The organism is Arthrobacter sp. AG1021, from assembly GCF_003633665.1.
Lineage (GTDB): Bacteria > Actinomycetota > Actinomycetes > Actinomycetales > Micrococcaceae > Glutamicibacter > Glutamicibacter soli.
The window spans coordinates 226,457-454,222 of record NZ_RBLB01000009.1 but is presented as its reverse complement, the minus strand read 5'-3'; the positions used below and the strand labels follow the sequence as shown (position 1 = coordinate 454,222).

Sequence of the window (227,766 nt, the reverse complement as noted above, 5' to 3'; positions counted from 1 at the left end):
TATTCCCGCCCCAGGCTGCCACGGCTGCGGTGCTGTGCACTATCCCGCTGGTGATTCTGGCCGCCGAACTGTCCTGGCGGTTCGTCGAGGAGCCGATTCTGCGTTACGGTTTCAAAACCGCCGTGGCTGGCTGGTCCGGGCGCATCGCCGAGCGGGTCAAACGGGTGTGGAACGGAACGACGGGAAGCTTCGCCTCGGTGCTGCCGCTGCTGGCCTTGGTGCTGGTCCCGGCATGCGCTGTGTCCGTGCTCCTTGCGTCTCCGGAGCAAAGCCAGCTGGAACAGCAGCTGGCCCAAGCCCAGGACGTTTTGGCGGAACAGCAAGAATCCGCCCGGGTTCCGGAATCAATCGACGCGACGCCTCCTGGCGCAACTGCCCATGAATCGACGAATGATTCGCGAAAACCTGCGCGCAGCCGACGGAACTTCACTGGACGCGATGTCACGGCGTTGGGGGATTCGGTGATGCTCGCCTCCTCGCAGCAGCTGTTGAAGAGGCTGCCGGGGATTTCCATTGATGCCTCGGTCGGAGCGCAGATCTGGGACGCGCCTGCACAATTGCGGGGGTTGAAAAGCGCTGGTAAGTTGCGCCAAGTGGTGGTGCTTGGCCTTGGAACCAATGGGGACCTGCCGGCGGGAACCCTGGACGAAGTCCGGCGGATCCTCGGACCGAAGCGCGAACTGCTGCTGGTCACGGCGTACGCTCCGCGGCAGTGGATCGGCAGCGTCAACGGCAAACTCCACGCGGCCGCCGAAGCCGATTCCAGAACCCATCTGGTCGACTGGGCCGGAACCGCGGAGGGTATTGACGACATTGCCCGGGACAAAATCCATCCTGGACCGCATGGCAGCGCCGCCTACGGAAAACTGCTTGCTGAGGCGGTAGCGAAGCTCTGAGACCGCGGCGCGCTGGCCTGTTGCGGCGTCATACGCCGCCCGGAACAGGGTGCTCGCGCGTAGGCTGGGAAATGTAGCATTCAACCCCGGAATCTGCCGGGTCACGAAAGGTGAGACATGTCGATTGTTGTCATTAATGCCCTGTCGATTCCCGGCGAAGCAGGACCGGAGCTGGAAAAGCGCTTCGCAGCCCGCAAGCACTCGGTTGACCAGGAGCCTGGCTTCGAAGGTTTCCAGCTGCTGCGTCCGGTGAATGGCGAGGACCGCTACTTCGTCTACACCCAGTGGGCCACCCGCGATGACTTCGAGAACTGGCGCAACAAGCGTTCCGAAGCTGCCCACGCGTCCAACGACGGCAAGAAGCCGGTAGCCAGCGGCGCGGACCTGATGGAGTTCGAGGTCGTGGAACTGTAGGCACGGCATCCCCTGACTGCGCCCCGGCACCTGATGGTGCTGGGGCGTTTGCCGTCTCAAGTACGTAATCCTTGGCGCGGGCTGGGTTGGTTTGCATGGGAGGTGACGTGGGAACGGCCCGTGGATAACCTTGGAGCAACCGCGGGGCCATTGCTGCTCCGCGCAGGGTGGCAGTACGGGTCGTTGGGCAAGGGAGATGCGCGTGAAGCTGATAGTTGTCGGGGCGGGGCTCGCCGGATTGCAGGCAGCCCGTGTGGCGCTCGAGCAGGGGCACAACGTCACCGTGCTTGAAGCGGCTGAGACGGTCGGTGGCCGGGTGGCCACCGACATCATTGACGGATTCCGCTGCGACCGCGGTTTCCAGCTGCTCAACCCCAGCTATCCGGAAGCCAGACGCGCCGCGTCCCTGCGAAGTTTGGATTTGCATCCTTTCGGCAAAGGGGTGGCGGTCCGCGGCGAATCCTCGCTGGAGGTTCTGGCCGATCCCTTGCACCACCCCGTACGCGCCGCGCATCTGTTCGGCGGACCCGTGGGGGCACAGGATCTGGCGGCTGCCTGGCGCTGGGTGCGCCTGGCCGGCAACTCTTCGCTGACGCTGCGCGAATCCATTGAGCGGTCAGGGTTCTCCGCCCAGTTCCGGAAGGTCGTCGAGAAATTCTTCTCCGGGGTCGTTGCCGATTCCCAGTTGCAGGTGCCAGCCGCGCTGGCCCGCACGCTCTCGTGGTACTTCGCCATTGGGCGTCCTGCGCTTCCGGCCCAGGGCATGGCGGCTCTTGCCCACCAGCTCGCCGAACCCCTGCGCGAGCGCATCCAGCTGTCTGCACCCGTGGATTCCGTTGCCGTGGATGCGGCCGGCCAGGTGCAGGTGCGCTGCGAGTCGGGTCGCGACCTCGTGGCGGACCACGTGATCATTGCCGCCGGTCCACGCCACAGCGCCAGGCTCTCCGGGCAACCGGAACCACCCACGAATTCGCTGAGCACCTGGTGGTTTGCCACGCCGCACCGTCCCTCGGAACTTCCGTTCCTGCACGTGGACGTCCGGGAGGGCGCGGCACTCGCGCATGCCGCGGTGATCTCCAATGTTGCGCCCTCCTACGCCCCGGCAGGTTGGCACCTGGTGGAGGCGACGGCCGTGGGGGACCACGGGCTGGATGACGAGGCGGCGCTGGACCAGGCCGCCGACCTGCTCGGCGAGACCCGCAGGGACTGGCGGTTGCTGGTCCGCCACGACATTCCCGACGCACTGCCGTCCCTGGCCCCGGGACAGGAACCGCTGGATACCAAGCTTCCCGGGATCACTTTGGCCGGGGACTTTGCCCAGCCCTCGATCCAGGGCGCCCTGGCCAGCGGCAGACTCGCGGCAGGGATAGCGGTTCGCCGCTAGACCCGGAGCACAGCCTTCACTGCGCCCCGTTGGCGCGTTCCAGCTCCCCGGCAGGGAGCGAAGTTTTGAGATTCCTGTGAGCGGGCAGGGGATCTGGCAAACTCTTCGGAATTCGGTCTTTTCGGGGCCCACAGACCCCGCATAATTAATATTCACATGATGTGGATCGGAGGAAGATACTCCGATCGGAAGGGAACGATGGACGCTTCAGGCGACAGTAGATGTCACAGGCCTAACCCTCTGCCCGGTAGGAATGCCGTTCAGACGCATTGCGGCAGGGGGTGTAAATAATGGAGTGGATATCGTTGCTGCTGGCCATCGTCCTGATCGCGGGATGCGGCCTGTTCGTGGCCGCAGAATTCTCCCTGATCACGGTTAACCGCAATCAGGTCAAGCAGGCCGCGGAATCCGGTGACCGCCGCGCGTCCGGCGTGCTGAAGGGCATGAGCACCCTGTCCACGCAGCTGTCCGGAGCCCAGCTTGGAATTACCCTGACCAATCTGGGTATCGGCTTTTTGGCCGAGCCGGCCATCGCCGCCCTGGTGGTGGGGCCGCTGCAGGACGCCGGGCTGGATCCGACGCTTGCGCGTTCGGTCTCCGTGGCCATCGCCCTGGTGCTGGCCACCATCCTGACCATGGTCTTCGGCGAGCTGGTTCCCAAGAACCTTGCCATCGCCAAGCCTTTCGCTACCGCCAAGGCAGTGGTGGGCTTCCAGCGCGGATTCAGCGCCGTAACCAGGCCGCTACTGGTGTTCTTCAACGGCAACGCCAACTGGATCGTGCGCCGCTTCGGTATCGAACCGCAGGAAGAGCTGGCCTCGACGCGCTCCTCCGAGGAACTGGTGGCGCTCGTGGGCCACTCGGCCCGCGAAGGCGTGCTGCCCTCGCAGACCGCGGAACTGATGCGCCGCACCGTGGCCTTCGGCAACCGCCGCGGCCACGACGCCATGACCCCGCGCTCGCGCATGGTCAGCATCGCCGCCGAGCAGAGCGTGCAGGAAGTGCTTGCGCTGGCCGCCGACACCGGCCACTCGCGATTCCCGATCCTCAGCGACGACGGCCGCCAGGTCGACGGCCTGGTGCGCATCCGCCCACTGCTGGCCGTGCCCTATGAGCAGCGGGAGACCACCGCGGTGGGCACCTTGGCCGAGGAGGCCACGCTGGTTCCCGACACCGTGGAACTGGATGAGCTGATGGACCAGCTGCGCCGCGAGGACCTGCAGATGGCAGTGCTGATCGACGAAACCGGAGACGTGGCCGGGCTGCTGACCCTTGAGGACCTGGTGGAGGAAATCGTCGGCGAAGTGCGCGACGAGCACGACCCGGAAGACGGCACCGTGCAGGTGCTAGGCGAGAACTCGTGGATCCTCGATGCGGCATTGCGGCCGGACGAAGCCAATGAACTGGTCGGCTGCCAGATCCCGCGCGACGCTGACTACGAAACTCTGGCAGGCCTGGTGACCCTGCAGCTGGGCAAGCTCGGCGAAGTCGGAGACCAGGCGACGCTGGTGGTCCCTGGCCTCCCGGGGCAGCCCGAGAAGGAACTGCGTTTCACGGTCATTGAAATGGACGGCTCGCGGATCGCCACGGTGGAACTGACCGCGGTGGAACTGGATGAACAGGAGCAGAACCGATGAGCGATTTAACCGGAATCATCCTGACAGTCCTGCTGCTGGCCGCCAACTTCTACTTCGTCGGCGCGGAGTTCGCGCTGATCTCCGCCCGCCGAAGCATCATCGAGCCCAAGGCGCAGGCCGGCAGCCGCAGCGCCAAGATGACGCTGTGGGCCATCGAGAACGTCTCCCTGGTGATGGCCGGCGCGCAGCTGGGCATCACCGTCTGCTCCCTGGCGCTGGGCTACGTGACCAAGCCCCTGGTGAAGTACGCGGTGGCCGGGCCGTTCGAGGCCATGGGCGTCCCGGTGTCGTGGATCGATCCGCTGTCCTATGCCATCGCCCTGATCTTGGTTACTTACCTGCACGTGGTGCTGGCTGAAATGGTGCCAAAGAACATGGCCCTGGCCGGACCGGAGCGCATGGCGCTGATCCTCGGCCCGAGCATGGTGGTGCTGGTGAAGATCCTGCGCCCGGTGCTGTGGACCATGAACGCGCTGGGCAACCTGTTCCTGCGCCTGATGGGCGTGACCCCGAAGAACGAGGTGGCCAGCGCGTTTACCCGCAACGAGGTGGCGGACATGGTGGCCGAGTCGCGCTCCGGCGGACTGCTTGACCACCATGACGAGCAGCTGCTGATGGGTGCGCTGAACTTCGACGCGCACAGCATCGAGTCGGTGGCCATCGACTTCGGCAAGGTCCGCACCCTGCCACGCAGCAGCACGGTGGCCCAAGTGGAGCAGGCCGCCTCGCAGGGCTTCTCCCGCTTCCCGCTGATCGAGGACGGCAAGCCGGTGGGCTACGTGCACATCAAGGACGTGCTGGGACGCGGGGCCGCCGAGCGCTCCCAGACGCTGGAGCAGGCTGCGGTGCGCGCCTTGCCCGAGTTCACCGCGCAGCAGCCGGTGCGCACCGCCCTGCAGCAGATGCAGAGCAGCGGCGCCCACCTGGCGCTGGTAAAGGACGCCGCCACCGGCAAGGTCACCGGCATCGTGACACTTGAGGACATGCTCGCCGAGCTGGTCGGCCAGATCCGCGACCAGACCACGGTGGCGAGCTGGGAAGCCTAGCGATATGGCCCAGCGTATTCCCATCCGGCGGACTTCCGGTAGTGCGCCCTGTTGATGAAGCAGGTGCCTGCGCTTCGGCCACTGTTGCCGCGCATAACCGGCGCGTCTCCAGCCTGAGCGCACTTGGCCGAGCGCTGGGAAACCATCAAAGTAACTCTTGAACGAGAAATGCCGGGCGTCTGGGAAATACGGCCGCGGGGGAGTGCGCCGGTTGTGATGGGGCTGATTTTGCGGTGTTTGACCCCATTTCGGGCAATAGTGACGAAGGTCATTCTGAAATGGGCTGATTTCCGTGAACTGTAAAAGCGGTGACCTACACATCCCTAGTAGACGAAAATCCTTCCGGTCATCCATGGCCACCACAGGCCACCCCTAGGGAAAGGGCAGATCGTGTTCGCACTCTGCAGCAACTGCAACAGCAAGATCCAGCACGACACCACCGCATTCAACCTCTACGTCCGCACCGGCACCGGGCTCGACAACTGCCGCACAGCCGGCTCTGCACCCGCAATCCTCGGGATTGTCATCAGCGAAACCGACGGAGGCACTATCCGCGCCATCGGAGCCAACTCGACCGAAGAAGCACTGGAAGCATTCGACCGGTACAGGCTCCACGTGTACGGAGACCGCCTCCCCAGCTTTGGGGTCGAGGCCTACACGCTCCGCAAGGACTTCGTGCAGACCAGCCCGGAGGAAACCGCCGAGCAGGTCAAGCTCGTCATTGTTCCGGACGCGATTGACCTCGATGGCTACACGCCGGTAGTCACCTTCGGCGAAATCAACTAGCTCTAGGAACTGCAAGGCCCGGGCGAGGAATCGTAAATTCCTCGCCCGGGCCTTGCTCGTGGATCGCGACGTCGCATAGTCGGCCAGTTTCAATCTTGGCTAGCCTAGACGCAGCGCTCTTCTAAAACGGTGCGGCTGGACTCAGCCTCAGCCTTCGTCATCCAAAGATCGTATTTGTGCTTGACTTCGATCTGACGCGTCACATAGTCGCACCAGAAGCCCTTGTTAGGGGGAAGCCATGTAGCCGCGTCTCCATCTCCCTTGGACCCGTTGGTGGGGCCGTCAACCGCCAGCAAATTGAGGGGGTCGTTCGCGAACTCGAGACGCTGCTCAGCAGAAAGCTTCTGAGCTCCCTTTTGCCATGCATCTGAGAGCGCCACAACATGGTCAATCTGCACATCGTTGCTCGTGCCTTGGCCTCGCTGGAATTCGATGGTCTCCCCGGTGTAAGGATCATCCAGGGAACCAGTCAGCACGACGCAATCCCGGGTGCCGCCCTTGTGCGATGTCACCGTCAAGTCCCGGTTCAGGATGTCATTTCGAGTGTCGCAACCATTGTGGTCGGTGTCGCCCCAACCGCTGCCGAACATGCTGCGCTCGTACCCTGTTTTCGGGGCGCGCCCCTTGATGGGGATTTCTTCGAGCATCGTACTGGCCGTTGTCCCGCCTGTTGAAGGGCTTTTGGATTCTGCGCTTGGTGTCAAAGAAGGCTGTTTGGTCGCCGCTGGCGTGGTGGCCGTAGCCGTCGGCGACTCGGTCGTGATAGTGATCGGCGGAGCTTCCGACCGGATCACGATGGGAGGCGCCGACGGCGTCGCTGTCGCCGAAGGCTCTGCAGCCTGGGTAGTCGCCGGCGTGGCACCGCATCCAGAAAGCAACAGAGCCAGAGCCGCTAGCCAGGCTACCGCGGCGTTGTTTAGTTTTCGCAAGCTACGCCGTCCCCATCACGGTCGAGCTTGCGCGAATAACCCGGGTCACCACTGTAAATCGGTGCGGCACCCGCCGCCTTAACTGCGCTGCAGTTGGCGTAGTATGTGCTGCTTGGAGCCTTGGCCGGTGGGGGAGTGTAGGCCTCACGTTCTGCTTTTTCCTGCGCGGCTTTCTTGTCGGCTGCCTTTTTCTCGGCTTCGGCTTTTTCTGCTGCTTTCTTCTCCGCAGCGGCCTTGGCATCGGCTTCTTTTTTCTCAGCCGCGGCTTTCGCCTCGGCAACCTTCTTTTCTTCGGCCTTCTTGGCGGCAAGGATCGCCTTGTCGTGATCGTCCTGAGTAGTCCAAACGAAGACCTTCGACGCGTTTCCGTCGCAGTAGAGCTTGTCGGCTCCCTGTTCCATGACGAGCTCGTCGCCGTCGCATTCCTCACCAACGAAGTCTGCAATGGCCGTGGGTGAAGGGGACTCTGACTGGGAAGGGGTGGGCGACTCGCTGCTTGTCACAATTGGCGAGGGTGGCTGTGACGCGACCGTGGGCGCGGTCTCTGCCGGGCCCATGATTGCGCCCGTGATGGCCATCAGGACTACCATCGCGGCAGTGAGCCCGCCGGCCTTGCCTTTTCCTTGCATGCCGAGCCAAGGGACGCGTCCCTTTACGAGTCCGATAATTCCTAGAATCAGGCCTACGAAGGCAATGATTGCGAACAGCTCAGGGATTAGGAAAAGCAGTGCGACGAGTACTGCAAAAACCCCTAGAATGATCCACCATACTTTGCGGCCCGGCTTTTTCGGCGGCTCAGAATTGCCGGGTGAAAAGGGTGACCCAAGTTCAGACATACTAAATTCCTCAAACGTGCGAATGAATACCGAAGATAATTCTGTGGTTCCGCACCGATAAAGGCAATTCGCGTCCTTCGTAAGGATGTAACGACTCGAAATTGATACTCAAAAACATGCGATGAGACTATGATCAGTGCCGGGCTAACCGCTCCCCAGGTTTGCATCAGTCCAGAGCGATTGGATGGCTAATTTTCGAACCGATTCGCGGCTGGATGAACGCCGGAACCAAGGCCGCGCGTTTTGCCTGTTCAGGGGGTTTCCGGGTAGGTCCCATCGCCGAGGTCCGGATTGGCCAGAACCTGCAGAGGGTCGTTGAGGAACACCCTGCGTCCATCCAGACGCAGCCGGCGCAGTCCTTCCAAGGCCATCCGGCGGGCCACCGTGGTGAAGGAATAGACCCGGGAGATATCCACCAGCACCGCGGTGCGCGAGGTGGAGGCCGCCATCAAATCCAGCAGTTCGGAGGCGGCGGTGAACTGCACGTTGCCCTGCAGGACAAAGATCTCGCGGGCGGCTTCCTGATGGACGTCCACCACGTCCAGCTGGCCGCTGCTGGGTGCGAACAGGTGCAGGCCCATGTCGGTGGACAGCCGCTCGAAGGCCCGGCCCGCGCGCTGGCTGTTGCCGTGGGCGTCGAGCCTCGGCGAGAACGCTCCGATGCCCACCTGGTCCGGAAGCACCCCGACCAGTCCTCCGGCCACGCCGCTCTTGGCGGGGATTCCCACCCGGGTGAGCCAATCGCCGGCCCCGTCGTACATGCCGGCCACCGCCATGACCGACATGACCTGCTGGGCGATGCCCTCGCTCAGCACCCTTTCGCGGGTGCGTGGTTGCACGCCGCCGTTGGCCAGTGTTGCCGACATGAGCGACAGGTCCTCGACGGTAACCAGGATGGAGCACTGGCGGGTGTATCCCGAGACCACCTCATGCGCGTCGGTGCCGAGAATCCCGTAGCTGCGCAGCATATGGGCCGTGGCGAGGTTGCGGTCAGCCGTCTCCATTTCCGAGGCGTACACGCTCTCGTCGATGCGCAGTTCGCGTCCAGCCAACTGGGAGAACAGTTCCAGCACGCGGGCCACGCGGTCCTCGGTGCTGGCATCCTCGGCGACCAGCAGGCCGTGGGTCATGATGGCTCCGGCATTGATCATCGGGTTCTTCGGCCGGTGGGTCCCTTCTTCCAGTGACAGTTCGTTGAAGGCCTCGCCCGAGGCTTCGACCCCGACGGACCGCAGCACCCTGTCCAGGCCCCGGTCCATGATGGCCGCCGCGTAGGCGAACGGCTTGGAGATGGATTGAATGGTGAATTCTTCGAGGTGGTCCCCGGCGGAATAGGTGCTTCCGGTAGCCGTGGTGACAGAGAGGGCGAAGAGATCCGGGTTGGCCTGCGCCAGTTCGGGAATGTACTGGGCGGTGTTTCCGCTGGTGTCGTTCCGGAGGCTGTCGAGCACCTCGTCGAGGTAGTCAGGAATCGGGGTTTTCATGGATTGTTCCTCGTCGCTGTTGTTCCACGTCACTGGTGCGTTGGCGCCCTGCCGGACGATTATTGGCTCGCACTTCCAACCTAGGCGTTCGCGCGCAGGTCTGTACAGCGGGACATGACGAAGGCGTCCATCCGGCCACAACTCCGGATGGACGCCTTCAGGCATGTTGCTTCGCCTACCCCGCCTGGCGGTGGATCGATTTATAGCTCAAGTACGCAGCCAGGCCTTCCGGCCCGTACTCGGTGCCGAGCCCCGAATCATGGCGTCCGCCGAAGGGGGCTGCATGGTTGGAGGCGAAGAAGTTCACCCCGACGCTGCCGGTGTCCATGCGTTCGGCCACCGACAGGGCACGCTCCTCGTCCGCGCCGAAGACCAGGCCACCCAAGCCGAATTCGGTGTTGTTGGCCAGTGACACCGCCTCGTCCTCGGAGGAGTACTTCAGCACTGTGATGACCGGGCCGAAGATTTCCTCGCGCGAAATGGTCATGTCCGGGGTGACGTCAGCGAAGACCGTGGGCTGGATGAAGAACCCGTCAGCCAGGTCCCCGTCCAGCTGCGCCGTGGCGCCGCCGGTGACCGCGCGGGCACCTTCGGCGTGACCTGCCTCCAAGTAGCCGAGCACCGTCTGGTACTGGCTGCGGTTGGCCGAAGGACCGAAGACCGTGGCGGGATCCAACGGGTCGCCCTGCGGCGCGGAAGCGATGGTCGCGGCCACCACGTCCACCACCTCGTCGTAGCGTTCAGCCGGGGCCAGGATGCGGGTGGAGATGTAGCAGGTCTGTCCGGTGTTGCGCATGCAGGAACGGATCAGCCTCGAACCCAACAGGTCTAGGTCCGCGTCCGGAAGCACCAGCGCGCTGGACTTGCCGCCCAGCTCCAGGGTGACCGGGCGCAGCAGCTCGCCGCAGGCCGCGGCGATCGTGCGGCCCACCGGGGTGGAGCCGGTGAACGCCACCTTGGACACCAGCGGGTGGCGCACCAGTTCGTCGCCCATCCGTCCCGGGCCGGTGACCAGGTTTGCAACGCCCGCCGGGACCCCGGCGGCGTCCAGCGCATCCATGATGATGCGGAAGGACAACGGGGTGGGGGATGCAGGCTTCATGACCACGGTGCAGCCCGCCAGCAGCGCCGGGGCCAGCTTGATGACCATCAGGTTGATCGGGAAGTTCCACGGGGCAATCAGCGCGCAGACACCCACCGGGTCGCGGCGGACCAGCGTTTCGCCGGCGCCGTTGGGGAACGGGCGCAGGTCCTCCTGCTCCAGCAGCGGTGCCAGGGATGCGAAGTAGCGGAAGATGCCGGCGGCGTTGGCGGCGGCCCCGCCGGTCTCGGAGACCGGCGAGCCGTTCTCCAGCGTATTGGTCAACGACAGTTCACCGGCCCGGTTTTCGATCTGATGCGCGATGCGCAGCAGCAATGCCGCCCGCTCGGAGGGTGTGGTGTTCTTCCACGGGGATGAATGCAGCGCGTGGTGGGCCGCGCGGACCGCGGTGTCCACGTCCTGGCTGGTGCCGGCCGGGACCGAACCCCAGACGGCGCCGGTGGCCGGGTCGGTGACCTCGATGCGGCCGGTGCCCTGCGAGGCGGTCCACCCGCCGTCGATGAAGTGCGTGTCCACGTGGCGGTAGGGCAATAGGAGTTCCTGGCGCCGGGCCGCGGCGCCTGCCCGCGTGCTCATCGCAGCACCGCCGTGCGCAGCAGAGCGCGGGAACGGGCCAGATCCGCGGTGGCCATGTCCACGGCGGCCTGCGTGATCAGCTCCGGGATGATCTCGGTTTCCAGCCGGTCGGTGTAGGCGGCCGGGTCCTGCCCGAACCAGCCCGAGGCCAGTGCGATGCCCGCGTGGTCGAAACGCCACAGCCGGTCGGCGTCGCGCATCAGCGCGTCCTCCAAGGTGTAGGCGTGCGGGCGGGTGTCGTGCCCGTCGATGATCTTGCAGACCTCGTCGATGAACTGCGCAGCGTAGCTTAGCGGGGGCAGCACGCGGCGGGCCACCAGGCAGCCCTCGCGCTCGTGCTCGTAGCGGATGTCAGCCTTGCGCCAGTCCCCGCGGAAGCCGTCGGAGATGATCTTCTCCTGGTCCACGTGAGCCCAGCCGGTGTCGTGCAGCAGCGTGGAGACCAGCACCAAGGTGCGGTCGGCCTCCGGGTAGGCGTCGCACAGCCGGCGGGCGAAGGACAGCGAGATGGGCAGGTGGATGTCGTTGCCGCGGGCGCGGGTCTCCGGGACCACCGCCGCCCACAGGGCCTCCAGCTCGCCGTCCGCGTGTACTTCCAGGGAGATGGGGCTGGTGTTGATGGTGCCGGTGGCCGGCAGCGGCCGGGCGTCGTTCAGGGTTGTCATGGTGTCCTCAGGCCTTTGCAATCAATGTCTTAGGAAATCAGTGTCTTGAGCATGGTGTCCGTGTCGGCTGCCGCGGCGGGGTCGATGTTCTTCCCCGCCGCCAGCGCCGACTTGACCGCCATGAAATCCAGCGGCGCGTTTACACAGTCCGCCGCGATGATTTGCCCTGCGCGGTAGTACAGCACGGTGAACTTGCCCTTCTCAGGGACTTCGCGCGTGACGGTTGAGTCGAAGCCCATGGACAGGCCGGCGATCTGCAGCTTCATGTCAGCTTGATTGGACCAGAACCACGGGATGCCGGCATAGGCTTCGCGTTGGCCCATCAGGGCGTAGGCGGCGACCTTCGCGTGTTCCACCGCGTTGTTCACGGATTCCAGGCGGATGCGCTCGCCGTCCGGGGCGCCGGGGACCGGGTTGGGCATGTTCGCCACGTCGCCGACCACCAGGGTGTGGCCGTCCGAGGCGATGGCCGCCTCGTTGACCACGATGCCGTTGTCGACCTCAAGTCCCAGCTGCTCGCCGAGCTGGGTGTTGGGGATGACCCCGATGCCCACCAGCACGATCTGCGCGTCGATGGCCTCCCCGGATTCCAGATGAACGGAGGAGACCGCGCCGTCCCCGGCGATGCGCGAGACCCTGGCATTCAGGTGGATGTCCAGCCCGCGGGCGCGGTGCTGTTCAAGGAAGTAGGCGCTGGTGTCCTCGCCGACCGCGCGGCCCACCAGACGCGGGCCGTATTCGATGACGGTGACCTTCTTGCCCATGGCCTGCAGCGAGCTGGCCGCCTCCAGGCCGATGAACCCGCCGCCGATCACCACCACGTCGGTGGCTTCCGGGGCGATGGCCTTGAGCTTGAGCGCGTCGTCGGCGTTGCGCAGGTAGACGACGCCGTCCAGATCGCTGCCCGGGACCTCGAAACGGCGTGGACGGGCGCCAACGGTCAGCGCCAGCCGGGTGTAGGGGTACCGCGCCCCGCTGCGTCCGGTGGCGATCCCGGAGCCGTCCGGGTTGGAGTCGATGTCCTCGATGCGTTCGCCCTTGACCAGGGTGACGTTGTGCTCGATCCAGTAGTCATTGGAGCGGAAGATCAGCGACTCGCTGCCCACCTTGTCTTGCAGGAATTCCTTGGACAGCGCCGGGCGCTGGTAGGGGCGGTGGTCCTCGTCCCCGAGCAGCGTGATGTGCCCGGTGTAGCCCAGGGCGCGCAGCGAGATGGCCAGCTGTACCCCGGACTGCGAGGCGCCGATGATCAGTAGCCCGGTGGCGGTGCCCGCCGCGGGGGCCGGGGCGCCGCCGGTGGAAGGGAGTGTTGCGGTGTTCATGGCTAGACCTGGGTTTCCGGGGTGGCGACGTTGAGGGTCTGGCCCTCGCACATCTTGATTTGGCAGGAAAGGCGGGAATTCTCCTCGCGGTCCACGGCGGTGCCGTAGAGCATCTCGTCCTCCATCTCGCCCATCGGATCCAGCGACTCGAAGTCCTCCGGGGCCACGAACACGTGGCAGGTGGCGCAGGACAGGGAGCCGCCGCACTCGCCCACGATGCCGGTGACACCGTTGCGGACCGCCGTTTCCATGACGGAGTCGCCGACGGCCGCGTCCACGGTGCGGGTCTGGCCCTCGAAGTCGGTGAAGTTGATAGTCGCCATGATGGTTCCTCCTGAACGGTTAGGCGTAAAGCTGGGTTAGATGAACTGGCGTCCGCCGTCGACGACGAGCGTCTGACCGGTGATGAACGAGGAATCCTCGCCGGCCAGGAACAGCGCGGCGCCCACGATGTCCTCTGGCTGGCTGGCGCGCTTGAGTGCCCCCCGGTCCACCCCGTAGCTGGAGGCGTTCTCCATGAGCCCCAGGCTGGCCTCGGTCAGCGTGAAGCCCGGGGCGATGGTGTTCACGGTGATTTCCCGGCGTCCCAGCTCCTTGGCCATGACGCGGGTCAGCGCAATGACCCCGCCCTTGGAAGCCACGTAGTGGGCCCACTGCTCGGAGCCGGAGTAGACGGTGGCGCTGGCCAGGTTGATGACCCGGGAGCCCGCTCCAAGAAAGGGGGAGACGGCGCGGGAAACCATCCACGGGCCCTTGAGGTTCACATTCATGACCTGGTCCCACTCGTCAGGGTTGATGTTCTCGAACGGGGTGCGGGTGACGGTGGCGTAGATGGCGGCGTTGTTGATCAGCACCGCGATGCTGCCGCCGGCGAACTCCGCCGCGTCCTTGGCCAGCGCGTCGGTGGAAGCGGTGTCGGTGACATCCACCGTGAAGGCCGCCGCCTCGGCTCCGGCCTGGCGCACCAGGCGGACCGTTTCCTGCGTGCCGGCCGCGTCGATGTCCGCGGCGGCGATGGCGTAGCCGCGGGCCGCGAAGCCCAGGGCGAAGGCCCGTCCCAGGCCGCCGGCGGCGCCGGTGATGAGCACCGTAGGAGAGCTGTTCATGGAATGTGCCTTTCAAGTGGTGGAGAACTGTGGTGTTGCGGGTGCCGGCCGGGGATCGGGGGGAAAGGAACCGGCCGGCACCCTTGCGGTTCCGGAAGCTTGGGGGAACCTCCGGAACCGGTCTGCGGCGCCCGGGGATCAGGCGTGCGAGTGGCTGTGGGCTCCCGGCCCGGTCAGGGCCGGCTCGGCGCCCAGGATTTCCACGGTGCCCTTGGTGCCGTCAACCCGCAGCAGGTCTCCGGTCTTGATGGTGGTGGAGGCGCTGCCGGTGCCGGTGACCGCCGGCAGGTCGTATTCGCGGCAGACGATGGCCGCGTGGGACATCATGCCGCCGATATCCGTGACGGTGGCCTTGATCTTGCCGAAGATCGGGCCCCAGCTCGGCGCGGTGACCGGCGCGACCAGGATTTCTCCGGGCTGCACCTGGGTGAGCTCGTCCGCGTGCATGATCACGCGGGCCGGTCCTTCCACCTGGCCCGGGGAGGCCGCCATGCCCTTGAGCGTGCTGCCGTCCTGGGTCTCGTCCGCGCCCAGCCACTGCTGCACCTGCTCGGTGGTGATGCCCCAGAGCATGCGGGTGAACGGTTCGGTGATCGACTCCGGCGGGGTGTTCAGCGCCGGGGCCGGGCGGGCGGTTTGCAGCGCGTCCACGATGCCCTTGCGGTGGGCGATCTTCTCCGGGAGCACCACCGCGCCGATCGGCGCGCCGGAGCCGACGCCCCAGCTGGTGACCAGGTCGAAGAGCACGTCGCGGACCTCGTTGCGGCTCAGGTAGAGCATGTCCTCGGCCTCGGCGAAGAGCCCGGCGTCGGCGAGCATGCGGCCGAGCTCGCGGACCTTGCGCCAGAAGACGCCCATGGTCCAGTGCTCGATGTAGAAGTTGTGGTTCTCCACGTACGGGTAGGCGGTGGCCGCCAGCGTGCGCTTGGCGTCGAAGACCGCGGCGACCTCCGGATCCAGCAGCTCGCGGTATTCCTCCACGATGCGTTCCTTCTCCGCGATGAGCTTTTCGGTGGGGCGCAGGATCTGCGCGCCGCCGCGGGCGCGGCGGATGTAGTCCGCGATGAAGCCCAGCGGGATCTCCTGGTTCACGTTCCAGTACTTGTCGTGGGCGTAGAAGCCGTTGCCGATGGTGAAGTTGAACCACGGGTCCTGGGCCTGCTCCCACTGCGCCATCCAGCGCTCGCCGCCGGCGGCTGCGGCGATGGACGCCAGGGTGGCGGCCGGGTCATCGGTGTTGGCGAAGTGCTCGTCCAAATCCAGCTCGATGGCCAGCAGCGCCAGCGCCTTGAGCTCGTCGTCCGGGCGGAACAGCTCCATGTCCACGCCCTGCACCATGGTGGCGATGGACTGGTCCGGGATGTTCGGGAAGACTTCCTTGCAGAAGTTGAAGAAGTCCAGGTAGGCGATGTAGCCCAGGTTCAGGAACTCGAAGTGGTACTGCCAGTTCTGGTAGGCCAGCTGGATCAGCCGGTCGTAGTTCTCCAGCAGGACTTCCGAGCCGTCCTTGCCCACGCCGTTCTCGATGTCCTCGAAGGGGACCTTCTCGGGCAGCGGCGCGAAGGACAGCGCCTCCATGCCCGCAATGGTGCCCTTGACCTTCACATGCCAGTTGGCCAGCTTGCTCTCCCAGTTGGCGAAGTAGTGGCCGATGCGAGCTTCGAAGTCCGGCACGCGGGCGGCGATCTGCTCCTCGGGGACCGGGATTGGGGACATGTACAGGTAGCCCAGGTGGATGCGGAAGTCGATGCCGTTGGCGTTGGGGATCATCAGGTGCCGGGCGTTGTACTGGCCCAGGCACTTCACGGCGAATTCGCCGCCGATGGTTTCGAAGGGCTTGAAGACGGTGGGCCAGTGCTGCGAATCGCAGAACCAGAACTTGGCGTCTTCCTGCTCCTTCAGTGCGTCCTGGAACACCAGGTAGTAGGGGTAGATCTCTTCCCATCCTTCGGCGCCGGCGGGCACCGGCAGGTCGGATGGCTTGGGGAAGGACTTCATTGTCATGGTCGTGCACCCTTTCTCAGAAGGTTCGGCACTTTGCGAGTGGCCGAGGTGTGGGGTGGAGCGTGGAAACAGCGTGGATACGTGGGTCAGCTGACGATCTTCGACAGGGAGGCGGTGATCGAGGAGACGCCGCCGAATCCCAGCGAGGAGGCGTAGCCTCCGGCGGAGGCCTTGGGCGCCGCGGGCTTGGAGGAATGCACGGTTTCCGGGCGGGCCTGGAGCAGCAGCAGGTTCTCCCCGTCGGGCAGGTCGGCGTCGATGGCCCACTCGATGTCCTGCGGGGACTTGTAATGCTTCTCCGCCCGCTTGGCCAGCTGGGCCACGGCGGACAGCTCGTCGTTGCTCAGGCAGCGCACCGTGCGGCGCTCTTCCGGGACATCCCTTTCCACCAGGGTGTTGGTGGCCGGGTCGGGGATCATTTCGGCATGCTTGTCGCCGATGTGCTCGGTGATTACCGCGAGGGTGACCTTGTCCAGCTGGATGTTGTCCGGCGTGACGGTTCCGGAGACCACCATCTCGCCCACGCCCCAGGAGGCGTCCACGGTGATCTTGGAGCGGTCGCCATTGGTGGGATCCAGGGTCATGGCCACGCCGGCGGTCTTGGCGTTGACCATCTTCTGCACCACCACGGCCATGCACAGCCCGTCATCCGGGATGTTGTTCTTCAGCCGGTAGAGGATGGCGCGGCTGGTGTACAGCGAGGCCCAGCAGGCGCGGATGTGCTCGCCGACCGAATCGAACCCGGTGAGCCACAGGTAGGTGTCCTGCTGTCCGGCGAAGGAAGCATCGGGCAGGTCCTCGGCGGTGGCGGAGGAGCGCACGGCCAGCGGGGCCTCGGAATCGAAGCGGGCCTGCAAGGCGTCGTATGCGGCCCGGGTGACCTCGCGCAGGTCGGCGGGAACGGGGCGGGAAGTGATCAGCTCGCGGATGGCGGCGCTGGCGGCGTCCACCGCGGCGATGTCCTCCGGGTCCAGGCCGTCCAGCTGGGCGTTGATGCTGTCTTCCAATCCGGTGCCCATGAAGGCGCGGAAGGCGGCGGTGTTCACCACGAATCCGGGAGGGACCGGCATGCCGGCGGCGGTCATAGTGACCAGCGAGGCGCCCTTGCCGCCCAGGCTGTCCAAGGTGGGTTCCTTGCCGCCGTCGAAGAATTCAATGAAGTCGTTGTTGCTCATCGTTAAGCCTCAGATCGGGAAGTGGAGTCGGCATTCAGCTCGACGTTGACGAAGTCGGGAACGCGGAAGGACAGGTTCTTCCGGAAGGTGATGGCACCGCCGTCGACCAGTTCAAGGTTCGGCAGCGCGGCGGCCAGTTCCTCCAGCGCGATCTTGGCCTGGAGCTTGGCCAGCATGTTGCCCAGGCAGTAGTGGATGCCGAAGCCGAAGGACAGGTGGTCGCGGGCGTTGGGCCGGGTGATGTCGAAGTCCTCGCCGTTCTCGAAGCGGGATTCGTCGCGGTTGGCCGAGCCCATGAGCAGCAGCAGTTCCGCACCCTGCGGGATCTGCACGCCGCCCACCTCCGTGTCCGCCAGCGCCTTGCGGCGCCATCCCACGATAGATCCCGAGTAGCGCAGCACCTCGTCGATGGCCTTGGGGATCTGCTTGGGATCCGCCACGACGGCTTCCCATGCTTCGCGGTGCTCCAGCAGCACGCGCACGCAGTTGGAGATCAGCGTGGTGGTGGTTTCATGGCCTGCGAAGAGCAGCGAGTAGAGCAGCGAGGCGATCTCGTGGTCGGTGATGTCCGCTCCGTCCTTCTGGGCCTGGACCAGGTCCGCAGTGAGGTTGTCGCCGCCGGAGGCGTGGGCCTCGGCCACCTGGGCCTGGCAACGGTTCCAGTACTCGACCAGGTTGTGCGCGTGGGGGATCTGCTCTTCGTCGCTGAGGTCGCCCCAGGTCATGGCGGCGCGGGAGTCGCTCCAGCGCTTGTAGGTGTCCACCATCTCCACGTCCTCGCCGATCAGGGTGAGGATGGTGATGGTCGGCAGGGAGTAGGCCAGCTCGGCCACGATATCCGCGTGGCTGGTGCCCTTGGTGGTCATGGCGGAAATGGAGTCCTTGACGTTCTGCCGGATCATCGGTTCCAGGGCCTTGAAACGGCGCGGGGTGAAAGCCTTCTGCGCCACGGCGCGGATGCGAGTGTGCTCCGGCGGACGGCGGGCGGACAGGCCCGAATAGGTGGTGAATCCGCCCTCGGTCATGATGGCGGTGGCCTGCGGTCCGCGCTTGCGCACCGGGGCCTGGGCGTTCTCGGAGGAGAAGGTCTCCCAATCTTCGAAAACCGACTTCACGTCGTCATAGCGGGTGATGACATACAGCCCGGTGCGTTCGTCAAACATCACCGGCTGTTCGCTGCGCATCTTTGCGTAAGCGGGGAAAGGGTTCTCCATAGCGAACGGCTCATACCCGTGGTGGTCTGCCGGGGCTTCTGCTCCGAAGCCCATTGGGCATCCGCCGGATACGGCTGGGGTGCTGGTCATGGAATCTGCTCCTTGGGAAGTCGATGAGTCACGGTGTGATCCGTGCAACATTGATCGATCCCTAGTGTTGTCCATGGCACAGCAGGATGGGAAGCTAACGCTTCCATCCAGTGGAAGGCTAATTTTCAGCCGTGATTAGTTCTCCCTCCCGGGCACAATCATGTCAGGCCCGGAAATGATGCCCAGCAGCGTCTCCAGCGGAATATGCGAGGTGGCGGCCTCAATTCGTTTGGAGATTCCATAGAGCACCGGAAGGTGGCGTTCCATGTTCGCTGCATGAGAAGTGGGAATGACCAGGCCGATGGAACAGCCCAAACGGCCGGTGTGATAGACCGGAACGGCAATCGAACAGGTTCCCAGCCGGACTTCTTCCCGGGTGATGGCGTACCCGTTGTGGCGTGCCCGGCTCAGCTCATTGCGCAGCTGCACGGGGTTGCTGCGGGTGTGAGGGGTGAGCGGTTCCAAGGGCTGTTCGAGGTAGGCGTCCATGACCCAGTCTTCCGAGAACGCGAGGATGGCCTTGCCCACGGCGGTGGCATGCAGGGGGAGCCGGCCGCCCACCCGTGAAGCCCGCGCGATCCGCTTGGTGCCATAGACGCGGTCGATGTACAACGCCATGTTGCCGTCGCGGATGGCCAGCTGGCTGGTCTCTCCGGTCAGTGAAAAGAGGTCTTGGACAAAGGGTCGCGCGGTGTCGCGCAGCTGGCGTCCGGTGTTCTGGGCGATGGCCCACAGCCGCAGCCCGAGCTGGATTCCGCCGTTGCCGGTGCGGCTGAGGATCCCTTCATCCACGAGTTCACCGACAAGCCGGTGCGTGGTGGACAGCGGAAGGTCCGCAGCCTTCGAGATCTCGGTGAGGTTCAGCGCCCGGCGCGAGGTTTCGAAGGCGGACAGTATCGCCAGGATCTTGGACGTGACGCTGCGTCCGGGCTGCGAGCTTCCTCCGGCCATGTGTTCTCCCAAGTCTCGGTGTCTTTGCCAGCTGAAGACAAGGGTATCCGGTCCAAGGGCGAACGGTGCGGCGCCGGCATGGCCGGAACTGTGACGCAGCACCTACAACCCTGGGTTGAGGCAGGGTCCAGGTGATTTGCACCGACGGGTCGAGGCCTGGAATTGGGGGAAACAGTAGGCTGGAGGCAACAAGAACGAGGTCACCGCATGACAACAGCTACTTGAGGAGCAACATCTAATGTCGGCAGCAGCAACCGGAATCCGCGCATCTTTTGCCAAGAAAATGATCCTGGGTGGTGCTGCGCTGGCATTGGCCGCAGGGGCAACCGGCTGCAGCGCGGTTGAAGACTTCAACAAGTCAACCTCGAATTCCTGGGCTGTTACCTACGAGGTATCGGTCACCGGTGGGGATACCAGCAAGATCACCGACATCAAGTACCTTGAGTCGGAAAAGCGCGGCGAAGCCGGCACCGAACTGTCGTTGCCTTCGGGAAAGACGACGGCTGAGGGCAAGGACACGGCAGTCTGGAGCCTTGAGAGCATTGTGACCGCCGAAAAGGACGCAGCTATTTCAGCGGTTCCCGGCAAGGGTTCCACCGCCACCTGCCGAATCCTGCTTGACGGCGTCAAGGAAATTGCCGCTGAAACCTCGAAGCCGGGTGAACGTGTGGACTGCGCAGTCACCATCCCGGCCTTCTCCAAGTAGCAGCCGAAGATCAGTCTGAAAGCGCCTGCCTCTGCTCGAAGAGGTTGGCGCTTTCTACTGCAACCAAGGCGCTGGCCATGAACCGCGCGGCGTCGGTGAACAGATGGTTGCTGACCCGAGACTCGACCAGCTGGAAGGCTTCGGCACGGGTGAGGCCGAACCAATCCATCACGGTGTCCACGCCATGCGGGGTCAGGCGCCACAATTTGTCGGAGTCCTTCACTAGTGAATCTTCCAAGCTCGTGGAATCCTTGCGTGAATCATGGCCGTCGATAATGTAAGTGATGCGCTCGCTGCGTTCGTTATCGAATTCCTCTGCCTGCAACAGTTCCCGGGCGAGTTCCGCTCCCAACTTCTCGTGCTGCAGCACCAATTCCTTGTCGCCGGCTCCCGGGGCGATGGCAGAGAGCACCAGCTGCGGATCCACCTGCGACCAGCCGATGTCATGAAGCAGAATGGCCGGCAACACCACCAGCGGATCCGCCTGCGGGTGGTGCTTGAGCAGCGACTGGGCGAGCGAAAGCGAAAACAGGGTGTGGGCATCATTGCTGCGCACCGCAAGATAGGTCTTGGCTTTCTCCCAGAGCCTTGCCAGCACGGGGAATTGTTCAAAGACGCCGGGTTCTGCGGGCGGAATGAATCCGCTGACGTCGTGGCTGTAGTGGTTTGCCAGGGGCTGCAGCTTGGTCATGGGGCTCATCGTGCCAGCAGAAACCGCTAGGGGGAAGAACATCCTTCCATCCAGCGGATGCTCGATGCAAGGCGTTTCAGTCGATCAGGCGGTCTGCCAACAGCCGGTAGGCGTTCAGCCGATCTTTCGGGTCGCTGACGAGCGTGTTGAGCATCAGTTCGTCGGCCCCATGGGTTTCGGCTAAAGCCAGAAGCTGGGCGCAAACCTTGTCCGGGGGGCCGACAATCAGTGCTTGGCTGCGTTCCTTGGCCCGGGCTTGTTCCGGGGCGCTCCACTGGTAGCCCGCCGCGCTGGCGGCCGAAGGGATCGGCCCATCGTGCCCGAAATCCTTGCGCACGCGCCAGAGCAGCAGGGCCTCGGCCAGTTCCTGGGCCCGTTCCTCGGTTTCAGCCGTGACGAAACGGACTGCCAGGACGGTGTGGGCCGCGTGGCCGGATTGCGCGGCTGCTCCCTGGTAGGCGCGGGTCGCAACCTCCCCGCCGGTAGGGCGCAGGAAATGGCCATGGACGTATCCGGCGCCCAGCGTGCCGGGCAGCGGCGCGGAGGAGCCGCCGGCTCCCAGTACCCACACGCCTCCAACAGGTTCACTGTCCGGCTGCGGGTGGTTCGTGCCGAATTCCTGCACCAGCGCAGCGATCTTTGCGGCATAGTTCGGGTCGGACAACGCCGCGCGACCCAATCCGGTGTCAACCCGGTTCGGATGCACTGCCGAGAGCAGTCCCATCGTTTCGGCGACCTTTTGGGCCGGGTAATACGGTAGGAGGATCGCACCTGTACCGACCCGGACCCTGCTGGTGCGTTCAAGTGCCAGAGCAGTCATCATTTCCGGTGCGGCGCTGGCGAATGAGAGGGAATTGTGGTGCTCCGCAAACCAGATGCGGTGGTATCCCAGCGCATCTGCATCTTGGGCCAGAGCTAGGCCGCTGGCCAGCGCGGCAGGGCGGTCAGGGGCATGCTCGGTGAGTGGAACTTGATCAAGGATTGAAAGTCTCATGCCGCGCTCTATGTCCTGCCAATTTCTTCGTTGTGTTCGACAGCCGCAAGATGGTTCATTGCACGGCCGCCCGGTCCGTGGATGAGCATACCTGTGCATCCCGGTTGGCACCGCATCCACGGCATAGACACGACAGTCAGGCACCCGCCACCATGCCATGACAGCACCTGCAGCCCCAGTGATGATAGCTTGAAGATTAATCAAGGATATCCAAGGAACTTGGCCTTCCTCAGCTGCCGGACTATTGGAAGACAGACAGGCTGGACACGATGTCAGAGACGACAGAAATCGATATGAGCGATCTTGCCATCGCCTCACGTGCGGTGCTCAAGCCAATTGCGCAGATTGCCGAAGCCGCAGGGATCCCGGAAGAAGCTGTCGAGTCCTACGGCAGGTACAAGGCCAAGATCGACCCATCCCAAATTCCTGCACGCAATGCCGCGCTCGGCAAAGTGGTCCTGGTCAGCGGAATCTCCCCGACCCCGGCCGGCGAGGGAAAGTCCACCGTGGTGGTGGGACTTGGCGACGCCTTGTCCTTAGCAGGAGCCAAGACGCTTATTGCGTTGCGCGAGCCATCGCTGGGCCCGATCTTCGGCATGAAGGGCGGTGCCACCGGTGGCGGGTATTCGCAGGTGCTGCCGATGGACGAGATCAATATGCACTTCACCGGCGACTTCCATGCGATCACCAGCGCGAATAACCTGCTGATGGCGTTGATCGACAACCACCTGCACCGCGGCAACGCCATGGGAATCGACCCGCGGCGGATCACCTTCAAGCGCGTCATCGACATGAACGACCGTGCCCTGCGCAATATCGTGATCGGACTGGGCGGCCCGACCGAGGGCGTGCCGCGCGAAGCTGGATTCGAGATCACCGTGGCCTCGGAGGTCATGGCGGTGTTCTGCCTGGCCACCGGGCTGGAAGATCTGCGCGACCGGCTGGGACGCATGACCATCGGGTACACCTATGACAAGAAGCCAGTCACCGTTGACGACCTGGGCGCGGCCGGGGCCATGACCATGCTGCTCAAGGACGCCATCAAGCCCAACCTGGTCCAGACCATCGGCGGCACCCCGGCATTCATCCACGGCGGGCCGTTCGCCAACATTGCCCACGGCTGCAATTCGGCCATCGCCACCAACACCGCACGCTCGCTTGCTGATGTCGTGGTCACCGAAGCGGGCTTCGGCGCGGACCTGGGCGCGGAGAAATTCATGGACATCAAGGCACGTTATGCCGGCTGCGACCCTTCCGCCGTGGTCATCGTTGCCACCATCCGTGCCTTGAAAATGCACGGAGGAGTAGCCAAGGACCAGCTCAAGGGCGAGAACGTGCAAGCGGTACACGACGGCATGGTGAATCTGGCCCGGCATGCTTCCAACGTCAGGAAATTCGGGATCCATCCGGTCATCGCCGTCAACAAGTTCGCCACGGACACAGCGGACGAGCTGGCCGTGGTCACGGAATGGGCCGCGGAAAACAACATTGAGTGCGCCGTCGCGGACGTCTGGGGGCAGGGCGGCGCCGGAGCCGGAGACCTGGCAGCAGCGGTGCTGCGGGCCATCGACACGCCGAGCGACTTTGCCCCGCTGTACGAGTTGGAGAAACCGGTAGAGGAGAAGATCCTCACCGTGGTGAAGGAAATCTACGGCGGGGCGGAAGTGGACTACACTCCAGCTGCGAAGCGAGTGCTGGAACAGATCCATGAAAACGGCTGGGACAACCTGCCGGTGTGCATGGCCAAGACGCAGTATTCCTTCTCGGATGACCCCACGTTGCTGGGTGCGCCCGAGGGCTTCACGCTGCTGGTTCGCGCCCTCATTCCGAAGACCGGCGCCGGGTTCATCGTGGCGATCACCGGTGCCATCATGACCATGCCGGGGCTGCCCAAGGTGCCTGCTGCCATGCACATGGACGTGGACGAGAACGGAAACGCGGTCGGCCTGTCCTAAACCGGTGCTGGCAAAGCCCACCCTGTGCAAGGGTGACCACCATCCTGCACCAGCTAGCTGTGCCGGTGAAAGACCTTATAGCCTGTTGCTCGCAGCGCGGAGCGTGAATAACAAGGGTGGCCGATGACCGTCTGCTGTGCCCATCATTGTGGATTGCATGCTTGGTCGAGTGCTGGAGGCTAGGTGACTTCGCGGGGAGACCAAGTCTCCGCTAGGCAGCGCCAGTCATCAACCCATTAGCTACCTGACGGCTCGGCCCTGACTTAGCCTTCCGAAACATCCACTTCAGCACCTCGGTATTCGTGGGGAGCCGTTCATTGAAGATTCCTTGACCCGTGCTTCTGTTACCGCCACGAGCTGGCTAACACGGAGAGATTCGAACGCCATTCTCATCGTTTCCGTTTGCGGATTCCTGGCCCGGCGTGCAGGCATCCAACGCTTCATGGATGGATCACATCTCTGAAGCACCGCGGCGGCGCGTCTGTGCGGGCCGCCGCGGTTTCCACCCGAGCATTCAAAATTCAGCGGGTTGGCCGAAGACTGGTCTACGGGCCGTTCGGATTCCCGCACACCACGCAGAATCTGCGGCAGCCTGCGACGGACTAATCGGTGACGGACTAATCGGTGGAGTCGCGCTCGATAATGCCGGTCCGCGGATTCACCTGAGGCCTCTGGTAGGCCAGTTCTCCGCCATTTCGCCCGCCATAAGGCCGGCCGTGGTCGGCGTACTCTTCCCGATAGAAGACCAGCCGCCAGCCTCCAAGCTCGATTCTCGCCCCGCTTCGCAGAACGTACTCCTGCCCAGCATTCAACCCTGCGCTTCCCCCAACCCTATGGACTGCTTGGAGGACGTATTCGTCGAGGTCGTCCCTGACGATTCGTGCATGGACAGGTTCCAGGCCTTCTAATATCAGTCCGCTATCCTGGGCACTGCCAATGACCACGACGTCGTCAACGAGGTTGAGCACCTTCGGCGCTTTCCCATCCCATGACTCGCTGTCCTTGACGAAGATGAGCCTCGGCCTGCCGCCACGATCGGCATAATGTGTGGTGGTAGGCCGCATGCGCTGGTTCCTGTGGAAGGTGGGGAACAACGGAAATAGGGTGCTCGGAATGCCCAGACTTCCATTCCTTCGATCCTTCTGCAGCAGCCCTTTGACGTTTTTCAAAGAACCAATCCGCACGGCGTTCGATCTCATCGCGAGGCGACCGGTCAAATTGGGTTTGACGTCACCGAGCGTGACGATATTCCCCTTCGGCCCATCAATCACAATCTGGATTCCAGAGCTCTTGAGGCGATGCGCAAGCTGGTCTAGGGCAGGACGGCTGGCACCTCTAGAGACTCGGAATATTGAGTCTGAATCGGCTTTGATATGGATGATCCGGCCTTCGGCCGTGACAGTTCCATGTACTTGTTCCGAGTCATTAGTGCCCTCGAGTGGCTGGTCGACCGTGAAATTCAGGTCAATGTCGAAGCGCATCAGGCTACCCGTTCACTCTCGGTACTGATCTGAACCCAGTGAGTGGTCATCGCTCGTAGTGACCCTCAGGGTGCCGTTGAACTTCCATGTAGCCCTGGGTGCATCTGGACCGATGTCTCTCGGTACTTCAACCATCATGTCCACAAGTGTGTAGTTCACAGCTGCACCACGCCCGGTCAGGTAGGACCACAATTGTTGGCCGAGATCAGACCAATCGGCAATTTGCAGATCCTCCACTGGCAAATCTTTATTCGTATTAAAATTGTCCACTCTACCCACATTCCTCTGCTATCGAGAATGATCATAAAAACTGGATGAAGCTGCGGGATGCAGGCTCAGTGTGAAATAGATTACCCGCTACTTGCGCTCAGGTAAATGATTAATCCAAATTTCAAAGTTGCCAATCTTGCGGGTGATTTTATCGGATGTTGTTCGAGGTCACGCACCTTAGGCTTTGATGTATATTCACAAGTCAAGTTCGGAGTTTTCATGGCTTTGCGTTTTGTCGTCATGTGGGCAGGTAAGGGTGGTGGATGCTTAGTGGAGCGGGGATCCGGTGGTTCTTGAAAAATTATCTAGAAAAGGGAGATTCACGAATTTAGGCGTTTCGTATAACTGAATTCTCGATAATTTAAATATTCTGAATAAGACTATTCGGTTACGAATTCTGAGACGCAAGGATGGTCAACGCGCTTCATGCGAGGATTGGCCGCGATTCTTTGCAAGCCGAGTTATCCTCCATTCCGTAGAACTTACTTACCAGCGAGGCACCGCAACCAAAACACCGTCGGCAAAGTTGCTGTGGGGAGGAAGTATCGGTTGTGGTCGCACCGAAATTTAATAACTAGGGACCGTCGAGGGCCTAGCCATTGTGATGCCTGGCGTGCATACACTGACCGTTGAAACCCGCGTACATGAGCAACCGCAAAACCGTCGACGTCAAGTATCAAGTGTCGGGACTGCGTCTCGGCTCAGGGATCGCTTTGGATCGGTGTCTGGACGTCGTGCTGCTGGAATGTGAGTGAGGGCCGTCTGCAGTTCTTGCAGATCGTCAATAGCGCCAGGAATGGGGCGACTGTTTTCACGAGTGCAGGCGAGCGAAGTCACCGTCGTGAGTTGATCTTGCTTGGTGGCGTCAAGGGACATACCGCCGTAGCCAGGTCCTCCGACGAACGCGCCGCAATAGAACGTTGACACTTCGATGGAAAATTTAAGTCGAGAGTTCTAATCATTGGGCCGGGCTGGCACCTTTGGTCTGGCTTTATCTGGGGTACATGCCGGCGAACGGCGGATTTCTCTTCAACTAGTCAATGACCAAGACACGACCAATCAACGGGAATCCGAAGGTGATCCACCATGTTGAGTTCCGTCTGCCGGTGAGTGTAGAAATGCCGCCCAGCAACACGGGGGCTGTGAAGTTGCCGATGTTGAAGACCTGTTGGATCAATCCCATGGAGCAAGGGGGTGTTCCATGGAGTAACGAGGGCCCCGTCCGTATGTCATTGAACGAGAAATCTCTAGTTGAGCCATAAGAGCAATGATTCTGGGAACCGATGTAAGTGCCGACGATTGTGCACATCCGACATAAGTGGCAAAGGCGCTGGATTATGAACGGCAACGATTGCACGTATACATCGAGTGCTACGTAGGCGGGCACGGAATGACCGAGTGCTCTTTCACCTTTCATGTAACGATCAGTTGGGGTATTGAGTAATTCACCCGGACGAATTCGCGCAAATAAGGGACGGCGGTGACAAATCGGCAAATACCGATGCGCCACCGCCTGATGCCTGACGATACGGGTTAAGATTTATTCATCATTTGCCTTGCCAGGCAGATATTCCTGTTCAGGCAGGGAATCCCAAAATGACGTGTCGGCGGTATCCACCGAGCCATCGGAGATTGCTTTAATGACGCTTTCCAATGTCAGGATGGTTTGCTGGCGGAGATAGCCATTGGATTTCTGTCCTAGGACGGATCCCGGATTAAAGTGATCGCTCATTCCCCGCATTTCAAAGAGCAGGGTTGAGATATCGTACTCAGCAGCGATTCCGTTGCGGGCGATGGTGTTGGCTGTTCCGCCGACGTACTTACCCAAATGGCCCCATCCGGTGGCATCAACATTCTGGTAGACAATGGAGCCCAAACGTTTGGACCCTTCTAGTACCTCCGGCTTCACGTCCGGAGTGGTGGGGTAGAGGATCGACCCGGAAACCAGTTTTCCATCCACTGCCGAGCGAGTGCCCTGGTGATGCAAATCGATCATGTAGTCGATGTCGTAGGTCGAGAGTACGTTGTTGTGTAGGGCATTGATCTCAGGCTGGGTCTTCGCAACGTGGTCGCGGTTGATATCGATATTGTTCGCATTGTAGCGAGTCAAATGACGGCCGCCTGAGGCGATGTAATCGCTGAGATCAAAATTCACGTCACCCATGGCTCCGTCGGGATTGAGCATCGGAACGATGAGGATGTTAATGTTCTTCAGCGTGTTCTTCATCCGACCGGTGCCCAAATGCTTGATGACTTCCAAAGCACCTTCCGTGGTCAGCTGCTCGTTGCCGTGCTGCTGAGTCAGGAACAAAACGGTCGGATTGGCAGGATTGGAGAGGTATTTGGCTACGAACAAATCGCGGCCCTTGACCGATTGGCCGATTACCTCCAACTCCAGGGCCGGTTGTTTGGCATCCTGTTTGCGGAGCTCCGCCACCATCGAGTCATAGGTGTGCAGAATGGAGGTATTGATGGTTTCGTTGCCACCATAGTCCGGTCCGTTGCCTGTGGCTGATGCAGGCGTACCTGAGACTCCGACCAGCAATGCTGCTACTGCGGCACCGCAGGTGAGCTTTTTGAGCAGGGGGTTGGTTGAGCCTGTGTGCTTTGTAGTCATGAAATCGCTTTCTGATTATGGCGCTGCAGGTCCCCATCGCATACGTGATGTAGATCACTCAATCATGACTCCGTGATTGTGGCAACCAATGTCGCGTATGTTTCACGAATCATTCGTCTCTAGAACCCCAGGTGAGGGGCCGCAAGACCTCCTTCTAGCTGCAGAAACCTGACGGCTCGGGGCGCTATTGACTGTTGAACAGATATAGGACCGAAGCGCTCAAACATGACGTATGGTGACTCTGATGCAAAATAGGACTCAAGATCAAAAACAGATCCGCCTGTTAATCGACAATGACACAGGAATCGATGATGCGTTGGCGCTGGCGTACCTTTGCGCCTGTGACCACGTGGACATTGTTACGGTCACCAGCACCCCGGGCAATGTGAACGCTGAGCAAGTAGCTACCAACAACCGCGCACTGCTGACCCTCTGTGGCAAACCGGAAGTGCCGGTGCTGATCGGCGCGCGGAAGCCTTTGGAAATTCCACTAGTCACCACGGAGGAGACCCATGGGCTCCAGGGCGTCGGTTATGCGACGTTGCCAGACGCCGGAGTGAGGGAGGGCGAAGACCGAGACGCTGTGGACTTCTGGATCGACGCTGCCCAGGCGAACCCTGGCGAACTCACGGTGCTGTTGTGCGCACCATTGACCAATTTCGCCTTGGCGCTGCGTCGAGAACCTCGTTTGCCATGGTTGCTACGCAAGGTCGTGATCATGGGTGGGGCGTTCTACTACCAAGGAAATACAACCCCAACCGCGGAATGGAATACGCATGTGGACCCGCATGCCGCGAAGGAAGTCTTTGCAGCCTACACCGCGGCCGCGGAGGCGGGGCTTCCCGAAGGACAGCTGCCGATTGTGTGTGCATTGGAAACAACCGAGCGATTTGAGATGCGACCGGGATTCGTCAACGACCTGGCCTTGAGCGCCGAGCTTGACGAAGAACATGTTCGGGAAACAGATCCAGAGGGTACCCGGAGTAAAGCGGAAAACCCGTTGCTCCGGTATGTCTCCGATGCTTTGCGATTCTATTTTGAGTTCCATAGAAACTACGACCAAGGCTACATCGCCCACGTTCACGATTACTTCGCAGCAGGTGTTGCCGCAGGTACGTTGGAGTATCAAACTAAGCTTGCGACGGTGGATGTGGAAACCGAGTCCACGTTACTTTTTGGAACAACGGTCGCTGACTTCCGCGGACTGTGGGGAAAACCTGCAAACGCGAAGGTGATCACGGAAAATAATCCGGCACGGGGGTTCGACGAGTTGCGCGAGAAGCTGGCTGCATTGGCCGGCCGAATGTAAAGAGAATCTTCGAGAAGACACTTCGTGAGCTAAACTCATGAACCGGGCCAAGGTGACATAGGTCCGGTAATCGGGCGTCCAGCAGTATCTGCGGGACGCGATCCATGCACTGCATCTGAGGATTCTCTTCACCATGTCACCCAATTTGCTCCTTGCCGACGATTCGACCGGCAGCAGGCTCCGTCGTAACCTCTTGGCTATTGCAGGCACGCTCCTGCTCACTACGACCTACACAGTCCTCGTGATTACCCAACCGACAGATCTCACCGGGGGGCTGGGCCAGGGCGTGGCCCTGGCAACGTTCGCCGCGTACCTGCTTTCTGCCTTGCTGCTCTTGGCGGCTGTCCTACGGGACTTGCCTGTATCGACATTGACTTTGATTCCCGTGGCGCTCGCCTTGAATATCCTCTTGGGGCAGTTTGTCGGCTCGGTGATGGTACCCCTGTATCTGGACTCGATCGGCACTGTGCTGGTCGGATTCCTGGCAGGGCGTCGCGCCGGTGCGGCAACAGGAGTTCTGGGAACCTTGATCTGGTCTCTGTTTGCCCCGACAGTACTTCCGTTCGCGGCAGGAGCGGCACTCATTGGCTTCCTTGCAGGCACGGCAGCTCGTTTCGGTGCTGTTCGACGTGTATATCTGGCTCCTATTGCGGGTCTTGTCTCCGGTGTTCTCGTAGGGGCGATCTCTGCACCTGTGGCGGCATTTGTCTTCGGCGGGACCTCGGGTGTGGGCACCGGTGCAGTTGTGACGGTATTCCGTTCCATGGGCGACTCATTGTTGTCAGCGGTCACCAAGCAAGCATTGCTCTCCGACCCTGGGGACAAGGCAATCGTTTTCCTCATTGCCGCGTTGCTCGTTTATGCCCTTCCCAACAGGATGTCCCAGAGCTATGAGTTCGTGCGTCGCTACCGGGTACTTGGACGGCGGGGCGGAGAACGAGGCTAAGGGTATGACCCGGTTTCAACGGCTTCATCCGTTCACAGTTCTGGCGGTGGCTGTTGCCGTGGTGACCACTACGACAGCTGCTGGGCTCTGGTGGCTTAGCTGCACGGTGATTGCCGGCGCGTTGGTTGTGGCCTGGAGCGTTGGCAAGAGCAAGAAACTTATTGGCCTATCGAGCGCGATCGTACTGCCAACTTTTGCCTCGCAGCTGATGATCCACGGGCTCGCCTCCAACGCGAGCTTCGGGCTGACACAAGCTGGCTTGCAGACAGCCGCAGAACTGGGCCTGCGCACGGCTGTGCTGGTCGTGGTCGGGCTGCTGTGCGCCTTCGTCATTGACCGCCATCAATTGGTCGCGGCGATTGACCTATCGAAAGCACCTGCGCAACTTGGATATCTGGTGGCAGCGACACTCTTTCTGCTTCCCCAACTTGCTGAGCGGCAGCGAGTCATCAACGAAGCACAGATGCTGCGACAGGTGAAGTTTCGTCGTGGGCTACGAGGTTGGTTCCAAAAGGTCCGTCTGCAGGCCGTTCCCCTGGTGCTTTCTTCTTTGGAGGAAACGGCCAATCGGGCACCGCATTTGGCCGCCCGGGGCTTCCCTGCAACCCAGAGGATGACTCGTTTGCGGGAAGTCCCAGACTCCAAGGGGCAACGTTGGATCCGCCATGTTTCAGTGCTTTACGTGTTGCTATTGCCAGCTCTGCTGCTTGTTCCAAGCTGGATGGATTTCGCATGACCAGTGAATTGAGCATTGGAAACTTGAAAACGGGGTTAGGCCTCGACATTGATCTTAAGTACTTCAGGTATGCGCATGCTGAGGTCGACGTTCTCCAAGACATCAAGCTGAACATTAGTCCTGGGACCGTCACAGTTATTAGCGGTGGTTCAGGGTCAGGAAAATCTACGTTAGGTGCAATCCTGGCCGGAATATTGCCTAGAACTGGTTTGGACCAGTTTGAAGGCGCAATAACCGTTGGTGGCAGACGCATTGAATTCTCAGAGGACAAAAGGCCTCGAATCGATCCTTCTGGCTGGGCTCAGCACATTTCGTTCCTGCCGCAGGATGTCAATGACTATCTATCAGGAATCAGGGCAACTGTTGCTGAAGAGATGGCGTTCGCGCTGGAGAATCGTGGAGTGTCACGAGAGGAGATGCTGACCCGTATTCGTGCAGTCGCTGACATGCTGGAAATCAAACATCTGCTCGCGCAGGACCCCGGCAAACTGTCTGGTGGGCAAGCACGAATCGTTGCTTTGGGCGCTCTCATGGTCGATAACCCGCCAGTACTCATCTTGGACGAGCCAATTTCAGGATTGGATAAGAACGCCCGAAAAATGGTGTTATCCGCCATCCAGAAATTGAAATTGCTGGGCAAAGCCATTGCCGTCTTGACCCGGAATCACGTACATGGTGCCGATCGTGCCGATAAAGTCCTCCGACTGGAAAGCCACGAACTTTTATTTTTCGAGCGAAACTCTCTCCCACCTAGTCAAGAACCAAATCTGGACAAAAATTCACTTCAACCCGCTGGGAGAGATCGCTCGCGGGTGCTTCTGGAGTTTGCCGGAACAAACCTCGGCTACGGATTGTCAACACCACCGACCATCAGTGGATTCAACCTCAAGCTTCACGCGGGCGAACGCTTGGGACTCTTAGGACCCAACGGAGTAGGCAAAACGACCATCCTTAAAGCTGCGGTCGGATTGCTTAAACCAACAGCCGGAACAGTGCGCACGAGCGCAAAGCAGGGTCTCCTGCTGCAGAACCCGAATGACCAACTTTTCGAACGAACCGTGTTCAAAGAAGTCGGCTACGGACTTCGATCTGACGCTAAATCTCAACAGCAGGTGGCAGCGGTGCTTGAGAGGCTGGATCTGTGGGACAAAGCAGAAACACACCCATACGAACTGTCCATGTCGGAACGCAAGCTAGTGGCTCTTGCTAGCGTTCTTGTGCATGAACCGGAGATCTTGCTGCTGGATGAACCAACAGAGGGGTTGGACGACAACGGAATAATGGTTCTTCGAGAAATACTCGAAGTATGCACGTCAAAGGGCCATGGCATCTTATTCACGAGCCACGACGATTCGTTCGTCGCTCAGGCAGCTAACCGAACAGTGCAACTGAACGCCAGTGAAAATGCGACATAGATCGGTACAACCCTCTCCGCCCCATTCAATATGAAGTCCGGAATCCTGCAGGAAATCTTCTTGGACGGTCTGGCGAGATCTCTTGAAGTTGCAGGTGAGCATTGCTCAGCCTTGGTGGGAGTTCATCGCCGCGAACGGCGAGTTCCAACGCGAAAGGCCGATGGTTAGAAGGATGCCGACTAGGGCGAAACCGCAGGTGATCCACCATGTCGAGTTCCATCCACCGGTGAGCGTTGCAATGCCGGCTAGCAACATGGGGCCGGTGAAGTTGCCGATGTTGAAGATCTGCTGGATCAGGCCCATGGAGGCCGGTGCGGATCCGCCGGCCGGGGCCAGATCGACGGCTACGCGGGTCATGGTGGTTGGAATGGTTGCCCCGCTGATCGAGAACAAGCCGACGGCGATCATCTGGATCCACAAAAGTTGCGGTGGGTAGTCGAAGACGAATGTCAGTGTTGACGTCACGGCCATCAGGATGAAGCCCGTCAAGAGCATGGTTCTGCCGTTGGCACCCCTGTGTAGCAGCGATCCGCTGATAATGGCGCCCACGGCGTTCAGCCCGCCGACCACTGCTGTGACCAGACCACCGGTAACGGGGGAGATACCGAAGCCTTCGTAGATGGTGGGAAGGAACCCAACGACAGCCATCCACTGCACCGTGTAGCAGCCGAAGATTAGGCCGCTGACCCAGACGCGTCCGGATTTGGCGGTGATGCCGATGCGCCGCGCGGCTTCGCGCATTCCGGAGGCACCCGCTGGGGCATCAGGACCTACGAACTTCAGTACCAGTGGAATGGGTAGCAACGTTATTCCTGCCAAGATCCACCACCAGGTGATCCATGAAATGTGCTGCAGGACCAGCGCTGTGCTGACGACTCCAAGGAACGTTGCCATACCCATGTAGGCTGCCCACCAGCCGACCGCCATGTTCAGGTTCTTCAACGGCGCGTGCAAACGAACCAGTCCTGGACCCATCACAGTTGTCATGATGACGCCGGCGCCTTCGATGATGCGGGTTGCCAGAAGTACGTAGGCGTCCTGGGAAGCTCCGCCGAGGGCTGAGCCGAGGGCGAGCAATAGTAGACCAAGCAGCAGGGTCCGCCGTTGCGAAATGACTTCTGAAAGTAGCGATACTGCGAGACCGCCGATCATGCCTGCTACCTGGACCACACCGAGAAGGGTTCCAGCGACGAGCAGGGAGAAGCCTAGCTGTTCCTGGATAACGGGGAGGGCAGGAGCCAGCTTCCAAATGTGAAGGCCAGCTACCACGCCAGAAGCCACTATGATGATCCATGCTGCATTGGTGCGCTGGTGATCCTGCTTTTCCACCGCGTTGCCCTCATTGCGGACAATCTGATACTCAGTCCGTGGACTTTAAACAGGGCCGTGTCGTATCTCCTCTTCAGGGGCATGCGACTTCTCCAGCCCAGGCAACATCTATCTACCTGCGCCAGTTACCTCGGACGCTAGGGTCGGAGCCCAAGGATTATCGGACCATAGTCTTTACTGATAACCGTGATTCTGCAGCCAGAACTTCAGCGTCCCTTGCGACGCGACAATACGGCGATATCCTGGTCCAGATGTTGAGAAAGGGACTGAAAGAAGCATCGGCGACCAGCATTGTGGACATTCTGGAGCGTAGGGCATCAGATCCGCTGTCGCTGTCACCTCAAGGAGCTGCACAGACTGATCACATCCTCACTTCGAATACAGCCTTATTTATGGCAGTTTTGGCGCGAATGAGTGGGGCGGCTACGCCCGAACAAGTAGCTCTTATTGAATCTGCGGAAGCGGGCATAGAAACGGGGATTAGTTGGTCTGATCTGCGTTCCCGTGTTGAATCGGAAATGGTCCGGATTGGTTTGAGTCCTGCCGGCAGTTCCGCAAGCGCCCAATCTTCGTTCGGTGAACCTTGGTACAAGTTCTACGCGCCACCTTCTGCAGGATTGTGGGAGCAGATGGACCCTTCGTCGACAGTTCGTACCCAAAGCCAATTTAGCAAGATGCTTGACAATGAACTTGCTCGGCAGGTCTTCGACGCCGGACGTCGTGATGTTGAATCCACCCATCTTGCTTGGTTCCCTGTTTCTGTACCTGACGATGAAGCTAGCCCATTAGACGGTCAGATTTCTACGGAAGTACTTTCTAGTTGCGTACGCATACTAGGGCTTTCACGGAATTACGAAGGTCACCGGGCAGCTGATACTGCCACGAGTAAAACACCAGTTGCGATCAAGGGGTACCTGACCAAGGTTGCAGCAAAGCATGGAGTTGATGCTGATGTCCTAGAAGCCTGGGTCTATTCAGTTCTGGAGAGATCCGGTGTGACTTTGGGCTGGGTGCTGAAGCTCAACGGGAATTCAGGGAAAGTACGTTTTGCACTGGCTGGGGACAACGTTTGGGTTTGCAGTAAGTGCGCTTTCCAACATTTACATGGTTCAGCGGGAGTATGTGCGAACAAGGGTTGCGAATCAGTTGAGCTTCTTCTGCAGCCTTTGGACACTAGTGCCCAAGATTACTATGGCTGGTTAGCCGACCAAGAGGTGCGTCGCATCGCAGTAGCCGAGCTAACCGCACAAACAAAACCTGCTTCTGAGCAGCGTCGTCGTCAGCGTTGGTTTAAGGGTGTGCAGCTGCCTGCGCCGGACGAGAATTCGTTAACCTGTGAGCTCGGTGTTCTTAGTGTAACCACCACAATGGAGGTCGGTGTGGACATTGGATCACTTAACGCGACATTGATGGCAAATATGCCGCCTCAACGGTTCAACTATCAGCAGCGCGTTGGCCGTGCTGGCCGCTCCGGCCAGGCGTTCTCATTTACAATTACTTCTTGTCGTGACTCCGCGCATGATGAGTACTACTTCAATCATGCCTATAGGATGACCGGGGACCTGCCGCCTCAACCCTTCTTGGATTTGGGCCGAGTACGAATTGTTCAGCGAATTGTTGCCGCCGAGACGCTGAAACGTGCCTTTGCGTCCTTACCTACCCCACCAGAGTGGGGGCCCGAAAGCCTCCATGGAACCTTCGGTACCATTGACGAATGGGCAACCCGAAAAGCCGGAGTTGCTAAATGGCTGGCGTCGGATAACGATGTCGAGAGTATCGTTCATCGTTTGACTTCGTATACACGTCTCAACGACGACGAAGTCAAATCGGTCATTGAATGGGCCCGTCATGACATCGTCAGCGAAATTGACAAGATTATTGCCCAACCTGACATTTCGGAGAATGAACTTAGCAAGGCACTTGCCTTGGGCGGACTTCTGCCTATGTTTGGATTCCCAACTCGGGTGCGTCAACTGTATGGGGATAAGTCTCCAACTGCCAAGTCTCTGGAATCCAAGACTGTTTCTGATCGCCCATTGAGCATGGCAATTACTAACTATGCTCCTGGTGCAGAAGTAGTTAGAGACAGAATGATCCATGTCGCCGCCGGGTTTGTGAACTACGAACACCGAAATGGGAAAGTGTTCTCGAGCGACCCGTTGGGCAAGGAACAAACCGTATCAAGCTGTCCAGAGTGCTCCACTACCGCCATCGATAAGCCCAACGTGACTGTTTGCCCTAGCTGTAACTCGCAGATGAGAGTCTTTAGCCTCTATGAACCGTTGGGGTTCCGCACCACTTACATGCCAAGGCCGTACCGAATCGATCAGGCTCGTTCTCAGACGAAGAGCCTTCCGTCCTTCGTTTCAACTGGGGATGAACCTCAGGGTGAGCCGGTCGGCGCGGTAGACGTGCGACTTTACGAACAAGGAAAGTTGCTTCAATACAACGACAATCGGGGTCGTCTATTCGAATTGGTTAAGACCGATGACGATGACTCAGTCGTTGCGATTAATTCGGAATTGTACCGACGCGGTTGGAAAGGAAAACCAGAGAACGGCAAGGACCTCGGCAAAAGCGCTATTGGCGAAATCCGCACCACGGATGCCATGACGGTGGATTTCTCGCGTCTTGCCACTAGCGGAGGCTTTGTTCCTACGGCGCCACATGTGGTTCCCGCCGGTGAAGCCGCTTTGTGGTCTATGGCAGAAGTGCTGAGGACTGCAGTTAAGCAACAGCTCGATATTGACCCTCAGGAGATGCAGGCGGGACTGCAGCACAGAATGGCTAACGGTGTTTCGTCAGCTCGTGTGTTCCTTGCAGACTCGCTTGAGAATGGCGCTGGATACGCAGCTCAGATCGCGAAGCCAGACGTCTTCGGTAAGCTCATCAAAGAGACTCGTCAAGCTCTTCAAGAAGAATTTGAGGGGAAGAGCCATCGTGCATGTTCAACTTCGTGCCCTGATTGTCTTCGTTCTTGGGATAATCAGCGGCTTCACGGCGTTCTTGATTGGCGCTTAGCTTTGGACGTATTGGATTTATCTTCGGGGCTTGAGCTGAATCTGTCGCGTTGGTTTGACCGTATTGATGAAGTTCGCTCGATCGCGGAAAGCCTGCACTCCGATATTAGAGTGGAGCGTGTGGGCGAGGACGGCACACCGATGATATTGCTGGACGATGCACGCGTTGGCGTTCTCATCGGCCATCCACTGTGGTTCCGCGATCGTGACAACCCGCTTCAGCAGCAACTGGCAACGGAGCAAGCAGCTGTGGCTCACGTTCCAGAGTATCGGGTGTACCCAAGCGACTTTGTTGAGTTTGGACGAAAGGCCTTGCCAATCTTGCAAGCCGCGGTCAACGGGAAGTCTGTGGCACTCAGGCAGACCGTGTGATGCCCTGACGTCTAAAGGGCCACATCATCTAGAGGCATTTTCCATAGATATCGGCGTAGGGGTGTTTGCAAGGAGCTCGTGGGCTCCTTGCAAACACCCATGCCCATTTCGGGGCTCTGGTTGCCTGGATCATAGCTACTGTCGCTGGGCCTGACGGGATCAGGCAGTCTGCTTCTCGATGAACTCTCTATAGGTGACAGCAAGTAGTTCGCGATCAGGACGTTCTTTCATGGCGCTGGGCAGCATCATCAACTTTTGCTTGTGTCGCTGTTTTAATCCGTGCTCAAGCATCGGGCCATCGATTTCTTCGAGAATATCCTGTCGGATCTCAACTGTGTAGTCAGGCGTGATTCCAAGGATCGAGGTGTCATACGCAGCGTGGTGGATCTTGCATAGAGCGAGACCGTTCGTCACTGAAGGGATTCCATTTTCATGCGAGTCAGGAATGATATGTGCAGCATCAAGTAGCTGCTCATGGCCCAGGTTGCATACGGCACATCGAACGTTGTAGGCGCGTATGACTGATGCTCTGAAAACCGGCTGATGCAAACGCACTTTGGTTTCTCGGACTAGATACTTCTTGACGATTGTGTCCGGCCCGCTCGGAGAAGCTAACTCGGCAAGGGTTAGTCCCTTTTCCGAAGCGATGTCTAATACGAATCGCTGATGTTCGAGTTCTTCACCGACGATATTGACAGGGCAAAGAACATGAAACCGCATCGGCGTACCACCGACACCGATGAACCAGATGATAGGGAGTTTGCGTTCTTGGGCAAGTCGGAGCCCAGCATTCGTATTCTTATAGGGATCATTGCCTTCCCACATGTATCGGGGCAGACCGTCGTTTCCAACCTCATCGGCGTATGGCCGTTCTTCGCCAGGCTTTCTGAAGGAGGTCATGATGCTCAAAGCAGTATCTAGTACTTGTGGCTTTCGGATCCCCTTCATTGGATCTATGAGTTTGAAAGGTTCTCCATCGAAAAAGAAGTCGTTGATTTCTTCGCGGGTCAGTGAGTATTTACCATCATCCGTTCGAACCTTAAGCCACGCGATCGCTTCTTGGCGCAGACGCAAGTCATCAAAATGCGACCATTTACGAACCATTGGACTTAGCTCCCCATCAGACGATATGCCTGAACATTATCAGTTTGAGAAGACAAGGTATGTGAACTCGTGAACCGCCAAGAAGTTAGGTGGCGCTTTAACTGCCAAATAGGTTTAGTCGTTACCACGAGTCGGGTTAGTTGGTATGTAATCTCAGCACTTCGTTCGCAATCGAACTCATGAGATTTCACACCAGGTAGTTGGAACCGGGGTACCGTTTCGCGCTATTCGGTAGCTACTGAACATTCGGAGGTTTGCGAGCCACCAAAATTGCCGATTGGGCCCACTTAATATCATCGTTCAGAGCCACCTGCACGATTGCTGCACCGGTAAAGGACTCGGCCTATATCGCTGCAAACGCTGTTCGCATTGATGACTGGGGTATTTCGTCATACCAATTTGGTGCTGTTGGGCGCATTCAATGAATGCACCCAACAGCACCGCTAATCTTTCCCATGTGGGTACTACAACTGCTTCACCGATGCCAATGCATCGTGGTGTCGCTTGGCGCGGGCGCCAGGGTTCCAGATCGCGTAAATCGTGGCGGCTAGGACCGGAGTGATGAAGACACCCAGGTTTGCGCCCCATGCGCTGCCGGATTGGACCATGGCGATGCCCACCGCTGCTGAGATGACCCAAGCACTGACGCCAGCTGCGTTGAATGCCGGGAACGTGCGGTCGGGCAGGTTCGGGCTGTCCGGCTGGAGCGAGAACTTCTTCTCGTAGCGGATGTGCACCAGGGCGATTGCGACCCAGCCGGTGACCAAGGCACCCTGCCAAGACAGCGCCAGCAGCAGGTACTGAACCACTGGCAGCAGCATGAGCAGGTAGATGATGACCGCTCCGATGAATACCCATGCCAGGCTCGGCAGCTTCAGACCCAGTGCCCGGGAACCGAATTCCTTCAAGTTCGAGATGCCCAAGGCGTAGTTCGCGGTGTTGATACGGGTCTGGGAAACGAAGATGACCAGCAGGCCCAGCGGGCCCATGAGCTGCACGAGTGCACCGGCGACGCCGGTCTCGGTGGCCTCGGCACCCGGAATGGTGAAGGTCAGGTAGATGCCGATCAGCGAGTTGGCGCCGAAAGCCAGGGTGTAGAACAGCCAGCCGAAGGTGTAGCGCTGGTGGACCTTGACGTCCTTGGCGCGACCCAGCGAGGCGAAGTCCACGGTGTACATCATCAGGATCCACACGCCCATGAAAGCTGCGCAGGTGGCCAGCCAACCGGGGCCGCCGGCAGTGAAGGGCAGGGGACCGGTGGAGTGAGTCAGCCAGGAGCTTCCGCCAGAGTGGGCGATGGAAGCCCAGATGACCGCGGTGAGCAGGCCACCCCAGTAGATCGGCAACAGCCAGCCGTTGATCTTGTCCAGCCAGCGCTGGATGCCTCCGGCAATCAGCGGCAGGGTGTAGAGCACCACCAGCGCGTACCAGAGCTGGATCGGGCCGCCGAACTGCGCCTGGAAAGCGTAGCCCAGGATGGCTCCTTCGAAGACCGCGTAGTATATGGCGGTGGCTGCGAAAATCAGGGTGGCCAGGACCGCGCCCTTGCGGCCCAGCAGCGTGCGGGAGAACTGGGCGACGGTCAGCCCGCTGCGCAGCGCGTAGCCTGCGAGGATGCGGTTGATGGCGCCGTAGATGACAATCGTGATGGCCAGGCCGATGAGCGTATCGATGGTGCCGTAGGCCTGGGCGAGCGATGCCCCGATGTAAATGAAGAACATGGCCGAAACCAGTCCGTACCAGGCCATGGACAGCGAGCCTGCGCTCATCTTCGCCGAGGCGGATTGCTCCATCTCGGGAAGATCCGTGGACGAGTTTGTTGACATGGAACTTCTCCTTTGAATATGGCGTGAGCCATCACATCCCGTAGCGAGTGCGCGAGTATGGCCTGGGCCTGATGTGGGTGGTGCAAGGAAAAACTGCCGGGGCCGGCGGGGAGCAGAGAATATCCGGGCGGGCTTGCCGGGTGAAGCGTGTCCAACAAAAGCCGCAGGTGGCGGCGGGTGAAACAGGGCGGTGCGGGAAACGATCTTTGTGGGATCTTCCCCGCACCGCCCGGGCTGCACCTCATGGTGCAATGGGTGGTGCAATAGTGCGTGCTCTGCCGGGACTAGGCGTCCCAGTGGGCGGCCGAGCGGCGCTGCATCAGCTGGCGGTACTGGGTGGTGGAGTTCTCCAGCAGTTCGCCGGTGCCCCAGTGCAGGATCACGCCGTGGCGGCGGATGACATCCAGCATGTCCACGGTGCCTTCGCGGTAGCGGGCGGCCACCGCTTCGGCGTCCTCATCCAGCCAGCCGCGGCGGCTGGCGCGGATCTGGGTGCGCAGCGCCTCGGTGTCCTCAGCTAGGATGCGGTAGTCATCCAGTTCGGCGTCCACTTCCTCGATGACCACGCCGTAGTCGGCCGCGGCGCGGTCGATGGAGACATAGCCGTCAATGACGTCCTCCAGCACCTCTTCCGCGGTGCGCTGAAGCGGGTCGCCGAAGCCTCCGCCGCCGGCGGACGGGCGGGTGAACACGTCCCCTGGCTGGATCGGGACCGAGGAGAAGATGGAGCCCAGGAAGCGCTCGTCCTCGGTGCCCTGGTTCAGCCACACGCCGTGCGGGATGGAGGGCAGGCCGCCCTCGATGCCCCAGGTGATGGAACGCGAGCGGTCGCAGCAGTAGCTCATGACGGTGGAGTGCGCATCGGTGAGCATGCCGCCCTTTTCGATGCCCAGGCCGCCGCGGAAGCGTCCCGGTCCTGCCGAGTCGATGGCGATCTCGTGCTTGGTGGTCAGCACGGGGGACAGGCGTTCCTGGCCCTCGACCGGCTGCACCGCCAGGCCCGGACCGAAGACCGGTGCGGTGGCGGACGAGCCGTCCTTGGAGGAGCGTCCGCCCCAGCCGCCGGCCATCCAGTCGTACCACATGAAGTAATTGTCATCACTGGTGCGGGCATCGCGGCCGCCCACCAGCAGGTACTCCAGGTTGAAGGCGCAGGCCATGGCGCGCTCCGGCATGATCTGGCTCCACAGCTCGAAGATGCCGTTCATGATCTTCTCGTAGGGACCGGAGCAGAAGCCGGTCACCGCGTGCGGCCAGCCGGCGTTCACCACCGAGCCCTCCTCGCCGATTTCCGCCTGGACCGCGGCGTAGAAGCCGGAGTTCAGCGGCACCTCGGGGAAGAAGGTCTTGGTGCCCGCGTAGATGGCCGAGTGGCTGGTGCCGTAGCCGGAGTTCAGGAAGGTCGCCACCGCCGGAGCGGATTCGGACAGGTCGTAGTGGATGCCCTCCCCGTCCAAGGTCAGCTTGATCTTGATCGGCACCAGGCCTTCGCCCTTGCCCGGATCCACGTCCAGGTAGTCGGTGGTCTCCCAGGTGCCGCGCGGCAGGTCCTCCAGCTGGCGCAGCACGATGCGCTCCACGTAGTCCTGGGTTTCCTGCATCGCGGTGACCACGGTGTCCTTGCCGTACTTCTCCACCAAGCGCAGGATCTCGCGCTCGCAGACCGCGGTGGCCTCCGACTGCGCGTGCAGGTCTCCCATGGCCTGTTCCGGGGCGCGGGTGTTGGAGACCAGCAGCTGCGCTACGTCGTGCAGGAACACGTGCTTGGAGTAGACGCGCACCGGGGTGATGCGCAGGCCCTCGCCGAAGTGCTCGGAGGCGTTCACGTCGAAGGAACCGGGCACGTTGCCGCCGATATCCGCCCAGTGGCCCTTATTCTGGGCGAAGCCGATGATTTCCCCTTGCGAGAAGATCGGGCGGATGAAGGACACGTCGTTGAAGTGGGTGCCGCCGCGGTACGGGTCGTTGATCGCGAAGACGTCGCCGTCGTGGATGTCGGTGCCGAACTGCTCCAGCACTGCCTTGCACTGGAAGTGCAAGGTGCCCACGTGCACCGCGATGTCGCCCGAACCCTGCATCACCGTGTTGCCCTGCGCGTCGCACAGGGCGGAGGAGAAGTCGCGGGAGTAGATCACGAACGAGTAGCAGGTGCGCAGGATCTGTTCGCTCATCAGGTCCACGGAGGTGGCGAACGCGTTCTTCAGCACCTCGAAGGTGACCGGGTCCAGCGCTGGGCCGGAACTGCGGACAGCTGGGGTCTGGATAATCTGAGTCACTTTAGACCTCCGAAGAATTCTCTAGGTTGTGCAGGTGGATGCGGATGTTGCCCCAGCCGTCGATTTCGGCGGTGGTGTGCGGCGGGACCACGGTGGTGGAGTCCAGCTGGTCGATGATGGCAGGGCCTTCGAAGGTGGCGCCGGCCGGAAGCAGGCTGCGCTCGTAGACCGGGGTGTCCACCCAGCCGTCGGCGCCGAAGTACACCTCGCGGCGGGATGCCGGTGCGCCCGGATCCGCGGTGAGCTCGGTGGCCGGCACGAAGCCCGGCTTCGGGGTCTTGCCGATGGCGCTCAGGCCCAGCTGGTAGATCTCCACCGGCTGGTCTTCCTGGCTGAAAGCGAATTCCTTCTCGTGCTGCTGGTGGAAGGTCTGAACCGCCTGCTGCAGAGCTCCGGGGCCCTGGCCCATCGGCACCGCCAGCGAACGCCACTGGCCGGCGTAGCGCATGGAGATCTCGCGCTGCAGCATGGCGTCCTCGTCAGCCACGCCCTCGTGGCGCAGGCGGGCGGTGGCTTCCTTCTCCAAGGCGGCGAATTCGGCTTCCACGTCCTTCGGGTCGACTTGGTTGGCCGGGGCGTTGTACATCAGCGAGAGGTCGTGGCGGATGTCCACCAGCAGGCAGCCCAGCGCCGAGGTGACACCCGGGTTGGCGGGGACCACCACGGTCGGGATGGACAGCTCGCGGGCCACCTCCGCGCCGTGCAGGGCTCCGGCGCCGCCGAAGGCGATCAGCGCGAAGTCGCGTGGGTCGTAGCCGCGGCGGATGGAGACCAGGCGGACAGCGTCGGCCATGTTGGCGTTGGCGACCTGGACGATTGCGTGCGCCGCCTGCTCGGTGCTCATGCCCAGCGGCTTGCCGATGACCCGGTCGATGGCTTCCAGCGACAGCGAGCGGTCCAGCTCGCGGGCGCCGCCGGCCAGGGTGGTGCCCAGGCGGTTCATCGCGACGTTGGCGTCGCAGTTGGTCGGCGCCTCGCCACCGGTGTTGTAGCAGGCCGGGCCCGGGGCGGCGCCCGCGGACTGGGGTCCGTTGCGCAGCGAGCCGGCGATGTCCAGGTGGGCCAGCGAGCCGCCGCCGGCGCCGATGGTCAGCACCTCGATGGATGGGAAGACGATCGGGTGGCCGTATTCGACCTGCCATTCCTTGGTGATGCGCAGCTCGCCGCCGGAGACCAGGCAGATGTCGGTGGAGGTGCCTCCCATGTCCAGGCCCACCGCGTTCTCGAAGCCGCACTGGGCCGCGACGTGCTTGGCGGCGATGGCGCCGGCCGCGATGCCGGAGGCCGCCAGACGGACCGGGTAGCGCTTGACCATGCGCGGGGTCATGGAGCCGCCGCCGGAGTGCAGCAGCAACAGGTCGCCGGCGTAGCCGCCGGCCTTCAGCTCGGTGGCCAGGCGGTCCACGTAGCCGGTGACCAGCGGGGCGAGCACCGCGTTGGAGACGGTGGTGTTGAAGCGGTCGTGCTCGAAGATCTCCGGAAGGATTTCCGCGGATGCGGAGATCGCAGTGTCCGGCAGCTCCTCCTGGAGGATCTCGCGCATGCGGATCTCGTTGGCCGGGTTGGCGTAGGAGTTCAGGAAGCAGACCGCCACGGTGGTGACCCCGCGCTTGCGCAGCAGGGCGGCGAGCTGGCGGGCTTCGGTCTCATCCAGTTCGGTAATGATATTGCCGGCGTAGTCGGTGCGCTCGGTGACCTCGAAGCGGTCGCGGCGGCGGATGTACGGGCCGGAGACGTCATTGTAGGCGTCCCACAAGTCGTCCTTGGTGCCGTCGCCGATTTCAATGGCGTCGCGGAAGCCGCGGGTGGTGACCATGGCGGCCTTCGGGAAGCGGCGGGTGATCAGCGCGTTGGTGGCAACGGTGGTGCCGTGCGAGAACAGCGAGACATCGGCCAGGTTGACCTCCGCGCGGCGCACGCCGCTCATGACCGCTTCCATCGGATCATGCGGGGTGGAGGGAACCTTGGTGACGCGCATGCTCTGGGTTTCATCATCAAAGATGCAGACGTCGGTGAAGGTTCCTCCAACATCTACGGCGACTCTCAGGTTGGCCATGATCTCTCCTTGTGGTGACGCTTGGAACTTGTGGTATCCACTGTGATGTGTGACGCACATCTCTGTCATTGGTGGAATTCAAAGCTCGGCGCGCGTAGATTGTAGTTTCTACAACGGCCCCGGAGTTCCGCGGGAATCGGGGCCGGCCGGGACAAGAAAGTTGGTGCGGTGGGCGAGCGCGAGCCATTGACGGTGCAGGAATTGCTTCACGTGAGGTCACTGGGATTGCACGCGGAGGTGCTGCCGCACCCCGAAATCGAGGTCAGCGGGGCGCACACCTCCGAGATCCACGACCCCGGGCGCTGGTTCGATCCGGGAAACATCATGCTCACCACCGGGCTGCGCCTGCAGGGCGAGCAGGACCTGGAGGCGGCCGCCGCGGGCCTGGCCGCCGCGCTGCGCCGGGCGCGGGTCTCCGCGTTGTGCTTCGGGCTGGGGATCTACTTCGAGGCGGTTCCCGTGGAACTCATCGAGGCCTGCCAGCGGGCGGACGTGAACCTGCTGACCGTGGCCCGGGACGTGCCGTTCAGCCACGTGGAGAAGTACGTCAATGCGCTGGGCCCGGTGGCCGAGGACTACGGCATGAAGCGCGCCATGTGGTTGACCAACGACCTGCTCGATTCCATCGCCTCCGACCAGCCGATCCCCTCGCTGATCCAGCGCGTGGCGGCCAACTGCCGCGGCGCGGCGATGCTCTACGAGGACACCGGCAAGCTGGTCGAGTCCAGCGGCGACGGCCCGGTGCACCTGGTGCTGCAGGCCATCACCAACCACGGGGTGCACTACGAGAAGATCAGCATCGGCCGCTGGCAGATCATGTACCGCACCATCGTGATGCGCGGGCGCGGCTACCACCTGGCCATTGCCAGCCGGAACGAGCAGGTGCTGGGCGAGGTGGGGGACATCCTGCTGGACACCACGCAGAAAATGCTCGGCGCCATCAAGGGGCTGCAGCACCTGGACGCCTCGCGGCGCCGCCACGAGAATTCGCAGCTGCTCACCAGCCTGCAGGACGGCATCGAGGTCTCCCGCGAACTGCGCTACTGGGAGTTGCTGCAGCCCTTCGGCTTCGAGGCCTACCAGCCGGTGCGCAGCGTCGCGGCGGTGGTGCTGCATGACGGCAGCCTGGGCCCGCGCCGGGTGGAAACCCTGCTCAGCTCCGCGCAGCGCGCCGGGGTGCCGCTGCTGTTCGCGGAAAACGGGCGCAGCAATGACATCCGCGCGGGATTCAACGCGCTGATCCCTGACACCAAGCTGGCGGTCGGGTGGCTGGCTGAGCAGCGGGAGAACCTGGCCATCGGACTGGGCGAGGCCTCCGGGTCGCTCTCGCGGATCCCGGAGCTGCTGCGCGGGGCGGAGCTCGCGGCCAAGGTGGCGCTGCGCGACACCGAGCACGAGCCGGGCACCGAAGGCCTGCTGCTGCGAGCGGATGACCTGGACCCGGCCACCTGGATGCTGGCCCGCGTGGACAGCCCGCTGGATCGGCAGCGGCTGGTGCGTTTCATCGCCCCGCTGCGCGAAGAGCCGGAGCTGGAGGAGACGCTTATCGCCTATCTGGCGCTGGACCAGGACATTTCACGGGCGGCGGCGGCGCTGTTCGTGCACCAGAACACCGTGCGCTACCGGATCAAGAAGGCCGCCGAGCTGCTTGGCGGCAGCATGGCCGAGGTGCGCCTGGTGGCAAGCCTGTACCTGTCCTATGAGCGGCAGATTACCGAGACCCGCAATCGGCAGCGCACGGACAAGTATAAGTAAACCTGCAAGTTGGTTCCTTCCGACCGGCTCCTAATCCTTGGAGGTTATGGGCGGATTCCCTGAAGCAAGGGAAGTAATGAAGGGTTGTGAAGGTACGCCAGCGATCATTGGGCCCCTGCATGCGTAGCTTAGAGACAATTCTGGTACTAGGTCATCTGAGGGTGCGAACCATATTGCTGAAGGTAGATATTCCTGTAGGACTATCCGGCATCGCACAGGGAGCGCTGCCGCCGTGCGAGCCTTGTGGCGATGGGTGAAAGTTCATGCGAACTAAACATCCGCAGGGTCCGTCCAGACCGGGGTGTTGGACAGTTGAAGGATCACGATTAGTGCGCAAGTTAGAAGTGCTCGGAAAGCCATTTGGGTGTGGGTGCATCCCAGGGTGGCCGTCTAGCAGATCCATGCCATGGCCCTCTCCGATTTCGTGGCCAGCTACCGAAATCGGAGTTAGGGATTTCGCAGCGCCAGAAGCAGATCACCTCGGCATGCTGCCAGCTCCAGAAACCTGTTGTTCCCACCAGAGCCCGCAATTCCGCGGCCACTCGCTCGTTTTCTGGATGTCCACATCACGCGTCTACCAAGTACGCGTTGTGTTCGAGGAACTTCTTGATGTCTTTCAAAACCCCAAGGTTGGCAGTGGTCGTGCCGGTTCGAGCACCACGGCCATGGTGCGCTTTCGCCACCGTCCTTTGCCCTCGGGTCGGTGCGTTCATGGTCCTGTTTATGGGGCGGCCACTCGACGCGTTCGGGTGAGCTTGCAGGGTGTTGGCCCACATCTATCCAGTTGTCACAACTTCCAGCGAGCATTGGCAAAGGACGGCTCTACCACGACGCGGATGTGGTGGTGGAGCCGCCCTGATTTTTTGACAGGTCCCGGATTCCCCGTGACTAGGAGGCGGTTGGCACCTGTGCGGCGCGGGCATCGCGCGCACTCATCTTGCGGTGCAGGCCCCAGACGCCGCCAATGGTGACCAGCGCGATGATCGCGTAGAACCCGGCCACACCCCACGGACCCCACGAGCCGAGGACGGCCTGGGCGATCAGAGGGGTGGAACCGCCGATCAGCGAGGCGCACAAACCGTTGGCCAATGCCACGCCGGTGAAGCGCACGTTGACCGGGAAGGCCTGGGAAAGGAACGAGGAAAGCATGGCGTAGTAACCGGTACCACCGAGGATCGAGACACCCAGCACCAAGGAAATGGCTGCGGCGTTGGCGCTCATGATGGCGAGGAACAGCGGCACGATGATCAGCAGGTTCAGGAGCAGGCCCCAGAGCATGACCGGCACACCGCCAATGCGCTCGGCGATTTTCGCGGCGATGGGCTGCCAAATGAACTGCACGATGGCCATGGCCAGCAAAATATTCAGGATGACCTGGCGGTCCATGCCCATGCCGCCGTTTTCCACGGACGTGGTGGTCCAGGACAGCAGGAAGGTGTTGTTGAAGAACGCAATCGCGATGCCCAGCACCGAAGCAGCGACTCCCAGCCAGACATAGGAGGAAGCGGTCCTGAAGACCTCGACCAGCGGCACCTTGACGACTTCGTGGGCGGCGCGGGATTCGGTGAAGTCCGCGGATTCTTCGACCTTTGCACGGATCATGAGGCCCACGATGACCAGCACTGCGGAGAAGAGGAACGGCACACGCCAGCCCCAGGACAGGAAGGCCGCGTCATCCAGCATCCCGACCAGCAGGAACATCAAGGTAGCAAGGATGGCGCCGGCCGGGGACCCCTGTTGTACCCAGGCGCCGGCCATGCCGCGTTTCTTTTCACTGGCGGATTCGGTGGCCATCAGCGTAGCACCGGCCCATTCGCCGCCCACCGCCAGGCCCTGCAAAGCACGAAGGACGACCAGGGCCACTGGGGCGAGGACGCCGATGGTTGCGTAGCCGGGTAGTAACCCGATCAGGGTGGTGGCACCGCCCATGAGGAACAGCGTAGCCACCAGGACGTTCTTGCGCCCGAAACGGTCACCCAAATGCCCGAACAGCACCCCGCCTAAGGGCCGAGCCAGAAAGCCGACCCAGAATGTCGCGAAGGATGCCATGATGCCGGCCCCGGGAGCGATGTCCGGGTAGAACACCTTTCCGAAAACCAAGGCGGCGGCCGTGCCGAAGATGAAGAAGTCGTACCACTCGATGGCGGTGCCCACGAAGGCTCCTGCGGTGGCCCGGGTTTGACGCTGTTGGGGCGTCAGGGAGCGAGATGTTTTCATGCGGTTGTCCTTGGGTGATGCGCGTTCTTGTTCAAGTGAGCCGCGCCATAGGTTTGCGTCACTTTCAGTATTGCCGGGCCGCGCTGTCTGCGTCTAAGACCAGATAGGAAGTGAAATCATGCCGTTTGGTTATGGATTGTCGGATTCTCGATTGCACTGGTCGCCATGTTGCTATCTTCTTAAGCATGAACATTCGCCGACTGCAGTATTTCATCGCCGTTGTCGAGCACGGTACCGTGACGGCCGCCGCGGAGGTCCTCCATATCGCCCAACCGGCCCTGAGCCGACAGCTGAAGACCCTGGAGCGCGAATTGCGCATCGAGCTTTTCCAGTCTGCGGGCAACCGGCTCGTGCTGACCAACAGCGGGAGGGCCTTCGTCCCCATGGCGCGCAAGCTGCTGGCCGAATCCCGTGACTTGGACGCGGCCGTTCAGGTTCTGCGTACGGGCCAGGTTCAGCGTCTCTCTTGCGCGGCAACGACGGCCTCTCTGCGTGGATTCTTGTCGAACTTCATTGCCGAGCTCGGGCCGGACCAGCCGACAATTGTGGCCCGGGAAACGGGGCACTTCGAGCTGGAATCGGCCCTGCTCGATGACCTCGACTTCATCATCACCCCGACTATTCCCACTGGCGATCTGGCAACCGTCATGCTGGGAGATGTGCCGATCCGCGCCCAAGTGCCAGCAGGGCACCGCTGGCTGGGGGAAAGCCGCCGAGGGATCGAACTCTCGGAGCTGGTTGACCAGCCGCTGATCCTCTCTCCGGAACACTCGGTCAGTCGCCGGATTTTTTCTGAAGCGCTCGAACGCCAAGGGCTGCGGATTGAGCGCGCAGAGGTGTGCGACGACGGGTTGGTTTCCCACGCCTTGGTCGCCTCCGGCCGCGGCATCGCGGTCAATACCGAATATCCTGCCTTCGGGGTGCGCGGAATACCCCTTTTCGAGCAACTAGGCGTGCCAGATGCCAGTCCGTTGACGCTTCACATGTACATGGCCTGGCGTCGAGGCCACTACGCGGAAGCGAAGCTTCGCGAACTGGCCTCAGGGCTGATGGAAATGGTGGGAGGGCGGCAGGAGTCCTGGGATGTTCCAGGGCGCGATGCATAACTTTTGAGCATGTTAAATAGATCTTTTATGCATTAGACAGCATGGACTTTGCGTGCGGATACTTGAGGCAGATCACTTCAAGCTCGACGCAGGAGGACCCATGTTCGACGTGCTCTACACCAACGGAACCATCCACACTCAAGACCCGCGACGTCCGATGGCAAAGGCACTGGGGGTGCATCAAGGACGCATCATCTGCCTGGATGACCAAGTGGAGACCCGCCACTTCGCGCAGGTGGTCGACCTCGGCGGCGCGTCAGTCGTTCCCGGCTTCAACGACGCCCACCTGCATCTGACCTTCATCGGGGATGCCCTGCGCCAGGTCGACCTTCGTCCGCAGGCAGTGAAGACCATGGACGAGTTGCTGGCCGCTGTGGATTCCGCGGCTCGTGAGGCCTCCGATGGTGCCTGGGTCATCGGCACTGGCTACGACCAGAACTTCCTTGGCGATGCACACCCCACCGCGCTGGCGCTGGACGCGGTCAGCCACGGCCACCCGGTCTTCCTGTGGCACGTATCACGCCACATGGCCGTGGCCAACACCCACGCCTTCGAGCTCTCCGGCTACCCGGAACGCCGCAACGTGCCGGTGCCCGACGGTGGTGCGGTGCCCAAGGATTCCGCCGGACTGGCTCTGGGCTTGCTGCAGGAAACCGCCCGCGCCTTGGTACTGGATCACATCCCGGCTAAGACAATTGAGGACGTGGCCGAGCTGGTGGCCGCCGGTTCGCAGGAAATGCTCAAGCTGGGCGTTACCTCCATCACCGAGCCCGGCGTCGGCGCCCCGGACCACATCGGGCAGAGCACCGTGGATTTGGCCGGCTACCAGCTGGCCCGCGAGCGCGGCCAGCTGGGCGTGCGCGCCACCCTGATGCCCTACCTGACCACCCTGCACCCGCTGGACACCGACAAGGTTGACGGACACACCCGTTACGGCCTGGATTTGGGCCTGCGCAGTGGCTTGGGCGACGACTTCTTGCGACTGGGCCCCACCAAGGTGCTCTCCGACGGTTCGCTGATCGGGCGCAGCGCATTCATGTGCTGCGACTACGCCATCGACGAAGGCAACCGCGGGCTGCTGCAGTTTCCCGAGGACACGCTGCGCGAAAAGCTGATCGGCGCCCACCTGGCCGGCTGGCAGCTGGCCGTGCACGCCATCGGCGACGCCGCGCTGGACGTGGTGATGGACATTGTCGCCGAGGCGCAGTCGCTGCTTCCGCGCACCGACGCCCGCCACCGCATCGAGCACGCCTCGATGGCCTCCGACGCGCAGATCGCCCGCATGGTCCAGCTGGGACTGGTCCCGGTCCCGCAGGGCCGGTTCATCCACGAGCTGGGCGACGGGGTGGCCACCGCGCTGGGAGCCGAACGCCAGCCGCTGGCCTACCGAGTGAAGTCCTTCCTGGACGCCGGCCTGGTCATCCCCGGCTCCACCGACGCCCCGGTGGTCAGCGCGGATCCGATCCTGAACATCGCCTCGCTGGTGCAGCGCACCACGCAGGGCGGTGCCCCCTTCACCGATTCAGAGAAGCTCACCGTGGCCCAGGCGGTGCATGCCTACACCGTGGGCAGCGCCTACGCGGTGCACGAGGAGTACTACAAGGGCAAGCTGGTCCCCGGACAGCTGGCAGACTTCGTAGTGCTCTCCCAGGACCTCTACGAGATCGACGCCGAGCAGATTGCCGAAACCCGCGTGCAAGCCACCGTGGTGGGCGGGGCGCTGGTTTATGGCGACCTCTAGCTCGGCCGCGGCCGCACCGGCCGCCCCCGCACATCCCACCGATTCCATCCCCGCACACCGCACAGCAGCACACAGGAGCAACCCCATGAGCAACTCCCCGAGCAACCCCACCCACGCCGGACAGGCCATCGTCGACTCGCTGGCCCTCCACGGGGTCGACCGCATCTTCACCGTCCCGGGCGAGTCCTACCTGGCCGTGCTCGACGGCCTGCACGGGGCGAACATCGAGAACGTGATCGCCCGCCAGGAAGGCGGCGCCTCCTACATGGCCGAGGCCTACGGCAAGTTCACCGGACGTCCCGGCGTGGCCATGGTCACCCGCGGCCCCGGCGCCTCCAACGCCTACGTGGGCATCCACACCGCCTGGCAGGACGGCACCCCGATGGTGCTGTTCGTGGGCCTGATCCCGGTGGCGGACCGCATGCGCGAATCCTTCCAGGAATTCGACCCCTACGCCTGGTTCGGCACCCAGACCAAGCGCGTCTTCGTGCTCGACGAGCCGAACCGCGCCTCCGATGTCGTGGCCGAGGCCTTCTTCGCCGCCTCCTCGGGGCGCCCCGGCCCGGTGGTCGTGGGCCTGCCCGAAGACGTAATCACCAAGGAATTCACCGCCGCGCTCACCGCGCCGATCCCGGTTGCCGAGGGCGCAGTGGACGCCGCGCAGCTCGAGGCGATCACCCAGGCGCTGGACGGCGCGCAGCGTCCGCTGCTGATGGTCGGCGGGCAGCGCTGGAGCGCACAGGCCGCCGCCCAGGTCACCGCCTTCGCCGAGAAGAACAACATCCCGGTGGTGCAGGACTGGCACGCCGCGGACCGCATCCCGTTCGGCTCCCCGGTCAACATGGGCTCGCTGGGCTACGGACGCTCGGCCGCCGCGGCCACCATGCTCGCCGACGCCGACGTGCTAGTAAGCATCGGTTGCGTGCTGGGTGATGTCTCCTCCGACGGCTACACCCTGCGCCAGGACCCGGACGCCGTGAACTACGTGATCAGCCCGGACACCACGCTGCGCGGACGCTCGGGCAACCTCAGCGCCCACGTGCTGGCCTCCCCGGTGGCCTTCGCCGCCGCGCTGGAAGGCATCGAGCTGGGCGCCGGTGAACGCTGGGAGGATTGGCGCGCCGCCGGCCGCGAGGCCCAGGTGAAGGTTTCCACCATCCCGGGCGACGAGCAGCTTCCGGCCACCGCCCCGGGCACCGCCCGCATGTCCGTGGTGATGCGCGAACTGATCTCGCGCCTGCCCTATGACGTGGTGAACTCCGTGGGCGCCGGCAACCACACCGCCTGGGCCCAGTGGTACATGCCGACCAACGTCTTCCCTTCGGCGCTGTCCACCCGCAACGGCTCCATGGGCTACTCCATCCCGGCCGCCGTGGTGGCCGCCAAGCAGGCCCCGGCGCGCCTGTCGGTGGCCGTGTGCGGCGACGGCGAGTTCCTGATGAACGGCCAGGAGTTCGCCACCGCGGCGCAGTTCGGCGCCCCGATCCTGGCCGTGGTCATGGACAACCGCCAGTTTGCCACGATCCGCGACCACCAGGAGCACCACTTCCCGGGCCGCGTCTCCGGCACCCAGCTGCAGAACCCTGACTTCGCCGCCTTTGCCCGTGCCTTCGGCGGGCATGGCGAATACGTTGACGACGATGCCCAGGCCGCCGAGGCCGTGCAGCGTGCGCTGGCCGCCGTGGCCGAAGGCCGCCCGGCCCTGATCCACGTGGTCACCGACCAGGCCATCGCCCTGCCCTAGCGCAGTCCGGTCCGCCGAGAACATCCCAACTTTTCCAAGGAGCACGTCAATGAGCACCTATGCAGTCACCAATCCCGCCACCGGGCGCGTGGAGGCCAGCTACGATACGGCCACCGATGCGCAGGTCGCCCAGGCCGTCGCGCAGGCCGATGCGGCCTTCCGCACCTGGTCGAAGTCCGCCATCCAGGACCGCGTGGACCTGCTGAACCGCGTCGCGGACCTGTATGCCGAACGCCGCGAGCAGCTGGCCGCGATCATCACCCGCGAGATGGGCAAGCCGATCTTCCAGTCTGGAATTGAGATCGATATCGTTGTCTCGATCTACCGCTACTACGCGGCGAACGGCCCGAAATTCCTGGAAGACGAGGAACTGGAAGTCGCCGCCGGGGGCAGGGCTGTCATCCGCAAGGAGGCGGTCGGCGCGCTGCTGGGCATCATGCCGTGGAACTTCCCGTACTACCAGGTGGCCCGCTTCGCCGCGCCGAACCTGATGAACGGCAACACCATCGTGCTCAAGCATGCCCCGCAGTGCCCGGAATCCGCGCTGGCCATGGAACAGATCTTCCTGGACGCAGGAGCCCCACAGGGCGCTTACGTCAACATCTTCGCGACCAACGAGCAGGTCGCGGACGTCATAGCCGACGCCCGCATCCAGGGTGTCTCGCTGACCGGCTCGGAGCGTGCCGGTTCCGCGGTGGCGGAGATCGCCGGACGCAACCTGAAGAAGGTGGTGCTGGAACTGGGCGGCTCGGATCCGTTCCTGGTGCTGGATGACGCCGACGTGCCGGCCGCCGCGAAGCAGGGCCTATTCGGCCGCTTCGGCAACACAGGCCAGGCCTGCAACGCGGCCAAGCGCTTCATCGTCGACGAGTCGGTGTACTCCGAGTTCGCCGCGAACTTCGCCGACGCGGTGGCCGGGATCATCGTGGGCGACCCCACCGACCCGAACACCTTCATGGGCCCGCTGTCCTCGATTGCGGCCCGTGACGGCCTGGCCGCGCAGGTGCAGGATGCCATCGACAAAGGCGCTACGGTTCTCGCCGGCGGAGCCAAGATCGAAAGCACAGGCGCATACTACGCTCCGACTATCTTGGCCGACGTCACCCCGGACATGCGTGCGTATTCGGAAGAGCTGTTCGGCCCGGTGGCAGTGCTCTACAAGGTCTCCGGCGACGACGCCGCGGTTCAGTTGGCCAACAGCTCGGACTACGGGCTGGGCGCCTCGGTGCAGACCCAGGATCCTGCGCGTGCGCAGGCCATTGCCGCCCGCCTGGAAACCGGTATGGTTTCCATCAACGAGCCGTCCGGCACCGCCGCGGAGCTGCCCTTCGGCGGCGTGAAGCGTTCGGGCGTGGGTCGTGAGCTGGGCAAGTTCGGGATGGCCGAATTCGTGAACCACAAGCTGGTGAAATTTCCAGGCTAGCGCGCACGATCATGCGCCCGCGGTTGCCTAGAGATAGTTCCGCTCCCGCCTACTTCCCGAATTCCTTGGAAGTAGGCGGGGGTCTGCGGTAGAGAGGCATGTGGCACGTTCCCTTGCTATACATGCTCGTTGGCGTAGGCTCATATATGTCCTTTCTGAACTTGAGGTCTAGCTGGGCAACTCCTAAACTTGGTACTTTCCCGACTGTGCAGTGTTGAACGCTCCAACAGACGTGACTCTTATTGCTTCATGTCGAGGTTGCATTCAATCTCTTGACTAGTTGACTCACGCGTCACTAGTCGGCGCGCGCGAATTTAAAGGTCAACCACCCCAGAATCGCCGGGGTGCGCCTGCTCTCCGGTCAGCTTGTGCTTGACCCAGCTGGCGGCCAGGCTGACCGGCCCTCCCGGATTTTCCCAGTACTCGGCGGATTCGGAACTCACATGCAGCAGCGCGACATTCGGCGATTTGGCTCCGCCGCGGGCGAATGCCTCGACCGCAGGGTTCCAAAGTTCCTCCTTCTTGCCGACATCGCGCACGATCTCAGCGGTGCCGCGGACGGAGACCCAGCTCGTCTTGTCGGAGAACGAGATGTTGATGTTGCGATCCTTCGCCACTTCCTGGGCGATTTCGGATTCTGTCGCGATGAAGAACCAGAGGTCGCCGTCGTCGGTGACTTGAACTGCTGTCAAGGGCCGGCTGAGCAGGTTCTCTCCCGACCGGGTGGTCAGCATGCCCACCTTGATGTCCTCGATGATCTTGACGACTTTTTCTACGTCATTGGTGCTCATGTGTTCCTCCAAAAAGAAGTATTGGATTTGCTTGGGATGTTTTAGTTGGTTGGGATGCGCTTTGAGACGAGATGCCAACTTGTGAGTTTCGGTTAAAACCCTGGCAACCCCCTTGCGGCAGGAGCGGCAGGCGTAAGGTCGAACCCACGTGGAGCCAATGAACCTACAGAAATTGCCGATGAACCGCCGACCTCGCAAGCACCTGCATCTGAATCTCAGCGATGACCAATTCGACGATCTCATCAGCGCCTTGGAGAGCCACCGGGATTGTCTCCGACGCTTGAGCGAGGAAGCGGCGAACGGTTTTGGCCTTGGCATCCCCTATTGGGATGGACGGGTGAATGAGATCCAAGAGCTGATCGACGCGGTCCGGCATTGTGCTCGTGGCGATGGGGCGGAATAACCCGTTGCGGGTGTTCCTCCGTCCCTGCGGGATTCCAGACTCCCGATGACATCACTTGTATGCCTGCCCCACAGAACGTTCTTCGGCCACCCGGCCGCTGGGCGACCGATTACTGGTCTTTGCCCAGCAGCCAAGCGCCGGAATACGTACCGTGCAAAATCCTCGTCAACTATTGAAATGCTGGGCGTAGCTCTTCACTTCGGGTGCACCGTGGAAAACGGGGACTGGGTGCGTGACCGTGCTGCATTCCCAGTACTTCGAGCGAAAAGTCACCAAGCCCTGCAACTCGGCGCGCTCGAAGAGATCCGAAATCGGGGTTGAATCTTTTTCGCATCCCACGGTCTCCAAGGCCGGATTAGGCGTAGCCACATAGAGGAATTTCAGCTCGTCCGTCCGGGGATCGAGCATTGCGACCAGAACTGAGCGGCCATGCATGCTTACTAGTCCCATCACGTCGTTGACGGATTCCGTTGACACCGTCATCACGATTGGCATGCCCTGGGCCCATCCGTACTCGGACAAGTGCTTGCGGCCTTCACGTGACCCGAGAAGTTCCGAGACTCGCTCGGCCGTTTTCGTCCTGACTATACGTCCTGGCATCTGTTTGACCTCCACCTTGTTCGTAACTGTCCGGGTGATCCCGTTGTTCTTGGAACTTCGTGCAGCTCTGGCTTGAGCTTGCGAACTGCACGAAATCCACTGCATTTACGTCACTTAAGGAGTTCTATCTTAATTGGACTTGGTTGTCTCGAAACATGAAGGAAAGTCCAGTTCGCCAGGGAGCGAGCTCAGAAATTTCCATGTCAGATTGCGTTTTAGATGAATTATTATCACCGTGGGTAGTTAAAAACGGCCTAGTCAATTAATGAAATATGGTTATATTTCAGCAAGCGACCACCTGAATTACCAAGTGCCCAGCAAAGCAAGACTTCTCGGGGAACTTTGAGGTTTTGTGTAGCCGGGGTCACTTTAGTTGCACTTGCATGTTTTGCCGCCCGGGGATTCGAGGGCATCGAATCGCGCCGTGTGCGGCTGCCTGACCCGATGTCGCCATGCAGGTCATTCCGGCAGTTGCGGAACTGCCGCGCGCGGCGGTCAATGGGGTTTCGGTGCGGGAAGGCAGTTGGCGGAACTCAGGGGCCACTCAGGAAGCGCTGGCCTGCGGCGGTCTGCGCGCACACTGGTGGCATGGAAAAACCGGAATCCGTATCCACGCAGCAGCTGACGGTCGCGCAATGGACCGAGAAGCTTTCGCAGACCACCGGAGTGCCTGGCGGGGGAGCGGGAAGCGGAGTGATGCTGTCCGTGGCAGCGGCGTTGATCTGCATGGCCGCCGGCTACAGCGAGGATGCCGAGGCTGAGGGAGAAGCGGGGCGCATTAGGCGACGAGGGCAAATCTTGCGCAACGAATCCCTCCAGCTGGCGGATGAGGACGCTGCTTGCTCTGCATCCTTCGGCGCGGCTTTCCATGCTCCGGCAGGCGCCGCCCGGTCGGCGGCGATTTGTGGTGCGGCACTGCAAGCTGCCCGGTCCTCGGCCGCCATCGGGAAGCGGGCCGCGGCGGCGGTTGATGACATCCGATGGCTGGCCGAATATGGAAACCAGGCCCTGGTTGCCGACGTGGTCGTCGCCTTGGGAGCGCTGCGGGCCTCGATCTCCGGGTGCCGTGCCAACGTCTGCTTTGATTTGTCGACGCTGCAAGCGCACCGGGACTCTGGGCGACCCGAGGGTGAAGACGCGCCTCTGCATGGCACCCTTGAACAGTTGGACCGCGCGCTGGCGAGCATCGATAAACTGTCCGCCGACATCGACGCCCGGATCAGGGACCGCCTGTCAGGCGACTAGCCCTTGTGGCGGGCTTTCATATGGTCGTAGGCTTCAAGGGCCTGGGCTCGCGAGGATTTCAGATCCACAATGGGCTCGTGGGCCACCGGGGCGAACCGCGCCACGTAGGATCCCTGCGGATCAAATTTCTTCGCCTGAAGCTCGGGGTTGAACACCCGGAAATATGGGGCAGCATCTGCGCCGCTGCCGGCAACCCACTGCCAATTGGCGCTGTTGCTGGCCAGGTCGGCGTCCACCAGGGTGTCCCAGAACCACTGCTCGCCGACCTTCCAGTGCACTCCTAGATTCTTGACCAGCAGGCTGGCCGTCACCATGCGGACGCGGTTATGCATCCAGCCGGTTTCCCAGAGCTGCCGCATGCCCGCGTCGACCAGGCGGAAGCCTGTCTCGCCGTGCTGCCAGGCGGCAACGTGGGCCGCGGCCTGCGGATCGTCGTCCGGCCACGCCCAGTCGAAGGCGTCGAATTCGCCGCGCAGGTTCTGCGTGGGCAGTGAAGGGTGGTGGTAGAGCAAATGCCAGCAGAAATCGCGCCACGCCAGCTGGCGCCGGACCGCGGCGACGCCCTCGGACGCGCCAGGATTCGACGCTGACTGCCGGCCCAGAGCTTCCCAGGCCTGGTGCGGACTGAGGTGCCCCCAGCGCAGGGCGGGGGACAGCGCGCTGGTCCCGTCCAGGTCCGGCCGGTCATGATGCTGCGGGTAGTCGGCGGCGATGGATTCGGCGACCTCCTCCAATCTTGAGTGCGCCTCGGCTTCTCCAGGGACCCACCTTGCGGCCAGCCCACCGGACCAGTCGGGGTTGGTGGGAAGCAGGTCCCAGCTCTCCAGGTCCTCGCTGTCTGGAAGGCTGTTCACGGTTTCCTGCGGTTCAGGGACTGGCAGGACCGGGCGCAGCTCGGCATCGCGCAGCTTGTTGTAGAACGGGGTGAAGACCTTGTAGGAGTTGCCCTCCTGGGTCTGGAGTTGCCAAGGCTCGTGCAGCAATGAGCCTGCGTAGCTGTGCGCTTCGCGTCCCGCGCCGCGAAGCTTCGCCTTGGCCAGCGCATCGACCTCTCGTTCGGCTTCCGAGTATCGGCGGGTCCAATGGATGCCCTGCGCTCCGCAGTCCTCGGCCAGCGTGTTGATGATTTCCGCTGCCTGTCCGCTACGCAGAACCAGTGGAACACCCAGCTCGGCCAGTGATTCGCGGAGGCTGAGCAAAGCGTGGTGGAGCCACCAGCGCGCGGCGCCGCCAAGCGCCCGCAGTCCGGGGGATTGCTCGTCGAAGACGTAGACGGCGATGGCCGGACCTGCAGCCATGGCGGCGGTCAGCGCCGGATGGTCTGCGGTGCGCAGGTCGTCGCGGAACCAGACAAGCTGGAGCGGGGCGGTTGTGCGGGGCATGCAGTTCCTTTGGCTTGGGAATAATGCTAGCTTAGCTAACTTTTAGCCCGGCAAAAGTCCACTATGGTGCGGAGTATCAGATGGCGACTGTGCGGACGCAAAAGGATGGGTGCGGGAACCTTCGGTTCCTGCGCCCATCCTCGGCCGAATTCAGGAGGGCCGCCTGGGCCCAAGGGCTTTAGATACCCAGCTCATCACGCAGGCGGGCCACGTGGCCCTTGGCATCCACGCTGTACTCCACATGACTGATCTTCCCTTCAGGGTCCACCACTGCCGTTGAGCGCAGCGTGCCCACGAAGGTCTTGTCCCCAAAGGTCTTTTCGCCGAAAGATCCGTAGGCTTTCGCCACGGCATTGTCCGGATCGGAGAGCAGCGGGAAGTTCAAGGACTCATCCGAAGCGAACTGGCTATTGGCTTCCGGCTCGTCGGGAGAGATGCCCAAAACCGAATAACCAGCAGCGTGCAGCGAATTCAGGTTGTCGCGGAAGTCGCAGGCTTCGGTCGTGCAGCCCGGGGTTGCCGCCTTTGGGTAGAAGTAGACGATGACATTCTTGCCAGCGTAGTCGGAAAGCGAAACAACCTCGGATTCGGTGTTGCGCAGGGAGAATGCGGGGGCCTGCTGGCCCACGGCCAGGGGAGCGGAATGTTCAGCCACGATCTCAACTTTCGTATTACGGTAATTTCTTTTCATTCTAGGTGTTTCCGGTCTCCCCTGCTAGGGGGAAGCCCGAAAAGAACTCGAGCGCTTCAGCAATAGTGCACAGCACCTCAAGGGCATGTAGGGACTGCCGCACCGAGTTCGTTTTGTGGAAATTTTCAGATTGCCTGGGGGCTCCATGCCGCTGACTTACACTGAGTGGCAACGACAGAGAGGAGCCCCAGTGGAATCGACACCAGTTATGTTTTCGCGTGGCGATAGGGCTGATGCCGCAGATCAAGAGGGCACATGGTGGGCCAGCGCGCCTCATCTGCTGGATGTGGCCGCCGGGTGCAAAGGCCACGCCACCCCCATCCTGCATGCGCTGAAACAGATCGAAGGAGAGCTGCCGGTGCCGGGCAACGGCTCGACGCGGCAGTTGTGGGAATTTTTCGCCTCGGTCGCGGCCCTGGATCTCGTCGCAGCGCGCACGCTCGAACCGCATTTTGATGCCGCCGCAATACTGCACCAGGCTGACATGCCGTGCCCCCAAGCGACCACTTGGGGTGTTTTTGCCGCGGAGGCACCTGGCCAGCGGCTCGAAGCCAGCCGTTTCTCAGGGCAATGGACGCTGACTGGAATCAAGCCTTGGTGTTCCCTGGCGGGAGAATTGACTCATGCCTTGATCAGCGCGCACACCTCGCAGGGCCGGCAATTGTTCATGATCGAGCTGGGTGGGCCGGAAACGGAACTTGCCGATAGCAGCTGGGTCAGCCGGGGATTGCAAGATGTCCCGAGCGGATCGCTTCGGTGCATGGATACTCCGGCGCAACCGGTGGGGGAAGCCGGCTGGTATCTTGAACGCTCCGGCTTCGCCGTGGGAGGCGTTGGCGTCGCGGCGTGCTGGTTCGGCGGGGCCGTCGGGTTGTTCCGGCACCTGCTGGGCACGGCGCGCACGCGCGAACCAGACCAGCTGGCCTTGGCTTGGCTGGGGGAGGCCGACAGGCTCCTCGCCTCCGGGGCCGCCATGCTCGAACGCGCTGCGGAGCTTGCGGATCGAGAACAGCTCGGCCCGCGTCAAGCCGCGCAGACCAGAGGAGAAATCGCCCGGATCTGTGAACGCATGATCCACATCAGCGGCCATGCCACTGGGCCCGGGCCGTTGGCCTTGGATGAAGAGCATGCCCGCCGGGTTGCAGATCTCTCGATATACATTCGCCAGCACCATGCCACACGCGATGATGCCGCGCTGGGACGGATGCTTCTGGAGGACCGGAGTAAGGAACAAGAACCATGGTGACGTTCAGCCATCTGCAGCAAGGAACCTCTGCCCAAGCTTGGCGTGACTGCGGAATCGAGGATCTGGAGGTTCTGCCGTTGGACCAGGTCTTCGAATCAGCGCAACGGCTGCTGGTTCTCGCAGCCCACCCCGACGACGAAACGCTCGGCGCCAGCGGTTTGATGCAGGAAGCCCTGCGGCGCAACATCACCGTGGAGGTGCTCCTCTGCACCGACGGGGAAGCTTCCCATCCTGGCTCCTCGACCCACTCCGCACAGCAGCTGGCCCGCTTGCGTGCAGGGGAAGTCTCCCAAGCCATGATGCAGCTTGGCCGGGACAGCGGCACCGGCCCCGGGATCACGGTTCGCAGGCTGGGTCTTCCCGACGGACAGCTGGCCGCACATCGCGCAGAACTCCACGAAGCCCTGCTTGACCGTGCACAGGAAGCACCGTGCGTGCTGGCCAGCACCTACCGGGCAGATGCCCATACGGATCATGATGTCCTCGGACTCGTCGCCGCGGGCATCGCGCAGCAACTGTCGCTCTTCCACCTGGAGTTCCCCATTTGGTACTGGCATTGGGCCTCACCGCTCGAGGACGGCCGATGGTGGCATTGGAACAGGCTCGAACTGGATTCGGCAGCGCTGGATGCCAAGCGAAAAGCCTTATCCGCGCACCAGTCGCAAACGCAGCCCCTGTCCGACCAGCCCGGGGACGAGGCAATGCTCAGTGCCGAAGTCATGGAGCACTTCCTGCAGTCCCAGGAGATCTTCCGGCTGACCCGTTCCGGAGAGAAAGATACCGCCATGACCTCTTCGGTTTTCGAAGATCTCTATCTGGATCAACCTGATCCGTGGAACTACAGGGACAGCGGGTACGAGGAAAGGAAACGCGGAATACTGCTCAGCTCCCTGCCCCGGACGCACTACGGCACGGTGCTGGAACTTGGGTGCTCCATTGGAATCCAAACCTCGGCATTGGCTGAACGCTGTACGTCTCTGGTGGCGATTGACTCAAGCCGAACCGCGCTGGAGCAAGCGCAGCGCGAAACCGCGCGCTTCGAGCACGTGCGATTGGAACAGCGTCTGCTTCCCGAGCAATGGCCGGAACTCGCCCATGGCACGGTCGATCTGGTCGTCATCAGCGAGATCGGCTACTTCTTGGCCGCCGACGAGCTTGAAGAACTCCTAGGCCTGTGCGAATCTGTCTTGGCCCCCGGCGGTGAACTGCTGCTCTGCCACTGGCTCCACCCCATCGAGGGATGGCCTCTGGACGGGCAGGCTGTTCACCGGATTGCCCACCGCCGGCGGTGGGACCGTCTGGTGATGCATGAAGAGCGGGACTTCTTGCTGGAAATCCTTCGCAAACCCGGGCAGTTGGATGGCTAGAAGACTGCGGACAATACTGGTTGTCATTCCCGCCCATAACGAAGAGCGGTACATCCTCGACTGCCTGGAAGCCGTGGACCGGTCGAAGTTGAACCTGCAAGCGGTTTGCCCAGGCATCGCCGTGCACACCATGGTGGTGCTGGACACCTGCACGGACAGCACTGCGCAGCGTGCCAGCGACTTCGCGGCCACACACCCGGGCTATTTTGCCCACCACGTGAACTTCGGTAATGTCGGAGCGACCCGCGCCTTCGGTATTGCCCAAGGGCTCAACCGACTGCCGGGGCCGCACGGGACATCAGAAACCTGGATTGCCTGCACCGATGCCGACACGAGGGTTCCAGAGAACTGGCTGAAGGAATTCGCCGTGGCCTATCTCGGGGGAGCTGATGCGGTGACCGGCACTGTGGAACCCGACCGGGTCGAATTGGCCCCGCAACTGTACCGGCAGTGGCGGGAACGCTACGTGCTGGCGCCCCACCATCCGCATATCCACGGGGCAAACCTCGGGGTCAGCGCCACGGCGTACTTGCAGGTCGGGGGTTTCAAGACCTTGGCAGCCCATGAGGACGTTGAGCTCGTGGCCAGACTCAGGCGTCGCGGATACCGCGTGGTCGCCACGGACCAATTGCATGCGGTCACCTCAGGCCGCTTGGAAGGGCGGCTGAAATCCGGTTTCGCGGATTATCTTTCCGCGCTCGCCGGCGAAACTGGAACCTGCGCTGACAACTCCTTGGATACCATCAGAGCCGGTTGAAGCGGCAGCGGGATTTCATTGGCTGCGAACAGAGATGATGATTTGCTTCAAGCGCTGTCTCTTCCTGCCCGAACATGGAACGCTGGATGTGGAACATCGCGCAGAAATCCGAGCGCAGCCGAACGTCAGCAAGGAGCATCATGAGCCAGTACGCAGTGACCAACCCCGCGACCGGAGTTGTCGAGGCAACCTACCCTACTGCCACCGATGAACAGATCCAAGAAGCGCTGGCCACCGCAGATGCCGCCTATGCGGACTGGTCCCGCACCACGCTGGACGAACGCGTGGCGCTGCTGGAGAAAGTCGCGGACATCTACGAGGAGCGCGCCGAGGAGCTGGCCGCCATCATCACCCGTGAAATGGGCAAGCCCATCAGCCAGTCCCTGGGCGAGATCGGGCTGGTCGTTTCCATCTACCGCTATTACGCCAAGAACGGGCCGAAGTTCCTGGAAGACGAGGAACTGGAGGTCGCCAGCGGCGGCACCGCAGTAGTCCGCAAGGAAGCGGTGGGCGTGCTGCTGGGCATCATGCCGTGGAACTTCCCGTACTACCAGGTGGCCCGGCTCGCGGCTCCGAACCTGATGATCGGCAACACGATCCTGCTCAAGCACGCCCCGCAGTGCCCGGAATCGGCCCTGGCCATGGAGCAGATCTTCAAGGACGCAGGTGCCGCCCAGGGGCTGTACGTGAACATTTTCGCCACGAATGACCAGGTTGCAGACGTCATTGCCGACCGCCGCGTCCAGGGCGTCTCGCTGACCGGCTCCGAGCGTGCAGGCTCTGCGGTGGCGGAAATTGCCGGCCGCAACCTGAAGAAAGTCGTGCTGGAGCTCGGCGGCTCCGATCCCTTCGTGGTGCTTCCGGACGCGGACATCAACCGCACCGCGAAGCTCGGGATGCGGGCGCGCTTCGGCAATACCGGCCAAGCCTGCAACGCGGCCAAGCGCTTCATTGTTGATTCCTCGGTCTACGACCAGTTCGCCCAGGCCCTGACCGAGCAGGTCGCCGGCATCAAGTCCGGGGACCCCACGCAGAAGGAAACCTTCCTCGGCCCGCTGTCCTCGGCCTCTGCGCAGTCGGGGCTGGCTTCCCAGGTGGAAGACGCCATTTCCAAGGGTGCGACAGTGCTGGCTGGCGGCAAGCCGGTGGCTGGCGACGGCGCCTACTTCGAACCGACCATCCTTGCCGATGTGACCCCGGATATGCGTGCGTTCTCCGAGGAGCTGTTCGGCCCGGTGGCAGTGCTGTACAAGGTGGACGGGGAAGAAGAAGCCATCGCCTTGGCCAACAACAGCGACTACGGGCTGGGTGCGTCCGTCCACACCCAGGATCTGGAGCGTGCGCACCGCATCGCCGCGCAGCTGCAGGCGGGCATGGTTTCCATCAATGAGCCCTCCGGCTCGGCCGCAGAGCTGCCGTTCGGCGGCGTGAAGCGCTCGGGCATCGGACGCGAGCTAGGCAAGTACGGCATGGAAGAATTCATCAACCGCAAGCTCGTGAAGGTCTCCAGCCGCTGACCCGGACTGTGCATCTTAAGCGCATGGCGGCGCTCCCGGAGGGGAACGCCGCCATGAGTCTGCCGCCGCTAGTGCGAGCGGACCTTGGCTTCCAAGCCGCGCGTCCAGCGCTTGGTGACTGCCTGGATTACCGCAGCGCTGGCTCCGGAGATCACGGCAAAGGAGAGCACCTTGCCCAGCTTTTCCTGTTGTTGCTGCTCGGGGTTGGTCAGCGTGGGAGGGAGGTCGCCGGTAGTTTTCTTCCACACCGTGCTGACCAGCTTGGTTCCGACCCACCCGGCAGCCAGGGAAACCACCGTACCGAAGAGCTTGACCAGAATTTTCATTGTTCATACCTTCCGTTGACGTGCATTGCTCGTTGGATTACTTCATGAGGCTGCCGGGGTGTTCCCAGCGCACCTCAGCGGGCTCCTTGTCATCTCGCCAACCGCGCCAGACCGGATGCCGCAGCCGCCCGTCCTTTGTCAGTTCGCTGTAACGGACCTCCGCCACATATTTCGGGGTTACCCAGTGCGCATCGCGCTGGAACTGCGCCGGGATGTGCTTGACCGGTGGGGTCTTGCGCGCGATCTTCTCCAGACGTTCGCGGATCTCCTTCAACTGCAGATCCGAGAACCCCGTGCCGACCCGACCGATGAACTCCAACTCATCGCCGGCGGGGACGGCCAGCAGCAGCGAGCCGATACTTGACGCGCGGTTTCCCTGTCCCTTGGTCCATCCGATAACCAGGGCCTCCTGATCCAGCAGGTGCTTGATCTTCACCCAGCTGCCGCTGCGCCGGCCCGGTTCATAGTCGCCGGTGCATTCCTTGGCCAGCACCCCTTCCAATCCCAGCTCGAGGCTTGTCTTCAACGCGGCCTTCAAGGTGGGTCCGGTATGAGCAGGAGGTACCTTAATGTACTGTCCGTCGGAGACCGCATGTTCAAGGTATTTGCGGCGATCCACATATTGTTCACCGATCAGGTTCTCGGGCTTTCCGCCCTTGCTCCGGGGAAGCTGCAGGGCATCGAAAAGCATGAAGTTGAGCTTAATGGCCTGCGCTTGCCGGAGCCGGTTCTTGCGCCGATGCGAGATGCGCTGCTGCAACAGGGAAAAGCTCGGGCGCGCTGAACCGTCCAGGGCGACGATTTCGCCGTCCACGATCGCGCCCTCGGGTGCAAGCACCGCAAGTTCCTGTAGCTCGGGAAAATCTTCGGTCATGTCGTTGCCGTTGCGGCTGAGCAGTTTCACCTTCCCGTTCTCGACCTTGGCCAAGGCGCGGTACCCGTCCCATTTCATTTCGAAGCACCAGTCGTCGCCTTCGATGATGTCCTCCGGCACCCCGGAGCTGGCCAGCATGGGTTTGGGAACCTCGTCCAGCAGGCTGGATTCAGGGATGTCTTCCGGAACCGTCGAATCCTCGGAAGGCTGCTCCTTGGTGAGCTGCAGCAGCCAATTGTCCTGGTCTCCCATGCCGCGAGCCTGGATCAGCACGAAGCGGCGCGGAATGCCGCCGAGCCCTCCGTCTTCGCGTCCGGACAGCACCGCGATGATCTCCTTGCCATCCCGCCATTTCTCAATGGTGCATTCACCGGCATCCCAGATCGACACCTCTCCGGCGCCATACTGGCCCTTGGGAATCGTTCCTTCGAAGGTTCCGTAGTCCAAGGGGTGGTCTTCGGTCATTACAGCCAGCCGCTGGATTCCCCTCTGGAGCGGGGGCCCCTTCGGGACGGCCCAGGAGACCAGGACCCCCTCGTGTTCCAGCCTGAAATCCCAGTGCAGCCTGCGGGCATGGTGCTCTTGGATCACGAAAGACACGGGTTTTGCCGAATCCGTAGCCGCAGCCCGCGCGGTTTTCCGGGCCGCGGGCGGTTGTGGCACGGGTTCAGGAGTGAGCTTTGCATCGCGCTTGGAGCGGTAGACCGCGAGCCGGTCTGTTCCCTGTTCCGCCAGAGGCGCCAGGGCCGCCAGGGGATCAAGGCCGTCGGACAGCCGGTCCAATACTTCGTGGAAGTCCAGGTGCTCCAGGCCGGGGGACTCGATTTCTTCCCATGAGCGAGGCGCGGCCACCATGGGACGCGAACGTCCGCGCAGCGAATACGGGCATACCGTGGTTTTCGCGGCGTTATTCTGGCTCCAATCCACCAGCACCTTGTTCTCGCGCAGGGATTTCTTCATATTTGCCACCACAAGCCGGGGGTGCTTGCGTTCTAGCGAGGCGGCGAGTTCCTTGGCCACCTCATTGACCTGGTTGGAGGTTGCCGTGCCGTCCAGACCGGCGTAAAGGTGGATCCCCTTGGATCCGGAGGTCACCGGAAAAGGCCGCAGGTCCATGCCCTCAAGGATTTCGCGGCATAGCAAAGCCACTTCGGCGCACTGGGCCAAGCCTGCGCCGGGACCGGGATCCAGATCCAGCACGAGCCGGTCGGGATGCTGTTGTTCCAGGCTCGCATTGAAACGCCATTGGGGAACGTGGATCTCCAACGCTGCGACTTGCCCGAACCATGCCAGTACTGCCGCATCGTTGGCCAGGGGATATGTATTGGAATGGGTTTTGTGCTCCAGACGGGCTCTGGGAATCCAGCTTGGGGCCGAATCCTCCAGATCCTTGCGGAAGAACACGGTTCCCGGGTTCCGTGCCGTGCCGACCCCGTCCACCCAGCGTTTTCTGGTTGCCGGGCGCCATGCCGCATGCGGCAGCAGCGCCGGGGCCACCCGCTGCAGGTAGTCGATGACTTCGCCCTTGGTCGTCCCGGTTTCCGGGTATAGCACCTTATCCAGATTGCTGACCTTCAGGGTGCGGCCATCAACGGTGACCGTTTGTTCCCTGCGAGCCATATCCACCCCTTTCCGTAGGCTTTGACCACCACTCTCCCTGCCGGTGCCCGGCAAATCCACCTTTCCTAGGGACTTTTGCGATTGGGCTGCAGGGGCACCAGCGATGACCTTGAAACGGGCTGGCAAGCATGGTGTCGCTCTATGCCCGCGGCGGCAGCGGTGCTTCACTGGGCCTATGAGAGCTATATGGACTGGATCAATCGCCTTCGGGCTGGTCAATGTACCGGTGAAAGCCTACGGCGCGACCGAGGATCACGACATTTCGCTGCACCAGGTCCACTCCGCAGACGGCGGCCGGATCAAATACGAACGCCGCTGCGAGATCTGCGGCAAGAAGATCAAATACAAGGACATCGACAAGGCCTACGATGACGGCGAGCGCACCGTGGTGCTGACGGGCGAAGATATGGACGCATTGCCCGCGGAGAGAAGCCGCGAGATCGAGGTAGTGCAGTTCATCCCGGCTGACCAATTGGACCCGCTGATGCTGGAGAAAAGCTACTATCTCCAGCCCGATTCCAAATCGCCCAAAGCCTATGAGCTCCTGCGGCGGACCTTGGAGGATACCGACAAGTTGGCCGTGGTGCGTTTCGCCTTGCGCCAGAAGACCCGGCTGGGCGTGCTGCGGGTGCGGTCGAAGGCCATGGTGCTCCAGTCGATCATGTGGGCCGATGAATTGCGGGATGCCGGGTTTGCCGAACCGGAGAACACCGCCCGGATCAGCGCGCAGGAGTTGAAGATGTCCGCCACGCTGGTGGAATCCTACAGCGGGGACTTCACGCCCGAGGACTTCAGCGACGACTACCAGATCCAGCTGCAGCAGCTGATCGATGCCAAAATCGAGCAGGGTGAAGACCTTGATACCGAAGCGACTTTCGGAGCGGCCTCCTCGCAGGATGGCGAGGAAGGTGTCCTTGATTTGATGGAAGCGCTCAAGCGTAGCATTGCAGGCAGCGGGAAGTCCGCCGGCAAGGGATCTGCGGGCAAGCCATCCGGGCGTGCTTCCAGGACCAGGACACCCAAGAAAGCCACGGGTTCCTCCAGCAAAGCCGGGAAATCCGGGACGGCGAAAAAGAAGAAAGCCTCCTCCTCGGCAAGCAAGAAGAAGGCTTCCTCGGACTCCGAGAAGTCCGCCTGAGTCGGCTTTAGGGCTGCAGGACCACCTTGATGCAGCCGTCCTGCTTCTTCTGGAAGGTGCTGTACATCTCGGGTCCTTCGGACAGGGGCTTGGTATGCGTCACCAAGTCATCCAGTCCGATCGGATCCTTGGAGTCCTCGGTCAGCGGCAGCAGCTCATCAGTCCACGACCTCACGTTGCACTGTCCTTGGCGGATCTGGATCTGCTTGTCGAACAGCTTGACCATCGGCATCGGGGTCGCCGCACCGGCGTAGACGCCGCTGATCGAGATCGTGCCTCCGCGCCGCACCGCGTCCGTGGCGGCGGTCAGCACGATATTGCGATCCATGGAGGCTGTTTGCATGACCTGCTGGGCGGCAGGATCCGGCAGCAGGCCGGTGGCTTGCTGGAGCAAGGCCGCGGTGGGGGAGCCATGCGCTTCCATCCCCACGGCATCGAGCACCGCGTCCGGGCCGCGGGAGGTCAGATCCCGCAGGGCAGTGGCTGTCTCCTTGGTGAAGTCCAGGGTCTCGACGCCATGGCGGGCGGCCATGGCGCGGCGCTCGGGGACCGGATCGATGCCGAAGACGCGATACCCCAGGTGCCTGCCGATGCGTGCCGCGAGCTGGCCTACCGGGCCCAAGCCGAAGACGGCCAACGATCCTTCCTCGGGGACGTCGGCATACCGTACGCCTTGCCATGCGGTAGGCAGGATGTCGGAGAGGAACAGATAGCGGTGGTCCGGCAGGTCCGAACCCACCTTGATCGCACCATAGTCCCCGTGCGGGACCCGGAGGTATTCAGCCTGCCCGCCGGGAACCTGGCCATACAGTTCCGAGTAGCCGAGGAACGCCGCGCCTTTGCCATGGCTGCGCACCTGGGTGGTTTCGCACTGTGATTGCAGCCCGCGCGTGCACATCCAGCAGTGCCCGCAGGAGATGTTGAACGGGATGACAACCCGGTCTCCGGGTTGCACGGAGGTGACTGCGGAGCCGACCTCTTGGACGATGCCCATGGTTTCATGCCCCAGGACGTCGCCTGCGTGCATGAAAGGACCCAAGAGCTCGTACAAATGCAGGTCGGAACCGCAAATCGCGGTTGAGGTGACCTTGATGACGATGTCGGTCGGTTCCTGGATCCGGGGATCCGGGACCTCGCTGACCTCGACTTTCCGCTTGCCCTGCCAAGTGAGTGCCTTCATTTTCCCTCCAGTCTTCGTTGTTTCCGAGTGCGTCCCAATGCTTGGTGCGCTGATGTCAGTCCGTGTTGAACTGGGCGGTCTCTTCCTGGTCCGGATCCTGCTCCTTGGCTTTTTCCTTCCGGGAGCGCTGCTGCGATGCGGACTGCGTATCCTCCTGCTCGGGCAGCTGTTGATCCTGCGATGGTTCGTTGGCATCTTGCGAAGGCTCTGAGTGGTTCATAACTGTATTCCTTACCTGGAAATGGGGCGGGGAGCATTGCGATCCTGACCATTCCACATGCGTTGCGGGTCTTCAAGAGGTTGCGCATAAGCGTTTGCTGGGAATGCAGAACCCCGGAATTCCGCGGATTTGCAGCATTTTTTGGTCCGTGAACCTGCAAGCAAGCTGGACACAGCTTGGAAGGGCTTTCGTGACTGCCTACGGTGATGCGAAAGGCCGGATTCCAAGTGATAGGGAGGGATTTTGCGTGGAAGATCATAGGGAGGCGCAGCCCAGACCTTCCAGGGTGGTTGGACTTATTGCCGACCCGGGGATCGCCCAAGGCATGGCGAACAAGGTCCACCAGAAGCTGGAGAAGAAGCTCAACAGCGACGCGGAGCGGCAGTTCAACTGGGAAATCATGATCGATCCGCTCAGCCTTCCCCTGAGCGAGTCGGGAAGCGTGATCTTGAACGAGAATGTCCCTCGATTGAGGGAGAAATACACGTGGGACTACATCATCTACCTCACCGACGCGCCCCACTACGAACAGGGGCGGCCGGTGCGATCGGTGCTCAGCCCGGAACAGGGCACGGCGACGTTGAGCCTGCCCAGTCTCGGACTGGTAACAGCGGGGAGCGTTGCCCGGGCGCTTGAGGAGGTTCTGGCCGAGCTTGCCACCGGGAATCTGCCGGAGCCGCCCCCGTCTCCCCTCGGTAAAGCGCTGAGCGTGCGCGGCAGCATGCGCAGCGACGAGGACACCCCTTCGCGCATCGACAGCATCGAAGGTTTTCGCGGCCGGGTGCTGCTGACCATGGGGATGATCCGCATCAACCGGCCGTGGCGCCTGGTGCCGCAATTGTCTTCCGCGATGGCCGGCGCGGCGGCGACCGGTGCCTTCGGCGTCTTCTACACGAGCATTTGGTCGATGGCCGACTACCTGGCCAGTTCGAGGCTTGCGTTCATCACGCTGGCCAGCATCCTCATGCTTTCGTTGTGGTTGCTTTTCCATAACCGGCTGTGGGAAAAACCGCGCGGACACCGGCGCAAGGAGCGCTTGCTCATCTACAACGTAGCCACGGTGCTTACGGTGGCCTCGGCCGCAGCCGCGATGTACCTCCTGCTGTTCCTGGCGCTGCTCGTGGCGTCGCTGGTGGTCATCGACCAGGAGTTCCTCGCCTCCCAGCTGGGCCACGAGGTGTCGATGGCCGAATACCTGAACCTTGCCTGGCTCGCGGCGTCGCTCGGCACGTTGGGCGGCGCCATCGGTTCAAGCTTCGATGACGTGCAATCGGTGCAGCGAGCGACGTTCAGCCAACGCGAATACGAGCGTCGCAATCTCAGTTTGGATGACGCGGACGAGCTGTAGGACGCGCAAATAGTGCGGGTGCCGGCTCATTGGCTGGCACCCGCACCTTGTCTTCAGCCGGTATGGGCTACGGCTGGTTCTTGCCGCCGTTGACGTGCACGGTGGACCCGACCACGTAGGAGGCGTCGTCGCTGGCGAGGAAAACGTACGCCGGGGCGACCTCGACCGGCTGGCCGGCGCGCCCCAGCCAGGTGTCGTGCCCGAACTCGGGCAGCGCCTCGATGGGCTGGCCGTCCGAAGGCTGCAAAGGGGTCCAGATGGGCCCGGGAGCCACTGCGTTGACCCTGATGCCGCGCGATGCGGCCTGTTCGGCCAGCGACTTCGTGAAGTTGCTAATGGCCGCCTTGGTGGCCGCGTAGTCCATGAGGTGCGCCGAGGGATCGAACGCCTGGATGGAGGTCGTGTTGATGATCGCGCCTCCCTCGCCGATCACCTGCAGCGCGGCCCGGCTGAGGGCGAACATCGCAAAGATATTCACGTCGAAGGTGGCCTCGACCTGGTCGTCGCTCAATTCCTCCAGCGAGTCCACGCTGATCTGCTTGCCCGCATTGTTCACCAGGATGTCCAGTCCGCCCAACGCGGAAGCGGCTTCGTGGACCAGCTTGTCGCGGTACTCGCGGTCGCGCAGGTCGCCGGGCAGATGATGCACCTGGACCCCGGCGTCCTCCAGAACCGAGGCAATGGTCACGGCATCGCTTTTCTCTGCCGGCAAATAAGCAAGGGCCACATCGGCGCCTTCTCGGGCGAAGGCGATGGCCACGGCGGCGCCGATCCCGGAATCGCCGCCGGTGATCAGCGCGCGCTTGCCCTCCAGCCGGCCGCGACCCTGATAGCTGCGCTCGCCGTGATCGGCCTGCGGCTTCAGCTTGCTGTCCAGCCCCGGCTCGGGCTGGCGCTGCTCGGGAGGACTGATGCGCTCCTTGTTCACGGGTTCAGTGTGTTCTGGCTGAGATTTCTCGGTCATGAAGATTCCTTCCAGAGTTCCAAGACACCCGGACCGGTCCAGGTCGGGCGTCGCGCGGTACAAGCCCAGTGTTCGACCAGGCGCACCGTCGATAAACCTTTGCAGAGGGTTTAGCGGTGGGAACCAGCATTTTCACGGATTCGACTCAGCAATCGCCGATGCTGGCGGGATATGTGCTAGGGGTCGAAGTCTGGGTTTTCCCGCAAAGCGGGAACCAGTTCCTTTCGGTCCTCGGCCCAGGCGGCTAGCGTGGGCTGAACAGCCGGATGCCATCCGCATCGCATCCGGGGATCGAGGCTCGGAAACGGAGGATTTTCATGGCCGAGAAATCTAGCAGTCGTATCAAGGACGAAGAACTGTACGAAGAGCTCCGTGAAGAAGGCAATTCCAAGCAGAAGTCCGCACGGATCGCCAACGCGGCAGCCAGGGATGGACGCAAGGCTGTTGGAAAGCGTGGCGGCAAGTCGGGCAGCTACGAGGACTGGAGCGTCAGCGAACTGATGGAAAAAGCCCGTGAAGTCGGTATCAACGGGCGCTCCAAGATGCGCAAGAGCGAGCTGATCGAAGCCCTGCGCAATTCGTAGTCTCTCAAGGAGATCAAGATGACCCAGAAACGAAGCCGGGACGAATCGGCACGCACTACTCAACCGGACCAGGAAACAGAGCCCCGGGAGCACACCGAGGACGAGCAGGTAGCCCAGCGGGGCCGGATTTCCCAGACCACCTCGACCTCGGAAAGCCACGACGAGGATGACGAACGATTCGACGCAGGGTAACTAGCAGGTATCAAGGATCAACAAGGAGGTCCCCATGTCCTACGGTCAAGCAGCACCACGCAAGAAACGGCCAGGAATCTGGCTGATGCTCATCGGCGGATTGCTAGCGGTGGGATTCGCCATCTTCGCACTTCTCGCCTCTCCCGACAGTTCACCCGGTCCCTTGTGGATCGTTGTGGGCTGGGGTGTCCTGGTTTTCCTTTACGGACTGTACCGGGCCGTGAAGGGACCCAGCAGCCTGGACCACCGGCGCGGTGGAACGGACGCCAACGGGCGCTAGCAAGGTTTTCCGCGCGAAATGCGCAATGGCCGCCTCCGGCAAGGAGGCGGCCATCTGCTGGGTGCACAGCAAGCGGTTAGGGCTCGGAAATTTCCGAGACCATCTCGCCGGGGCGGTGCGGTGCTCGTCGGCGTGCCGAGCGGTGTCGGCCTGCGACAGCATTCCCACGAGCTTGTGGCCGTCGATCACGGGCAGGCGGCGAACCTGATGCCGCTGCATAATTCGGATTGCCTCTTCGAGGGTATCGTCCGCGCCGATGGTGATCGGCTCGCCTTGGGCATGCTCCGCGACCTTGGCCTTGGACGTTTCCACGCCGCTGGCCACCGCGCCCACGACGAATCGGGCCCTTTCCCCGCTGTCTGTATTGCCGCTGGCGCTCAAGTGTTCCCAGCGACCTCAAAGGCCCGGTGGCCAGCATCCTGACAGGTCCCGATTAATCCTGTACTCACGTTGGCGCCAAGTGATAATCGGTAGAACCGAGGACGTTGCCAACTGGCGACGGCAACCGAAAGGAGCAGCACCATGGGTTTTCTGGACAAGGCCAAGGATGCAATCAGCCACGCCGCCGAGCGCATCAAGGACCCGGACAAGGACGTAGTTGAGAACAACTGGCCGGCAGGTGAAACACCCGAGGACCTGGGGATCGGAGAAGAGGCTGTCACTGATCCAGAGCTGGATCTCGATCCCATCCAGGGCACCGATCCGGAACTGGACAACTCAACCGACGACCAGTACGACAAGGACTAGGCAGCACAACTTAGCCCGCAGGCCATCGAGCGGAAGGAAGTTGAACAATGCAGAACTGCAATACTTGCGGAGCACCGGCGCAACGCCCTATCAGCGTGGACTTCGAAGGCAAGTCGGGAGTCTATGACAGCTTTGAGTGCGCCATTCATGATGTGGCCGAGCGTTGCTCGCACTGCGACTCCGTGATCCTGGGCCATGCCGTATATGCGGGAGAAGCGCCGTACTGCTGCGAACACTGCTCGGGACGCAGCTGAGCCATGGACGCGACAGGATCCCTTCAAAGCCCAGCGCTGCTGCTGATCGACATGCAGGAGGGGTTTTTCGAAACCGAGGACTTGGCGCAGCACCGCGCACGGCTGGCATCCGCGTGCAACAAGCTCGCCGTCGCGGCGCGCAAGGCCGAGGTGCCGGTCATTGCGGTGCGCACCGTGCACAAGAAAGACAAGTCCACCTGGACGTTGAAGATGCTGGAGGACGACCAGGGCTACCTTTTCGAGGGGACCGGCCAAGCGCGGATCCTGCCAGAGCTGGATCTGGCGGGAAGCATCGAGCTGATCAAGCGGCGCGACAGCGCCTTCTGGGCCACGGAGCTGCTGACGCTGCTCTTGCAGCACCGGGTTGCCTCCCTCATCCTGGCTGGGGTCTCCTCGGAAACCTGCATTGCCGCCACCGCGACCGACGCCTTCAGCGCCAATTTGCCGGTGTTCCTTGCCCGAGACGCCCTGGCTTCCGCGGACCCGGACTTCGAGGATGTGACCTTGAAGTTTCTGGAGGAGCACTACCGCCAGCGGATCCTCAGCAGTGAACAACTGATAGCACAGCTCCCTGGCGGTGCCGCCGCCACGAAGAATTAAGGAGAAGGACATGACCTTGAATAATGCCGAATTCGACGATGTGCGACGCGACGAGGACGCGGATGAGCCATTCGACGGCCGCGACAGCCAGCCTGCCGCAGGTTCCTCGGACGCCCCGCAGTCGCTGGACGCCGAGGATCCGTTGCGCGGGCCGGACCGGATCCTGGATGAAAGCGACGCTGACCCCTTGCAGCTGAACCCGGAAACGCTGCTTCCCGAGCCGCTGGATGAAGATCGCGCGGTCGAGCCCGACGACGAAGCCGATGACGCAGCGGATATCGGTCTTGACGACGAGCGCCGGGTGAACCTCCCCGACCAGCGTGAGAGTCCCGACCAGCTCTGAACATTGACCTCAAGCGGCCGCGGGCCTTGCGGATGGCAATCCATCCGCAAGGCCCGCGGCTTTCCTCGACGTTCCGCGAGGCCGCCGCCCGTGGCTGCGACGCGGCCTAGGCGGGGCGCTTCGCAGACCGGGAGGTGATCCAGCGGGTTGCGAAATACAGGACCGCACCCAAGGCGAGCAACGCGAGCCCGCGTAGCCAGATCCCGCCATCCTGCTGGACGAGCAGCACAGCGCAGGAAGCCAGCGCGAGATACGGAATGATGATCGGAGCCCGGAAATGCCGGTGCTCCACGCGGTCCCGCCGCAGCACGATGACGGCAAGATTGGTGCTGGTGAACACGAAGAGCAGCAGCAGCACGACGGTCTTGGCCAAGGTCGCCAGATCACCGGTCAGCGTCAATAGCATGGCGATCGCCGTGGTTCCGATGATCGCCACCCACGGGGTGCGGCGATGCGGCAGGACGCGCCCCAGGACAGGCGGCAGCAGCCCCTGCTCCGCCATCCCGAATGCCAGCCGGCTAGACATGATCATGGTCAGCAAAGCGCCATTGGCCACCGCCACCAGCGCTACCAGGCTGAACAGCCAGCTGGGGATCCCGACCCCGGTGGCCTGCACGACATCCAGCAAGGGGCTGGTAGATCCTGCCAGCTCCTTGGGATCCATGGCGATCGAGGTGAGCACGCCAAGCGCCAAGTAGACCACTCCGGCGGTGAGCAGTGCGGCAAACAGCGCCCGGGGGTAGACCCGCGGCACGTCCACGACTTCCTCCGCGACGTTGGCGGAGACCTCGAATCCGACAAAAGAGTAGTAGGCCAACAGCGAGCCCGCGAAGATCGCGGCAACCGGCGTGGTGTCTTCGGGGAACTGGGCCAGACGTGACGCGTCCCCGTTGCCGCCGCCCAGGAATATGGCCGCCACGACGATCACCAGCAGCAATCCCGACAGCTCGATTGCCGTCATCCCGACATTCGCCCGCACCGATTCCTTGATGCCGCGGGCATTCAGCAGCGCGACCAAACCCAGGAAGGCTATTGCAACAGGAATGGTGGGTGCATCGAAGAACACCGAAAGATAATCCCCGGCAAACGCAATGCTCAAACCCGCCGCACTGGTGACGCCGGCCGCCAGCATGGAGAAGCCGACAAGGAAGGACACCACAGGTTTCTTGTAGGCCCGCTCGGCGAAAATGGCCGCACCGCCTGCCTTGGGATATTTCGTGACCAGCTCCGCATAGGAGGTGGCCGTGAGCAGCGCCAGGATCAAGGCGACGAGCAACGGGGCCCAAATGGCTCCGCCTGCTTCCGCGGCCACCTCACCCACCAGCGCGTACACGCCGGCTCCCAGGATGTCGCCGAGGATGAACAGGTACAGCAGGGGGCCGGTGATGCCCTTCTTCAGCTTGCTTTCGGTATTGACGCTCATGGCTTGGCCTCCGCTTCCTTGGTGAAGAAGGAGACCTTTCCGCTGGACTCCAGGATGGCGAGCCTGATCGAGCTGTATTCCTCGATCCCCGCCTGGCGTGCCAGCATGCTCAGCTCGTCGAGGCCGATGCGTTCCCCGCTCAATGCCCGCCGGTCGATCACGCCGTCACGCACGAGCACGATGGGCCGGCCCAGGGTGAGTTTTCCGATCCTGGGCCAGCGCATATTGGCATAGGACAGGACCACTGCCAGGACGATCATGGTGAGGGCGGCCAATAGGCTCCCGGTCAGCGACCGGTCTTCCATGGTGATGCCCTGCTGCACCAGGTCCCCGAGGACGACGAACAGAATCAACTCGAACGAGCTCAGCTCGCCCAGGGTTGAACGGCCCGCGGCGCGGGTCACCAGCCACAGGACCACGAAGGCGATGGCGGCGCGAATGACAATTTCCATTAGGGAACCCTCCAAGTGGTGAACGGTACGTTGACGGTGGAATCGCCGATTTCGACCTCGAGCTTCCCGTCGGTGCGCAAATCCCACTGGTCAGAGGCCCGGCCGGTGATGCGAACCAGCATTCGCGTGGCCCCGGGCTGGGTAGCAACCTCGAATTCCACCGCACCGGTCGCGTCGGAACTTTGCGATTCCGGGTCCGGGAAGACCGCGAAGTCCTCGAAGAACAACAGGTAGTCCTCGGTAAGGCGCACCTTATAGGTATCGGGCAGCGGTTCGTCGGAACTGACAAGTATTTCCAGCTCGACCTCATTGCCTGCCCGCGCCACCAACGGGTGGCGCACGTGGACTTGCACACCATCCTCGGACCGGTCGGTGCTGGACTCCACATCGAACGCTCCAAGCGCCGCGGCCGCTACGATGGCTGCGACGATGAGGATGCTGATCCGGCTCACGATGCGTCGCGTGCGGTGAGCAGTCTCGTCAATGACATCGTCCAACGTTGAATCAGAGACCTTGGCGTTGTGAATATTAGTCATCAAAACTCCTTGTGCCCATATTTGCCGAGATTAGCCGCGGCCGGTGCCGCTCTCCACGGAAGACCGATGTTCACAGCAGTTATCCAGTACGCCGCAACCGTCCGTTGTTTCTGGCAGTCTGCGCAGGTCCATTGAACTTCGCCCCCTCGGGTGGAAAGGTTGCCGGAGAAAGGAGAAACGCATGCCTGCACAGGACGTAATTGCCCAAGACCAGCTCAACGAATACCTCCAGGGGATGCCGCAGTGGCGGGAGATCCCCGGAGCCATTGCCGCGGTCTTCGAGACCAAGACCTCCGCGGCCGCGATCGAGCTTTTCAGCGATATCGCAAGCGCCGCAGAGATGGACAACCACCACCCCGACGTGGACTGGCGCTACAACCGCGTGTTCGTGACAACCACCTCCCATGACGCCGGCGGCCAGGTCACCACCCGCGACATTGCGCTGGCCAGCAAGATCTCCGAGCGGGCCGCGGCCCTCGGGGCCAAACCCCGCGTCGACCTGATCCGCGCAGTGGAGATTGCCATCGACACCGACAAGCCCCAGGAAATCGCGGAGCAATGGGCCGCCGGGCTTGGGTACAAGTCGTTGGACGACGGCAGCATCGCCGATCCCCACGGTCGCGGCCCGGCGATCTGGTTCCAGAAAACCGACACTCCCAATACGAACCGGCTGCACCTGGACGTGTGGGTTCCGTATTCGGAAAGCGGTCCGGTGCTCACGAAGCTGGAAGAAGTTGGCGCCCACTCCGACGCCGATGCCGCGCCGTCCTTCACCGTCATCACCGACGCCCAGGGCAATCGCTTCTGCATCTGCACCGAGGCCGACCGCTAGCACCGAGCGAACTGCAGTCAAAGGTGGACTTGTCCACCAGAATCGATGGCTGATCCGGTGTCCGTACCTGCGAAGGCATGGGCACCGGATCTGCTGTATCCTGCGCTGCGCCCATACTGTCGGTAGCTGCGGGTTAGGCTGGATTCCAAGTTCAAGAGCTGCGACGCAAAGTACCTGGCTGGTCGCACGGCAACCCTCCTCATCGAGCGGGGTGCCCCAGGGGAAGAACCGACCCGGACAAAAATCCCGGGTAAGTCGGTGGGCCAGTCCGGCACAATAGGTGCCCGGCCGGCTCCCTGAGCAGGAGCGAACAAAGATGCAAAACCAAGAATTCTCGATTGACCATCCAGAAGGCACCCTGCAGGAACGGCTGTGGAACAGCGTGGTCATGGACTACCCATTTTTCGGAGGACGTCCGGTCGAGCAGTCGGCTTACCGGCAGGCAACCCGCAGCGGGGAATTCGCCAGCGGCAAGCTCAGCGAGACGCCGGAACACCTGCAGAACTACATCCTCCGCTGGATCGCCGCAGGCTTCACACCTGAACTGTATTGGGCCGTCAGTTCGGGAATCAGGGAAGCAGCAGCGCACGCACGTCGGCGTTGCAAGAGTCCGGAGGACCTGCTTCGCCTCGAAGATCGGATGAGACGGCTGGGCATCTTGGCGCCTAACCCGAGGGCAGGGCAACTCTACAAGGAACTGCAACGCGATGAGCGGGGTGGGGCGGTTCTGGTTGACCGCTGCTACCCGGCGCATGTTGTGCAGCTGGAACCGGAGGAATGGGCGGAGTTTCCGCAACGGTTGCTCTTCGGCCGGCCATCTGCCGCGCTTCAGCAGTTTATTTACGGTGACCCGCTCCATCAAGGGATCACCAACTGAATCGCCCCACGGCAGGAACGCCTTCAGGCGGCAACGATGCGGTGCGCTGGCGCAGCAGGGGGATATTCCTCCCCGGCAAGGAGGAAGGCGCAGCCTACAACCCCCCTGCTGCCGCCGACCTGTTCAGCTTCCGGATCTTGTTCAAATCCGCTGGGCGCTTCGTAGCTTCCCGCCATCCCGGGGAACCATCCGAAGGATGCGTCTTCGCTGAATTCTTCCGCCTCGTCAAGATCCGGGTCGCTGGTTCCCCCGAGGAAGTTTCGCGTGAGAGTGGCCGCATCGCCCATAAGCTCCGGGGCGGCTTCGAGCAGATGGGCGTCACCCGGAGCCTGGCCCGCGACTGCGGCGTTGAGGATGGATCGGCGAACCAATTCCCTGGTGAACGAGGCAGTCGTTCCATCGACCAGGTGCGCAAGCTGTTGCACGGTGTCGGAGCTGGGCTTCAGCTTGGCTGCATATAGTTCGAGCAGGGCAATACGTCCTTCGAGATCCGGGCGTGGAATCTCCACTGCAAGATCGATGCGCCCGGGGCGCTGCACCAAGGCGCGCTCCAGGGAATCCACGCGGTTCGTGGTCAGCAGGAAGGTGACGTCCGCGTCCGGTTCCAGGCCGTCCATGGTGTCGAGGACTTCGAAAAGCAGCGGCTGGGGGCCGTGGCTGAAGCTGCGGTCTTCGGCGATCAGGTCACAATCTTCCAGCACGACGATCGATGGCTGCAGCGCCCGCGCCATCGCGGCGGCTTGGTAGATGTAGGCCAACGAATCGCCGTTGAGCAGGATAACAGTGTGGTCTTCAGCCGCCGAGGCCAGATACCTGACGGTGTGGGTTTTCCCGGTGCCCGGCGAGCCGTAGAGCAGGACACCGCGTTTGAGATGCGCATCGAGCGCAGTTAGAACATCGCGGTGGGTTCCGACGCCGAGGACTTGTTCCTCAATGCGTTCACGCAGGCCGTCGGGCAGCACGAGCTGTTCGCGCGGGAAGGGTTCGCGCCGGTGGAAGGCGACTCCGGCGTTCGATTCCTGGTACTCGTTGCCCTTGAACTAGATGACCTGGCCCTTGAAGATGCTCGAGGTGCGCAACCCGTTGCGAAATTCCTTGAGGAATGCGTCGGTCACCTGTTCGTCGGGGGACAGGATCTCCAATGCAGCTTCGGGCTTCCCGTACTCCGGATTGGCCTTCCGGATCAAAACTGCCAGCGGGCTGGAGTGGTAATGCAAGAGGTGGATTCCCAGTGTCAGGAACCGACGCTACTGGTCCGGGCCCACAGCAAGTGAAGCGTAGGAAGGCTCACCCACAATACCCATGTGGTTCTCCGGCATCAGCAGATCGGCCAAGTCCGAATGGTATCTTTGCTGCCCGGCGATACCGACGATCTTGGCGGAGGGATCGTTGCCGGCAATGCGGTCAAGAATGATATTGGCATCCGCGAGCCGGTGGGAACCGAATGACTCGGTGATCAGCGGAAGCGAGCTAGGCGAAACTTTCAGATGTTTTTCCAGCACGGGTGCCAGCTGCGCTTCATTGGGCTTCTGGCCGAATTCTTCAGCGAGGTCTGCCAGCTTGTTGAAGGACATCATAAAGGCACGTAATTCTGCATCCATGAGCAGAACCTAGCAGTGAAAGTCTCCTAGTGGGTGCAAAAATTACAGGTACTTAGCCGGCTTGCTCGGAGTGCTTGGCCAGAACTGGAGCCTGCGCCTAGTTGTGATACCCACATAGGTTAATAACAAGCGGCGTAGCTCAATGACAAAGAGAAGGCCTCTGATTGAAGCGGTGTTTGCGACAACATTCACGACAACCCAGAGGGCTTCTCCATGTCCAATCCAAACGCCACCCCGCTTCCAAAGCCGCACCCTGCTCGCCCGCAGCATCTTCGAGACTGGCTGGTCCCTGCGCCGCGCTGCCGGCCGCTTCCAAGTCTCCACCGGTACCGCTAACCGCTGGACCACTCACTACCGCGAGCACGTCACAGCAGGCATATACAAGCGCTTCAGCCCGCACCGCACCTGAACCCACACCGACCGACGGATAATCGCCCTGCGCGTGAACCGCTGCGGGGCCCGGCCCACATCGGCTGCCACCTGGGCATCTACACTTCCACCGTGAACATGGTCCTCTCCCGGTGCGGGTGCTCCCGTTTGTACTTCCGGGACCGGGCCGTCAGCCGAGAACCGGAACAAAACCCGAACGGCCGCCAACCGAAGAAGCGACTGGACTCGTGCCAAGGAGTCGTCCCCGCCCAAATTAGAAATCCAGGCGAGGGGCGGACATTCACTCGAATATCTGGAAGGTGGGTCCGGGTGCGTGTTTCTCGACGGCAGCCGCAACGCGGAAAGCCATGGATTCATCAAACGGATGACCAACCACCTGCACTCCAGTTGGAACACCTTCGGACGATAATCCGCTCGGTACCGCCACCACCGGGCTTCGGTTGGCGACGTTGAAGGGGCTGGTCATATGGCCTTCCCAATAATGTCTCAAGTGTTTGCCATCGATGGTCAACCCATCTAGGTAATCCTCAGCGGCATCCAAGGAAGCTACCGCAGAGGTAGGACATAGCAAGGCATCAAGCCCTTCCATCGCGGAGGCCAATTCAGCCTGCAGTTGCCGGTCCATTTCTAGGGAATCAACAAGGGTATGTCTCGTAGCAGCCGCCGTGGCATCCGCAATGAATTGCTCGGTATAGCGGGCCAATTCGGATTCGAATCCCTCGGTTTCCTTCCGCATTGCAGGGCCAAGAATGTGGCCAAAATGCGCAAAGGTTGTCTCGGTGATCCGAGAGGTATTCCATGGAAGTTCCACTGGAACAACCGTTGCTCCCGCAGCTTCCAACGCTTTGGCTACTTGTATCGTGTTGTCCTGAATTTCATTTGAAACAGGATAATCGCCAAGTGTGAGTGAGAGTCCAATACGCAGTCCCGAAACGTCGCCGTCAAGCAGTGGATTCAGTCCGTTCCGGCCCCATGAACGGTGGTCTGCCAAATGGCGGCCTGACATGACGGCGGCCAACAGCGCTGTGTCGGCAACGGTTCGTCCCATCGGCCCGTCTCCGCGGTACCAGTCCGCGGCCAAGGCGCCCAGACCCGGAATGCGCCCATAGGGTGCCTTGTAGCCAACTGTTCCGGTGAAACCGGCCGGGATACGTGTGGACCCGGCAATGTCCGAGGCCGTTGCCAAGGTGGTAAATCCGGCCGCCAGGGCGGCACCCGATCCGCCCGACGATCCGCCGGGAGACGTTTTGGTGTTCCACGGATTTCTGGTGATCCCCCACATGGGTGAGTGCGTCGTCGTGGCACAGCTGAATTCTGGGCTTGTGGTTCTTGCATGAATGATTCCACCAGCCGCGTTGATGCGTTCGACAACCGGGTGGTCATCATCGGCGATGCGACCTCGATGCGCGGCCAGCCCTTGTTCCAGTTTGAGCCCGGCAATTCCGTGCTTTTCCTTCGTTGCCACGGTGAGTCCGAGTAGTGCCGGCGGGGTTTCACAGTCTCGGGCCAGCTGAACATATTGCTCCGTGGCCAGACGGGCTTTTGTACGAGCGGAATCGAAAAGCGTTTCTGTGAATGCGTTGATGCCGGTTTCCCGGTCCCCGTTGCGTTGTTCGATTCGCTGAATCTGCGTTTCAAGAACTTCTATTGGCGAGATTTCCAGTGCTCGGAACTTTGCCAATGTTTCGGTTGCCGAAAGATAAGCCAGTGAGTATTCTTGCTTGCTCGTCGTATCTACTTGGGTCATTTGCGACCGGCCTCAGCGAGTTCGCGTTCCGCTAACTGGTCTTTTGCCAGTGCACCATTCACCATTTCCCAGGCAACCTCTTCCAGTGCCTTAACTCCGGCAACCATGTCTTCATCAGTGGTGAATTCGCGTTCGCAGTGGCTTACGCCGTCAACCGATGGAATAAACATCATTACGGTAGGAACGACCCTATTCATGGCCACGGAATCATGTCCAGCCATGGTGCGGATCCTGCGCACCGAAAGACCCACATTTGCGGCGGCTTTCTCGGCAAGTTCCAATCCAGCTTCCGGGTAGTACTGAATATCACGGATATCAAAGTCGTTTACATTGATGCGGATATCGTGGGCAGCTGCAATTTCGGCGATGTCCTTCAGTAGCGAGGCTCTGGCCTCTGCAACAATCTGCGGGGATGCTGAGCGCAAGTCGGCGACCAGGTGCACCCTCCTGGCCACGACGATGGGCGAGTTTGGCTCCAACGTAAGCTGCCCAACGGAAGATACCAAGGCCTCAGAGGCAAATTTCTTGGTCACCTCATGGACCAATAGAACCACCTTTGATGCCGCGACCAACGCGTCATGCCGGTCAGCCATGGCCGTGGCACCGGTGTGTGACTGCTCGCCGAGCACCTCGATGTCAAGCTTCTGCGTGTACCAAGAGTAATCAACTGCGCCTAAGGTGATTCCTTCGCGTTCCAGGATGCGACCTTGTTCAATGTGGATCTCTGCGTAGCCAGCTACTTTTGGGCGTTCATCGGTTCCTAAGTAGCCAATGCTTTCGAGCGCCTGAGCGACGGTGGTTCCGGTCAGGTCTTTGACAGCAAGCATCTTCTCTTGATCCATAAGTCCAGCAAAGACCGAAGATCCCATAATGGAGGGTGCGAACCGTCCACCTTCTTCGTTGAACCAGTTCACTACAGCTACGTTGAACATTGGCGTCGTTTTCGAGTCGGAGATTCGCCGGACCACGCGTTCAGCCGCATGCAGCCCTGCCAATACCCCGTAGGCGCCGTCGAAGCGGCCGCCCAGCGGCTGAGAGTCCAGATGCGAACCCAGCAGAATATATGGAGCTCCAGGGACGAACTCAACAAGGGCGAACATATTCCCTATGCCGTCGACTCGAACTTCCCAGCTACGTTCGGCGGCAAATGCCGCGAACCAATCACGGGTGGCCTTGTCAGCTTCTGTTGCTGCCTGACGATCAACGCCGTTGTTCTCGGTAGCACCGATGGTAGCTACGTGGTGGAAGTCGCTAAGGAAGGTGGTATCGCTCATGGTATTAGTCCTTTGAAAAATCGCGTGGTGGAAATTGTCTTAGCGGACCCGGAGGGGGTGTGTTTCAGGAACCTTGGTCAACGTCAGCAGCAGGAAGACAATGACCGCTGCTGCCGCCATATAGTAGCCTGGTGCTGCACTCACACCCGTTTGAGATACCAGGAATGTTCCAACAAAAGGTGCCGAGCCGCCAAAGATTGCATAGCCAACGTTGTAGCTGATTGCCGCGGAGGTGAAACGGGTCTTGGTGGTGAAGATTTCCACAAAGAACGTGTAGCAACCACCGCCATAGATGCACATGGGAATCACGAAGAGCAGCTGTCCCATGATAGCCAGGGTGAGGGATCCCGAGGTTACCAACATGAAGCATGGGATGGAGAGCAGTGCCAGTGCAGCTGCGCCGGCAATCAGCATTGGCTTTCGTCCGACTCGATCTCCAATTAGGCCGCCAACTGGAAGCAGCAGCGCATACAGCAGCATGGCTGTTGCGTTGGCCATCAAGGAGTGTTCACGGCTGAGATTCCCAGTTACCTGAACGTATGAAACGAAGTATCCGGAAAGGAAATAGAAGCCCATGGCGGTCAAGCCCATGACAAAGATGACTTGTAGCATGCGTACTTTGTTCTCGGCGAAGGCCTCGCGGATGGGACTGAATTCCTTGCTGCTCTCCTTGGCCAGTACCTTCTTAAAAGCATCGGACTCTTCGGTTTTTGCGCGAATCCACAGGCCAAAGAAAGCCATAGGAAGTGCCAACAGGAACGGAACACGCCAGCCCCAGGACATGAATGCTTCAGAAGACATGCTGCTTGAAAGAACCAGAATCAGGGTGCCACCGAACACGGAGGGCAAAGCAGTTGCGGCCAATGTAATCGTTAGCCAGAATCCTCGGCGATCGACCGGTGCATGCTCAAAAACAAACGCCGGTGCGCCTACGGATTCACCGCCGGCTGAGAAGCCCTGAACCATTCGGCAGAGCACCAGCAGGGCCGGGGCAGCAGCTCCAATGGTTGCGTATGTCGGGAGCAAGCCGATCAACGCCGTGGCCGCACCAATGGAAATAAGCGTGATGAACAAAACTTTGCGTCGTCCGATCTTGTCGCCCAACGCACCGAAGAACATTCCACCCAGTGGGCGGACAAGGAAAGCAACGCCGAACGTTGCAAATGTTGCCAGCAGGCCCGCCAGCGCGCTAGTTCCGGGGAAGAATAGCTGGGATAGAACTACCGCTGACAGACCGTAGAGGGTGAAATCGTAAAACTCGATGAACTGTCCAATGCCGCCACCCGCCAAAACGCGTTTTTGCATTCCGCTAGCGCGTTTGGTGCTTTGAAAGGACCCGCTCGGCAGTTCTTGGGATTCAGTCTCGGTTATCATCGACACTCCTGTTCGTGCCTTTCGTCGGTCCACGGGAAGCAACGAAAGGCTCTTGATACCTGCTCTTGAATCCATTTTCGTGACTGCAGTCACATGCGTCTAACGGATTAATTCGTTTGCCCTATCGAACAAATCGATAGGTAAGCTCTCGGAGCGAAGCCCTTATTTGGTTCCCGCGGAATACATTTCAATGCAGACTTCCTCGAAAGCCAAGGATTTTCGTGTCGCCTTGGCGCCGGCAGGGCGAACAAGCGAGACTTCGATTGGTGCCAGATCTTCAAGAATGTCCAATCCAACAACCGACCCGCCGGCGTAAGTCGAGTCATTCTCCAACCGTTGATTCAATATGGAATATCCATGCCCGCGCGCTACAAATGAACGCACTGTCGCATATCCGGTGACTACGTGGCGAATATGAGGCGTTACACCAATCTTGTTGTACATTTCCAAGTAGTATTCGCGGGTGTGCTTTGCATCCAGCAAGATCAGCGGCTCTTCAGCAAAGTCACGAAGACTCACAGATTCTCGTGGAGTTGCCGCCCGCGGATGATCTGCGGGTACCAATATGTGCGGAGGGATCAGTTCCAGGGCGCGACGAGTAAATTCCTTACCCACGCCTTGGTTGTACATCAAAGCTAATTCGCACATTCCATCCAAAAGCGCTTGGCGCAAGGATTCTTGGTCGCCTTCATGGAAAGTTACTTTTACCTGAGGATATCTGGATTCGAACTCTTGCAAGATCACTGGTGCCTTGAAAGGAGCCATAGGTGTATATATGCCGATAATCAAATTTCCCGTAAGTGAATCCCCTTCATCCTGAACTGCTTGATAGAGCATGTCCGCTTCCTCAAGGAAAGCCTGGGAACCAAGTAGCAAGCGCTTGCCTGCTGGTGTCAGCCGTAGCCCCGTGCTCGAACGCCGGGTAAATAAAGCTGCACCAAATTCTTCCTCGAGCCGGCCAATCGCTGATGACAACGTGGACTGGGTAACATTGAGCTCCGCAGCCGCGGCCGTCATGTTCTCCAAGCGCGCTACCATCCCGAAATAGCGTAGCTGCACCAACGTAAAAGACTTGTTCATATCTAGCAGTATGGCCGCCATCACATTGGTTCACGTCGCTAAGCTGCCAGAAGCACGGAAATATTACTTCTGGCATCATCTTCCAATTCTGAATGGTTCCAGCCAATCAGCTCTACAGCTTACGCGGCTCGCCCACGGCTCGATTCAAATCAGAACTTCCGACCGACCTTACTATCACTTATTCGCTAAGTGATAGTAAGGAAATTCCTTACTATCACTTAGCATCATGCGTTCGCGGCCGCTGGCTACTTCTTCAGCGAGACCTGGTCGATGGACCAGAATGCCGAATTGGTGCCGGTGTAGCGGAAGGAGACCTGTGCTTTCTTCGCTTTCTTCGGAACATCGATGGCGATGCTCTCCACGCCGTTGTAGTTCTTGTCGTAGGACTTCACCAATACCGGCTCGCCGCCGTCGAAGCTGACGAAGACTTCGCCGGACTGCGGGCCGTCGATCCTGTAGTTCGAAGCGAAGCTCAGGGTGGCGCTCTGGCCGCCCTTGACCTTGTACTCCGGACTGATCAGAGTGGAGTCGAACTGGCCGGGATCGTGCGCCTTGTCATCCCACTCGTCCGAGTCGGCAACGGCGAAGACGTTGCGGTTGTGGACGCTGGTTTCGCGACCCTGGTTCAGATCCGTGTTGGTCCAGAACTCGTCGGTGGTGAAGGACCAACCGCGCCACTCGCGCACGCCGCCCTTGGGCATGGCCGAGTTGTCGATGGTCCAACCGCTCGGTGCGGTGGTGGTCCAGCCCTTGGTCTGGGCGCTGAGCTTGGACTCGTCCTTGGCCTTCTTCAGGTGCGGGCGCAGGGTATCGAAGTCGTCGGCGGCGATGGAGTTGATGTTCTTGCCGTCGAGGTTCCACTCGTCCTCGACGCGCACGCCCTGGTGCTTCAGCACGGTAGGGGCGATGTCGGTGATCTTGACGTCGTGGCGCTCGGTGCCGGCCTTGAACTGCTTGCCGTTGGCAATCACGAAGGTCGCGCGCTCGCGGATGCTGCTGCCTCCGTGGCCGCCGCCCGGGGTGTGGCCATGGTCGGAGGTGACCATGACGACCCAGTCTTCCTTGTGGTAGGTCTTGCGCTGCTCGATGGCTTGTAGCATCTGGCCGATCTGCTGGTCGGCGGTCTTGTGGCCGCGGGTGTAGGCGATCGAGTCGCTGCCGTTGCTGTGCCCGGCGCCGTCGATCTCGTCCAGATGCACGAAAGTGCTGTCCGGGTTGCCGTTCAACAGATAGTCCAGGGCCTTGGCGGTGGTGCCTGCATCATTGCCGCCGCGCAGCTTGAGATCCGCTCCCTTGGCGAAGACCTTGTCTGGAATCGGGGACCAGGTGCCGGCCACGAGTGTCGAGCTCTGGGCGCGGGCATTCTCGATGCGGGTCAGGTAATCCGGGTACTGGTCGTAGTTCGGGTTGGAGAAGGAATTGTCCGGCACCTTGTGCTTGTCGGGCCAGACACCGGTGGCGATGCTGGACCAGCCTGCACCCGAGACGGTTGGGGCCATCGGGTTCGCGTACAGGTTCGATTCCGAAACCATGCCTTCGCTGATCAGCTTGGCCATGTTCGGGGTGTTCTTCTTGTTGATCTGCGCCATGGCGGCGCCGTCCAGGCCGATGACGAGAGTCTTCTTCTTGTTGACACCCGACGGCAGACCTTCGTAGACCGGGGTCGACTTCTTTGCCGCCGCCGGGGCAGGCTCCGGTGCAGGCGAAGGCGAGGCAGTGGCCGCGGTGGGAATGACAACTGCCAGGGCAAGTACCGAAGCGGTGATTGCAGCACGGACGCGCGAGGATGACTTCACTGTGATGTTCTCCAGATTTTATGAAAATGGGGGATTTGACCGGCGGCATCCCGGCGAGCCAAAACCATAGTGAAGCCACTTCAAGCTCGGTGACACCGTGAAATGGGGCTTGTTCAAACAAGTTCCGTTTAAGTTAAGACCTTGTCCATCCAAGGCGCTTTGAATCTACCTGCCGTTTCCCGATTGTCCTTGTGAGCGGCGGTTAACCTTATATGAACAGGCTGCCTACCAGCAGCCTTGGAGCAGTGCTTGGAGGTAGGGGGTGCAGATGGCCAGCCATGCGGCGCCGAGCAGCGCGAAGCAGAGCGTCAGTGCGAGCGCGGGCCGGAAATTCGTCTTCCCAGCGTGCGCGCCGACTAGCTGCTGGATGCGTCCGGATCCTGCAGCGTTAAGCACTGCCACGCCTTGCCGTTCAGCTGGCATGGAGGGAGCGGAACCGCCACCCATTTTCAGCAGTGCCGAAGCCAAGGTGGCGGTGTCGACCTCACGCTGGGCGGCGTTGTCAGCGGCGATCTCCTGCAGTTCCGCAATGCTTTGAAGCGTGGCTGAAACCAGTGGGATGCGACGTACCAGCAGCGGCAATGCCTCGAGGATCTGGCTGGTGAGATGGTGCCGCTGGGACAGGTGCGCTTTTTCATGGGCAAGCACCCCGGCAAGTTCGTTCTCGTTGAGCTGATGCAACGTCTGCGTGGAGAGGACTATTCCACCCCTGCGTGCAGGAAAGGTGAAGGCCAGCGGGCGGGAATCCGGGACGACGAGCACCGTGGCTCCGGCAATGGTTCGGGACTCTCCCTGGGCGTGTAGATCCCGAGATAACTGTTCGGTGCTGCGCTCGGTGCGGACCAAGCGCACCAAACCGATGGCGATCAAGCCAGCCAAGGCCAGCAGCGAGAAAGAAATGGTCAGCAACGCCGGCGGGGCCCAAGGCAGCTGGGCGGACGCGAACGGGTTGGTTGCCTGCAGGCAGCTAACGCAGATCTGCGAAGCTCGGTCCGAGAGGATCTGCGGGCCGGTGCCTGCCCAGACCAGCAGCGGCGCCAGTGACAGGGCGGCGGCGATCCAGAGGAATATTCCGGTTCCCAGCAGCCCGACGGCCATCCGGGGTCGGCGCCTGAACGACGGTCCGGCGGCGTGAACGAGCTTCGGTCCCCATGCGCCAAGCGCAATCAGACCGGCGGCCAGGACCAGGGCGGTGACCAGCGCCGTCATGCGTCGGTCCCCGGCTGGGGCGAGTCGAGGAATCCCCGGAGCAGCTCGATTTCCTCGGCGGACATCGACTGAACGAAAAAGCGCATGGAGGCTGCACGATCCCCGCCGGTCTCCAGCGCATGGGACATCACGCTCGCCGCATGCTCTTCACGGCCTACAACGGCCCGGTAGCTCACGGATTTGCCCTGGCCACGCAGCGGCGCGACCAGTTCCTTGCGTTCTAGGTTTCCCAGCACGGTGGCGATCGTGGTGTACGCCAGGTCGCGTTCAAGGTGATTGATGATCTGCCGAATGGTGCACGAGCCTGCCTGCCACAGGACGTCGAGAACCTGGGATTCAAGTGGTCCCAGCCGCTGGGGCTCGCTAGTCATTGCGCTCCAATCCGAGAGAATTTCACGTTGTCCTGAGGGTTGACGATAGCACCCATTGATCGGTGCGACTGGCCGCCGTTTCTTTACTATGACACATAGTCGACTATGCTTCATAGTAAATTATGGCCGACGCAGGCTCCGCGGGACCTGGACATCAAGGAGAGCTCATGGAAAACCAGACTGAGGCAAAGCCGAAACGCCGGTGGGCCGGCCTGGTCCTGGCCTTGGTGGCCATCGCCGCACTGGTCTTCGTGGCCTTGAATCTGGGAAATATCAATTCCGACGGACAAGCCGCACCGAATGACCAGCCGGCCGTCCAGCAGCCGGGGGAGCAGACCGGCGCAACGGAGGAGATGCCGGACCTGACCCAGTTCGAGCTGCGTGCAGCTGACGATTTGCTGGCCGCCGGACCGGTAGACGCGCCGGTGGGGATCGTGGTCTTCTCCGACTACCAGTGCAAGTTCTGCGCCAAGTGGTCGACCGAAACCCTCCCGCAGGTCCTGGACTACGCCAAGGACGGCAAGGTCCGCATCGAATGGCGCGACGTCAACATCTTCGGCGAGGATTCCGAACGGGCATCGCTGGCTTCCTACGCCGCGGCCAAACAGGGCAAGTTCTGGGAATACCACGACGAACTGTTTGCCAGAAGCGCCATCCGCAAGGGCGCGGACCTGAGCGAAAAGTCGCTGACCGGGCTCGCAGCCGAACTCGGCCTGGACACGGAACAATTCGCCAAGGACCTGAAGTCGGAACAAGCCGCAACCGTGATCGAGGGCAATGCGCAGCTCGGGTTGCAGCTGGGCGTCTACTCGACCCCTGCATTCCTGATTGACGGTGAGCCGGTCATGGGTGCCCAGCCCAAGGACGTGTTCATCGACAAGATCGAGTCCGCGCTGGCTGCCCAGGACGCCAACTAATGGATGTCGGCCTGCTCTCGGCGTTCCTCGGGGGGATGCTGGCGCTGCTCAGCCCATGCAGTGCGCTGTTGCTGCCGGCGTTCTTCGCTTCCACCGTCGGCAGCGGGCCGCGCCTGTATATTCACGGGCTTGTTTTCTACCTCGGCCTCGCAGTGGTGCTGGTTCCTGCAGGCCTGGGCATGGGCGCAGTGGGGCTGTTCCTCGCGACCCAACGAGATCTGATTGTCCTCATTGCCTCGCTGATGCTCATCATCATGGGTGTCCTGTACTTTTTCGGCGTTGGTTTCGACCTGGCCCGCTGGATTCCGGGCATGTCCAAGCTCCAGCAGCGGGCCAGCGGGGGCAAGGGCCTGCTGAAGACGTTGGCCTTGGGCGCCGTCGGCGGCGTCTCCGGTTTTTGCGCAGGACCGATCCTCGGGGCAATGCTCACCCTCGCCGCGGTCCAGGGCGATGCGGTTTCCGGTGGCGTGCTGCTGGCCGTTTATGGTGCGGGCATGGTGGTGCCGATGTTCATCCTGGCGCGGATCTGGAACCGGCTCGACGCGAGCGGCCGCAGCAAATTGCGCGGACGCACCGTGAAGATCTTCGGGCGTGAACTGCACGTGATCTCGATGGCCACCGGCATCCTCCTGATTGTGGTCGGGGTGGTCTTCTGGCTGACCAATGGCCTGATATCCGCTCCCCAGCTGGTGCCGCTCGAGGTGCAGGACTGGCTGCAGCAAAACAGCGCCGCGCTGTCGAGCCCGCTGGTGGATGTCGCGGCCTTGGCGGTCCTGGCCGCCGTCGTTTTCTGGCTGTGGTTTCGACGCGGCAGGAGCCCTGAACGGGAGACTGCCGAGCAGGCGGATTCCGCACTCGACGAAGCCGAACGGGAAGGTCGACAGGGGTAATTCCCGTGGCCCAACGCACGGCAAATTCTGGTGTGATTTTTCCCGGAATTCCGCAGGATTTCACTAATTGGTAAAAATCAATCGCAAGGATGACTTCACATGTCGATTGCGGGGGTTAGACTAGCAATCGCTCTTATTTCGCCATGCCCCTAACCCGGAGGGAGATGGCGTCATGGAGTCCGATGCTAGCGAGGACAAACCCGATGCTTCTGAAGCTCATCCTGAAACATTCAAAACCTTATTCGGCATGGATTACAGCGGTCGTAATCCTGCAGTTGGCCACCACCATGGCCACGCTTTACCTTCCAAGCCTTAACGCCAAGATCATCGACGTCGGCGTGGTCAACGCGGATATCGACTACATCTGGCGCACCGGCGGCCTGATGCTGATCGTGGCCTTGGTCCAGGTGGCCACCGCCGTGGCCGCCGTGTACTTCGGCGCCAAGACCTCGATGAGTATCGGACGCGATATCCGCCAAGCGGTGTTCGAGAAGGTCTCCACGTTCTCCGCCCAGGACGTCAACAAGTTCGGTGCGGCAACCCTGATCACGCGCGGCACCAACGACGTGCAGCAGATCCAGATGCTGACCTTGATGGCGTTGAACTTCATGATCAATGCTCCGATCATGTCCGTGGGCGGCGTCATCATGGCGATCCGGGAAGATCCGGGGCTGTCCTGGCTGGTCTGGGTCTCGGTGCCGGTGGTGCTGATTGTCGTCGGCCTGCTGGTCATCAAGCTCATGCCGTTGTTCCGCGACATGCAGGTTCGCATCGACGGGATCAACGGCGTGCTGCGCGAGCAGATCACCGGCATCCGCGTGGTGCGCGCCTTCGTCCGCGAGAAGCATGAAACCGAACGCTACGCCGACGCCAACCAGAAGCTGACCGACCTCGGCGTGAAGGTCGGCAACCTGTTTGTGCTGATGTTCCCGGCGATCACCATGATCCTGCACCTGTCCACGGCGGCGGTGCTGTGGTTCGGCGGACACCGCGTGGACAACGGCGACGTGGAAATCGGCGCGCTGACCGCATTCCTGCAGTACCTGCTCCAGATCCTGATGGCCGTCATGATGGGTACCTTCATGGCCATGATGGTTCCTCGCGCCATGGTTTCGGCAGACCGCATCAGCGAAGTGCTGGATACCGATCCGAGCATGCGCGACGCCCAGGAACACAACACCCTGCTGCCTGAGCCGGGCACCGTCGAGTTCCGCAACGTGACCTTCGGATACCCGGGTGCCGAAGCGCCGGTGCTGTCCAACATCTCCTTCACCGCGAAGCCGGGACAGACCACCGCGATCATCGGATCCACCGGCTCCGGGAAAACCACCTTGCTGAACCTGATTCCGCGGCTCTACGACACCACCGAGGGCGAAATCCTGGTGGGCGGCATGCCGCTGAAGCAGCTGGGACGCGAGACCATCTCGCAGAACATCTCCGCGGTGCCGCAGCGCCCGTACCTGTTCTCCGGAACCATCGCCAGCAACCTGCGCTTCGGCGCGCAGGACGCCAGCGAGGACGACCTGTGGGATGCGCTGCGCGTGGCCCAGGCCGAGGACTTCGTGCTCGAACGCGAAGGCCAGCTGGAATCCGGCGTATCCCAGGGCGGAACCAACGTTTCCGGCGGCCAGCGCCAGCGCCTGTGCATCGCCCGCGCCCTGGCCGCCAAGCCGAAGACCTATCTCTTCGACGACTCGTTCTCCGCGTTGGACGTCAACACCGATGCCAAGCTGCGCGCGGCACTGGTCGAGCCGACCAAGGACGCGGCGGTCATCATCGTCGCCCAGCGCGTCTCCACAATCACCGGCGCGGACCAGATCCTGGTCCTCGACCACGGCGAGATCGTCGCGCGGGGAACCCACGAGGAACTGCTTGAATCCTCGGAAACCTATCAGGAAATCGTGACGTCCCAGCTCAGCGTGGAGGAGGTGGCCTAAATGGCGAAGAAGCAGAACCAGAGCGGATCCGCTGCCAACAGCACCGACACCATGGCGGACCTCGAAGCCGAGCTCGCGGCAGTCGACGAGTTCGACGCCGCAGCCGGCTCGGACGACTGGAGCGGCGGCGCGCCGGTCCGCAAGGCGCAGCACTTTTGGCCGTCGGCCAAGCGCCTGATCGGGCTGATGTCTCCGTACAAGCTCGGCATGGTGGTCGTGTTCGCGCTGATCGCGGTGTACGTCGTGCTCTCCGTGGTTGCCCCGCGAGTACTCGGCAAGGCCATGGACGTGATCTTCGCCGGCATGATCGGCAAGAACATCCCGGCCGGGACTCCAGCTGATGTGATCATCCAGCAGCTGCGCGACTCCGGCCAAGGGACCCAGGCGGACATGCTGTCCAAGGTGGACTTCGTGCCTGGTCAAGGCATCGACTTCACCCAGCTGTCGCAGTACATCCTGATCGTGCTGTCCATGTACTTCATCGCCTCGGTCTTCTCCTGGGCCTCGGGCTGGTTGCTGAACCGCCTGGTGATGCGCGTGGTCTACAAGCTGCGCAAGGACGTGGAGGACAAGCTCAACCGGCTGCCGCTGAACTACTTCGACACCCGCCAGCGCGGCGACCTGCTCTCGCGCGTGACCAACGACGTGGATAACATCCAGAATGCGTTGCAGCAGGCGTTGAGCCAACTGGTGCAGTCGGTCATGACCGTGATCGGCATCGTGATCATGATGTTCGTGGTCTCCTGGCAGATGGCGCTGATCGCCCTGGTGGCGCTGCCGCTGTCCGCCGCGGCCGCCGGCATCATCGGCAGCCGGGCGCAGAAGCTGTTCACCGCGCAGTGGAAGAACACCGGCGCGCTGAATGGCCAGATCGAGGAGTCCTTCTCCGGCCACGAGCTGATGAAGGTCTTCGGCCGCGAGGACGATATGGTCGACCGCTTCACCGCGCGCAACGAGGAGCTGTACAAGGCGAGCTTCGGCGCCCAGTTCGTCTCCGGCATGATCATGCCGGTCATGAACTTCGTGTCCTACCTGGCCTATGTCGGCATCGCCGTGGTCGGCGGCCTGCGTGTGGCTTCGGGCAGCATGAGCCTGGGCGACGCCACCGCGTTCATCCAGTACTCGCGCGAGTTCACCCAGCCGCTGGGCCAGATCGCCGGCGTGGCGAACATGCTGCAGTCCGGCGTGGCTTCGGCCGAGCGTACCTTCGAGCTGCTGGACGCCGAGGAGCAGGAGCCGGACCAGGCGTCCGCCACGCTGCCAGAACGCACCGACGGGCACGTTGCTTTCGAGAACGTGACCTTCTCCTACACTCCGGAGAAGCCGCTGATCGAGAACCTGTCCTTCGAAGCCGACCCGGGGCACACTGTCGCCATCGTGGGGCCGACGGGCGCGGGCAAGACCACGCTGGTGAACCTGGTGATGCGATTCTACGAGCTGAACTCCGGGCGCATCCTCCTGGACGACCGCGACGTGACCGAGCTTTCCCGCGCGGACCTTCGCTCGAAGGTCGGCATGGTGCTCCAGGACGCGTGGCTGTTCGGCGGATCCATCATGGAGAACATCCGCTACGGCCGGCTGGACGCGACGGACGAGGAGGTCATCCAGGCCGCCAAGGCGACCTTCGTGGACCGCTTCGTGCGCGCGTTGCCCGACGGGTACGAGACAGTGATCGACGAGGAAGGCACGAATGTCTCGGCCGGCGAGAAGCAGCTGATCACGATCGCCCGCGCGTTCGTGGCCAACCCGTCGCTGCTGATCCTGGACGAGGCAACCAGCTCCGTGGATACGCGCACCGAGCTGCTGGTGCAGCAGGCCATGGCTGCGCTGCGCAGCGACCGCACCAGCTTCGTGATCGCCCACCGCCTCTCCACGATCCGTGACGCCGACACCATCTTGGTGATGGAAGCCGGCCGCATCGTGGAGCAGGGCAACCACGAGCAACTGTTGGCGGCCAAGGGCGCGTACTACAACCTGTACCAGTCGCAGTTCGCCGGCCCGGCCGGGGACGTCGACGCCAACCCGGACGCGTTGGCGATCCCCGCCACCGGAGGAATTCCAGTGGTCGGCGCGCCGGCTCCGGAAGCCGGCCAAGGCCTGGATTCGTAGCAACCCGGCATAAATGGAAGCCGTGGTTGCGGAGGATTTTCGTCCTCCGCAACCACGGCTTCCGCTGTTCCTCCGGGTGCTTGGGCTCGAATCCCGGCAGGGAAAATGGTTGACATAAAAATTTTTTCGAGGGCGCGCAGTGATCAAAATTTTTGTTCACTTTTCCTCGCTCGGGGTGTTGCCTGACTCACAAACGTAAACTAGAGTCTAGTTTCAGTTATTAGCAATAGGTAATCCCGATCACATTGATTCCGGGGTTATGCAGTTCCCTGATTGGAGCACCGGACATGGCCTTATCGTTGACCGAGGAACAGATTGATCTCGCGTCGGCAGTGGTTGACTTTACCCGCCGCAGCGTAGACACGATGACCACTCGGGACGAGCACGAGAAGCTGGCCACCGGTGCACTTCCAAGCTTCTGGACCGAAATGCTGGAGACCGGGCTGCACGCCCTGCACATCCCTGAGGAGCTCGGCGGCCAGGGCGGAACGCTGGTGGAAACCGCCATCGTCATCGAGGAATTCGGCCACCGCTATGTCTCCGGCCCTTTCCTGCCGACCATGCTGGCCAGCGCCGCCGTCACCCTGGCCGAACCAAACGGCTGCAACCAGCCAATCCTCGCGGACTTCGCCGAAGGCGCCACCGGAACCCTGGTGCTGGCCTCCGAGCAGCTCAAGGTCGTGCAGATCGCCGAAGGCTGGGCCGTTGCCGGCCAACTGCAGGTCATCGGCGCACTTGCCGCGAAGTACCTGGTGCTGGGATTCGCCGTCGCGGACACCGTGCGCTACGCGGTGATCGAAGCGCAGGCCGCCGGGGTCTCCCTGGTCCCGGCCGAAGGCACCGACCTGGGCCGCGACGCAGCCACCCTGGTTCTGGACAACGTGGTCATCCCCGCCGACGCGGTGCTGGGCAACGCCACCGCCAGCAAGATCGCCGCGCTGCACGCAGGCTTCACCGGATCGGAAGCCGCCGGCATCATGCGCTGGGCCAGCGAGGAAAGCACCGAATACGCCAAGATCCGTGAACAGTTCAACACCCCGATCGGATCCTTCCAGGCCATCAAGCACAAGTGCGCCAACCTGGCGATCGCCGCCGAAATGGCCACCTCCGCCGCCTGGTCCGCCGTCGTGTCGGTCGGCCAGGACGAAGCCCAGCAGCACCTGGCCGCCGCCGGCGCGCTGGAAGCAGCGATTGTCCCATCCATTGAAGCAGTTACCGAAGCGATCACCATCCTCGGCGGCATCGGCTTCACCTGGGAGCACGACGCCCACCTGTACTGGCGCCGCGCCATCAGCCTGAACGCGCTGAACGCACCGCTGTCCGGCGAACTGGCGGCGGCCGGCGAAGCCGCGCTGCACACCGAACGCAAGATCGAGCTGGAGCTGGACGAGCCGGACCCCGAATTCCGCACCCGCATCGCCGCCCTGCTGGACACCGCGGCAGGCCTGCGCAACGAGCACGAAGCAGGACGCTGGTACTCCCGCGGCTCGCGCCGCAGCTTCCTGGCAGAGAACGGCCTGGCCGCTCCGCACTGGCCGGCCCCCTACGGACTGGGCGCCAGCCCGGCCGAACAGGTCATCATCTCCCAGGAATACGCCCGCCGCGACATGCTGCAGCCATCCTCGGTCATCGGCGAATGGGCCATGCCCACGATCCTCGGCTACGGCTCCGAAGAGATCAAGGAGAAGTTCGCGCTGCCCACGTTGAAGGGCGAACTGATCTGGTGCCAGCTGTTCTCCGAGCCCGGAGCCGGCAGCGACCTGGCAGGCCTGTCCACCCGCGCCGTCAAGGTCGACGGCGGCTGGAAGCTGACCGGCCAGAAGGTCTGGACCTCCGGAGCCCACGAAGCCCACTGGGGCATCTGCCTGGCCCGCACCGACGCCGAGGTCGCCAAGCACAAGGGCCTGAGCTACTTCTTGGTGGACATGTCAGCTCCCGGCCTGGACGTGCGCCCGCTGCGCCAGTCCAACGGAGAAGCCGAATTCAACGAGGTCTTCCTTGACGACGTGTTCGTCGCGGACGACTACCTGCTGGGGGAGCCTGGCCAGGGCTGGCGCATCACCGCCACCACCTTGCAGAACGAGCGCACCCAGATTTCCTCCGGCGTCTCGGTCGGCACCGAGGACGGGCTGCGCGAACTGATCTCCGGCGACAATTTCGTTGGAACCCGCGAGAACGCGCTGGAGGTGCTGGGCCGCGCCGCCGCGATCAGCACCGCCATCGGCGCGATGAACCTGCGCGAAACCCTGCGCCAGGTCAATGGCCTGCAGCCGGGGGCCGGCTCCTCGCTGGCCAAGGTGGCCCACGGCCGTCTGGCCCGCCAAGCCGCCGGGGACCTGCTGAAGCTTGCCGGCCCCGCGGCGCTCTTCGCCCACGCGCCGGCCGCCGCCGTCAATTCGCAGCTGACCATTCCGGCGGCGCTGATCGGCGGAGGCACCATCGAAATCCAGCTCAACGTGATTGCCGAGCGGATCCTGGGGCTGCCGCGCAGCTAACCCGCCCTTGCAGTACCCAGAGCTCGACCCTCCAGTATTCCTCCGGGCCCCCAGCCCGAAATGCGCCCGCCGCCGATGACGGAGCGCGCCGTGAAAGGACAACTAAGGCATGACCGCTGTGACCAATGAAATCAACACCGCAGGCCCCGTCACCCCGGGCCGTTTGCGGGAACTGCTTGAACCGCGCTCGATTGTGATCATCGGGGCGAACAGCAAGTCGACCTGGTCCCACTTCGCCCACTCGAACCTCCTGGCCGCCGGCTTCACCGGGCAGCTGTACCTGGTCAACCGCCGCGCCGAGGAATGCCACGGCCAGGCCTCCTACGCAAGCATCGCCGAGCTTCCCGAAGCCCCGGAACTTGCCATCGTGCTCACCGGCACCAACTCGCTGCCGGATATCCAGGAGCAGTGCATCGTCCGCGGCATCCGCAACCTGATCGTGCTGGCCTCCGGGCTGGGCGAGGCAGGGGCCGAAGGCCAGGCGCTGCAGCAGCAGCTGGTGGACCGCGCCCGCGAAGCCGACCAGCTGATCCTGGGCCCGAACAACCTGGGATTCATCAACGCGCATGCAAAGGTCGCGTCCTTCGCCCATATGACCGAGCTGCCGCTGGTGGCCGGCGGGGTGGGCGTGGCAAGCCAGTCCGGCGCACTGGCCATCTACCTGCTGCCGTACATGGCAAGCCGCGGGGTGGGCACCTCGATTTCCGTAACCGTGGGCAACGAAGCCATGATCTCCGCCATCGACGTCATGTCGCTGCTGGTGGATGACGAGAACACCAAGGTCATCGCCGCCTACCTGGAACAGGTCACGGACACCGAGCAGTTCCTGGACGTGGCCCGCCGCGCCCGCGAGGCCGGCAAGCCGATCGTGCTATTCAAGGCCGGCGCCTCCGAGGCCTCCGCCAAGGCCGCCGCCGCGCACACCGGCTCGCTGGCCGGGGACGACAAGATCTTCGACGCGGTCTGCAAGCAGTTCGGCGTGATCCGGGTGGCGAACATCGAGGATCTGGTGGCCACCGCAGGCATCCTCGAATCCTACGGCGCGCTGCCCGGCCCGCGCTTCGGCGTGGTCACCGGCTCCGGCGCGATGTGCGCGCTGGTCGCGGACAAGGCCGAGGCCGCCGGCCTGCAGCTGCCCGCCCCCGCAGAGTCCACCGTGCGCCAGCTGCGCGAAGACGGCCTGCCTGAATTCGCCGCAGTGAACAACCCGATGGACACCACCGGCTACATTTCCGTGGACCCATCCATCCTCACCAAGGCCGGGGACGCGTTCATCAACGACGAGAACTTCGACTTCGTGGTGCTGAACACCTCCTGGCCTAACAACCAGTTCATGGTGGACCTGGGCAGGCCGACCCAGGAGGGCCTGCACCGCCAGCTCAAGGGCTCGGCCAAGCCGGTGGTGGCCATGAGCTTCCTGCCCACCGAGGTCAACGAGTTCGCGCGCAGCTTCGCCGCCGAGCACGGTCTGCCGCACGCCTCGGACTCCTTCGACCGCGGCATCGAAGCCGCCGGGCACAGCGTTTGGTGGGGGCAGCGCACCGCGCAGCTGTCCGCCGAGCCGAAGCTGGAGGCTCCGGCCGCCATCGCCAAGCCAGAAGGCGCCGAGCACTGGACCGAAATCGAGACCGGTGACTTCCTGCGCGAACAGGGTGTGCCCTACGTGCCGGGACGTGTTGTCACCTCCGCCGCGGACGCCGTGGCTACCGCACAGGAGATCGGCTACCCGGTGGTGCTGAAGGTCGCCAGCGAGGACATCGCCCACAAGACCGAGGTCGGGGGCGTGCGCCTGATGCTCAAGGACGCCGAAGAGGTGTCCGAGGCCTATGAATTCATCGTGGATTCCGTGGCCAGGCTGGCTCCGGACGCGCAGGTCCAGGGTGTGGCGGTCTCGCCGATGCGCCCTGCCGGCAACGAGCTGCTGGTCGGCATCATCACCGACCCGCAGTGGGGCAAGGTGCTGGCCGTCGGCTTCGGCGGCGTGCTGGTGGAGATCCTGAAGGATTCCGCGCTGCGCCTGCTGCCGGTCAGCCCGGAGGAGATCCGCCGCATGCTCGAATCGCTGCGCGGCATCGACCTGCTCAAGGGCTTCCGCGGCAGCGAGCCCACCGATCTGGACAAGCTCGCGCAGGTGATCTTCCAGATCACCCAGGTCGCCCAGGGGCTGGGTGAGGATCTTGAAGAACTTGAAATCAATCCGCTGCGGGTTGCCGGAAACCAGATTGAGGCGCTGGACGCCCTGATCCGCTGGAAGGACCGGTAAATGAATACCGGTGATAGGCAATTCGCCCAAAACTTGGTGATACCGTGGGAATCCACGGCACACACCACTTACGAGGCACATCATGGCAGGAACCATTTCCACGGAGCAGGCAGAGCTTCCGGCCTACCAGGTCGTCAGGCGCCAGCGCATCATCGATGCGGGCAAGGACCTGCTGCGAGTGCAGGACTACGACTCGATCCAGATCCGCGACGTGGCCTCCGAAGCGAACGTCGCGCTGGGCACGCTGTACCGGTACTTCAATTCCAAGGAACACCTGTACGCGAACGTGGTCTACGACTGGGCGTTGCCCTTCGCCCAGCGGACGGCGGCTCCGGATGCCGGGCTGAGCACCACGGAAGTGATCTCCCGCAGGCTGCGCAATGCCTTGAGCAGCTTCGAGAAGCACCCGTACTTCTACAAGGCGATCCTGCAGCTGCGCAGCAGCACCGCGGAGGACGTCGCCCCGGTCATGGCCCGGCTCGGCGAGGTGCTGGAAGCACCGATCCGCGAGGCAATGAGCGCTCTGGACGATGCGGAAGCCGCGGACATCACCGTGATGGTGTGGGCGCTGCTGCTGGACGTCGTCTCGCGGGTGATTCTGAAGGACAAGACCATGGAACAGGCCTACGGGGTGCTCGACCGCTTCGTGGCGCTGATCCAGCACCGTCTGGAGCAGGCCGAAGCCTAGGGGCCAGTCCTTTTCCTTCCCATTCCATCTCCCGTCTCGGGGGTGTCTCATGAGCGCCCACGAACTGGACCATGTGGCCTTCGCCGTGCCTTCCTGGCGCACTGCTGGGGATAGCGTGCACCGCGCGCTCGGCGCCCGCTGGGTCTCGGGATTCCACCAGGGCGCCTTCAGCCCCTGCCAGCTGGAACTGGCTGAAGCAATGCGCCTGGAACTGCTGCAGCCTCCCGCCGACGGGGGCGGTTTCGTCGCCGAGCACCTGGCCCGCAGCCACGGCGCAGCCAACCCGCACCACATCACCTTCAAGGTGGAGGACATCCATGCCTCGATGACCCTCGCCCGCGCGGCCGGGGTGCGCACCATCCTTGAAAACCTGGACAACCAGTGGTGGAAGGAGCTGTTCCTCCACCCCAAGGACACCGGACTGGGGTTCCTGGTGCAGCTGGTGCAGACCGAGCTGACACTTGACGGGCAGGACGAGATCACCGCGCCCGGCGCGGTCGACTGCCCCTGGGACGAACAGCCCCGGGCGCAGAATCCGCCGCAGCGGCTGGACTTCATCGCCGGCCGCATCCGTTCCGCGGCCCAGGCTCGGCTGGTGCTGGGCACGGTGCTCGGCGCCCAGGTCATGCACCTGGAAGACGACCCGCAGACCCTCATGTTCTCCTGGCCGCTGGGCTCCAGCCTGGTGCTCCAGGTCGACGAGCAGGCCGAACCGGGACTGCAGGCCCTGTCCTTCACCGACCCCGTGCTGCCCGCACCGATCATGGATGCCGGCCTGCTGCAGGCGCTGCGCGAATCCGGGAGCAGGTTCGAGGCCCTGGGTCTGGACATCCTCGCCGGCCAGCACGCGCCGGCCGCCTGACACACGAACTTCACCATCAAAGAATTAGCACTAAGGAGTCACCCCATGGGACTGAGAGGCGAAGCAGCCATCCTCGGCTACTGCGAACTTCCACCGCAGCGAAAGCTCACCCGCGAACCGTCGTTCAACCTGGAGCAGTGGGCCCGGCTGTCCAAGGCCGCGCTGGATGACGCCGGACTGTCCGCCACGGACGTCAACGGCGTGGTCACCCCGCTGATCGGCGAGGCGGACATGTTCGTTCCATCCACCGTCACCGAATACCTGGGCATCGACGCGAACTTCGCGGAGATCGTCGATCTGGGTGGCGCGGGATCCGCGGCCGGCATCTGGCGCGCCGCGGCCGCCGTGGAGCTGGGCCTGTGCGACGCGGTGCTGGTGACCTTCCCCGGCACCCACCACTTCCCGATGGACGACCGCAAGCCGTTCGTGATGGACGACAAGATGCACTTCGGGGCTTCCTCCAACGCCTTCGGCTCCCCACAGGCCGAGTTCGAGATCCCCTACGGCAACCTGGGCCAGAACGGCCCCTACGGGCAGATCGCCAAGCGCTACGGCTACGAGTTCGGCTACGACGAGCGGGCCATGGCCAAGATCGCCGTGGACCAGCGCACCAACGCCTGTGCCACCCCGGAGGCGGTGTTCCACGGCCAGCCGATCACCGTGGCCGACGTGTTGAACTCGCCGATGATCGCCGACCCGCTGCACATGCTTGAAATCGTCATGCCCTGCCAGGGCGGCGCGGCAGTGGTGGTGGGCAACGCGGATCTGGCCCGCAAGTCCAAGAACCGCCCGGTGTGGATCACCGGCTTCGGTGAACGCGTGCCCTACAAGACCCCGACCTACGCCCGCGACCTGATGACCTCGCCGATGGTGCACGCCGCCGAGCAGGCGTTCTCCATGGCAGGCATCACCCGCTCCGAGGTGGACATGGTCTCCATCTACGACTGCTACTCCATCACCGTGCTGATGAGCCTGGAAGACGCGGGCTTCGCGGAAAAGGGCAAGGGCATGGACTTCGTGACCAACCACGATCTGACCTTCCGCGGGGACTTCCCGATGAACACCGCCGGCGGGCAGCTGTCCTTCGGCCAGGCCGGTGTGGCAGGCGGCATGCACCACGTCATCGACGGGGCGCGCCAGATCATGGGCCGCGCCAACGCCGCCCAGGTGGCCGACTGCAACCGCGCGTTCGTCAGCGGCAACGGCGGCATCATGAGCGAGCAGACCGCGCTGATCCTGCAGGGCGACTAGAAAGGGAAAACCAGAAAATGACCACCTACACCCCGGAAACCCTGTCCCGGCCGCTGCCGGTTCCGACCCCGTTGACCCGCCCGTTCTGGGACGCCCTTGCCGAGCGCAAGATCCGCATCCAGTACTCGCCGTCCCTGGGGGAGTACATCTTCTACCCGCGCCCGCTGGCCCCGCGCACCCTGGCCGACGACCTTGAATGGCGCGAGATCTCCGGCGCCGGCACGCTGTACACCTACACCGTGGCCACCCGCCCGCCGTCCGCCCATTTCGCCTCGGCCGGGGAAATGATCCTGGCCATCGTCCAGTGGGACGAGGGACCGAAGTTCTCCACCGAAATCGTCAACGCCGACCCTGCGCAGCTGGAGATCGGCATGCGCGTCCGCCCGGTCTTCTGCGACCACCCCGAGGGAGACATCACCATGCTTCGCTACGAACCGGAGACCAACTCATGAGCGTCGAAACTGGCATCCAGCTGCCTGCCCCGTCCCTGCGCATCGGTGCGCAGGTGATCCTTCAGGGCGACACCACCCACGAGCACATCGACCCTGCCACCGGGAAGGTCAACGGCCTGGTGCCCATGGCCTCCGCGGAACAGATCGACCAGGCCGTGCTGTCAGCCCACGCCGCCTTCCTGGAATGGCGAGCGCTGCCCGCCAGCCAGCGCTCGCGCAAGCTGATGAAGCTCGCCGAGCTCATGGAGGAGAACACCGAGCTGCTGGCCGCCGCAGGCATGGCGGACAACGGCGCCCCGCGCATCACCGCGGGGAACATGGTCGGCGCCGCAGTGGAATGGACCCGCTACTACGCAGGCTGGGCGGACAAGCTGCCGCTGGGCCGCATCACCAGCAACGGCGGGGCCGGCGGATCCTTCGGCCACACGCTGCGCCAGCCCTACGGCGTCATCGGCGCCATCATCACCTGGAACGCTCCGCTGATGTCCCTGGCCATGAAGGTCCCGGCGGCCCTGGCCGCGGGCAACACCGTGGTCATCAAGCCCAGCGAGCTGACCCCGTTCACCCCGACCGTCTTCGCGGACCTGGCCCGCGAGGCGGGGATCCCGGACGGCGTGATCAACATCGTTCCCGGCGGCCCGCAGGCCGGCGCCGCACTGGTCGAGCACCGCCTGGTCAAGAAGATCACCTTCACCGGGGGACCGGCCACCGCGCAAATCATCGCCGCCTCCTGCGCCAAGACCTTCAAGCCGATGATCCTGGAACTGGGCGGCAAGTCCGCCAACCTGGTCTTCGAAGACGCCGACCTGGACAAGGCCGCCGGCCACGCGGCATTCTTCGCCTTCGGCATGATGAGCGGCCAGGCCTGCGCGCTGCCGACCCGCCTGCTGGTGCAGGAATCGGTGTACGAGCAGTTCATCGAAAAGGTCGCGCAGGCCGCGGCGCAGTTCCCCATCGGGGATCCGGCCGGCGAATACACCATGTGCGGACCGGTCATCAACCAGGCCGCGATCGACCGCATCGACTCGATGCTCGGCGACGCGCTGGAAGAAGGTGGACGCCTGGTCACCGGCGGGCAGCGCCTGGGCGGGGATCTGGCCGAGGGCTTCTACTACCCGCCGACCATCGTGGCCGACGTGGAGCCGGATGGATCGCTGGCGCAGAACGAGGTATTCGGCCCGGTGCTGGCGGTGATTCCGTTCCGCGATGAAGCGCATGCGCTGGAAATCGCGAACGGCACGGATTACGGACTTTCGGGGTACATCTGGACCTCTGATCTGGGACGCGGGCTGCGGCTGGCCGAGTCGATGGAGACCGGCGAGATCGCAGTCAACGGCGCCTTCAATGCCACGGCCGAACGCCCCTTCGGCGGCATCGGCCACTCAGGCATCGGAAACGAAGGCGGACTTGAAGGTCTGGAAGAGTTCTTCTGGACCAAGTCGGTGGGTATCGCAACCCACTAAAACAGCTGCCCGCTCGGGCAAGAACATCACCGCATGGCCTTGCCCGGGCGTCCTGTCCGGAGGGTGCCTAGGTGACCCCTCAGAGCGCCGAAACGGCGCGGATAAGGCAGGACAAAGATGTCTCAGGCTAGACCCCCAAAGCTGAGTGCGACGCGTGCATCGGCTCCGGGATTCGTGGCGGTAGTCGCGGTCTTGGTGCTGACAGAGATTGTTTCAGCGTTCGAGCTTTCAATGATGTACGTAACCCTCCCGACGCTCATGGCGGACTTCCACGTGGATGCGAATGCCGTGGCCTGGGTGGTCACCATCTACCTTCTGGTGTCCGCGTCGGCGGCGCTGCTCGGCGGACGCTTCGGCGACCTGTACGGCAGGCGCCGGGTCATGGTGGTGGTGCTAGCCCTGGCCGCCATCGGCTCGCTGATCTCCCTGGTCGGCAGCAGCCTTGAAATGATCATCCTCGGCCGCGGCATCCAAGGTGCGGCCGGTGCCGTCATGGGTCTGGCATTCGGCCTGGCCCGCGAGCACCTCGACGAGAAGCGCCTGCCCGTGGGCGTCTCCATGATCGGCGCCTCCGCGCTGATCGCCGGCGCCGGCGGCGCCCTGATTGCCGGCCTGATGATCGACTCCTTCTCCTGGCATGGAATCTTCCTATTCGCCGGCGTGCTGGCAGTGCTGGCGGTCATCGCCGTGCTCGTGGTGCTTCCGAAGGACAAGCCCCGCGAAACCACTTCCGGCCGGCTGGATGTCGCCGGCGCGCTGCTGCTGCCGCTGGGTGCTTCCGGCATCCTGCTGGGCCTGTCCAACAGCGCCAAGGCCGGCTGGGCCTCGCTGGGCGGCGGCGGACTGCTGATCGCCGGTCTGGTAATCGTCGCCGTATGGGTCTGGTGGGAACTGCATTCCCAACGCCCGATCGTGAACCTGAAGATGTTCAAGAACCGCCAGATCGCCCTGGTCATGACCGCCACCTTCCTGGCTGCGGTCGGGCCTATCGGCGGCATGTCGGTGCCGAGCCAGTACGTACTGCAGTACCCGGTGGAAATGGGCTTCGGGCTGGGCTTCTCCGCCGCGGCCGCGGGCCTTTTCAGCGGGGGCACCGCGCTGCTTGGCTACTTCTTCTCCCCGCTGGGCGGCAAGCTCGCCCAGGTGTTCAACGCGCGCTTCGTGTTCATCACCGGCCTGCTGCTGATGCTCGCCGCTGTCGCAACAATCATGTTCACCCTGGGCAACATGCTGGTCTTCCTGGTGGCCATGTCGGTCAACGCGGTGGGCATCGCCCTGACCTTCGGCGCCCTGCCGAACGTGCTGATCGAGGCGGTTCCCGAGACGCATACCTCGGAGAGCGCCGGAACCAACACCATGGTGCGCAATATCGGCCAGTCCGTGGCCACCGCCGTGGGCGCCTACCTGCTGGCCCGCCACCAGGACCCGGTCACCACCGCGGTGGGGGAGCAGGGCGTCTTCGAGGCCTTCGGCTTCGTCGCGGTCTTCGGCCTCGCCGCCCTGGTGATCGCATTCATGCTCAGCCGCACCCCGAAGGTCTGGGTACCGCAGGATGCCGCCATGGTGATGCCGGTCAAGGCCGAACCGGCTGGCGACTTGATTTAGGGCAACACGCCAAAGGGCGCAGCACTCCCCGGAGCCCGCCGGGGAGTGCTGCGCCCTTTGGCGTGTGAACTGTCCCTGCGGACATCCTGCGCAAACTCCGCTCGAATCGTCGCTGGGCAAGAATCATTTCCAAGAAAAAGCTGGCTCACGTTCGCGTGCCCGCGCGGACAAGGCGCGGGATGCAGCAAGGAAGCATCCCGCCAGCGGCGTTGCCTTCTTGCGCATTTGGATTCCTGATGTCGTGCGATTACGCCATTGCCGGGAACGCACCAGTATCTCGTCCCACGGCGGAACAGCTTAAGAATTATCCAGGGCATCTCAGTGCCCCCGCGCGGAGGCACCTGCGGGTTCTGGTCGGCAAAGGGCTCCTCCCGCCCAGCGGAAGGGTACGGGATGCGTAGGAGCCCAGGGCCGCTGGGACAAACCGGGGCTTCCCCTGAACCGGGTGCACCGATATCACGACGCCCGGTTGCCGAGGCCCGGTGGACCGCGGGGAACTATGCTCCAGGAACATCGACGCCTCGGAGCCGGTGGTGAAGCAGCTGCCTGCATTCCGTGAGCTTGAACTCCAGTGCCGATCCTTGGCGGGATGGCAACGGATACGGCTTCTACTATTCACTGTGCGCTCATGCCGGGGCATCGGCAGCCGTCGAAGGCGAGGCCTGCGCCTGCCCAAGTTTCTCCGCATTTCCCGAAAAACACTCCCCGCGGCATCTTGCGTACCGCCACGAGGCCATGTTATAAAATCTACATCGTCAGACATAGATCTGACGGGATATGAATTGCACCATCACCGAGTATCAGCTTCGAAAGGAATGAGTTTCGATGATGCAAACCGACGTTCTTCGCGATTTCGACCGCTTGGTCCAACGCGCTTTCAACACCCAGCTCAGCTCCGAGCCAGTCCACGCCATGCCGATGGAGGCGTGGCGGGACGAGGAAGGGTTCCACGCGGAGTTCGACCTTCCCGGCATGGAGGCCCAGCAAATCGAGATGGTTGTGGAAAAAAGCATTCTCACGATTCGTGCCGAACGCGCCAAGCCGGAAGGCCGTCAATATATCGCGGGCTCCGAGCGCCTTTGGGGCCAGTTCAGCCGAGAGCTGGTGCTTGGCGACCATCTCGATCCGGCATCCATCCAAGCTCGTTACGCAGACGGTGTCCTGCGCCTTGACATCGCGGTGGCTGAGGCCGCGAAGCCGCGTCGCATCAAGATTTCAACGGCGGCAAAGGGCGAGGCTCCCAAGGAACTAGCGAGTTGACCCTAGCCACAGCATTTGGGACGAGAGCCGAGGCGAGCGGCCATCGCAGTGCCGCTGGCCTGATTCATGAACCGCTGGTTGTCGATGGCGCGTTGTTCTCGGTAATGTGCGGGCTTGGATTGGCCGCTGAGGCATGTCGAGATCAGGCACTTTCCCCACACGGGTCCATTTCGCCGCGGTAAGCTTCGAGGCTCGGTATGCGCTGCCAAGAAGCACAAGGTGCTTCGCAGTTGCGCGAAACAGCGAAGCGGAGAGATATGCAGTGGCGGCCTTATTCACGATTTCCGCTGTCGTAGCGGGAAATTTCTGGTAGGGCCTAAGTAGTTGTTCGAAGTGTGTGCCTGGCAAAGCCGTCAGGCCCACCTCGGGATGCAAGGAAGGTCTGAAATGTCAGGGTCGTTATTGAACATCCACCTCGACGATGATCAAATCGCCGAGCTGAATGCTGCGCTTTGCGCTTATCGCGATCACTTTGTTGAGCTGATTGAGTCGAATGACGGGTACGAGGGATTCCGGGCTCGGGAGAATGATGCGTTCTGGCGCGGGAAAGTCGCATCGCTCCAAGATCTCATCGACCAGATCAATCGATCGTTATACGGGATCCAACCCCATGCGCCCAGCGTATCGGAGCAGACCCTGCCCGCTCAGCAGGGGACGCCGATGCTCCTGTCGTGACTCGCTCGCGTCGCGCACCAGGGCCGGCATCCTGTGAGGGATGCCGGCCCTGGCGCTAATCGGTTTTCGTCAGGCTTGATCCTTGTAGTCCTGGACGCTGCTCTTGGCTTCTTGCTTCAGATGCTCGGATTCGCTCACGGCCTCCGATTTCACCCGATCCACGGATTGCTGAGCGGTGTCCTTGAGGTCATCCACTACGGCCGACACCGGCTCTTTCATGTCTTCAGCCACCTGCTTGGCCGCATCGCTAAGCTCAGTCGTCAACGGCTCGGCCTTGTCCTTCAAGCGTTGAACCATCTCTTCCTCCTGGCGGCTTCCCGGAATAAGGGACGAGGCGAGCAGCCCCGCACCGAAAGCGATGAGCCCGGCGGCCAGGGGGTTGCCGCGGGTCTGCTCTGCGACCTTCTGCGGTGCTTCATGGACTGCGTCGCTGGCATCGTGCGCTGCTTGCTGGGTTCGTTCGCTCACGTCTTCACTCCGTCCCATGACTGTTTCCTTGACCCTGCTCACCGAATCCTTGATTCTGGCGGTTTGCCGGTGTGCGATGTGGCTGGGGCTGACCTTGTCGACAATCGCATCGACATCGTTGCGCAGCTCATCGCGGGTCTGCGCGATGTCTGCTCGAAGTTCATTTGAATCCTTGCTCATCGGGTTTCCTCTTTCGGATTGAAAGCTGACGGGATCTTCTTCACTGTTTGGGCGGTCTTCGGCATGCCCTTGACCGACTTGAGCTGCTTGCGCGCCACGACCGCGAGAATCGCGGCAATGACTGCCCAGATCACCGCGACGATCACCGCGGACCAGCCATGGCCAGTCCACTGGCCGATTCCTACCCATGCGGCTACGGAGAGGAAAAGCAGGACGAAATGCGCTGCGATCCCGGCTCCGGCGTACATCCCGGCCCCCTTGCCCGCATTGCTCGCGGACTCCTTCAGCTCTGTCTTGGCCAGCTCCACTTCCTGCCGGACCAGGACCGAAACGTTCTGCGTCAGGTCGCTGAAGAGGGTTCCCAGACTGTTTGGTTCTTCCATCCGGGGGTTATGGGGGCGGGTATCGGGGTTCTCTGGATGAGGTTCGTAGTCTGGAGCAGAATGACTCATCGGTGCCTCCTACCGGTAGTCTTCAGGGCGCGGGTTCAGCCCTGGGTATTTCTGAAGTGGATTGTCGTTCAGCTCGTCCTCGGTCGTGCCGGTGCGAAGCGCCGATGGATCGGCCTGCCCCACCGGTGGCGGCGTGACACGGGGAGCGGTCTTCAGCGGTTCGGCGTGCGGTCGCTCGGAAGGATAGCTGGTGCCCGCCGGGGCATTGGCGGTTGCCTCTGGCGACTGCCGCTGACGTTCTTTCGAGGCGCTGGCGTTGCGCGTGATTCGACCCGCCAGCAAGCCAGCGCCCAGGGCGATGCCCAAGAACGCGCCGGGGCGTTTGCGGGCGAAATCCTTGACCTCGTCCACCAGATCGCCGGGTTCACGCTGGTCCAACCAGTCCGCGACGCGGCCACTGTGATGGGACGCCTGATCCACCAGCGTAGCCGCGGTGCCGGTGGCCTGCGATTGGTCGAGCATTGAGCGGAACTCGTTGCTGATATCTCGAAGGTTCTCGGCAACCTTGCGTTGCTGCAGCGAAGTTTGCTCGCGCAAATCCGCGCCGAGCTCTTCAAAGAGGTGGGCAGCTTGTTCCTTGGCTTGGCCAGCGACCATGGTCGCTTCCTGCTTCGCGGTGTCCATGACTTCGGCTGCCGAATGCTGGCCCTCGGCGGCAAGGTCCTTGGTCGCCTCGCCGGCCTGGGCTAGCTTGGATTCGTCCTGCCCGCCGTGGGCAGCGCCGACGCGCGATGCAGAGTCGGTTTCCACGTGCTCAGGGAGGAACTGGTCATTCACTGGAGGAACTGGCGGAGCCGGGGGCACCGGTGGCTGGGGAGGGACTCCCGTCCCGCTGGCCGGCTCGGACAGATCGGGAGACGGGCTGGTGTTGGGAAAATTCTCGTTGCTCATGTCACGCCTTTCTCTAGGGACGTACGTGAAGTCGGATGCGCATCCCGACGTTCGGTTGCCATGGATCTATACAGAGCGACCCTGTATGCCCCTGAGCTTAGAAGTGGGTCTTCGGGCAAGGAGGCATCTTCGAGAATCAAGAGGTTTCTCTCAGGTTCGAGGGGTGTTCATTGCCAGCAATGCCAAAAGCTGGCCTATGGCTCTGCTATGGGCCGGCAGCTTCCCGTTCTTGATCTGGGCAATCCCTGAGGCAAGCATCCAAAGCAGATCCTGTCCCGGGGAAGCCCTAGACGAAAACTAGAATCTAGTTATAGTCTTGGTGGGGATAAGTGATTCGCATCATAAGATTGCGGGATGGAAGGGCAAGATCATGGCAATTTTTACTGAGAATATCGGCAAGGTTACCGTAGGAGAACCTGCCACTTGGGACAGCGATGCAGCCCTGCTCTATGCGCTGAGCATCGGTGCCGGGCGTCCGGACGCAACCGAAGGCATCGAATACACTACCGAGAATTCTTTTGGGGTCCGCCAAAAGGTCTTCCCGACCTTCCCTGTCGTCCTCGGCGGCAGTGGCGGTTCCATGGATCACCTCGGAGACTTCAAGCTGCACCAGATCCTGCACGGAGGCCAGTCGCTCGTACTGCACCGGCAACTCGCCCCGCAAGGTTCCCTCACCCCGCGCAGCTACATGAGCGCCGTCTACGACCAAGGCAAGAACGCAATCATCGAGCTGACCACCGATCTGGTGGACCCTGAAGACCAGCTGGTCGCCACGACAGTGATCTCCATGATCATCCGCGGCGAAACCGGCTATGGGCCGCGACCGGAAGGAGCTGGCGGTTGGACCGATCCGGCAACCGAACCTGACGCAGTCATCACGCAGGCGACCAGCGTCGATCAGGCGCTGCTGTACCGCCTGAACGGCGACCGCAACCCGCTGCACTCCGACCCCGTGATGGCCAGCAAGGTCGGCTTCCCTCGCCCGGTGCTGCATGGCCTGTGCACCTACGGCATGGCGGCCCTTGCGCTGGTGCGCAACTCGCGGCTGCTGGCCGAACGAGGCCTGGGCTCAATCAACGCCCGCTTCGCCGCTCCGGTCTTCCCGGGGCAAATGCTGGAAACCCGCATCTGGAACACCAGCGACGGCGCCCTGTTCCAGGTGCTCGCCGACGGGAAGATCGTGCTGGACCGCGGAGTCGCCACGGCCGCGGCAGTCGCGGAAGGTTCCGTTGAGCTCAAGGACGCTGCCGTGAAGTAGCCGGCAATTGATCGACCCATGCGCCGCACCGGGCTGCAGAATAGGCCAGCCGGGTGCGGCGAATTATTTTGCAGGAAAACGGCGACTCAGTGTCATTCCCGCGCACCGGATATGATCGGGTTTAGCGTCCACAGCTAAGGAATCAAGAACGTGAAGACTGAGCAACGCCCCATGAAGCCGTCCGGAGAGAAGCAGGGCAGCCGCGAAAAGATCCTCGATGTCGCCACCGATCTGTTTGTCGAGCACGGCTATGCAGGAACCCCGCTCAGCGCCATCGCCGCGCAACTGGATTTCACAAAGGCCGCGCTGTACTACCACTTCAAGAGCAAGGTCGATATCCTCTCCGGAATCCTCTCGCCCCTGTTGGATGCCATTGACGAGCTGCTGGAGCGGGCTCCCGAGCGCTTCCCCGACGCGCAGCAGCGCTGGGAATTCCTCTACACCTATTCGCAAGTCCTGCTCTCTCACTCGCGCGCGGTGGAAGTGCTGGCCATCAACAGCAGCAATACCTGGCTGCCGGATGAGATCAAGGAACGGATCGAGTACCACCGCCGCCGCACCATGGAATTGGCAATGCTCCCGAACATGAGCGACGAGGACCAGGTCAAGGCCATCCTGATCATGGACATGCTGCACCGGGAGATCGTTTTCACCGATGACCGCATGGTGGTTCCGGGGATGACGCCCGAACGCCGCCGCGAGATCGTCTATGCGTTCATCCACGAGGTGCTCGACGCGACCAGCTCCGCCCACTGACTCCATGCCAGGGCTGCGTTGCGCGTCCGGGTTCCCGCTGGAATGAAACTGCCGAACCGCTGGCCGGCGCGCGGACTATGAGTCCAGGGCACCGCGCTTGATCGACCAGCGGGAACCAGCGGCAGGCGTTCGTCCGAGGAGCAATACGGACCACCTTCCGAAGGCTCGAATCGACGGGTTTATTACGAGGAGAGCCCCCGTCGATTGCTTGATTTCGGCAGTTTTCTGCCACCGATCTTCCCCCGGAAAAATTTCCGGGGGATTTTTCATCCCAGTGGCCGGGACTGCTGGATTTTCACAGGAGCCATTGGCTGCTCGCTACCGAAGCTCCGCGATGCAGCGGGGCTGAAAAATCATCATTTCTTGCTGCGGACGGCATTCTTGGCCGGTCGAGGGCGGCTTCACCGGCCCACTGCGCCACCAGGTCCTTGTGTCGTCCGGCGCCCAGCGCCGCTCGGGTCGCCTGCATCCGCTGGATCCCCCGTTGAACTGCAATAAGATTCCAATTTTTGTTCAGCCAGGATCAATTGCCACTTTGCGACGCGGAGCCTGGCTAACAGATTCGCGGAAGACGGTTCGGCGCCGGTGGGCTCTGGTTCGGTGGAAAGAAACGCATTTCTTCGCAGCGGGGGTCGTTGCGCCCCGCGAAGAGGGCTTTGCGAAAAGACATATTTATCCCTGGGGAATTCCTCCGGGTAGCCGAACAACGTTCAGCGCGCAAGGCGTTGACTACTTGCCGGCCGGTAAGTAATCTGAATCACATTCCACCGTTATTTTCGGTAAACGCCTAGTCAAAGACGAAAGGCAACGTAATGCATTTACGTTCTTCCACGGAGATCCAGTCTCTCCGCGAGGAGCTTCGCTCCTATTTCGCAACGCTCCTCACCGACGAGGTGCGCGCGGGCTTGAAGCAAGAAGGTGAGGCCGGGGGCCCGGTCCACTCCGCAGTGCAGCGACAGATGGGCCAGGACGGATGGCTCGGCATCGGATGGCCCGTCGAGTACGGAGGCCAAGGCCGCGGCCCAGCCGCGCAGTTCGTCTTCTACGACGAGGCCTACCGCGCCGACGCCCCGATCCCGATGATCACCATGACCACCGTGGGCCCGACCCTGATGAGCCACGGCAGCCAGGAGCAGAAGGACTACTTCCTTCCCAAGATCCTGGCCGGCGAGCTGGTCGTGTCCATCGGCTACACCGAGCCGGAGGCGGGCACCGACCTGGCCTCGCTGACCACCCGCGCGGTGCGCGACGGCGACGAGTACGTCATCAACGGCTCCAAGGTCTTCACCTCCGGCGGCGACGGCGCCGACTGGATCTGGCTGGCCGCCCGCACCGACCCGGATGCCCCGAAGCACAAGGGCATCTCGCTGATCCTGGTGCCGACCACCGACCCCGGCTTCTCCGCCACCCCGATCCACACCGTGGGCGGCTTCAGCACCACCGCCACCTACTACGACAACATCCGCGTTCCGGTCACCAACGTCGTGGGCAAGGAAAACGAAGGCTGGAAGCTGATCACCACCCAGCTGAACCACGAACGTGTGGGCCTGGCCGCCTTCAGCGGCATCTGCGAAGCCCAGCTGGACGAGGTCCGCGAATGGCTCAAGGACCAGGTCACCGCCGACGGCACCCCGCTGGGCGACGAGCCCTGGGTCCGCTCGCTGCTGGCCACCTCCACCGCCCGGCTGCGCGCCATGCGCCTGCTGAACTGGAAGCTCGTGGAGACCACCGCCCAGGGATCGCTGGATCCGGGTTCGGCTTCCGCCGCCAAGGTCTTCGCCACCGAAACCGTGATCGACGTGTACCGGTCGCTGCTGGAGATCGTGGGCGGCACCGCCACCCGCATCTCGGACGCCCCATGGAACTTCGACACCGGACGCCTGGCCCTGATGAACCTGGGCGCCCAGATCAACACCTTCGGCGGGGGAGTCGCCGAAATCCAGCGCGAAATCGTCGCCTGGACCACCCTCGGCATGGCAAGGAGCGCACGTTGAGCACCGCGAGCATTAACAACACCATCGAGGCCCCGAGCATGGAGTTCTCGCTGGACGAGGAGCAGCAGGGCCTGACCGACCTGGCCGCGCAGATCTTCTCCTCGCTGAGCACCGACGAGCTGTACACCGCCGGCGAAAAGGCCGGCGCCGCCTACGACGAGGCCCTGTGGGGCCAGGTCGTGGAGTCCGGACTGATCGACGCGCTGCTGCCGATGGACGAGGAGGAGCCGGGACTGGGCATGGCCGGGCTGGCGCTTGTCGCCCGTGAGCAGGGCCGCACCCTGGGCCGCATCCCGTTCATCACCACCGCAGTCGCCGCCTTGGCCATCGCCGAATTCGGCGGCCACGAGCAGCTGCTCGAAGGCATTTCCGAAGGCTCGGTGCGCATCGCCGCGCTGCAGCCGGAGGTGCGCCGCCGCGTCAACGGCACCGCCGCCGGCACCGGCTGGGTGCTGGACGGCCGCATCGAGCTGGGCTACCTGGTCCCCTCGGCCACTCACCTGATGGTGCAGTTCCACACCGCATCCGGCCAGCTGACCGCGCTCATCGAGGCTGACCGCGCAGGCATCGCGGTGGACGAGTACCGCGGCCTGTCCCGCCAGCAGCACGCCGAGCTGTCCTTCACCGGCGTGCAGATCGAGGCAGCCGACCTGATCGGCGCCGACCAGCCGGCCGGCGCGGTCTCCGCCTGGATCCGCCCGCGCCTGCTCACCGCAGCCGCCGCGCTGATCTCCGGCGTGGGAGCCGAGGCGCTGCGCCGCACCGCCGCCTACACCAACGAGCGCAAGCAGTTCGGGCGCGCCATCGCCACCAACCAGGGGGTGGCCCTGCGCGCGGCGGACGCGTTCATCGACACTGAAACCACCTGGCTGTCCACCATCGACGCCGCCTGGCAGCTGGACAACGACGGCGACGGCGCGGAAGCTGCCTTCGGCGCGTCCTGGCTGGCCCGCGAGGCCGGCTTCCGCGTGGTCCACACCACCCAGCACCTGCATGGCGGCATGGGCGCCGACCTGGACAACCACATCCACCGCTTCTTCCTGTGGATGCGCGAACTCGACGTGCTCTGGGGCACCGCAGGGCAGGTATCCGAAGAACTCGCAGCAGCAATCCTGGACGGAGACACCGCGTGAGCACGCCAGCAGCAGCGGGCAAGGCCCGCACCCACGCCGGACAGAGCGTGGCGGCAGTACTGGCGATCCTGGTGATCGCGGAGGTCGTCGCGGCCTTCGAAACCTCCATGGCGGTGCAGCTGCTGTACACGCCGGGCGAGTTCTTCACCTCCGACCTCTCCCAGCTGGTCTGGGTGGTCACCTCCTACTCGCTGGTCGCGGCGCTGGCCACCAGCTTCGTCGGACGCCTGGGCGACCAGTTCGGCCGCCGCAAGATCCTGGTCTGGGTGCTGCTGCTCTCGGCACTGGGCTCGGTCATCAGCGCGATCGCCCCGACCTTCGGCATCCTGGTTGCCGGCCGCGCCTTGCAGGGCGTGTCCGGCGCGGTGCTGCCGCTGGCCATCGGCATGGTGCGCTCCACCTTCCCGGAGCACAAGATCGGCACCGGCATTGCGGTGGTCTCCACCTCCGCGCTGATCGCCGGCGCGGGCGGCATGCTCGGCGGCGGACTGTTCCTCGACTACGCCACCTGGCACTGGATCTTCTGGACCGCGGCGATCTTCGCCTGCGCGGCCGCGGCGCTGGTGCACTTCGGCATCACCCGCGAACCGAAGTCCTCGCTGGCCTCCGCGGTGCACGTGGACTGGGCGGGCGGCCTGATGTTCGGCATCGGCATCGCCGGCGCGCTGTACGGCCTGACCCTGAGCAAGTCCCTGGGCTTCGCCAACCCTCAGGTGCTGCTCTTCCTGGTCGGCGGACTGGTGCTGCTGGCGCTGTGGGTCCGCTGGGAGCTGCGCACCCGCGAGCCGATGATCGACGTGCGGATGTTCGCCCAGCGCAAGTTCGCCCTGGGCATGCTGGCCACCGCGCTGATCGCTATCGGCCCGATCGGCACCACGAATATCCTCACCGTGACCCTGTACCGCAATCCGAACAGCATCCCGCTGGCGGACGGCAGCGTCATGGAGCTGCCGGTGGGCCTGGGGCTGAGCGCCTCCGTGACCGGCCTGCTCGGCTTCATCACCGCCGCCGCGGCCTTTGCGATCTCGCCGCTGATCGGCCGGATCTCCAGCCGCTTCGGGGCCCGCATGGGCCTGATGATCGGCTCGCTGCTGACCATCATCGGCCTGCTGATCGTGTGCATCGACCCGACCAGCATCGCGGTGGTCATCTCCGGCATGGTGGTGGTGATCTTCGGAACCGGCTTCCTCTACTCGGGAATGCCGACAGTGATCGTCGAATGCGTGCTGCCGGAACAGACCAGCACCGCCACGGGCGTCAATGCAGTGACCCGTACGGCCTTCCAGGCGGTTGCCGCCTCGGTCGTGGGCCTGTTGCTCGTGTTCTCGCCCGTTGCAGCAGGCGAGAACACGTTCGTCTCGATGACCGGCTTCCTGCTCGTCGTGGGTGTGCTCATCGCCACCTGCCTGCTGACCATCGTCGTGGTCCTTTTCATTCCAGCGACGAAGCCGGCAGGCGCGGCCAGCGGCAAGCCACAGGTCTCCAACCTCACCCTTAAGGATTGACAATGAACACCGTTCTCGAAACGAAACTTCAAACTACCAGAGATCTACTTGACCTGCGAGCCGAGGACCACCACCCCGGCCTGCTCTTCGAGGGGCGCATCTGGACCTGGGCGGAAGTCGTGGCAGAATGCAAGGTCCGCGCGCATCTGCTGCTCTCGCTGCACGACGAAGGCAAGCCCTTCCACGTGGGCGTGATGCTTGAAAACGACCCCGAATACATCTTCGCCATCGGCGGCGCGGCCTACGCCGGCGCCACCGTGGTGGGCATCAACCTCACCCGCCGCGGCGAGGAGCTGGCCCGCGACATCGCGTACACCGACGTGGAGATCCTGCTGACCACCCGCGAGCTGGAAGGCTACTTCAACGGGGTGGACTCCGGGGTGCCCGCCGCGCAGACCCGCTACATCGAGAGCGCGGAGTACGCCCGCGAGCTGGATTCGCTGCGCCACCTGCCGCGCCCGGAGGCGCCGGCGGCCGGGGACCCGGATACCACGCTGCTGCTGCTGTTCACCTCCGGCTCCACCGGGGACCCGAAAGCAGTCATCTGCACCACCGGGCGGCTGTTCCGCACTGCGGAATTCCAGCACATGGGCCTGGGCCGCCAGGACGTCAGCTACAACTCCATGCCGCTGTTCCACGGCAACGGCATCTTCGCCTGCTGGGCCAACCCGCTGTACACCGGCGGCACCTTCGCCCTGGCCCGCAAGTTCTCCGCCTCCGGCTTCCTGCCGGATCTGATGCGCTACAAGGCCACCTACTTCAACTACGTGGGACGCTCGCTGTCCTACGTGCTGGCCCAGCCGGAGAAGGCCGCGGAGGCCGACACCTACCTGCGCTCCTGCTTCGGCACCGAGGCCAGCGAGTTCGACCTGGCCGAGTTCCACCGCCGCTACGGCGTCTGGCCTACCGAAAGCTACGGGGCCTCCGAGGGCGGGCTGACCCTGAAGCGTTCGGACGACAGCCCGGCGGGCGCGCTGGGCACAGCCCCCGAGGGCATGGACGCCGCGGTGGTCAACCCGGACACCATGGAGCAGTGCCCGCGGGCGATCTTCTCCGAGAACGGGCGCATCCTGAACGCGGACGAGGCCATCGGCGAACTGGTGAACCTCACCGGCGCGGCCCTGTTCGAGGGCTACTACAAGAACCCGGAAGCCGTGGCCGAGCGCGTGCGCGGCACCGCGTTCCTCACCGGCGATTTGGCCTACCGCGACGAGGCGGGCTACTTCTACTTCGCCGGCCGCACCTCGGACCGGCTGCGCGTGGACAGCGAGAACTTCTCCGCCGCCCCGGTGGAGCGTGTGCTCTCCCGCTACCCGGGGGTCACCCTGGCCGCCGTCTACCCGGTGCCCGACGCCCGCACCGGCGACCAGGTCATGGCCACGCTGCAGTTCGATGACCCGCAGTCCTTCGACCCGGTCGACTTCGCGCGGTTCCTGGAGTCCCAGCCGGACTTGGGCACCAAGTGGGCCCCGCGCTTCCTCTCGGTGGTCTCCGACGTGCCGGTGACCGCCACCCAGAAGATCAACAAGCCCAGCCTGCGCCGCGAGGCCTGGCTGGTCAACGAGAACGTTTTCCACCGCCCGGGGCGGGAGATCGCCTTCGAGGTGCTGGACGAATCCGCCCTGGCGCAGCTGGAAGCCCTGTTCGAGCAGAACGGCCGCGCCCACCTGCTGCCGCTGAAGCCCGCCGAAACCACCATTAAGGAGACAGTATGAGCCAGGATCCCAATGTCCTGATCGGCGAGATGATCGCCGCTGGCAACGAGAGGATCAGCGTCGCCCGCGACGAGGTCAACCGGCCCATGATCCACCACCTGTGCGACGCGATGGAGGAAACCAACCCGATCTACCTGGATCCGGAGGCCGCCCGCGCCGCCGGCCACCCGGACGTCGTGGCCCCGCCCTCGGCGCTGCAGGTCTGGAACATGATCAACCCCTCGGACCCGGAGATCGAATCCGACGTGGACCGCGCCTATGCCCACCTGGCTGAGTGCGGCTACCCGAAGGTCGTGGCAGTGAACTGCGACCAGGAATACGACCGCTACCTGGTCCCCGGCGACCTGCTGACCGCCAGCGAGAAGGTCGAATCCTTCGTCGGCCCCAAGCAGACGGGCCTGGGCGAAGGCTACTTCATCACCACCTTGACCACCTACACCGACCAGCAGGGCGACCGCGTGGGCACCATGCGCTTCCGCACCCTGTGGTACAACCCTGAAAAGAGGAACTTGTAATGAGCGAAACGCTGACCGAGACCCCGGCCACGGCCAAGAGCCAGGCCCTGCGTCCCCGCCCGGCCATCAACCTGGACAACGCCTTCTTCTTCGAGTCCCTGAACGAGCGCGGCGAGCTGAGCATCCAGCACTGCGACGACTGCAACGAGCTGCGCCACCCGCCGGTGCCGATGTGCCCCGAGTGCAACTCGCTGCACTGGTCCCCGAAGACCATGTCGGGCCGCGGCATGCTGCACAGCTACGTGGTCATGTACCACCCGATCGTCCCGCCGTTCGAGCCGGGCTACATCGTGGCAGTGGTGGAGCTTGAAGAGGGCGTCCGCGTGGTCATGAACCTGGAGGGCGTGGCCCGCGAAGACGTGCAGATCGGCATGCCGCTGCACATCGCCGCAGAGCGCATGGACGCCGAGCTGGTCCTCCCGGTAGCCCGTCCGGCAGGGGGCGCCGCATGAGCACCGTCGACACCGCCGCCCGCGCCGGGCAGCTGACCGCCGAGCAGGTGCAGGCCGGGGAGGCGCTGCCCGAGCTGCGCATCCCGATCACCGCCACGCTGATCGTCACCGGGGCCATCGCCACCCGCGACTTCCAGAAGGTGCACCACGACAAGGACGTCGCCCAGGCCGCCGGCACCCCGAACGTCTTCATGAACATCCTGACCACCAATGCGCTGGTCAACCGCTACGTGGGCGAATGGGCCGGCCCGGCCGCCCGCGTGGGCCGCATCAACATCCGCCTGGGTGCCACCAACTTCCCGGGCGACGAGATGGTCTTCACCGGCACCGTGGACTCCGTGGACGGGGAAAACGTCGTGGTGAAGGTGGTCGGCACCAACTCCCTGGGCCCGCACGTGACGGGCACCGTAGACATCGTGATCCCATCGAAAGGGGAATCGGCATGAGCAACCTGCTGAATAAGGCAGTCATCGTAGGCATCGGCGCCACCGAGTTCTCCAAGAACTCCGGCCGCTCCGAGCTGCAGCTGGCCCAGGAGGCCGCCCTGGCCGCCTGCCGCGACGCCGGGGTGAACCCGCAGGACGTGGACGGCATGGTCACCTACTCCATGGACACCAACCCCGCCATCGAGGTCGCCCGCGGCCTGGGCTGCAAGGAGCTGAACTTCTTCAGCCACGTGGACTACGGGGGAGGCGCCGCCGCCGGCACCATCCTGCACGCCGCCATGGCCGTGGCCACCGGCGTGGCCAAGACCGTGGTCTGCTACCGCGCCTTCAACGAGCGCTCCGGCGCCCGCTTCGGGCAGGCGATGAGCACCGCGGGCATGGCCCCGGACGCCCGCGCCGCCGCCTACGCCTGGACCCTGCCCTTCGGCCTGATGACCCCGGCCTCCTGGGTGGGCATGTTCGCCCAGCGCTACATGCACCTGACTGGCGCCACCTCGGAGGACTTCGGCCGCGTGGCGGTGGCCGACCGCAAGCACGCGGCCACCAACCCGAAGGCCTGGTTCTACGAGAAGCCGATCACCCTGGAAGACCACCAGAACTCGCGCTGGATCGCCGATCCGCTGCACCTGCTGGACTGCTGCCAGGAATCCGACGGCGGCCAGGCGTTTGTCATCACCACCCCGGAACGCGCCAAGGACCTGCCGGGCAAGGCAGTGACCATCCGCGCCGCCGCCCAGGGCGCTGCCTACGACCAGCACACCATGGTCAGCTACTACCGCAAGGACGGCGACCGCCCGCTGCCGGAGATGGGCAACGTGGCACGCCAGCTGTGGAACGACACCGGGCTGCGCCCGGAGGACATCGACACCGCGGTGCTCTACGACCACTTCACCCCGTTCGTGCTGGCCCAGCTGGAGGAATTCGGCTTCTGCGGCCGCGGCGAGGCCAAGGACTTCATCAAGAACGGCGCCATCGAGCTGGGCGGCCGCCTGCCGATCAACACCAACGGCGGCCAGCTGGGCGAGGCCTATATCCACGGCATGAACGGCATCGCCGAGGGTGTGCGCCAGCTGCGCGGCACCGCGGTGAACCAGGTGGAAAACGCCCGCAACGTGCTGGTCACCGCCGGCACCGGCGTACCGACGAGCGCATTGATCCTGGGCAATGACTAGGCAGGTGGCCCTGCCGGACGGCGGGGAGAAGGTCCGCGCGGCCGGCGGGGAGAAGCTGCTGGAAGCCGCCGGTCAGGTGCGCGAGCTGCTGGATGCCATGGTCCGGCTGGATGTGCGCACCCCGGCCGCCCCTGAACTGGTCGAGCGCCTGGACGAGGTGCTTGAGCTGCTGCGCGGGGAAATCGCTCCGGAGAGCGCGATGGTTCCCGACCTCTTCAAGGACCGCAAGGGCGATTACATGGACCGCTCGCCGGTCTCCGGGGCGCTGAACCCGATGGCCCCGCCGGTGTCGTTGCGCATGGACGGGGAGAACGGCGTGCGCACCTCCACCCGGCTGGGCCTGCCCTACCAGGGTCCTCCGGGCCGGGTGCACGGAGGCTGGGTGGCCACGCTGCTGGACCACCTGATGGGCTTCGCCGCTGGAACCGTGGACCAGTGGATCTTCACCCGGTCGCTGACCGTGGACTACGACCACGCGGTCCCGCTGTTCGAAGAGCTGGAGTTGACCGCGTGGGTCGAGGAAATCGACGGCCGCAAGATCTGGGTCAGGGGCCAGATCGAGGCCGGCGGCAAGGTCGTGGCCCAGGCCCGCGGGCTGTGGCTGCCGCCGCGCAACCGCCCGGCGCCGCAGGACTGAGCGGCCGGGCAGGGCGGGGTGCGGGCGAAGCGGAACTTCGTCCACTCCCTGCCCTAGACAAAAACTAGAATCTAGTTATAGTATTTCAGAAACGTGACCCGCGCCACGCGAAAGCGCGGCGGCGCACGGGCAGCGCCCGCGGCCACACCGTGAACGCACCCAACCCGGCGGAGGAGCCGGGCGGTGCGGAACCGAACCAAGAAAAGAGCAAACCATGAAGATTGCAGTGCTGATCAAGCAGGTGCCGGACACCGAAGAAGGCCGCCACCTCACCTCCGACGGACGCGCAGACCGCGACGCCAGCGACCGCGTGATCGACGAGATCACCGAACGTGCGCTGGAAGCCGCGCTGAAGCAGAAGGACGCTGACAAGTCGGTGGAGATCACCGTGGTGACCATGGGTCCGGCCGCCGCCAATGAAGCGCTGCGCAAGGCACTGAGCATGGGCGCCGACAAGGCGGTGCACGTCCAGGACGACGCACTGGCCGGATCCGACGCGCTGGCCACCGCCCGGGCGCTGGCCCAGGCGCTCTCGGGCCTGCAGGCCGACCTGATCGTCGCAGGCAACGAGTCCACCGACGGCCGCGGCGGCGTGGTCCCCGCCATGGTCGCCGAACTGCTGCACCTTCCGTTCCTCGGCCCGCTGGGCACCCTGGAGATCTCCGGCGGCACCGTGCGCGGCACCCGCTCGGACGCCTCGGGCACCACCGCGCTGCGCGCTTCCATCCCGGCAGTCATCTCCGTGGCCGAGGCCATGGGCGAGGCCCGCTTCCCGAAGTTCAAGGGCATCCTGGCCGCCAAGCGCAAGCCTGTTGCCGTGCAGAGCGCCGCAGAACTGGGCCTGGGCGCGCCGGATCACGCCGCGGGCAACCGGGTGCTGGCCTCCGCCGCCCGCCCCGCCCGCACCGCCGGCGTCAAAATCATCGACGAGGGACAGGCCGCGCAGGAACTTGCCGCGTACCTGGCCGCCGAGAAGCTGATCTAAGGAACGAACGACATGACTAACATCCTGGTACACATCGAACTGGCCGAAGACGGCACCCCGACCGCCAGCGGCGCGCACCTGCTGGCCCTGGCCTCCAAGCTGGGCACCCCGGTGGCCGTCGCCACCGCAGCCGACTCCGCCGCCACCGCCGCCGCCATCGGCGGGCAGGGCGCCGCGCAGGTATTCATCGGCGAAACCGCCCAGGCCGCCGCCCACCCGGCGGCCAGCGCCGTCGCCGCCCTGCAGGCTGCCATCGAGGCCTACGCACCGGCCGCCGTGCTCGCTTCCAACAGCGCCGTGGCCCGCGAGGTCATCGGCCGCCTGTCGGCGCGCACCGGCAACCCGGTGGTGCTCGAAGCCGTTGAGCTTGAGCAGCGCGACGGCCGCATCGCCGCCTCGCACTCGGTCTTCGGCGGCACCTACGTCACCGAATCCACCGCGGGCGCCGGCATCCCGCTGGTCACCGTGGCCTCCAGCGGTGCCGAGCCGCTGCCTGCAGCAACCCCGCAGCTGGCCACCACCGCCATCGAGGTGGCCACCGCCGCCTCGGCTGAAATCGAATCCGTGACCCCGCTGGCCGCCGCGTCCTCCCGCCCGGAGCTGCGCGCCGCCAAGATCGTGGTCTCCGGCGGCCGCGGCCTGGCCTCGAAGGAGAACTTCTCGCTGGTCGAGGCGCTCGCCGACTCGCTGGGCGCAGGCCTTGGCGCTTCGCGCGCCGCCGTGGACTCCGGCTACATCCCGCAGAGCCACCAGGTCGGCCAGACCGGCGTCAGCGTCTCACCCGACCTCTATGTTGCAGTGGGCATCTCCGGCGCCATCCAGCACCTGGCCGGCATGCAGACCGCCAAGCGCATCGTGGCTATCAACAAGGACGAGGACGCGCCGATCTTCGACATCGCCGACTTCGGCATCGTGGGCGACCTGTTCGAGATCCTCCCGCAGCTCACGCAGCTGCTGGAGGCCAAGCAGCCAGTCACCGCCGGCTAGATCAGGGGGTCATTTCCATGTCGCTGACAACCAAGGAGGGTGCCCGCACCGCCGACAAGGCGGCGGGAAACCCGGCCCTGAAGAAGATCTGGATCGCCGTCGGCGTGGTGCTTGTCCTGGCCCTGCTGGTGCTGGCTGCCCGCTGGTGGCGCGGAACCGCGGCGGGGGAGCAGTTCCTGGCCGCCTATCCGGGGCACTCCGCGCTGCCGCAGAACGCGCCCACCGGCATCCCGGCCTGGCTGGGCTGGCAGCACTTCCTGAACGCCTTCTTCATGGTGCTGATCATCCGCTCCGGCTGGCTGATCCGCACCACCGCCCGGCCGAAGGCCTACTGGACCCGGAACAACACCGGGCTGTTCAAAACCAAAACCAAGCCCAAGAAGATCAGTCTGGAAATCTGGCTGCACCTGAGCCTGGACGTGCTGTGGATCGTCAATGGCGTGGTGTTCATCGTGCTGTTGTTCGCCACCGGCGCGTGGATGCGCATCGTGCCGACCAGCTGGGACATCTTCCCGAACGCGCTCAGCGCCGGCCTGCAGTACCTGTCGCTGGACTGGCCTGCCGAGAACGGCTGGCTGAACTACAACGCGCTGCAGGTTTTGGCCTACTTCGCGATCGTGTTCCTGGCCGCCCCGGTCTCCGCCATCACCGGGCTGCGCATGTCCCCGGCTTGGCCTGCCAAGCTGGACAAGGCATTGCCCATGGAAGCGGCCCGCAAGGTGCACTTCCCGGCCATGCTGTTCTTTGTCGGCTTCCTGGTGATGCACGTGCTGCTGGTGCTGCTCACCGGAGCGCGGGCGAACCTGAACCACATGTTCGCCGCCCGCAGCGACGACGGCTGGCTGGGCGTCATCATGTTCGTGGTGGCCGTCGCGGTCACCGCCGGAGCTTGGTTCGCCTGCAAGCCGGTGGTCATCCGGGCCCTGGCGGGAATGTCGGGCAAGATCTCCAAGTAGCTGCCCGCCCCGGGGCCGTGCGCTCGCTCGCCGGAACCGGCGCACCGCAGGATTGTGATCCCGCGGTGCGCCGGTTTTCGCATGCCCCGACGTGGTGACCCGCGGCGCGTGGTGCAATGGACAGGTGATGTTAAGGCAGTTGGAATACTTCGTGGCGCTGGCCAGGGAACAGCATTTCGCGCGGGCCGCCGAGGAATGCAATATTTCCCAGCCGGCGCTCTCCGAATCCATCAGGAAACTTGAAACCGGTCTCGGGGTGCCGCTGGTGCGACGCGGCCACGCGTTCCAGGGGCTGACCCCGGAAGGCGAGACGGTGCTGCGCTGGGCCCAACGCCTGCTGGCGGACCGCGATGCGCTGACCCAGGAGGTGGCGGCGCTGCAGTCCGGACTGACCGGCACGCTGCGCCTGGGTGTGGTGCCCGCCGCGTCCTCCACGGTGGCCCAGCTCTGTGACGCCTTCGCCCGCGCCAACCCGAAGGCCCGGGTCCATGTCCAAGGCAACCTGCGCTCCACCGAGATCATTGCCCAGATCCGCAGCTTCGAACTCGATGCGGGGCTGGTCTATGCGGACCCGGCGGAACTCGGCGGACTGCTCGCGCTGCCGCTGTACCGCGAGGAGCACGTGCTGCTCACCAAGGAGGGCATGTTCGCCAGTGCGGGGGAGCCGACCGCCGTGGACGAGGTGCTCTCGCTGCCGCTGTGCCTGCTGGATTCCTCCATGCGCGGCCGCCAGCTGCTGGACGAGGTGCTGGCCTCCCATGGGCGCAGCGCCGAGCCGCGCATCGAGTGCGACTCGATGATCACGCTGCTGGCGCAGGTGGCCACCGGCCGCTGGGCGAGCGTGGTCCCGAAGCAGTGGCTCGCGCCCCTGGGCGAGTTGCCCGGCGTGGTCCAAACGCCCCTTGTCAGTCCGCGGATCACCAGCCAGATCAGCTTGGTCATCCCCGAGCACCAGCCGCTGCCGCTCTTATTACGCGCATTACTCTCTGCGACGGGCGACGTATATCCGTCCGTCACAAACGATTTTGACTTGGCTTGATATGTTTTTCCGATTGAACCATCAAAAATAATACTTGGACATGATCAAACTCTCGATGTAACTCTGAAAAGGCAGAACCGTTCCTTTCCGCAGGAAGCTGCGCGAACCAGAGGAGCGATCATGGCCAACTTCCAGAATGCGCCAACCGAGCAGGCCAGCGCCCCGACATCCCGAATCCCAACCCCGGCGCTGGCCGCCGCGGCGTGGCAGCGCCTGGTGCTCTCCCACAGCCCCGAGATCCGCCCCGCCCTGCGCGTGGGCTTCGGGCTGGCGATCCCCGGTGCGGCACTGATGCTCCTGGGGCACGTGGACCTCATGGTCTACGCGGTCTTCGGTTCGGTGGTCGGGATGTACGGACGCAGCCCGCACCGGCTGCAGCGCCTCAAGGACCAGGTCCTGGCTGGAACCATGATGCTATGCGCCGGAATTTCAGGCATCGTCATCGCGCCGTGGGGGCCGGACGGCTGGGCATTGGTCGCCGGGGGCATCTTCTGGGCCTGCGCCAGCTCGCTGACCACCGACCGCTACGGCCTGAAGCCCGGCGGCTCGTTTTTCCCGGTCTTCGCCTTCGGGGCGCTGGCCAGCCTCCCGGTGGGGCAATCGCCGTCCACGGCGGGGCTGGCTGCATTTGTGCTCACCGCGCTGTTCTGCATCGTTCTGGGGCAGACCGCCCGCTTCGGTGCCGCGGCCCGGGGATTTCCCGGACACGAGCCGATCGGCTGGCCCGACGCGCTGCGCCGCTCGGCCTGCTACGCCAGCGTGGTGCTGCTGGCCGGCACCTTGGCCATCGGCCTGCAACTGGAGCACCTGCAATGGGTCATGGCCGGAGCGGTGGTGCCGCTGGCGGCCGGCAACGCCCGCGGAAGGCTGCGCAGGGGTGTGCACCGCGTGGCAGGCACCGTGGCGGGGCTGGTTGTCCTGCTGGGCATCTACTATCTGCAGCTGCCGGAGCTGGCCCTGGGCGTGGTGATCATCGCGCTGATGTTCCCCGCCGAGGGCTACATGACGCGCAACTACGGGCTGGCGCTGAGCTTCTTCACCCCGCTGATCATGCTGATGCTGGAGCTCGCCGACCCGAGCGTCAACGCGGACGTGCTGTGGGAACGCGCCGCGGGGAACCTGCTGGGCGTGCTGGCAGGAATCCTCGGAGCGCTGCTCTTCGATCGCAAACCCCGCTGACGATGCCCCGGATTCGGCCTGGACGTAGCATGATTAACTATGTCAGGCGTCGAATCGGCAATCTCGCTCGCACCGGGAACGGCTTTGCGCAGGACACCAGTCAAGCCCGCGCCTCTTGGAAGATTCCACTGCCGTGAAAACACATTTCAGTTCATCTCGACGATTCGCCGTGTCAACCGCCGGCGTGCTGCTGGCCGGTTCGCTGGCCCTGGGCGGTTTGGTGCCGGCCAGCGCGGCGCAGCCGGTCCCGGCTGCCGCGCCTGCCGCAACAGCCGCGGCACCCGGAACACTGCAGGCGGCCGCCGCCAAGCGGGTGACCCAGGTCAAGACCACCAGCAACCTGAACATGCGCTCCGGTTCCAGCACCGCCTCCCGCGTGATCCTGACCATCCCGAAGAACAAGACCGTAGCGGTCAAGTCCCAAGCCTCCAACGGCTGGTACCAGGTCACGTACGACAAGAAGACCGGGTGGATCTCGAATAAATACGCCAAGGTCACCAAAACCGCCGCCACCGGCGGAACGAGGAGCAGCGTGAAAAGCGTGAAGCTGTGGGTCACCCCGAAATCCACGATGAACATCCGCAAGGGCGCGGGAACCGGGCATGCGGTCGTCGGCAAGCTCAGCAAGGGGCAACCGGCCTACGCAAGCTCCAAGGCCGCCAACGGCTGGTACAAGATTTCCACCCAGAGCAAAACCGGATGGGTCTCCGGCGCCTACGTCACCACCTGCTCCAAGGGCTGCGCCATTGACGCTGGCCCGTACACCACCAACCGCGCTGGGCTGTCGGACCGCTACTTCACCAAGTCTTCCGGCGCAGACCTGCATGCTTCGGTCAACGGCAAGAAGCGCATCGGCGACATCCCGAAGAATTCGATCGTCTACCGGGACGCCGCATGGGAAAAGAAGGCCGGCCCGGTCTCCGGCTGGTACTACGTGCGCACCCAGGGAGCGGACGGCTGGATGAAGGCTTCGGCGCTGAAACGCAGCACCAGCGCCAAAACCAGCAACACGAGCAAGACGACCCGAAGCAAGGTGCAAAAGCAGGCCAACGGGAAGCTGCCCGAGTCGATGCTGGTGGCCCTGAGCTGGGACAAGGAAAAAACCCTCATCGCCGCCCCGGCCGCCGCGGATCTGGGCCGGCTGAATTCGGCCTTCAAGAAGAAGTTCGGGAAGAACCTGGACATCGATCTGGCCTACCGCACCCTGGACACGCAGAAATTCCTCTACCAGGAGCTCGGCTCCTACATCGCGGCCAAGCCGGGGACCTCGAACCACGGCTGGGGATTGGCCATCGATGTCCCGGAGACCTACAACTACTCGTTCAAGGGCAAGTACTACAAGTGGCTGAAGGCCAATTCGAAGAAGTACAACTGGATCCACCGGAAAAATCTGGAAGAATTCCGGTCCAACGGAAGCCGAAATCCGTACGCCGAAGCATGGCACTTCGAATACGTCGGCAAATAATTCCCATGTCATGACCGGCAACAAATCATTCTTGAGAATGAATGTCGGATATCTTTTCAATAGAGGGATCTCCCAGTAGCCTTAGGGCACGGCTCACGCTGTCGTGGAACTCGCTTCATCTTTTGAGGAATGGAACAAGACATGTCAGATACGTCCGCGCCGACAACCGGCGCCAAGATTACTGCCGAATTCCTGGGGACCTTCGTTCTCGTCTTCGGCGGCTGCGGCTCGGCGATTTTCGCAGCCAAGGTGATTTCCGATGAAACGGTCAATATGGGCATCGGCTTCCTGGGTGTTGCCCTGGCCTTCGGCTTGACCGTGCTGGTCATGGCGTACGCCGTGGGCCACATCTCGGGCGGCCACTTCAACCCGGCCGTCACCGTGGGTACCGCCGTCGCGGGCCGCACCGCATGGAAGGACGTCCCGACCTACATCATCACCCAGATCGTCGCGGCTTCGGCCGCCGGCGCGGTGCTGTACTGGATCGCCAGCGGCAAGGACGGCTTCGACGCCGTCGAATCAGGTTTCGCCAGCAACGGCTACGGCGACCGTTCACCGGACGGATACTCCATGATGGCCGCGCTGGTGGCCGAGATCGTGCTGACCGCCATCTTCCTGTACGTGATCCTGGGATCCACCGACCGCCGTGCTCCGAAGGGCTTCGCCCCGCTGGCCATCGGCCTGTCGCTGACCCTGATCCACCTGGTCGCCATCCCGATCACCAACACCTCGGTCAACCCCGCCCGCTCGCTGGGCGTCGCCTGGTTCGCCGGCGGCGAGGCGCTGGGACAGGTCTGGCTGTTCATCGTGGCGCCGCTCATCGGCGCCATCATCGCCGGCGCCAGCTACAAGATGCTTGAGCCATCCGTGAAGGCCGCAACCCGCGAGGGCTTCGCCCCGAAGTAAACCGGCCATAGCCCAGGCGGCCTCATGGGGCCTTGGAATATTTCACACCTGTGTGGATCTTCCAAGGCCCTTTGCCGTCTGTGACGACGGGCTTCACCAGGGCATTCAGGGTGAAGGCGCCCAGCGCGAGCTGCGGCAGGGAGCCTGCCTGCGGTGGAAAGACCTAGTTCAGCACGGCTTTCACCGGGGCGGGAATGTCCAGTGCGGCCACCAGGTCCTTGCTGTGCTGGTGCTTCGGGCTGGACAGGAAATCGTCGAGCCGTCGGTGTTCCACCAGCCGCCCCTCGTAGAACACCGCGACATTGTCGCTGACGTAGCGGATCACGCCCATGTCATGGGAGATCACTACCAAGGACAGACCCAGGCGGGTGCGCAGCCCCAGCAAGAGATCGAGAATATGGCGCTGCGCTACCGAATCCAACGCCGATGTCGATTCATCGCAGACAAGCACCTGCGGCTTGGCCAGCAATGCCCGGGCGATGGCCGCGCGTTGCAGCTGGCCGCCGGAGCACTGGCCTGGTTTTCGATCCAGTAGTTCGACCTGCAGCCCCACCTGGTCCAGCGCCGCATCTATCTCCGCCGAGGCTTGGTCGGCAGGCACCCGGTGCACGGCAGCAAGCAAGCTCGTACGCAACGGCAGCCTCGGATCAAAGGAAGAGTAGGGCTCTTGAGCGATCAGCTGGACGGCGGCAGATTTCCCGTCGCGTTCGGGGCTCAGGATCTGCCCTTCCGTGGGTTTTTCCAAGCCTGCGAGCAATCTGGCGAAAGTGCTCTTCCCCGAGCCCGAACGCCCGACGACGCCCAGGACTTCGCCACCATGCAGGCTCACGGTGGTGGCCTGCAGCGCGGCGGGCCCCTTGGCCTTGCGTGTGTAATTCTTTCCCGCGCCCACAACTTGAAGCAGGGAACCGGCGGCAAATTCCCTTGGCGCGTGCGCGGCCGGCAACGCGGCCTCGATCAATTCACGCCGCTTGGCGTGGCTGTCCTTGGCGAAAAGCTGGGATGTCAGGCAATGGTCGACAATCGCCCCATCGCTGACCACCAGCACGCGGTCGGCGATGTGCTGGATGCTGGCAATGTCGTGGGTGATCAATAGGACGCCTAGGCCGCGTTCAAGCTGCTTGCTGCGCAGCAGCTGCAGCGTTTCCGCTTTCAGAATAGAGTCCAGCGAGGAGGTCGGTTCGTCGGCGAGGATGAATTCCGGGTCGGCTGCCAGGGCGATGGCAAGCATGGCCCGCTGCGCCATTCCGCCCGAGAGCTGGTCCGGGCGCTTGCCGGCGATATCGGCGGCGGGAGAGAGCCCGACCTCTTCGAGCAGGGAGAGGACTTTTGCCTCGTGTTTCTTGGCCTTGCCCGGGCCGAAGACTCCCAGTGCTTCCAAGAGGTGGGAGCGAATGCTCATGCGCGGATTCAGCACCCTCTTGGGTTGTTGGAAGAGCATGCCGATGCGCCGCCCGCGCACCGTATCCATGGCCTTTCCTTCCAGCTGGTCGATGCGTTCGCCATCCAGCAGTATCTGTCCCTCGGCCGGCAGCTGCGGCGGGAGCAACCCGATAATTGCCTTGGTCAGCAGCGTCTTTCCAGACCCGGAACGGCCCACCACGGCTACCAGCTCGCCGGAGCGGATAGCCCCGGACATGGCAGTGAGCAGGGTTTTCCCGCTGCTGTGCACCGACAGATCGATGAATTCAAGTGATTCAGTCATTGGCTTCCGCCTTGGTCTCGGTGGCCAGCACGTCCTGCCCGTTCAGCGCACGGGTGATGCGGTTGCCCAACAGGGTGACGCAGAAGCTCACCAGGAAGATCGCGGCGCCGGGAGCGACCAGGCCCCAGGGAGCACGCAACGCGTGCGGCTGCGCCTCGGCCAGCATGGAGCCCCAATCCGACTGCGGGGGCTGGACACCGATGCCCAGGTAGGACAGCGAACCCAGCAGCACCAGCAACAGGCCGAAACGCAGGGCCGTCTGGGCCAGTACCGGCCCCGCCAGATAGGGCAGAACATGGTGGCGGAGAACGAACCAGCGCGAGGCGCCAGCATGCCTGGAAGCCTCGACATGGTGGGTCGACAGGGCCTGGGCCGCCATGGAACGCACCAGGCGGGCGGTAGGCGTCCATGCCACCACTCCCACGGAAAGCACCATGGTGGAAAATCCCGGCCCCATCACGGCGATGATCAGCAGCGCAATCACGATCTCCGGCAGCGCCAGCAGCAGGTCGTTGGCGCGCAGGAACAGTTCATCCAGCCAGCCTCCGCGCAGCGCGCTGAGCAGGCCGAGAACGGTGCCCACCAGCAGCGAAAACAGCGTGGTGATGAACGCTACCGACAAGGAGAAGCGTCCGCCGTGCAGGACGCGGCTGAAGGTGTCGCGGCCCAGGGCGTCGGTGCCCAGCAGGTGCGCCCAACTGGGCTGCTGCAACCTGTCCGCCAGGGACTGGGCATCCGGGTCGTAGGGGGAAATCCACGGAGCCAGCAGGGTCATGAGCAGCACCAGCAGCAAGATGGCCGCCGGCCAGCTGACGAAGATCGAACGCAGCATTTTCCTAGCCACGGCTGGCTCCTATCCGTACCCTTGGATCTGACCGGCGGTGCAGGAGGTCGATGATGCCGGTAGCCAGCACCGCGCAGGCCACCGCTACCACCACCCCGCCTTGGGCTACCGGGATGTCCGCGTCGACAATGGCGTCGAAGATCAGCCGGCCCATGCCCGGGATGGCGAAAATGACCTCGACTATGACCGAGCCGCCCAGCAGGCCGGCGAACCACACACCCACCATGGTCCACAGCGGCAGCAGCCCGTGCGGGATGACATGGCGAACCAGGGTGCGGGTGGCGCCCAACCCGCGGGCGCGGGCAGCCAGCACATGTTCGGAGTCCAGCGCCTGCAGGATGCCCGAGCGCACGGCGATGGTGAAGAAGCTGATGGGGCGCAGCGAGAGGACCAGCACCGGCAGCACCATGGAGGCGGGGGAGTCGAAGCCCGCCGAAGGCAGCCAGGACAGGCGCACGGCGAAGAGCAGCACCAGCAACGGCGCCAACGCGTATTCAGGGATGGCGATCAGGGCATGGGTGGCCGAGGTGATCACCCGATCCGGCCATCCTTCGGCCCGCACCGCGGCGACAACTCCCAGCATGATGGAGACCAGCACCGCCACCAGCAAGGCGGTTCCGGCCAGCGAGAGGGTAACGCCGATGGCGGGCAGCACCAGGTCGGCGACCGGAGTGCCGCTGATATAGGAGATTCCCATGTCTCCGCGGAAGAAGCGGCCGAGCCAGCGGCCGAATTGCAGCAACAGCGGGTCGTAGAGCCCGAACTGCTCGGCATAGGCCTGCACGGTGGCCTCGTCCATGGCGCCGACGTCCATGCGGGCGCGCAACATGGATCGCACCGGATCCCCGGGGGAGACGAAGGGAACCAAAAAGACCGCGAAGGATGAAAGCAGGACGGCTGCGCCGAGCCCGAGGACCCGGCGCAGCGCGGTGGCGAAGTGCACCAATTTACTTGGTCTTCGCCAGGTCCTTGGTCAGCACGTATCGGGTCAGCGGGTCCTGGACGTACCCCTGAACGGTGCTGCCGAGCGCGTCGATGGCCTGCTCGTTGACCAGCCAGACATTGGCTGCGTCCGCGGCCAGGACGTCGCCTGCCTGGCGGTAGAGATCATGGCGCGTGGCCTGGTCGGTTTCCGGCAGCGCCTTCTCGATCAGTGCGTCGAAGTCCTTGTTGCAGTAGTGGCTCAGGTTGTAGCCGCCGTCGCAGGTGTAGTCGGACTGCAGGAAGCCGATGGGATCGGCAATGTCGATCATGCGGTTGCGCTGGCTGAGGATCATGTCGTAGTTGCCTGCCAGCACCTCGGGCTCCACCGAGCCGTAGGATTTCGTGACAACATTTGCCTGCAGGCCAATCTGCTTGAACTGCTCCTGGATGATGGCGCCCACCGCTGCGAACTCCGCGCGCTCGGTGATGGCGATGATTTCCAGCGGCTTGTCCTGCTGGTAGCCGGAGTCGGCCACCAGCTTCTTGGCCTCTTCGAGATTCACCTGCGGAACCTGCAGGTCCGGGTTGGCCCAGCTCTCGCTCGGAGCAAAGGGGCCGGTGGCTGGCTGCGCGGCACCTTCGTAGACGCTGGCGGCGATGGCCGGCAGATCCAGCGCCATGGTGGCGGCCTGGCGCAGCTTCAAGTTGTCGAAAGGCGCCCGCGAGTTGTTCAGGTAGAGGGTTGCGGTGCGCGGGGAATCGGCCTTGAGCACCTTCACCGAGTTGTCGGCTTCGAGGGTGGCCAGGCTGGTGGCGGGGATGGACATGGAGATGTCCGCCTCGCCGGTCTGCACCTGAGTGGCGCGGGTAGGACCTTCGGTGATGTAGCGGATTTCGCCGCCGGCGAGCTGGACGTCACCGCCCCAGTAGTTCTCGTTGCGGTCCAGGCTCAGGGACTGCCCGGCCTTTTCGGAGACCGGGATGAACGGGCCGGTGCAGTGGCCGAAGGGGTCGATGCCGTCGGCACCGTAGGCCGCAGGCGCCAGAATGCCGGCGTTCACACTGGCCATGCGGTAGGGCAGCAGCGGATCGGCGGCAGGGGTGGTGACGCGCAGGGTGTCGGCGTCAACTGCACTCACCTTGGAGATGGTCTTGGGATTGACGGCACGGGCCGGAGCGGTCGCCTCGAGCACGTGGTTCAGCGAAGCGGCGGCGGCCTTGGCGTCCAGGGCGGTGCCATCTTGGAACTTGACGTTCTGACGCAGGGTGAAATCCCAGGCGGTGTCCGAGGACTGCTTCCATGACTCGGCGAGCATCGGCTCGATATTTTGCGTGGTGGAGTCGTACTTGACCAAGGTCTCCAAGCAGCCGGCGATGGAAAGCACATAGGCGTCATCGCTTTCCAAGGCCCAGTTCGAAACCGGGGCCCGGAAATTAGCTACCACCGCGCGCGCCTCTCGGTCCACGGACGGTGCCGAAGTAGGGCTCGGGGTGGAAGCGCTGCAGGCAGTCAAGGCGAGGGCAGTAGCCGCAAATACTGCGGTTGCGCTCAGTCGTCCAAGGTTCATGGAAGTCCTTCGGCATTACGTGATGAATTAGCTTCTAATGCAATAGAGCCTTGGTAAGCGTATCCTAATCGCCTGGAATATTTGGCGGTGTGATCGCGAGCGAGGCTCCTGGGAAAACATGCTTCCATCACGGGTTCGCTCAAAAATCACATTGAGTAGGGGGGAGTTGCTATGGAATTTGGAAGTTCTGTACACCGTTGACCAAGTGTGCTGCAGTTCACGTCCTGTCTGGCGCTGTGCCCACGCCGCGGGCAATGCCGGCGGCCCGCCAGGAAGCCAGCAGCAAGGGCAGGATCAGCACCATCCACGGCAGGAAGCCTGGCACTACCAGCTGGCCCGCCTGGGTCGCCAACCATCCGATGAGGACATTTCCCAGCAGCACCGCCAGACCTCCGCAGCTGGCGAGCAATCCGAAGTAGGAACCGGTTGGGCGTTCGCCGGCAAATTGGGGAACCAGCGAGAGTGCTGTCGGATGCACGCTCATATGCCCCAACGTCAGCAAGGTGATGGCACAGAGAATCCGCAGCAACCCCGCGTCTGGTTCGAAGGCCGAGGCTGGCACAAATGCGAGCACGCCGAATCCCAAGGCGCTGAGCAAATATCCGCAGCGCAAGGTGGCCTCGGCGCCGATGCGAGCGGCAACCCATGAAACTGGAAGCTGGAGGGCCAAGGTCAGGATGGAAATCCACGCGAAGAGCACCCCCAGCCACTGGGTCGGATGATTCAGCCGTTCGAGCTCGAGCGGGATGGCGAGGTAGAGCTGATTGTAGGCCAGGAGGTCTGCCGCGTGCAGTCCGCAGAATGCCAGGAACCTCCGGTCCTTGAGGCACTGCCGCAGGCTTCCGCTGCGAGGAGGCGGCACGGGGACATAATTGGCGGATTGGTTCGGGACGTCGGTGGTTGCCGGCTTGCGCAGGGCCACGGCAAGGAAGATGCCGATGGCGACAAAAAAGGCAGATCCAAAACCGGCAACCGTCGAAAAACCCCATCCCCACAGGGTGGCACCGACCAGCGGTCCGGTGACGGCGCCTATTTCGCCGGTGATGCTCAACCAGGCAAAGAGTGTAGCGCGTTTGGCTTCGGCGGCCCGCTGCTGATCGAGTGCCTTCTGGGCATTCGCCACCAGAATATTCAGACCCGGGGAGAAAAGTGCCCCGCCGAATCCGGTGCACAAGGTCCCCAGGATGAACAGCCAGAGTATTGGGCTGCTACCCCAGAGGGAAGCCGCCAACATGAGGAAGCCCGAAGCGCGCACCGCGCAGCCAATCAAAATCATGATCCGGGCGCCGAAGCGGTCCGCGAGGCTGCCGCCGGCTAAAAAGAGGCCTTGCTGGGCAAAGGTCCTGATACCGAGAATCAGCCCTACCGCGGCAGAAGCAAGCAAGAAGTCCTTGGCCAGAACTACCGCGAGAAAGGGAACTACTGCGTAGAAACCGATATTGAAGAGTGTTTGGGTGCCAAGAAGCACCGAAACCTCGAAACGGGAGGAGCTGGTTTTCATGGACCTCGATAACAGTGATCTCTCCTGCAACGCAGGCTTCTTAGATTCTAGCCAAATGACGCGCCAAGGGTATTTTCTGGCTTGCCACATCCAGTGCGGGACTCGGGCTCGGGATTGTGGGTGGAAACGATTAATTGCAGGGTCCTGATTCTTCGGAACTCTTCGGTGGGCACGATCTCATTCGCACGTGCCTGCGTGGATTCCTGATGGCTCGGATGTGCCATCCGCGGCCTATCGGGATCACGGCGGCCTGCTCGAACACGGCGGATCCACAGCAGGGGCGGATAGGCTAGGAAACATGCACCAGCTGCCTGACTACCCGAACTATCCTGTTGTTCCCCGACGCAGACAGCGTGTATTCGACGCAGGGCGGTTCACCCGCGGCGATCTGTTCACCGTGCTGGCCTACATCGTGTTCTTCGTGCTCGGCGGGGCGAGCCTGATCGGGCTGATCCCCGGCTACATCGGTGCCTTCGAAACCGAGCAGCAGGCGCTCTTCGGCATCAACCTGATCCTCTACGTGTCATTCTTCGTGCTGGCGATGATCCAGTGCGGGCCGCAGTTCTTCGACTCGTTCAAGACCATGCGGTACTACCCGTGGGCTAAGTGGCTGATGCTGCCCGGAGGCTGGATCATCACCATCTTCTCCACCGCGATCGTCTCGCTGTTCGTAGGACAGATGGCCACGAGCGAGAACCAGGCGATGCTCGAAGAGATGTCCAACGCGGTGCCGCTGCCGGTCATGCTGGTGGTGACGGCGCTGTTCGGTCCGTTCGTGGAGGAATACCTGTTCAGGCATCTGCTGATCGGCAAGCTCTCGCGCAAGCTCAATGTCTGGGTCTGCGCGGTCATTTCCGTGGTGGCTTTCGCCAGCATCCACTTCGTCGGTTCCGGCATCGGGAATTGGACCGAGATCCTTCCCTACATCATGCTGGGCGTGATGATGTCGGTGGCCTATATCCTGTCCGGGAAATCAATGGCCTACTCCTACATGCTGCATGTCATCAACAACGCCATCGCGTTGCTGATGGTCTACCTGGTCTACCCGCTGCTGCCGCAGGGAATCTAGCTCTTGGTGTTCAGCGGCCACGAACCCGGCACCCCCGCCTATCGGGGCATGCTGCTGGCGCTCTTTGCCGGCGGTGTCGCCACCTTCTCCCAGCTGTACGCGGTGCAGGGGCTGCTCCCGGTTATCGCCGAGTACTTTGCGGTCTCCTCCTCGGACGCGGCGCTCACGGTCTCGGCCGCGACCCTCGGCCTTGCGCTGGCAGTCACCCCCTGGGCCATCATTTCCGACGGCATCGGGCGCCGCAGGGTCATCGCCATCGCGTTGGTGGCCTCGGTGGTCCTGGGGCTGCTCAGCTCCGCGGCTCCGAGCTTTCAGTGGCTGGTGGCCATCCGCTTCCTCGAAGGGATCGCGCTGGCCGGGGTGCCCGGCAGCGCCCTGGCCTATCTGGTGGACGAGGTCAGCGCGAAAACCGTGGCGGTGGCCAGCGGCACCTATATTTCCGGCACGACCCTCGGAGGCTTGGCCGGGCGCCTGCTGGCCGGATTCGCGGGCGAACCTGCCGGGTGGCGCTGGGGCGTCGCGGCGGTCAGCCTGATGGCTGCGCTGGCGACACTCTTCTTCCTGGCCAAGGCGCCCGTGGCCCGGGGCTTCACACCGATCCGCAACCGGAACCTGCGGTCCATCGGAGCGAAGTTCGCCCAAGCGCTGCGGGGACGGATGGTGCTGCTCTACGCGCAGGGCTTCCTGCTCATGGGCGGCTTCGTCGCCGTGTACAACTACCTGGCATTCCGGCTTGAAGCCCCGCCGTTCCTGATCCCAACCTCGCTGGCCGCCCTGGTGTTCCTGGCCTATCTCTCCGGCACCTACACCTCGGTGGCCAGCGGGAAGCTGGTCATCAAGTTCGGCAGGAAAAACACCCTGCTGGGCAGCATCTTCACCAGCGTCCTCGGCCTGATCGCCACGCTGAGCGGGAGTCTGGTCGTGATCATCGCCGGGCTGCTGGTCTTCACCGCGGGTTTCTTCGCCGCCCATGCGGTGGCCAGCGGCTGGGTGCCGGTTCTCGCGTCGCAGGCCCGAGCGCAGGCAGCCAGCCTGTACAACCTCTTCTACTACATCGGATCCTCGCTGCTCGGCTGGCTGATCGGCATCCCATTCATGGGCCACGGCTGGCCGTTGGTTGTGCTCTGCGTCGGCGGACTGCAGCTGGCGGCAATGCTCCTGGCCTCCTTCCTGAGGCCCACGAGATCGCGCTGACCAGCAGGAATCCATTATATTCCATGAAAAGAATATAAAATTCTTCCCGCTCAGGTCAGGTGGTCGAAGTGCCCACCAACCCAGCGCGCGTAGCGTTCGGCTGAAAACTGGACGATGCGGTGGGCATCGCGCGGCACCACGCTGGAGAAGTTGTTGTACAGCCGGTCGAACTCCAGCTCGCCGACCTTGGCCGCCAGCCGGCGCACCACCGCGGCGGAAAGCGGGATGCGGTTGGGGTAGCTGCGCAGGAACGTCACGTTGCCATCGGCCACGGGGAAAATCGCGTCTCCCGCCAGCAGGACGCCCCGGCCTCCGGCTCCCGCCGGCCACAGGGCCACCGTGCTTCCGGGGAAGTGCCCGCCGACCTGGTGCAGCCAGACTCCAGGCAGCACTTCGAAGGGTTCGTCCCATTCGACAACTGCGTTCGAGGAATACTGGACCCACCCGGCGTCCTTGCGGGCCACATAGATCGGCGGGTCGCCCAGGGCTTGGCTGTACTGCTGCTGCACCCCGTACATGTGCGGGTGGCTGGCTACGATGGCCCGCAGCGGACCGCGCTCCGAGATCCGCCGGACCGCCTCGTCGGTGATGATTCCCGGGACGTCGAAAAGCAGCGACCCCGCTGCCGTTTCCAGCAGCAGGCCACTCTGGCCGATACCCACCTCCGGCGCCGTCACCGCGGTCAGTCCCGGTTCCAGCGTGGTGAACTCCAGGTCGCGGCCCGCCGCGACGAGTTCCTCGGTGCTCACCCAGCGCTGGGTTCCGCCCGGGATGTACTGGCGTTCATCGGCGCAGATGGGGCATTGGCCGGTGGGCTTGGAACCGGGCGGGAACTCGACGGCGCAGCCTGCGCACTGCCAATGCCGTACGGAACCGCTGGGCGCAGCGCTCGCTGGAATATCTCGGATCACCGGGTTGCCTTTCGCCAGGTGCAGTGTTCGGTGCTCCCCAGTATGCCCAGCGACGGACGCCGACGGAATAGCCATGCCGCGGGAATCGCGTAGCGTCGCGACGCCGAATGGCGACTTGGGGGTGGGGCTTCGTAGAGTGGAGCAGGTGAGCCCACCTACGCCCGTTGAACCCAACCGCAGCAATTCCCGCCAGATCCTGGCACTGGCAGTGCCCGCCTTGGGCGCGCTGATCGCCGAACCGCTGTTCCTGATTGCCGATTCGGCCATCGTGGGACACCTGGGTGTCGCCGAGCTGGCCGGCGCCGCGCTGGGCACCACGGTGCTGCAAACCGCGGTGGGCCTGATGATTTTCCTGGCCTACGCCACCACCCCCGCCGTGGCGCGGGCGCTCGGCGCCGGGCAGCCTGCCCGGGCCATGGCCGCCGGCCGCGACGGCATGTGGTTCGCTGTTGCGCTGGGTGCGCTGCTGACGATTGCCGGGTATCTCGGCGCCGACGCGGTGGTCCGGGCCATGGGCGCCGAAGGGGCGACCGCGCAGTTCGCCGTCGACTACATCCACTATTCGCTGCCCGGACTGACCGCCATGCTGCTGGTCTTCGCGGCCACCGGCATCCTGCGCGGCATGCAGGACACCAAAACCCCGCTGGTGGTAGCCACCGCGGGGTTCGGCCTGAACATCGTGCTGAACTTCGCCCTGGTCTACGGCGCGGGCCTGTCCGTGGCCGGAGCCGCGCTGGGCACCTCCATCGCCCAGTGGATCATGGCGCTGGTGTACCTGTGGATGATCATGCCCCGGATCCGCCGGGAAAACGTGCCCCTGGCCCCGAGCTGGTCCGGCTTCATCTCCACCGGGCAGGTCGGCTCCTGGCTGATGCTGCGCAACCTGACCATGCGCGCCGCCCTGCTGCTCACCGTGGTGGTGGCGACCAGTGCCGGGGAGCAGACCCTGGCAGCCCACCAGCTGGTCTTCACGGTCTTCTCGTTCCTGGCCTTCGCGCTGGACGCGCTGGCCATCGCCGCGCAGGCGATGATCGGCAAGGAGCTGGGCCGCGGGGACGCTCAGCAGGTGCGCAAGCTGACCGGGATCATGAGCCGCTGGGGCATCTACTTCGGCCTCGCTACCGGGGCATTCCTGCTGGCGACCTCATGGGTGTTCCCGATGGTCTTCACCGCAGACGAGCAGATCCGCTCGCTGACCACCGTCGGGCTGTGGGTGCTGGCGCTCGCGCAGCCTTTGTGCGGGCTGGTCTTCGTGCTGGACGGCGTGCTGATCGGCGCGGGGGACGCCCGCTACCTGGGACTGGTCGGCGCGCTGAACCTCGCCGTCTACGCGCCGATGCTCTGGGCGGTGCACCGCTTTGCCCAAGACCCGCACAGCGCGCTGGTCTGGATCTGGATCGCCTTCTCGCTGGGCTACATGGCGTCGCGCGGCGTGACGCTATTCGTGCGTTCGCGCGGCACCGCATGGATGCGCCTGGGCGCCTGATCCCGCGGTTTCAGATCTGGGCAGGCCCAGCATGGCGGAGCGGATCGAAGCCAGGTGCGAGCGCATGGCCTGCGCCGCGCCGTCGGCATCGGCCCGGGCCAGCGCGGCCAGGATCGCGCGGTGCTCGGCGATTTCTTCCGACTGGGACATGTAGGGCTGCATGGCCGGCAGGACGTAGTGGGCGCGGGCTGTCTGCGCGAAGCAGGTGTCCAGCGCCGCGAGGATCCGGGAGTTACGCGCCGCATGGGTCAGTTCGGTGTGGAAGAGCCGGGCGGCATGCATCGAGGCGATCGGGTCGCTGACCGCGAGCCGCTCCTGGTCGTCCAGGAGCCCCTGCAGGCTCTGGATCAGCTGGGCGCTGTGCATCCGGGCCACCTGGCTGCACACATGCGGTTCGAGCAGCAGGCGCATTTCGAGCACTTCGTAGACGTCGTTCATCGAGATGGCGCGGACCAGATAGCCCTTCTTCGGCAGGATCTGCAGCAGTCCCTCGCTGGTCAGCTGGCGCAGCGATTCGCGCACCGGGGTCTTGGAGACGTTGAATTCCTGGGCGAGCGCGGGTTCGATGAGCATGGAGCCGGGAGCCAGGACGCCGCTGTTGATACGCTCGCGCAAGGTGACGGTCAGTCGCTCGGAGATAGAACCTGCCATGAGCCCCCATTTTTCTCGGTGCCCGCAGCGACCGGAATTTTTTGTAATGTTTGGGATCCAGTTCACTTTTGATCCCGAGAACACCTTAGTCTGGATTGAAATATATTTCAGGAATCTCACAGCTGAAATCCGGACGAAGGAGACCACTTCCGTGACCACACTTCAGCACGCTGCAAGCGCCCAGGCGCAGCGAAACCGCCGCAGGGCACTTTTCGCTTCGGTGTTCGGAACCGCCATCGAGTGGTACGACTATGCGCTGTACGGCGCCGCCGCCTCCGTGGTGATCGGCCCACTCTTCTTCTCCGGAGCCGGCGAATCCGCCGCGTCCATTGCGGCCTTTGCCACTTTCGCCGTGGGCTTCGTCGCCCGCCCGCTGGGCGGTGTGGTCATAGGGCACCTGGGCGACCGCTACGGGCGCCGCCCGGCGATGCTGCTGTCGATCATCCTGATGGGCGTCGCGACAGTGGGCATCGGGCTGCTGCCCACTGCACAGACCTGGGGCGCCTGGGCCGTGGGGCTGCTGGTGTTCTTCCGCCTGGTGCAGGGATTCGGCGCGGGCGCAGAGCTGACCGGCGCCATGACGCTGGTCGCCGAATACGCCGAACCCAAGAAGCGCGGCTTCTACACCTCGTTGGTCCTCTCGACCCCTCCGCTGGGCATCGCGCTGGCCACCATCTGCTTCTTCGCGGTGTCGTTTCTCGGCGAAGAGGTGCTGCTGGGCTGGGCCTGGCGCATCCCGTTCCTGATCTCAGCCCTGCTGTTCGTGGTGGCCATCTACATCCGCAACAAGCTCGAGGAAACCCCTGAATACGCCAAGACCATGGCCGCGGCGAAGGCCAACGCCGACAGCGCCAAGCTGCCGGTGCGCGAGGTCTTCGAATCCCACACCCCGCGGGTCGTCCTCGGGTTCTTCGCCATCACCGGGCACAACGCGGTCAACTACATCATCGCGGTCTTCTCGATCAGTCTGATGGTCTCCTCCGGCATGGATCGCTCGTCGGCACTCCTGGCAGTCACCCTCGGCTCGCTGGTCTCGGTGCTGCTGACCCCGGTGGGCGGCTGGCTGGCCGACCGTTTCGGGGCCTCCAAGGTGCTGGCGGCCGGCAACATCTCCGGTGTGCTGCTGGCCTTCCCGATCTTCTGGATGTTCTCAACCGACCAGTTCGTGCTCGGCCTGCTGGCCGTGGCCGCCGGCTACGCCTTGATCATCCCGTGCACCTCCGGTGCGCAGGGCGCGTTCCTGACCGAACTCTTCCCGGTTAAGGTGCGCTTCTCCGGCATCGCCATCGCCCGTGAGCTGAACGGGGCACTGGTTGCCGGGCTCTCCCCGCTGATCGCCGCGGCGCTGCTGGAACTGGGCAACGGCTCGATCACCCTGCCCGCCACCTACCTGGCCGCCTGCTGCCTGTCTTCGGTCATCGCCATCTACCTGGGGACCCGCGCGGCCAAACGCCAGCTGTACTAGGCTGGCGCCCGCGCGCCACCATTGCCAACCACGAGTACTACCTAAGGAACAACGACATGGGAAACCTCAAGCGCCAACTGCCGGATCTGGGTGAACTGGTGAGCCTGATGAGGTTCAAGGTTCCATCCGCCGACCGCCGCGCGGTCCGCTTGGCAGCGGCCGCCGACCTCTGGGACCTGCGCAAGATCGCCAAGCGCCGCACGCCCACCGCGGCCTTCGACTACGTGGATGGCGCCGCCGGTCGTGAGATCACCGCGGACCGGGCACGCCGGGTCTTCGACTCGGTGGAACTGCTGCCGCGCATCCTGCACGGCACCGCACATTCGGACCTGTCCACCACCATCGCCGGCGGGCACTCGGCCCTGCCCTTCGGCATCGCCCCGACCGGCTTTACCCGGTTCATGCACTCCGAAGGCGAAATCGGTGGCTCGCGCGCGGCGATGAAGGCGGGGATCCCCTTCAGCCTCTCCACCATGGGCACCCGCTCCATCGAGGAGGTCGCCCAGGCGGCCCCTGAGGGGCGCAAGTGGTTCCAGCTCTACCTGTGGAAGGACCGCGAGAAGTCGAAAGCGCTCGTCGAGCGCGCCGCCGCCGAAGGATTCGACACCCTGCTGGTCACCGTGGACACCCCGGTGGCGGGGCAGCGCTTCCGCGACACCCGCAACGGCATGAAGATTCCGCCGGAGCTGACCCTGAAAACCGTGCTGGATGCCTCCTACCGCCCGGAGTGGTGGTTCAACTTCCTGACCACCGATTCGCTGAAATTCGCCTCGCTGTCCGATACCTCGGCGGACTTGCCGACCATCATCAACTCGATGTTCGACTCTTCCTTGGACTTCGAGGACCTGAAATGGATCCGCGAGCTGTGGAAAGGCAAGCTCTTCGTCAAGGGAGTGCTCACCACCGAGGACGCCGCCAAGGCAAAAGCCGCCGGCGCGGACGGCCTGGTTGTTTCCAACCACGGCGGACGCCAGCTGGACCGGGCGCCGATCGCTTTCGAAGCCCTGGGCGAGGTGCGCGCAGAAGTCGGCGAGGAGATGGAGATCATCATGGACTCCGGCATCATGTCCGGTGCCGATATCGTGGCCAGCCTGTGCGCCGGAGCGGATTTTGTACTCATCGGACGCGCCTACCTGTACGGCCTGATGGCCGGCGGCGAACAGGGTGTCACCCGCGCCATTGAGATGCTGGCCAAGGAAGTAGAGGTCAACATGCAGTTGATGGGAGCTGCAAGCATCAAGGACCTCACCCCAGAATTGATTCGCCGGCGCACCACCGTTGGCTAGCGGGCATTGCCTCGGCGTCGCCGGCCCGCGAACCTCCCCTTGGAAGGACGGTTCGCGGGCCGGTGTGATTAAGCCCGGCCAAAGTGGCGGATAGTTCTATCGGCGGTAGAATGGAAAGCGTGCCAGCACCAAAAACCACTCAAGTTCAAGCCCAAGATGTCTTCCGCCCCGTATTGCTGCGTGGCCTGACTGCGGCGATCTACGCGCTGCTGTCCATCTTCTGGGTGGGCGCCGACGAGAAGGTCTTGTCCTACTCGACGGCGGCGTTCCTTGTGGTCACCGGCGTGTTCATGTGGCAGTACGTCACCGTGGACAGCGCTCCCGAGAAGTCGCGCGGCCCCTACGCGCTGGGCGCCGGCTTGATGCTGATGGCAGGCATCGCCACCATCTTCGCCACCACAACCATGTGGATCGGCCTCCTGGCCGCCTTCGCCTTCCTGGTCACCGGCCTGGTCGAGCTGTACGTCTTCTTCACCCTGCGCGCCCAGTTCCCGCCATTCCGCAACCAGCTGGTCACCGGCGTGGTCGGATTGATTCTGGCCGCTGCGACGATTTTTGGTTTCAACATGGATGCCCACGCAATGTTCGGCGTCATTGGCGGCGGCGCCATCGTGCTCGCCGTGTTCGTCCTGATCGCCGGTTTCGGCCATCGACATGAAATGAAAGCCCGCGAGGCCGCTGACGGCCTGGAAACCGGCGGCACCTCGAATCCCGGCACCGACGGGACCAACTAGCCTTGACGACCTCAGCAAAAGTAGAAACGGAGTTCCCGGTGGGAAACAACCCGAAGAAGAAGCAGCCGTGGAGCCAGTCCATCAAGGGCCCGCTGAGCTTCTCTTTGATTTTGGCCCTCGTCGCCGGCGGCGTCGGCATGATCACCTCGACCGGTGGATCTCAGAACGAGATCCGACTGGATGTCGGACTGGCCTGCTTCGGCATCGCCTTTGTCGCCAGCCTGCTGGTCATTTCCGTCTTGACCATGGCGTCGAAGGAAAACGACCCGGAATTGGGCAAGGGCACCGGGGTGAATCGATCCTCGGCCAACCCGGACAAGAAGTTTAAAAAAGACTGATAATAAACTTGACCAAGCGTCGCGACGCGCTGGGACTGTCCGTCTGAGGAAGTCCCGGCGCTTTGTCGTTTGGTGGAGCCGAGCGTGCCCCAGCGCACGTGCAGTGCACTAACTAAGGAATCAAGTGAGCAGTACCAGCAAGAGCACGTCCGAAGACGGCACCCCACTGGGGCGCCAGTTGATGCGACGCAAGTCCATTGCCGCAATGACCAGAGACGCGGCGGACAACGCAGGCATGGGTCAGCTCAAACGCACCTTTGGCGTCTTCCAGCTGGTCATGATCTCCGTGGGAGCGACCCTCGGCACCGGCATCCTGGTGATCCTGGGAGATGCGGTGCCCAAGGCCGGTCCTGCCACCTGGATCGCATTCGTGATCGCCGGGATCACCGCACTGCTCTCGGCCGTGTCCTACGCTGAGATGGCAGGCATGGTCCCGGTCTCGGGATCCAGCTATTCCTATTCCTACGTGACGCTCGGCGAGGGCATCGCCTGGATTTGCGGCTGGTGCCTGGTGCTCGAATACGCGGTCTCCGCCGCGGCGGTCGCGGTCGGCGCCGGAGCCTACGTCAACCAGACGCTGGAGATCTTCGGCCTGTCCCTGCCCGACTACCTCTCCGCCGGTGCAGCCGATGGCGGGCTGGTCAACCTGCCGGCCCTGCTGGTTGTCGTTCTTGCGACCTTCCTGCTGGTGCGCGGCGCCCGCGAGTCGGCCCTGGCCAACACCGTCATGGTGATGATCAAGATCGCCATCCTGATCTTCTTCGTGATCGTCGCCTTCACCGCCTTCGACTCGGGAAACTTCGAACCACTGCTGCCCATGGGCATCGCCGGTGTCAGCGGCGCCGCCTCGATGGTGTTCTTCTCCTACATCGGCTTCGACGCCGCTTCCACCGCAGGCGAGGAAGCGAAGAACCCGCAGCGCGACCTGCCGCGCGCCATCCTGATCGCCATGGCCCTGGTGACCGCCATCTACGTGCTGGTGGCCGTGGCCGCAGTGGGCGCGCGCAACTGGGAATGGTTCGGCGAATCCGAAGCCGCCCTGGTGCAGATCGTCTCCGAGATCACCGGCCGGCCGTGGCTTGCGTTCTTCTTCGCGCTCGCCTCGGTGGTCGCGATCGTCTCGGTGGTGCTGACCGTGCTCTACGGCCAGACCCGCATCCTGCTGTCCATGGCCCGCGACGGGCTGATCCCGCGCTTCTTCGGCAAGGTGTCCGCCGAAACCCGCACCCCGGTGGTCGGCACCCTGGTGACCGGTTCGGTGGTCGCGGTGACCGCGGCGCTGATTCCGCTGGGCCAGCTGGCCGAAGCGACCAGCATCGGCACACTGTTCGCCTTCGCCCTGGTGGGCGTCTCGGTCATGTACCTGCGCCGCACCCAGCCGGACGCCCCGCGCACCTTCCGGGTGCCTCTGTACCCGGTGGTTCCGTTGCTGGGCATTGCGGCCTGCCTCTACCTGATGTTCAACCTGGCCGGCATTACCTGGGTGGTCTTCGGCATCTGGATGCTCATCGGCGCGCTGATCTACCTGGCCTACGGACGCCGCCATTCGCGGCTCGGCGGACTGACCGAGGTCGACTACAAGGCGGAACACCGCCTGAAGTAACACGCAGGGGCCGCCCCCGCGCTTCGGGGCAACTGCGGCTAGGCTGTCAGGTGTCGGATACCTACGATTCCTTGCCCGGGAGGACCCCATGCATCAAGATCCAGTCAGCACCGCAGACCTCTACGACCAGCACGGGGACGACCTGCAGTCGATCTCTGTCCAGTTCCAAGATTTCGGCGGCAGGCTGTCATTCCACGGCCCGGCCCGCACCATCAAATGCCATGAGGACAACGGGCTGATCAAGGAAACCCTGAGCTTCCCGGGCAACGGCGCGGTGCTCGTGGTGGACGGCGGAGGGTCGCTGCGTTTTGCGCTGCTGGGCGACATGATCGCCAAGAACGCCGAGGCGAACGACTGGGCGGGCATCATCATCCACGGCGCAGTGCGCGACCGCGCCGAACTGGCCGGCCTGCAGCTGGGCATCAAGGCGATCGGGAGCAACCCGCGCAAGACCGTGAAGCGCGGCCACGGCACCGTGGACGAGACCATCAGCATCGGGGACGTGAAGATCCGCCCCGGAGCCATGGTCTACGCCGACATCGACGGAATCCTCGTCCAGCACTAGGACGTGGCCGGGCCGATCAGTGGTCGTCGTTGGCCGGGAGCCACTCGTTCTTGAACTCCTCGATGGTCATCGAATCCAGGTCCTCGCGGATCTGGACGATCAGCCGTTCGGCTTCCTCTAGGCTTGAGGTATGCAGGCTGAGCAGCACGGAATCATCCAACCGGGAATGCACAACTACCTGCGGTTCATTGGCTTCGAATTCGGCGTCGCCCAAGGTGGCGGAGGCCAGGGCCACGACCCAGCGTCCTGCGGCCCGCAACGGGCCGGTCTTGACGGCTTCCAAACGTGCCTCGAAGCCGGAGGATGCATGTGTTTCTTCGGTCATGACCTGTCCTTTCGACATGACACTCGGCGTGCCGGGTATGTCTTCATCTTAGAGTTCGGCATCGCCAAAGGCGAATAGGGATCCCCAAATTTCGAAGTTATTTGCCGACGGAAGCCTTGCGGGCGCGGTAGGCCCGCACGTGCTCCCGGTTGGCGCAGTTTCCCGCATCGCAGTACAGCTTTGAACGGTTCCGCGAGAGATCCAGCAAGGCGTTCTTGCAGTCGGTGGAAGCGCAGATGCGCAGGCGTTCCAGCCCGCCGGCGAGAATGACCTCGGCCAAGGCCATGGCGGCATTCACCGCGAAACGGTCGTAGAGCGGGCTGCTCGTGGTGGTCGCATGCAACTTGTAGCCGCGCTTCGGGGACTTGATCAGCTGCGGCTGGGCGTTAGCGGTACGCAGGATCTGGTTGACGCGGAACACCGCATCTTCCTCGGAGGCCGTCCAGATGCTCTTGAGCTGCGAGCGCAGTTGCCGGATGGAACGCAGCTCGGCCTGGTTGTGGGCGCGGTCCGCGGTGAAATGCTGCGAGTCCAGGAATTCGTCCAGGTCCGCCACGCTGGAAAGCATGTCAACGATCTGCACCTCGGTGTTCAAGAGGTTCACGATGACCTTCAACGAGGCTTCGATATCGGGCGTAAAAGTCATAATTCAGTCCTGAACGAGCTAGCGGATTGACTGTGCTTCAAGCCTAACCGTATCGTCTGGAACATATGTCCCATCTCCGCCGGATCGACATCGAGCCGGCGGAAGTTCTTTGAAAGCACCGCACACTTGATGACTCACCCTGAGGAACCGCTGGATTCCCCTGCCCTGCGCACGGCTGCCCCGCGCGTTTCCAACTCCGCCCGCGGAGTCTGGATTGCGCTGGCGTCCTCGGCGGCGTTCGGCATTTCCGGAACTTTCGCCCGCGGGCTCTTCGAAGCTGGATGGTCGCCGGTCGCCGCGGTGACCGCGCGCATGGCGGGCGCGGCACTGGTGCTGGCGATCCCGGCCATGCTGGCCATGCGCGGCCGCTGGACCCTGCTGCGCACCAACTGGGTGTCGATCTTGCTGTTCGGCCTGTTCGGCGTGGGCGCCTGCCAGTTGTGCTACTTCCTGGCGGTGCAGCGACTGGATGTCGGCGTGGCACTGCTGCTGGAGTACCTGGCTCCGGTGCTGATCGTGCTGGTGCTGTGGGTGCGCCACAAGAAGCGCCCGTCGGTGGCCACGATTGCCGGGACCCTGCTCGCCCTGGGCGGCCTGGTGGCGGTGCTGGACCTGACCGGCACTTCGGACATCGACCCGATCGGCGTCTTGTGGGGGCTGGGCGCGGCGGTTGGGCTGACCGTGTACTTCTTCATCAGCGCCCGGGTGGATGGAGCGCTGCCGCCGATCATGCTCTCCGCCGGAGGCATGGCGATCGGCGCCCTGTCCATGGTCGCGGTGGCCGCCTTCGGCATCCTGCCCATGGAGTTCTCCACCGGCACCGGTTCATTCGCCGGCTACGAAACCCCGTGGTGGCTCGCGCTCATCGGCCTGATCCTGATCTCCACGGTCTTCTCCTACACCACCGGCGTGATGGCGGCGCGGGCGCTGGGTTCGAAGGTCGCCAGCTTCATCTCGCTGACCGAGGTGCTATTCGCGGTGCTGTGGGCCTGGCTGCTGCTCTCCGAGCTTCCCGGCCCGGTGCAGCTGCTGGGCGGGCTGCTGATCGTCGGCGGCGTGGTGCTGGTTCGCGTCGACGAGCTGCGCAGCGCCCGGCTGTAGCCCGAACCGTCAGCGGGAGGCGGCATCGACCGCCAGCCCCTCGAGCTTTGCGGCTTCCTCGGAAATCCGGGCGGCCAGGTCGAAGTCCCGCTTCGCGATGCCGTGGACGCTGCGCAGCGAGATCCCCACGTGGACGGACTCGTAGCGCCAGTCGACGGTCGGGTGGTGGTTGAGCTGTTCGGCGGCCAGACCGATGACCGCGATGAATTCCAGCGCGGTGGCGGTTGTGTCGAACCGATAGCTGACAGCCAGCGAGCTTTCGCCCAGTTCCCAATCCTGCAGTTCATCCATCAATTGCCACACCTGCACGCGTGGCAACGGCCCGGTTTCCGTCATGGCGATCCTTCCGAAAACAATGTCGCTGCTCCAAGGAGCCGCGACGCCCCTTTTTCGGGTCATCGTGGCATGGGTCCACCCCGGAAGCCAACAGGTGTCAGACATTGCACAGGACGAAGCGGGTGCACCGGGATTCGGGTGCCGGAAAACCACGGCTGCTGCCGCCGTCCGGGGCCGGCGCGCCGGGCCTGACTGAGGATGAGTACAAATGAGTGACGAATATTCTCTCATGAGATCGACGGCTGGCCAATTCTGGTGTCGTTCCATGGCCAATACATCGGCCCGCTCACCGATTCTTTTCTACCGCTGGTCGCTTGGTGGCGAATAATCCGTGACTTCGGCCGATTGGGGTGTATCAGTCACGGGATGATTCTTGGCGGTGTTCCAACGCCATCACATGCTTGACTGAAAGGGACGAAGTTGTCCACAACACGTACAAATAAGGATCCGGGACAGGTGTCCCTGGCCAAGACCTTGGGCAACTGGGATGCCCTGGCCCTTGGCTTCGGCGCAATGATCGGATTCGGCTGGGTGGTCCTCACCGGCGGCTGGCTTTCGAGCGCCGGAACCCTGGGAACCATCGTCGCTGTGCTGGTCGGCGGCGGCATTATGGCCGTGGTCGGCCTGACCTACGCCGAGCTGACCGCTTCCATGCCCAAGGCCGGCGGCGAGCACAACTTCATCCTGCGTGCGCTTGGCCCGCGTCCATCCTTCATCGGCTCCTGGGCGATCACCGGCGGCTATGTCACGATCGTGGCCTTCGAAGCCGTGGCGTTCCCGCGCACCGTTGAATACATCTTCCCCGGCATGAGCCAGATCCCGCTGTGGACCATTGCAGGTTTCGAGGTCCACTTGACCTGGGCGCTGGTCGGCGTCCTGGCCGGCATCCTGATCACCTGGATCAACATCCGCGGCGTGAAGCAGGCCGGCGTGGTCCAGACCTTCACCGTGATCTTCCTGCTGGCCATCGGCCTGCTGATGATCTTCGGCTCGGTCACCGGCGGCGAAACCGCCAACATGGAGCCATGGTTCACCCCGGGCATGAAGGGCTTCTTCACGGTGCTGATGGCCGTGCCGTTCCTGTTCATCGGCTTCGACGTGATCCCGCAGTCCGCTGAAGAGGTCAAGATCCCTTCGCGGCAGATCGGCAAGCTCGTGGTCATTGCTGTCATCATGGCGACCCTGTGGTACGTCATGGTGGTGCTGACCACCGCCTCGGCGATGCCGGCCGCGGATCTGGCGAACGCCAACATCGCCACCGCCGACGCCTTCGGCGCGCTGTTCAACTCGGATTTGATGGCCAAGATCCTGATCGCCGGCGGCATCGCGGGCATCCTGACCTCCTGGAACTCCCTGCTGCTGGGCGCGTCCCGTCTGGTGTTCTCGCTGGCCCGCTCCGGCATGCTGCCCGACTGGTTCGCCCGACTGCACCCGAAGTACAAGACCCCGCACAATGCGCTGCTGTTCATCGGCGGCATCTCGCTGGTTGCCCCGTTCTTCGGCGAACGCATGCTGGGCTGGCTGGTGGACTCGGGCGCCCCGAGCATCATCATCGCCTACTTCCTGGTGTCCGTGACCTTCCTGCTGCTGCGCCGCCGGGAACCGCAGATGGACCGCCCGCTGCGCGTGGGCGGCGAAGGCCGCTTTGGCGAGGTCATCGGCTGGGCCTCGGTGCTGCTGACCTTCGGCTTGTTCAGCCTCTACATGCCCGGCATGCCGGCGCAGCTGACCTGGCAGCCGTGGCTGATCTTCGCGATCTGGTGGGCCATGGGCGCGCTGTTCTTCTTCAAGGTCCCCGGCGGCATCCCCGCTGGTGTCGACGCCGAAGAAAAGGTGCTCGAAGTCGTCAGGGCACGACGCAAGAAGTAGCGTTTGTCCGGCACTGCGTGCAGGGCGCGTCCGTTCGCGGACGCGCCCTGCACGTATTTCATGCGCAGTTCCCGGCGCTCGGGTGTGCGCCGCTCCTACCGCTTGACCTCGTAGCACAGACGCATGACCCCGCCGCTGAGCTCCTGGGCGGAGAGCAGTTCCAGATTGGTGCGGGCGAGGCCCGGGGCGAAGTAGGGGGTCCCGCCGCCCAACACTATCGGGAACAGGTTGATCCGGTATTCGTCGATCAGTCCCAGCCGCGCCGCTTGGGCGGCCAGGTCCGCCCCGCCGATGGCGATCTCCGTGTCGCCTCCCTGCGCCTTCAGCGACTGGATCTCCTCGCCCAGGGACCTGGTGGCCAGCCGGGCGTTGCCCTGCACTTCATTCAGCGTGCGGGAGAACACGACCTTGGGCAGAGGGTTCCACAGTGCGATCCAGTCCAGATCCAGCTTTGTGCTTTCCGGGTTGTCCGCGGCGGTCTCCCAGTACAGCATGACCTCGTAGAGCTTGCGCCCCATGAACTGGACACCGAGATTCTTCGCCTCGTCGATGGAGGCCTGGTAGATGTCGTCACCCGGAACGCTCCAGTCGATTCCGCCATCCGGACCGGTGATGAATCCGTCCATGGACATGGACATTGAATAGGTAACCTTGCGCATTGCCGCCGCCTCTTTCGAAGTTGCTTCCACGGTACGCACCGCTGGGCGCGCTGGAAAGGGCCTGCAACGCACTGCCAGCATGGGACCCGTCCTGCGCTGGAAGCCAACCCGCGTGCGCTGCAGGCCAATCCCTAAATCCCGAATCCGTAGCAGACTAGGTTCGATATGTGTGACACGGCCAACACCTGGAGCCGACATCGGCGCTGGCCTGCACGGGAGAAAAGGGGAATTGTGGAGAACAAAACCGTCATTGTCGTAGGCGCAGGTTCGGCCGGATCGGTGGTCGCGCGCCGGCTCGTGGACGCCGGAGCCAGCGTCACCTTGTTCGAGGCAGGCAACGAGGACACCAACCCCGCCATCCACGACCTCTCGCGCATGGGGGAGCTGTGGCACAGCGAGGACGACTGGGACTACTACACCGCGCCCATGAACGGCACCGCCAGCAAGCCGATGCACCTGCCGCGCGGCAAGGTCATGGGTGGCTCGCATGCGCTGAACGCCACCATCTGGGTGCGCTGCGCCCCGCAGGACTTCGACCACTGGGCCAGCGTCAGCAGCCCCGACTGGGCCTGGGAGAACGTCCTGCCGGTTTACAAGGACATCGAGAACTTCTCCGGAGGCGCCAGCGAGCTGCGCGGCGGCGCGGGCCTGCTGCCCGTAGTCGACAAGTACCCGCTGGACGAGATCCACCAGTCGATCATCGAGGCCGCAGTGCAATCCGGCGTCGAGCACAACCAGGACTACAACGGCCAATCCCTGGAAGGCGTCTCCCAGGAGCAGGTGAACATCGTCGACGGCGAACGCATCAACACCTGGAAGGCCTACCTGAAGCCGGTGCGCGACAAGCTGCGGATCATCACCGGCGCACAGGTTCACTCGCTGCTGGTCGAGGACGGCGCGGCGGTGGGCGTGCGCTACCGCAGCGGCGGGCAGCTGCACGAGCTGCGCGCGGACGAGGTGGTGCTCAGCGCCGGCGCGCTGGGCTCCCCGAAGATCCTGTTGCGTTCTGGCATCGGCCCCTCGGCGGAGTTGGAGGCCGCCGGCGTCGGTCCGCTGCTGGATGCCCCGCAGGTCGGCAAGAACCTGCACGACCACCTGCTGGCCCCGGTGATCGGGCAGACCACTGCCAAGGACATCCCGGCGCCGCGCACCGGCGTCTCGGTGTCGCAGACCCACCTGTTCGCCAAGTCGAGGGAGGACCTGGACGTGCCCGACACCCAGCCGATCTTCTTCTCCGTACCGATGTACTCGCCGGGCATGGAACCGGTTCAAGGCACGGCATTCACCCTGCACTCGGGCATCATTGCCCCGCACAGCCGCGGCGAGCTGACGCTGTCCGGGCCGTCGCTGGACGACCCGGTGCGCATCGACCTCAACGCGCTGGATGACCGGCGGGACATGGACGCGTTCCTGTTCTCCATCAAGCAGTGCCGCGACATCATGGCGCAGCCGGCGCTGGCTGGGGACTGGGGAGCGGTGGAGGTCTATCCGGGCGCCGAGGTGCAGGACGACGCGGCGCTGGAGGACTACATCCGCAACAACGTGGTGACCTACCACCACCAGGTGGGCACCTGCCGCATGGGCGTCGACGCGCAGGCGGTGGTGGATCCGCGGCTGAAGCTCAACGGGCTGAAGGGCCTGCGGGTCATCGACGCGTCCATCATGCCGCGCATCACCACCGGCAACACCAACGCCCCGGCGGTGCTGATCGGCGAGCTCGGCGCGAAGTTCCTGCTGGAAGACCTGGCCGCGAGCCGGTAGCCGCCAGCCTGTTCTCCCGTGCTGACGCCAAGGGCCTCGCACCGTCATCCCGTGACGTAGCGAGGCCCTCGATGGTTGCCCAAAGGCGCTAGCTGTCGATGCTTTCCTTGGCCTTCTCGGCCTGGGCTGCGCCGGCTGACACGGTGCTGCGGTAGGCGGCCGCCTCGCGGCGCTCGTGGGCGACCTTGCCGGCGTGGGCCAGGCGCAGCGCCTCGTGCTTCGGATCGCGGCGGACCACCAGGTAGCCGATGCCCAGCCCGATGAACCAGAGCGGGGTGGCGATCAGCGCGACCAGCGTGTCGGCCTGGGTGGTCAACGCCCACAGGATGAAGACGAAGAATGCCAGCACGACGTACGGCATGAACCGTCCGCCGGGCATCTTGAAGGCGCTGGCGTCATGCAGCTGCGGGCGGCGGGCCCGGTAAGCCAGGTAGCTGAGCAGGATGATCGACCAGACGAACATGAAGCAGAGGGCTGAAATGGTGGTCACCAGCGTGAACACCGCCATCACCGAGTCGCCGCTGTAGAGCAGCGCGACGCCTGCCAGCAGGAACATGCATGAGAACATCAGCGCGTTGCGCGGCACCTTGCGGGAGGAGAGCCGCTCGAACTTCTTCGGGGCGTCGCCTTCCAATGCCAGGCCGCGCAGCATGCGCGAGGTCGAGTAGATGCCCGAGTTGGCGCTGGAGGTGGCGGAGGTGAGCACCACGAAGTTGATGATGCCCGCGGCGCCGGCCAGCCCGGCCAGGGTAAACATGCCGACGAACGGGGATTCCTCGGCGGAGAACAGCGTCCACGGCTCGACCATCATCAACACCAGCAGCGCGCCGACGTAGAAGAACAGGATGCGCAGCGGGATCGAGTTGATCGCCTTGGGCAGGGTCTTCTCCGGGTCCTTGGTCTCGGCCGCGGTGGTGCCGACCAGTTCGATGCCCACGAAGGCGAACACTGCGATCTGGAAGCCGGCCACGAAGCCCATGGCGCCGTTCGGGAACATACCTCCATGCGCCCAGAGGTTGGAGAAGGAAGAGCTGATGCCGTTGTGCTGGAATCCAGTGATGACCATGGCCAGACCCACCACGATCAGCGCACCGATGGCGATGATCTTGACCAGGGCGAACCAGAATTCGGTTTCGCCGAAGGCCTTCACGGTGCTCAGGTTCAGCACCAGCAGCAGGACGATGCAGGCCAGGCCCGGGATCCACAGGGGCAGGTCGCCCCACCAGAAGGCGACGTAGTGCGCGATGGCCACGACATCCGCGATGCCGGTGACAACCCAGCAGAACCAGTAGGTCCAGCCTGTGAAGAAGGCGGCCCAGGGGCCGAGCAGGTCGCCGGCGAAGTCGGCGAAGGTCTTGTAGTTGAGGTTGCTCAGCAGCAGCTCGCCCATGGCGCGCATGACGAAGAAGAGCATGAAGCCGATGATCATGTACACGAAGATGACCGAGGGGCCGGCGACGGCGATGGTCTTGCCGGAGCCCATGAACAGGCCGGTGCCGATGGCGCCGCCGATTGCGATGAGCTGGATATGGCGATTGGAGAGTCCGCGTTCGAGCTTGGGGGCAGAGCTGGTTGAGCTCATTCAGGCGCCTTCCGGGAGTGGGGGATCCCGCACCCGACGCAATCCGGGACAAGCCGGTGGGCCTGTCCGCGGACAGCGCTACCTTCGAACACGCGCATCGTGGTGTTCTCCTGTTTTCGGCCGCATAAGGCTCAAGCGCTCAAAGCAAGTGCCTGCCGCGACCACGGGGGAGCATCATGGGCGTGCCCGCGAGTGCGGCACTGTTCTGATGTTCCTCCCCAATCTGTTTGCGTACCTGAGAGTTTTCACTTTGCGCCGAATACTGGGCGAAGCCTGCTCCTTCGGTGAGCGCGACCTTCATCGCGCTACTTTCCAGATGTGCCTGTTCGTGGCGGTACGGGGGCCTGAGAGTTTCCCGGGGAGGAATTGCTCCTACGGCGCCCGCCCTTGGTTCAGGACGGGGCTCTCCCGCCACGCATCAATGGCTGTTTGGTGACTGCCATCACAGTATGCCTTGGAAACGTGAAGCGATGCAAATTGAATCTGCCGGAAAATCGTCGTAAAGCCTCAAAAGGTCCTTTCGAAAATCCTTATTGACAAGTGCGTTTCAATTTCGTCTTGTGGCTTAAAGTTTGAAACGGCGCAACGCTTAATATGAGACCCCAGGTTCCCGCCCCTGGGTCGCGTTCGGGGCGGCAATCTGTCCCGCTATGAAATCATTTCATTGTGAAATGATATTCTCGGTGGGTGAATGAACAGAAACCGCCCCAATTCCAATGGAACTCCTTGAGTTATCTGGCGACCCGGGTTGGGCGCGTGGGTACCACGGCGCTCGGTGCGCTCATGGACGCCGAGGGGCTGACGCGCCACCACTTCACGATCATCAGCGCACTGGAAGAGTCCGGCGCGATGTACCAGAACGACCTGGCCGACCGGGCCAATATCAACCGCGGCCATATGGTCGCCTACCTCGACCGGCTGGAAGCGCACGGTACGCTGCAGCGCACCGTGGACCCGGCGGACCGCCGCCGCCGGCTCATCGAGCTGACCGCTGAAGGGCGTCGTTTTGCGGACCGTGCCGTCGAAGCGGCCCGCGAAGGCGAGGAGAAGATCTACAGCGTGCTGGATGCGGCCCAGCGCGACCAGCTGCGCGGCCTGCTGCAGCTGGTAGTCGCCAGCGAGGAGGAAGCTCGCCCGTGATTGCCCACGCACAACAGATCTGGAAGCACAGCGTTGCCGTCGCCCCGCGCATGCCGGCGTTGCGGCCCGCGGCCCGGGCCACGTTCTGCCTGGCGGTGCCGCTGCTCATCCTCGCCAGCCTGGGACGGATGGATTGGGCGATGTATGCAGGGTTCGGCGCCTTCTGCGCAGTCTTCGGCCGCTACGACAACTACGCGGTCCGCTTCTGGCAGCAGCTCAGCTGCGGCGCGGTGCAGGTAGCATCCATGCTGCTGGGCACGCTGTTCTCCTTTCTCCAGACGCCGTTCATCGTCGATGCACTTGTCTTGGCCGTGATCGCCTTCGGCTCCAATCTGGTGTCGCGCGGGGTGCGCTGGCTTCCGCCGGGACCGATCTTCGCGGTGTTCGCCGGCGGTGCCTGCCTCTCGGTTCCGGCAAGCGGCGAAAGCTTCATCGGAGTGCTGCTGGTCGGTGCGGGCACCGCATTGTTCAGCCTGCTGGTCATGCTCGGGCTGTCGGCCCGACGCGGCCGACTGGCGGCCGCGCTGAAGGCGGAACTCACCTGGGCGCCGACCGAGAAATCGGTCCATGAATCCGTGCGCATGGGCATCGCCGTCTTGCTGGCCGGTGTCGTGGCCTATCTTCTTGGGGGAGAGCACTGGTACTGGGCGAGCCTTGGCGCAATTTCCGGGGTGATGGGGGCAACCGTCCACAGCCGGGTTGCCCGGGCCCTGCAACGCTGCGTCGGAACCTGTATCGGCGTGCTGCTGACCTGGGCGGTGTTCGTCTTCGAACCCAATCTCTGGGTGCTGCTTGCGGTGGCGCTGGTCGGCCAGTTCTGCATCGAGGTCGTCATCCTGCGCAATTACGCGGTGGGCATGGTCTTCATGACCATGGTCGCGCTGCTCATGGTACACCTCGCCAGCCCCGAGGATCCCATGGTGCTGCTGGTTGACCGGGTCACCATGACGGTGCTCGGGGCGGCCACCGGTGCGGCGCTGAGCGTGACGATCGGCATCGTCGTGGGTCAGCAGAAGCACGTCGAGCAAAAGCAGAACTAAGACCGCGTGGGAGAAGCCATTCCAATTGGCGCCCCAAAAACGAGTTTAAGGGCGCCAATATTCGTCGCCGAGCATGATCTACTGAGACTGCCCGGTTGCAGAGACAAGGAGCGCATCCGCTGGAACGAATTGGCCTTGTACAACGCGATGAAGTACTTCGGCGAGAAGATCTAGTCCAGCTAGCATGTCCTTGTCGTGTGTCAGCTCGCGTTCATTGTGGCTGATACCCTCCACGCTGGGGACGAACAACATGATGGTTGGGACAATGTCTTTCATATTCGTTGAATCGTGTCCGGCCAGTGTCCGGACTACCCCATGCCGGAGGCCCAGGGATTGCGCTGCGTCGGCAGCCAGCTTGAGTCCCGCCTGATCGTAGGCTTTTGCAGCCCAGACATGCTCAGCACCCCGTTCGATGCTGACATTTGCCAGCTTTTCGATTCGCTTCACACGGGAGCGCAGATCCGCATCCGCTGCGGCTAGTACGTCAGCATCGGTAGATCGAAGATCCACCAGAAGATTTACACGACTAGCTACAACCACGGGCGAGTTGGGGTACACGGAGAATTCGCCGCAGGAGGTGATTACCATGTGTTCATCGGTGGAATGTTCCAAAGCGACCTCTCGCGCAGCGACGACGAGCGCGCTGGCACCAAGCAAGGCATCTTGTCGGTCTGCAATGATGGTAGCTCCGGTATGCGCTTGCTCCCCGTGAACTATGAATTCGTACTTGTTTGCACCCCAGGTCGATTCGACCAGCCCTATGTCTAGCCCCTGGTCTTCCATAGAGCGTCCTTGCTCAATGTGGATCTCTACGTATGCAGCCACCTCGATCTCAAAATCACCTATGGTTCCAATTGATTCGAGAGCTTCGCGAACACTCACACCGTGAGGATCAGTTGTTGCCAGAACCTGCGGGGCTGGAAGCTTACCCGTAAAAACTGCGCTACCCATCATGGATGGCTTGAAACGGCAGCCTTCTTCGTTAAACCAGTTGACGACAACAATATTGAATTTCGCTGATTCGTTGTCTTGTATGGTTTCACGCACGCGTAATGCAGCGTGGGCCCCTGCCAAAACGCCATACGCGCCGTCGAAACGCCCTGCCAATGGCTGTGAATCAAGGTGCGATCCCACAGCGATCCATGGAGCTCCTGGAGATAGTTCCAGTAGGGAAAACTGGTTGCCCACGTTGTCATAGTGGACGGAGAACCCGTGGCCCTCCACTAGCCCACGGAACCAGTTTCGATTTTGTCCGTCTGCCGTCGTAGCTGCCTGTCGGTCAACGCCACCACCAGGTGTGGCACCGTTGCGGCTCATTGAAGCGAAGTCTGCCAAGAACGATTCGTGATGGATTTTCATCTTCTCTCCTGAATTTTAATCTATTGACCTGCACCCTGTGGGTCTACACATGGGCGGGAATTTCTGACTTGGTGAAGCTTGATCGGCCTCCGACGTAAGTCCCGAGTACCTCAATGGCTGCGATTTCGTCAGCCTCCAGCGGCGATTCCGAGAGCACGACAAAGTCGGCCAGCTTGCCTCGGGAAAGCGATCCTCGATCCTCGAACTGTCCAGTACCTTTTGCAGCATTGACGGTATACAGGCGCAAGGCCTCCAGAGGCGAGAGACATTCGTCGGATCCTCCGAGGACCAGTCCCTTGTCGGTTCGCCGCGTCACTGCGGAATCAATTGCTCGAAGCACGTTGTTATCTGCAACAGGAAGGTCTGAACTGCCGGCAACCAGTACACCAGCGTCCAACAACGACTGGCCGCGATATAGCCAATTCTCGCGATCCGGTCCGACTAATGCTGCGAACTGGTCGCCCAGCGGCCCGATGAATGATGCCTGCGGTGTCACTACGATTCCGTGGCTAGCTACAGCAGAGACTTGATCGGGCCTAGCAATGCCGAAATGTTCGATGCGATTCGGCAATGCGTTAAGGCCATAGCGTTCCTGTAGCTCCGCAATGATTTCTATGCCCAGATCGATGGCCGCATCGCCAATTGCATGAAGCGCTACAGGCCAGCCGGCCCGGTACGCCGCGGAAACGCTTTCTCGGTATTCCTCGGGAGTGTTCAACAGGTATCCAGTGTTATGCGAATGCCCGCAGTAGTCCTCTGTCACCGCAGCCGTAGCACCAAGCAGAGAACCATCCATGAATACTTTCACTGGACCGAAGGAGACGAATTCATTTCCGAATCCGGCTAAGACGCCTAGGTCCAGCCCTCGTCCACGCCCTGTGCCATGTGCGTCCGAGACATGAGAATCCTGCTCACGCAGAGCATCCAGCGCGGGCATCAGCTGTGCGCGGGCATGAAGACGCTTTTCTGCTAGTGCTTGTTGATACGCGGTGACCTCAATAGGAGAATGACCAATCCAACCTCCTCCAACACCCGCTTCGGTAAATGAAGTAATTCCGCAGGCCGCATATCGGGAGGTTGCTTCATCAATAGCCGCCGTCAGCTGTTCGATCGAATAGGGCAGGACCAAGCGCTGCACCAACGATTGTGCTGATTCCTCCACCACACCGGTGAACTGTCCAGAGGCATCCCGGACGATGGCACCACCGATAGGATTTTGGAAATCGGATTCAAAAGCACCTGCGAGTTTCAAAGTGGCACTATTGGTTATAGACGCATGTCCGGAAACATGTCGCAAGTACATTGGTCGGTCGCCCGTGATCTCGTCTAAGCGGCGGAGGTCGGGAAACTGACCGTCATGGTCTTTCTGATTGAAACCAGTGCCGTTGAGCCAGACACCTGGCTGATCCTTTAACTCGTGCATCTGCGCTTCTAATAGGGCATAAAGCTCCTCCAAACCACGAGCTCCGGACAGGTCCACGGCGGATAACCCCAAGCCCCACCATGCGGTGTGGCAATGGGCATCAATGAATCCTGGAGTAATGACGGCGGAACCAAAATCAATGGTTTGCGTGGCTGAGAGGCCCTGAATCTGCTCGTCGAATCCTAGAATGCGTCCAGCGAAGATACCCATGCATTGTGCTGTAGGACGGTCCTCATCCATGGTTAGGATGGTCTTGGCTCGCACCAGAAGATCGAGCATCATGCCGAGACCTCCTGGCTGTGCGCAACGGTTCCTGGCCCCATAGTTTCGGGATCAGTTTTCAAGTGCAACAATGCAGGACCACCATGGGCCAACGCGCGGCGCAAAGCTGGAGCGAAATCCTTTGTTTGATCCACGTACTCACCATGTCCGGAAAATGCCTCGATCCACCGTGCGAAGTTCGGGTTCACCATGTCTGTTCCAGACGGCCGGCCTGGGTAGTGAAGTTTTTGATGTTGCACAATCGTTCCGTAGATCCCATTGTCGACAACGATGACTATTGGCGAAGCGCCTTGGGCAAAAGCGACAGCAAGCTCCTGAGCATTCATGAAGAAATCTCCATCCCCGCAGATCGCCACCACCTGGCGTCCTGGATTGCTGATGCTAGCGGCTACCGCCGCCGGTACTGCCAAGCCCATTGCCCCGTTGCGGGGTCCAACCAAAGTTCCTGGACCGTGGTGGCTGAGATACCGATGGCCCCAAAGAGTCGCGTTTCCTGCACCATAAGAAATGATCCGGTTGCTGTCTAAAACCTCTTCAAGGGTCTCGAATGCTGCCGCCAAATCAACACCAACTCCACCATCGCGGCCAGGCCTGGTGAAGGCCACCTGTTCCGCACGAAGCCTTTGCATCCACGTAGCTTCGCGTTTTCCGCGGACGGAATCGGAAGAGGGCAGGGCCGAGATGAAAGATATAGGCGAAACTCCTACATGTATGTCTAGACGACCTGCATGCCCTTCCAATGAAGCATCCGGAGTCACGACAACTGTCGGGGTATTCATCGCGGCGGTGTAGCCCTCAGATAGAACATCGGTTCGGCTGCATCCCAAGAAAACTAACAGGTCGGCTTCGCCAAGTGCCACAGCTGCATGGTCAGACCTGCCGTACCCGAGCCAGCCGGCGTAAGCTTCGCAGTCGTGATCGACTGCATCGTAGGCTCGCCAATCAGCAAACAACGGGATCCTGGCGGCCACAGCGAACTCACCTAGTATCGCAGAGGAGTTCGTATCCCAACCGTCACCACCGACGACGATGGCAGGCCGGTCTGCGTCTGCAATCAAGCTCGTGATGATGGAAAGCGACTCGGAATCAGGTGCCGCGGTCGGCAGGGGTTGTGGTGTTGGCACCGGAGACGATGTGAGTCGAACCAGTACATCTTCTGGAAGACCCACGACTACCGGTCCTGGCCGTCCAGACGATGCCAGCCGCAGGGCTCTGGCTACGACTTGGCCAGCCTGATTCTCATCGTCCAACTGGTAGACGGCTTTGGAAGTAGTGGAAAACCAACCTTCCAGGCTGAATTCTTGGAATGCACCACGACCTCGGTCAGACAACGGAATCAAGCCTACGAACAAGACAAGAGCCGTGGCATCTTGCCAAGCCGTGTGAACTGCGATCATCGCATTCGCGGCTCCGGGGCCACGGGTTACCATGGCGATTCCTGGTTTACTACTTAGCCTTCCTTCGGCCAAAGCCATGAATCCGGCTCCGCCTTCGTGACGGGTGACTACCGTATTGATAGGCGAGTCATGCAATCCGTCCAATACGTCTAGGTAGCTTTCGCCGGGAACTGCGAATACGCGTTCCACTCCATGTGCTTCGAGAGTTTTTACGATCAGATGTCCGGCAGACATAGTCATGGTTCGGTTGGTCCTTTGTGGTGAAAAAATCAGATCAGCGATGAAACTAGTGCTTGAAGCCGGGGAGGCTGACGCTCATCCTAGGGGCCAGAATGCCAGCTACTGCGGTGAACAATGACAAGAAGACCAACATGGCTGCTGCGGGCCACCAGTGATTCGCTGCGGAAGCGACCAATGCGGTGGCAACCAGCGGGATAAAACCGGAAATCATTCCGGCAGCGTTCTGAGCAAATCCGACTCCGGTGTAGCGAGTTGCCGCAGGGAATAATCCGGTAAGCACAGTGCCGGAGGCCGCGTAAGGCAAAGACAGGGTGCACACAGCCAGAGACATACCGAGAATTACGACTACAGGGTCTCCGGATTCAACGAGCAGGAATGCTGGCCATGCGACTGCTGCAGATAGCAGGCCACCGTAGGTAATCACCTTTGACGCTCCGAAGCGCTCGCCAAGACGGCCACCGAGAATCAATGTTGGAATCTCCAGGACCGCTGCAACGATCCCACCAAGTAGCATCAGTGAGGGCTCGTAATTAAGTACGTTTACTCCGTACCAAACCATGAATGCGGTCACCAGGTAGAAGCCACCTACACCGAGTAGACCTGCCGCCATGCCGATGATGATGTGCTTCCACGACTGGATCAGCGTAGTGCGGATCGGAGTTTTCTCGGTTTCTCCGTTTTCTACCAGCTCCTTGAAAACCGGTGATTCATCCAAGCGGCTTCGAATGTAAAGAGCGATCAGAAGCATTGGAATTGCTGCAAGGAACGGTACGCGCCAGCCCCAGGCATCGAAGCTTTCCTGCGAAACGAACACGGTCATCAAGAAGAATCCACCTGATGAAAGGATAGTGCCGATAGGGGAGCCGATCTGTGGCAGCGCAGCGTAGCGAGCCCGTCGATGCAGTGGCGCATTTTCTACGACAATCGTCATCGCACCGGACCATTCACCACCCACGAAGAGCCCCTGAGCTACACGGAGAAGTACCAGAAGAATTGGTGCCGCGATACCGATGGCTGCGTAAGTTGGCAACATTCCGATGAGTCCTGTGATCAGACCGATGCCGACGATGGTGATCATCAATGTCTTGCGTCGGCCGATCTTGTCGCCCATGACTCCGAAGATCATGCCACCGACAGGGCGGGCGACTAAGCCCACGCCAAATGTCGCGAAGGCAGCCATGGCGGCAGCTGTCGCATTCTGGCTATCAAAATACTGGACATTGAATACAAGCGCAGCGGCAGCACTGAAAAGGAAGAAATCGTACCATTCCATGGCGGTGCCGATGAGTGCGCCGATTGCTACCTTGTTTGCTTCCTTATCGGAAAGCTGATGGGTAGCACCGGCTTCTTGGGTTGCGGTGTGTGTCATGGGAAACATCATCCTGATCGGAAAGGGATGAGCCGGTTATGCGTAAGGCTCATTCGGTTGTCATGATGTAGTCCATCTTTTCAATAAAGCGGAGTTTGGTGACCAACGATTTGCAACGCGTTCCAGATCACAAACAGTGCAAAAGCACATAAAATGTACGAGTTGGCTGAAAAAACTGGATAGGAACCTAATGAATTCTCAGGATGTTGATTCACGCCGTTGGAATGAGTTGCTGGATCAACTAGATACGTTGGAACTCACTGACAAGTTCTTGAAACGTCTGGAATCGATTCCCATTTATGCTGAGTCGCCACTTCCAAACAGTGAAATTAGGCGCACTGGCCAGGCATCATTCGAAGCGTTGATTCTTGCTATGAGAACAGATGATGATGACCCGGGCTATCTTCGCGAGCGAGACGCAATTGCTTTGGAAGTTGGGGTTTCTAGAGCGAGAGCGCAAGTTCCCGTCGAAGCCTTGATGACTGCGATACGTTTGGACTTCTCGATAATCTGGCAGACGATTGCCGAAATTGCTGAGCCTGGGGACGCTCAACTTATCGTGCAACGCACGGCTCGAGTCTGGGAAGTCGTGGATGGGTATGCCGGCGCGACGGAAAGTATCTACGTCGAAGAGCTGGCGCGCGTTCAAGCCGAAACCGCAGGTTTGCGCCAAAGCCACCTCGCGACCTTATTCAGCGGGCGCAATTTGACCCCGGCTGCTCTAGAGGGAATTTCCGTTGTTCTTGGGCACCGTCCAGACACTGAATTCGTGGTGGCAGTAGCACTTTGGGAACATATACCTTCCCTGAGGCTCATCTTGGCCAATTTTCACGAAGCTACCGGAGTGGTTACGTTTGCGACTGCTGATGCCTTAGTCGTTTTTTATCCACTGGACGCTTCGCCTGGTTCTAATTTTCACAAGCTCACCGTTCGGCTCGGAAATCTCAACTGCGGCTTGCTCGCCGAAGGATGCACATTGGAGCATGTGCCACATAGTGCTGATGTCGCAACTATTCTGGCGGAGCTTCTGGTTGACGGGGAACAAGGTGCCATGACATGGGCACGAGGGTGGGCTCGCATGGCTAGGCGAGAAATGAGCAAGGTGGGTGCTCCTGGCATTGAAGAAGTTGATCGGGCCTTGAGTACCTGTGCGGCTGCGGAACAGCGTCGGTTACGAGAGGCTGTGCAGTCCTACATGCGGACCGGTAGCATAGCGCGATCTGCCGATGAACTTTATTGTCACCGAAATACCTTGATGAACAGATTAAAGCGGTTCGCGCAGTTGACTGGTGTAGATCCAACGATCCCGGTACAGGCCGCTAGATTGGTTGTCGGTTGGTCGTAATCGAGATCGCCTAGTTTGTGGAATGAAAATTGGCCGCCGGGTGGGAATTCAGTTCATGGATTCCCACCCGGCGGCTTGGTGCTTTGGGCTACTTCTTGCCGAAGTTGCGCAGCCGCAGCGAGTTCAGCACCACCAGCACCGAGCTGGCGGCCATGGCCGCGCCGGCGATCATCGGGTTCAGCAGGCCCAGCGCCGCGATCGGGATGCCCGCGGTGTTGTAGGCGAAGGCCCAGAACAGGTTCATCTTGATCGTGGACAGCGTCTTCTCCGACAGCGCGATGGCCTGGGCGACCTGATGCAGGTCGTTGCCCATCAGCGTGATGTCCGCAGCCTCGATGGCCACATCCGTGCCCGAGCCCATGGCGATGCCCAGGTCCGCCTGTGCCAGAGCCGGGGCGTCGTTGACGCCGTCGCCCACCATGGCCACGACCTTGCCTTCGGCCTGCAGGCCGGAGATCGCCTTGGCCTTGTCCGCCGGGAAGACCCCGGCGAAGACGTCCTCGGGCTTGATGCCCACCTGCGCGGCCACCTTGGCCGCCACGGACTTGTTGTCCCCGGTCAGCAGCACCACGCGCAGCCCGCGCTGCTGCAGCTCGGAGATCGCCTTGGCGCTAGTCTCCTTGACCTTGTCGGCCACGGAGATCACTGCTTGGAACTGGTGGTCCACCGAGACCAGGATGGCGGTGGCTCCGGCCTGCTCGGCCTCCGCCAGCATGTCCAGCGCTGCCTGGTCCAGTTCGGTGCCCTGGGACTGCAGCCAGCTGTAGCGTCCCACGACCACGGTGCGGCCGTCGATCACGCCCTTCACGCCGCCGCCGGGATCGGAATCGAAGTCCGACACCTGGGCCAGCGGGCCGAGCTGCGCGGCCGCCGCGGCGATGGCCTGGGCGATCGGATGCTCGGAATGGTATTCCACGGCGCCGGCCAGGGCCAGTGCCTCATCCGGGTGCACGCCGTGAACTGCGCGGGTGCCGACGTGGGTCATCACGCCGGTGGTGACGGTGCCGGTCTTGTCCAGCACGATGGTGTCAAGCTTGCGAGTGTCCTCCAGGACCTGCGGTCCGCGGATCAGGATGCCCAGCTGGGCGCCGCGGCCGGTGCCGACCAGCAGCCCGATCGGGGTGGCCAAGCCCAGGGCGCACGGGCAGGCGATGACCAGAACTGCCACCGAGGCGGTGAACGCCGCGTAGCTGTCGCCGGTGGCCAGCCACCAGACCAGGAAGGTGAGCACCGCGATACCCAGCACGATCGGCACGAAGACCGCGGAAATGCGGTCTGCCAGCCGGGCGATCGGGGCCTTGCCGGACTGCGCCTCGGAGACCAGACGGCCCATCTGGGCCAAGGTGGTGTCGGCGCCCACGCGGGTGGCGCGGATGACCAGGCGGCCGGAGGTGTTCAGAGTGGCTCCGGTGACCTCGTCGCCTTCGGCCACCTTCTGCGGCACGGATTCACCGGTGAGCAGCGAGGTGTCGATGGCGCTGGCCCCGTCGACCACCACGCCGTCTGTGGCGATCTTCTCGCCGGGACGGACCACGAACTGGTCTCCCACCTGCACCTGGTCGGCCGGGATCTTCACCTCGGCGCCGTCGCGCAGCACGACGGCTTCCTTGGCGCCGAGATTCAGCAGGGATTTGAGCGCATCGCTGGCCGAGGACTTGGCCCGGTGCTCAAGGTAGCGTCCGAGCAGCAGCAGCGTGGCGACCACGCCGGCGGTCTCGAAGTACAGCGCATGCTCGCTCATCTTCATGCCCACATGGGCGGTCATCATCGGATCGAGGATCAGCTGGATAGCGGAGAACAGGTAGGCGGCCAGCACGCCCAGGGACACCAGGGTGTCCATGGTGGAGGCCAGATGCCGGGCGTTGACGGCGGCGGCCTTGTGGAACGGCCAAGCGCCGTAGAGCACGACAGGGGTGGCCAGCGCGAACGCGACCCAGCCCCAGTGCGGGAACTGCGCTGCGGGGATCATGGAGATGACGAACAGCGGGATCGTGAAGATCGCGGAGACGACCAGGCGGCGCAGCAGGTGGTTGGGGACCAAGTGCTCGTGCCCTCCGCCGGAGCCTTCGTCGTGCCCCGAATGCTCCGGGGTGTTCCCGGGGGAGCGGGGCTCCGGGTGCAGCGGGGCCTTGAGATTCGCCGAGTAGCCGGCGGCCTTGACGGTTTCGATCAGCGTCTCGTCGGTGACCTCGGCCGGGACCTGGACCTTGGCGCTTTCCAGCGGAAGGTTGACCACGGCGCTCACGCCGGGCAGCTTGCCGAGCTTGCGTTCCACGCGGTTCACGCAGGACGCGCAGGTCATGCCCTGGATCTCAAGGTCGACAGTGCGCAGGTCCAGGGGAGAGGGGGTGTCGGTTTCGGAAGTCATGGGGGTAACCCTGTACTTTCCTGCCCGAGATCGGGCAATTACGCGTTGATCGCCTCGACGGTGTATCCGGCTTCGTCGATGGCGTTCTTGATGGTCTCTTCGCTCAAGGCCGCAGAGGAGCTGACGGTGGCGGTGGAGACGCCCGTGGCGTTCAGGATGACTTCGACGTCGTTGACGCCGTCGATCTCCTTGAGCTCTTCGGTCACCGATGCCACGCAGTGGCCGCAGGTCATGCCAGAAATCTGGATCTCGGTGCGGGCGATGGCCGGCGCGGCGTCCGGGCGGGGCACGATCTGCAGCAGGTCGTTGCCGTTCTCGGCCTTGTTGGAGGAGCATCCGCAGTTGCAGTGGTGGCTCATGATCTTGCTCTCTTTCGGGTATCCGGGGACAGCGCCCCGGGGATGGGAAAAATCCATTGAACTAGCGCACCAGGCGGGCGATGGCCGCGGAAGCCTCGGTCACCTTGTCGTTGACGTAGCTTTCATCGCCGGTCTCGATGGAGGTCTTGGCGGCGTCCACCACGCAGTGGCCGATGTGGTCCTCGACCAATTGCACACTGACCTTGTGCAATGCGGCATTGATGGCGGAAACCTGGGTGAGGATGTCGATGCAGTACTTGTCCTCGTCGATCATCTTCGCCACGCCGCGCACCTGTCCCTCGATGCGCTTCAAGCGCCGGGCCAGGGCATCCTTGTCCGCGTGGTAACCGTGGTGCTGGGCGTCTGCAGCAGAGGCTGGTGTCGTGTTCATATTTAGATAATACCCCTCAGGGGTATAAATTCAAATACCCTCCAGGGGTATGATTGGTCACGTAATTCCCAGCTAGGTCGCGATAGGATTTCATTCGTGAGCCACAACGAACTTCACGTGCGTCCTATTTCCAGCACCGAACACTCATCCTTCCTCGCTACCGCCCAAGACGTCAGCTTCCTGCAGCGTCCCGAATGGGCGCGCGTCAAGGGCGGCTGGCGCGGCGAATCGCTGGGCTGGTTCGACAACGACTCGCTGGTCGGCACTGCGCTGGTGCTTCACCGCAGCGCGCCGGTCATCAAGAAGACCCTCGCCTATGTACCGGACGGGCCGGTCATCGACTTCGAAGCCTACGGGGCCGACGCGGTGCTGAAGCCGCTGGCCGCCTACCTGAAGAACCGCGGCTCCTTCCAGCTGAAGATGGGCCCGGGACGCGAGGTGCGCACCTGGGGCGCCGCCGCCGTGCGCAAGAACCTGGGCAAGGAAGGCTTCGCCCAGCTCTCCGACCTCGATGTGCAGTCGCAGTCCGACAGTGCGCTCGCGCTGAACGACGCGCTGGGCGCCCTGGGCTTCACCAAGGAAGACGTCGGCCTGGACTTCGCCGCCGGCCAGCCCGAGTACGTGGCCCGCGTGGCCCTGCAGGATGCCGAGGGCAACCAGCTGGACACCGAGAAGGTCATGGCCTCCTATTCCTCCACAACCCGCAACGAAACCCGCAAGGCGCTGAAGAGCACCCTGCAGGTCGAGGTGGGCGAGTGCAAGGACATGGCGCGATTCCATGCCCTGTACAACCACACCGCCGACCGCCAGGATTTCACCGGCCGCCCGCTGAGCTACTTCGAGAAGATGCACACCGTGCTCAACGAGGCAGTTCCCGGCTCCTGCACCCTGTACATCGCCAGCAACGAGGGCGTGGACCTGGCAGCGTCCATCATGATCCGCTCCTCCAACCTGGCCTGGTACCTCTACGGTGCCTCGTCCTCCGAGCAGCGCAAGCTCTTCGCGCCGAAGGCCATCATGCACCATATGATCAGCGACTCCATCGAGGCCGGTTGCCGCTACCTGGACCAGGGCGGCGTGAGCGCAACCCTGGACAAGGACCACCACCTTTCGGGGCTGACCAAGTTCAAGACCAACACCGGCTGCGATATCGTGCAGACCAACGGCGAATGGGACCTGGCGCTGAACAAGCCGTTGGCGTGGGCCTTTGAAAAGTACATGAACTGGCGCAAGAAGTAGGAACCGCAACCCCCATGGCAATTGATCCAACCCAGCGCTTCGTCCCGGTGATCCTGGGCGGAGACATCGGCACCTACACGCTCGCCCGCGAATTCTACGAGGCCTACCAGGTCCGCTCCGTGGTGCTGCCGGCCGCCGGCAACGGCGTCATCGAGCACTCGGTGGCCATCGACCTGCGCCCCATCGGCTCCATGGCCGACGAAGGACGCGTCGTGGAGGCGCTGCTGGAACTCGCCGCGGAGCTGAAGGCCTTCGGGGACCGGCCGCTGATGCTCTTCGGCTCGCTGGATTTCCACATCATGCTCATCGCCAAGCACCGTGCGGCGCTCGAGGAGCACTACGTGATCCCGTACCCGGAACTCGACGTCGTCGAGGCCGCGGCGCTGAAGGAGAACTTCTACGCGCTCGCCGACCGGCTGGGCATCGCCCACCCGCGCACCGCCGTGTACCGCCCGGAAGCCGACCTCGAAGCCCTCGCCGGCAACCTCACCTTCCCGCTGATCGGCAAGCCGTCCAGCTCGGGAGACTGGATCGCCGCGAAGTTCGAGGGCAAGCAGAAGATCCACACGATCCAGGACTTCGCGCAGCTGGCCGAGCTGGTGTCCAAGATCGATGCCAGCGGCTACACCTCGGGCTACATCCTGCAGGAATATGTACCCGGCGGCGACGACGCGATGCGCCTGTGCACCTACTTCGCCACGAAGGAGGGCAAGGTCATTTTCGCCGGCTACGGCGAGGTCGTCATCGAGGAGCACGCGCCGTTGGTGTTGGGCAACTCCGCCGCCATCGTCACCGGTCGCAACGACCAGATGGCCGCCGACGGGGCGCGCATGCTGGAGGAACTGGGCTGGCGCGGCATTGCCATGGTCGACGCCAAGTACGACCACCGCGACGGGCAGATCAAGTTCTTCGAGATCAATCCGCGCCTGGGCCGCAACCACTTCTACCTCACCGCCGCCGGGGTGAACCCCGCCCGCTTCTACGTCACCGAATTCCTGGGCGCCGAGTTCGACTCGGCCAGCGTGGAAACCACCGCCGTGGTGGAAACCGAGGCGGGAGTGCTGCAACTGAGCCGCGAGCACCTGTTCACCGTGCTGCCGCACCACCTGCTGCGCCGCTTCCTGGACAGCGGTACCGGACGCAAGGCGGCCGTGCTGCTGAAATCCGGCGAGGTCTCCAACCCGCTGAAGTTCGCCCCGGAAAAGCACCCGCGCCGCCGGGTCTACCTGGTGCTAAATGCGGTCAACCACTACGTGAAGTACAAGAAGTTCCCTCCGCGCAGCATCTAGGGTGCCCGGCTGCCGGGGCGTTCGCCCGATCCGCTGGACTCCCCGGGCTTCGACCAGCCCTCGGCGGCCTGCACCCAGGGGCCCAGATCGACCCGTGCCCCGTCGAGGATATCCAAGGACGTCGGACGTTCCTGATGCATCGGGGTCAAGACCACTGGTTCTAGGTTTGGCAGTGCGGCCACGCTCAGGTCGGTGGTCTCATCGGGATCCTGGCTGGTGGACATGGCTTTCCAATTCAGGGTGGAGATGGCGTATTCCCCGGAAGGAACCACGATCCGCTCCGCGCTCACATGGGTTTCCGGGCGGGTGACCGCATCATCCTGCACGTCGCCGTCGGCATTCAGGAACGTGATCTGCGCATAGCCCTGCAGGGAACAGGCGCTTGCGGAAACATTGTGCGCGTAGAGAGACAGGAATCGTGAACCGAGCGCCGCATCCGGGCTGCTCAACGAGAGCTTGAGGTCGTCCTGGGTGCAGGTCGGGGCGTTCGCATCGCCAGGCCAGGCCGTGACGCCCTCGGGCAGTACCGGCGGCTTGGCCATGAGATGATCGGGCAGCTCCCGGCCGATCCACCCGTCGAAGATCGTTCCGACGTCCGGGCTGGACAGGGTATAGGCTGTCGGCTCCAACAGGGGTTCATGCGCATCGAGCCACCGCTTGATGTCGGCCGTCTGCTCGGAGTCGTCCGCAGCACTCGAATACACGGACAACGAGCCCGAACCGAAAATGGCGTTCGCAACGTTCGGCTGCTGCGCGGCTTCGACTGCCAGTTGCACCTGCTCCAGCTTGAATTCCCCGTTGGGGGTGTAGCGAATCGAGCCGTCGGGGAGTTCAAGCGTGGGTTCGTAGTCCAGCCTCCGCGCGAGCTGCGCCAATTCAAGCAGTGCTTCGGTGTTCGGGGCGGACACCGATCCGTTGCCCACTTGCGTTGCTCCTTGCTGCCAGAAGCTGAAAGCCTGCGCCGTCTCTTGCCTCGGACGGTCTCCCAGCATCAACTGCAGCGGGTAGGTTTCCATGCCGGGAACCTGGGATTCCTGCGGGATACCGGCTACGATGCTGACTGCATGCTGGAGTTCGACATTGCCAACCACGACTGCCTGGGCCTGTTCGGCAGCGCTGGCCGCAAGTTCTGCCGCCTGCTGTGGGCTGAGCGTTTCAGGCAGGTGGAACGTCCACAGGACCAGCACCGGCCCCGAGCCGTTGGCGGCGGGCGACCCCGCATCGTAATCCACCTCGGTGTCCAGGACATTGTCCAGCTCACCGATCTCGCCCAGCGCGGTGCACACCGGTTCGGGTGCGTCGCAGCGATCCCACGGGTCCCACAGCGCCACTGCCGCCGCCGTGACGGCAAGAGCTGCCAGCACGGCGATCAGCAATCTGCGTTTCATAAGGCTCAAGCTACCAAACGCCGTTCACGGCCCGCGGCCACCATGCCGCAAGCGAGTAAAGTCGGGGGTGGATGAGAAGACGTACGACGAAGGAGAATCCCATGACTTTGAAAGAGCGCCTGCACGAGGACAGCATCACCCACCTGAAGGCGGGCAACGAGATGGAGAAAACCACGCTGCGCAATATCATCAGCACCATCGGGACCCGTGAGAAGTCCGGGAAGAACCCCACCGAGCTGAGCGACCAGGACGTGGAGAACTTGCTGCGCAAGGAGGTCGCCAACCGCGAGGAAACCGCCGCGCTCGCCGCCAAGGACGGGCGCACGGACTTGGCCGAACGGGAACTGGCCGAGGCGGCTTTCATCTCCACCTACCTGCCGAAGATGCTCGACGAGACCGAAGCCCGGGGCATTGTGGACCGGATCATGGCCGAGCTCGCGGCCGACCACGAGCTGACCATGAAGGACATGGGCAACGCCATGAAGCTGGTCGGTGCCGAGATCGCCGGCCGCTTCGACGGCAAGGCCGTTTCGCAGATGGTGCGCGCGAAACTCGGCTAGCCAACGGCGTTGCCTGTGGGCGGCGCGGGGACCAAGCGGCGCCGGATAGGCCGGGAGCGCCCGGCCCGATAGTCTGTGCCTACTATGTCTGATTTTTCCCCGCCCCGCCTTGCGCTGCCCAAAGGATTCGGCGTCCTGCTGGTCCTGGCCATCATCTTGGCGTCGATCAACTTGCGCCCTGCAGTCACCTCGCTCGGGACGCTGCTGGATCCGGCCATCGAGGACCTGCAGATGAACGGGTTCATCGCAGGCATGATCACCGGAGTCCCTCCGCTGTGCTTCGCGCTGCTGGGACCGCTGGCCCCGCGCCTGACAGGCAAGCGCGGGCCGGAACTGGTCGTGATCGCCGCCATGGGCGCCATCCTCGCCGGAATCCTGCTTCGGTCGGCCGCGCCGGAAACCTGGACATTCCTCCTGTGCACCGCGTTGGCGCTGGCCGGAATCGCGGTGGGCAACATCCTGATGCCGGTGCTGGTCAAGCGGTGGTTCCCGCACAAGATCGGCGTGGTCACCGGTGCATACACCACGGCGGTGGCGCTGGGCGCCTCGGCTGTGGCAGGAGTGGCCGTCCCGGTCAATGACATGCTCGGCGGCCACTGGCGCATCGGTTTGGCGGTGTGGGCGCTGCCCGCGCTGCTGGCCCTGGCGGTCTGGCTTGTTGTCTACCTCGGCTTGCGCTCCCAGATCGCCGCGCAGCATGGCGAATTCGGACGGAACCATGTCCAGGCCGCAACCATAGGCCCCATGTACAAAAATCCGACGGCCTGGTGGGTTGCCTTGTTCTTCGCCGGGCAGTCCTCGGTCGCCTATATCTTCATGGGTTGGGCTCCGAAGATCTTCGCCGATTTGGGCATGGATCCCATTGAAGCCGGTGCGCTGCTGGCGATCCTGCTAGGCGTGGGTGTCCCGTTGTCATTTGTGATGCCAGCGCTGGCCGCGCGGTTCACCCACCAAGGGCCGTTGGTGATCATCAACGGCGTGGCCGGGCTGATCGCGGTGGCCGGCATGCTCACTTTCCCGCTGGAAGGCGCCTATCTCTGGGTGATCCTGTTGGGCATCTGCGGATCGAATTTCCCGCTCGCCCTGACCATGATCGGGCTGAAAGCCCACAGCGCCGCCGGGGTAGCGAAGCTTTCGGCCTTCGGACAGTCGGCCGGCTACTTGATCGCGTTCCCCGGTCCGTTCGCCGTCGGGGCGCTGTATGAGGTCACCGGGTCATGGACCTCCCCCATCTGGCTTATCGCGGCGTTGATCGTGTTCCAGACCTACACCGGAATCATGGCCGGGCGCCCGCGCTATATCGAAGACCAGCAGCGCACGCAGGTGCGTTGATACCAATTTGCCGTTGGCATCTCGTGCAACGCGTTTAGCGGCCCATGAAACGGTTGCACCCAAGCAAACGAGTGCGAGCTGCTTGGCGTACCTCCAGCTCGCTGTCAGCCTAGCCCGAACGGGTAGCGTCGACCATGCCTAGAAAATCTAGGCAGAAATCTATATAGTTTTTTATGGCCACCATGAGTATTACAGACGCATCCCGTACGGGAATTTCGGCATTGGTAACCGCTGCTGAAGAAGGCAAAGATACGTCTTTGTCACGCCACGGAAAGGTTGTGGCTGAAATCGTGTCAGCTAGGGAGATCGCGCAATTACGCCGTGATCGCGAAACCCTTCGGGATGCTGCTCTGGTAATGGCGCGCTTCGCAACAGATAGCGGGGTGCGTACCGATCTGGATCAAGCCATGGAGTTCTTCAACTTGAATCGTGCGGAGCTCGAAGCGGAGAACGCTCGCGAAGCCGATCCTGAGAATTCGTGAATCAGCCCGGGGAACGGTTGTGCATCGTCCGGTTGACCGAAGACGCGGTAGCTGACCTCTATCGACTGCATAGGAAAGATCCCAGGATCGTACGCGCCGTTTTCAAGAAGATGCTCCTATTGGAAAAGTCACCCGATGCGGGGGAGCCCTTGCTTGGTGCCCTGATTGGTTTTCGTAAACTCGTCGTGGGAGACAGGGACTGGAGAATTGTTTGGCGCGTTACCGAAGATGCGTCCGGCGTACCAGTGCTCGATATTTCTGAAGTGTGGGCAGTCGGTGTCCGCTCGGACGGAGAAGTGCATGACGAGCTGACCCGGCGGGTCGCACGCATGGGCGATGATCCTCGGGTTCAGCCACTCAAAGACGTCATTGTTCAAATGGGCAGACTCTATGAATCGATCGAAGCTACGCCCGAACCCCAGCAAGGAACTGGTCTCCCGGAATGGATGGAAACCGCATTGAAGGAACAGTTGCATCTTTCGAAGCAAGCCATCTCGCTACTTACCGAACATCAAGCGCAGCAAAAAGCTGATGGAGCACTGGTCCCAGAATCGAGGCAACTAGCCAGCGTGTCGAACATGGTGCTCAAGAATTCCAGTTGCTGTTGGCTAATGGACCGGGAACCCGGACCCGTCTGAGATCGGCGGGCAAGCAATTTGACGGCCTCGCAAGCGGAATGAGCGGATCCACGATTTAGCCGGCAATGGCATCCGGAGCCTCATTGGACCCGTCCACGTGTTTGCCGATTCCCAAGTCCGCCCGTCGCCCGGCCGCTTGCCCGGCTAGCACGGCTCCCATGCTGCCCCTGCTCGCCCGGTTTCTGGAAGCGCGCAGGTACGGGTAGTTGTCGCTGACAAACTCGTCGACCTGGTGTTTGCGGTCCACCAAGACCAAGTCGGTTCCCGTTCCGGCTTGGGCGCTTTCCTCCTGGTAGAGCCCCTGGATCCTCATGGCGACCTGCACGTAGAAGCTGCGCTGGAATTCCCGCCGCTCGATCTGCTTTGCCGAATCGGTCCACAGCGCTGACTGGAATTTCCCCTCGGTATCCCACCAATGGGTCATGGCAAGGGTTGCTTGGATGACCAGCGACGAAAAGAGCGTCTTTACGGTTGCCACATCGGATTCGTGGCCGATGATGTAGAGCCTGCATGAATTCGAGTAGTTGGTCTGGAGGAGCGTGACGGTGCGGAACGCTCGCCCAACTTGCGACAGGCCGTCGCGCTGTCCCAGCCGATAGACGCCGTGCATCTCGAAGTGTTCCTCGATGATGGCTTCTTGCTTCTTGCCCTGGTGCGCGGATTGCGCATCGAGTTCCGCCCTGCCGATGCCGTAGCGCACCATCAGCCGCTCGGCATGTTCCTGGAAGGCCTGGGCCTCGTGCGGGTAGCTGGTGTTTTCGGCCTTGTTCAGCAGGAGCGTGATGCGCTCCTTCAGGCGCTGGAGCTTGTGTTCTGAATTCTTCATGATGCTTTCCTTGGCGGTGGCGAGCAGGCTTCGGATGAAGCCGGCGGGGCGTTCTCAGGCCCAGTGTGGCACGACGGAGGAAAGTCGGCTGACAGGGATGTGGATAACTACTTTGTACCAGTTGAAACGGACATAAATCGGCTCTAGCCGGTTTGCGGAACCGCGCGTAGAGTGAAGGAACCCAACTGGTCCTGTGGTTTTTGGTTCAGGGACCCCAAGTGAACTCCGAGAGGTTGTCATGGGAGATTTTCGGACATACACCATGGAAGAACGCGCCACCTACCTTGCTCCGCCCTGCGAACGCTGCGGGCAGCACCGCCATGTGGTCTGGGAAAAGGTCGAAGGCACCAACGGCTACAAGCCGCGCGATGCCGGTTGCTCCAACGAAGCCTGCACCGCCTAGCTCGAGGAGCTGCGGCAATGGCAAGAGCCGGGAAAACTGTTCACGCAGTTTTCCCGGCTCTTGCCGTCTGAGCGGAATCGTCCTAGATCCGCAGGCCCAGCGTGGAGGAGATGCGCACGGAGGCTTCGGCGAGCACCGAGGCGATATGCTGTTCGTCCAGATCGCGCGGGGGATAGATGACCGCGATGGCGGCCGGCTTGCCCTGTGGCAGCAACAGCGGCACGGCGATCGATGTCAGTCCCGGGATCACCTCGTCGTGGCTGAATTCGAAGTCCTTGGCGGGGTATTGCTCGGGATGGAGCTGGGAACGGATGACGCGTCCCGGAGCCCCGTTGTCGATGGGGTGCCGGGTGCCCGGGCGCTGGGCCACGGTGGCATCGGCCAGCCGGGGTTCGGCGGTGCTCAGTGTGACGGCGGCTTCGCCGTCGAAAACCACCAGCAGGGCGGTCATCTGCAGCTGGTCCGACACCGTGGCTAGATGCGGGGCGGCGGCGGCTTGCAGGGACTTGGCGACGTTGCGGGCCAGGGCGCCCAGCCGGGCGCCGAGTTCCAGGTCTCCGGAGGGCATACGCTCGACGAACCCGTACTGCTCGAAGGTCTTCACCAAGCGGTAGGCCATCGATCGGTGGATGCCCAGTGCCTCGGCGAGTTCGGAAACGCTGAGCGGCCGCGTGGATTCACCGATCAGGGTCAGTGCTTCCAGCCCGCGTCCCAGGGTCTGGGATCCGCCTTCAATGCTGCCCTTGGAGGTTTTGGTCATTGAACAATCTTTTCATTGCGGGCGTGGAGCACCGCATTTTCACGTATCGGAAGTGACGAAGGTCGACAACGCTTGTGACCTACGTCTTGAAGACAGCGTACTTGAAAGCTACTCTTGTATCTATAGTTACAACCGTGTCGCAAATATAGAGACAAAGATGTTTGTGTGACACCTCGAGGAGCCAAATAATGCAGATTCACCACAGGGGCTACGTCTCCGGAGATCCACGCGTCAAGCCTGCCGAGGGCTATGGCATTGACCGTTCCATGGAAATCCCTGATGAGATGGATGTGCTGATTGTCGGCACCGGCCCGGCCGCCGCAGTGGTCACCGCGCAGCTGTCCCGCTTCCCAAGCATCAACGCCCGCGCCATCGAGCTGCGTCCGGGCCGTCTGGACGTCGGCCAGGCTGACGGCATCCAGGCTCGTTCGGTGGAGACCTTCCAAGCCTTCGGTTTCGCCAACGAGGTTGTCGAGGAGGCCTACCGCAACGTTGAAATGTGCTTCTGGACCCCCGATCCGGAGAATCCAGCCAACATCAAGCGCCACTCCCGCGCGGCCGATGACTCCACCGGCATGAGCGAATTCCCGCACATCTACGTGAACCAGTCGCGCATCCTGGACTACTTCCTGCGTGACGCCGAGCGCGCCCCGGGCAAGATCGTCCCGGACTACGGAGTCGAGTTCCTCGACTGCGACATCGACCCGGAAGCCGAGTACCCGGTCACCGCGCGCATCAAGTACTGCGCCGGCGAGCGTTCCGGCGAGGAGCGCACCGTCAAGGCCAAGTACCTGGTCGGCGGAGACGGCGCCCGCAGCTCCGTGCGCCGCTCCCTGGGCCACAAGCTGCACGGCGACGCCTCGATGCACGCCTGGGGCGTCATGGACGTCATGGTCAACACCGACTTCCCGGACATCCAGGTCAAGTGCTCCATCCAGTCCCACGACGCGGGCAACATCCTGCTCATCCCTCGCGAGGGCGGCTACCTGGTGCGCTTCTACGTGGACCTGGGCGAACTGACTGCCGAGGACGCCGGCGCCATCCGCAAAACCCCGGTGGAAGAGATCGTTGCGACCGCAAACCGCATCATCCACCCGTACACCATGGACGTGAAGAACGTCGCCTGGTTCTCCGTGTACGAGGTGGCCCACCGCATCACCGACGGCTTCGACGACGTCTCCGAGGACGAGCGCGGCTCCCGCACCCCGCACGCCTTCATCATGGGCGACGCCTGCCACACCCACTCGGCCAAGGCCGGCCAGGGCATGAACGTTTCCATCCAGGACGGCTTCAACCTCGGTTGGAAGTTGGCCGCGGTGCTCGAAGGCCGCGCCCCGGAATCCCTGCTGGATTCCTACGCCGAAGAGCGCAAGGTCATCGCCCAGAACCTGATCGACTTCGACAAGGAATGGTCCACCCTGATGGCCAAGTCCGTGGACGACTGGGAAGATCCGGACGAGCTGGAGAAGTACTACACCAAGACCATGGAGTTCCCCGCCGGCTTCATGACCCAGTACACTAAATCCTCCATCACCACCGGCACCGAGCACCAGGCGCTGGCCGCGGGCTTCCCGGTGGGCAAGCGCTTCAAGTCCGCCGAGGTCATCCGCCGCTCGGATAACCGCTGGCGCCACCTGGGCCACCTGCACGAGGCGGACGGCCGCTGGCGCGTCTACGCCTTTGCCGACCAGGCCGCCCCGGCGCTGGAAGGCACCGCCATGGCTGACTTCGCCGCCTGGTGGAGCCAGGATGAAGCCTCGCCGCGCAACCTGTACACCCCTGCCGGGGGCGATGAGGATGCTGTCTTCGACCTCAAGGCGGTCTACCAGCAGGACTACACCGAGGTGGAGCTGCACGACGTGCCCAAGGCGTTCCAGCCGCTCAAGGTTCCCTTCGGCCTGCACGACATCAACCAGGTGTTCTGCGCCGGCCACGGCCGCGACATCTTCCGCGACCGCGAGATCAGCACCGACGGCGCCATCGTGGTGGTCCGCCCGGACCAGTACGTGGCAGGCATCTTCCCGCTGACCGCCCGCGCGGAGATCGCTGACTTCTTCGCCGGGAACATGGTTCCGGCCAAGAACAGCATCAAGGCCTAGCCTGGCCGCTTGAACACAGATCGGCGGCAGCCGGCGGTCCCTCGGGGCCGCCGGCTGCAGCCGTGTTGCGTGCGGGAGCCTGTTCCGGGGGCTGGGTTTGGTAGCGTCGGGGCATGAGCGGATTTCTCGACTACCAACCGGTGCGGCGCGTGGCCGAGCATTCGCTGGCTCCGATGCCGCGCGGGGCCTGGCCTGCCACCATCCCTGCTGTGGAGCAGCTGCTCGACGACGGCCTTGAGCTGGCGCCGCTGACGGTGCTGGTGGGGGAGAACGGCTCGGGGAAATCCACCATCGTGGAAGCCATCGCCGCCGCCTACGGGCTGAACGCGGAGGGCGGCACCATCAACGCGCGCCACCAGACCCAGCCCACCGAATCGCGGCTTTCAGGGCATCTGCAGCTGGTGCGCAGCGCGGGGGCTTCGCGGGCAGGGGTGTTCCTGCGTGCCGAAACCATGCACGGGCACTTCGCCTACCTGGATTCCATCGGCTCCGCCGGGATGCACAACTTCCAGAGCCACGGCGAATCCTTCATCGAGTTCTTCACCGACCGCTCGCGGATCAACGGGCTGTGGATCTTCGACGAAGCGGAGTCGGCCCTGTCCTTCAACGGCTGCCTGATGCTGCTCTCGCACATCAGCGACCTGCTCAGGTCCGGATCCCAGGTCATCATGTCCACCCACTCGCCGATCCTCGCCTCCCTGCCGCAGGCAAGGCTCTACGAGATCGGCGAATGGGGACTGCGCGAAAGCACCTACGACGACCTGGAGATGGTGCGCAACTGGCGGCTGTTCCTCGATGCGCCGGGGCGCTACCTGCGGCACTTCGAGAACTGAGTCATTCCGACTCGGCCTCAACCGCCGCCCCGGCCAGGACCAGGTCCTCCCAGGCCATGCCCGAGCTCTTGAAGACCACCGGCCCGTTCCCGCGCAGCAGCTGCGGCTCCCGGACCGCGCGGGCCATCGGCACCAGGTCCTGCGCTGACAGCTCGCCCTCGGTGATGGCCATGACGACATCGCCGCATTCACGCAGCGCGGTGGCGATATCCTCGACCACCACGGTGGAGCGCCCGAGCAGCGCGGCGGGCAGCTCACGGGCGTCCGGCTCGTGGGACCCCACGGCCACCACCACTGCTGAGGGATTGACCAGCTGCGTGTTGAACAGTGGTTCTCGGGCTGTGGTGGTGCAGATGACCAGCCCGGCTGCCGCGGTGGCTTCCTCGGCCTTGGCGGTGCCGGCTGCCACGACCTCGATGTCCTGCAGGTGCGCGTAGTTCTGCGTCGACCGCACCACCGCGGTCACCGACTCGATCTCCCGGCGGCCTTCCAGCACCGCGCGCAGGGTCAACAGGTGGGACATGCCCTGCTGCCCTGCGCCGTAGAGCACCACGCGCAGCGGGCCGTCGCAGACCAGCAGGGCATCCTCGATAGCGGCCAGCGAGACCGCGGCGGTGCGCACATTGGTCAGCGCCACCCCGTCGATCAACTGGCGCGGGGTCAGCGTTTCTGAGTCGAAGAGGATGTAGGTTCCCTGGATGCGCGGCAGGTCGCGCGCTGGATTTCCCGGGGCCACGGAGAGCACCTTGATGCCGGCGATAGCTCCGGCTTCCGAGGGCATGAGCAGGAACTCGCCGGAGCTCAACCGGCTGCTGATCCGCTGGTGGTCCTCGGCGGGATCGAAGCCCGCTCGCAGGGTGTCGCGCAGCGCGCGCACGGCGCGGACCGGGCTGACGCGGTCGTAGAATTCGCCGGCGGTGAGAAACGGGATCGAGATGCTCATCGCAGCACGAATCCCGGAGTCAGCTCATCGCGCGGGTCCACGATGAAGGTGTGCTCGCCGGTCTGGTAGGCGGTGCCGGTGACCTGCGGGATGACGGCGGAATCCCCGTCGACCTGCTGGTGCTCCAGGACCACGGCCTGGAACTGCGATCCGACAATCGAGCCATGCTGCAGCAGCTGGCCTTTGGTCAGGAAGCCGCGGTTGGTGAGCGTGGCGACGCGGGCGCGGGTTCCCGACCCGCAGGGGGAGCGGTCCACCTCCCCGTCGGCGAAGACCGTGGCGTTGCGCTGGATCACCTCGCCCCCGGTCGAGAGGTCCTCGAACACGATGGTCCCGTAGATGCCGCTGAGCCGTGCATCGCTCGGGTGCTGTGCGTGCGCTGAATCGTTCAGGGCCCACTTGATTTCGCGGCCGATCGCGATGATCTCGCCATAGTTTTCGGGCGTGACGCTCAGGCCGACCGAAGCCGCATCAAGCTGCGCGTAGATGGCCCCGCTGAAGCTGACGTCCACGGCGACTTCTCCGCGTGCGGTCTGCACGGCGACGTCCTTGGAAATGACGTAGCTGGCCACGTTGATGAAGTCCGCGTGAGTGACCGCGCCGTGGGCATCGGTGTGGACGCGGGAGACGACCCGGCCGGAAGGCACGTCGATGACCACGTCGGTCACGCCGGTTGGATCCGGCTGCACGATGCCGTGTTCCAGGGCCCAGACGCCCAGCGCGATGGTGCCGTGGCCGCAGGCGGTGGAGAACCCGTCCTTGTGCCAGAACAGCACGCCGAAGTGCGCGCCGTCGTCGTTCGGGGCGGTGACGAAGCCGCCGTACATGTCTACATGCCCGCGCGGCTCGAAGCACAGGATCTGGCGGATCCGCTCCACCTGGGGTGAATTCATGGCGAAGACCCGCTTGGAGGGAACATCGGGACCTTCGAGGGCCACTGGCAAGTTCGCCACGATGCGGAACGGCTCGCCCGCGGTGTGGTAGTCGATGCTGGTGTACTTTTCGGGTGGCATTCAGGCTCTCCGTCGGGGTCTGGATGAAATGGAATCGTGCGTGATCTCTGATTCCAGTACAGGAAGACCAGTGCTATGTAATATATTACTTCTCCTGTGGCGTCGCGGGGAGCGGCCAATCCCTTGACAGGGTGGGCGGCATCGCTGAAACAATTCGCAGATTCGGGAACCATCCATGCTTCCCCTAAGGTTAAAGAGGTAGACGAAGGGATGGCACGTGGCCAAGAAACAATCAATTTGGGCTCGAATTTTCGGTATCGGCAAGGCGAACGCTAACGCGGCGATCGACGCGCTGGAAGACCCCAAGAAGATGCTGGACCAGACCGTCCGCGACTACACGAACAACATTGCCGAAGCTGAGCAGGCGGTGGCCCAGACCATCGGCAACCTGCGCATGGCCGAGGAAGACCTGGCCAAGGCGCAGAACGAAGTGAAAGAGTGGGGTTCCAAGGCCCTGGCCGCCTCGAACAAGGCCGAGGAATTCGCCGCCGCAGGCGATGCCGCCAACCAGCAGAAGTTCAACCAGCTGGCTACTGTAGCGATCCAACGCCAGATGGCCGCGGAGAAGAAGGCCGGTGCGCTGGCTTCCACCGTGGGAACCCAGAACGAGGTCGTTGACAAGCTCAAGGCTGGCCTGAACACCATGCAGACCAAGCGCCAGGAGCTGGTTTCCAAGCGCGACGAGCTGGTGGCCCGCGCCCGCAACGCCAAGACCCAGAACCAGATGATGGACACCATCAAGGCTCTGGACATCAACGACCCGAGCAGCGAGATCAGCCGCTTCGAGCAGAAGATCCGCCAGGACGAAGCGAAAGTCCGCGGTGCGGCCGAGCTCGCGGCGTCCTCCCTGGATTCCCAGTTCGCGCAGCTCGAGGATCTGGGTGCCGCCACTGAAGTCGACGCGCGCTTGGCCGCGATGAAGGCTGCCAATGCCCCGGCCGCCGAGATCCTGGAAGAAGCGGACGGCGCGGCGCAGCTGGAGGCCTCCGCCCCTGAAATGTCGGAAATCGAGGCGCGGCTGGCTGCCATGAAGAAGAACCAGGCCTAAAACCTCACCGAACGCACGAAAACCCGGGCAACGGGTCTGCATATCGTGCGGGGTGTCCCGGCGGACGCAGGCAATGATGCTCGGTGGTTCAATCGTTTCGAAGGGAAATCGAGAAGCAGGGCTCCACGGTGCGCGCCGTTGGAGGTGACGGTCGCCGTGCCCGAGCGCTGATTTCGCCGAATATCCCGCGTGCTGCTCGCAAACGGGGGTTTGCCGCATTCAGAGTGCCCGGCATTAAGGATGAGTCGCTGGAATTCGATTGGGCCATGGTTGAACAGATCCGTCCGCAGATCGACCAGCCGGATCCAGCGTGGCCGAGCATCTTCGCGGGTATTGCCATCCCCACGCTGGCCATTGGAGGCGGGCCGCAAAGCTTCGTCCCCTCCGAACACGTTGAACAGCTCGGTCGCATCATGCCTGACTGCCGTGTGGAATCCCTGGACACCGGACATCTGGTGCATGCCACCGACCCGGAAGGGTTCGTACAGCTCGTCCGCGCGCATCTCGACCACGTTTAACGCTGCAAGGGACCCACAAAGGGAGTGCACCGGCTTCTGCCGGCGCACTCCCTGGCTGCTTCTTTTTCTATTCGCCGCTGGCTTCAGTTCCCGGGGACAGCACCGCGGAGCCGGCCGATACTTCCACGCTGATCTGATGCTTGGAGCTGCTGGAATTATCCAGGTTGTTCTCCAAGGATCCCGCTGACGCATCCGACACCACGTGGTAGCTGGTGTCCGGGACAACCAAGTCCATCCAGCCGGCGCTGACCCGGGCATTGACGGAGCTTGGCGCGGTCCCGTCGAGCTCGGCCGACATGCGCCCGGCCGAAACTTCCAGGGTCGCGGTGTCCACGTCGCTGAGCACCAGGCCGGCGAATCCTGCACCGAGCTTTGCATCCACCGTATGCGCCGATCCCAACATATTCAGTTCGCCTGCGCTGACGTCCAGCCCGAGATCGTTGAAGTTGCCGTTGGCCCGGAATTCGCCGGCTCCGAGCTCGAACTTCGCATCCAGGGTTCCGTTGTTCAGTTCTTCCGGCAGCGTCAGCTTGATCTCATTGTCGGCCTTGGTGCAGCCGAAGAAGCAGAAGTCGTTCCAGCCCGCCGGTGGGCGGACTTGCAACGTCGATCCCGACCGGTTCAGCGCCCAAGCGCTTCCCGAGGTGCTGCGGACCTCCAGCACCGCTTCGGTCGTGTCGGTGAACTGCAGCTCGAAGCTGCCGGAGTTCGCCTGGATATCCAGCGCCGTAATGCCTTTGGCATCCGCGGTCTGCACGACGTGGCTGCTGTTCAGCGTGGCCATCGCGCTGCGTGCCGCACCGATTCCGACGGTCAGCAGCGCCAGCACGCCGATCACGGCCAGGATGATGTTCAGCGCCGTGGCGGATCCCCGCGGCGCGGGTTCCTGCGGGGGCAGGGGGTTCAGGGTCTGGGTGCTCATGGGTTCGTCCTGTCTGTGCGGTTGGTGCCCAGGGTTTCGATGTGGGCCAGGGCGGCCAGCACACGCCGGTTGCCCATTCCGTCGGCTTCCAGTCCGAGCTTCTGGAAGATGGAGGTGATGTATTTTTCGACGCTGGCCTCGGAGAGGAACAGCAGCGCGGCAATGGCTTGGTTGGACTTGCCCTCGGCCAAGGCTGCGAGCACGGTGCGTTCACGGTCGGTCAGCTGCTGCATTTTTGAATCATGGTTTCGCCGGGTCAACAGCTGTGCCACCACTTCCTGGTCCAGTACGGTGCCGCCGGAGGCGATCTGCTCCAGGGAGGCGATGAAGTCCGCGACATCCGCCACCCGGTCCTTGAGCAGGTAGCCCAGGGCGCCGGACTGCGTGGCGATCAGATCCGAGGCGTAACGCTCCTCCACGTATTGGGAAAGCACCAGCAGCGGGAGGTTGGGGTAGCGGCCGCGGACTGCCAGCGCCGCCCGGATGCCCTCGTCCGTGTAGGTGGGCGGAAGCCTGACGTCCAGGATGCAGATCTGCGGGAAGTTCTCCGGTTCCGCAGTCTGAAGGAAGCCCATGAGTCCGGTGGTGTCCGGCAGGTCGGCCACGACCTCGTGGCCCGAGTGGGCCAGCAGGCGGACCAGGCCCTCGCGCAACAGGACCGAGTCTTCGCAGATCAAGACGCGCATGGCACGTTCACCTCCAGTGCGGTGGGACCGCCCTGCGGGCTGTCCAGCGTAATGGTTCCCCCTGCCGCGACCACGCGGTTCGAGATGCCGTCCAGTCCGCCGCCCGGGATGATGCGGGCGCCGCCGGTGCCGTTGTCCTCGATGCGGGCCCACAGCATCGGCTGCTCCTGTCCGACGGCGCGTTCGCGCACCGTGACCCGGCAGTTCGAGGCCCGCGAGTGCTTGGCCGCGTTGGTCAACGCTTCGGCGATGGCGAAATACACCGCCGCCTCCGCATGCCGGGCGTAACGCCCGGTGAGCTGGACATCGAGCTGTACAGGGATGTGCGAGCGTCCGGCGATGGCGGACAGCGCCGCGTCCAGCCCGCGGTCATCGAGCACCGAGGCGTAGATGCCCCGGGTCAGTTGCCGCAGCTCGGTGATGGCCGACTTGGTGGAGGCATGCGCCTCGGCCACCAGGGCCTTGGCCTGCTCGGGGTTGCTGTCGATCTGCTGGTGCGCCAGGCCGAGGGTCATGGCCACGGAGACCAAGCGGGGCTGGACCCCGTCGTGCAGGTCGCGTTCGATGCGGGTGCGCTCAAGCTCCGCGGCGCGCATCGCGCCTTCGCGCTGCACCGCGGTGGTGCGCACGCGTTCGGTCAGTTCGGTTTCCCGAGCGGTGGATCCGATGATTCCCACGGTGACCGCGCGGTGCATGAAGATCATGGCCACGGCCAGCGCCGCGCCGAGCAACGCGACGACCAGCATCCAAGGGGCCTGGCCGGCGGGAATATTCATGCCGAAGGGACCGGGGACGTTTTCAGCCTGGGTCAGCGGGGCGAAAGCGGTTACGCACAGTCGGATCATCCATTCCAGTCCACTGAGCATGGTGGCGCCGGCGAAGCATGAAATCACGAAGCTGCCGAAGGCCGCCCACATCCGGCCACTGGCCAGATTGCGTCCCAGCGATCGGACATAGGCTCCGAATCCGGGGTGCTGGCGGGGGCGCCAAACCAGCGGCTCGACCCGGAGGTCGTAGAGGTCGGAAACCCGACGAATCTCGAACCGTGCCAGGCCGAAGAGCGCGTAGAGCAAACCTGTCAGCACGAGGAGCCCGAAGCCGAGCAGGAACGTCAGCCCAACGCCCGCGGCAAACCAGGCAATGACCAGCGGGAGGACAACCACGCCGAGGGTTCCAAGGGCTGCCAGATGCAACAGCGTCAAGCCAAGTCGCAACGGGGGACGAGCAGGAAGCACGCCCGATTGGGTCTGCAGTGTTGAAGTCATGACTCAATCCTATTGAGCAGGGTTTTGCTGCAACACCGAGGGAACCGGAGAACATTGGTAGGGAAAACCCGAATGCGTGCCCGCCGAAGATGACAGACTGATGCCATGCACAATCTGGTGGCAGCAGTATTCGTTGAACCGGTGGCCCCCGACCAGTACTTCCGGCACGAGGACTGGCCGCTGCACATCACCCTGCTGCGTTTCGACCTGCCCGAGGCTCCAGGGGTCCTGGACCGCTTTGCCGAACAGCTGTCGGAGGCCGCCCGTCCCGCGCTGGGCGTCGGGCTGGAAGTCGCCGGACAGGCCTGGTTCGGCCGCCAGGAGAACCTGCTGGTGTCGCTGGTGGAGCCCGATCCGGCCCTGCAGCTGCTGCATGAGCGGCTGTGCGAAATCGTGCTGGAAAACCGGGGGCGCATTGCTTCGGTCCGCTTCACCGGCCCGGGCTATCGTCCGCACATCACCCATCACCACGGGCGCAGCCGCACGCAAGGGGATGCCATTGCGCTGGAGCGGATCGCCCTGGTGGACATGGCCCCGGGCGGAGACCACGCGTGGCGCCAGGTGCTGCATCTGGTGCAGCAGAACAGCTGAGCAGGGCACGGTAGGCGCCCCCGCATCGTTCCTGCGTACTTCGCGGCGGGGAATTAATCTGGTGTTAGCGCCGACTCCACCAACCGGCCAACCGCCGAACCTAGATTGGCTACCATGGGCAGGTTATTTGTTGCGGTGGGCGACTCATTCACCGAAGGGGTAGGGGACTGGGAACCCCGGCTGCCCAACGGGGTTCGCGGCTGGGCGGACCGCGTGGCCAAACAGCTGTCCAAGGCGGACCCCAGCTGGCGATACGCCAACCTGGCCATTCGAAGCCGGCGGCTGGACCGGATCATTAACGAGCAGATCGACGCCGCCATCGCGTTGAAGCCGGACGTCATCAGCTTCTACGCCGGCGGCAACGACATCCTGGAACTGCGGCAGGACATGGACCGCTTTCTCGACCGCTACGAAGCGGCGGTGGACCGCCTGGCCTCATCCGGGGCGCAGATCCTGCTGTTCACCGGATTCGATATCCCGGTGCATCCTGCGTTGGTCCCGTTCAAGCACCGGAACTGGAAGTTCAACGACAGGGTCCGGCAGCTGGCCCGCAAGCATCCGGATACCGTGACCTTGGTCGACTACTGGGCCTGGGACATCTACCACGACCAGCGCATGTGGGACATCGACAAGCTGCACATGAACCGTGCGGGGCACCGCTACATGGCCATCAGGATCCTGGAGATCCTCGGATCCCAGCACCAGCTCGAATTCCAACCGCTGGAAGACATAAGGTGTTTGAGCCAGGTCCAGCTTCTACAGCGGGACATCGAATGGATACGCCAGTGGGTGCTGCCGATGTTCGGCAGACGGCTGCGTGGAATCACCTTGGGCGACAGCCTCGAACCGCGCTGGGAAACACCGATCTATCCGGCGAAGGGCATGAAAAAACAGTTCCGCAGACGCCAACGGGCGGCTGCGGAACTGCTGCACGGCGATGCCGAAGGGTCTGTGCGCTGACTAGGTTCCCGGATTCTCCATGGCTTCGGGGCTCATCCACGCGATTTCCCAGACATGGCCATCGGGATCCTGCACCGCGGCCTGGTACATCCCGGGGAACGGCTCATCTGCGGGCCGGTAGATGGCCCCGCCGCCGGCCTGAGCATTGGCGACGAACTCATCGACTTCTTCGCGGGTATCCGCCGACAACGCGTTGAGGCATTCGCGATGGCCCGGGCCTAAGGCAGGCTTGTCCTCGCCCACCAGGAAGCTCGAAAAGAACTCTTCTTGCAGCACCATCACCAGAATGTTCTCTGCGATGATCCATGAGGTGGCATTCTCGTCCGAGAAGGTGTCGTTCTTGGTGAAGCCCAAGGCTGCGTAGAACTTGTCGGCCCGCGTCAGGTCCGAGGTTGGAAGGTTGACGAATATCATCCGGCTCATGGGAGTCTCTCTTCGATATTGGATGGGATCAAGGCAATTCCGTCACAGTACTCTTCCGCATGACAGGCCCATGCGCAATGGTTTTGGCGAACTTCCCGGGCAAACGGGAAACCATGAATTTGGCATGTCGATCCCGGTCCTCAAAGTGGCCAGGCACGAGACTGGGATCATGTGGAAAACCAGCATCTCACCAGGGGCGGCGTTGATTGTTGCCGCGCTCTTCGCCAGCATCGGAATCTGGCGTGCGCTCGATGCACAGCCTTGGCAGGGCGGAGTAATGTTTGCGTTGGCGGCGGTCTGGATGGCGGTAGCCATGCGCCAAGCCCGGAAAACGGATCGTTAGCCGGTTCCCGGGCGACAATTCGGGCAATGGAAAACGCCGCGGCCCCGGCGCTGGTGGAGCGCGGAAGCCACGGCGGATTCGTGGACCAACAACCTGGAAATGGCTGCGGGTATCGTGCGGAAACCTAGATGAGAGCCTTGGTGATTTCCAGCGGGATACGATCGCGGGTGTAGGTGATCTGGTCGTAGCCGTGGGGTTCGGGCTTGCCGTCCGAGCCCATGTTCACGAACACCAGCTTTTCGATGGTTAGGATCGATTCCTGGGTGAAGATGTTGCGGACCTCTGCACGCAGGGTGATCGAGGTGCGTCCGAAATCGATGGCGGTCAGGCCCATCTCGATCAGGTCGCCTTCCTTGGCGGAAGCGATGAAGTTGATTTCAGACATGAACTTGGTGACCACGTGCTTGTTGCCGAGCTGGATGATCGAGTAGATCGCCGCTTCCTCGTCGATCCAGCGCAGCAGGCTGCCGCCGAAGAGCGTGCCGTTTGCGTTCAAGTCTTCTGGGCGAACCCACTTGCGCGTATGAAAAGTAATACCCTTAGCCATACTCAAAATGCTAGGTCAGGTCGGGGGCTGTTCGCTGTAAGTTGTTGCACAATGTAGGTGAAAACACACGCATTTGCGGCGTGCGGCAAGACGATGGAGACGCGGACCACCTGGGGGAAACGCCGCGGGCGTCATGCTGGGAATGTCAAAGTACGTCGAACGCGCCGGCTGGAGGTCTTCAGGGTGCCGCGTGCCAACAACCTGAGCTGTTGATAGTCTCTGAACGAAGCCAGAATTCGATTTCTTCGACGAAGAGCAAGGTGATCATGACCTATACCTCGGACGGGAATGAGAGCATTCCTACCGATTTTGATGACGTTGTCCAGCAGGTATCCACCGGTACTCTCGCCCATCAACGCATCGACGAGCTGCTGCTCGAAGCACATGAACGTTATTCGGACGTTGACGAGGGCCTGCTCGCCCACTACATACCAGTCCTGGGGCAGGTCGAGCCGGAAACCTTCGCCATTTCCATGTCGCACGTCGGCGGCACCGTGCACGGGGTGGGCGATTGCCACCACCAATTCTCCATCCAGTCCATCTCCAAGATGTTCGTTTACGCTCTGGTGCTGCAAGAGCACGGGCACGAAGTTGTCCATGAGAAGATCGGCGTCAACAACACCGGCATGCCATTCAATTCGGTGATGGCGGTCGAGCTGAACAACGGGCACCCGATGAATCCGATGGTGAACGCCGGGGCCATCTCGACGACCGAAATGATCGCAGGCAAGAGCGCCGCCAAGAAATGGGAGAACGTGCGCGAAGGGCTTTCGGCTTTTGCAGGCCGCCCGCTGACGCTGGACGACGAAGTGTACGAATCCGAATCCGAGGCAAACGAACGCAACAAGGCGCTGGGGCGGCTGCTCAAGAGCTACGGTCAGCTGGACGGAGACCCGAACAACGCGGTGGACATCTACACCAAGCAGTGTTCGCTGAACGTCACGGCGCACGATTTGGCGGTCATGGGTGCGACCCTGGCCGACGGCGGCATCAACCCCGTGACCGGCCAGCAGGTGGTCAGCGCGGATGTCTGCCGTGACACCTTGGCCACCGTCGCCACCAACGGGCTGTATGAGCGTTCCGGGGACTGGCTGTTCGAGATCGGTATCCCCGCCAAGTCCGGGGTTTCGGGAGGCATTGTCGCGGTGGCTCCGGGCAAGGGCGCCATCGGCGCGTTTTCGCCGCGCCTCGACATGGCGGGCAACTCCGTCCGCGGCCAGCTGGCCATCGGCCACCTTTCCCGTGCGCTGGGTCTGAACCTCTTCGCCTCGGCGCCTGACTCCGGCAGGTAGCCGCCACGATTCCGCATGGCTGATCGGCCATGTACCCTGGCCGGTCGGCCAGTCTTTTTTGTCGACCCGCAGCCCGTGCTTGGCTAACTGGAAAAACGACTGGCGTAATCTTTTGCGGCATCCATCGGCATTCCCATACGGGCTAGTCAAGGTGGCTTTATATGCCTGTTTGGGAGTTCTCGAAATAGCCGGTTGGCGAACGGGTGGGCTGTCGAGGCCATGGTGCTTTGGGTGGTGACCGAGTGCATGTTGTGCCCGTGTGGGAATCCGGATTCACTCGAAAGTAAGTGCGCGGGGAGCGCTCGGAAATTTTGAGGATTTGAATCATGAAGAAGACAACCAAGGCGACCATTGCCGCAGCCGCCGCCGGCGTCCTGCTGGTGACCGGAGCGGGAACCGTCGCGCTGTGGCAACAGACCCAAACCGTCGACGCGGGAACCGTGGAAACCGGCCACCTGACGCTCACCGTGGACGACAACGGCGTCTGGACCGACATCAGCGACGGCGGAGCAGGCGTGCCGTTCGATCCGACCACCGAGCAAATCGTTCCCGGCGACGTAGTGGCCTACACGCAGACCGTGCGGATTGACGCTGAGGGCAAGAATATCGAAGGCGCGCTGTCGGTGGGCACGCTGCAGGCGCTGCCGCCGGAGCTGCAGGACGAAATCGATCTCGGCCTTGAAATCGATGCCACGGCCGAAGGCCTGACCCAGGCCGGCAACGTGATTTCCTTTGCGGAGCAGGGTGTATACCAGGTGCCGGTTAAAATCACCGTGACCTTCCCAGCCGGAACTGCTGCATCCACGCCAACCGACACCATGGACAAGCCAATCGATCTGGACGCACTGACGCTGACGCTGGACCAGGTTCGCAGCTAGCGGTTGGTGGACTCACGAACCGGCATGCCGAAACCCCTGAAGTTCGCTGCGGCGGCGGCCGTGGTGCTGGTGCTGGGACTCAGCACCCAGACCACGGTCGCTGCTTGGCGTGCCGAAGGGCAGATCGATGCTGGGCAAGTCCGGACCGGTTCGCTGAGCCTGCTGGCGGGCAACGGCAGCTCGGCGGCGAAGGACTACGTCTTCGCCGAGCTTAATTCCCAGAATCTGCTGCCGGGGTCATTCGTGCAGGCTCCGTTGACCATCTCCAACGCCGGAACGACGCCGCTGGTTTACGGGCTGGCGGGAATCACCACGGGAACCGCATCGGGCAGCGCCAAGGACCTGGCGCTGGCGGGTGCAGGAACCATCAGCATCTATGCGGCAGTGCCGCCTGCAAGCTGCGCGGGAACGCAGCAGATCAGCGGACAGCTGCTCTATTCGGGCCCGCTGAACGCGAGCGCGGCCTTCGCCAGCCCGCGCGAGCTTGCGGCCGCAGGAACCCCGTCGGCCTCCGAAGCGCTGTGCGTCAGGCTCAGCCTTCCGGCCGGCACCTGGCAGGCTGCGGCCGGAGGCAGGATGGCGCCCGCCCTCAGCTTCACGGGACAGCAGAAATGACGGTGCTGACGCGGGCGCAACGGCGTCGGGAAGAACAGAAAACCGGGCCGTTCTGGTGGGCCGGCCAGGTCTTGTCCTGGCTGGCGCTCTTCATCGTGCTCTGCCTGCTTGCCGTCATGGTGGTCATTCCCCGGCTCGGCGGGGCCACCGCCTACACCGTGCTGACCGGATCCATGCGGCCGGACTTCCCTCCGGGCCGGCTGGTCGTGGTCAAACCGGTTCCGGTTGAAGCCATCGAGGTGGGAGACGTGCTCACCTACCAGCTTGAATCCGGGGAACCCGGCGTGGTGACCCATCGCGTTGTCTCGGTGGCCTCGTCGCTTTCCGGCGAGCGGCAGTTCGTGCTGCGCGGGGACGCCAACAACACCGACGATGCGCCGATCGTCGCGGAACAGGTGCGCGGCAAGCTCTGGTATTCGCTGCCATGGCTCGGCTACCTGAATTCAGCGCTCAGCGCTTCGCAGCGGACCTGGCTGACTTGGCTGGCCATCGGGGGACTGCTGTCCTATTCGCTGGTGATGTTCACCGGGGCATGGCGGGAGCACCGCGGGAAGAAGGCGTCATGAAGTTCGCGGCGCCAACCAGGGCCATGCTGTCAGTGGTGCTCGCAGGCAGCCTGCTGGGCGCGGGGACCCCCGGAGCGCACGGGGACGGAGATGACCCGCGGGGCCTGAGCTACAGCGTGGACGGCGGCGAATTCCGGGAAAGCCCGGGCGAACTGTTCGGCGGAGAAATCCGGCTCGTTCCCGGAGACCGGCTGACCGGAGAGCTCTCCATCCGCAATGACCGGCCCCATCCCATCGAAGTCACGGTAAAACCAGTGGTTTCGGCCCCCGCCGCCGGGCTGAAGTTTGCGGTGGCGGGAAACCCCACGATGCGGCTGGATCCGCAGCAGCGCGCAAACTTCGCCTTGGAGGCAAGCCTGCCGGTTTCTGCCGGAAATTCCTCGCAGGACCGGGAGCGGTCGCTGAGCCTGGACATCAGCGCGATCGAGGTCGCCGGCGGGATCCCGCAGGAACCCGAATCGCCGGAGGCCCCGCAGCCGCCGGGCAGTCCCCATTCTCCTGACGTGGAAGGGGAGCGTCCGCCGGACGAGCTGGGATCCACCGGCTTCAGCGGCTGGGCGATCCCGCTGGCGCTGGGCATGGCCGGGGCCGGCGCAGCGCTATATCTACGTTCGAAGCAACACGGCGCCCAGGCGCAGGCACCCCAAGGAGCATCTCAATGAGCAGACGATCGGTACAGGTCAAGGCGATCCTGTCGATGGGAATCCTGGTAGGCCTCGGCTCGGTGTCCACGCTGGCAGCATGGACCGGAACCGCCACTGCGACCTCCAGCATCACCGCGGCGAAGGTGTCGCTCGGTGTCGGGGCAACCGCTTCCGGCGCGACCGCCGAAAGCTACACGGTGCCGGTCTCCTCGGTGAACTGGTACCCGGGAGCCAGCGCCGCGGCCGTAGTTGTCGTGAGGAACACCAGCTCCGTCGCGCTGCCGTATTCCATCAAGGGCAGCATCACCGAAAGCGGCGGCGTCGAACTGGGCAAGGCCATGCAGGTGCTGGTGAAGACCGGCGCCACAGTCAGCGGCACCGCACCGAACGCCACCTGCTCGGGAGGCACCGCCTTGGTGACCAAGTCCGCCGGTTCAGCCTTCGGCGCCGATGCCGTCCGTCCGGTCTTGCCCGTGGATGCTTCGGAAACGCTCTGCGTGCAGTATTCGCTGCCCGTGAACGCGGCCAACAACCTGCAAGGCGCCAGCACGAAGCTGGACGTGGTCTTCACCGGAACGGTGGGCTCATAGGGTGCGGAATCAAGAACGTAGCAAGCCTAGTGCACGCCAAGGGAACCGGCTCCAGCGCCTTGCGCTGAATGCCGGGGCGTTTCTCGGTTCGCTGTGCCTGCTCATGACGCTTGCGGCCCTGCTGTTCGGGCTGAAGCCGCTGGTTTTCGTCAGCGGATCGATGGGACCCGGCATCCCCGCCGGATCGTTGGGGCTGGCTGTTCCCACCCCGGTTGAGGATGTTGCCGTGGGGGACGTGGTGTCGGTGGTCACCAGCGACGATGTGAGGGTGACGCATCGGGTGGCCGCAAAGACCGAAGCGGGGCTGATCCTCAAGGGTGATGCCAATCCCGTCGCGGATCTGCACCCGTATGCGGTCGACAGCGCCGACAAGCTGCTGGTCAGCTTCCCGGGTGTGGGATACCTCGTGTCGTGGCTGTCCCAGCCATGGGCGTATTTCCTGGGCGGGCTGCTGTGCGCCTACCTGCTCTATGTCGCGTTTTTTAAGAGGGACGGCGCCGGGAAGCGGCTGAAAGATCCTGCTGGCGGTACCACCGATGAGCAACTGCCCAAAAAGTCGATCTCCAAAATGTTTCTCGGCTTATCGGTTCTTTCGACTATTCTCTCGGCCGGGTTGATCAGTGGTCTGGTAATGCATCCAGTTTCGATTCTGACGACTCAGGCGGCCTTCACAGGTTCAGCCAAAGCAACGACAGGCGCGCTGACAGCACGAAGCATGCCGACCGTTCCCGGGACATTGAAATGCACCACTACTGGCGGCATACTTGGCGCTGCGACTAGTGCAGAAGTCGTGTGGAGCCCCGCAACGACTCTACCCCCGGGAGCTAAGTACGCCGTCAGAGTTCAGTCAGTCGCGGGAGATATTCGATACCTGAGCGCGAACGCCGGTACCGAGAAGATTAGTTTTAATGGCGGCCTCAGCCTGCTGGGGCTCCTGTTCGGCAAGGCGCAAACCTTCGAAGCGCGAATTCTCACGGCCACTACTACCGATGGTGCTGCGGTGAATGAACAAGGCACGAATATCGGCTGGTCGTCGCCCGTCAGCAGCGCGCCGAAAATCTCGATCGACTACAAGCCAGGGGTGCTCATTCTTGACAGCTACTCATGCCCCAAGGCTTGACAGCCCAGGATCCTTTGGATGAGGCGGCAACAATGTGCCCAAGCCGTTCAGTACAACATCCAATCCGAGCAAGAAGGTCTTTTCTGCTCGGAGTGTGTCGCTTAGTCCCTCGTTCAAGGCCTTTTTGAACGCGGGAGAAGAATCTTCATCTGCTTCCCATACATTCTCCGGCGCCGCTGCATCGAGCGCAGATCCAAGGACGAACGAATCGATGATGGTGATTGCGTGAAGTCGTTCTCTGGGCTCGAACCCTGCATGCTCCAGCACCTCGGCCAACGCATCGTAGACCCTAAGGGTGGTGCGGTCCCGCACGGTATGGCTGGTCAGCAACGGGATCAGCCGCGGGTGCTTTGAATACGATTCCCAGTAGGACGTGGCGATCTGCCGCACGGTTTCCTGCCAGCCGCCCGAATCGCCGTCCGGCAGGCTGATCGCCGACATGGCGCGGCCGCGCATCAGCTCGATGATCTCGTCCTTGCCCGCCACATGGTTGTAGAGCGAGGATGCCGTCACGGACAGCGCCTTGGCCAGTTGCGGGAGCGTGAACTCGCCGTGCTTGTCGACCAGTTTCAACGCCGCGGCGGCAATCGCGTCCGGGCTGAGCTTGGGCTTGGAGGGACGTGCCATGGCATCCACTGCCTTCCTGTCGGGGCCTTCTACCCGAGCATATCCGAATTAAACGAAAATCATTCGTTTACCTCTTGCGTGTGACGCGGGACACTGCTTATCCTGTAAACGAATCACATTCGTTTTAGCGATGGAGCATAGCCATGAAAGAAATACTCGCCCTCACCCCGCCGGCCTCTCCGGCCCGCGTGGACGCCGCCGAGCGCGGGGAACTGACGGTCGCGCTGGTCCAGCACCGCTGGCACGAAGACCCGCAGGCACTGCGCGACGAACTGGAAGACGGCATCCGCCGCGCGGCCTCCCGAGGGGCCAAGATCGTGTACCTGCCGGAGCTGACGCTGAGCAAGTACCCGGCCTTCGTGGTGCCGAACCCGGACGCTGCCGACGAGTCCGCCGAGGACCTGGAGAGCGGGCCGACCGTCGCCTTCGCCCGCGACATGGCCGCGCGCTACTCCATTCATGTGCACATTTCGCTGTTCTGCAAGGCCCCGGCCGAGGACGGCCTGGGACTGAACACCGCCGTGGTCGTGTCGCCGCAAGGCGAAATCGTCGCGCTGACCAACAAACTGCACATTCCGCGCACCGCCGGCTACTACGAGGACAAGTACTTCCGCGAAGGCCCGAGCGAGGATCCCTACCCGGTGCACCGCCTCGAGGAGCTGAACGGCCTGGCCATGGGCTTGCCCACCTGCTGGGACGAATGGTTCAGCGAACCGCCGCGCATCTACTCGCTGGCCGGCGCGGACCTGGTGGCCTACCCGACGGCTATCGGCTCCGAACCGGACCACCCGGACTTCGACACCGAACCGCTGTGGCGCCAGACCATCATCGGCAACGGCATCGCCAACGGGCTGTTCATGGTGGTCCCCAACCGCTGGGGCGACGAAGGCGCACTGACCTTCTACGGTTCCTCCTTCATCTCGGATCCGTATGGCCGCATCCTGGCGCGCGCTCCGCGCGACGAATCCGCCGTCCTGGTGGCAACCCTGGATTTGGACGCCCGCCGCGACTGGCTGACGCTCTTCCCGTTCCTGCGCACCCGCCGCCCGGAAACCTACGGCGCGCTGACCGAAGCCCGTGCCGAGTCCGGTCTGGGAGAGATGGGGAGCTCCCATGTCTGAGTTCCTCATGCCCGCGGAAACCAATCCGCACGAACGCATCTACATGGCCTTCCCCTCCGGCGGCTACACCCTGGGCGACACCGCCGAGGAGGCCGAAGCCGCGCGCAGCACCTGGGCCGCGGTGGCCAAGGCCGTCGCCCGCTTCACCCCGGTGACCATGGTCGTGGACCCGCAGGCCGAATCGGACGCCCGCCGCCACCTGGGCGAGGAGGTCAGCTACGCGCTGCGCGAGCTGGACGACGCCTGGATGCGGGACATCGGGCCGACCTTCGTGCGCGACGCCTCCGGCGAACTGGCCGCCATCGACTGGAACTTCAACGGCTGGGGTGCCCAGTCCTGGGCCTCCTGGGGCAAGGACTCGAAGATCGCCGCCCAGGTCGCGCAGCTGGAGCAGACCGCCCGGGTGCAGTCCTCGATCACCAACGAGGGTGGCGGAATCCACGTGGACGGCGAGGGCACCATGCTCGCCACCCGCAGCGTCCAGCTGGACCCGGGACGCAACCCGGAAGCCAGCGCCGCGGACATCGAGGCCGAGTTCGCCAAGCAGCTCGGCGCGCAGAAGGTCATCTGGCTGGAGCGCGGGCTGACCCGGGACAACGAGGAGTTCGGCACCCGCGGCCACGTGGACATCGTCGCCTGCTTCGCGGAACCCGGTGTGGTGCTCTACCACGACCAGCAAGACCCGGCCCATCCGGACCATGCGATTTCCGCCGAGGTGCGCAGCCTCCTGGAGGCGGCCACCGACGCCAAGGGTCGCAAGCTGCGCCTGGTCCCCGTCCCGGCGCCCAAGACGCTGAAGGACGAGGAAGGCTGGGTGGACTACTCCTACATCAACCACCTGGTCACCAATGGGGGAGTCATCGCCTGCTGCTTCAACGATGAAAACGATGCGCAGGCCGCGCGGATCCTCGCCCAGGCCTACCCGGGCCGCGAGGTCGTCGCGGTGGACGCCACCGAGCTGTATGCCCGCGGCGGAGGAATCCACTGCATCACCCAGCAGGTTCCGAAGCGATAGAACACCCCGCCCGGTAAAGGATCCAGTGCGATGAAAGACAAGACGAAACCCAGCCGGCTGAGCACCAGCCCGGTCACCGAAACAGGCAAGGGCCTGACTGCAGGCCAGATCGGCCTGTTCACGGCCATCGTGATCGGCGTATCCACCATTGCGCCCAGCTACGTGGTGGCCAGCACGCTCGGCCCCACCGCCGAAGCGGTGGGCACGCACCTGCCGGCCATCTTCATCGTCGGGTTCATCCCGATGTTCCTGGTGGCCCTGGGCTACCGCGAGCTGAACCGGGCCATGCCGGACAACGGCACCACCTTCACCTGGGTGTGGAAGGCCTTCGGGCCGCGTGCCGGGTGGATGGGCGGCTGGGGCATGCTCGCGGCGAACATCATCGTGCTCTCCAACCTGGCCGGGGTGGCGGTGGACTTCTTCTACCTCTTCCTCGCCCAGGCCACCGGGCAGGAACAGCTGGCCGAGCTGGCGTCCAACCCGTGGATCAACGTGGCCACCTGCTTGGTGTTCATGCTGGGCGCCACCTGGATCTCGGTGCGCGGGCTGCACGCCGCCTCGCTGGTGCAGTACCTGCTGGTCGGCTTCCAGGTGGTGGTGCTGCTTTGGTTCACCATCGCGGCCCTAGACAAGGCGGCCCCGGCGGTGCAGTTCTCCGCCGAGTGGTTCAACCCGCTGGGCATCGATTCCTTCTCCGCCATGGCGGTGGGACTGAGCCTGTCCATTTTCGCCTTCTGGGGCTGGGACGTCTGCCTGTCCATGAACGAGGAAACCAAGAACGGCGAGCGCACCTCCGGTCTGGCCGCCGGGTTCACCGCGGTGATCGTGCTGGCCGTGTACCTGCTGACCTCCGTGGCGGCCACGGTGTTCGCCGGGGTGGGGGATTCAGGTCTGGGCCTGGCGAATCCGGAGAACATCGGCAACGTGTTCGCGGCCCTGGCCGGCCCGGTCATGGGGCCGGCAGCCATCCTGCTGTCGCTGGCGACCCTGGCGTCCTGCGCGGCTTCGCTGCAGTCCACCATGATTTCCCCGGCCCGCTCGATGCTGGCCATGGGGCACCACGGGGCGCTGCCGCAGGCGTTCACCCGGATCCACCCGAAGTTCGGCACTCCTGCCTTCTCCACCATCGTGGCGGCGGTGGTCTCCACCGGCTTCTACGCGATGATGCGTTTTGTCTCCACCAACGTCTTGAACGACACCATCCTGGCGCTGGGCATGATGATCTGCTTCTACTACGGGGTCACTGCATTCGCCTGCGTCTGGTTCTTCCGCCACACGCTTCTCGCCTCGGCGCGCAACTTCCTCATCCGCGGGCTGGCTCCGCTGCTGGGCGGGCTGGCGCTGGTGGCGGTGTTCCTGCAGACCACCGTGGACTCGCTGGACCCGGAGTACGGTTCCGGGACGCACGTGGCGGGCATGGGCCTGGTGTTCGTGGTCGGGGTGGGAATCCTGGTGCTCGGCGCGGTGTTCCTGATCGGGGCCCGCAAGCGCCGTGCGGCGTTCTACGAATCCCGTCCGGAAACCAGGTACGTGAAGCAGGAAACTTCCTAGCTCCCGCAGCGCGCAGCCCGGCCCTTCCGCAGGGCCGGGCTGCGCGTGCGCTGGGGCTAGGACACTCCGGCCCGGCTCCGGCGTTCGAGGAACACCGGGGTGTCGATTAGACGGCTGGCCGCGAACCGCGGGATCGTTCCGGCCGCCCCGGTGGCCAGCTGGGCCAGGTGCTCGCCGATGGCGGGCACGAACTTGAAGCCGTGGCCGCTGAACCCTGCGCCCACGGTGACCGGCCCCAGCCGGTCGAGGATGAAATGCTCGTCCTCCGTGTTGGCGTAGGTGCAGGACACCGGCTCGAAGCTGTCAGGATCGGTGCCCGGAAGCCAGCGGCGGGCATAGGCCTGCAGGGCGTCGAGCTGCTCGGCGACCGGCCGGTGCGGGCGGCGGTCCGGATCGATGACTTCGCCCGATCCGTGCCAGCCGACCTTGATGCCCTCGCCCGGGGTGTGCATGCCGTACACCGGAGCGAAAATCCTCAGGCCGTCGTGGTCTCCCGGGGCGAGGGTGTGGTTGAAGCCGGGCCAGTGGGCGGATTCCCCGCGCCGGGCGAAGTGCACCGGGTGCTCCTCGGTGACGTGCAGGCGCGGCAGCTCGAAGCCCGGTCCCAGCAGCGTGCGGGTCCACGCACCAGCGGTGAGGATGACATGGCGTGCGGACAGCGTGCCGGTGCGCAGGCCGTCATCCACGTGGATCTTGACCAGCTCATCCGAGACGACCTCCAGCTGGAGCACCCGGTGCCGGTGGCGGATCTCGGCTCCGGCGGCGGCTGCCAGCCGCTGCAGGGTGGCCACGGCCAGGTCGGCATTCAGCTGCCCGCCGCTGGGAATATGCAAAGCCTGCGTCTGGAACCTCATGCCGGCAAAGCGCTCGCCGGCCTCGGCTGCGTCCAGCAGTTCGCTTTGGATGCCGGTGGCCGTAAGCGTCCTGTGGATCGCCTGCTGGCCGGGTTCGTCGCCGTGATTGACCAGCCCGGTCCGGTTCAGCAGCTTGACCTTGCCGGCCTGCGAAAGGTCTTCCCACAGTTGGTTCGCGCGGCGCAGGAGCCCGACATAGGCAGGATCCGCGTAGGCGGGGTTGAAGTTGCGTGTGCTGCCGTGGGACGCGCCCTCATGGTGTCCGGGGGCGAAACGCTCCAGCAACAGGACCTGGTGTCCCTGGCCGGCAAGGGAGAAAGCGGCGGCCGAGCCCATGGCTCCGCCCCCGATGACCAGGAAATCGACGTCGGTGCTCATCTCTTCAGCCTAGGCCCGGTGACTCGCCGGGCCGACGCCGGGGTCGTAATATTGCGGGTCGGACGGCGCCGTTACCGGATTGGTGCGGAGGCCGGGAATGGTTCAAGTCAGGCCTTGTTGACGTGTATCGTCGAATACAGAGGTCGAGTGTGCATTTTCGGGGACTGGTCTTCCCGCACCTTCCCCAGAACGCCGCGCCTCGGCAAACCATGACAAGCAACCAGGAGCGGAGTCCGCGTGGAGCAAACAGTGCAACTCGGTGCGTTGATCGGCTTGGCGGCAGCGGTGTTCGCCGGGGCATCCACGCAACGCATCTCCGGTATGGGTTTTGCGCTGGTAGCCTCTCCATTCCTGGTCTTGGTGCTCGGGCCGTTCGAAGGCATCATGCTGGTGAACTTCCTTGGAGCGTGCAGCAGCTTGCTGATCTTCGCCCAGGTCTTCCGGCAGGTCGAATACAAGAAGATCGCGCTGCTGCTGGTGCCCGCGGTGATCATGACCTTCCCCGGTGCGTGGGTGGCCACGCTGCTCGGCGGTCCTTGGCTGACCATCGGCATCTCGATCATGGTGATCCTCGCGCTGGGCGCCAGCTTCCTGGTCCGCAATCTGCCGGCCGCGCAAAGCAAGGGGCTGGCCATCGGCGCCGGCGCCATCTCCGGATTCATGTCGGTCACCGCCGGCGTCTCCGGCCCGGCCATCGCCGGCTACGCGGTGGCCAGCCGCTGGCCGCAGGCGAAATTCGCGATTTCCGTGCAGCTCTACTTCCTGGTCCTTGCGGTGTCCTCGCTGGTCGCCAAGGGCGGCATGCCGCAGCTTGACTGGATCCAGTGGACCGCCTGCCTGGTGGCCATGGTGCTGGGTATCGTGCTGGGCAATTTCCTGGCACCGAAGATCCCGGCGAAAGTCAGCCGTGCCTTCGTGGTGCTAGTCGCGCTTGCCGGAGCGGTCGGCCTGCTGGTCAACGGCATCACGGAACTGGTCTAACGGCCCGCCCGGCACTGCCTGAATTGTCCATGGAACAATGGATGTCGTGCCTCTCCACTTCCCCGAACCGACGAATCCCAAGCGCGTGACCGAACTCGAAATCGAGCGGAACGCGCTGTGGTCGGGACTGTTCTGCGCGCTGTTCGGGATGGCCACGGCCTTGATCATCTTCGCCGGCGAGCGCCCCGCGCTGTTCGGCGGACTGTCGGTGGGTTCCGTGGCTTCGGTGACCGGCGGCGTCTCGGCGGGGCTGTCCAGCGCCTATGCGTTCCGGAGCCTGCTGCGCCAGCGTGAACCGTGGCTGCGCCGCATCCCGGCCTGGCGCCAGTATGTTGCCGCCCTCGGCCTGGTACTGGTCCACGTGGCCAGCACCGTGATGATGATCCTGGTGGCCACGCACCTGTTCCAGCAAGCGTTCATCGGCCTGCGCCTCGATGTGCTGGCCGGGTCGCTGGCCGTCAGCGGCATCACCGGGCTGAGCGCCTATTTGGCGCTGGTGGCTACGGCGCGCACCAGCGCCGAGAACCTGTCGGTGGTCCTGGGCATCTACATGGCCGCCGGCGTGCTGATCAGCATGCTGCTGGCCGAGGACCAAGGCTGGTGGCAGGGGATGTTCTCCCGGCTGGGGACCTCGCAATCCGGCATGGGCTCCTTCTGGACGTTCAACACGACCATGATCATCTCCGGACTGGTGCTGATCTCGTTCACCGAGTTCCTGACCAGGGACCTGGACGTGCTGTCGCGGACCTACCGCTGCCGTCCGAACCTCGAACGCTACCCGCTGATTCGCAAGCTGCGCCCGCGCCCCCGGGTGGTGGGCTGGTGCCTGGTCGCGGTGTCCGTGGGAATCATCGGCGTGGGCAGCGTCCCGATGAACCTGTCCCTCGGGGTGCATTCGGCGTTCGTCCAGCTGGCCTCCGCCGCCATGATCATCCTGCTGCTGGGAACGATGGTCCTGCTGCCGGGGTATCCGGCGGTCTTCCACATGATGTCCCTCTCTGCCGTGGGTGCGCTGTGGGTGGCGTTCCTGCTCTGGGATTCATGGTCCTACTACAACCTGACCGGTTTCGAGCTGTCGGCCGTGGCGATCCTTTTCACGTGGATCTCCGTGTTCATCCGCACCACCGCGGCGATGATCCGCGATCGGCAGCAGCCGCGCGGCACGCATGGCCCGGGCACACGCAGCGTCCACCGCGATCCGGCGCCAAGGACTGAAAAGCCTGCCGTCTGAAATGTGCCGCGCTGCTCGGCCGGTAGCCGCGCATGGGCCCGGTTCGTAGTGCCCCGTTCCGGGCAGTGTTCCTGCACTTGCCTGACATGCATCCTTGACGTTTCCTTGGAATTATCCAGCGGCGAGACCAGCGGACAACATTTTCTGTAGCGTAATGGGTGTCGTTTCAACCGAATAACTGAGGAGGGCAAGATGGGTCTCGGAGACAAGATTCAGAACAAGTCAGAAGAAGTTGTTGGCAAGGCCAAGGAAGCCACGGGCAAGGCGACGAACGACAGGTCGTTGCAGGCCGAAGGCGTCAAGGATCAGGCTGCCGCGAATGCCAAGCAGGCTGGCGAAAAGGCCAAGGACGCGTTCAAGGACGCAACCGACAACAAGTAGAAGTCGATCACGCCAGTGGCCCCGTCGTTGCGACGGGGCCACTGGCCTGTCCAAGGGCCGCTCCTCCAGTTTCGTGCAAGCCATTGTCCGTTCGGCCTAATCTTGCTCCCGCGGGTCCATTCGGGCCAGTTGCAGTCGCACGGGACCACGGACATTGTGCGCATCGACGTCATGCCCTTTCTGGGTCACCCTAATCGCGCCGTCTGCGGCCAGGGAAGCGGCCACCTGCCGGACGCGTTCCATCCGGGACCGCCAGCGTTCGCCACCGCCGTCGACGATGCGTGCGACATCGCTGGGACAGATCGAGGACCCCTGCCTCTTGCGCAGCAGGGTGAAGATCGCCGCCCGGATGCGTTCATCCAGCTTGTCCTCGCGGGCTTCTTCCCACCACGGCTGTCCGCGCTCGCCCAGAGCCAGCTTCGCCTCGTGGACCCTGGCGCGGGCTTCTTCGTCCCCGCGTCCTATCTCACGGCGGGCGTTCATCAGTTCGTCGACGAGCTCCTGTCGGAGCTTCGGCGGGATCCCGGGATCGCTCGCACGCCACTTCCGGCCGGAAATGACCAGATATCTGCCGTCTTCCGTTCGCTCCACTGCGTCTTCATTGCTCATGGTTGCCTTTATTCCGCCTCACCCATAACTTGTTCCCATGCCGCCTGCGGTGCATGCTTGACGGGGTTTCAGGGTAGGACATTTCACGCTGCCGTTGCGAGGGGTTCCAGACGGCTACCAGCCGTCGTGGCACGCGACGACGAGTGGAGAGCTGGCACGTGCACCCGCGGCGCTGGCGGCCGATCCTGGTTTCCTGGCAGTTGCGTGCGATGGTTTACACCGGTCGCGCGCAGGTCCTAGGCTCGGGTCATGCCAGTGATCATCAGAACGATCCAGACCGCCGTACCTTCGACAGTCTTGAAGCAGGACGACGTCAGGGACGTCTTCGCCGCACAGCCCGACCTCAGCCGATTGGGACAGCGGCTGGTGGCGACCTCCTTCAACTCCGCGGACATCGACACCCGCTACAGCTGCGTTTCGGAATTCAACACCGAGCTGCCCGAACCGGCTGAACCGATGTTCTATGACCGTTCTTCCGGCCTGCTCAAGTCGCCGAGCACCGCCGAGCGGAACCGGGTCTACGTGGAGCACGCAGGCGAACTGTTCATCGAGGCCGCGCGGAAGGCGCTGGATGCCTGCCCGGGGCTCGAACCTGCGGATGTCACCCACGTGATCACGGTGTCCTGCACCGGCTTCTACAACCCCGGCCCGGACTACCAGATCGTGCGCAGTCTCGGGCTGAATCCCTCGACCGTCCGCCACCATCTGGGATTCATGGGCTGCTATGCAGCATTCCCGGCGCTGCGCGCGGCCCGGGATTTCTGCCTGGCCGACGAGAACGCCACCGTGCTGGTGGTCTGCGTGGAGCTGTGCACGTTGCACGTGCACAGCTCCAACGACCCGGACACCATCATGGGCTCGGCCATCTTTGCCGATGGTGCAGCCGCCGCGGTGGTGGCCCGGGGCGGCGAGGGGCTGCAGATCGACGACCTGAAGACCACGCTGACCCCGGTGGGCGAGGAATCGATGGCTTGGAACATTGGGGACCACGGGTTCGAAATGGTGCTGGGAACCTACGTCCCGCACATCATCGACGACCACATCACCGACGCGCTCACGCCGCTGCTGGACGCCGACGCGGAGGAACCGCTGGAGATCGGGCAGATCACCCACTGGGGCATCCACCCGGGAGGCCGCGCCATCCTGGACCGGATCCAGAACCGGCTGCAGCTCTCCGAAACGCAGCTGTACCCGGCCCGCCGGATCCTCAAGGACTACGGCAACATGTCCAGCTCCACCGTGCTGTTCGTGCTCAAGGAAATCCTCGAAGCCGGCAGCACCGGCGCCGGAGAACGCGTCTGCGCCATGGCCTTCGGCCCCGGGCTCACGGTGGAAACCGGCCTGTTCACGGTGGCGACGGTTTCCGGAACCAGCTGATGCGGCGGCGTCCCGACGAGCTGGAGGCCATGGACCATCCGGACTGCGACCCCGTGCTGCTGAACCGGACCTACGCCCAGTTCCCGCTGGTAAACAGGGCGGTCGGCGGATGGAAGGGGATCTACGCGCAGCAGATCGCCCCGCTGCTGGCCTCCGGCGAACCGGCCCGCCTGCTGGACATCGGCTGCGGCGGGGGAGACATCGCCCTGCAGCTGGCCCGCTGGGCACTGCGCGACGGCTACGAGCTGGGCGTGCTGGGCATCGACCCGGATGAGCGGGCCATCGCCTTCGCCCGGCAGGCCGCGGCGAAAAGCGTCCTGCCGGCCGGGAAGATCGAATTCTTGCGCTGCACCAGCGCGGACCTGGTGCGCGGCGGAGAGGTCTTCGACGTGGTCATCTCCAATCATCTGTTGCACCACCTGGACGATGCCCAGCTGCGCGGGATCCTGGCCGACACCGAAGCCCTGGCCACCGGGCTGGGGCTGCACGCGGACATCCGGCGCTCCCGAATCGCTTCGCTGCTGTTCGGCGCGGCGACGCTGCCACTGGCAAGGACCTCGCTGATCCGCCGCGACGGGCTGGCCTCCATCCGCCGCAGCTACACCCCGGTGGAACTTGTCCGCCGCGTGCCTGCCGGATGGCAGGTGCATACCGCCAAGCCGTTCAGGAACCTGCTGGCCTACCGGCCGGCCTGGGCATGACCGCAAAGGCAAAGGGGGCGAAAATCATGGATGGCGCGGCGATCATCGGCGGCGGGCCGGTGGGGCTGGGTCTGGCGGTGCTCCTGGCCCAGCAGGGGTGGACCGTGCGGGTCTTCGAGCGCCGCCGCGGAATCTCCGCGCACTCCCGGGCCATCGGCCTGCACCCTCCGGCCCAGCAGGTGCTGGCCCGCGCCGGGCTGGCGGCGCAGCTCGCAGAGCAGGGCACCGCAATCCGCCGGGGAGTGGGAATTAGCAACGGCCGGCAGATCGCCGAGCTGGACTTCTCCTCGCTGCCCGGCCCCTACCCGTACGTGCTGGCGCTGCCGGAACACCAGACCATGACGCTGCTGCGGGACCGGCTGCGCGAACTGGACCCGCAGGCCCTGGCCGAAGGCCATGAATTCCATGGCATCGAGGGACAGTCGCGCGAATCCATCCGCTTCACCGTGGCCGGGCCCGGGGGAGTGCAGACCCGGGAAGCCTCCTGGCTGATCGGCGCCGACGGGGTGCAGTCGGCGGTGCGCGCCGAGCTCGGAGCGGGGTTTCGCGGCAGGCAGCTGCCGGACCGCTACCTCATGGGCGACTTCCCCGAATCCACCGGCTGGTCGCAGACCGCCGCGCTGTTCATCGAGTCGCAGGGCATCGTCGAGTCCTTCCCGCTGCCGCAAGGCCTGCGCCGCTGGGTGGCCAGACTCGGACGCCGGCAGTCGGTGGACACGGACCTGCCGACGCTGATCCGCGCACGCACCGGCCACTGGCTGGACGCCCAAGCCTGCACCATGCGCAGCAGCTTCGCCACCGCCAACCGCAGGGCAACCAGCATGGTGCAAGGCCGGGCGGTGCTGCTGGGCGATGCCGCGCACCAGATCAGCCCCATCGGCGGGCAGGGCATGTGCCTGGGCCTGATCGGTGCGGCGCAGCTCGCGGAGCTGTTGGCCTCCGGCGCCGGCCCGGAGGACGGGCAGCTGCAGCAGTTCCAGGCGCGGCAGCTGAAAGCCGCCCGGCAGGCTGGCCTGAAAGCGCACCTGAACATGGCGCTGGGCCGGCCGGTGGCGCCGTGGCTGCTGCCGGCGCGCAACCTGCTGTTCAGCGCCGCGGCGGGGAACCGCACGGTGCGCGATACGGTGGCCCGCAGCTTCACCATGACCTGAATGCCGCGCGTGCCCAAACTCACCGCCTGTACCCAGCTGATACGTGAAACAATGGATGGTGATGACTTCGAGCAACCCCACCACACTTTCCGCTGACGAGCGCAAGGCCCTGCGCCAGGAGCAGGCCGCCGCCCAGCGTGCCCAGCAGCTGCGTATCTCCACCTCCCGCGCCCAGGCCGAAGGCCGCGCGCAGGTCATTCCGACCGCCGAGGGATGGAAGCAGGAGATGGGCGCCGACGGCCGCCCCGAACTGCAGTTCGCCACCAAGCGCCGCGTCTCCCAGCCGCCGACCCACCTGGCTGACCTCACCCTGGCCGAGCGCCAGGAGAAGCTGAAGGAACTGGGGCTGCCGGCATTCCGCGCCAAGCAGCTCTCGGTGCACTACTTCCAGCACTACACCACCGACCCTGCCAAGATGAGCGACCTGCCCAAGGACCGCCGCGAGGAACTGGTCGACGCGATGTTCCCGAAGCTGCTGACCGAGGTCAAGCGGCTGACCACCGACGACGGCAAGACCATCAAGTTCCTGTGGCGCCTGTTCGACGGCTCGCTGGTCGAGTCCGTGCTGATGCGCTACCCGAACCGCATCACCCTGTGCATCTCCTCGCAGTGCGGCTGCGGCATGAACTGCCCGTTCTGCGCCACCGGCCAGGCAGGCCTGACCCGCAACATGTCCACCGCAGAGATCCTGGACCAGATCGTCCAGGCCAACCGCGTCATCGCCGAAGGCGGACTGGGCGGCCAGAAGCACCCCGACGAGCGCGTGGGCAACATCGTGTTCATGGGCATGGGCGAACCGCTGGCCAACTACAAGCGCGTCATGAACGCCGTGCACCGGATGGTCGCCGAAGCCCCGGAGGGCCTGGGCATGAGCGCTCGCGGCATCACCGTCTCCACCGTCGGCCTGGTTCCTGCCATCCGCAAGCTGGCCAACGAGGACGTGCCGGTCACCTTCGCGCTATCGCTGCACGCACCGGATGACGAGCTGCGCGACGAGCTGATCCCGGTGAACTCGCGCTGGAAGGTCGACGAGGCGCTGGATGCCGCCTACGACTACTACGTGAAGACCGGACGCCGCGTCTCCATCGAGTACGCGCTGATCAAGGACATGAACGACCACGAGTGGCGCGCCGAAATGCTGGCGAAGAAGCTCAACGCCCGCGGCCGCGGCTGGGTGCACGTGAACCCGATCCCGCTGAACCCGGTGCCGGGCTCCATCTGGACCCGCAGCGAGCCGGACATCACCTCGAAGTTCGTGCGCCGCCTGGACGAGCTGGGTGTGCCGACCACCCTGCGCGATACCCGCGGCAAGGAAATCGACGGCGCCTGCGGCCAGCTGGCCGCCGACGGCGACAAGTAGCCACCGCTACGCCGGGCAGAGAAGCCTATACTTTGGCTAAGACCTAAGTAGAGGGAGGACTGCTCATGAGCACGATTCGGCTTCCGAGGATTGCCGTCTCCCGGGACCTGGCCAAGGACCTGGTCTGGGCCGACGAGGTGAAAGCCGACGAGCCGGTGGTGCTCGACGGGCGCTGGATGGTCGTGAACAACGAGGACTTCGCCAGCCAGCTCGCCACCGAGCTGCGCAACCGGAACATCGTGCACTTCGAGGTGCTCGGCGGCAGCCCCGAATGGCAGGACGCCATTCGGGCCGCCGGGGCCACCCATGACGTGCAGATCAACGTGCAGTCGCTGGACTAGGCGTCGATCCAGCGGATGTTCTTCCCCGAGCGCTCCAGCACGGTGTCCCAGAGCTTCTGCTCCTCATAACCCTGCTGCCTGCCCGAGTTGTTGAAGAACAACTCCGCGTACGTCTCCCAGCGGGCGTACTCTTCCCGCAGTTCGTTGTTGTCGATGCGGCTGGCCGCGGTGCGGAATTCTCCCTGCAACGCGGCCTGGGCCAGCGCCGGAAAGGGATCGGGACCTCCGGAGCCCGACTGCAGGTGGTCCAGATGCGCCGTCCATTTGCTGCGAAGCTCCAAGGCCACATCCTGGACCGCGATCAGCGCGGCCAGCTGCGCGGTGTTGCGGCGTTCGGCGCGCTGCGCCCTGCGGTTTCCCAGCACCGTCACCCCGGTGATGGCCAGGCCCGTGAGCAGGCCGAGGAGCGCGGTGGTCCACGGGGTCAGGCTCAGCGATGAAATGTCCTCCCGCATGAAATCGCATAGCTGGACCAGGTCCTTGGAATCCAGTTGCCCGCACGTTTGAATCTGCATCACGCCACCTCGCCGCCGCCTATCCAGATCATGCCGGTATTCTATGCGCGAATCCAGCAGGCCAGTAGGGCAACGGGCAAGCATCCTGATGGGTTGCTATCGAATGCGGCAGTCTCGCCGCCGCCGTCACGTAACCTGCAGCTTTTGTTGCTACATCGCAATATATTGTCCTGAAGGGCACGAACAGGGACTTGAGGGTCTTGTCCCATAGTCGGTGGCTGAGCGCCCGAAGCGAACTAGGAGGTTGCAAGCGCCGGGCGGTATGGTTCAGATATGGCTGTCTCAGATCCTCTTTTCCTTGATAAATCCAATCCGGAGTTGTGGAACTCTATTGGGAAGTTCGCCAATCAGCTGACCAAGTCCTACCAGGACGCAGGCATCAGCGACCGGCTGGCCGAACTGGTGAACCTGCGGGTCTCGCAGATCAACGGCTGCGCCTACTGCCTTGACCTCCATGCCCGCAAGGCCATCGACGCAGGGGAGACGATGCAGCGTATCAACTTGCTGTCCACGTGGAACGAATGCGGCGGACTGTTCGACGAGGAAGAGTGCGCGGCGCTGGCCATCGCCGAAGCAACAACCAACCTGCCCACCCCCGAGGAACGCATTGCAGCTGTGGCCTCGGCCCGTCTGGTGTTCTCCGATGAGCAGGTGGCGGCCATCCAGTGGATCGCCGTGGCGATGAACGCGTTCAATCGCATCTCGGTGCTCTCCCGGCATCCGGTCAAGGAACGCAGCCTGGCTGAAGGCGCAAAGTAGTGAAGGTGTCGAAGCGCGGAGAAGTCCCGCCGTTCGAAGTCATGCAGATCGTCGAGGAAGTCGCGCACCTGCGTGCCGCCGGCCGCGACGTGATCTCATTGTGCGTCGGGGAACCCGGTGGGGGAGCGCCCGCCGCGGTCAATGAGCTCGCCGCGCAGCTGCATGCGCAGAACGCGGATTTCGGCTACACCCCGACCGCCGGCCTGGCCGAGACCCGCGAGGCCTTGGCCGCGCACTACCTGGCCCGCTACGGCGTCCAGATCCCGGCGCGGAACTTCGTCATGACCACCGGATCCTCCGGGGCGTTCCAGCTGGCCTTCCTCGCGGCCTTCGACGCCGGGGACGTGGTGGCTCTGGCCCGTCCAGGCTATCCTGCCTACGCCAACATCCTCGGAGCCTTGGGCCTGCAGGTGGTGGACCTCCCCACCGGGGAAGCCGAACGTTTCCAGCCGACCGTGCAGCTGCTGGAGCAGGCCCTGGCCGAGCACGGAAGGCTCGACGGCCTGGTCATCGCCTCGCCGAACAACCCGACCGGCACCATGTTCAGCGCCGAGGAACTCGAAGAGCTGTGCAGCTGGTGCGACGCCCATGGCGTGCGGCTGGTCAGCGACGAGATCTACCATGGCATCGAATTCGTCCCGGAGCGCAAGGGGCGCACCTCCTGGGAGTTCTCCCGCTCCTCGATCGTGGTTTCATCCTTCTCCAAGTACTGGGGCATGACAGGGTGGCGCCTGGGCTGGATGATCGTCCCCGACGACATGTTGGCCGCGGTGGACGCCCTGGCCTCGAACCTCGCCTTGTGCGCGCCGGCTCCGGCCCAGCGTGCGGTCATCGCCGCCTTCGAGCCGTCGAGCCTTGCCGAGGCGGAGCAGCGGGTCGCCGAGTTCGCGAAGACCCGCGACCTGGTGCTGGCCAACTACAGAAAGCTGGGCATCGAGCAGGCAGCGCCGGCCGACGGCGCGTTCTATCTCTACGGGCGGCTCAGCGAGCGTGTGCTCGACCGCTTCGGCACCGCCGGAGAGTACTGCCGGCAGGTGCTGGAACATGCACAGGTGGCGCTGACCCCGGGCGGCGACTTCGACCCGTTCGAGGGGCACCTGTTCATCAGGCTGTCGTTCGCCGCCGGTTACGAACGGGTGGCCGAGGCGCTGGAGCGGGTGGAAGCGTTTTTGCGCCAGACGCTGTCCGGGGTATAGGACTCGTGGATCGGTGGTGAGAAACTTGGGTGATCTGCACCGCCGGTTCCGCACGAACCTTGTGGTCAATTTCGATGTTGAGCTTCTTGAAACCAACCATCCTACGACAGTCGTGACGCCAAGCGGCCGATGACATATTAGGCGCTTTCAGGACCGCCGCGTCCTGATCCGCCTGCCTTTGGGCATCCACTATGGCGATGCGTGTGCACGACGTCGGAGTTCGGGCCGGGGAACGCCTGCTGTTCCACATAATGCGGGCCGTATTCTCCCTTATCAGGATGGGTAGATCTTGTTGTGTCCGGTGTGGCAAAACCCCGGAAACGTGCACACTCCGATAGCTGAAATCTGCGCCTTTCGAGCTGCTTGATGAGGCTTGGTGGTGCGTTTTTGGGTGCATTTTTACTATGGGTTGAGCATGCATTCCAGAGTACAATCGAATCATGAAAGCAGCAGTGTCACCTGATCAGCGTCCGGGACTTCGCGCGTACGAGGATTCCGTCGGTCTTCCGTTTCATGAGCTCATTTCGCAGTTGCGGGAGATATTGGGTGTGCGCCTGGTTGCCTATATCGGTGGGGTGAAGTCCTCCAGATCGGTATCGACTTGGGCAGATGGCTCATCCGTTCCCGGCGAAGTCGACCAAGAACGACTTCGTCATGCTTTTCATGCCGCGGCACTTCTGCGGGATCGCTACGACGCTATAACTGTGCAGTCCTGGTTCAAGGGGATGAATCCCGGCTTGAATGATGACGCACCCGCCCAGGTCCTGCGCGAGTCTGACCCGATAGTTGGTTCTCGGGACGTGATCGTCGCCGCTAAATCATTCGCTTACGGCCGATGATGAATCCCGAACATGGAAACAGCGTGGACCTTGAAATAGAGTGCCCAGATGAACCCCTCCATGTTTGGCGCGTCGGATTCTCACCGGAACTTTGGGCTTGGACGCCTTGGACGTTCGCCGGTGACGACGGACTTTTCAGTGGACGTTGGGATGACCAGCTTGGCGAGTTTCGTACCATCTACACTGCCGAAAGCCTTCTTGGATGCTTCCTCGAGCTGCTTGCCCACTTCCGTCCCAGTCCCGAGCTGGTCGCCGGGCTTGACCAGATTATCGACGACGACGGCAGCATTGGCAGCTACCCCGAAGCTCCCCAATGCGCCATTGGCTACTCATGGTTGGAAGACCGGCGGTACGGTTCTGCACGCCAAAGCGGCAAATACTGCTACGTCACCCACTCACGCAGTATTGCCGCGTTGAGCATCCACTACCCCTTCGACCGACATGATATTTCCCTCGCCGACGTCGATACTGCCCTGTTGAAGGACGCCCGAGACCGCGTGCTCACTAGATCCATCGCCAGATGGCTTTACGACCTGCACGAAGAGACAGCGGGCGAGCCTGTCGTCGATGGTGTGAGGTTTAATTCCCGCCACGGTGATGAGATCCGTGTCTGGGCAGTGTTCCAACGTGCCGATGACTTGGCTGTCAGTCCTCGGATCCAACCTGTGATGGAGCCTCTCCCGGTGCCGCCCGACCTTCCCGAGCTGCAAGAGGCATTTGCCCGCTTTGGTCTGCAATGGCATGAAGGCTGATTGCCCAGAACGTGCGCACGGCACCACGCGTCCAGCAAAAGGAACGGTGTGCCGTGGCGGCTTCGGTGAATCGGAAAGGCCAATAAGCCGAATCCCTGATTCAAGCTTCTGCGTCATTGCGCATGATCCCAAATTCGTTCCTGCAGGTTCGAACTCCTTAGGACTGGAACTCGCGGTATGCGAAGAAGCGGGCACGGAATGATCCGTGCCCGCCTCTCTTCACGCATGGTCAATACGGTTTTGTGATGATTCAACTGGCCAGCGGACCGCCGACCTCGTCCACCATGGCGAAGAGCCTGCGCAGCACCGCTGGGTCGTTGATCCCGTCGTGCTCGTGCTCATTGGTGACCCAGGCCTGCAGGCCGCCGACCTTTTTCGCGGTGTCCAGCGACAGGCCGGCATCCACATACATGTCGTCGTAGTAGACGGCGGCGGCCATCGGAACCCGGTTCGCCGCGATCTTCTGAAGGTCGTAGATCTTCCGGTGGGTGCCGCGCGCTGCCAGCACTTCGACGGCCGGGATATACGGGCGCAGCAGCCGGGTCTCCTCGAAAGTCCAGCGGAACATCATTTCGCCGGTGAACAGCAAGGTGGGCGCATCCGTGGCGAAATCCGCGTGCTGCTCCAGCTCCGCCTGGGCGGCGAAGGCGCTGGGGCCGTTGGCCCCGTTGCCGTAGATGTCCTCCTGCAGCACCGCGAACAACGGGTTCCCGGCAAAGCTGGTGCGCGCCTGGACCTCCTGCAGCAGGCAGTCGCTGAGCTCGGTGCCGTCGCCGGATTGCTCCAGCAGCCAGTGCAGGCGTTCGAAGCCCGGACCCATGCCGAAGTCGACGCCCAGCGACTGCAACCGGCGGACCGTGAAGCGGTCACCGTCGGGCAGCAGCACCTCGCGTTCGGCCAGCGTGCGGGCCAGATTGGCGGCACGGGCGCGGTCCTGCGGGTACATGCGGTAGAACTGCTCGTTCTTGGCACGCACCCGGTGGATGGTGCGGGCGTAGACCCCGGCGGCGCTCGGCTCAAGGCTCGGCAGCCCGCCGGTGATGAAGCAGGCGGTCAGCGCGTTATCGAAGTAGCTCAGGTAGCTCAGGGTCAGGAACCCGCCGTAGCTCTGGCCCAGCGTGGCCCATTTGCGGCCTTGGTAGCCGCGGCGGCGGATCGCCTCCGCATCGGCCACGATGGAGTCCGCGCGGAAGTTCTCCAGGTACGCCGCGCCGCTGCCGCCGTCCGGGAATCCGGAGATCACCTGGGCGGTGACCGGGGTGGAGCGGCCGGTGCCGCGCTGGTCCATGAGGATCACGCGGTAGCGTTCCAGCGCCGTATCCAACCGGTCGGAACCGCCCACCGGGCGCGGTCCCTGCCCGCCGGGCCCGCCCTGCAGGTAGACCATCAGCGGCAGCTGCTGCCCGTCCAGGTGCGCACGCACCATTTCGCGGTAGAACAACTCGATGGCGGGGCCGCCCGGATTGTTCCAGTCCAGCGGCACCTGAAGCACGTAGTCGCGGAAGCGGCGTCCGCCGGCCACGTAGGTTTCCAGCAGCCGCGGGGCCGCATCCAGGTTCTGCACGGCCTGTGCCAGCGCGGTCATTTGGCGCCCTCCAGCAGTCCCAGCGAATCGAAGACCGGGGCTCCGGCCTGGATGACGGTGCGGCCCTTGGCCTCGGACACCAGGAAGTCCACATCCTGGCGCGGATCGCCGTCAAGCACCAGCAGGTCCGCGGTCTTGCCGGCGGCCAGCGAGCCGATGGACTCGTTGCCAATCAGCTGCGCATTCACGCTGGTGGCCGAGCGCAGCAGGTCTTCTACTGAACAAGCCGCGGCCTGCAGGGCCAGCCCGTTGAGCTGCTCGTCGCCCAGCTCGCCCATCAAATCGCTGCCGAAGCCGACCTTGACCCCTGCATCCAGCGCATGGCGCACCGCCTGCTGCCCGCGCTCTAGCACGATCCGGTTCTTCTCCTGGGACACCGCGGCCAGGCCCAGTTCCTCGCCGCGCGCATCCATGGCGGCATAGGCGGCCAGGGTGGGGACCAGGAAGGCGTCGTGCTGCGCCATGAGCTTGGCGGTGTCGGCATCCAGCAGGTTGCCGTGCTCGATGCTGCGCACCCCGTTTTCCACCGAGTGGCGGATCGCCGGCACCGAGTAGGCGTGCGCGCAGACATAGGAGCCGCGGCGGGCCGCCTCGGAGGTGATGGTGCGGATTTCCTCGGGAGAGTATTGCGGGATTTCCAGCGGGTCGGTCAGCGAGATGACCCCGCCGCTGGTCATGATCTTGATGGCGTGTGCCCCGGTGCGGAAGGCATTGCGCACTGCCACGCGCAGGTTGTCGGGCCCGTCGACAATCTGGCACATGTGCCCGTGGCTGAAGCAGGTGTCCAGGTGCGCCTCGCGCGGGTCGCCGTGCCCGCCGGTCTGGCTGAAGGCGGGGCCGGTGAAGTAGTAGCGCGGCGAGTCGAACAGCTTCTCCTCGATGGCGCGGGCCAGGCCCAAGTCGCCGCCGGCTACGTCGCGCACGGTGGTGAAGCCGCGGCGCAGCGCGGCTGCCAGGCGGTGGGATCCTGCCAGCGCGGAGTAGGACAGCGGGCCCAGCTCGTTGTCCAAGCCCTGCAGGGCCACGGCGTAGGCGTGGAAGTGCGCGTCGATCAGCCCGGGCAGCACGGTGCGCCCGGCGGCGTCGACCAGGGTTCCCTCGCGCTGGGCGCCCACAGCGGTGATGGTCCCGTCGACCAGGGTGATGTTCGCCGGCTCGTCCAGGAAGCGTTCGCCGTCGAAAACCGTGGCGTTGCACAGGGTCAGGGTGCTCATGCGCGCACCGCCAGGTTCATCGCCTGGGCCATCCACTGCTCCAGGCCGGTGGCACCCAGCGGCAGATCGCCGGAGAGGTTCTCGTAGCCGGTGGCGGTGATCAGCAGGTCGTCCTCGATGCGTACGCCCAGGCCGCGCAGCTCCGGCGGGACCATGGCGTCGTGGGCGTGGAAGTAGAGGCCAGGTTCCACGGTCAGCACCATGTTTTCCTCCAACAGCGCGCCCTGGTAGTCCTCGTAGTGCGAGTGCGAGCAGTCATGCACGTCCAGGCCCAGGTGGTGGCCCACACCGCACACCAGCCAACGGCGGTGCTGCTGGCCGATGGGGGACAGCGCCTCGTCCACCGAGACCGGCAGCAGGTCCCAGTCGTGCAGGCCCTTGGCGATTTCCTCCATGCAGGCGAAGTGGAAGTCGCTGTACGGCTTGCCCGGAGCCAGCGCGGCCAGTCCGGCGCGGTGGGACTTCTCCACCAGGTTGTGGACCTGGCGCTGGGCGTCGGTGAAGGCTCCGGCCACCGGGAAGGTGCGGGTGACATCTGCGGTGTAGCAGGAGCGTTCCTCCACACCCATGTCCAGCAGCAGCAGCTGGTCTTCGCGAACCGGGCCGTCGCAGCGGGTCCAGTGCAGGGTGGGCGCGTGGATGCCGGCGCCGATGATGGTGGCGTAGCCCGGGCCGTTGCCGTAGGTGCGGGCGGCGCGGTCGAAGGTGCCCTGCAGCCAGCGCTCGCCGCCGGAGGTGATGGCCTGCGGGATCTCGGCCAGCACCTGGCGGAAACCGTCAATGGTGTGGTCCACCGAAGCGCGCAGCTCGGCGATTTCCCACGCGTCCTTGACCATGCGCAGCTGGGAGAGGACCCGCTTCAAGACGGGGGAATCCTGGGCGTTCAGCTTGTCCAGCTCGCTGGAGTCCACGGCGCCGGCGGCCTGGAACCGGCCCGCACGCACGGCGGACTCGAGTTCCTGGATCGGGCGAACCGGGATGCCCAACGCGCGCTGCCAGTCAAGCGGCTTGTGGCTAGGGCCGACCCAGAGTTCGCCGTGGATGGCATTGGAAAAGAAGTCAGCGGTGCCCGGCGCGTAGGGGACTGGCAGGAACAGTTCGAAGTCATGTCCGTCGCTGGTCGGGTGGCCCAGCAGCACGGCGGACTCGATCTGGGCGTTGACCAGGTACATGAAATCGGAGTGGGCGCGGAACTCGTGGAAGTTGTCGTTGGCCCGCACCGGTGCGTGGCCGGCGAACACCATGATGCCCTGGCCGGCGAAGGCCGCCGAGAGGTTCTCGCGGTGGTTGGCTGCGGCCTGCGACGCCGCGGCATCGACAGGGGCAGGCAATTGGGGTGATTCCCAGCCCTTGGCCATGAAGTCCACGAAGGGCTGGCTGTTCGCCAGCCGGGGAATGACATTCTCCCCGCTGCTTGGTACCGGCATTGACTTGGGGAGTTTCTCACTCATCGACGTGGTGCTCCTGTGAAACGAGAACTGTTGGGATGGCAGGGCTTAGCGCCCCGGTCATTCAAGCTTTTCACGGATCCGCCGCGCCTACGACATAAAACGGTGTCGTAAAACCGACACGTCGTTAATCAGTCTCTGCTGATTCAGTCTGCGGATTCGCGGTCCACGATCAGGTGCTTGGCGCTGATGGCGCCGAGCTGGAACCTGCTGGCTGCGCCGAATCCGCGCTGCAGGGTCTGGATTTTGCGCTGCACCGTGCGCACGCTGACTCCCAGCGCACGGGCCACCGACTCGTCCTTCTGCCCGGCGGCCAGCAGTCGCAGGATCTGGATCTCGTCATCCTCCAGCAGCGTTCCGGACTCGAACTTCCGGTTGCTGACCTGCAGGGCGGTTTCCCAGACCTTGGTGAATGAATCGTTGATGAAATCTGCCAGCACCGGGGAGGTGAGCTGCACGGCCAGATGCGATGCGGCGGAGGCTTCCGAAGTGTGGATGATGAACTCCTCGCGGTCGCGGATCAGCAGCCGCGTCGAGACATTCGTGGAGACCCGGGCTTCCTCGCCTTGGCGGACCGAGTTCAGCATGGCCCGGGTGAGTTCTCCGCGCTCGAATACCGAGGGGTCGTAGACCACCCGGAAGCGCACCCCGCGGGCCAGCGCGGCTGGCTGGGACTTCGATTGGGACTCCGCATGCGCGGGTCTGCCGCCTCGGTCCAGCGCATCGATCGAATGCACCGCCCGGTCCTGGAAGTCGTTGAAGGTGTCTACCAGATCCTGGCGCGAGTAGATCAGTCGCATGGACAGGCCGTCCCGATGCACGTGGGCTCCGTCCGTCGGTACCCCGCTGCGGCGCATGTCGTCGGCCAATGCGGCCAGCTGCTGCGAAATCGAGGTGAGCGTATCGGCATCCATGCGTGTACGACCTTAGTGATGTGTGACGGGGTGCAGTCCGTGCCCCGGACAAGGCAGCACGGGGACAGTTGAATCATGGCACATTTCATCGGACAGGATCCCGGATGCCGATGGGCGTTAGCAGTTCTCCACAGTTCGCCAGGCAGTTGCGAAGCCTTGCGGATCGTGACTGACAGTGGGAGCAGGCAGCCGCAACGGGCCGCCGGAACTGCATCCCAGAGTTGAGGAGAAAACCATGCCGTCACTGCCGGATCCCGTCGACCGTGAATGCCTGCCGTGCTATCTATATCGAGTCGCAGGCGCCGAACCTTGTGCCGCGAACCTGCGCGCGCTGATGCACTACCGCGATTATTCGGCCCCGCGGGCTACCGCCCTGGAGCGGAAGATCAAGCTGCTGGGCGGCTTCTGCGACTGCGAGGTGCTGCTGAACGTTTTCCGGCCCATTACCGATGAGGCTGCGCGCGCGGTGGACGAGGGCCTGGACATGGTCTGCAAAGGAACACGCCGCGGCAGCATTCAACCCTGCGAACAGTGGATGATGCGCCGCGGCGTGCAGTGGGGCGGAGGCCAGTTCCGCTCCCGGAGTGCTTAGATTATCTAGTCTTCCAAGCTCCCGTTGGAAGTGGATTTGTTCTTCTTCCCGGACATGAAAGCCTTCAGTAGTTCCACGCCGATCGGAATCACGGAGATGAAAACAATCAGGATGAAGATGAGGTCGATGTTCTCTTCAATCCAACTGAACTGTCCGAGCCAGAAGCCCAGCAAGGTGACGCCGACACCCCACAACAGAGCGCCAATCAGATTGTAGAAGACGAAGGTCTTGTGGTTCATCTTGGCAACACCGGCGATCACCGGAACGAAGGTGCGGACCACGGGAACGAAGCGGGCCAGGATGACCGCGCGGCCGCCGAAACGCTCGAAGAAGCTGTGGGCGTGCTCGACATTCTTCTGCGAGAAGAAGCGTGAATCCGGCTTCTTGAAAATCGCGGGACCGGTCTTTTTCCCGATCATGTAACCGGTTTGGTCGCCTGCGAAGGCGCAGACGAAAATGCACAGGGCAAACAGCCACAGCGGGACATGGATGGTGCCGGTGGCGATGAGCATGCCCACGGTGAAGAGCATTGAGTCGCCGGGCAGGAAGAAACCGACCAGCAGGCCGGTTTCCGCGAAAACGATGCCGCAAACGATCAGGACGACCCATGGCGCCAAAGCCGGGTCGTTAAGGAAGACCGCGGGATTCAGCCAGTCTGGAAGGAAAGCCGCACCCATGGTGGGCGACCCAAGTTCGGTCACTATCGAAAGAAATGAAGAATGATCTAGCACGAGAAAAGCCTACGGGATTTCGCTGTGAGTTTGCCCGTGCATAGATGCAGATCACTGCGGTAAATCGATGTGGGAATGGCATTTTGGCCGGGCTGACCGGTAAAGACTTCGATGCCGGGATCTTGCTGTACTGTGCGGGCGCGGTGACGAATGAACCCGCCGGAGTAGCCAAGCTCACATCCGCTGACGCGTCCCCGAAACGACAGTTGAAATGCGGCAACTAAATTCTCGCCGCCGACCCATGACAACGGTCATGTTCAAGTCATGACATTCTGCTCTTCGTCGGCGGGCCTTTTCCGCGAAAAATTGAACCATGGAAACGCTGAACCGAACCGAAGCAGTATCGCTGACGGGTCTGCGCAAGACCTTCACGACACCACGCACCAAGGTCGAAGCCGTGCGCGGAGTCGACCTGAGCATCCAAGCCGGCCAAATCGTTGCCCTGCTCGGCCCTAACGGCGCAGGCAAGACCACCACCGTGGACATGATCCTGGGTCTGACCCAGCCGAGTTCCGGCTCGGTCGAGGTCCTGGGCCTAAGCCCGCACCGGGCAGTGACCTCCGGCAGGGTTTCGGCGGTGCTCCAGACCGGAGGGCTGTTGCGCGACATGACCGTTCGCGAAACCATCACGGTGATTGCCACCATGCACGGGCAGGCCGGCCGTGTTACGCAAGTCATGGACCGTACCGGGCTGACCGCCATCGCCAAGCGGAGGGTCGGAAAGTGCTCCGGCGGCGAGCAGCAGCGCATCAAATTCGCGTTGGCCCTGCTCCCGGACCCCGACGTGCTGATCCTCGACGAGCCCACCGCCGGCATGGATGTGATGGCCCGCCGCGACTTCTGGGAAAACATGCGCTCGGAGGCATCCAGCGGACGCACCATCATTTTTGCCACCCACTATCTGGAAGAAGCGCAGAACTTCGCCGAGCGCACCGTGCTGATGAGCCACGGGCGCATCGTGGCGGACGGGGCGACCGAGGAACTGCGCAAGCTGATTTCCGGACGCACCGTCAGCGCCACGCTGCCCACCGAGCAGGCGATCTCCCAGGCGGAAGCCTTCGACGCCTCGGTGAGCATTGCCGAACGCAATGGACAGCGCATCTCCTTCAAATGCGCCGATTCCGACCGCTTCGCCCAAACCCTGTTGACCGATCTGGGCGCCTGGGACCTTGAAATCTCTGCGCCAAGCCTGGAAGACGCATTCATCCAACTGACCGAGGACGCCCAATGATTGCCACCTATATCCGCGTTGAATTCGCCCGGCACTTCCGCGACGGCTACAATCTGGTCTTCGCGCTGCTGCTGCCGGCAGCCATGTACTTCCTGTTCGGCAACATCCCCAGCTACACGGACGCCGAGGTAGGCAGCGGCAACGTCAAGTTCTACCTGATGGTCTCCATGGCAGCCTACGGCGCGGCCGTCAGCACCGTGGCCATTGCCGGCACGGTGGCCACCGAAACCATGCAGGGCTGGGGCCGGCAGATCGCCTTGACCCGGATGACACCGGCTTCCTTCGTCACCAGCAAGATGACTGTCGCGGCCACGGTGGCGGCAGCCTCGGCGGCGCTGGTCTTCGCCCTGGGCGCAGTTACCGGAGCGCGGGTCACCGACGGCTGGATGTGGGTGGTCAGCTACTTGATCATCCTGGCCGGAGCGATGATCTTCGCCTGCTACGGCATCGGCGTGGGCATGCTGTTCAAGTCGGAATCCGCGCTGGGGCTGGCCTCGGGCCTGATGGTGTTCTTCGCCTTCTTCGGCAACGTGTTCATGCCTCTGGAAGGCGGCATGCTCGACGCAGCCCGTTTCACCCCGATGTTCGGCTATGTGGCCTTAGCCCGCTACCCGATGCTGCACTCAATTCCCGCAGGAGGCGACATGGCGCCGGATCCATTGTGGATTCCAGTGACTAGTGTGGTTGCATGGGCAATCATCTTCGCGCTCTTCGCGGTCTTCGCAACCCGGAAGGCCAAGGCGCGCCAGTGAATAATTCAGGGAGCAATCCCACGGCAATGAGCCAGGCCGGCTGCGAAGTCGACGAAGGCACTGCCTTTTGGGACAAGTGGGGCTGGCTGGTTGCCGGGGTCTGGATCATCTTCCTGATCTTCCCGATCCTGGACCTGCTGCTGGAAGACTATTCGCTGCCCACCAGGATCATCGGACTGATCCTGGTGGTCGTCTTCGCGGTGGTCTACCTCAGGGCCTACGCGGAATTCAGCAGGGTGGTCGGCGAGGGCGGAACCAGGCACCCGCGGGCCTATGCCTACTTCGCCATCCTGTGGGTCATCGTGCTGGCGGGGATGCCGGTCATCGGGCTGACAGTCATGGGGATCTTCCCGTTCCTGACCTCCTACTCCGCCTTCCTGCTCACCAAGCGCTACACGATCGCCACCTATGTCGCCGTCGCCGTGCTGTGTTTCGCCCTGCCGATCATCTACGGGGAATTCATCGACCTGCTGTTCCTGATCGGCCTGAACCTGGTGCTGATGGTCGTGTACGCCATCACGGTCGCCGCGATCACCCGCTCGGTGGTCTCGGAACAGATCCGCGCCGACTACCTGGTGGTGGCGGAACAGGAACGCATGGCCCGCGACGTGCACGACGGCATCGGCCATTCGCTGACCGCGCTGAACCTCAAGGCCCAGCTGGCGTTGCGGCTCATGGACGCCGGCAGCTACAAGGAAGCCCGCCGGGAGCTTGAGCAGCTCAGCGACCTGGCAGTCACCGCGCTGGATTCGGTCCGCACCACGGTGCACGGGCTCAACCGGCAGAACCTTGACGCCGAATTGCAGGAACTGCACCAGGCCTGCACCGACAACGGACTGGAATTCACGGTGCTGGGCACGGTGGAGGACGTCCCCGTGGCCTGGCGGTCGCACATTGCGTGGATCCTGCGCGAGGCGGTCACCAACGTGCTGCGCCACGCCCACGCCGGATCCGTCGCGGTGCGGCTGGGCACCGCAGGGGTCAGCGTGGACGACGACGGAGACGGAATCCAGGGCGGTGAGAGCGGCCACGGCATCCGCGGCATGCAGGAACGCGCCCGGCTGTTCGGCGCCAGTTGTACAGTGGGAGCATCCAGGCTGGGAGGAACCAGCCTGCAGGTGGCATTCGGCGCGGGAAACGGGGACACATGATCAAGGTGCTGATCGCGGACGACCAGCACCTGGTGCGCGGCGCACTGGCCGCCCTGCTCAATCTTGAGGACGACCTCCAGGTGGTCGCCGAATGCGCCGACGGCGACGAAGTCGCGCAGGCGCTGGATGACAGCGGGGCGCAGGTCGCGCTGCTGGACGTGCAGATGCCCCGGTTGGACGGGCTGCGCACCGCGCAGCTGTTGCGCGACAGCCATCCCGAGGTCAAGATCCTGATCGTGACCACCTTCGACCGCCCCGGATACTTCCGCCAGGCCTTCGAAGCCGGGGCCAGCGGATTCCTGGTCAAGGATTCCCCGCCGGCGGAACTGGTCGCCGCCATCCGCCGGGTGCATTCGGGCGGGAAGGTCGTCGACCCGCAGCGCGCCATGCTCAGCGTGGAAACCCGCTCCAACCCGCTGACCGAGAGGGAACGGGAAATCCTCGCGCTGGCCGCCGGCGGGGGACCTGTGTCGCAGATCGCCGCCTCCCTGCACCTGTCGGCCGGAACGGTGCGCAACCACCTGTCCAACGCCATCGGCAAAACCAATACCTCGAACCGGATCGAGGCGGCCCGCACCGCGCGGGAAATGGGCTGGATCTAGCGGGTGGCGAAGTGGGTGATGACCCCGATCATCCACACCGAGGACGCCAGCAGCACGCAGCCCAGCTCGATCACGATGCCCAGCCCCATGGCCTTCAGCGCCGCCCAGGACGAGGCCAGGGCACCGGAGGTTTCGCCGCGGCGGAGCGCCTCGCCGATGAACAAGCCCACCGCGAAGCCTACGAACAAGCCGACCACCGGGATCAGGAAGGCCCCTGCGATCGCGCCGATCAGGGCCGTGAGGATGGACCCCTTCGGGATTGCGTGTTGCTTGAGCTTGCGACCGGTGAGCACCGCTGATGCGGACCAGCCGAGAAACGCGATGGCGATGCCCAACCCCGCGGCCCACCAGGAGGCGCCGCTGCCCAGCAGCCAGCCCCAGGCCAGCAGCGTTCCGATGGCCAGCAGTGATCCCGGAAGAATCGGGAAGATGGTTCCCAGCGCTGAAACCACCAGCAGCAGCCCGGCAAGAATCGTGTAAAGAATTTGTAGATCCACATGCCTAGTGTGGCACGGTGAGCATGACGGCAGCGCAGACCGGAAAACAGGAGGTCCTCATGTCCGGGGAAAACAAGGCACGGGTCGGCGTGCAGATCCAGGGCTCCACCGCAGTGGTGCTGCTGGAAAACGAGCGCCAGTTCAACGCCCTGACCAAGGACATGTGCCTGCAGCTGCTGGGTGCCTTCGCCGTGCTGTCCGCGGATCCGGCGGTGTCCGCGATCGTGATCCGCGGTGCCGGCGGGAACTTCTGCGCCGGGATCGCCATCGACCAGATGGACCAGGTGCTCTTCGACAAGGACGCCGACGGGCAGCTGCTGAACCACTTCGATCTGGTGGACCGGGCGATCACCGGCTGCCCCAAGACCACGATCGCGGTGGTGGAGGGCAACTGCTTCGGCGGGGCCTGGCAGTTGGCCTCGGCCTGCGAGATCCAGCTGGCGGCCGATGACGTGAAGCTGGCGATCACCCCGGCGAAGATCGGGCTGGTGTTCCCGCGTCCGGGCATCGAGCGGCTGGTGCGCACGGTGGGCGAAAGCCGGGCCAAGTACCTGCTGTATTCCGGAGCCCGCATCCCGGCGGCCGAAGCGCTGGACTGGGGCATGTTCACCCGGATGCACCCGGCCGCGCAGCTGGACGGGGAAGTCGAATCGCTGCTGCAGGCGCTGCAGGGCAACTCCCCGTACTCCATCGCGCGGACCCGCGAGGCCATCACCGCCCATGGGCAGGAGCCGGCGGCAGCTGACTACGAATCCTGGTGGGCGCGGCTCTGGGAAGAGAACGGGGAGAATCCCGAGCTCGCCGAGGGGCGGCGGGCGTTCCTCGAGCGCCGCGCGCCGCGCTACGGCGATGCCTAGGAGGGCTGCCCTGACTGTTCGGCGTACTGCGCCACCAGCTCGCGCTTGAGGATCTTCCCGCTGGGGCCCAGCGGGAATTCCTGCACGATCTCGATGTGGCGCGGGAACTTGTAGGCCGCCATCTGCTCGCTGGCCCAGGCTCCGATGGACTCGGCGTCCAAGGTGGAGCCTGCTTCCAGTGTGATGGCCGCGGCGATCTCCTGGCCGTGGGTTTCGTGCGGCACGCCGTACACCGCGGCGTTGGAGATCTCCGGATGGCTGATGAGCACCTCCTCGACCTCGCGCGGGTAGACGTTGTAGCCGTTGCGCAGGATCATGTCCTTGGTCCGGTCCAGGATGCGCAGGTAGTCGTCCTCGTCCTTGGTGCCCAAATCCCCGGTGCGGAACCAGCCGTCGACCATCGCCTCGGCCGTGGCCTCGGGACGGTTCAGGTAGCCGGCGAACAGGTTGTGCCCGCGGACCACCAGCTCGCCGATCTCCCCGCGCGGCAGCAGCCTGATTTCGTCCAGATGCGCCGGGTCGGCAATCTCCACCTCGACGCCCCACACCGGGGTGCCGATGGTTCCCGGCCGCGGTCTGCGTCCCACATGGTTGAAGCAGGCCACCGGCGAGGTCTCGGTCAGGCCGTAGCCCTCGTAGATGGGCGCGCCGAAACGCTCTTCGAAGGCGGTGAGCACCGACGCCGGCAGCGAGGCTCCGCCCGAGACGCCGAAGCGCAGGCGGGATGGCTTGCCCTCGCGCTGCTTGCCCGCCTCCAGCATGGCGACGTACATCGTGGGTACTCCGAAGAACAGATCGATGTCTTCATCCAGCACCAGGTCCAGCGCGCCGACGGCGGTGAACTTGGGCAGCAGCATGATTTCCGCGCCGATGCGCAGTCCGGTATTCAGCACCGTGGTCTGCCCGAAGGTGTGGAACAGCGGCAGGCCGCCGAAGATCCTGTCGCCTCGGCGCATGTCGATGGTGTCCAGCAACAAGGTGTTTGCCTGCTCCAGCAGCGCCACGTGGGTGCCCAGCGCGCCCTTGGGCTTGCCGGTGGTGCCGGAGGTGTAGAGGATCGTGGCGATGTCCTCGGGGCGGCGCGGAAGGTAGGTGTCGATCGGGTCGGCCGCCGCGGCGAGGTCCTCCAGCCTGGTGCTTCCCAGCTCCTCAGGGGCCAGCACGCTGATCGTCTCGACGCCGCTGAGCTCCGCGCCGGCGGCGCCCTCGCCCAGCAGCGGAGCCGCGCACACCAGCAGGAGCGCCCCGGAATCCTCCAGTACGTAGGCGATCTCATGGCGCTTGAGCAACGCGTGGATCGGCACCGCGACCGCACCGAGCGACAGCACCGCGTAATAGACGCGGGCGAAATCCGTGACGTTCGGAATCAGCACCGCCACCCGGTCCCCTTCGCCGACGCCCCGCTCCCGCAGGGCCCCGGCGTAGGCGCGGGTTTCGTCCCAGAGCTGCCGGTAGCTGGTGCTCTGCCCGTTGACGGTGATCGCCTTCAGCTCGCCGTGGCGGGCGGCGCCCTCGGCGGGAATTGCCGCAACGGACATGGTGACGTTTGACGAGGAAGAAAGCATGGAGTGGCTCCCGGAGGTCAGCGCGAAAATGCAAGTGTGTGCTGTGTCACAACGTAGCATACGGGAACTGGAAACCGGGGGTGGGTACCCGGTGTCATTCTTCCGGGACCTGCGGGTCGCATCGTTGCTGCAAGGCGGACCGAAGTTTAGACTCGCTCTAGCAACTGGATCATGTGTGAAATGGGGAAATGATGCAGGAACTTGGGCAACCCGGCGCGGAACCGTGCCGGGTGGATTTACTGACCGGTGACATGAAACGAAGCGTCGACTTCTACGGGCGGCTTTTCGGATGGAAAGCGCGCGGCGGGGATTCCGGCACGGAAGACTCGATCGACATGTATTTGGGGGACGAACTCGTCGCGGGATTCCTGAACAATGATTCGGATTCCGAGTGCAGCGACGCCTGGGTCACCTACCTGAATGTGGCAGACGCCCATGCGGCCAGCTACTCGGCCGGGATGTACGGCGGTTGCGTTTTCCTGCAGCCGCTGGAAATCGAGGGGCAGGGCACCATCGCCATGATCGGCGACCCTACCGGCATCGGTGTGGGGCTCTGGCAGTCCCCCACGGCCAGGGGGTTGACTCGTGCCTCTGGGCAGCACGGGACCCGGATTTGGAATGAACTGCACACCACGAATTTCGAGAAAGTCACCCACTTCTATCGCGATGCGCTGGAGTGGGACCTGCGCAGCCTCTCGGACACCGATGAGTTCCGGTACCAGAGCTACGGGCAGGGACCGGACGCCAAAGCCGGGATCTTCGACATTTCCGGACAGCCGGATCCGAAACCCGGGTGGCGGACCTACTTCGCGGTGACGGACACCGACAAGGCGCTGGCGCTCGCGAAGAAGCTGGGCGCCAAGGTCCTCCAGCCAGCGCAGGATTCGCCCTTCGGACGGATGGCGGTGCTCGCCGATCCCACCGGAGCGGAGTTCTCCATCATC

212 protein-coding genes and 2 riboswitches (2 of these 214 only partly in view) are annotated in these 227,766 nt (G+C 63.4%); of the genes, 123 read left to right on the top strand and 89 right to left on the bottom strand.

Going from position 1 to position 227,766, the window contains the following annotated elements:
• From DFO58_RS13245 to DFO58_RS13220, 6 genes are all read left to right on the top strand, one after another.
• On the top strand, positions 1–896 hold the final stretch of the coding sequence (locus tag DFO58_RS13245) for an acyltransferase family protein (RefSeq protein ID WP_183043201.1). Its footprint begins 1,006 nt before the window's first position; the window shows 896 of its 1,902 coding nt (coding positions 1,007–1,902); the start codon falls outside the window, past its left edge; its stop codon occupies positions 894–896.
• A 117-nt stretch (positions 897–1,013) separates the two neighbouring features.
• Positions 1,014–1,310: an antibiotic biosynthesis monooxygenase gene (locus tag DFO58_RS13240; protein WP_047120339.1), complete on the top strand. Its 297-nt coding sequence runs from the start codon at positions 1,014–1,016 to the stop codon at positions 1,308–1,310.
• 202 nt (positions 1,311–1,512) lie between these two features.
• Complete coding sequence (locus tag DFO58_RS13235) at positions 1,513–2,694, top strand: NAD(P)/FAD-dependent oxidoreductase (RefSeq protein ID WP_183043200.1); 1,182 nt, start codon at positions 1,513–1,515, stop codon at positions 2,692–2,694.
• 290 nt (positions 2,695–2,984) lie between these two features.
• Positions 2,985–4,331, top strand: a complete 1,347-nt coding sequence (locus DFO58_RS13230; protein ID WP_120991333.1) for a hemolysin family protein — start codon at positions 2,985–2,987, stop codon at positions 4,329–4,331.
• Positions 4,328–5,377 (top strand): hemolysin family protein, encoded by a 1,050-nt coding sequence (locus DFO58_RS13225; RefSeq protein WP_120991331.1) that lies wholly within the window; start codon positions 4,328–4,330, stop codon positions 5,375–5,377. Before DFO58_RS13230 ends, DFO58_RS13225 begins: the two co-directional genes overlap by 4 nt.
• Positions 5,378–5,767: 390 nt before the next feature.
• The gene (locus DFO58_RS13220; protein WP_047120335.1) at positions 5,768–6,163 is read left to right on the top strand and encodes a hypothetical protein; all 396 of its coding nucleotides are present in this window, start codon (positions 5,768–5,770) and stop codon (positions 6,161–6,163) included.
• A gap of 104 nt (positions 6,164–6,267) precedes the next feature.
• Here DFO58_RS13220 and DFO58_RS13215 read toward each other — a convergent pair whose 3' ends face one another.
• From DFO58_RS13215 to DFO58_RS13160, 12 genes are all read right to left on the bottom strand, one after another.
• Positions 6,268–6,810, bottom strand: a complete 543-nt coding sequence (locus DFO58_RS13215; RefSeq protein ID WP_220668551.1) for an HNH endonuclease family protein — start codon at positions 6,808–6,810, stop codon at positions 6,268–6,270.
• Between the two features lie 269 nt (positions 6,811–7,079).
• The gene (locus tag DFO58_RS13210; protein WP_286163597.1) at positions 7,080–7,928 is read right to left on the bottom strand and encodes an excalibur calcium-binding domain-containing protein; all 849 of its coding nucleotides are present in this window, start codon (positions 7,926–7,928) and stop codon (positions 7,080–7,082) included.
• Between the two features lie 251 nt (positions 7,929–8,179).
• Positions 8,180–9,412, bottom strand: coding sequence for a glutaminase (locus tag DFO58_RS13205; RefSeq protein WP_120991329.1), 1,233 nt, complete (start codon positions 9,410–9,412; stop codon positions 8,180–8,182).
• A gap of 175 nt (positions 9,413–9,587) precedes the next feature.
• Positions 9,588–11,090 carry an aldehyde dehydrogenase family protein gene (locus DFO58_RS13200; protein ID WP_120991327.1) on the bottom strand — a complete coding sequence of 501 codons (1,503 nt, stop codon included), beginning with the start codon at positions 11,088–11,090 and terminating at the stop codon, positions 9,588–9,590.
• The gene (locus DFO58_RS13195) at positions 11,087–11,755 is read right to left on the bottom strand and encodes an HD domain-containing protein (RefSeq protein WP_120991325.1); all 669 of its coding nucleotides are present in this window, start codon (positions 11,753–11,755) and stop codon (positions 11,087–11,089) included. Before DFO58_RS13195 ends, DFO58_RS13200 begins: the two co-directional genes overlap by 4 nt.
• A gap of 29 nt (positions 11,756–11,784) precedes the next feature.
• Positions 11,785–13,077 carry an FAD-dependent oxidoreductase gene (locus tag DFO58_RS13190; RefSeq protein ID WP_120991323.1) on the bottom strand — a complete coding sequence of 431 codons (1,293 nt, stop codon included), beginning with the start codon at positions 13,075–13,077 and terminating at the stop codon, positions 11,785–11,787.
• 2 nt (positions 13,078–13,079) lie between these two features.
• Complete coding sequence (locus DFO58_RS13185; protein WP_120991321.1) at positions 13,080–13,400, bottom strand: 2Fe-2S iron-sulfur cluster-binding protein; 321 nt, start codon at positions 13,398–13,400, stop codon at positions 13,080–13,082.
• Between the two features lie 36 nt (positions 13,401–13,436).
• Entirely contained in the window at positions 13,437–14,183 is a 747-nt protein-coding gene (locus tag DFO58_RS13180; protein WP_120991319.1) for an SDR family oxidoreductase, read from the bottom strand.
• Positions 14,184–14,321: 138 nt separating this feature from the next.
• Positions 14,322–16,187, bottom strand: a complete 1,866-nt coding sequence (locus DFO58_RS13175) for a PEP-utilizing enzyme (RefSeq protein ID WP_120991317.1) — start codon at positions 16,185–16,187, stop codon at positions 14,322–14,324.
• 86 nt (positions 16,188–16,273) lie between these two features.
• A complete protein-coding gene (locus DFO58_RS13170; RefSeq protein WP_120991315.1) occupies positions 16,274–17,362 on the bottom strand; it encodes a PEP/pyruvate-binding domain-containing protein in 1,089 nt (362 codons plus the stop codon).
• 2 nt (positions 17,363–17,364) lie between these two features.
• Positions 17,365–18,666: a cytochrome P450 gene (locus tag DFO58_RS13165; protein ID WP_120991313.1), complete on the bottom strand. Its 1,302-nt coding sequence runs from the start codon at positions 18,664–18,666 to the stop codon at positions 17,365–17,367.
• A gap of 135 nt (positions 18,667–18,801) precedes the next feature.
• The gene (locus DFO58_RS13160) at positions 18,802–19,617 is read right to left on the bottom strand and encodes an IclR family transcriptional regulator (RefSeq protein WP_120991311.1); all 816 of its coding nucleotides are present in this window, start codon (positions 19,615–19,617) and stop codon (positions 18,802–18,804) included.
• 238 nt (positions 19,618–19,855) lie between these two features.
• Between DFO58_RS13160 and DFO58_RS13155 the strand changes: the two genes are divergently transcribed.
• Positions 19,856–20,323, top strand: coding sequence for a hypothetical protein (locus DFO58_RS13155; RefSeq protein ID WP_120991309.1), 468 nt, complete (start codon positions 19,856–19,858; stop codon positions 20,321–20,323).
• A gap of 10 nt (positions 20,324–20,333) precedes the next feature.
• Here DFO58_RS13155 and DFO58_RS13150 read toward each other — a convergent pair whose 3' ends face one another.
• Together DFO58_RS13150 and DFO58_RS13145 are read right to left on the bottom strand one after the other, a co-directional pair.
• Positions 20,334–21,014 carry an HD domain-containing protein gene (locus DFO58_RS13150; protein ID WP_120991412.1) on the bottom strand — a complete coding sequence of 227 codons (681 nt, stop codon included), beginning with the start codon at positions 21,012–21,014 and terminating at the stop codon, positions 20,334–20,336.
• A gap of 76 nt (positions 21,015–21,090) precedes the next feature.
• Entirely contained in the window at positions 21,091–22,008 is a 918-nt protein-coding gene (locus DFO58_RS13145; RefSeq protein WP_120991307.1) for an LLM class flavin-dependent oxidoreductase, read from the bottom strand.
• Positions 22,009–22,277: 269 nt separating this feature from the next.
• On the opposite strand from DFO58_RS13145, the gene DFO58_RS13140 reads away from it, so the two are divergent.
• On the top strand, positions 22,278–23,963 hold the full coding sequence (locus tag DFO58_RS13140; protein WP_120991305.1) for a formate--tetrahydrofolate ligase: 1,686 nt from the start codon (positions 22,278–22,280) through the stop codon (positions 23,961–23,963).
• A 617-nt stretch (positions 23,964–24,580) separates the two neighbouring features.
• Here DFO58_RS13140 and DFO58_RS18800 read toward each other — a convergent pair.
• From DFO58_RS18800 to DFO58_RS13125, 3 genes are all read right to left on the bottom strand, one after another.
• Entirely contained in the window at positions 24,581–25,444 is an 864-nt protein-coding gene (locus DFO58_RS18800) for an FHA domain-containing protein (RefSeq protein WP_286163596.1), read from the bottom strand.
• 12 nt (positions 25,445–25,456) lie between these two features.
• Positions 25,457–25,714 (bottom strand): hypothetical protein, encoded by a 258-nt coding sequence (locus DFO58_RS13130; RefSeq protein ID WP_047120321.1) that lies wholly within the window; start codon positions 25,712–25,714, stop codon positions 25,457–25,459.
• 1,540 nt (positions 25,715–27,254) lie between these two features.
• Entirely contained in the window at positions 27,255–28,331 is a 1,077-nt protein-coding gene (locus DFO58_RS13125; RefSeq protein ID WP_120991303.1) for a M14 family zinc carboxypeptidase, read from the bottom strand.
• A gap of 232 nt (positions 28,332–28,563) precedes the next feature.
• Here DFO58_RS13125 and DFO58_RS13120 point away from each other — a divergent pair, with 232 nt between their 5' ends.
• The 4 genes from DFO58_RS13120 (at position 28,564) to DFO58_RS13105 (ending at position 32,737) form a co-directional block, all read left to right on the top strand.
• The gene (locus DFO58_RS13120) at positions 28,564–29,640 is read left to right on the top strand and encodes a nucleoside hydrolase (protein ID WP_286163595.1); all 1,077 of its coding nucleotides are present in this window, start codon (positions 28,564–28,566) and stop codon (positions 29,638–29,640) included.
• Positions 29,641–29,773: 133 nt separating this feature from the next.
• Positions 29,774–30,586: an ECF transporter S component gene (locus DFO58_RS13115; RefSeq protein ID WP_120991301.1), complete on the top strand. Its 813-nt coding sequence runs from the start codon at positions 29,774–29,776 to the stop codon at positions 30,584–30,586.
• A gap of 4 nt (positions 30,587–30,590) precedes the next feature.
• Entirely contained in the window at positions 30,591–31,322 is a 732-nt protein-coding gene (locus DFO58_RS13110; protein WP_120991410.1) for an energy-coupling factor transporter transmembrane component T, read from the top strand.
• Positions 31,319–32,737 carry an ABC transporter ATP-binding protein gene (locus tag DFO58_RS13105; RefSeq protein WP_120991299.1) on the top strand — a complete coding sequence of 473 codons (1,419 nt, stop codon included), beginning with the start codon at positions 31,319–31,321 and terminating at the stop codon, positions 32,735–32,737. Before DFO58_RS13110 ends, DFO58_RS13105 begins: the two co-directional genes overlap by 4 nt.
• 105 nt (positions 32,738–32,842) lie before the next feature.
• Here the strand turns inward: DFO58_RS13105 and DFO58_RS13100 are convergent, their stop codons facing one another.
• Entirely contained in the window at positions 32,843–34,066 is a 1,224-nt protein-coding gene (locus tag DFO58_RS13100) for an MFS transporter (protein WP_120991297.1), read from the bottom strand.
• A 38-nt stretch (positions 34,067–34,104) separates the two neighbouring features.
• On the opposite strand from DFO58_RS13100, the gene DFO58_RS18280 reads away from it, so the two are divergent.
• Positions 34,105–37,458 (top strand): Zn-binding domain-containing protein, encoded by a 3,354-nt coding sequence (locus tag DFO58_RS18280; protein WP_183043199.1) that lies wholly within the window; start codon positions 34,105–34,107, stop codon positions 37,456–37,458.
• 159 nt (positions 37,459–37,617) lie between these two features.
• Here the strand turns inward: DFO58_RS18280 and DFO58_RS13085 are convergent, their stop codons facing one another.
• The 4 genes from DFO58_RS13085 to DFO58_RS13070 all read right to left on the bottom strand — a co-directional run bounded on the left by DFO58_RS13085 (position 37,618) and on the right by DFO58_RS13070 (position 44,720).
• The gene (locus DFO58_RS13085) at positions 37,618–38,562 is read right to left on the bottom strand and encodes an HNH endonuclease (RefSeq protein WP_120991293.1); all 945 of its coding nucleotides are present in this window, start codon (positions 38,560–38,562) and stop codon (positions 37,618–37,620) included.
• Between the two features lie 464 nt (positions 38,563–39,026).
• Positions 39,027–40,388 carry a permease gene (locus DFO58_RS13080; RefSeq protein ID WP_183043198.1) on the bottom strand — a complete coding sequence of 454 codons (1,362 nt, stop codon included), beginning with the start codon at positions 40,386–40,388 and terminating at the stop codon, positions 39,027–39,029.
• Between the two features lie 284 nt (positions 40,389–40,672).
• Positions 40,673–42,664 carry a hydantoinase B/oxoprolinase family protein gene (locus tag DFO58_RS13075; RefSeq protein ID WP_120991291.1) on the bottom strand — a complete coding sequence of 664 codons (1,992 nt, stop codon included), beginning with the start codon at positions 42,662–42,664 and terminating at the stop codon, positions 40,673–40,675.
• Between the two features lies 1 nt (position 42,665).
• Positions 42,666–44,720 (bottom strand): hydantoinase/oxoprolinase family protein, encoded by a 2,055-nt coding sequence (locus DFO58_RS13070; protein ID WP_120991289.1) that lies wholly within the window; start codon positions 44,718–44,720, stop codon positions 42,666–42,668.
• Between the two features lie 210 nt (positions 44,721–44,930).
• Here DFO58_RS13070 and DFO58_RS13065 point away from each other — a divergent pair, with 210 nt between their 5' ends.
• Positions 44,931–46,475 (top strand): PucR family transcriptional regulator, encoded by a 1,545-nt coding sequence (locus DFO58_RS13065; RefSeq protein ID WP_286163594.1) that lies wholly within the window; start codon positions 44,931–44,933, stop codon positions 46,473–46,475.
• Between the two features lie 888 nt (positions 46,476–47,363).
• Here the strand turns inward: DFO58_RS13065 and DFO58_RS13055 are convergent.
• A complete protein-coding gene (locus DFO58_RS13055; RefSeq protein WP_120991287.1) occupies positions 47,364–48,692 on the bottom strand; it encodes an MFS transporter in 1,329 nt (442 codons plus the stop codon).
• 185 nt (positions 48,693–48,877) lie between these two features.
• Between DFO58_RS13055 and DFO58_RS13050 the strand changes: the two genes are divergently transcribed.
• The 4 genes from DFO58_RS13050 to DFO58_RS13035 all read left to right on the top strand — a co-directional run bounded on the left by DFO58_RS13050 (position 48,878) and on the right by DFO58_RS13035 (position 54,706).
• Positions 48,878–49,798 carry a LysR family transcriptional regulator gene (locus DFO58_RS13050; RefSeq protein WP_160309106.1) on the top strand — a complete coding sequence of 307 codons (921 nt, stop codon included), beginning with the start codon at positions 48,878–48,880 and terminating at the stop codon, positions 49,796–49,798.
• A gap of 100 nt (positions 49,799–49,898) precedes the next feature.
• Positions 49,899–51,539 (top strand): amidohydrolase, encoded by a 1,641-nt coding sequence (locus DFO58_RS13045; protein ID WP_120991285.1) that lies wholly within the window; start codon positions 49,899–49,901, stop codon positions 51,537–51,539.
• A gap of 85 nt (positions 51,540–51,624) precedes the next feature.
• Complete coding sequence (locus DFO58_RS13040; protein WP_120991283.1) at positions 51,625–53,283, top strand: thiamine pyrophosphate-dependent enzyme; 1,659 nt, start codon at positions 51,625–51,627, stop codon at positions 53,281–53,283.
• A gap of 49 nt (positions 53,284–53,332) precedes the next feature.
• Positions 53,333–54,706: an NAD-dependent succinate-semialdehyde dehydrogenase gene (locus tag DFO58_RS13035; RefSeq protein WP_120991281.1), complete on the top strand. Its 1,374-nt coding sequence runs from the start codon at positions 53,333–53,335 to the stop codon at positions 54,704–54,706.
• Positions 54,707–55,020: 314 nt separating this feature from the next.
• On the opposite strand, the gene DFO58_RS13030 is transcribed toward DFO58_RS13035, so the two are convergent.
• Positions 55,021–55,497: a pyridoxamine 5'-phosphate oxidase family protein gene (locus DFO58_RS13030; RefSeq protein WP_113607136.1), complete on the bottom strand. Its 477-nt coding sequence runs from the start codon at positions 55,495–55,497 to the stop codon at positions 55,021–55,023.
• A gap of 157 nt (positions 55,498–55,654) precedes the next feature.
• On the opposite strand from DFO58_RS13030, the gene DFO58_RS18275 reads away from it, so the two are divergent.
• Positions 55,655–55,900 (top strand): hypothetical protein, encoded by a 246-nt coding sequence (locus tag DFO58_RS18275; protein ID WP_147407285.1) that lies wholly within the window; start codon positions 55,655–55,657, stop codon positions 55,898–55,900.
• 165 nt (positions 55,901–56,065) lie between these two features.
• On the opposite strand, the gene DFO58_RS13020 is transcribed toward DFO58_RS18275, so the two are convergent.
• Complete coding sequence (locus DFO58_RS13020) at positions 56,066–56,395, bottom strand: hypothetical protein (RefSeq protein WP_231735887.1); 330 nt, start codon at positions 56,393–56,395, stop codon at positions 56,066–56,068.
• Positions 56,396–57,088: 693 nt separating this feature from the next.
• Here DFO58_RS13020 and DFO58_RS13015 point away from each other — a divergent pair.
• On the top strand, positions 57,089–57,745 hold the full coding sequence (locus DFO58_RS13015; RefSeq protein WP_120991408.1) for a cyclodeaminase/cyclohydrolase family protein: 657 nt from the start codon (positions 57,089–57,091) through the stop codon (positions 57,743–57,745).
• On the opposite strand, the gene DFO58_RS13010 is transcribed toward DFO58_RS13015, so the two are convergent.
• On the bottom strand, positions 57,742–59,127 hold the full coding sequence (locus DFO58_RS13010) for a deoxyribodipyrimidine photo-lyase (RefSeq protein WP_047120301.1): 1,386 nt from the start codon (positions 59,125–59,127) through the stop codon (positions 57,742–57,744). The genes DFO58_RS13015 and DFO58_RS13010 overlap by 4 nt on opposite strands.
• Before the next feature lie 178 nt (positions 59,128–59,305).
• Positions 59,306–59,782 carry a thioredoxin-dependent thiol peroxidase gene (gene bcp / locus DFO58_RS13005; RefSeq protein ID WP_047120300.1) on the bottom strand — a complete coding sequence of 159 codons (477 nt, stop codon included), beginning with the start codon at positions 59,780–59,782 and terminating at the stop codon, positions 59,306–59,308.
• Between the two features lie 226 nt (positions 59,783–60,008).
• Here bcp and DFO58_RS13000 point away from each other — a divergent pair, with 226 nt between their 5' ends.
• The 4 genes from DFO58_RS13000 to DFO58_RS12985 all read left to right on the top strand — a co-directional run bounded on the left by DFO58_RS13000 (position 60,009) and on the right by DFO58_RS12985 (position 64,705).
• Positions 60,009–61,064: an acyl-CoA/acyl-ACP dehydrogenase gene (locus tag DFO58_RS13000; RefSeq protein WP_147407284.1), complete on the top strand. Its 1,056-nt coding sequence runs from the start codon at positions 60,009–60,011 to the stop codon at positions 61,062–61,064.
• Positions 61,058–62,431 (top strand): PIG-L family deacetylase, encoded by a 1,374-nt coding sequence (locus DFO58_RS12995; protein WP_120991275.1) that lies wholly within the window; start codon positions 61,058–61,060, stop codon positions 62,429–62,431. The genes DFO58_RS13000 and DFO58_RS12995 overlap by 7 nt, the downstream gene beginning before the upstream one ends.
• Positions 62,424–63,188 carry a glycosyltransferase gene (locus DFO58_RS12990; protein ID WP_181728082.1) on the top strand — a complete coding sequence of 255 codons (765 nt, stop codon included), beginning with the start codon at positions 62,424–62,426 and terminating at the stop codon, positions 63,186–63,188. Before DFO58_RS12995 ends, DFO58_RS12990 begins: the two co-directional genes overlap by 8 nt.
• Before the next feature lie 140 nt (positions 63,189–63,328).
• Positions 63,329–64,705, top strand: coding sequence for an NAD-dependent succinate-semialdehyde dehydrogenase (locus DFO58_RS12985; RefSeq protein ID WP_047120296.1), 1,377 nt, complete (start codon positions 63,329–63,331; stop codon positions 64,703–64,705).
• 68 nt (positions 64,706–64,773) lie between these two features.
• Here DFO58_RS12985 and DFO58_RS12980 read toward each other — a convergent pair whose 3' ends face one another.
• Both DFO58_RS12980 and DFO58_RS12975 read right to left on the bottom strand, forming a co-directional pair.
• Positions 64,774–65,031, bottom strand: coding sequence for a DUF4235 domain-containing protein (locus tag DFO58_RS12980; protein WP_047120295.1), 258 nt, complete (start codon positions 65,029–65,031; stop codon positions 64,774–64,776).
• 37 nt (positions 65,032–65,068) lie between these two features.
• Positions 65,069–67,525: an ATP-dependent DNA ligase gene (locus DFO58_RS12975; protein WP_120991273.1), complete on the bottom strand. Its 2,457-nt coding sequence runs from the start codon at positions 67,523–67,525 to the stop codon at positions 65,069–65,071.
• 175 nt (positions 67,526–67,700) lie between these two features.
• On the opposite strand from DFO58_RS12975, the gene DFO58_RS12970 reads away from it, so the two are divergent.
• The gene (locus DFO58_RS12970; RefSeq protein WP_053798961.1) at positions 67,701–68,663 is read left to right on the top strand and encodes a Ku protein; all 963 of its coding nucleotides are present in this window, start codon (positions 67,701–67,703) and stop codon (positions 68,661–68,663) included.
• A 7-nt stretch (positions 68,664–68,670) separates the two neighbouring features.
• Here DFO58_RS12970 and DFO58_RS12965 read toward each other — a convergent pair whose 3' ends face one another.
• Positions 68,671–69,843 carry a zinc-dependent alcohol dehydrogenase gene (locus DFO58_RS12965; protein ID WP_053798960.1) on the bottom strand — a complete coding sequence of 391 codons (1,173 nt, stop codon included), beginning with the start codon at positions 69,841–69,843 and terminating at the stop codon, positions 68,671–68,673.
• A 55-nt stretch (positions 69,844–69,898) separates the two neighbouring features.
• Complete coding sequence (locus DFO58_RS18550; RefSeq protein WP_161448888.1) at positions 69,899–70,063, bottom strand: hypothetical protein; 165 nt, start codon at positions 70,061–70,063, stop codon at positions 69,899–69,901.
• 325 nt (positions 70,064–70,388) lie between these two features.
• Here DFO58_RS18550 and DFO58_RS12960 point away from each other — a divergent pair, with 325 nt between their 5' ends.
• Complete coding sequence (locus DFO58_RS12960; protein WP_286163593.1) at positions 70,389–71,411, top strand: hypothetical protein; 1,023 nt, start codon at positions 70,389–70,391, stop codon at positions 71,409–71,411.
• A gap of 67 nt (positions 71,412–71,478) precedes the next feature.
• On the opposite strand, the gene DFO58_RS12955 is transcribed toward DFO58_RS12960, so the two are convergent.
• A complete protein-coding gene (locus DFO58_RS12955) occupies positions 71,479–72,375 on the bottom strand; it encodes an SDR family oxidoreductase (RefSeq protein ID WP_047120291.1) in 897 nt (298 codons plus the stop codon).
• Positions 72,376–72,692: 317 nt separating this feature from the next.
• Between DFO58_RS12955 and DFO58_RS12950 the strand changes: the two genes are divergently transcribed.
• Positions 72,693–72,959 carry a Rho termination factor N-terminal domain-containing protein gene (locus tag DFO58_RS12950; RefSeq protein WP_047120290.1) on the top strand — a complete coding sequence of 89 codons (267 nt, stop codon included), beginning with the start codon at positions 72,693–72,695 and terminating at the stop codon, positions 72,957–72,959.
• 18 nt (positions 72,960–72,977) lie between these two features.
• Positions 72,978–73,151, top strand: coding sequence for a hypothetical protein (locus DFO58_RS18545; RefSeq protein WP_157359272.1), 174 nt, complete (start codon positions 72,978–72,980; stop codon positions 73,149–73,151).
• 151 nt (positions 73,152–73,302) lie between these two features.
• Here the strand turns inward: DFO58_RS18545 and DFO58_RS12945 are convergent, their stop codons facing one another.
• A complete protein-coding gene (locus DFO58_RS12945) occupies positions 73,303–73,812 on the bottom strand; it encodes a CBS domain-containing protein (protein ID WP_120991271.1) in 510 nt (169 codons plus the stop codon).
• Positions 73,813–73,953: 141 nt separating this feature from the next.
• On the opposite strand from DFO58_RS12945, the gene DFO58_RS12940 reads away from it, so the two are divergent.
• The 3 genes from DFO58_RS12940 to DFO58_RS12925 all read left to right on the top strand — a co-directional run bounded on the left by DFO58_RS12940 (position 73,954) and on the right by DFO58_RS12925 (position 75,375).
• Complete coding sequence (locus DFO58_RS12940; RefSeq protein WP_047120287.1) at positions 73,954–74,178, top strand: hypothetical protein; 225 nt, start codon at positions 73,954–73,956, stop codon at positions 74,176–74,178.
• A 257-nt stretch (positions 74,179–74,435) separates the two neighbouring features.
• Positions 74,436–75,032 carry a cysteine hydrolase gene (locus DFO58_RS12930; RefSeq protein WP_053798957.1) on the top strand — a complete coding sequence of 199 codons (597 nt, stop codon included), beginning with the start codon at positions 74,436–74,438 and terminating at the stop codon, positions 75,030–75,032.
• A gap of 10 nt (positions 75,033–75,042) precedes the next feature.
• Positions 75,043–75,375: a hypothetical protein gene (locus DFO58_RS12925; RefSeq protein ID WP_053798956.1), complete on the top strand. Its 333-nt coding sequence runs from the start codon at positions 75,043–75,045 to the stop codon at positions 75,373–75,375.
• Positions 75,376–75,481: 106 nt separating this feature from the next.
• Here DFO58_RS12925 and DFO58_RS12920 read toward each other — a convergent pair whose 3' ends face one another.
• From DFO58_RS12920 to DFO58_RS12910, 3 genes are read right to left on the bottom strand one after another with little or no spacing between them, the layout of a single operon-like run.
• On the bottom strand, positions 75,482–76,798 hold the full coding sequence (locus DFO58_RS12920; RefSeq protein WP_053798955.1) for an APC family permease: 1,317 nt from the start codon (positions 76,796–76,798) through the stop codon (positions 75,482–75,484).
• The gene (locus tag DFO58_RS12915) at positions 76,795–77,250 is read right to left on the bottom strand and encodes a YetF domain-containing protein (RefSeq protein ID WP_047120283.1); all 456 of its coding nucleotides are present in this window, start codon (positions 77,248–77,250) and stop codon (positions 76,795–76,797) included. The genes DFO58_RS12920 and DFO58_RS12915 overlap by 4 nt, the downstream gene beginning before the upstream one ends.
• Positions 77,250–77,786, bottom strand: coding sequence for a hypothetical protein (locus DFO58_RS12910; RefSeq protein WP_120991267.1), 537 nt, complete (start codon positions 77,784–77,786; stop codon positions 77,250–77,252). Before DFO58_RS12910 ends, DFO58_RS12915 begins: the two co-directional genes overlap by 1 nt.
• 181 nt (positions 77,787–77,967) lie before the next feature.
• On the opposite strand from DFO58_RS12910, the gene DFO58_RS12905 reads away from it, so the two are divergent.
• Both DFO58_RS12905 and DFO58_RS12900 read left to right on the top strand, forming a co-directional pair.
• Positions 77,968–78,618: a 4a-hydroxytetrahydrobiopterin dehydratase gene (locus DFO58_RS12905; RefSeq protein ID WP_053798953.1), complete on the top strand. Its 651-nt coding sequence runs from the start codon at positions 77,968–77,970 to the stop codon at positions 78,616–78,618.
• A 149-nt stretch (positions 78,619–78,767) separates the two neighbouring features.
• Positions 78,768–78,881, top strand: a riboswitch (SAM riboswitch).
• Positions 78,882–78,934: 53 nt separating this feature from the next.
• Entirely contained in the window at positions 78,935–79,495 is a 561-nt protein-coding gene (locus DFO58_RS12900) for a hypothetical protein (RefSeq protein WP_053798952.1), read from the top strand.
• A 23-nt stretch (positions 79,496–79,518) separates the two neighbouring features.
• On the opposite strand, the gene DFO58_RS12895 is transcribed toward DFO58_RS12900, so the two are convergent.
• The 10 genes from DFO58_RS12895 to DFO58_RS12855 all read right to left on the bottom strand — a co-directional run bounded on the left by DFO58_RS12895 (position 79,519) and on the right by DFO58_RS12855 (position 90,337).
• On the bottom strand, positions 79,519–80,457 hold the full coding sequence (locus tag DFO58_RS12895; RefSeq protein WP_286163592.1) for an ATP-binding protein: 939 nt from the start codon (positions 80,455–80,457) through the stop codon (positions 79,519–79,521).
• 78 nt (positions 80,458–80,535) lie between these two features.
• Complete coding sequence (locus DFO58_RS18540) at positions 80,536–80,712, bottom strand: hypothetical protein (RefSeq protein WP_183043197.1); 177 nt, start codon at positions 80,710–80,712, stop codon at positions 80,536–80,538.
• Between the two features lie 30 nt (positions 80,713–80,742).
• Positions 80,743–81,096 carry a hypothetical protein gene (locus tag DFO58_RS12890; RefSeq protein WP_147407283.1) on the bottom strand — a complete coding sequence of 118 codons (354 nt, stop codon included), beginning with the start codon at positions 81,094–81,096 and terminating at the stop codon, positions 80,743–80,745.
• A 670-nt stretch (positions 81,097–81,766) separates the two neighbouring features.
• Positions 81,767–83,233 (bottom strand): amidase, encoded by a 1,467-nt coding sequence (locus DFO58_RS12885; protein ID WP_120991265.1) that lies wholly within the window; start codon positions 83,231–83,233, stop codon positions 81,767–81,769.
• Positions 83,230–84,507, bottom strand: coding sequence for a M20 family metallo-hydrolase (locus tag DFO58_RS12880; protein ID WP_053798948.1), 1,278 nt, complete (start codon positions 84,505–84,507; stop codon positions 83,230–83,232). The genes DFO58_RS12885 and DFO58_RS12880 overlap by 4 nt, the downstream gene beginning before the upstream one ends.
• A gap of 39 nt (positions 84,508–84,546) precedes the next feature.
• Complete coding sequence (locus DFO58_RS12875) at positions 84,547–85,881, bottom strand: MFS transporter (RefSeq protein ID WP_053798947.1); 1,335 nt, start codon at positions 85,879–85,881, stop codon at positions 84,547–84,549.
• A 162-nt stretch (positions 85,882–86,043) separates the two neighbouring features.
• Positions 86,044–86,961 carry a LysR family transcriptional regulator gene (locus DFO58_RS12870; protein ID WP_120991406.1) on the bottom strand — a complete coding sequence of 306 codons (918 nt, stop codon included), beginning with the start codon at positions 86,959–86,961 and terminating at the stop codon, positions 86,044–86,046.
• 245 nt (positions 86,962–87,206) lie between these two features.
• A complete protein-coding gene (locus DFO58_RS12865; protein ID WP_286163591.1) occupies positions 87,207–88,757 on the bottom strand; it encodes an alkaline phosphatase family protein in 1,551 nt (516 codons plus the stop codon).
• 225 nt (positions 88,758–88,982) lie between these two features.
• Positions 88,983–89,966: a M56 family metallopeptidase gene (locus DFO58_RS12860; RefSeq protein WP_120991261.1), complete on the bottom strand. Its 984-nt coding sequence runs from the start codon at positions 89,964–89,966 to the stop codon at positions 88,983–88,985.
• A complete protein-coding gene (locus DFO58_RS12855) occupies positions 89,963–90,337 on the bottom strand; it encodes a BlaI/MecI/CopY family transcriptional regulator (RefSeq protein ID WP_053798944.1) in 375 nt (124 codons plus the stop codon). Before DFO58_RS12855 ends, DFO58_RS12860 begins: the two co-directional genes overlap by 4 nt.
• 167 nt (positions 90,338–90,504) lie before the next feature.
• Between DFO58_RS12855 and DFO58_RS12850 the strand changes: the two genes are divergently transcribed.
• From DFO58_RS12850 to DFO58_RS12785, 14 genes are all read left to right on the top strand, one after another.
• Positions 90,505–91,254 carry a thioredoxin domain-containing protein gene (locus DFO58_RS12850; RefSeq protein WP_120991259.1) on the top strand — a complete coding sequence of 250 codons (750 nt, stop codon included), beginning with the start codon at positions 90,505–90,507 and terminating at the stop codon, positions 91,252–91,254.
• Positions 91,254–92,144, top strand: coding sequence for a cytochrome c biogenesis CcdA family protein (locus DFO58_RS12845; protein WP_120991257.1), 891 nt, complete (start codon positions 91,254–91,256; stop codon positions 92,142–92,144). The genes DFO58_RS12850 and DFO58_RS12845 overlap by 1 nt, the downstream gene beginning before the upstream one ends.
• Positions 92,145–92,347: 203 nt before the next feature.
• A complete protein-coding gene (locus tag DFO58_RS12840; RefSeq protein ID WP_047120274.1) occupies positions 92,348–94,081 on the top strand; it encodes an ABC transporter ATP-binding protein in 1,734 nt (577 codons plus the stop codon).
• Positions 94,082–96,190: an ABC transporter ATP-binding protein gene (locus DFO58_RS12835; protein ID WP_120991255.1), complete on the top strand. Its 2,109-nt coding sequence runs from the start codon at positions 94,082–94,084 to the stop codon at positions 96,188–96,190.
• 287 nt (positions 96,191–96,477) lie between these two features.
• Complete coding sequence (locus tag DFO58_RS12830) at positions 96,478–98,685, top strand: acyl-CoA dehydrogenase (RefSeq protein WP_120991253.1); 2,208 nt, start codon at positions 96,478–96,480, stop codon at positions 98,683–98,685.
• Between the two features lie 109 nt (positions 98,686–98,794).
• A complete protein-coding gene (locus tag DFO58_RS12825; protein WP_120991251.1) occupies positions 98,795–100,948 on the top strand; it encodes an acetate--CoA ligase family protein in 2,154 nt (717 codons plus the stop codon).
• An 82-nt stretch (positions 100,949–101,030) separates the two neighbouring features.
• Complete coding sequence (locus tag DFO58_RS12820; protein ID WP_047120270.1) at positions 101,031–101,636, top strand: TetR/AcrR family transcriptional regulator; 606 nt, start codon at positions 101,031–101,033, stop codon at positions 101,634–101,636.
• 49 nt (positions 101,637–101,685) lie between these two features.
• Positions 101,686–102,498, top strand: a complete 813-nt coding sequence (locus DFO58_RS12815; RefSeq protein WP_120991249.1) for a VOC family protein — start codon at positions 101,686–101,688, stop codon at positions 102,496–102,498.
• A gap of 45 nt (positions 102,499–102,543) precedes the next feature.
• Entirely contained in the window at positions 102,544–103,749 is a 1,206-nt protein-coding gene (locus DFO58_RS12810; RefSeq protein WP_120991247.1) for a thiolase family protein, read from the top strand.
• A 17-nt stretch (positions 103,750–103,766) separates the two neighbouring features.
• Positions 103,767–104,201 carry an OB-fold domain-containing protein gene (locus tag DFO58_RS12805; protein WP_120991245.1) on the top strand — a complete coding sequence of 145 codons (435 nt, stop codon included), beginning with the start codon at positions 103,767–103,769 and terminating at the stop codon, positions 104,199–104,201.
• Positions 104,198–105,664 carry an aldehyde dehydrogenase family protein gene (locus tag DFO58_RS12800; RefSeq protein ID WP_120991243.1) on the top strand — a complete coding sequence of 489 codons (1,467 nt, stop codon included), beginning with the start codon at positions 104,198–104,200 and terminating at the stop codon, positions 105,662–105,664. Before DFO58_RS12805 ends, DFO58_RS12800 begins: the two co-directional genes overlap by 4 nt.
• Positions 105,665–105,781: 117 nt before the next feature.
• Positions 105,782–107,269 (top strand): MFS transporter, encoded by a 1,488-nt coding sequence (locus DFO58_RS12795; RefSeq protein WP_120991241.1) that lies wholly within the window; start codon positions 105,782–105,784, stop codon positions 107,267–107,269.
• Between the two features lie 825 nt (positions 107,270–108,094).
• Positions 108,095–108,529 carry an Hsp20/alpha crystallin family protein gene (locus DFO58_RS12790; RefSeq protein ID WP_120991239.1) on the top strand — a complete coding sequence of 145 codons (435 nt, stop codon included), beginning with the start codon at positions 108,095–108,097 and terminating at the stop codon, positions 108,527–108,529.
• Positions 108,530–108,916: 387 nt separating this feature from the next.
• A complete protein-coding gene (locus DFO58_RS12785; protein ID WP_047120262.1) occupies positions 108,917–109,204 on the top strand; it encodes a hypothetical protein in 288 nt (95 codons plus the stop codon).
• Positions 109,205–109,273: 69 nt separating this feature from the next.
• Here DFO58_RS12785 and DFO58_RS12780 read toward each other — a convergent pair whose 3' ends face one another.
• The 3 genes from DFO58_RS12780 to DFO58_RS12770 all read right to left on the bottom strand — a co-directional run bounded on the left by DFO58_RS12780 (position 109,274) and on the right by DFO58_RS12770 (position 111,195).
• Positions 109,274–109,852 carry a DUF3618 domain-containing protein gene (locus tag DFO58_RS12780; RefSeq protein ID WP_120991237.1) on the bottom strand — a complete coding sequence of 193 codons (579 nt, stop codon included), beginning with the start codon at positions 109,850–109,852 and terminating at the stop codon, positions 109,274–109,276.
• Positions 109,849–110,235 (bottom strand): phage holin family protein, encoded by a 387-nt coding sequence (locus DFO58_RS12775; RefSeq protein ID WP_053798933.1) that lies wholly within the window; start codon positions 110,233–110,235, stop codon positions 109,849–109,851. Before DFO58_RS12775 ends, DFO58_RS12780 begins: the two co-directional genes overlap by 4 nt.
• A 78-nt stretch (positions 110,236–110,313) precedes the next feature.
• Complete coding sequence (locus tag DFO58_RS12770; protein ID WP_147407282.1) at positions 110,314–111,195, bottom strand: hypothetical protein; 882 nt, start codon at positions 111,193–111,195, stop codon at positions 110,314–110,316.
• Between the two features lie 370 nt (positions 111,196–111,565).
• Here DFO58_RS12770 and DFO58_RS12765 point away from each other — a divergent pair, with 370 nt between their 5' ends.
• The 18 genes from DFO58_RS12765 (at position 111,566) to aqpZ (ending at position 130,295) form a co-directional block, all read left to right on the top strand.
• A complete protein-coding gene (locus tag DFO58_RS12765) occupies positions 111,566–112,453 on the top strand; it encodes a MaoC family dehydratase (RefSeq protein WP_120991233.1) in 888 nt (295 codons plus the stop codon).
• Between the two features lie 150 nt (positions 112,454–112,603).
• The gene (locus tag DFO58_RS12760) at positions 112,604–113,209 is read left to right on the top strand and encodes a TetR/AcrR family transcriptional regulator (protein ID WP_147407281.1); all 606 of its coding nucleotides are present in this window, start codon (positions 112,604–112,606) and stop codon (positions 113,207–113,209) included.
• 812 nt (positions 113,210–114,021) lie between these two features.
• Positions 114,022–115,203: an acyl-CoA dehydrogenase family protein gene (locus tag DFO58_RS12755; protein WP_120991229.1), complete on the top strand. Its 1,182-nt coding sequence runs from the start codon at positions 114,022–114,024 to the stop codon at positions 115,201–115,203.
• The gene (locus DFO58_RS12750; RefSeq protein WP_120991227.1) at positions 115,200–116,336 is read left to right on the top strand and encodes an acyl-CoA dehydrogenase family protein; all 1,137 of its coding nucleotides are present in this window, start codon (positions 115,200–115,202) and stop codon (positions 116,334–116,336) included. Before DFO58_RS12755 ends, DFO58_RS12750 begins: the two co-directional genes overlap by 4 nt.
• Positions 116,333–117,841, top strand: a complete 1,509-nt coding sequence (locus DFO58_RS12745) for an MFS transporter (protein WP_120991225.1) — start codon at positions 116,333–116,335, stop codon at positions 117,839–117,841. The genes DFO58_RS12750 and DFO58_RS12745 overlap by 4 nt, the downstream gene beginning before the upstream one ends.
• A 2-nt stretch (positions 117,842–117,843) precedes the next feature.
• Positions 117,844–119,556: an AMP-binding protein gene (locus DFO58_RS12740; RefSeq protein WP_120991223.1), complete on the top strand. Its 1,713-nt coding sequence runs from the start codon at positions 117,844–117,846 to the stop codon at positions 119,554–119,556.
• A complete protein-coding gene (locus DFO58_RS12735; protein ID WP_053798925.1) occupies positions 119,553–120,071 on the top strand; it encodes a MaoC family dehydratase N-terminal domain-containing protein in 519 nt (172 codons plus the stop codon). Before DFO58_RS12740 ends, DFO58_RS12735 begins: the two co-directional genes overlap by 4 nt.
• Positions 120,071–120,523, top strand: a complete 453-nt coding sequence (locus tag DFO58_RS12730) for an OB-fold domain-containing protein (protein ID WP_120991221.1) — start codon at positions 120,071–120,073, stop codon at positions 120,521–120,523. The genes DFO58_RS12735 and DFO58_RS12730 overlap by 1 nt, the downstream gene beginning before the upstream one ends.
• Entirely contained in the window at positions 120,520–120,969 is a 450-nt protein-coding gene (locus tag DFO58_RS12725) for a MaoC family dehydratase (protein WP_146955968.1), read from the top strand. The genes DFO58_RS12730 and DFO58_RS12725 overlap by 4 nt, the downstream gene beginning before the upstream one ends.
• Positions 120,966–122,141 (top strand): lipid-transfer protein, encoded by a 1,176-nt coding sequence (locus DFO58_RS12720; protein WP_053798923.1) that lies wholly within the window; start codon positions 120,966–120,968, stop codon positions 122,139–122,141. The genes DFO58_RS12725 and DFO58_RS12720 overlap by 4 nt, the downstream gene beginning before the upstream one ends.
• Positions 122,134–122,778 (top strand): PaaI family thioesterase, encoded by a 645-nt coding sequence (locus tag DFO58_RS12715; protein ID WP_120991219.1) that lies wholly within the window; start codon positions 122,134–122,136, stop codon positions 122,776–122,778. The genes DFO58_RS12720 and DFO58_RS12715 overlap by 8 nt, the downstream gene beginning before the upstream one ends.
• A gap of 214 nt (positions 122,779–122,992) precedes the next feature.
• Positions 122,993–123,763, top strand: coding sequence for an electron transfer flavoprotein subunit beta/FixA family protein (locus tag DFO58_RS18535; protein WP_183043195.1), 771 nt, complete (start codon positions 122,993–122,995; stop codon positions 123,761–123,763).
• A gap of 12 nt (positions 123,764–123,775) precedes the next feature.
• Positions 123,776–124,750 carry an electron transfer flavoprotein subunit alpha/FixB family protein gene (locus DFO58_RS18530; RefSeq protein WP_183043194.1) on the top strand — a complete coding sequence of 325 codons (975 nt, stop codon included), beginning with the start codon at positions 123,776–123,778 and terminating at the stop codon, positions 124,748–124,750.
• A gap of 17 nt (positions 124,751–124,767) precedes the next feature.
• Complete coding sequence (locus tag DFO58_RS12705; protein ID WP_053798919.1) at positions 124,768–125,706, top strand: cytochrome b/b6 domain-containing protein; 939 nt, start codon at positions 124,768–124,770, stop codon at positions 125,704–125,706.
• 127 nt (positions 125,707–125,833) lie between these two features.
• The gene (locus DFO58_RS12700; RefSeq protein WP_120991217.1) at positions 125,834–126,745 is read left to right on the top strand and encodes a LysR family transcriptional regulator; all 912 of its coding nucleotides are present in this window, start codon (positions 125,834–125,836) and stop codon (positions 126,743–126,745) included.
• A gap of 120 nt (positions 126,746–126,865) precedes the next feature.
• Complete coding sequence (locus DFO58_RS12695; protein WP_053798917.1) at positions 126,866–127,924, top strand: FUSC family protein; 1,059 nt, start codon at positions 126,866–126,868, stop codon at positions 127,922–127,924.
• A 169-nt stretch (positions 127,925–128,093) separates the two neighbouring features.
• Positions 128,094–129,389 carry an SH3 domain-containing protein gene (locus tag DFO58_RS12690; RefSeq protein WP_120991215.1) on the top strand — a complete coding sequence of 432 codons (1,296 nt, stop codon included), beginning with the start codon at positions 128,094–128,096 and terminating at the stop codon, positions 129,387–129,389.
• A gap of 141 nt (positions 129,390–129,530) precedes the next feature.
• Positions 129,531–130,295: an aquaporin Z gene (gene aqpZ / locus DFO58_RS12685; RefSeq protein ID WP_053798915.1), complete on the top strand. Its 765-nt coding sequence runs from the start codon at positions 129,531–129,533 to the stop codon at positions 130,293–130,295.
• A 163-nt stretch (positions 130,296–130,458) separates the two neighbouring features.
• Here aqpZ and DFO58_RS12680 read toward each other — a convergent pair whose 3' ends face one another.
• The 5 genes from DFO58_RS12680 to DFO58_RS12660 form a co-directional block, all read right to left on the bottom strand.
• Positions 130,459–132,000 carry an ATP-binding cassette domain-containing protein gene (locus tag DFO58_RS12680; protein WP_120991213.1) on the bottom strand — a complete coding sequence of 514 codons (1,542 nt, stop codon included), beginning with the start codon at positions 131,998–132,000 and terminating at the stop codon, positions 130,459–130,461.
• The gene (locus DFO58_RS12675) at positions 131,993–132,844 is read right to left on the bottom strand and encodes an ABC transporter permease (protein WP_286163589.1); all 852 of its coding nucleotides are present in this window, start codon (positions 132,842–132,844) and stop codon (positions 131,993–131,995) included. The genes DFO58_RS12680 and DFO58_RS12675 overlap by 8 nt, the downstream gene beginning before the upstream one ends.
• Positions 132,837–133,787, bottom strand: coding sequence for an ABC transporter permease (locus tag DFO58_RS12670; RefSeq protein ID WP_231736047.1), 951 nt, complete (start codon positions 133,785–133,787; stop codon positions 132,837–132,839). Before DFO58_RS12670 ends, DFO58_RS12675 begins: the two co-directional genes overlap by 8 nt.
• A gap of 4 nt (positions 133,788–133,791) precedes the next feature.
• Positions 133,792–135,213 (bottom strand): ABC transporter substrate-binding protein, encoded by a 1,422-nt coding sequence (locus DFO58_RS12665; RefSeq protein WP_286163588.1) that lies wholly within the window; start codon positions 135,211–135,213, stop codon positions 133,792–133,794.
• 340 nt (positions 135,214–135,553) lie between these two features.
• On the bottom strand, positions 135,554–136,837 hold the full coding sequence (locus tag DFO58_RS12660; RefSeq protein WP_183043191.1) for an MFS transporter: 1,284 nt from the start codon (positions 136,835–136,837) through the stop codon (positions 135,554–135,556).
• Between the two features lie 298 nt (positions 136,838–137,135).
• Here DFO58_RS12660 and DFO58_RS12655 point away from each other — a divergent pair, with 298 nt between their 5' ends.
• Complete coding sequence (locus tag DFO58_RS12655; RefSeq protein ID WP_047120245.1) at positions 137,136–137,906, top strand: type II CAAX endopeptidase family protein; 771 nt, start codon at positions 137,136–137,138, stop codon at positions 137,904–137,906.
• 6 nt (positions 137,907–137,912) lie between these two features.
• Positions 137,913–139,100 carry an MFS transporter gene (locus tag DFO58_RS12650; RefSeq protein ID WP_286163606.1) on the top strand — a complete coding sequence of 396 codons (1,188 nt, stop codon included), beginning with the start codon at positions 137,913–137,915 and terminating at the stop codon, positions 139,098–139,100.
• 50 nt (positions 139,101–139,150) lie between these two features.
• On the opposite strand, the gene DFO58_RS12645 is transcribed toward DFO58_RS12650, so the two are convergent.
• Positions 139,151–140,011 (bottom strand): hydrolase, encoded by an 861-nt coding sequence (locus DFO58_RS12645; protein WP_286163587.1) that lies wholly within the window; start codon positions 140,009–140,011, stop codon positions 139,151–139,153.
• A 145-nt stretch (positions 140,012–140,156) separates the two neighbouring features.
• Between DFO58_RS12645 and DFO58_RS12640 the strand changes: the two genes are divergently transcribed.
• On the top strand, positions 140,157–141,497 hold the full coding sequence (locus DFO58_RS12640) for an MATE family efflux transporter (RefSeq protein WP_286163585.1): 1,341 nt from the start codon (positions 140,157–140,159) through the stop codon (positions 141,495–141,497).
• On the opposite strand, the gene DFO58_RS12635 is transcribed toward DFO58_RS12640, so the two are convergent.
• Positions 141,450–142,148, bottom strand: coding sequence for a GntR family transcriptional regulator (locus tag DFO58_RS12635; protein WP_120991204.1), 699 nt, complete (start codon positions 142,146–142,148; stop codon positions 141,450–141,452). The two genes, DFO58_RS12640 and DFO58_RS12635, sit on opposite strands and share 48 nt — an antisense overlap.
• A gap of 151 nt (positions 142,149–142,299) precedes the next feature.
• Between DFO58_RS12635 and DFO58_RS12630 the strand changes: the two genes are divergently transcribed.
• The 6 genes from DFO58_RS12630 (at position 142,300) to rraA (ending at position 148,139) form a co-directional block, all read left to right on the top strand.
• A complete protein-coding gene (locus tag DFO58_RS12630; RefSeq protein ID WP_053798909.1) occupies positions 142,300–143,613 on the top strand; it encodes an MFS transporter in 1,314 nt (437 codons plus the stop codon).
• A 56-nt stretch (positions 143,614–143,669) separates the two neighbouring features.
• Positions 143,670–144,899 (top strand): alpha-hydroxy acid oxidase, encoded by a 1,230-nt coding sequence (locus DFO58_RS12625; RefSeq protein ID WP_053798908.1) that lies wholly within the window; start codon positions 143,670–143,672, stop codon positions 144,897–144,899.
• 119 nt (positions 144,900–145,018) lie between these two features.
• Positions 145,019–145,633, top strand: coding sequence for a DUF308 domain-containing protein (locus DFO58_RS12620; RefSeq protein WP_183043190.1), 615 nt, complete (start codon positions 145,019–145,021; stop codon positions 145,631–145,633).
• Between the two features lie 38 nt (positions 145,634–145,671).
• On the top strand, positions 145,672–145,971 hold the full coding sequence (locus tag DFO58_RS12615; RefSeq protein WP_047120238.1) for a hypothetical protein: 300 nt from the start codon (positions 145,672–145,674) through the stop codon (positions 145,969–145,971).
• Positions 145,972–146,176: 205 nt separating this feature from the next.
• Positions 146,177–147,574, top strand: a complete 1,398-nt coding sequence (locus DFO58_RS12610) for an amino acid permease (protein WP_231736049.1) — start codon at positions 146,177–146,179, stop codon at positions 147,572–147,574.
• Between the two features lie 88 nt (positions 147,575–147,662).
• Positions 147,663–148,139: a ribonuclease E activity regulator RraA gene (gene rraA / locus DFO58_RS12605; protein ID WP_047120237.1), complete on the top strand. Its 477-nt coding sequence runs from the start codon at positions 147,663–147,665 to the stop codon at positions 148,137–148,139.
• A gap of 16 nt (positions 148,140–148,155) precedes the next feature.
• Here rraA and DFO58_RS12600 read toward each other — a convergent pair whose 3' ends face one another.
• Together DFO58_RS12600 and DFO58_RS12595 are read right to left on the bottom strand one after the other, a co-directional pair.
• Entirely contained in the window at positions 148,156–148,464 is a 309-nt protein-coding gene (locus DFO58_RS12600) for a hypothetical protein (protein WP_146955966.1), read from the bottom strand.
• A gap of 97 nt (positions 148,465–148,561) precedes the next feature.
• Positions 148,562–149,110, bottom strand: coding sequence for a CGNR zinc finger domain-containing protein (locus tag DFO58_RS12595; protein WP_047120235.1), 549 nt, complete (start codon positions 149,108–149,110; stop codon positions 148,562–148,564).
• 129 nt (positions 149,111–149,239) lie between these two features.
• On the opposite strand from DFO58_RS12595, the gene DFO58_RS12590 reads away from it, so the two are divergent.
• On the top strand, positions 149,240–150,211 hold the full coding sequence (locus DFO58_RS12590; protein WP_052772512.1) for an EamA family transporter: 972 nt from the start codon (positions 149,240–149,242) through the stop codon (positions 150,209–150,211).
• Positions 150,212–150,220: 9 nt separating this feature from the next.
• Here the strand turns inward: DFO58_RS12590 and DFO58_RS18525 are convergent, their stop codons facing one another.
• Complete coding sequence (locus DFO58_RS18525; protein WP_053798906.1) at positions 150,221–150,547, bottom strand: 4a-hydroxytetrahydrobiopterin dehydratase; 327 nt, start codon at positions 150,545–150,547, stop codon at positions 150,221–150,223.
• Between the two features lie 420 nt (positions 150,548–150,967).
• Here DFO58_RS18525 and DFO58_RS12580 point away from each other — a divergent pair, with 420 nt between their 5' ends.
• The gene (locus DFO58_RS12580; protein ID WP_047120234.1) at positions 150,968–152,416 is read left to right on the top strand and encodes an amino acid permease; all 1,449 of its coding nucleotides are present in this window, start codon (positions 150,968–150,970) and stop codon (positions 152,414–152,416) included.
• A gap of 95 nt (positions 152,417–152,511) precedes the next feature.
• On the opposite strand, the gene DFO58_RS12575 is transcribed toward DFO58_RS12580, so the two are convergent.
• Positions 152,512–153,075: a dihydrofolate reductase family protein gene (locus DFO58_RS12575; protein ID WP_120991199.1), complete on the bottom strand. Its 564-nt coding sequence runs from the start codon at positions 153,073–153,075 to the stop codon at positions 152,512–152,514.
• 231 nt (positions 153,076–153,306) lie between these two features.
• On the opposite strand from DFO58_RS12575, the gene DFO58_RS12570 reads away from it, so the two are divergent.
• On the top strand, positions 153,307–154,836 hold the full coding sequence (locus DFO58_RS12570; RefSeq protein WP_286163582.1) for a GMC family oxidoreductase: 1,530 nt from the start codon (positions 153,307–153,309) through the stop codon (positions 154,834–154,836).
• Positions 154,837–154,924: 88 nt separating this feature from the next.
• Here the strand turns inward: DFO58_RS12570 and cycA are convergent, their stop codons facing one another.
• Positions 154,925–156,418, bottom strand: coding sequence for a D-serine/D-alanine/glycine transporter (gene cycA / locus DFO58_RS12565; protein WP_120991196.1), 1,494 nt, complete (start codon positions 156,416–156,418; stop codon positions 154,925–154,927).
• Positions 156,419–156,740: 322 nt separating this feature from the next.
• A riboswitch (glycine riboswitch) is annotated at positions 156,741–156,839 on the bottom strand.
• 266 nt (positions 156,840–157,105) lie between these two features.
• On the opposite strand from cycA, the gene DFO58_RS12560 reads away from it, so the two are divergent.
• Complete coding sequence (locus tag DFO58_RS12560) at positions 157,106–157,558, top strand: MarR family transcriptional regulator (RefSeq protein WP_047120230.1); 453 nt, start codon at positions 157,106–157,108, stop codon at positions 157,556–157,558.
• Positions 157,555–158,598 (top strand): FUSC family protein, encoded by a 1,044-nt coding sequence (locus DFO58_RS12555; RefSeq protein ID WP_120991194.1) that lies wholly within the window; start codon positions 157,555–157,557, stop codon positions 158,596–158,598. Before DFO58_RS12560 ends, DFO58_RS12555 begins: the two co-directional genes overlap by 4 nt.
• Before the next feature lie 78 nt (positions 158,599–158,676).
• Here DFO58_RS12555 and DFO58_RS12550 read toward each other — a convergent pair whose 3' ends face one another.
• Genes DFO58_RS12550 through DFO58_RS12535 form a run of 4 tightly spaced genes read right to left on the bottom strand, consistent with a single transcriptional unit; the run spans position 158,677 to position 164,677 of the window.
• Positions 158,677–159,957: a M20 family metallo-hydrolase gene (locus DFO58_RS12550; protein WP_113607086.1), complete on the bottom strand. Its 1,281-nt coding sequence runs from the start codon at positions 159,955–159,957 to the stop codon at positions 158,677–158,679.
• Positions 159,958–160,000: 43 nt separating this feature from the next.
• Positions 160,001–161,662 (bottom strand): amidohydrolase, encoded by a 1,662-nt coding sequence (locus tag DFO58_RS12545; protein WP_120991192.1) that lies wholly within the window; start codon positions 161,660–161,662, stop codon positions 160,001–160,003.
• The gene (locus DFO58_RS12540) at positions 161,659–163,299 is read right to left on the bottom strand and encodes a thiamine pyrophosphate-dependent enzyme (protein WP_120991190.1); all 1,641 of its coding nucleotides are present in this window, start codon (positions 163,297–163,299) and stop codon (positions 161,659–161,661) included. Before DFO58_RS12540 ends, DFO58_RS12545 begins: the two co-directional genes overlap by 4 nt.
• Before the next feature lie 46 nt (positions 163,300–163,345).
• Positions 163,346–164,677, bottom strand: coding sequence for an MFS transporter (locus DFO58_RS12535; protein ID WP_113607083.1), 1,332 nt, complete (start codon positions 164,675–164,677; stop codon positions 163,346–163,348).
• 181 nt (positions 164,678–164,858) lie between these two features.
• On the opposite strand from DFO58_RS12535, the gene DFO58_RS12530 reads away from it, so the two are divergent.
• Complete coding sequence (locus tag DFO58_RS12530; protein ID WP_120991188.1) at positions 164,859–166,013, top strand: helix-turn-helix domain-containing protein; 1,155 nt, start codon at positions 164,859–164,861, stop codon at positions 166,011–166,013.
• Positions 166,014–166,101: 88 nt separating this feature from the next.
• On the opposite strand, the gene DFO58_RS12525 is transcribed toward DFO58_RS12530, so the two are convergent.
• The 3 genes from DFO58_RS12525 to DFO58_RS12515 form a co-directional block, all read right to left on the bottom strand.
• Positions 166,102–168,381 (bottom strand): heavy metal translocating P-type ATPase, encoded by a 2,280-nt coding sequence (locus tag DFO58_RS12525; RefSeq protein ID WP_120991187.1) that lies wholly within the window; start codon positions 168,379–168,381, stop codon positions 166,102–166,104.
• A 38-nt stretch (positions 168,382–168,419) separates the two neighbouring features.
• Positions 168,420–168,740, bottom strand: coding sequence for a heavy-metal-associated domain-containing protein (locus DFO58_RS12520; RefSeq protein ID WP_120991185.1), 321 nt, complete (start codon positions 168,738–168,740; stop codon positions 168,420–168,422).
• 61 nt (positions 168,741–168,801) lie between these two features.
• Positions 168,802–169,131, bottom strand: a complete 330-nt coding sequence (locus DFO58_RS12515) for a metal-sensitive transcriptional regulator (protein WP_120991183.1) — start codon at positions 169,129–169,131, stop codon at positions 168,802–168,804.
• Between the two features lie 96 nt (positions 169,132–169,227).
• Here DFO58_RS12515 and DFO58_RS12510 point away from each other — a divergent pair, with 96 nt between their 5' ends.
• Both DFO58_RS12510 and DFO58_RS12505 read left to right on the top strand, forming a co-directional pair.
• A complete protein-coding gene (locus tag DFO58_RS12510) occupies positions 169,228–170,370 on the top strand; it encodes a peptidoglycan bridge formation glycyltransferase FemA/FemB family protein (protein ID WP_120991181.1) in 1,143 nt (380 codons plus the stop codon).
• Between the two features lie 14 nt (positions 170,371–170,384).
• Positions 170,385–171,659: a carbamoyl-phosphate synthase gene (locus DFO58_RS12505; protein WP_120991178.1), complete on the top strand. Its 1,275-nt coding sequence runs from the start codon at positions 170,385–170,387 to the stop codon at positions 171,657–171,659.
• Here DFO58_RS12505 and DFO58_RS12500 read toward each other — a convergent pair.
• Positions 171,656–173,047: a DUF4232 domain-containing protein gene (locus tag DFO58_RS12500; RefSeq protein ID WP_120991176.1), complete on the bottom strand. Its 1,392-nt coding sequence runs from the start codon at positions 173,045–173,047 to the stop codon at positions 171,656–171,658. The two genes, DFO58_RS12505 and DFO58_RS12500, sit on opposite strands and share 4 nt — an antisense overlap.
• 101 nt (positions 173,048–173,148) lie before the next feature.
• Between DFO58_RS12500 and DFO58_RS12495 the strand changes: the two genes are divergently transcribed.
• The 4 genes from DFO58_RS12495 (at position 173,149) to DFO58_RS12480 (ending at position 176,059) form a co-directional block, all read left to right on the top strand.
• Positions 173,149–173,607: a GatB/YqeY domain-containing protein gene (locus DFO58_RS12495; RefSeq protein ID WP_053798895.1), complete on the top strand. Its 459-nt coding sequence runs from the start codon at positions 173,149–173,151 to the stop codon at positions 173,605–173,607.
• Positions 173,608–173,691: 84 nt separating this feature from the next.
• Positions 173,692–174,939: an MFS transporter gene (locus tag DFO58_RS12490; RefSeq protein ID WP_244910847.1), complete on the top strand. Its 1,248-nt coding sequence runs from the start codon at positions 173,692–173,694 to the stop codon at positions 174,937–174,939.
• Positions 174,940–175,121: 182 nt separating this feature from the next.
• Entirely contained in the window at positions 175,122–175,421 is a 300-nt protein-coding gene (locus DFO58_RS12485; protein ID WP_120991404.1) for a prevent-host-death family protein, read from the top strand.
• Complete coding sequence (locus DFO58_RS12480) at positions 175,418–176,059, top strand: type II toxin-antitoxin system RelE/ParE family toxin (protein ID WP_286163581.1); 642 nt, start codon at positions 175,418–175,420, stop codon at positions 176,057–176,059. Before DFO58_RS12485 ends, DFO58_RS12480 begins: the two co-directional genes overlap by 4 nt.
• Before the next feature lie 55 nt (positions 176,060–176,114).
• Here DFO58_RS12480 and DFO58_RS12475 read toward each other — a convergent pair whose 3' ends face one another.
• A complete protein-coding gene (locus DFO58_RS12475) occupies positions 176,115–176,885 on the bottom strand; it encodes a DUF2786 domain-containing protein (RefSeq protein WP_113607076.1) in 771 nt (256 codons plus the stop codon).
• Between the two features lie 262 nt (positions 176,886–177,147).
• Here DFO58_RS12475 and DFO58_RS18520 point away from each other — a divergent pair, with 262 nt between their 5' ends.
• A complete protein-coding gene (locus DFO58_RS18520) occupies positions 177,148–177,288 on the top strand; it encodes a hypothetical protein (protein ID WP_181728092.1) in 141 nt (46 codons plus the stop codon).
• 82 nt (positions 177,289–177,370) lie between these two features.
• On the opposite strand, the gene DFO58_RS12470 is transcribed toward DFO58_RS18520, so the two are convergent.
• The gene (locus DFO58_RS12470) at positions 177,371–178,048 is read right to left on the bottom strand and encodes a helix-turn-helix domain-containing protein (RefSeq protein ID WP_120991174.1); all 678 of its coding nucleotides are present in this window, start codon (positions 178,046–178,048) and stop codon (positions 177,371–177,373) included.
• Positions 178,049–178,236: 188 nt separating this feature from the next.
• Here DFO58_RS12470 and DFO58_RS12465 point away from each other — a divergent pair, with 188 nt between their 5' ends.
• Entirely contained in the window at positions 178,237–180,147 is a 1,911-nt protein-coding gene (locus DFO58_RS12465; RefSeq protein ID WP_120991172.1) for an FAD-dependent monooxygenase, read from the top strand.
• Between the two features lie 113 nt (positions 180,148–180,260).
• Complete coding sequence (locus DFO58_RS12460) at positions 180,261–180,980, top strand: AAA family ATPase (RefSeq protein ID WP_053798890.1); 720 nt, start codon at positions 180,261–180,263, stop codon at positions 180,978–180,980.
• 1 nt (position 180,981) lies between these two features.
• On the opposite strand, the gene DFO58_RS12455 is transcribed toward DFO58_RS12460, so the two are convergent.
• Both DFO58_RS12455 and DFO58_RS12450 read right to left on the bottom strand, forming a co-directional pair.
• Entirely contained in the window at positions 180,982–181,923 is a 942-nt protein-coding gene (locus DFO58_RS12455) for an ornithine cyclodeaminase family protein (protein WP_120991170.1), read from the bottom strand.
• Positions 181,920–182,936, bottom strand: a complete 1,017-nt coding sequence (locus DFO58_RS12450) for a proline racemase family protein (protein ID WP_120991168.1) — start codon at positions 182,934–182,936, stop codon at positions 181,920–181,922. The genes DFO58_RS12455 and DFO58_RS12450 overlap by 4 nt, the downstream gene beginning before the upstream one ends.
• A 217-nt stretch (positions 182,937–183,153) precedes the next feature.
• On the opposite strand from DFO58_RS12450, the gene DFO58_RS12445 reads away from it, so the two are divergent.
• Together DFO58_RS12445 and DFO58_RS12440 are read left to right on the top strand one after the other, a co-directional pair.
• Positions 183,154–183,984 carry a PspA/IM30 family protein gene (locus DFO58_RS12445; protein WP_120991166.1) on the top strand — a complete coding sequence of 277 codons (831 nt, stop codon included), beginning with the start codon at positions 183,154–183,156 and terminating at the stop codon, positions 183,982–183,984.
• Between the two features lie 266 nt (positions 183,985–184,250).
• On the top strand, positions 184,251–184,502 hold the full coding sequence (locus tag DFO58_RS12440) for a hypothetical protein (protein ID WP_120991164.1): 252 nt from the start codon (positions 184,251–184,253) through the stop codon (positions 184,500–184,502).
• A 67-nt stretch (positions 184,503–184,569) separates the two neighbouring features.
• Here DFO58_RS12440 and DFO58_RS12435 read toward each other — a convergent pair whose 3' ends face one another.
• The 3 genes from DFO58_RS12435 to DFO58_RS12425 are packed head-to-tail and all read right to left on the bottom strand — an operon-like array spanning position 184,570 to position 187,375.
• On the bottom strand, positions 184,570–185,424 hold the full coding sequence (locus DFO58_RS12435) for a hypothetical protein (RefSeq protein WP_120991162.1): 855 nt from the start codon (positions 185,422–185,424) through the stop codon (positions 184,570–184,572).
• Positions 185,421–186,110 carry a response regulator transcription factor gene (locus DFO58_RS12430; protein ID WP_047120212.1) on the bottom strand — a complete coding sequence of 230 codons (690 nt, stop codon included), beginning with the start codon at positions 186,108–186,110 and terminating at the stop codon, positions 185,421–185,423. The genes DFO58_RS12435 and DFO58_RS12430 overlap by 4 nt, the downstream gene beginning before the upstream one ends.
• Positions 186,098–187,375 (bottom strand): histidine kinase, encoded by a 1,278-nt coding sequence (locus DFO58_RS12425; protein ID WP_120991160.1) that lies wholly within the window; start codon positions 187,373–187,375, stop codon positions 186,098–186,100. The genes DFO58_RS12430 and DFO58_RS12425 overlap by 13 nt, the downstream gene beginning before the upstream one ends.
• A gap of 105 nt (positions 187,376–187,480) precedes the next feature.
• On the opposite strand from DFO58_RS12425, the gene DFO58_RS12420 reads away from it, so the two are divergent.
• Entirely contained in the window at positions 187,481–187,966 is a 486-nt protein-coding gene (locus DFO58_RS12420; RefSeq protein WP_120991158.1) for a 2'-5' RNA ligase family protein, read from the top strand.
• Between the two features lie 114 nt (positions 187,967–188,080).
• Positions 188,081–188,926, top strand: coding sequence for an SGNH/GDSL hydrolase family protein (locus DFO58_RS12415; protein ID WP_120991156.1), 846 nt, complete (start codon positions 188,081–188,083; stop codon positions 188,924–188,926).
• Here the strand turns inward: DFO58_RS12415 and DFO58_RS12410 are convergent, their stop codons facing one another.
• Positions 188,927–189,349: a VOC family protein gene (locus DFO58_RS12410; protein WP_047120208.1), complete on the bottom strand. Its 423-nt coding sequence runs from the start codon at positions 189,347–189,349 to the stop codon at positions 188,927–188,929.
• A gap of 70 nt (positions 189,350–189,419) precedes the next feature.
• On the opposite strand from DFO58_RS12410, the gene DFO58_RS12405 reads away from it, so the two are divergent.
• Positions 189,420–189,692 carry a hypothetical protein gene (locus DFO58_RS12405; RefSeq protein WP_147407280.1) on the top strand — a complete coding sequence of 91 codons (273 nt, stop codon included), beginning with the start codon at positions 189,420–189,422 and terminating at the stop codon, positions 189,690–189,692.
• A gap of 124 nt (positions 189,693–189,816) precedes the next feature.
• On the opposite strand, the gene DFO58_RS12400 is transcribed toward DFO58_RS12405, so the two are convergent.
• Positions 189,817–190,239 carry a hotdog domain-containing protein gene (locus tag DFO58_RS12400; protein WP_082123998.1) on the bottom strand — a complete coding sequence of 141 codons (423 nt, stop codon included), beginning with the start codon at positions 190,237–190,239 and terminating at the stop codon, positions 189,817–189,819.
• 266 nt (positions 190,240–190,505) lie between these two features.
• Here DFO58_RS12400 and glsA point away from each other — a divergent pair, with 266 nt between their 5' ends.
• From glsA to DFO58_RS12365, 7 genes are all read left to right on the top strand, one after another.
• Entirely contained in the window at positions 190,506–191,531 is a 1,026-nt protein-coding gene (gene glsA, locus DFO58_RS12395; protein ID WP_120991402.1) for a glutaminase A, read from the top strand.
• A gap of 326 nt (positions 191,532–191,857) precedes the next feature.
• Positions 191,858–192,409, top strand: a complete 552-nt coding sequence (locus DFO58_RS12390) for an alternate-type signal peptide domain-containing protein (RefSeq protein WP_120991152.1) — start codon at positions 191,858–191,860, stop codon at positions 192,407–192,409.
• 24 nt (positions 192,410–192,433) lie between these two features.
• A complete protein-coding gene (locus DFO58_RS12385) occupies positions 192,434–193,024 on the top strand; it encodes a hypothetical protein (RefSeq protein ID WP_120991150.1) in 591 nt (196 codons plus the stop codon).
• Positions 193,021–193,590: a signal peptidase I gene (locus DFO58_RS12380; RefSeq protein WP_047120206.1), complete on the top strand. Its 570-nt coding sequence runs from the start codon at positions 193,021–193,023 to the stop codon at positions 193,588–193,590. Before DFO58_RS12385 ends, DFO58_RS12380 begins: the two co-directional genes overlap by 4 nt.
• A complete protein-coding gene (locus DFO58_RS12375; protein ID WP_120991148.1) occupies positions 193,587–194,252 on the top strand; it encodes a hypothetical protein in 666 nt (221 codons plus the stop codon). The genes DFO58_RS12380 and DFO58_RS12375 overlap by 4 nt, the downstream gene beginning before the upstream one ends.
• On the top strand, positions 194,249–194,824 hold the full coding sequence (locus tag DFO58_RS12370) for a SipW-dependent-type signal peptide-containing protein (RefSeq protein ID WP_120991146.1): 576 nt from the start codon (positions 194,249–194,251) through the stop codon (positions 194,822–194,824). The genes DFO58_RS12375 and DFO58_RS12370 overlap by 4 nt, the downstream gene beginning before the upstream one ends.
• Positions 194,825–194,927: 103 nt before the next feature.
• Positions 194,928–195,944, top strand: a complete 1,017-nt coding sequence (locus tag DFO58_RS12365) for a hypothetical protein (RefSeq protein WP_147407279.1) — start codon at positions 194,928–194,930, stop codon at positions 195,942–195,944.
• On the opposite strand, the gene DFO58_RS12360 is transcribed toward DFO58_RS12365, so the two are convergent.
• Positions 195,927–196,571 (bottom strand): TetR/AcrR family transcriptional regulator C-terminal domain-containing protein, encoded by a 645-nt coding sequence (locus DFO58_RS12360; RefSeq protein WP_120991401.1) that lies wholly within the window; start codon positions 196,569–196,571, stop codon positions 195,927–195,929. The genes DFO58_RS12365 and DFO58_RS12360 overlap by 18 nt on opposite strands.
• 143 nt (positions 196,572–196,714) lie before the next feature.
• Here DFO58_RS12360 and DFO58_RS12355 point away from each other — a divergent pair, with 143 nt between their 5' ends.
• Genes DFO58_RS12355 through DFO58_RS12345 form a run of 3 tightly spaced genes read left to right on the top strand, consistent with a single transcriptional unit; the run spans position 196,715 to position 200,258 of the window.
• Positions 196,715–197,692 (top strand): nitrilase-related carbon-nitrogen hydrolase, encoded by a 978-nt coding sequence (locus DFO58_RS12355; protein WP_120991142.1) that lies wholly within the window; start codon positions 196,715–196,717, stop codon positions 197,690–197,692.
• Positions 197,685–198,707 carry an agmatine deiminase family protein gene (locus DFO58_RS12350; RefSeq protein WP_120991140.1) on the top strand — a complete coding sequence of 341 codons (1,023 nt, stop codon included), beginning with the start codon at positions 197,685–197,687 and terminating at the stop codon, positions 198,705–198,707. The genes DFO58_RS12355 and DFO58_RS12350 overlap by 8 nt, the downstream gene beginning before the upstream one ends.
• Before the next feature lie 30 nt (positions 198,708–198,737).
• Entirely contained in the window at positions 198,738–200,258 is a 1,521-nt protein-coding gene (locus DFO58_RS12345) for an APC family permease (RefSeq protein ID WP_113607064.1), read from the top strand.
• 56 nt (positions 200,259–200,314) lie between these two features.
• Here DFO58_RS12345 and DFO58_RS12340 read toward each other — a convergent pair whose 3' ends face one another.
• Positions 200,315–201,490: an FAD-dependent oxidoreductase gene (locus DFO58_RS12340; RefSeq protein ID WP_120991138.1), complete on the bottom strand. Its 1,176-nt coding sequence runs from the start codon at positions 201,488–201,490 to the stop codon at positions 200,315–200,317.
• A gap of 237 nt (positions 201,491–201,727) precedes the next feature.
• Between DFO58_RS12340 and DFO58_RS12335 the strand changes: the two genes are divergently transcribed.
• From DFO58_RS12335 to DFO58_RS12325, 3 genes are all read left to right on the top strand, one after another.
• Positions 201,728–202,471: a sulfite exporter TauE/SafE family protein gene (locus tag DFO58_RS12335; protein WP_082123997.1), complete on the top strand. Its 744-nt coding sequence runs from the start codon at positions 201,728–201,730 to the stop codon at positions 202,469–202,471.
• A 46-nt stretch (positions 202,472–202,517) separates the two neighbouring features.
• On the top strand, positions 202,518–203,702 hold the full coding sequence (locus tag DFO58_RS12330) for a hypothetical protein (protein ID WP_147407278.1): 1,185 nt from the start codon (positions 202,518–202,520) through the stop codon (positions 203,700–203,702).
• Between the two features lie 192 nt (positions 203,703–203,894).
• Entirely contained in the window at positions 203,895–204,083 is a 189-nt protein-coding gene (locus DFO58_RS12325; protein ID WP_047120197.1) for a CsbD family protein, read from the top strand.
• 96 nt (positions 204,084–204,179) lie between these two features.
• On the opposite strand, the gene DFO58_RS12320 is transcribed toward DFO58_RS12325, so the two are convergent.
• Positions 204,180–204,692 carry a DUF3253 domain-containing protein gene (locus DFO58_RS12320; RefSeq protein WP_120991134.1) on the bottom strand — a complete coding sequence of 171 codons (513 nt, stop codon included), beginning with the start codon at positions 204,690–204,692 and terminating at the stop codon, positions 204,180–204,182.
• 249 nt (positions 204,693–204,941) lie between these two features.
• On the opposite strand from DFO58_RS12320, the gene DFO58_RS12315 reads away from it, so the two are divergent.
• The 5 genes from DFO58_RS12315 to DFO58_RS12295 all read left to right on the top strand — a co-directional run bounded on the left by DFO58_RS12315 (position 204,942) and on the right by DFO58_RS12295 (position 209,622).
• On the top strand, positions 204,942–206,069 hold the full coding sequence (locus tag DFO58_RS12315) for a type III polyketide synthase (RefSeq protein WP_120991133.1): 1,128 nt from the start codon (positions 204,942–204,944) through the stop codon (positions 206,067–206,069).
• Positions 206,069–206,770: a methyltransferase domain-containing protein gene (locus DFO58_RS12310; RefSeq protein ID WP_120991131.1), complete on the top strand. Its 702-nt coding sequence runs from the start codon at positions 206,069–206,071 to the stop codon at positions 206,768–206,770. The genes DFO58_RS12315 and DFO58_RS12310 overlap by 1 nt, the downstream gene beginning before the upstream one ends.
• Positions 206,767–207,921, top strand: a complete 1,155-nt coding sequence (locus DFO58_RS12305; RefSeq protein WP_183043189.1) for an NAD(P)/FAD-dependent oxidoreductase — start codon at positions 206,767–206,769, stop codon at positions 207,919–207,921. The genes DFO58_RS12310 and DFO58_RS12305 overlap by 4 nt, the downstream gene beginning before the upstream one ends.
• Positions 207,922–207,982: 61 nt before the next feature.
• A complete protein-coding gene (rlmN, locus tag DFO58_RS12300) occupies positions 207,983–209,281 on the top strand; it encodes a 23S rRNA (adenine(2503)-C(2))-methyltransferase RlmN (protein WP_231735894.1) in 1,299 nt (432 codons plus the stop codon).
• A gap of 65 nt (positions 209,282–209,346) precedes the next feature.
• Positions 209,347–209,622 carry a hypothetical protein gene (locus DFO58_RS12295; RefSeq protein WP_047120192.1) on the top strand — a complete coding sequence of 92 codons (276 nt, stop codon included), beginning with the start codon at positions 209,347–209,349 and terminating at the stop codon, positions 209,620–209,622.
• Here the strand turns inward: DFO58_RS12295 and DFO58_RS12290 are convergent.
• Entirely contained in the window at positions 209,619–210,137 is a 519-nt protein-coding gene (locus tag DFO58_RS12290) for a hypothetical protein (RefSeq protein ID WP_053798869.1), read from the bottom strand. The genes DFO58_RS12295 and DFO58_RS12290 overlap by 4 nt on opposite strands.
• A gap of 318 nt (positions 210,138–210,455) precedes the next feature.
• Between DFO58_RS12290 and DFO58_RS12285 the strand changes: the two genes are divergently transcribed.
• The 4 genes from DFO58_RS12285 (at position 210,456) to DFO58_RS12270 (ending at position 213,683) form a co-directional block, all read left to right on the top strand.
• On the top strand, positions 210,456–210,896 hold the full coding sequence (locus DFO58_RS12285) for a carboxymuconolactone decarboxylase family protein (protein WP_286163579.1): 441 nt from the start codon (positions 210,456–210,458) through the stop codon (positions 210,894–210,896).
• Positions 210,896–212,092, top strand: a complete 1,197-nt coding sequence (locus DFO58_RS12280) for an aminotransferase class I/II-fold pyridoxal phosphate-dependent enzyme (RefSeq protein ID WP_047120189.1) — start codon at positions 210,896–210,898, stop codon at positions 212,090–212,092. Before DFO58_RS12285 ends, DFO58_RS12280 begins: the two co-directional genes overlap by 1 nt.
• Positions 212,093–212,532: 440 nt before the next feature.
• A complete protein-coding gene (locus tag DFO58_RS12275) occupies positions 212,533–212,931 on the top strand; it encodes a hypothetical protein (protein ID WP_082344847.1) in 399 nt (132 codons plus the stop codon).
• 23 nt (positions 212,932–212,954) lie between these two features.
• Positions 212,955–213,683 carry an RES family NAD+ phosphorylase gene (locus DFO58_RS12270; protein WP_183043188.1) on the top strand — a complete coding sequence of 243 codons (729 nt, stop codon included), beginning with the start codon at positions 212,955–212,957 and terminating at the stop codon, positions 213,681–213,683.
• 250 nt (positions 213,684–213,933) lie between these two features.
• On the opposite strand, the gene DFO58_RS12265 is transcribed toward DFO58_RS12270, so the two are convergent.
• The 4 genes from DFO58_RS12265 to DFO58_RS12250 form a co-directional block, all read right to left on the bottom strand.
• Positions 213,934–215,268: an alpha/beta fold hydrolase gene (locus DFO58_RS12265; RefSeq protein WP_120991123.1), complete on the bottom strand. Its 1,335-nt coding sequence runs from the start codon at positions 215,266–215,268 to the stop codon at positions 213,934–213,936.
• Positions 215,265–216,482, bottom strand: coding sequence for an amidohydrolase family protein (locus DFO58_RS12260; RefSeq protein WP_120991121.1), 1,218 nt, complete (start codon positions 216,480–216,482; stop codon positions 215,265–215,267). Before DFO58_RS12260 ends, DFO58_RS12265 begins: the two co-directional genes overlap by 4 nt.
• Positions 216,479–217,933, bottom strand: a complete 1,455-nt coding sequence (locus tag DFO58_RS12255; RefSeq protein ID WP_286163578.1) for an aminopeptidase P family protein — start codon at positions 217,931–217,933, stop codon at positions 216,479–216,481. Before DFO58_RS12255 ends, DFO58_RS12260 begins: the two co-directional genes overlap by 4 nt.
• A gap of 143 nt (positions 217,934–218,076) precedes the next feature.
• Positions 218,077–218,844 carry a helix-turn-helix transcriptional regulator gene (locus tag DFO58_RS12250; RefSeq protein ID WP_120991117.1) on the bottom strand — a complete coding sequence of 256 codons (768 nt, stop codon included), beginning with the start codon at positions 218,842–218,844 and terminating at the stop codon, positions 218,077–218,079.
• Positions 218,845–219,079: 235 nt separating this feature from the next.
• On the opposite strand from DFO58_RS12250, the gene DFO58_RS12245 reads away from it, so the two are divergent.
• Positions 219,080–219,436 (top strand): DUF2695 domain-containing protein, encoded by a 357-nt coding sequence (locus tag DFO58_RS12245; protein ID WP_082344844.1) that lies wholly within the window; start codon positions 219,080–219,082, stop codon positions 219,434–219,436.
• A 5-nt stretch (positions 219,437–219,441) separates the two neighbouring features.
• Here the strand turns inward: DFO58_RS12245 and DFO58_RS12240 are convergent, their stop codons facing one another.
• A complete protein-coding gene (locus tag DFO58_RS12240) occupies positions 219,442–220,113 on the bottom strand; it encodes a VTT domain-containing protein (RefSeq protein ID WP_113607051.1) in 672 nt (223 codons plus the stop codon).
• Positions 220,114–220,480: 367 nt separating this feature from the next.
• On the opposite strand from DFO58_RS12240, the gene DFO58_RS12235 reads away from it, so the two are divergent.
• From DFO58_RS12235 to DFO58_RS12220, 4 genes are read left to right on the top strand one after another with little or no spacing between them, the layout of a single operon-like run.
• Positions 220,481–221,398 (top strand): ABC transporter ATP-binding protein, encoded by a 918-nt coding sequence (locus tag DFO58_RS12235; protein WP_113607050.1) that lies wholly within the window; start codon positions 220,481–220,483, stop codon positions 221,396–221,398.
• Positions 221,395–222,150, top strand: coding sequence for an ABC transporter permease (locus DFO58_RS12230; RefSeq protein WP_047120182.1), 756 nt, complete (start codon positions 221,395–221,397; stop codon positions 222,148–222,150). Before DFO58_RS12235 ends, DFO58_RS12230 begins: the two co-directional genes overlap by 4 nt.
• Positions 222,151–222,176: 26 nt before the next feature.
• Positions 222,177–223,301 (top strand): histidine kinase, encoded by a 1,125-nt coding sequence (locus tag DFO58_RS12225; protein ID WP_183043187.1) that lies wholly within the window; start codon positions 222,177–222,179, stop codon positions 223,299–223,301.
• The gene (locus DFO58_RS12220) at positions 223,298–223,903 is read left to right on the top strand and encodes a response regulator transcription factor (protein WP_053798857.1); all 606 of its coding nucleotides are present in this window, start codon (positions 223,298–223,300) and stop codon (positions 223,901–223,903) included. Before DFO58_RS12225 ends, DFO58_RS12220 begins: the two co-directional genes overlap by 4 nt.
• On the opposite strand, the gene DFO58_RS12215 is transcribed toward DFO58_RS12220, so the two are convergent.
• Positions 223,900–224,400: a DUF456 domain-containing protein gene (locus DFO58_RS12215; protein WP_047120179.1), complete on the bottom strand. Its 501-nt coding sequence runs from the start codon at positions 224,398–224,400 to the stop codon at positions 223,900–223,902. The two genes, DFO58_RS12220 and DFO58_RS12215, sit on opposite strands and share 4 nt — an antisense overlap.
• Before the next feature lie 23 nt (positions 224,401–224,423).
• Between DFO58_RS12215 and DFO58_RS12210 the strand changes: the two genes are divergently transcribed.
• Complete coding sequence (locus DFO58_RS12210; RefSeq protein ID WP_286163605.1) at positions 224,424–225,257, top strand: enoyl-CoA hydratase/isomerase family protein; 834 nt, start codon at positions 224,424–224,426, stop codon at positions 225,255–225,257.
• Here DFO58_RS12210 and DFO58_RS12205 read toward each other — a convergent pair.
• Positions 225,254–226,822, bottom strand: coding sequence for a long-chain fatty acid--CoA ligase (locus DFO58_RS12205; protein ID WP_120991111.1), 1,569 nt, complete (start codon positions 226,820–226,822; stop codon positions 225,254–225,256). The genes DFO58_RS12210 and DFO58_RS12205 overlap by 4 nt on opposite strands.
• 188 nt (positions 226,823–227,010) lie before the next feature.
• Between DFO58_RS12205 and DFO58_RS12200 the strand changes: the two genes are divergently transcribed.
• Positions 227,011–227,766 carry the 5' portion of a VOC family protein gene (locus tag DFO58_RS12200; RefSeq protein ID WP_120991109.1) on the top strand. Its footprint extends 18 nt past the window's final position, so only the first 756 of its 774 coding nucleotides appear in the window; it begins with the start codon at positions 227,011–227,013; its stop codon lies beyond the right edge, outside the window.

Excerpts from the sequence above, each read along its gene's own strand:
- DFO58_RS18800 (WP_286163596.1), bottom strand. The coding sequence starts at position 25,444 with ATGCGCTTCGACATTGACCTGAATTTCACGGTCGACCAGCCACTCGAG.
- DFO58_RS12810 (WP_120991247.1), top strand. The coding sequence starts at position 102,544 with ATGGGACTGAGAGGCGAAGCAGCCATCCTCGGCTACTGCGAACTTCCA.
- DFO58_RS13195 (WP_120991325.1), bottom strand. The coding sequence starts at position 11,755 with ATGACAACCCTGAACGACGCCCGGCCGCTGCCGGCCACCGGCACCATC.
- DFO58_RS13140 (WP_120991305.1), top strand. The coding sequence starts at position 22,278 with ATGTCAGAGACGACAGAAATCGATATGAGCGATCTTGCCATCGCCTCA.
- DFO58_RS12310 (WP_120991131.1), top strand. The coding sequence starts at position 206,069 with ATGCGGCGGCGTCCCGACGAGCTGGAGGCCATGGACCATCCGGACTGC.
- DFO58_RS12275 (WP_082344847.1), top strand. The coding sequence starts at position 212,533 with ATGAAAGCAGCAGTGTCACCTGATCAGCGTCCGGGACTTCGCGCGTAC.
- DFO58_RS12850 (WP_120991259.1), top strand. The coding sequence starts at position 90,505 with ATGGAAAACCAGACTGAGGCAAAGCCGAAACGCCGGTGGGCCGGCCTG.
- DFO58_RS12245 (WP_082344844.1), top strand. The coding sequence starts at position 219,080 with ATGCCGTCACTGCCGGATCCCGTCGACCGTGAATGCCTGCCGTGCTAT.
- DFO58_RS13230 (WP_120991333.1), top strand. The coding sequence starts at position 2,985 with ATGGAGTGGATATCGTTGCTGCTGGCCATCGTCCTGATCGCGGGATGC.
- DFO58_RS12420 (WP_120991158.1), top strand. The coding sequence starts at position 187,481 with ATGCACAATCTGGTGGCAGCAGTATTCGTTGAACCGGTGGCCCCCGAC.
- DFO58_RS12885 (WP_120991265.1), bottom strand. The coding sequence starts at position 83,233 with ATGACCCAAGTAGATACGACGAGCAAGCAAGAATACTCACTGGCTTAT.
- DFO58_RS12295 (WP_047120192.1), top strand. The coding sequence starts at position 209,347 with ATGAGCACGATTCGGCTTCCGAGGATTGCCGTCTCCCGGGACCTGGCC.
- DFO58_RS12835 (WP_120991255.1), top strand. The coding sequence starts at position 94,082 with ATGGCGAAGAAGCAGAACCAGAGCGGATCCGCTGCCAACAGCACCGAC.
- DFO58_RS12775 (WP_053798933.1), bottom strand. The coding sequence starts at position 110,235 with ATGGAAGAACCAAACAGTCTGGGAACCCTCTTCAGCGACCTGACGCAG.
- DFO58_RS12735 (WP_053798925.1), top strand. The coding sequence starts at position 119,553 with ATGAGCCAGGATCCCAATGTCCTGATCGGCGAGATGATCGCCGCTGGC.
- DFO58_RS13125 (WP_120991303.1), bottom strand. The coding sequence starts at position 28,331 with ATGACTACAAAGCACACAGGCTCAACCAACCCCCTGCTCAAAAAGCTC.
- DFO58_RS12365 (WP_147407279.1), top strand. The coding sequence starts at position 194,928 with ATGACGCTTGCGGCCCTGCTGTTCGGGCTGAAGCCGCTGGTTTTCGTC.
- DFO58_RS12525 (WP_120991187.1), bottom strand. The coding sequence starts at position 168,381 with ATGACTTCCGAAACCGACACCCCCTCTCCCCTGGACCTGCGCACTGTC.
- aqpZ (WP_053798915.1), top strand. The coding sequence starts at position 129,531 with ATGTCAGATACGTCCGCGCCGACAACCGGCGCCAAGATTACTGCCGAA.
- DFO58_RS12265 (WP_120991123.1), bottom strand. The coding sequence starts at position 215,268 with ATGACCGCGCTGGCACAGGCCGTGCAGAACCTGGATGCGGCCCCGCGG.
- DFO58_RS13055 (WP_120991287.1), bottom strand. The coding sequence starts at position 48,692 with ATGAAAACATCTCGCTCCCTGACGCCCCAACAGCGTCAAACCCGGGCC.
- DFO58_RS12315 (WP_120991133.1), top strand. The coding sequence starts at position 204,942 with ATGCCAGTGATCATCAGAACGATCCAGACCGCCGTACCTTCGACAGTC.
- DFO58_RS12495 (WP_053798895.1), top strand. The coding sequence starts at position 173,149 with ATGACTTTGAAAGAGCGCCTGCACGAGGACAGCATCACCCACCTGAAG.
- DFO58_RS12990 (WP_181728082.1), top strand. The coding sequence starts at position 62,424 with ATGGCTAGAAGACTGCGGACAATACTGGTTGTCATTCCCGCCCATAAC.
- DFO58_RS12590 (WP_052772512.1), top strand. The coding sequence starts at position 149,240 with ATGACTCACCCTGAGGAACCGCTGGATTCCCCTGCCCTGCGCACGGCT.
- DFO58_RS13175 (WP_120991317.1), bottom strand. The coding sequence starts at position 16,187 with ATGACAATGAAGTCCTTCCCCAAGCCATCCGACCTGCCGGTGCCCGCC.
- DFO58_RS12260 (WP_120991121.1), bottom strand. The coding sequence starts at position 216,482 with ATGAGCACCCTGACCCTGTGCAACGCCACGGTTTTCGACGGCGAACGC.
- DFO58_RS12610 (WP_231736049.1), top strand. The coding sequence starts at position 146,177 with ATGACCAGAGACGCGGCGGACAACGCAGGCATGGGTCAGCTCAAACGC.
- DFO58_RS12360 (WP_120991401.1), bottom strand. The coding sequence starts at position 196,571 with ATGGCACGTCCCTCCAAGCCCAAGCTCAGCCCGGACGCGATTGCCGCC.
- DFO58_RS12530 (WP_120991188.1), top strand. The coding sequence starts at position 164,859 with ATGAATTCTCAGGATGTTGATTCACGCCGTTGGAATGAGTTGCTGGAT.
- DFO58_RS12660 (WP_183043191.1), bottom strand. The coding sequence starts at position 136,837 with ATGAAAACCAGCTCCTCCCGTTTCGAGGTTTCGGTGCTTCTTGGCACC.
- DFO58_RS13240 (WP_047120339.1), top strand. The coding sequence starts at position 1,014 with ATGTCGATTGTTGTCATTAATGCCCTGTCGATTCCCGGCGAAGCAGGA.
- DFO58_RS13070 (WP_120991289.1), bottom strand. The coding sequence starts at position 44,720 with ATGGCCAACCTGAGAGTCGCCGTAGATGTTGGAGGAACCTTCACCGAC.
- DFO58_RS12720 (WP_053798923.1), top strand. The coding sequence starts at position 120,966 with ATGAGCAACCTGCTGAATAAGGCAGTCATCGTAGGCATCGGCGCCACC.
- DFO58_RS12900 (WP_053798952.1), top strand. The coding sequence starts at position 78,935 with ATGCAAAACCAAGAATTCTCGATTGACCATCCAGAAGGCACCCTGCAG.
- DFO58_RS12220 (WP_053798857.1), top strand. The coding sequence starts at position 223,298 with ATGATCAAGGTGCTGATCGCGGACGACCAGCACCTGGTGCGCGGCGCA.
- DFO58_RS12975 (WP_120991273.1), bottom strand. The coding sequence starts at position 67,525 with ATGGCTCGCAGGGAACAAACGGTCACCGTTGATGGCCGCACCCTGAAG.
- DFO58_RS12250 (WP_120991117.1), bottom strand. The coding sequence starts at position 218,844 with ATGGATGCCGATACGCTCACCTCGATTTCGCAGCAGCTGGCCGCATTG.
- DFO58_RS12725 (WP_146955968.1), top strand. The coding sequence starts at position 120,520 with ATGAGCACCGTCGACACCGCCGCCCGCGCCGGGCAGCTGACCGCCGAG.
- DFO58_RS12695 (WP_053798917.1), top strand. The coding sequence starts at position 126,866 with ATGGCCAACTTCCAGAATGCGCCAACCGAGCAGGCCAGCGCCCCGACA.
- DFO58_RS12325 (WP_047120197.1), top strand. The coding sequence starts at position 203,895 with ATGGGTCTCGGAGACAAGATTCAGAACAAGTCAGAAGAAGTTGTTGGC.
- DFO58_RS12815 (WP_120991249.1), top strand. The coding sequence starts at position 101,686 with ATGAGCGCCCACGAACTGGACCATGTGGCCTTCGCCGTGCCTTCCTGG.
- DFO58_RS12985 (WP_047120296.1), top strand. The coding sequence starts at position 63,329 with ATGAGCCAGTACGCAGTGACCAACCCCGCGACCGGAGTTGTCGAGGCA.
- DFO58_RS12320 (WP_120991134.1), bottom strand. The coding sequence starts at position 204,692 with ATGAGCAATGAAGACGCAGTGGAGCGAACGGAAGACGGCAGATATCTG.
- DFO58_RS12855 (WP_053798944.1), bottom strand. The coding sequence starts at position 90,337 with ATGACTAGCGAGCCCCAGCGGCTGGGACCACTTGAATCCCAGGTTCTC.
- DFO58_RS12425 (WP_120991160.1), bottom strand. The coding sequence starts at position 187,375 with ATGACTTCAACACTGCAGACCCAATCGGGCGTGCTTCCTGCTCGTCCC.
- DFO58_RS12625 (WP_053798908.1), top strand. The coding sequence starts at position 143,670 with ATGGGAAACCTCAAGCGCCAACTGCCGGATCTGGGTGAACTGGTGAGC.
- DFO58_RS12355 (WP_120991142.1), top strand. The coding sequence starts at position 196,715 with ATGAAAGAAATACTCGCCCTCACCCCGCCGGCCTCTCCGGCCCGCGTG.
- DFO58_RS13190 (WP_120991323.1), bottom strand. The coding sequence starts at position 13,077 with ATGAACACCGCAACACTCCCTTCCACCGGCGGCGCCCCGGCCCCCGCG.
- DFO58_RS12955 (WP_047120291.1), bottom strand. The coding sequence starts at position 72,375 with ATGACCGAGAAATCTCAGCCAGAACACACTGAACCCGTGAACAAGGAG.
- DFO58_RS12820 (WP_047120270.1), top strand. The coding sequence starts at position 101,031 with ATGGCAGGAACCATTTCCACGGAGCAGGCAGAGCTTCCGGCCTACCAG.
- DFO58_RS12785 (WP_047120262.1), top strand. The coding sequence starts at position 108,917 with ATGTCAGGGTCGTTATTGAACATCCACCTCGACGATGATCAAATCGCC.
- DFO58_RS13185 (WP_120991321.1), bottom strand. The coding sequence starts at position 13,400 with ATGGCGACTATCAACTTCACCGACTTCGAGGGCCAGACCCGCACCGTG.
- DFO58_RS12450 (WP_120991168.1), bottom strand. The coding sequence starts at position 182,936 with ATGCCACCCGAAAAGTACACCAGCATCGACTACCACACCGCGGGCGAG.
- DFO58_RS12455 (WP_120991170.1), bottom strand. The coding sequence starts at position 181,923 with ATGAGCATCTCGATCCCGTTTCTCACCGCCGGCGAATTCTACGACCGC.
- DFO58_RS12655 (WP_047120245.1), top strand. The coding sequence starts at position 137,136 with ATGCACCAGCTGCCTGACTACCCGAACTATCCTGTTGTTCCCCGACGC.
- DFO58_RS13210 (WP_286163597.1), bottom strand. The coding sequence starts at position 7,928 with ATGTCTGAACTTGGGTCACCCTTTTCACCCGGCAATTCTGAGCCGCCG.
- DFO58_RS18530 (WP_183043194.1), top strand. The coding sequence starts at position 123,776 with ATGACTAACATCCTGGTACACATCGAACTGGCCGAAGACGGCACCCCG.
- DFO58_RS12500 (WP_120991176.1), bottom strand. The coding sequence starts at position 173,047 with ATGAAACGCAGATTGCTGATCGCCGTGCTGGCAGCTCTTGCCGTCACG.
- DFO58_RS12970 (WP_053798961.1), top strand. The coding sequence starts at position 67,701 with ATGAGAGCTATATGGACTGGATCAATCGCCTTCGGGCTGGTCAATGTA.
- DFO58_RS12705 (WP_053798919.1), top strand. The coding sequence starts at position 124,768 with ATGTCGCTGACAACCAAGGAGGGTGCCCGCACCGCCGACAAGGCGGCG.
- DFO58_RS13015 (WP_120991408.1), top strand. The coding sequence starts at position 57,089 with ATGGAAAAACCGGAATCCGTATCCACGCAGCAGCTGACGGTCGCGCAA.
- DFO58_RS13180 (WP_120991319.1), bottom strand. The coding sequence starts at position 14,183 with ATGAACAGCTCTCCTACGGTGCTCATCACCGGCGCCGCCGGCGGCCTG.
- DFO58_RS13020 (WP_231735887.1), bottom strand. The coding sequence starts at position 56,395 with ATGCCAATCGTGATGACGGTGTCAACGGAATCCGTCAACGACGTGATG.
- DFO58_RS13040 (WP_120991283.1), top strand. The coding sequence starts at position 51,625 with ATGAGCAACTCCCCGAGCAACCCCACCCACGCCGGACAGGCCATCGTC.
- DFO58_RS13205 (WP_120991329.1), bottom strand. The coding sequence starts at position 9,412 with ATGAAAACCCCGATTCCTGACTACCTCGACGAGGTGCTCGACAGCCTC.
- DFO58_RS13030 (WP_113607136.1), bottom strand. The coding sequence starts at position 55,497 with ATGAGCACCAATGACGTAGAAAAAGTCGTCAAGATCATCGAGGACATC.
- DFO58_RS12890 (WP_147407283.1), bottom strand. The coding sequence starts at position 81,096 with ATGGATGCAGAATTACGTGCCTTTATGATGTCCTTCAACAAGCTGGCA.
- DFO58_RS13215 (WP_220668551.1), bottom strand. The coding sequence starts at position 6,810 with ATGCTCGAAGAAATCCCCATCAAGGGGCGCGCCCCGAAAACAGGGTAC.
- DFO58_RS12390 (WP_120991152.1), top strand. The coding sequence starts at position 191,858 with ATGAAGAAGACAACCAAGGCGACCATTGCCGCAGCCGCCGCCGGCGTC.
- DFO58_RS12460 (WP_053798890.1), top strand. The coding sequence starts at position 180,261 with ATGAGCGGATTTCTCGACTACCAACCGGTGCGGCGCGTGGCCGAGCAT.
- DFO58_RS13105 (WP_120991299.1), top strand. The coding sequence starts at position 31,319 with ATGACCAGTGAATTGAGCATTGGAAACTTGAAAACGGGGTTAGGCCTC.
- DFO58_RS12795 (WP_120991241.1), top strand. The coding sequence starts at position 105,782 with ATGTCTCAGGCTAGACCCCCAAAGCTGAGTGCGACGCGTGCATCGGCT.
- DFO58_RS12435 (WP_120991162.1), bottom strand. The coding sequence starts at position 185,424 with ATGAGCACCCAGACCCTGAACCCCCTGCCCCCGCAGGAACCCGCGCCG.
- DFO58_RS12370 (WP_120991146.1), top strand. The coding sequence starts at position 194,249 with ATGAGCAGACGATCGGTACAGGTCAAGGCGATCCTGTCGATGGGAATC.
- DFO58_RS12540 (WP_120991190.1), bottom strand. The coding sequence starts at position 163,299 with ATGACTATGTCTGCCGGACATCTGATCGTAAAAACTCTCGAAGCACAT.
- DFO58_RS12755 (WP_120991229.1), top strand. The coding sequence starts at position 114,022 with ATGCATTTACGTTCTTCCACGGAGATCCAGTCTCTCCGCGAGGAGCTT.
- DFO58_RS13010 (WP_047120301.1), bottom strand. The coding sequence starts at position 59,127 with ATGCCCCGCACAACCGCCCCGCTCCAGCTTGTCTGGTTCCGCGACGAC.
- DFO58_RS12960 (WP_286163593.1), top strand. The coding sequence starts at position 70,389 with ATGGCGAACAAGGTCCACCAGAAGCTGGAGAAGAAGCTCAACAGCGAC.
- DFO58_RS12505 (WP_120991178.1), top strand. The coding sequence starts at position 170,385 with ATGGCAATTGATCCAACCCAGCGCTTCGTCCCGGTGATCCTGGGCGGA.
- DFO58_RS18550 (WP_161448888.1), bottom strand. The coding sequence starts at position 70,063 with ATGAACCACTCAGAGCCTTCGCAAGATGCCAACGAACCATCGCAGGAT.
- DFO58_RS12485 (WP_120991404.1), top strand. The coding sequence starts at position 175,122 with ATGAGTATTACAGACGCATCCCGTACGGGAATTTCGGCATTGGTAACC.
- DFO58_RS12980 (WP_047120295.1), bottom strand. The coding sequence starts at position 65,031 with ATGAAAATTCTGGTCAAGCTCTTCGGTACGGTGGTTTCCCTGGCTGCC.
- DFO58_RS12470 (WP_120991174.1), bottom strand. The coding sequence starts at position 178,048 with ATGACCAAAACCTCCAAGGGCAGCATTGAAGGCGGATCCCAGACCCTG.
- glsA (WP_120991402.1), top strand. The coding sequence starts at position 190,506 with ATGACCTATACCTCGGACGGGAATGAGAGCATTCCTACCGATTTTGAT.
- DFO58_RS13110 (WP_120991410.1), top strand. The coding sequence starts at position 30,591 with ATGACCCGGTTTCAACGGCTTCATCCGTTCACAGTTCTGGCGGTGGCT.
- DFO58_RS13170 (WP_120991315.1), bottom strand. The coding sequence starts at position 17,362 with ATGAGCAACAACGACTTCATTGAATTCTTCGACGGCGGCAAGGAACCC.
- DFO58_RS12550 (WP_113607086.1), bottom strand. The coding sequence starts at position 159,957 with ATGAAAATCCATCACGAATCGTTCTTGGCAGACTTCGCTTCAATGAGC.
- DFO58_RS13080 (WP_183043198.1), bottom strand. The coding sequence starts at position 40,388 with ATGTCAACAAACTCGTCCACGGATCTTCCCGAGATGGAGCAATCCGCC.
- DFO58_RS12950 (WP_047120290.1), top strand. The coding sequence starts at position 72,693 with ATGGCCGAGAAATCTAGCAGTCGTATCAAGGACGAAGAACTGTACGAA.
- DFO58_RS18525 (WP_053798906.1), bottom strand. The coding sequence starts at position 150,547 with ATGACGGAAACCGGGCCGTTGCCACGCGTGCAGGTGTGGCAATTGATG.
- DFO58_RS12410 (WP_047120208.1), bottom strand. The coding sequence starts at position 189,349 with ATGAGCCGGATGATATTCGTCAACCTTCCAACCTCGGACCTGACGCGG.
- rlmN (WP_231735894.1), top strand. The coding sequence starts at position 207,983 with ATGACTTCGAGCAACCCCACCACACTTTCCGCTGACGAGCGCAAGGCC.
- DFO58_RS12845 (WP_120991257.1), top strand. The coding sequence starts at position 91,254 with ATGGATGTCGGCCTGCTCTCGGCGTTCCTCGGGGGGATGCTGGCGCTG.
- DFO58_RS12240 (WP_113607051.1), bottom strand. The coding sequence starts at position 220,113 with ATGGGTGCGGCTTTCCTTCCAGACTGGCTGAATCCCGCGGTCTTCCTT.
- DFO58_RS13050 (WP_160309106.1), top strand. The coding sequence starts at position 48,878 with ATGAACATTCGCCGACTGCAGTATTTCATCGCCGTTGTCGAGCACGGT.
- DFO58_RS13145 (WP_120991307.1), bottom strand. The coding sequence starts at position 22,008 with ATGAGACTTTCAATCCTTGATCAAGTTCCACTCACCGAGCATGCCCCT.
- DFO58_RS13045 (WP_120991285.1), top strand. The coding sequence starts at position 49,899 with ATGTTCGACGTGCTCTACACCAACGGAACCATCCACACTCAAGACCCG.
- DFO58_RS12305 (WP_183043189.1), top strand. The coding sequence starts at position 206,767 with ATGACCGCAAAGGCAAAGGGGGCGAAAATCATGGATGGCGCGGCGATC.
- DFO58_RS13085 (WP_120991293.1), bottom strand. The coding sequence starts at position 38,562 with ATGGTTCGTAAATGGTCGCATTTTGATGACTTGCGTCTGCGCCAAGAA.
- DFO58_RS12800 (WP_120991243.1), top strand. The coding sequence starts at position 104,198 with ATGAGCGTCGAAACTGGCATCCAGCTGCCTGCCCCGTCCCTGCGCATC.
- DFO58_RS12870 (WP_120991406.1), bottom strand. The coding sequence starts at position 86,961 with ATGAACAAGTCTTTTACGTTGGTGCAGCTACGCTATTTCGGGATGGTA.
- DFO58_RS13160 (WP_120991311.1), bottom strand. The coding sequence starts at position 19,617 with ATGGCCGGAGGAAGCTCGCAGCCCGGACGCAGCGTCACGTCCAAGATC.
- DFO58_RS12740 (WP_120991223.1), top strand. The coding sequence starts at position 117,844 with ATGAACACCGTTCTCGAAACGAAACTTCAAACTACCAGAGATCTACTT.
- DFO58_RS13225 (WP_120991331.1), top strand. The coding sequence starts at position 4,328 with ATGAGCGATTTAACCGGAATCATCCTGACAGTCCTGCTGCTGGCCGCC.
- DFO58_RS12575 (WP_120991199.1), bottom strand. The coding sequence starts at position 153,075 with ATGCGCAAGGTTACCTATTCAATGTCCATGTCCATGGACGGATTCATC.
- DFO58_RS12380 (WP_047120206.1), top strand. The coding sequence starts at position 193,021 with ATGACGGTGCTGACGCGGGCGCAACGGCGTCGGGAAGAACAGAAAACC.
- DFO58_RS12915 (WP_047120283.1), bottom strand. The coding sequence starts at position 77,250 with ATGGAAATTGTCATTCGCGCCGCCATCGCCTTCGTGGTCCTGTGGCTG.
- DFO58_RS12780 (WP_120991237.1), bottom strand. The coding sequence starts at position 109,852 with ATGAGCAAGGATTCAAATGAACTTCGAGCAGACATCGCGCAGACCCGC.
- DFO58_RS12860 (WP_120991261.1), bottom strand. The coding sequence starts at position 89,966 with ATGACGGCGCTGGTCACCGCCCTGGTCCTGGCCGCCGGTCTGATTGCG.
- DFO58_RS12290 (WP_053798869.1), bottom strand. The coding sequence starts at position 210,137 with ATGCAGATTCAAACGTGCGGGCAACTGGATTCCAAGGACCTGGTCCAG.
- DFO58_RS12910 (WP_120991267.1), bottom strand. The coding sequence starts at position 77,786 with ATGACTAATATTCACAACGCCAAGGTCTCTGATTCAACGTTGGACGAT.
- DFO58_RS12235 (WP_113607050.1), top strand. The coding sequence starts at position 220,481 with ATGGAAACGCTGAACCGAACCGAAGCAGTATCGCTGACGGGTCTGCGC.
- DFO58_RS12920 (WP_053798955.1), bottom strand. The coding sequence starts at position 76,798 with ATGAGCGTCAATACCGAAAGCAAGCTGAAGAAGGGCATCACCGGCCCC.
- DFO58_RS12385 (WP_120991150.1), top strand. The coding sequence starts at position 192,434 with ATGCCGAAACCCCTGAAGTTCGCTGCGGCGGCGGCCGTGGTGCTGGTG.
- DFO58_RS12545 (WP_120991192.1), bottom strand. The coding sequence starts at position 161,662 with ATGATGCTCGATCTTCTGGTGCGAGCCAAGACCATCCTAACCATGGAT.
- DFO58_RS12770 (WP_147407282.1), bottom strand. The coding sequence starts at position 111,195 with ATGAGCAACGAGAATTTTCCCAACACCAGCCCGTCTCCCGATCTGTCC.
- DFO58_RS12600 (WP_146955966.1), bottom strand. The coding sequence starts at position 148,464 with ATGACCGAAGAAACACATGCATCCTCCGGCTTCGAGGCACGTTTGGAA.
- DFO58_RS12350 (WP_120991140.1), top strand. The coding sequence starts at position 197,685 with ATGTCTGAGTTCCTCATGCCCGCGGAAACCAATCCGCACGAACGCATC.
- DFO58_RS12965 (WP_053798960.1), bottom strand. The coding sequence starts at position 69,843 with ATGAAGGCACTCACTTGGCAGGGCAAGCGGAAAGTCGAGGTCAGCGAG.
- DFO58_RS12230 (WP_047120182.1), top strand. The coding sequence starts at position 221,395 with ATGATTGCCACCTATATCCGCGTTGAATTCGCCCGGCACTTCCGCGAC.
- DFO58_RS12595 (WP_047120235.1), bottom strand. The coding sequence starts at position 149,110 with ATGACTTTTACGCCCGATATCGAAGCCTCGTTGAAGGTCATCGTGAAC.
- DFO58_RS12925 (WP_053798956.1), top strand. The coding sequence starts at position 75,043 with ATGACCTTGAATAATGCCGAATTCGACGATGTGCGACGCGACGAGGAC.
- DFO58_RS18275 (WP_147407285.1), top strand. The coding sequence starts at position 55,655 with ATGAACCTACAGAAATTGCCGATGAACCGCCGACCTCGCAAGCACCTG.
- DFO58_RS18520 (WP_181728092.1), top strand. The coding sequence starts at position 177,148 with ATGGAAGAACGCGCCACCTACCTTGCTCCGCCCTGCGAACGCTGCGGG.
- DFO58_RS12430 (WP_047120212.1), bottom strand. The coding sequence starts at position 186,110 with ATGCGCGTCTTGATCTGCGAAGACTCGGTCCTGTTGCGCGAGGGCCTG.
- DFO58_RS12415 (WP_120991156.1), top strand. The coding sequence starts at position 188,081 with ATGGGCAGGTTATTTGTTGCGGTGGGCGACTCATTCACCGAAGGGGTA.
- DFO58_RS12405 (WP_147407280.1), top strand. The coding sequence starts at position 189,420 with ATGCGCAATGGTTTTGGCGAACTTCCCGGGCAAACGGGAAACCATGAA.
- DFO58_RS13150 (WP_120991412.1), bottom strand. The coding sequence starts at position 21,014 with ATGACCAAGCTGCAGCCCCTGGCAAACCACTACAGCCACGACGTCAGC.
- DFO58_RS12490 (WP_244910847.1), top strand. The coding sequence starts at position 173,692 with ATGTCTGATTTTTCCCCGCCCCGCCTTGCGCTGCCCAAAGGATTCGGC.
- DFO58_RS12345 (WP_113607064.1), top strand. The coding sequence starts at position 198,738 with ATGAAAGACAAGACGAAACCCAGCCGGCTGAGCACCAGCCCGGTCACC.
- rraA (WP_047120237.1), top strand. The coding sequence starts at position 147,663 with ATGCATCAAGATCCAGTCAGCACCGCAGACCTCTACGACCAGCACGGG.
- DFO58_RS12465 (WP_120991172.1), top strand. The coding sequence starts at position 178,237 with ATGCAGATTCACCACAGGGGCTACGTCTCCGGAGATCCACGCGTCAAG.
- DFO58_RS12700 (WP_120991217.1), top strand. The coding sequence starts at position 125,834 with ATGTTAAGGCAGTTGGAATACTTCGTGGCGCTGGCCAGGGAACAGCAT.
- DFO58_RS12875 (WP_053798947.1), bottom strand. The coding sequence starts at position 85,881 with ATGATAACCGAGACTGAATCCCAAGAACTGCCGAGCGGGTCCTTTCAA.
- DFO58_RS13165 (WP_120991313.1), bottom strand. The coding sequence starts at position 18,666 with ATGACCAGCACCCCAGCCGTATCCGGCGGATGCCCAATGGGCTTCGGA.
- DFO58_RS12520 (WP_120991185.1), bottom strand. The coding sequence starts at position 168,740 with ATGAGCCACCACTGCAACTGCGGATGCTCCTCCAACAAGGCCGAGAAC.
- DFO58_RS12840 (WP_047120274.1), top strand. The coding sequence starts at position 92,348 with ATGCTTCTGAAGCTCATCCTGAAACATTCAAAACCTTATTCGGCATGG.
- DFO58_RS12205 (WP_120991111.1), bottom strand. The coding sequence starts at position 226,822 with ATGCTTTCTTCCTCGTCAAACGTCACCATGTCCGTTGCGGCAATTCCC.
- DFO58_RS18545 (WP_157359272.1), top strand. The coding sequence starts at position 72,978 with ATGACCCAGAAACGAAGCCGGGACGAATCGGCACGCACTACTCAACCG.
- DFO58_RS13200 (WP_120991327.1), bottom strand. The coding sequence starts at position 11,090 with ATGAGCACGCGGGCAGGCGCCGCGGCCCGGCGCCAGGAACTCCTATTG.
- DFO58_RS12905 (WP_053798953.1), top strand. The coding sequence starts at position 77,968 with ATGCCTGCACAGGACGTAATTGCCCAAGACCAGCTCAACGAATACCTC.
- DFO58_RS12440 (WP_120991164.1), top strand. The coding sequence starts at position 184,251 with ATGGTTGAACAGATCCGTCCGCAGATCGACCAGCCGGATCCAGCGTGG.
- DFO58_RS12940 (WP_047120287.1), top strand. The coding sequence starts at position 73,954 with ATGGGTTTTCTGGACAAGGCCAAGGATGCAATCAGCCACGCCGCCGAG.
- DFO58_RS12825 (WP_120991251.1), top strand. The coding sequence starts at position 98,795 with ATGACCGCTGTGACCAATGAAATCAACACCGCAGGCCCCGTCACCCCG.
- DFO58_RS12375 (WP_120991148.1), top strand. The coding sequence starts at position 193,587 with ATGAAGTTCGCGGCGCCAACCAGGGCCATGCTGTCAGTGGTGCTCGCA.
- DFO58_RS12515 (WP_120991183.1), bottom strand. The coding sequence starts at position 169,131 with ATGAACACGACACCAGCCTCTGCTGCAGACGCCCAGCACCACGGTTAC.
- DFO58_RS12635 (WP_120991204.1), bottom strand. The coding sequence starts at position 142,148 with ATGGCAGGTTCTATCTCCGAGCGACTGACCGTCACCTTGCGCGAGCGT.
- DFO58_RS18535 (WP_183043195.1), top strand. The coding sequence starts at position 122,993 with ATGAAGATTGCAGTGCTGATCAAGCAGGTGCCGGACACCGAAGAAGGC.
- DFO58_RS12535 (WP_113607083.1), bottom strand. The coding sequence starts at position 164,677 with ATGTTTCCCATGACACACACCGCAACCCAAGAAGCCGGTGCTACCCAT.
- DFO58_RS12765 (WP_120991233.1), top strand. The coding sequence starts at position 111,566 with ATGGCAATTTTTACTGAGAATATCGGCAAGGTTACCGTAGGAGAACCT.
- DFO58_RS13155 (WP_120991309.1), top strand. The coding sequence starts at position 19,856 with ATGTCGGCAGCAGCAACCGGAATCCGCGCATCTTTTGCCAAGAAAATG.
- DFO58_RS12805 (WP_120991245.1), top strand. The coding sequence starts at position 103,767 with ATGACCACCTACACCCCGGAAACCCTGTCCCGGCCGCTGCCGGTTCCG.
- DFO58_RS12830 (WP_120991253.1), top strand. The coding sequence starts at position 96,478 with ATGGCCTTATCGTTGACCGAGGAACAGATTGATCTCGCGTCGGCAGTG.
- DFO58_RS12400 (WP_082123998.1), bottom strand. The coding sequence starts at position 190,239 with ATGGCTAAGGGTATTACTTTTCATACGCGCAAGTGGGTTCGCCCAGAA.
- DFO58_RS12225 (WP_183043187.1), top strand. The coding sequence starts at position 222,177 with ATGAGCCAGGCCGGCTGCGAAGTCGACGAAGGCACTGCCTTTTGGGAC.
- DFO58_RS12680 (WP_120991213.1), bottom strand. The coding sequence starts at position 132,000 with ATGACTGAATCACTTGAATTCATCGATCTGTCGGTGCACAGCAGCGGG.
- cycA (WP_120991196.1), bottom strand. The coding sequence starts at position 156,418 with ATGAGCTCAACCAGCTCTGCCCCCAAGCTCGAACGCGGACTCTCCAAT.
- DFO58_RS12880 (WP_053798948.1), bottom strand. The coding sequence starts at position 84,507 with ATGAGCGATACCACCTTCCTTAGCGACTTCCACCACGTAGCTACCATC.
- DFO58_RS12790 (WP_120991239.1), top strand. The coding sequence starts at position 108,095 with ATGATGCAAACCGACGTTCTTCGCGATTTCGACCGCTTGGTCCAACGC.
- DFO58_RS12210 (WP_286163605.1), top strand. The coding sequence starts at position 224,424 with ATGACGGCAGCGCAGACCGGAAAACAGGAGGTCCTCATGTCCGGGGAA.
- DFO58_RS13120 (WP_286163595.1), top strand. The coding sequence starts at position 28,564 with ATGGTGACTCTGATGCAAAATAGGACTCAAGATCAAAAACAGATCCGC.
- DFO58_RS12930 (WP_053798957.1), top strand. The coding sequence starts at position 74,436 with ATGGACGCGACAGGATCCCTTCAAAGCCCAGCGCTGCTGCTGATCGAC.
- DFO58_RS12995 (WP_120991275.1), top strand. The coding sequence starts at position 61,058 with ATGGTGACGTTCAGCCATCTGCAGCAAGGAACCTCTGCCCAAGCTTGG.
- DFO58_RS12340 (WP_120991138.1), bottom strand. The coding sequence starts at position 201,490 with ATGAGCACCGACGTCGATTTCCTGGTCATCGGGGGCGGAGCCATGGGC.
- DFO58_RS12255 (WP_286163578.1), bottom strand. The coding sequence starts at position 217,933 with ATGAGTGAGAAACTCCCCAAGTCAATGCCGGTACCAAGCAGCGGGGAG.
- DFO58_RS12715 (WP_120991219.1), top strand. The coding sequence starts at position 122,134 with ATGACTAGGCAGGTGGCCCTGCCGGACGGCGGGGAGAAGGTCCGCGCG.
- DFO58_RS12730 (WP_120991221.1), top strand. The coding sequence starts at position 120,071 with ATGAGCGAAACGCTGACCGAGACCCCGGCCACGGCCAAGAGCCAGGCC.
- DFO58_RS13035 (WP_120991281.1), top strand. The coding sequence starts at position 53,333 with ATGAGCACCTATGCAGTCACCAATCCCGCCACCGGGCGCGTGGAGGCC.
- DFO58_RS13115 (WP_120991301.1), top strand. The coding sequence starts at position 29,774 with ATGTCACCCAATTTGCTCCTTGCCGACGATTCGACCGGCAGCAGGCTC.
- DFO58_RS12475 (WP_113607076.1), bottom strand. The coding sequence starts at position 176,885 with ATGAAGAATTCAGAACACAAGCTCCAGCGCCTGAAGGAGCGCATCACG.